Source organism: Microbacterium oleivorans (assembly GCF_023715745.1).
GTDB lineage: Bacteria > Actinomycetota > Actinomycetes > Actinomycetales > Microbacteriaceae > Microbacterium > Microbacterium oleivorans_D.
The window spans coordinates 112,234-329,982 of record NZ_JAMBOV010000004.1; the positions used below are offsets into that span (position 1 = coordinate 112,234).

At 68.8% G+C, this 217,749-nt stretch carries 197 protein-coding genes (1 of these 197 only partly in view); 125 read left to right on the top strand and 72 right to left on the bottom strand.

What is annotated here, in order from left to right:
* A protein-coding gene (locus M3190_RS11375; protein WP_251581617.1) for an NUDIX domain-containing protein crosses the window boundary here: on the top strand, positions 1-289 show its 3' portion. 188 nt of this gene lie to the left of the window's left edge; 289 of the gene's 477 nt are visible here — the last part of the coding sequence; its start codon lies beyond the left edge, outside the window; the stop codon is at positions 287-289.
* A 1-nt stretch (position 290) separates the two neighbouring features.
* Here the strand turns inward: M3190_RS11375 and M3190_RS11380 are convergent, their stop codons facing one another.
* The 3 genes from M3190_RS11380 to M3190_RS11390 all read right to left on the bottom strand — a co-directional run bounded on the left by M3190_RS11380 (position 291) and on the right by M3190_RS11390 (position 2,680).
* Positions 291-824: a ribonuclease H family protein gene (locus tag M3190_RS11380; RefSeq protein ID WP_251581619.1), complete on the bottom strand. Its 534-nt coding sequence runs from the start codon at positions 822-824 to the stop codon at positions 291-293.
* A gap of 9 nt (positions 825-833) precedes the next feature.
* The gene (locus tag M3190_RS11385) at positions 834-1,622 is read right to left on the bottom strand and encodes a hypothetical protein (RefSeq protein ID WP_251581621.1); all 789 of its coding nucleotides are present in this window, start codon (positions 1,620-1,622) and stop codon (positions 834-836) included.
* Positions 1,623-1,702: 80 nt separating this feature from the next.
* Positions 1,703-2,680: a zinc-binding dehydrogenase gene (locus tag M3190_RS11390; protein ID WP_251581623.1), complete on the bottom strand. Its 978-nt coding sequence runs from the start codon at positions 2,678-2,680 to the stop codon at positions 1,703-1,705.
* 66 nt (positions 2,681-2,746) lie between these two features.
* Between M3190_RS11390 and M3190_RS11395 the strand changes: the two genes are divergently transcribed.
* From M3190_RS11395 to M3190_RS11425, 7 genes are all read left to right on the top strand, one after another.
* Positions 2,747-3,334 carry a TetR/AcrR family transcriptional regulator gene (locus tag M3190_RS11395; RefSeq protein WP_251581625.1) on the top strand — a complete coding sequence of 196 codons (588 nt, stop codon included), beginning with the start codon at positions 2,747-2,749 and terminating at the stop codon, positions 3,332-3,334.
* A 97-nt stretch (positions 3,335-3,431) separates the two neighbouring features.
* The gene (locus M3190_RS11400) at positions 3,432-4,097 is read left to right on the top strand and encodes a GntR family transcriptional regulator (protein WP_251581627.1); all 666 of its coding nucleotides are present in this window, start codon (positions 3,432-3,434) and stop codon (positions 4,095-4,097) included.
* On the top strand, positions 4,094-5,620 hold the full coding sequence (locus tag M3190_RS11405; RefSeq protein ID WP_251581629.1) for an MmgE/PrpD family protein: 1,527 nt from the start codon (positions 4,094-4,096) through the stop codon (positions 5,618-5,620). Before M3190_RS11400 ends, M3190_RS11405 begins: the two co-directional genes overlap by 4 nt.
* A 160-nt stretch (positions 5,621-5,780) precedes the next feature.
* Complete coding sequence (gene prpB, locus M3190_RS11410; protein ID WP_251581631.1) at positions 5,781-6,680, top strand: methylisocitrate lyase; 900 nt, start codon at positions 5,781-5,783, stop codon at positions 6,678-6,680.
* A 22-nt stretch (positions 6,681-6,702) separates the two neighbouring features.
* The gene (locus M3190_RS11415) at positions 6,703-7,893 is read left to right on the top strand and encodes a bifunctional 2-methylcitrate synthase/citrate synthase (RefSeq protein WP_251581633.1); all 1,191 of its coding nucleotides are present in this window, start codon (positions 6,703-6,705) and stop codon (positions 7,891-7,893) included.
* Between the two features lie 97 nt (positions 7,894-7,990).
* Positions 7,991-9,841 carry a hypothetical protein gene (locus tag M3190_RS11420; protein ID WP_251581635.1) on the top strand — a complete coding sequence of 617 codons (1,851 nt, stop codon included), beginning with the start codon at positions 7,991-7,993 and terminating at the stop codon, positions 9,839-9,841.
* 57 nt (positions 9,842-9,898) lie between these two features.
* Positions 9,899-11,092, top strand: coding sequence for a thiolase family protein (locus M3190_RS11425; RefSeq protein ID WP_251581637.1), 1,194 nt, complete (start codon positions 9,899-9,901; stop codon positions 11,090-11,092).
* 23 nt (positions 11,093-11,115) lie between these two features.
* Here the strand turns inward: M3190_RS11425 and M3190_RS11430 are convergent, their stop codons facing one another.
* The gene (locus M3190_RS11430) at positions 11,116-14,814 is read right to left on the bottom strand and encodes a choice-of-anchor I family protein (RefSeq protein ID WP_251581639.1); all 3,699 of its coding nucleotides are present in this window, start codon (positions 14,812-14,814) and stop codon (positions 11,116-11,118) included.
* A gap of 142 nt (positions 14,815-14,956) precedes the next feature.
* Between M3190_RS11430 and M3190_RS11435 the strand changes: the two genes are divergently transcribed.
* The 6 genes from M3190_RS11435 (at position 14,957) to M3190_RS11460 (ending at position 20,299) form a co-directional block, all read left to right on the top strand.
* Positions 14,957-15,733, top strand: coding sequence for an enoyl-CoA hydratase-related protein (locus M3190_RS11435; protein WP_251581640.1), 777 nt, complete (start codon positions 14,957-14,959; stop codon positions 15,731-15,733).
* Complete coding sequence (locus M3190_RS11440) at positions 15,730-16,134, top strand: RidA family protein (protein ID WP_251581642.1); 405 nt, start codon at positions 15,730-15,732, stop codon at positions 16,132-16,134. Before M3190_RS11435 ends, M3190_RS11440 begins: the two co-directional genes overlap by 4 nt.
* A 199-nt stretch (positions 16,135-16,333) precedes the next feature.
* Positions 16,334-16,762, top strand: coding sequence for a hypothetical protein (locus M3190_RS11445; protein WP_251581644.1), 429 nt, complete (start codon positions 16,334-16,336; stop codon positions 16,760-16,762).
* A gap of 28 nt (positions 16,763-16,790) precedes the next feature.
* Positions 16,791-17,567, top strand: a complete 777-nt coding sequence (locus tag M3190_RS11450; RefSeq protein ID WP_251581646.1) for an electron transfer flavoprotein subunit beta/FixA family protein — start codon at positions 16,791-16,793, stop codon at positions 17,565-17,567.
* 17 nt (positions 17,568-17,584) lie between these two features.
* Positions 17,585-18,574, top strand: coding sequence for an electron transfer flavoprotein subunit alpha/FixB family protein (locus tag M3190_RS11455; RefSeq protein ID WP_251581647.1), 990 nt, complete (start codon positions 17,585-17,587; stop codon positions 18,572-18,574).
* A gap of 6 nt (positions 18,575-18,580) precedes the next feature.
* The gene (locus M3190_RS11460; RefSeq protein ID WP_251581649.1) at positions 18,581-20,299 is read left to right on the top strand and encodes a cytochrome b/b6 domain-containing protein; all 1,719 of its coding nucleotides are present in this window, start codon (positions 18,581-18,583) and stop codon (positions 20,297-20,299) included.
* Positions 20,300-20,362: 63 nt separating this feature from the next.
* On the opposite strand, the gene M3190_RS11465 is transcribed toward M3190_RS11460, so the two are convergent.
* Complete coding sequence (locus M3190_RS11465; protein ID WP_251581651.1) at positions 20,363-20,872, bottom strand: GNAT family N-acetyltransferase; 510 nt, start codon at positions 20,870-20,872, stop codon at positions 20,363-20,365.
* Positions 20,873-21,004: 132 nt separating this feature from the next.
* Here M3190_RS11465 and M3190_RS11470 point away from each other — a divergent pair, with 132 nt between their 5' ends.
* Entirely contained in the window at positions 21,005-21,565 is a 561-nt protein-coding gene (locus M3190_RS11470; protein WP_251581653.1) for an acyl-CoA thioesterase, read from the top strand.
* A gap of 44 nt (positions 21,566-21,609) precedes the next feature.
* Positions 21,610-25,326: a proline dehydrogenase family protein gene (locus M3190_RS11475; RefSeq protein WP_251581655.1), complete on the top strand. Its 3,717-nt coding sequence runs from the start codon at positions 21,610-21,612 to the stop codon at positions 25,324-25,326.
* Between the two features lie 204 nt (positions 25,327-25,530).
* Here the strand turns inward: M3190_RS11475 and M3190_RS11480 are convergent, their stop codons facing one another.
* Positions 25,531-26,280 (bottom strand): hypothetical protein, encoded by a 750-nt coding sequence (locus M3190_RS11480; protein ID WP_251581656.1) that lies wholly within the window; start codon positions 26,278-26,280, stop codon positions 25,531-25,533.
* Positions 26,281-26,445: 165 nt separating this feature from the next.
* Between M3190_RS11480 and ddaH the strand changes: the two genes are divergently transcribed.
* The 5 genes from ddaH to M3190_RS11505 are packed head-to-tail and all read left to right on the top strand — an operon-like array spanning position 26,446 to position 32,032.
* Positions 26,446-27,312 (top strand): dimethylargininase, encoded by an 867-nt coding sequence (ddaH, locus tag M3190_RS11485; protein WP_251581658.1) that lies wholly within the window; start codon positions 26,446-26,448, stop codon positions 27,310-27,312.
* Positions 27,309-28,529 carry an ornithine--oxo-acid transaminase gene (rocD, locus tag M3190_RS11490; protein WP_251581660.1) on the top strand — a complete coding sequence of 407 codons (1,221 nt, stop codon included), beginning with the start codon at positions 27,309-27,311 and terminating at the stop codon, positions 28,527-28,529. The genes ddaH and rocD overlap by 4 nt, the downstream gene beginning before the upstream one ends.
* Positions 28,530-28,578: 49 nt before the next feature.
* Positions 28,579-30,264, top strand: coding sequence for a circularly permuted type 2 ATP-grasp protein (locus M3190_RS11495; RefSeq protein WP_251581662.1), 1,686 nt, complete (start codon positions 28,579-28,581; stop codon positions 30,262-30,264).
* Complete coding sequence (locus M3190_RS11500) at positions 30,258-31,190, top strand: alpha-E domain-containing protein (protein ID WP_251581664.1); 933 nt, start codon at positions 30,258-30,260, stop codon at positions 31,188-31,190. The genes M3190_RS11495 and M3190_RS11500 overlap by 7 nt, the downstream gene beginning before the upstream one ends.
* Positions 31,187-32,032 (top strand): transglutaminase family protein, encoded by an 846-nt coding sequence (locus M3190_RS11505; RefSeq protein ID WP_251581666.1) that lies wholly within the window; start codon positions 31,187-31,189, stop codon positions 32,030-32,032. The genes M3190_RS11500 and M3190_RS11505 overlap by 4 nt, the downstream gene beginning before the upstream one ends.
* Before the next feature lie 15 nt (positions 32,033-32,047).
* Here M3190_RS11505 and M3190_RS11510 read toward each other — a convergent pair whose 3' ends face one another.
* On the bottom strand, positions 32,048-32,185 hold the full coding sequence (locus M3190_RS11510; RefSeq protein ID WP_251581668.1) for a hypothetical protein: 138 nt from the start codon (positions 32,183-32,185) through the stop codon (positions 32,048-32,050).
* A 397-nt stretch (positions 32,186-32,582) separates the two neighbouring features.
* On the opposite strand from M3190_RS11510, the gene M3190_RS11515 reads away from it, so the two are divergent.
* Positions 32,583-33,875, top strand: coding sequence for a sensor histidine kinase (locus M3190_RS11515; protein WP_251581670.1), 1,293 nt, complete (start codon positions 32,583-32,585; stop codon positions 33,873-33,875).
* Positions 33,872-34,561, top strand: coding sequence for a response regulator transcription factor (locus M3190_RS11520; RefSeq protein WP_251581672.1), 690 nt, complete (start codon positions 33,872-33,874; stop codon positions 34,559-34,561). The genes M3190_RS11515 and M3190_RS11520 overlap by 4 nt, the downstream gene beginning before the upstream one ends.
* A 13-nt stretch (positions 34,562-34,574) precedes the next feature.
* On the opposite strand, the gene M3190_RS11525 is transcribed toward M3190_RS11520, so the two are convergent.
* Genes M3190_RS11525 through M3190_RS11555 form a run of 7 tightly spaced genes read right to left on the bottom strand, consistent with a single transcriptional unit; the run spans position 34,575 to position 41,693 of the window.
* A complete protein-coding gene (locus M3190_RS11525; protein ID WP_251581674.1) occupies positions 34,575-36,278 on the bottom strand; it encodes a hypothetical protein in 1,704 nt (567 codons plus the stop codon).
* 13 nt (positions 36,279-36,291) lie between these two features.
* Positions 36,292-37,047 carry an SDR family NAD(P)-dependent oxidoreductase gene (locus M3190_RS11530; RefSeq protein WP_251581676.1) on the bottom strand — a complete coding sequence of 252 codons (756 nt, stop codon included), beginning with the start codon at positions 37,045-37,047 and terminating at the stop codon, positions 36,292-36,294.
* A gap of 16 nt (positions 37,048-37,063) precedes the next feature.
* Positions 37,064-37,912, bottom strand: coding sequence for a phosphogluconate dehydrogenase C-terminal domain-containing protein (locus M3190_RS11535; RefSeq protein ID WP_251581678.1), 849 nt, complete (start codon positions 37,910-37,912; stop codon positions 37,064-37,066).
* Positions 37,909-38,703 (bottom strand): sugar phosphate isomerase/epimerase family protein, encoded by a 795-nt coding sequence (locus M3190_RS11540; RefSeq protein WP_251581680.1) that lies wholly within the window; start codon positions 38,701-38,703, stop codon positions 37,909-37,911. Before M3190_RS11540 ends, M3190_RS11535 begins: the two co-directional genes overlap by 4 nt.
* Positions 38,700-39,464, bottom strand: a complete 765-nt coding sequence (locus M3190_RS11545; protein WP_251581682.1) for a triose-phosphate isomerase family protein — start codon at positions 39,462-39,464, stop codon at positions 38,700-38,702. The genes M3190_RS11540 and M3190_RS11545 overlap by 4 nt, the downstream gene beginning before the upstream one ends.
* On the bottom strand, positions 39,464-39,934 hold the full coding sequence (locus tag M3190_RS11550) for a ribose-5-phosphate isomerase (RefSeq protein WP_251581690.1): 471 nt from the start codon (positions 39,932-39,934) through the stop codon (positions 39,464-39,466). The genes M3190_RS11545 and M3190_RS11550 overlap by 1 nt, the downstream gene beginning before the upstream one ends.
* Before the next feature lies 1 nt (position 39,935).
* The gene (locus M3190_RS11555; RefSeq protein ID WP_251581692.1) at positions 39,936-41,693 is read right to left on the bottom strand and encodes a dihydroxyacetone kinase family protein; all 1,758 of its coding nucleotides are present in this window, start codon (positions 41,691-41,693) and stop codon (positions 39,936-39,938) included.
* 102 nt (positions 41,694-41,795) lie between these two features.
* Here M3190_RS11555 and M3190_RS11560 point away from each other — a divergent pair, with 102 nt between their 5' ends.
* The 3 genes from M3190_RS11560 to M3190_RS11570 all read left to right on the top strand — a co-directional run bounded on the left by M3190_RS11560 (position 41,796) and on the right by M3190_RS11570 (position 45,057).
* Positions 41,796-42,533, top strand: coding sequence for a FadR/GntR family transcriptional regulator (locus M3190_RS11560; protein WP_251581694.1), 738 nt, complete (start codon positions 41,796-41,798; stop codon positions 42,531-42,533).
* Between the two features lie 96 nt (positions 42,534-42,629).
* The gene (locus M3190_RS11565; protein ID WP_251581701.1) at positions 42,630-44,489 is read left to right on the top strand and encodes a glycoside hydrolase family 3 protein; all 1,860 of its coding nucleotides are present in this window, start codon (positions 42,630-42,632) and stop codon (positions 44,487-44,489) included.
* Positions 44,482-45,057 carry a TetR/AcrR family transcriptional regulator gene (locus tag M3190_RS11570; RefSeq protein ID WP_251581703.1) on the top strand — a complete coding sequence of 192 codons (576 nt, stop codon included), beginning with the start codon at positions 44,482-44,484 and terminating at the stop codon, positions 45,055-45,057. Before M3190_RS11565 ends, M3190_RS11570 begins: the two co-directional genes overlap by 8 nt.
* Before the next feature lie 89 nt (positions 45,058-45,146).
* Here M3190_RS11570 and M3190_RS11575 read toward each other — a convergent pair whose 3' ends face one another.
* From M3190_RS11575 to M3190_RS11610, 8 genes are all read right to left on the bottom strand, one after another.
* Positions 45,147-46,919 carry a DUF5605 domain-containing protein gene (locus tag M3190_RS11575; protein WP_251581704.1) on the bottom strand — a complete coding sequence of 591 codons (1,773 nt, stop codon included), beginning with the start codon at positions 46,917-46,919 and terminating at the stop codon, positions 45,147-45,149.
* Positions 46,920-46,936: 17 nt separating this feature from the next.
* The gene (locus tag M3190_RS11580; RefSeq protein WP_251581705.1) at positions 46,937-49,723 is read right to left on the bottom strand and encodes a family 78 glycoside hydrolase catalytic domain; all 2,787 of its coding nucleotides are present in this window, start codon (positions 49,721-49,723) and stop codon (positions 46,937-46,939) included.
* 16 nt (positions 49,724-49,739) lie between these two features.
* Positions 49,740-50,852, bottom strand: coding sequence for a serine hydrolase domain-containing protein (locus M3190_RS11585; RefSeq protein ID WP_251581706.1), 1,113 nt, complete (start codon positions 50,850-50,852; stop codon positions 49,740-49,742).
* Positions 50,849-53,275, bottom strand: coding sequence for a beta-glucosidase (locus tag M3190_RS11590; protein ID WP_251581707.1), 2,427 nt, complete (start codon positions 53,273-53,275; stop codon positions 50,849-50,851). The genes M3190_RS11585 and M3190_RS11590 overlap by 4 nt, the downstream gene beginning before the upstream one ends.
* 69 nt (positions 53,276-53,344) lie before the next feature.
* The gene (locus M3190_RS11595) at positions 53,345-54,202 is read right to left on the bottom strand and encodes an ATP-binding cassette domain-containing protein (RefSeq protein ID WP_251581708.1); all 858 of its coding nucleotides are present in this window, start codon (positions 54,200-54,202) and stop codon (positions 53,345-53,347) included.
* Positions 54,199-56,088, bottom strand: coding sequence for a dipeptide/oligopeptide/nickel ABC transporter permease/ATP-binding protein (locus M3190_RS11600; protein ID WP_251581709.1), 1,890 nt, complete (start codon positions 56,086-56,088; stop codon positions 54,199-54,201). Before M3190_RS11600 ends, M3190_RS11595 begins: the two co-directional genes overlap by 4 nt.
* Entirely contained in the window at positions 56,085-57,026 is a 942-nt protein-coding gene (locus M3190_RS11605) for an ABC transporter permease (RefSeq protein ID WP_251581710.1), read from the bottom strand. The genes M3190_RS11600 and M3190_RS11605 overlap by 4 nt, the downstream gene beginning before the upstream one ends.
* A gap of 61 nt (positions 57,027-57,087) precedes the next feature.
* Positions 57,088-58,620, bottom strand: a complete 1,533-nt coding sequence (locus M3190_RS11610; RefSeq protein WP_251581711.1) for an ABC transporter substrate-binding protein — start codon at positions 58,618-58,620, stop codon at positions 57,088-57,090.
* 184 nt (positions 58,621-58,804) lie between these two features.
* Here M3190_RS11610 and M3190_RS11615 point away from each other — a divergent pair, with 184 nt between their 5' ends.
* A complete protein-coding gene (locus M3190_RS11615; protein WP_251581712.1) occupies positions 58,805-59,476 on the top strand; it encodes a TetR/AcrR family transcriptional regulator in 672 nt (223 codons plus the stop codon).
* Positions 59,473-61,884, top strand: coding sequence for a glycoside hydrolase family 2 TIM barrel-domain containing protein (locus M3190_RS11620; protein ID WP_251581713.1), 2,412 nt, complete (start codon positions 59,473-59,475; stop codon positions 61,882-61,884). Before M3190_RS11615 ends, M3190_RS11620 begins: the two co-directional genes overlap by 4 nt.
* Before the next feature lie 87 nt (positions 61,885-61,971).
* Here M3190_RS11620 and M3190_RS11625 read toward each other — a convergent pair whose 3' ends face one another.
* Both M3190_RS11625 and M3190_RS11630 read right to left on the bottom strand, forming a co-directional pair.
* Positions 61,972-63,300, bottom strand: coding sequence for an MFS transporter (locus tag M3190_RS11625; RefSeq protein WP_251581714.1), 1,329 nt, complete (start codon positions 63,298-63,300; stop codon positions 61,972-61,974).
* Positions 63,301-63,308: 8 nt separating this feature from the next.
* Positions 63,309-63,755, bottom strand: coding sequence for a MarR family winged helix-turn-helix transcriptional regulator (locus tag M3190_RS11630; RefSeq protein ID WP_251581715.1), 447 nt, complete (start codon positions 63,753-63,755; stop codon positions 63,309-63,311).
* A 74-nt stretch (positions 63,756-63,829) separates the two neighbouring features.
* On the opposite strand from M3190_RS11630, the gene M3190_RS11635 reads away from it, so the two are divergent.
* From M3190_RS11635 to M3190_RS11645, 3 genes are read left to right on the top strand one after another with little or no spacing between them, the layout of a single operon-like run.
* Positions 63,830-64,732 carry an alpha/beta fold hydrolase gene (locus M3190_RS11635; RefSeq protein ID WP_251581717.1) on the top strand — a complete coding sequence of 301 codons (903 nt, stop codon included), beginning with the start codon at positions 63,830-63,832 and terminating at the stop codon, positions 64,730-64,732.
* Positions 64,733-64,736: 4 nt separating this feature from the next.
* Positions 64,737-65,786, top strand: coding sequence for a lipoate--protein ligase family protein (locus M3190_RS11640; protein ID WP_251581719.1), 1,050 nt, complete (start codon positions 64,737-64,739; stop codon positions 65,784-65,786).
* Entirely contained in the window at positions 65,783-66,730 is a 948-nt protein-coding gene (locus M3190_RS11645; protein WP_251581721.1) for a DNA-methyltransferase, read from the top strand. The genes M3190_RS11640 and M3190_RS11645 overlap by 4 nt, the downstream gene beginning before the upstream one ends.
* Positions 66,731-66,816: 86 nt before the next feature.
* Here the strand turns inward: M3190_RS11645 and M3190_RS11650 are convergent, their stop codons facing one another.
* The gene (locus tag M3190_RS11650) at positions 66,817-67,653 is read right to left on the bottom strand and encodes an alpha/beta fold hydrolase (RefSeq protein ID WP_251581723.1); all 837 of its coding nucleotides are present in this window, start codon (positions 67,651-67,653) and stop codon (positions 66,817-66,819) included.
* 130 nt (positions 67,654-67,783) lie between these two features.
* Here M3190_RS11650 and pxpA point away from each other — a divergent pair, with 130 nt between their 5' ends.
* From pxpA to M3190_RS11680, 6 genes are all read left to right on the top strand, one after another.
* Positions 67,784-68,539: a 5-oxoprolinase subunit PxpA gene (pxpA, locus tag M3190_RS11655; protein WP_251581725.1), complete on the top strand. Its 756-nt coding sequence runs from the start codon at positions 67,784-67,786 to the stop codon at positions 68,537-68,539.
* The gene (locus tag M3190_RS11660) at positions 68,533-70,071 is read left to right on the top strand and encodes a 5-oxoprolinase/urea amidolyase family protein (protein WP_251581727.1); all 1,539 of its coding nucleotides are present in this window, start codon (positions 68,533-68,535) and stop codon (positions 70,069-70,071) included. Before pxpA ends, M3190_RS11660 begins: the two co-directional genes overlap by 7 nt.
* Positions 70,072-70,098: 27 nt before the next feature.
* Positions 70,099-70,704, top strand: a complete 606-nt coding sequence (locus M3190_RS11665; RefSeq protein ID WP_251581729.1) for a hypothetical protein — start codon at positions 70,099-70,101, stop codon at positions 70,702-70,704.
* Positions 70,705-70,962: 258 nt separating this feature from the next.
* Positions 70,963-74,460, top strand: a complete 3,498-nt coding sequence (rpoB, locus tag M3190_RS11670) for a DNA-directed RNA polymerase subunit beta (RefSeq protein WP_251581738.1) — start codon at positions 70,963-70,965, stop codon at positions 74,458-74,460.
* 41 nt (positions 74,461-74,501) lie between these two features.
* Entirely contained in the window at positions 74,502-78,377 is a 3,876-nt protein-coding gene (gene rpoC, locus M3190_RS11675; RefSeq protein WP_251581746.1) for a DNA-directed RNA polymerase subunit beta', read from the top strand.
* A gap of 100 nt (positions 78,378-78,477) precedes the next feature.
* Complete coding sequence (locus M3190_RS11680) at positions 78,478-79,071, top strand: hypothetical protein (RefSeq protein WP_251581748.1); 594 nt, start codon at positions 78,478-78,480, stop codon at positions 79,069-79,071.
* Between the two features lie 4 nt (positions 79,072-79,075).
* Here the strand turns inward: M3190_RS11680 and M3190_RS11685 are convergent, their stop codons facing one another.
* Positions 79,076-79,684, bottom strand: coding sequence for a hypothetical protein (locus M3190_RS11685; RefSeq protein WP_251581750.1), 609 nt, complete (start codon positions 79,682-79,684; stop codon positions 79,076-79,078).
* A 129-nt stretch (positions 79,685-79,813) separates the two neighbouring features.
* Between M3190_RS11685 and M3190_RS11690 the strand changes: the two genes are divergently transcribed.
* From M3190_RS11690 to M3190_RS11740, 11 genes are all read left to right on the top strand, one after another.
* Entirely contained in the window at positions 79,814-80,908 is a 1,095-nt protein-coding gene (locus tag M3190_RS11690; protein ID WP_251581752.1) for an ECF transporter S component, read from the top strand.
* Positions 80,909-80,924: 16 nt separating this feature from the next.
* Positions 80,925-81,392, top strand: a complete 468-nt coding sequence (locus M3190_RS11695; RefSeq protein WP_251581754.1) for a hypothetical protein — start codon at positions 80,925-80,927, stop codon at positions 81,390-81,392.
* 63 nt (positions 81,393-81,455) lie between these two features.
* On the top strand, positions 81,456-82,115 hold the full coding sequence (locus M3190_RS11700) for a spermidine/putrescine ABC transporter substrate-binding protein (protein ID WP_251581756.1): 660 nt from the start codon (positions 81,456-81,458) through the stop codon (positions 82,113-82,115).
* A 52-nt stretch (positions 82,116-82,167) separates the two neighbouring features.
* Entirely contained in the window at positions 82,168-83,562 is a 1,395-nt protein-coding gene (locus tag M3190_RS11705; protein WP_251581758.1) for a DUF5684 domain-containing protein, read from the top strand.
* A gap of 305 nt (positions 83,563-83,867) precedes the next feature.
* Positions 83,868-84,236, top strand: coding sequence for a 30S ribosomal protein S12 (gene rpsL / locus M3190_RS11710; RefSeq protein ID WP_018171438.1), 369 nt, complete (start codon positions 83,868-83,870; stop codon positions 84,234-84,236).
* A gap of 5 nt (positions 84,237-84,241) precedes the next feature.
* Positions 84,242-84,712: a 30S ribosomal protein S7 gene (gene rpsG, locus M3190_RS11715; RefSeq protein ID WP_018187368.1), complete on the top strand. Its 471-nt coding sequence runs from the start codon at positions 84,242-84,244 to the stop codon at positions 84,710-84,712.
* 77 nt (positions 84,713-84,789) lie between these two features.
* Positions 84,790-86,904 (top strand): elongation factor G, encoded by a 2,115-nt coding sequence (gene fusA, locus M3190_RS11720; protein ID WP_308210394.1) that lies wholly within the window; start codon positions 84,790-84,792, stop codon positions 86,902-86,904.
* A 147-nt stretch (positions 86,905-87,051) separates the two neighbouring features.
* Positions 87,052-88,245 carry an elongation factor Tu gene (tuf, locus tag M3190_RS11725; RefSeq protein WP_251581760.1) on the top strand — a complete coding sequence of 398 codons (1,194 nt, stop codon included), beginning with the start codon at positions 87,052-87,054 and terminating at the stop codon, positions 88,243-88,245.
* Positions 88,246-88,381: 136 nt separating this feature from the next.
* Positions 88,382-88,597, top strand: a complete 216-nt coding sequence (locus M3190_RS11730; RefSeq protein ID WP_248170028.1) for an Rv0909 family putative TA system antitoxin — start codon at positions 88,382-88,384, stop codon at positions 88,595-88,597.
* Positions 88,598-88,721: 124 nt separating this feature from the next.
* Complete coding sequence (locus tag M3190_RS11735; protein ID WP_251581762.1) at positions 88,722-89,813, top strand: glycosyltransferase; 1,092 nt, start codon at positions 88,722-88,724, stop codon at positions 89,811-89,813.
* On the top strand, positions 89,810-90,778 hold the full coding sequence (locus M3190_RS11740) for a glycosyltransferase (protein ID WP_251581764.1): 969 nt from the start codon (positions 89,810-89,812) through the stop codon (positions 90,776-90,778). Before M3190_RS11735 ends, M3190_RS11740 begins: the two co-directional genes overlap by 4 nt.
* A 7-nt stretch (positions 90,779-90,785) precedes the next feature.
* On the opposite strand, the gene M3190_RS11745 is transcribed toward M3190_RS11740, so the two are convergent.
* The 7 genes from M3190_RS11745 to M3190_RS11775 form a co-directional block, all read right to left on the bottom strand.
* Complete coding sequence (locus M3190_RS11745; protein ID WP_251581766.1) at positions 90,786-91,856, bottom strand: glycosyltransferase; 1,071 nt, start codon at positions 91,854-91,856, stop codon at positions 90,786-90,788.
* A complete protein-coding gene (locus M3190_RS11750) occupies positions 91,853-92,947 on the bottom strand; it encodes a hypothetical protein (RefSeq protein WP_251581768.1) in 1,095 nt (364 codons plus the stop codon). Before M3190_RS11750 ends, M3190_RS11745 begins: the two co-directional genes overlap by 4 nt.
* An 18-nt stretch (positions 92,948-92,965) precedes the next feature.
* The gene (locus tag M3190_RS11755; RefSeq protein ID WP_251581770.1) at positions 92,966-94,606 is read right to left on the bottom strand and encodes an asparagine synthase-related protein; all 1,641 of its coding nucleotides are present in this window, start codon (positions 94,604-94,606) and stop codon (positions 92,966-92,968) included.
* Between the two features lie 58 nt (positions 94,607-94,664).
* Positions 94,665-97,244, bottom strand: coding sequence for a glycosyltransferase (locus M3190_RS11760; protein ID WP_251581772.1), 2,580 nt, complete (start codon positions 97,242-97,244; stop codon positions 94,665-94,667).
* A 46-nt stretch (positions 97,245-97,290) separates the two neighbouring features.
* Positions 97,291-98,244: a glycosyltransferase gene (locus M3190_RS11765; protein ID WP_251581774.1), complete on the bottom strand. Its 954-nt coding sequence runs from the start codon at positions 98,242-98,244 to the stop codon at positions 97,291-97,293.
* Complete coding sequence (locus tag M3190_RS11770; RefSeq protein ID WP_251581776.1) at positions 98,223-100,589, bottom strand: glycosyltransferase; 2,367 nt, start codon at positions 100,587-100,589, stop codon at positions 98,223-98,225. Before M3190_RS11770 ends, M3190_RS11765 begins: the two co-directional genes overlap by 22 nt.
* 126 nt (positions 100,590-100,715) lie before the next feature.
* Entirely contained in the window at positions 100,716-101,819 is a 1,104-nt protein-coding gene (locus M3190_RS11775) for a polysaccharide pyruvyl transferase family protein (protein WP_251581778.1), read from the bottom strand.
* A 141-nt stretch (positions 101,820-101,960) separates the two neighbouring features.
* On the opposite strand from M3190_RS11775, the gene M3190_RS11780 reads away from it, so the two are divergent.
* Positions 101,961-102,857: an ABC transporter permease gene (locus M3190_RS11780; protein WP_251581781.1), complete on the top strand. Its 897-nt coding sequence runs from the start codon at positions 101,961-101,963 to the stop codon at positions 102,855-102,857.
* Entirely contained in the window at positions 102,850-104,658 is a 1,809-nt protein-coding gene (locus M3190_RS11785; RefSeq protein WP_251581788.1) for an ATP-binding cassette domain-containing protein, read from the top strand. The genes M3190_RS11780 and M3190_RS11785 overlap by 8 nt, the downstream gene beginning before the upstream one ends.
* Positions 104,659-104,672: 14 nt before the next feature.
* Here the strand turns inward: M3190_RS11785 and M3190_RS11790 are convergent, their stop codons facing one another.
* The gene (locus M3190_RS11790; protein ID WP_251581790.1) at positions 104,673-107,009 is read right to left on the bottom strand and encodes a glycosyltransferase; all 2,337 of its coding nucleotides are present in this window, start codon (positions 107,007-107,009) and stop codon (positions 104,673-104,675) included.
* A gap of 100 nt (positions 107,010-107,109) precedes the next feature.
* Here M3190_RS11790 and M3190_RS11795 point away from each other — a divergent pair, with 100 nt between their 5' ends.
* The 33 genes from M3190_RS11795 (at position 107,110) to rplQ (ending at position 129,417) form a co-directional block, all read left to right on the top strand.
* Positions 107,110-109,224: a cellulase family glycosylhydrolase gene (locus M3190_RS11795; RefSeq protein WP_251581792.1), complete on the top strand. Its 2,115-nt coding sequence runs from the start codon at positions 107,110-107,112 to the stop codon at positions 109,222-109,224.
* 10 nt (positions 109,225-109,234) lie between these two features.
* The gene (locus M3190_RS11800; RefSeq protein ID WP_251581794.1) at positions 109,235-111,016 is read left to right on the top strand and encodes a DUF4012 domain-containing protein; all 1,782 of its coding nucleotides are present in this window, start codon (positions 109,235-109,237) and stop codon (positions 111,014-111,016) included.
* Between the two features lie 205 nt (positions 111,017-111,221).
* Complete coding sequence (locus tag M3190_RS11805; RefSeq protein WP_251581796.1) at positions 111,222-112,739, top strand: sugar transferase; 1,518 nt, start codon at positions 111,222-111,224, stop codon at positions 112,737-112,739.
* Between the two features lie 360 nt (positions 112,740-113,099).
* The gene (gene rpsJ, locus M3190_RS11810; protein ID WP_018171443.1) at positions 113,100-113,408 is read left to right on the top strand and encodes a 30S ribosomal protein S10; all 309 of its coding nucleotides are present in this window, start codon (positions 113,100-113,102) and stop codon (positions 113,406-113,408) included.
* Between the two features lie 11 nt (positions 113,409-113,419).
* Positions 113,420-114,079 carry a 50S ribosomal protein L3 gene (gene rplC, locus M3190_RS11815; RefSeq protein WP_248170017.1) on the top strand — a complete coding sequence of 220 codons (660 nt, stop codon included), beginning with the start codon at positions 113,420-113,422 and terminating at the stop codon, positions 114,077-114,079.
* 2 nt (positions 114,080-114,081) lie between these two features.
* Positions 114,082-114,744, top strand: a complete 663-nt coding sequence (gene rplD, locus M3190_RS11820) for a 50S ribosomal protein L4 (protein ID WP_251581798.1) — start codon at positions 114,082-114,084, stop codon at positions 114,742-114,744.
* Positions 114,741-115,040, top strand: coding sequence for a 50S ribosomal protein L23 (gene rplW / locus M3190_RS11825; RefSeq protein WP_251581800.1), 300 nt, complete (start codon positions 114,741-114,743; stop codon positions 115,038-115,040). The genes rplD and rplW overlap by 4 nt, the downstream gene beginning before the upstream one ends.
* A gap of 24 nt (positions 115,041-115,064) precedes the next feature.
* Positions 115,065-115,904 carry a 50S ribosomal protein L2 gene (gene rplB, locus M3190_RS11830; protein WP_251581802.1) on the top strand — a complete coding sequence of 280 codons (840 nt, stop codon included), beginning with the start codon at positions 115,065-115,067 and terminating at the stop codon, positions 115,902-115,904.
* A 12-nt stretch (positions 115,905-115,916) separates the two neighbouring features.
* Positions 115,917-116,198 carry a 30S ribosomal protein S19 gene (rpsS, locus tag M3190_RS11835; protein ID WP_018187348.1) on the top strand — a complete coding sequence of 94 codons (282 nt, stop codon included), beginning with the start codon at positions 115,917-115,919 and terminating at the stop codon, positions 116,196-116,198.
* Positions 116,199-116,238: 40 nt separating this feature from the next.
* The gene (gene rplV / locus M3190_RS11840; RefSeq protein WP_064003329.1) at positions 116,239-116,637 is read left to right on the top strand and encodes a 50S ribosomal protein L22; all 399 of its coding nucleotides are present in this window, start codon (positions 116,239-116,241) and stop codon (positions 116,635-116,637) included.
* Positions 116,637-117,392, top strand: a complete 756-nt coding sequence (gene rpsC, locus M3190_RS11845) for a 30S ribosomal protein S3 (protein WP_064003328.1) — start codon at positions 116,637-116,639, stop codon at positions 117,390-117,392. The genes rplV and rpsC overlap by 1 nt, the downstream gene beginning before the upstream one ends.
* On the top strand, positions 117,392-117,811 hold the full coding sequence (gene rplP / locus M3190_RS11850; protein ID WP_064003327.1) for a 50S ribosomal protein L16: 420 nt from the start codon (positions 117,392-117,394) through the stop codon (positions 117,809-117,811). Before rpsC ends, rplP begins: the two co-directional genes overlap by 1 nt.
* Positions 117,811-118,125 (top strand): 50S ribosomal protein L29, encoded by a 315-nt coding sequence (gene rpmC / locus M3190_RS11855; protein ID WP_018187344.1) that lies wholly within the window; start codon positions 117,811-117,813, stop codon positions 118,123-118,125. The genes rplP and rpmC overlap by 1 nt, the downstream gene beginning before the upstream one ends.
* On the top strand, positions 118,125-118,457 hold the full coding sequence (rpsQ, locus tag M3190_RS11860) for a 30S ribosomal protein S17 (RefSeq protein ID WP_251581804.1): 333 nt from the start codon (positions 118,125-118,127) through the stop codon (positions 118,455-118,457). Before rpmC ends, rpsQ begins: the two co-directional genes overlap by 1 nt.
* A 3-nt stretch (positions 118,458-118,460) precedes the next feature.
* Positions 118,461-118,829 carry a 50S ribosomal protein L14 gene (rplN, locus tag M3190_RS11865; protein WP_064003326.1) on the top strand — a complete coding sequence of 123 codons (369 nt, stop codon included), beginning with the start codon at positions 118,461-118,463 and terminating at the stop codon, positions 118,827-118,829.
* Between the two features lie 2 nt (positions 118,830-118,831).
* On the top strand, positions 118,832-119,191 hold the full coding sequence (gene rplX / locus M3190_RS11870) for a 50S ribosomal protein L24 (protein WP_064003325.1): 360 nt from the start codon (positions 118,832-118,834) through the stop codon (positions 119,189-119,191).
* A 2-nt stretch (positions 119,192-119,193) separates the two neighbouring features.
* Positions 119,194-119,784, top strand: coding sequence for a 50S ribosomal protein L5 (gene rplE, locus M3190_RS11875; RefSeq protein WP_251581806.1), 591 nt, complete (start codon positions 119,194-119,196; stop codon positions 119,782-119,784).
* A 134-nt stretch (positions 119,785-119,918) separates the two neighbouring features.
* Positions 119,919-120,317, top strand: a complete 399-nt coding sequence (rpsH, locus tag M3190_RS11880) for a 30S ribosomal protein S8 (protein ID WP_064003323.1) — start codon at positions 119,919-119,921, stop codon at positions 120,315-120,317.
* Between the two features lie 6 nt (positions 120,318-120,323).
* Positions 120,324-120,860: a 50S ribosomal protein L6 gene (gene rplF / locus M3190_RS11885; RefSeq protein ID WP_251581808.1), complete on the top strand. Its 537-nt coding sequence runs from the start codon at positions 120,324-120,326 to the stop codon at positions 120,858-120,860.
* Between the two features lie 2 nt (positions 120,861-120,862).
* Complete coding sequence (rplR, locus tag M3190_RS11890) at positions 120,863-121,222, top strand: 50S ribosomal protein L18 (protein WP_251581810.1); 360 nt, start codon at positions 120,863-120,865, stop codon at positions 121,220-121,222.
* Positions 121,219-121,899, top strand: coding sequence for a 30S ribosomal protein S5 (gene rpsE, locus M3190_RS11895; RefSeq protein ID WP_439958034.1), 681 nt, complete (start codon positions 121,219-121,221; stop codon positions 121,897-121,899). Before rplR ends, rpsE begins: the two co-directional genes overlap by 4 nt.
* Positions 121,899-122,084 (top strand): 50S ribosomal protein L30, encoded by a 186-nt coding sequence (rpmD, locus tag M3190_RS11900; RefSeq protein WP_020098644.1) that lies wholly within the window; start codon positions 121,899-121,901, stop codon positions 122,082-122,084. Before rpsE ends, rpmD begins: the two co-directional genes overlap by 1 nt.
* Positions 122,084-122,644 carry a 50S ribosomal protein L15 gene (rplO, locus tag M3190_RS11905; protein WP_251581812.1) on the top strand — a complete coding sequence of 187 codons (561 nt, stop codon included), beginning with the start codon at positions 122,084-122,086 and terminating at the stop codon, positions 122,642-122,644. Before rpmD ends, rplO begins: the two co-directional genes overlap by 1 nt.
* A 100-nt stretch (positions 122,645-122,744) precedes the next feature.
* Positions 122,745-124,070: a preprotein translocase subunit SecY gene (gene secY, locus M3190_RS11910; RefSeq protein WP_064003319.1), complete on the top strand. Its 1,326-nt coding sequence runs from the start codon at positions 122,745-122,747 to the stop codon at positions 124,068-124,070.
* Complete coding sequence (locus M3190_RS11915) at positions 124,067-124,660, top strand: adenylate kinase (protein WP_251581814.1); 594 nt, start codon at positions 124,067-124,069, stop codon at positions 124,658-124,660. The genes secY and M3190_RS11915 overlap by 4 nt, the downstream gene beginning before the upstream one ends.
* Complete coding sequence (gene map / locus M3190_RS11920; protein WP_251581816.1) at positions 124,660-125,493, top strand: type I methionyl aminopeptidase; 834 nt, start codon at positions 124,660-124,662, stop codon at positions 125,491-125,493. Before M3190_RS11915 ends, map begins: the two co-directional genes overlap by 1 nt.
* A gap of 13 nt (positions 125,494-125,506) precedes the next feature.
* Entirely contained in the window at positions 125,507-126,184 is a 678-nt protein-coding gene (locus M3190_RS11925; protein WP_251581825.1) for a DsbA family protein, read from the top strand.
* Between the two features lie 139 nt (positions 126,185-126,323).
* The gene (infA, locus tag M3190_RS11930) at positions 126,324-126,545 is read left to right on the top strand and encodes a translation initiation factor IF-1 (protein WP_017201569.1); all 222 of its coding nucleotides are present in this window, start codon (positions 126,324-126,326) and stop codon (positions 126,543-126,545) included.
* Positions 126,546-126,611: 66 nt separating this feature from the next.
* Entirely contained in the window at positions 126,612-126,728 is a 117-nt protein-coding gene (gene rpmJ / locus M3190_RS11935) for a 50S ribosomal protein L36 (RefSeq protein WP_005050492.1), read from the top strand.
* Positions 126,729-126,876: 148 nt separating this feature from the next.
* A complete protein-coding gene (gene rpsM, locus M3190_RS11940; RefSeq protein WP_251581832.1) occupies positions 126,877-127,251 on the top strand; it encodes a 30S ribosomal protein S13 in 375 nt (124 codons plus the stop codon).
* Positions 127,252-127,285: 34 nt separating this feature from the next.
* Complete coding sequence (rpsK, locus tag M3190_RS11945) at positions 127,286-127,684, top strand: 30S ribosomal protein S11 (RefSeq protein ID WP_018171470.1); 399 nt, start codon at positions 127,286-127,288, stop codon at positions 127,682-127,684.
* Positions 127,685-127,801: 117 nt separating this feature from the next.
* Positions 127,802-128,791 (top strand): DNA-directed RNA polymerase subunit alpha, encoded by a 990-nt coding sequence (locus M3190_RS11950; RefSeq protein ID WP_251581834.1) that lies wholly within the window; start codon positions 127,802-127,804, stop codon positions 128,789-128,791.
* A gap of 56 nt (positions 128,792-128,847) precedes the next feature.
* Positions 128,848-129,417, top strand: coding sequence for a 50S ribosomal protein L17 (rplQ, locus tag M3190_RS11955; protein WP_251581836.1), 570 nt, complete (start codon positions 128,848-128,850; stop codon positions 129,415-129,417).
* A gap of 238 nt (positions 129,418-129,655) precedes the next feature.
* Here rplQ and M3190_RS11960 read toward each other — a convergent pair whose 3' ends face one another.
* Positions 129,656-131,599, bottom strand: coding sequence for an acyltransferase family protein (locus tag M3190_RS11960; RefSeq protein ID WP_251581838.1), 1,944 nt, complete (start codon positions 131,597-131,599; stop codon positions 129,656-129,658).
* 190 nt (positions 131,600-131,789) lie between these two features.
* On the opposite strand from M3190_RS11960, the gene M3190_RS11965 reads away from it, so the two are divergent.
* From M3190_RS11965 to truA, 3 genes are read left to right on the top strand one after another with little or no spacing between them, the layout of a single operon-like run.
* Positions 131,790-132,632, top strand: a complete 843-nt coding sequence (locus M3190_RS11965) for a universal stress protein (RefSeq protein ID WP_251581840.1) — start codon at positions 131,790-131,792, stop codon at positions 132,630-132,632.
* A 42-nt stretch (positions 132,633-132,674) separates the two neighbouring features.
* On the top strand, positions 132,675-133,580 hold the full coding sequence (locus M3190_RS11970; RefSeq protein WP_251581842.1) for a PfkB family carbohydrate kinase: 906 nt from the start codon (positions 132,675-132,677) through the stop codon (positions 133,578-133,580).
* Positions 133,581-133,602: 22 nt separating this feature from the next.
* Positions 133,603-134,445, top strand: a complete 843-nt coding sequence (gene truA / locus M3190_RS11975) for a tRNA pseudouridine(38-40) synthase TruA (protein WP_251581849.1) — start codon at positions 133,603-133,605, stop codon at positions 134,443-134,445.
* 76 nt (positions 134,446-134,521) lie between these two features.
* On the opposite strand, the gene M3190_RS11980 is transcribed toward truA, so the two are convergent.
* The gene (locus M3190_RS11980) at positions 134,522-135,082 is read right to left on the bottom strand and encodes a hypothetical protein (protein WP_251581851.1); all 561 of its coding nucleotides are present in this window, start codon (positions 135,080-135,082) and stop codon (positions 134,522-134,524) included.
* A gap of 229 nt (positions 135,083-135,311) precedes the next feature.
* Here M3190_RS11980 and M3190_RS11985 point away from each other — a divergent pair, with 229 nt between their 5' ends.
* The 3 genes from M3190_RS11985 (at position 135,312) to M3190_RS11995 (ending at position 138,669) form a co-directional block, all read left to right on the top strand.
* Positions 135,312-135,929 (top strand): hypothetical protein, encoded by a 618-nt coding sequence (locus M3190_RS11985; protein ID WP_251581853.1) that lies wholly within the window; start codon positions 135,312-135,314, stop codon positions 135,927-135,929.
* 161 nt (positions 135,930-136,090) lie between these two features.
* Positions 136,091-136,927 (top strand): fructose 1,6-bisphosphatase, encoded by an 837-nt coding sequence (locus M3190_RS11990; RefSeq protein WP_251581855.1) that lies wholly within the window; start codon positions 136,091-136,093, stop codon positions 136,925-136,927.
* A 20-nt stretch (positions 136,928-136,947) separates the two neighbouring features.
* Entirely contained in the window at positions 136,948-138,669 is a 1,722-nt protein-coding gene (locus M3190_RS11995) for a glycosyltransferase family 2 protein (RefSeq protein ID WP_251581857.1), read from the top strand.
* 189 nt (positions 138,670-138,858) lie between these two features.
* On the opposite strand, the gene M3190_RS12000 is transcribed toward M3190_RS11995, so the two are convergent.
* Both M3190_RS12000 and M3190_RS12005 read right to left on the bottom strand, forming a co-directional pair.
* A complete protein-coding gene (locus tag M3190_RS12000) occupies positions 138,859-139,929 on the bottom strand; it encodes a response regulator (protein WP_251581859.1) in 1,071 nt (356 codons plus the stop codon).
* An 85-nt stretch (positions 139,930-140,014) separates the two neighbouring features.
* Positions 140,015-141,025 carry a glycoside hydrolase family 6 protein gene (locus M3190_RS12005; protein WP_251581861.1) on the bottom strand — a complete coding sequence of 337 codons (1,011 nt, stop codon included), beginning with the start codon at positions 141,023-141,025 and terminating at the stop codon, positions 140,015-140,017.
* A gap of 31 nt (positions 141,026-141,056) precedes the next feature.
* On the opposite strand from M3190_RS12005, the gene M3190_RS12010 reads away from it, so the two are divergent.
* Positions 141,057-141,752 carry an endonuclease/exonuclease/phosphatase family protein gene (locus M3190_RS12010; RefSeq protein WP_251581870.1) on the top strand — a complete coding sequence of 232 codons (696 nt, stop codon included), beginning with the start codon at positions 141,057-141,059 and terminating at the stop codon, positions 141,750-141,752.
* A gap of 1 nt (position 141,753) precedes the next feature.
* On the opposite strand, the gene M3190_RS12015 is transcribed toward M3190_RS12010, so the two are convergent.
* The 6 genes from M3190_RS12015 to M3190_RS15540 all read right to left on the bottom strand — a co-directional run bounded on the left by M3190_RS12015 (position 141,754) and on the right by M3190_RS15540 (position 150,283).
* Entirely contained in the window at positions 141,754-142,311 is a 558-nt protein-coding gene (locus tag M3190_RS12015) for a cell wall protein (RefSeq protein WP_251581872.1), read from the bottom strand.
* Between the two features lie 94 nt (positions 142,312-142,405).
* Entirely contained in the window at positions 142,406-144,205 is a 1,800-nt protein-coding gene (locus tag M3190_RS12020) for a DUF4012 domain-containing protein (RefSeq protein ID WP_251581880.1), read from the bottom strand.
* A 36-nt stretch (positions 144,206-144,241) separates the two neighbouring features.
* Entirely contained in the window at positions 144,242-145,372 is a 1,131-nt protein-coding gene (locus M3190_RS12025) for a hypothetical protein (protein ID WP_251581882.1), read from the bottom strand.
* A complete protein-coding gene (locus tag M3190_RS12030) occupies positions 145,369-147,006 on the bottom strand; it encodes an ATP-binding protein (RefSeq protein WP_251581891.1) in 1,638 nt (545 codons plus the stop codon). The genes M3190_RS12025 and M3190_RS12030 overlap by 4 nt, the downstream gene beginning before the upstream one ends.
* A gap of 45 nt (positions 147,007-147,051) precedes the next feature.
* Positions 147,052-148,566: a sugar transferase gene (locus tag M3190_RS12035; RefSeq protein WP_251581893.1), complete on the bottom strand. Its 1,515-nt coding sequence runs from the start codon at positions 148,564-148,566 to the stop codon at positions 147,052-147,054.
* 85 nt (positions 148,567-148,651) lie between these two features.
* Positions 148,652-150,283, bottom strand: a complete 1,632-nt coding sequence (locus M3190_RS15540) for a sensor histidine kinase (protein WP_251581902.1) — start codon at positions 150,281-150,283, stop codon at positions 148,652-148,654.
* Between the two features lie 109 nt (positions 150,284-150,392).
* On the opposite strand from M3190_RS15540, the gene M3190_RS12045 reads away from it, so the two are divergent.
* Positions 150,393-150,758: a response regulator transcription factor gene (locus M3190_RS12045; protein WP_251581904.1), complete on the top strand. Its 366-nt coding sequence runs from the start codon at positions 150,393-150,395 to the stop codon at positions 150,756-150,758.
* A gap of 9 nt (positions 150,759-150,767) precedes the next feature.
* Here M3190_RS12045 and M3190_RS12050 read toward each other — a convergent pair whose 3' ends face one another.
* From M3190_RS12050 to M3190_RS12060, 3 genes are read right to left on the bottom strand one after another with little or no spacing between them, the layout of a single operon-like run.
* On the bottom strand, positions 150,768-152,507 hold the full coding sequence (locus tag M3190_RS12050; protein WP_251581906.1) for a hypothetical protein: 1,740 nt from the start codon (positions 152,505-152,507) through the stop codon (positions 150,768-150,770).
* 19 nt (positions 152,508-152,526) lie between these two features.
* On the bottom strand, positions 152,527-153,402 hold the full coding sequence (locus M3190_RS12055) for a hypothetical protein (protein WP_251581908.1): 876 nt from the start codon (positions 153,400-153,402) through the stop codon (positions 152,527-152,529).
* A gap of 3 nt (positions 153,403-153,405) precedes the next feature.
* On the bottom strand, positions 153,406-154,920 hold the full coding sequence (locus tag M3190_RS12060; protein WP_251581916.1) for a polysaccharide biosynthesis tyrosine autokinase: 1,515 nt from the start codon (positions 154,918-154,920) through the stop codon (positions 153,406-153,408).
* 255 nt (positions 154,921-155,175) lie between these two features.
* Between M3190_RS12060 and M3190_RS12065 the strand changes: the two genes are divergently transcribed.
* The 5 genes from M3190_RS12065 (at position 155,176) to M3190_RS12085 (ending at position 160,319) form a co-directional block, all read left to right on the top strand.
* On the top strand, positions 155,176-156,285 hold the full coding sequence (locus M3190_RS12065; protein ID WP_251581918.1) for a glycosyltransferase: 1,110 nt from the start codon (positions 155,176-155,178) through the stop codon (positions 156,283-156,285).
* 212 nt (positions 156,286-156,497) lie between these two features.
* Positions 156,498-157,331: a glycosyltransferase family 4 protein gene (locus M3190_RS12070; protein WP_251581920.1), complete on the top strand. Its 834-nt coding sequence runs from the start codon at positions 156,498-156,500 to the stop codon at positions 157,329-157,331.
* Between the two features lie 513 nt (positions 157,332-157,844).
* Positions 157,845-158,030, top strand: a complete 186-nt coding sequence (locus tag M3190_RS15410) for a DapH/DapD/GlmU-related protein (RefSeq protein ID WP_308222256.1) — start codon at positions 157,845-157,847, stop codon at positions 158,028-158,030.
* A complete protein-coding gene (locus M3190_RS12080) occupies positions 158,027-159,049 on the top strand; it encodes a glycosyltransferase family 4 protein (protein WP_251581922.1) in 1,023 nt (340 codons plus the stop codon). Before M3190_RS15410 ends, M3190_RS12080 begins: the two co-directional genes overlap by 4 nt.
* Positions 159,042-160,319 (top strand): hypothetical protein, encoded by a 1,278-nt coding sequence (locus M3190_RS12085; RefSeq protein ID WP_251581923.1) that lies wholly within the window; start codon positions 159,042-159,044, stop codon positions 160,317-160,319. Before M3190_RS12080 ends, M3190_RS12085 begins: the two co-directional genes overlap by 8 nt.
* On the opposite strand, the gene M3190_RS12090 is transcribed toward M3190_RS12085, so the two are convergent.
* The 4 genes from M3190_RS12090 to M3190_RS12105 all read right to left on the bottom strand — a co-directional run bounded on the left by M3190_RS12090 (position 160,296) and on the right by M3190_RS12105 (position 164,502).
* Positions 160,296-161,726, bottom strand: a complete 1,431-nt coding sequence (locus tag M3190_RS12090; protein ID WP_251581925.1) for a lipopolysaccharide biosynthesis protein — start codon at positions 161,724-161,726, stop codon at positions 160,296-160,298. The genes M3190_RS12085 and M3190_RS12090 overlap by 24 nt on opposite strands.
* A gap of 79 nt (positions 161,727-161,805) precedes the next feature.
* Positions 161,806-162,651 carry a hypothetical protein gene (locus tag M3190_RS12095; protein ID WP_251581927.1) on the bottom strand — a complete coding sequence of 282 codons (846 nt, stop codon included), beginning with the start codon at positions 162,649-162,651 and terminating at the stop codon, positions 161,806-161,808.
* Positions 162,651-163,775 carry a polysaccharide pyruvyl transferase family protein gene (locus M3190_RS12100; protein WP_251581938.1) on the bottom strand — a complete coding sequence of 375 codons (1,125 nt, stop codon included), beginning with the start codon at positions 163,773-163,775 and terminating at the stop codon, positions 162,651-162,653. Before M3190_RS12100 ends, M3190_RS12095 begins: the two co-directional genes overlap by 1 nt.
* Positions 163,765-164,502 (bottom strand): polysaccharide pyruvyl transferase family protein, encoded by a 738-nt coding sequence (locus tag M3190_RS12105; RefSeq protein WP_251581940.1) that lies wholly within the window; start codon positions 164,500-164,502, stop codon positions 163,765-163,767. The genes M3190_RS12100 and M3190_RS12105 overlap by 11 nt, the downstream gene beginning before the upstream one ends.
* 295 nt (positions 164,503-164,797) lie before the next feature.
* On the opposite strand from M3190_RS12105, the gene M3190_RS12110 reads away from it, so the two are divergent.
* The 4 genes from M3190_RS12110 (at position 164,798) to glmM (ending at position 168,219) form a co-directional block, all read left to right on the top strand.
* A complete protein-coding gene (locus tag M3190_RS12110) occupies positions 164,798-165,733 on the top strand; it encodes a glycosyltransferase (protein WP_251581942.1) in 936 nt (311 codons plus the stop codon).
* Positions 165,734-165,906: 173 nt separating this feature from the next.
* On the top strand, positions 165,907-166,353 hold the full coding sequence (gene rplM / locus M3190_RS12115) for a 50S ribosomal protein L13 (RefSeq protein WP_064003290.1): 447 nt from the start codon (positions 165,907-165,909) through the stop codon (positions 166,351-166,353).
* Positions 166,354-166,382: 29 nt separating this feature from the next.
* Positions 166,383-166,868, top strand: coding sequence for a 30S ribosomal protein S9 (gene rpsI / locus M3190_RS12120; RefSeq protein ID WP_064003289.1), 486 nt, complete (start codon positions 166,383-166,385; stop codon positions 166,866-166,868).
* Between the two features lie 7 nt (positions 166,869-166,875).
* Positions 166,876-168,219: a phosphoglucosamine mutase gene (glmM, locus tag M3190_RS12125; RefSeq protein WP_251581950.1), complete on the top strand. Its 1,344-nt coding sequence runs from the start codon at positions 166,876-166,878 to the stop codon at positions 168,217-168,219.
* Between the two features lie 70 nt (positions 168,220-168,289).
* Here glmM and M3190_RS12130 read toward each other — a convergent pair whose 3' ends face one another.
* From M3190_RS12130 to M3190_RS12150, 5 genes are read right to left on the bottom strand one after another with little or no spacing between them, the layout of a single operon-like run.
* On the bottom strand, positions 168,290-169,885 hold the full coding sequence (locus tag M3190_RS12130; protein ID WP_251581952.1) for an ABC transporter substrate-binding protein: 1,596 nt from the start codon (positions 169,883-169,885) through the stop codon (positions 168,290-168,292).
* 44 nt (positions 169,886-169,929) lie between these two features.
* The gene (locus M3190_RS12135) at positions 169,930-170,685 is read right to left on the bottom strand and encodes an ABC transporter ATP-binding protein (RefSeq protein WP_251581954.1); all 756 of its coding nucleotides are present in this window, start codon (positions 170,683-170,685) and stop codon (positions 169,930-169,932) included.
* Positions 170,682-171,641: an ABC transporter ATP-binding protein gene (locus M3190_RS12140; RefSeq protein ID WP_251581956.1), complete on the bottom strand. Its 960-nt coding sequence runs from the start codon at positions 171,639-171,641 to the stop codon at positions 170,682-170,684. Before M3190_RS12140 ends, M3190_RS12135 begins: the two co-directional genes overlap by 4 nt.
* The gene (locus M3190_RS12145) at positions 171,638-172,531 is read right to left on the bottom strand and encodes an ABC transporter permease (RefSeq protein WP_251581958.1); all 894 of its coding nucleotides are present in this window, start codon (positions 172,529-172,531) and stop codon (positions 171,638-171,640) included. The genes M3190_RS12140 and M3190_RS12145 overlap by 4 nt, the downstream gene beginning before the upstream one ends.
* On the bottom strand, positions 172,528-173,490 hold the full coding sequence (locus M3190_RS12150; RefSeq protein ID WP_251581960.1) for an ABC transporter permease: 963 nt from the start codon (positions 173,488-173,490) through the stop codon (positions 172,528-172,530). Before M3190_RS12150 ends, M3190_RS12145 begins: the two co-directional genes overlap by 4 nt.
* A 161-nt stretch (positions 173,491-173,651) precedes the next feature.
* Between M3190_RS12150 and M3190_RS12155 the strand changes: the two genes are divergently transcribed.
* Positions 173,652-174,236 (top strand): PadR family transcriptional regulator, encoded by a 585-nt coding sequence (locus M3190_RS12155; RefSeq protein WP_251581962.1) that lies wholly within the window; start codon positions 173,652-173,654, stop codon positions 174,234-174,236.
* A 30-nt stretch (positions 174,237-174,266) separates the two neighbouring features.
* On the opposite strand, the gene M3190_RS12160 is transcribed toward M3190_RS12155, so the two are convergent.
* Positions 174,267-174,932 (bottom strand): cysteine hydrolase family protein, encoded by a 666-nt coding sequence (locus M3190_RS12160; RefSeq protein WP_251581964.1) that lies wholly within the window; start codon positions 174,930-174,932, stop codon positions 174,267-174,269.
* A gap of 90 nt (positions 174,933-175,022) precedes the next feature.
* On the opposite strand from M3190_RS12160, the gene M3190_RS12165 reads away from it, so the two are divergent.
* Together M3190_RS12165 and M3190_RS12170 are read left to right on the top strand one after the other, a co-directional pair.
* Complete coding sequence (locus M3190_RS12165; protein WP_251581966.1) at positions 175,023-176,522, top strand: MFS transporter; 1,500 nt, start codon at positions 175,023-175,025, stop codon at positions 176,520-176,522.
* Positions 176,523-176,645: 123 nt separating this feature from the next.
* Positions 176,646-177,677, top strand: coding sequence for an acyltransferase family protein (locus M3190_RS12170; protein ID WP_251581968.1), 1,032 nt, complete (start codon positions 176,646-176,648; stop codon positions 177,675-177,677).
* Between the two features lie 4 nt (positions 177,678-177,681).
* Here the strand turns inward: M3190_RS12170 and M3190_RS12175 are convergent, their stop codons facing one another.
* Positions 177,682-179,145, bottom strand: coding sequence for a glutamate--cysteine ligase (locus M3190_RS12175; RefSeq protein WP_251581970.1), 1,464 nt, complete (start codon positions 179,143-179,145; stop codon positions 177,682-177,684).
* A gap of 183 nt (positions 179,146-179,328) precedes the next feature.
* Here M3190_RS12175 and M3190_RS12180 point away from each other — a divergent pair, with 183 nt between their 5' ends.
* From M3190_RS12180 to M3190_RS12190, 3 genes are all read left to right on the top strand, one after another.
* Positions 179,329-179,499, top strand: coding sequence for a CsbD family protein (locus M3190_RS12180; protein WP_064003284.1), 171 nt, complete (start codon positions 179,329-179,331; stop codon positions 179,497-179,499).
* A gap of 192 nt (positions 179,500-179,691) precedes the next feature.
* Entirely contained in the window at positions 179,692-180,843 is a 1,152-nt protein-coding gene (locus M3190_RS12185; RefSeq protein WP_251581972.1) for an acyltransferase family protein, read from the top strand.
* Between the two features lie 54 nt (positions 180,844-180,897).
* A complete protein-coding gene (locus M3190_RS12190; protein WP_251581974.1) occupies positions 180,898-182,721 on the top strand; it encodes a hypothetical protein in 1,824 nt (607 codons plus the stop codon).
* Positions 182,722-182,724: 3 nt separating this feature from the next.
* Here the strand turns inward: M3190_RS12190 and M3190_RS12195 are convergent, their stop codons facing one another.
* The 3 genes from M3190_RS12195 to M3190_RS12205 form a co-directional block, all read right to left on the bottom strand.
* Positions 182,725-182,868 carry a hypothetical protein gene (locus tag M3190_RS12195; protein ID WP_251581976.1) on the bottom strand — a complete coding sequence of 48 codons (144 nt, stop codon included), beginning with the start codon at positions 182,866-182,868 and terminating at the stop codon, positions 182,725-182,727.
* 218 nt (positions 182,869-183,086) lie between these two features.
* Positions 183,087-184,658: a GMC family oxidoreductase gene (locus M3190_RS12200; RefSeq protein ID WP_251581978.1), complete on the bottom strand. Its 1,572-nt coding sequence runs from the start codon at positions 184,656-184,658 to the stop codon at positions 183,087-183,089.
* On the bottom strand, positions 184,655-186,016 hold the full coding sequence (locus M3190_RS12205) for an alpha/beta hydrolase (protein WP_251581980.1): 1,362 nt from the start codon (positions 186,014-186,016) through the stop codon (positions 184,655-184,657). The genes M3190_RS12200 and M3190_RS12205 overlap by 4 nt, the downstream gene beginning before the upstream one ends.
* A 157-nt stretch (positions 186,017-186,173) precedes the next feature.
* On the opposite strand from M3190_RS12205, the gene M3190_RS12210 reads away from it, so the two are divergent.
* The gene (locus M3190_RS12210) at positions 186,174-187,067 is read left to right on the top strand and encodes an SDR family oxidoreductase (protein WP_251581982.1); all 894 of its coding nucleotides are present in this window, start codon (positions 186,174-186,176) and stop codon (positions 187,065-187,067) included.
* Between the two features lie 3 nt (positions 187,068-187,070).
* On the opposite strand, the gene M3190_RS12215 is transcribed toward M3190_RS12210, so the two are convergent.
* Both M3190_RS12215 and M3190_RS12220 read right to left on the bottom strand, forming a co-directional pair.
* The gene (locus M3190_RS12215; protein WP_251581984.1) at positions 187,071-188,015 is read right to left on the bottom strand and encodes a Ppx/GppA phosphatase family protein; all 945 of its coding nucleotides are present in this window, start codon (positions 188,013-188,015) and stop codon (positions 187,071-187,073) included.
* Positions 188,016-188,024: 9 nt separating this feature from the next.
* Positions 188,025-189,611 carry a cellulase family glycosylhydrolase gene (locus M3190_RS12220; protein ID WP_251581985.1) on the bottom strand — a complete coding sequence of 529 codons (1,587 nt, stop codon included), beginning with the start codon at positions 189,609-189,611 and terminating at the stop codon, positions 188,025-188,027.
* Between the two features lie 121 nt (positions 189,612-189,732).
* On the opposite strand from M3190_RS12220, the gene coaA reads away from it, so the two are divergent.
* The gene (gene coaA / locus M3190_RS12225; RefSeq protein ID WP_251581987.1) at positions 189,733-190,680 is read left to right on the top strand and encodes a type I pantothenate kinase; all 948 of its coding nucleotides are present in this window, start codon (positions 189,733-189,735) and stop codon (positions 190,678-190,680) included.
* 1 nt (position 190,681) lies between these two features.
* Here coaA and M3190_RS12230 read toward each other — a convergent pair whose 3' ends face one another.
* Both M3190_RS12230 and M3190_RS12235 read right to left on the bottom strand, forming a co-directional pair.
* On the bottom strand, positions 190,682-191,149 hold the full coding sequence (locus tag M3190_RS12230) for a VanZ family protein (protein ID WP_251581989.1): 468 nt from the start codon (positions 191,147-191,149) through the stop codon (positions 190,682-190,684).
* A 77-nt stretch (positions 191,150-191,226) separates the two neighbouring features.
* A complete protein-coding gene (locus tag M3190_RS12235; protein WP_251581991.1) occupies positions 191,227-191,724 on the bottom strand; it encodes a CAP domain-containing protein in 498 nt (165 codons plus the stop codon).
* 162 nt (positions 191,725-191,886) lie between these two features.
* Here M3190_RS12235 and glmS point away from each other — a divergent pair, with 162 nt between their 5' ends.
* Positions 191,887-193,737: a glutamine--fructose-6-phosphate transaminase (isomerizing) gene (gene glmS / locus M3190_RS12240; RefSeq protein ID WP_251581993.1), complete on the top strand. Its 1,851-nt coding sequence runs from the start codon at positions 191,887-191,889 to the stop codon at positions 193,735-193,737.
* 1 nt (position 193,738) lies between these two features.
* Here glmS and M3190_RS12245 read toward each other — a convergent pair whose 3' ends face one another.
* Positions 193,739-194,431, bottom strand: a complete 693-nt coding sequence (locus tag M3190_RS12245; RefSeq protein WP_251581995.1) for a hypothetical protein — start codon at positions 194,429-194,431, stop codon at positions 193,739-193,741.
* Between the two features lie 148 nt (positions 194,432-194,579).
* On the opposite strand from M3190_RS12245, the gene M3190_RS12250 reads away from it, so the two are divergent.
* The 4 genes from M3190_RS12250 to M3190_RS12265 all read left to right on the top strand — a co-directional run bounded on the left by M3190_RS12250 (position 194,580) and on the right by M3190_RS12265 (position 200,622).
* Complete coding sequence (locus M3190_RS12250) at positions 194,580-195,572, top strand: right-handed parallel beta-helix repeat-containing protein (RefSeq protein ID WP_251581997.1); 993 nt, start codon at positions 194,580-194,582, stop codon at positions 195,570-195,572.
* Positions 195,573-195,693: 121 nt separating this feature from the next.
* Entirely contained in the window at positions 195,694-196,938 is a 1,245-nt protein-coding gene (locus M3190_RS12255; RefSeq protein WP_251582007.1) for a glycosyltransferase, read from the top strand.
* Complete coding sequence (locus M3190_RS15545; RefSeq protein ID WP_251582009.1) at positions 196,935-199,202, top strand: right-handed parallel beta-helix repeat-containing protein; 2,268 nt, start codon at positions 196,935-196,937, stop codon at positions 199,200-199,202. The genes M3190_RS12255 and M3190_RS15545 overlap by 4 nt, the downstream gene beginning before the upstream one ends.
* 109 nt (positions 199,203-199,311) lie before the next feature.
* Positions 199,312-200,622: a UDP-glucose dehydrogenase family protein gene (locus M3190_RS12265; RefSeq protein ID WP_251582011.1), complete on the top strand. Its 1,311-nt coding sequence runs from the start codon at positions 199,312-199,314 to the stop codon at positions 200,620-200,622.
* Between the two features lie 28 nt (positions 200,623-200,650).
* Here M3190_RS12265 and M3190_RS12270 read toward each other — a convergent pair whose 3' ends face one another.
* Positions 200,651-201,454, bottom strand: coding sequence for a CPBP family intramembrane glutamic endopeptidase (locus M3190_RS12270; RefSeq protein ID WP_251582013.1), 804 nt, complete (start codon positions 201,452-201,454; stop codon positions 200,651-200,653).
* 74 nt (positions 201,455-201,528) lie between these two features.
* Here M3190_RS12270 and M3190_RS12275 point away from each other — a divergent pair, with 74 nt between their 5' ends.
* From M3190_RS12275 to M3190_RS12310, 8 genes are all read left to right on the top strand, one after another.
* Positions 201,529-202,149, top strand: a complete 621-nt coding sequence (locus M3190_RS12275) for an arsenate reductase/protein-tyrosine-phosphatase family protein (RefSeq protein ID WP_251582015.1) — start codon at positions 201,529-201,531, stop codon at positions 202,147-202,149.
* A 104-nt stretch (positions 202,150-202,253) separates the two neighbouring features.
* On the top strand, positions 202,254-202,610 hold the full coding sequence (locus M3190_RS12280) for a holo-ACP synthase (RefSeq protein ID WP_251582017.1): 357 nt from the start codon (positions 202,254-202,256) through the stop codon (positions 202,608-202,610).
* Positions 202,607-203,731, top strand: coding sequence for an alanine racemase (alr, locus tag M3190_RS12285; RefSeq protein ID WP_251582019.1), 1,125 nt, complete (start codon positions 202,607-202,609; stop codon positions 203,729-203,731). Before M3190_RS12280 ends, alr begins: the two co-directional genes overlap by 4 nt.
* Positions 203,728-204,231: a tRNA (adenosine(37)-N6)-threonylcarbamoyltransferase complex ATPase subunit type 1 TsaE gene (gene tsaE / locus M3190_RS12290; protein WP_251582029.1), complete on the top strand. Its 504-nt coding sequence runs from the start codon at positions 203,728-203,730 to the stop codon at positions 204,229-204,231. The genes alr and tsaE overlap by 4 nt, the downstream gene beginning before the upstream one ends.
* A 48-nt stretch (positions 204,232-204,279) precedes the next feature.
* Positions 204,280-204,948 (top strand): tRNA (adenosine(37)-N6)-threonylcarbamoyltransferase complex dimerization subunit type 1 TsaB, encoded by a 669-nt coding sequence (tsaB, locus tag M3190_RS12295; RefSeq protein WP_251582037.1) that lies wholly within the window; start codon positions 204,280-204,282, stop codon positions 204,946-204,948.
* Complete coding sequence (gene rimI, locus M3190_RS12300; protein WP_251582039.1) at positions 204,945-205,442, top strand: ribosomal protein S18-alanine N-acetyltransferase; 498 nt, start codon at positions 204,945-204,947, stop codon at positions 205,440-205,442. The genes tsaB and rimI overlap by 4 nt, the downstream gene beginning before the upstream one ends.
* A gap of 1 nt (position 205,443) precedes the next feature.
* A complete protein-coding gene (gene tsaD / locus M3190_RS12305; RefSeq protein WP_251582041.1) occupies positions 205,444-206,502 on the top strand; it encodes a tRNA (adenosine(37)-N6)-threonylcarbamoyltransferase complex transferase subunit TsaD in 1,059 nt (352 codons plus the stop codon).
* Complete coding sequence (locus M3190_RS12310; RefSeq protein WP_251582043.1) at positions 206,499-206,978, top strand: hypothetical protein; 480 nt, start codon at positions 206,499-206,501, stop codon at positions 206,976-206,978. The genes tsaD and M3190_RS12310 overlap by 4 nt, the downstream gene beginning before the upstream one ends.
* 1 nt (position 206,979) lies before the next feature.
* Here the strand turns inward: M3190_RS12310 and M3190_RS12315 are convergent, their stop codons facing one another.
* Positions 206,980-208,179, bottom strand: a complete 1,200-nt coding sequence (locus M3190_RS12315; RefSeq protein WP_251582045.1) for a class I SAM-dependent methyltransferase — start codon at positions 208,177-208,179, stop codon at positions 206,980-206,982.
* A 152-nt stretch (positions 208,180-208,331) separates the two neighbouring features.
* Between M3190_RS12315 and groES the strand changes: the two genes are divergently transcribed.
* The 3 genes from groES to M3190_RS12330 all read left to right on the top strand — a co-directional run bounded on the left by groES (position 208,332) and on the right by M3190_RS12330 (position 211,226).
* On the top strand, positions 208,332-208,628 hold the full coding sequence (gene groES, locus M3190_RS12320) for a co-chaperone GroES (protein ID WP_017203655.1): 297 nt from the start codon (positions 208,332-208,334) through the stop codon (positions 208,626-208,628).
* A 141-nt stretch (positions 208,629-208,769) separates the two neighbouring features.
* The gene (rarD, locus tag M3190_RS12325; protein ID WP_251582054.1) at positions 208,770-209,708 is read left to right on the top strand and encodes an EamA family transporter RarD; all 939 of its coding nucleotides are present in this window, start codon (positions 208,770-208,772) and stop codon (positions 209,706-209,708) included.
* 156 nt (positions 209,709-209,864) lie between these two features.
* Positions 209,865-211,226, top strand: coding sequence for an ABC transporter substrate-binding protein (locus M3190_RS12330; protein ID WP_251582056.1), 1,362 nt, complete (start codon positions 209,865-209,867; stop codon positions 211,224-211,226).
* A 299-nt stretch (positions 211,227-211,525) separates the two neighbouring features.
* Here M3190_RS12330 and M3190_RS12335 read toward each other — a convergent pair whose 3' ends face one another.
* Genes M3190_RS12335 through M3190_RS12350 form a run of 4 tightly spaced genes read right to left on the bottom strand, consistent with a single transcriptional unit; the run spans position 211,526 to position 215,614 of the window.
* Entirely contained in the window at positions 211,526-212,293 is a 768-nt protein-coding gene (locus M3190_RS12335) for an ABC transporter ATP-binding protein (protein WP_251582058.1), read from the bottom strand.
* Positions 212,290-213,318: an ABC transporter ATP-binding protein gene (locus M3190_RS12340; protein ID WP_251582060.1), complete on the bottom strand. Its 1,029-nt coding sequence runs from the start codon at positions 213,316-213,318 to the stop codon at positions 212,290-212,292. The genes M3190_RS12335 and M3190_RS12340 overlap by 4 nt, the downstream gene beginning before the upstream one ends.
* On the bottom strand, positions 213,308-214,288 hold the full coding sequence (locus tag M3190_RS12345) for a branched-chain amino acid ABC transporter permease (RefSeq protein ID WP_251582062.1): 981 nt from the start codon (positions 214,286-214,288) through the stop codon (positions 213,308-213,310). The genes M3190_RS12340 and M3190_RS12345 overlap by 11 nt, the downstream gene beginning before the upstream one ends.
* Positions 214,289-214,294: 6 nt before the next feature.
* Positions 214,295-215,614: a branched-chain amino acid ABC transporter permease gene (locus M3190_RS12350; RefSeq protein WP_251582065.1), complete on the bottom strand. Its 1,320-nt coding sequence runs from the start codon at positions 215,612-215,614 to the stop codon at positions 214,295-214,297.
* 204 nt (positions 215,615-215,818) lie between these two features.
* Between M3190_RS12350 and guaB the strand changes: the two genes are divergently transcribed.
* Positions 215,819-217,321 (top strand): IMP dehydrogenase, encoded by a 1,503-nt coding sequence (gene guaB, locus M3190_RS12355; RefSeq protein ID WP_251582073.1) that lies wholly within the window; start codon positions 215,819-215,821, stop codon positions 217,319-217,321.
* Positions 217,322-217,749 lie beyond the last annotated feature (428 nt).

Here is a 217,749-nt window from a genome sequence, read left to right on the forward strand (position 1 = left end):
GCTCGGTGTCCCCGCGCCCGACGCCGATTACGCCGAACTCGGCACCTTCTCGTACTCATCGGGCAAGCGCGTGACGGTGTTCGTCGCGGACGGTGCCGGCTTCGACGCCGAAGAGTTCACCTTCGGCGAGTTCGAGATGGAGTGGCCGCCGCGCTCAGGCAAGAGCGACGCATTCCCCGAGGTCGACCGTGCCGAGTGGATGCCGCTGGCCCGGGCGCGCGAACGGGTCGTGAAGGGGCAGCAGCCGGCGTTCGACCGGTTGGCGGAACTGCTGTCTCAGGCTCGCTGAGTCAGCGCTTCTTCTTCGGCGCTTCGGACACGTCGAGCTTCTCGTGCAAGCCTCCGAGCGATGACCACGCCGATTCCTTGCCGGATGCCGCGTGTTCCGCCCCGCGCACGGCACGCTCGTCGGCCCACTCGTTGAGGACGTGACCGCGGTGCCCTCGGACGTGCTCGAGCACGACGTCGGGGAGTCCCGCCGCGCGTCGCGCGTCGCGCGCGGAGATGAGCTTCTCGAGGAGGTCGACGTTCTTGGTGGGCGCACCGGTCGAGGTCTTCCAGCCGCGACGGCGGTGGCCGTCCATCCATTTCTGGTAGGTGTCGATCGCGTACTTCGAGTCGGCCTGCACGACGAGGTCACGCACGTCGGTGTGGTCCTCGATCGCCTTCAGCAGTCCCATCAGCTCGCCCACGTTGTTCGTCCCCTGGATGATCGAGCCTGCGGCCCAGTGGCCGTCTTCACCGACCCACGCCCAGCCCGTCGGTCCGGGATTGCCCTTGCAGGCGCCGTCGGTGGCCACGACATAGCGGGAGGATTCGGTCACCCGACAACGCTACCCGCCCTCGCATCCGCGGCCCTCGCCGTAGCAGGGGACGTACGTCCATGACGGAGGCGGCTCCGGCGGTCGCGGGAAGTCGAAGCGGTCTCGGGGCACGGGCAGTGTGACGGCCACACCCAGGCCCAGGAGGAGGGTGATCGCCGCCGACCAGATCAGTGCGTGTCGGCGCGCGACCGCGGCGCAGGCGATCGCCGCAACGGCGGCCGACGCCCCCACCGCCACGGTGGCGACGTATCGGGAGCCCGCCTCGGGCCGGGGCTGCGGAGTTGTGCCACCGAGGGAGAAGTACACGGAGAAGAAGTGGAGCGGGAGGGCGAAGACGGCGATCATCGCGACCAGGAGCGCGACGATCGCGACGGTGCGGAACCAGACGCGGCGATTGACGCGGTGAGAGAAGCCCCGTGCAACGGCGATGCCCGCGAGGACGGAGCCCGCGAATCCGACCGTCCGGCCGAGGAGGAGGGCCGTCGCGACCGGGTCGTCGAGGAAGAGAACGCCCCCGTTCTCCCAGACGGCGGCCAGGATCGAGGCGACGGGAGCGAGCAGGAATGCGATGGCTGGAGCGAAGGCGGCCCGTGTCCGCGGGGCGGCCAGAACGACAACGATGATGAGTGCCGTCCAGATGGCGGGGGTGAGCAGTAGACCCCAGAGGATCGCAGCCTTCACGCCCGTGCCCAACAGTGTCAGGTACAGGAATGAGCCGACGATGAACGCGACGCTGCCGGCTGCAGCGGTCGTGAGCAGCAGGCGCCGCGATGACCACGACCCCTGCGAATCGTTCATGCCCACTTCGGCCCCCCGCCGTCGTCGCTTTCGGTGAGCCTAGGGGACGGGGCCCCGCGTCGGCGGGACCCCGTGTCGCGTCACGGACGCAGCAGAACCTTGCCGACGCGGCCGGCGGTCAGGCTCGCCCGGGCGGCGTCGCGCGCCTGCTCGAGGTGGAACGTGGCCGACACCGGGAGGGTGAGGACACCGGAGGAAAGGTGCTGAGCGAGCTCGCCGAAGAGTCGGCCTCGCTTGGCGGCATCCATCTCGGTGCTCACCTTGCTGCCCCAGAATCCCTTGATCGTGATGTGGCGGAAGATGACCGGGCCCGAGGCGAGCTGCATGACGGGGGCGTCCATCGCGCCGAAGACGACGAGCGTCGCGTTCTCTCCGAGGAGCGAGAGGACGTGGCCGCTCGACTCGCCGCCCACCGAGTCGACGCCGGCGATGATGGAGGCGCCACCGGTGATCTCGGCGACCTTGTCCTGCCAGTCGTCGGTGTCGACGGCGACGACGCGGTCGATGCCCTGCTCGGCGAGTTCGGTGACGGCGGCGCTCCGACGGACGAGGCCGACGACGTTGAGCCCGCGTGCGCGGCCGATCTGGGCGACCATGCGCCCGACGGCGCCGTTGGCGGCGTTCTGGACGAGCCAGTCACCGGGCTTCAGGTCAAGGAAGTCGATGAGGCTGATGGCGCTGAACGGCATGGACACGAGCTGGGCCGCCTGCTCGTCGGGGAGGTCCTCGGGAACCGGGATGAGGGTCGCGGCGCGGGCGATGAACTGCTCGGCCCACACGCCGAAAGTGCCGCCGGTGGCCACGCGCTGCCCGACCTGAAGATTCTCGACGCCCTCGCCGAGCTCTTCGACGACACCGACGGCCTCGGTGCCGGAGCGGGCAGGAAGCTCGGGCTTGTAGCCGTAGGTCCCGCGGACCGTCCACAGGTCGTGGTTGTGGATGGGTGAGGCGAGCAGTCGCACGCGAACCTCTCCCGAATCCGGCGTCGGGTCGGGGGTCTCGGTGATCTCGAGGACGTCGGCCGGTTCGCCGAAGACAGGGTGGGTGACTGCGCGCATGTTTCCTCCAGGCGTCATTTTGTAACGATCGGTCTAATATAGTACCGACGGCTGAGAGGAGCATCCATGGGGCGCACGGCGACATTCGATCGCGGGGACGTCGTCCGCGCCGCGCGCGACGTGTTCTGGTCGCGCGGCTACGCGGAGACGGGGATCGGCGAGCTCGAGGAGGCCACCGGGCTCAATCGCTCGAGCCTGTACCACGCGTTCGGCAGCAAGAAGGGTCTCTTCGAGGCGGTAGTCGCGGCCTACCTGGAGGAGGTCGTCCGTAGGCGCCTCGCACCGCTGCAGCGATCGGATGCCGCGGCCACGGCGCTCGCCGACTACGTCGCCGAGATGCGCGAGGCCATCGCCGGCGGATCACCGCGTGCCCGGTCGGGCTGTCTGCTGATCAACGCCGCCTGCGGCCCCCTCGTGGACGACGAGCCGGAGCTGCGAGCGATCGTCACTCGCTACGCGGACGAGCTCCGGGAGGGCGTCGCCCGCGGAGTGGCCGCGGCTCGGCCCGGCCTGTCCGAGGCAGCCCGGGCGCCGCTCGCCGAGGCCGTCGCGTCTCTCGTCATCGCCGCGTTGGCGATAGCCCGGACCGATCCGGACGCCGCGGTCCGCAGTCTCGATGCGGTCGCCCCGCTCGTCGCGGGCTGGCGAGCCTGAATCCGCCACTCGGCCGTACGCGAAGACAATGTGTACATTGATCGGTTGGTAGGAGGAAAGTAGTCCGAAGTTCTCAGGCGGTGCATACAATGGCGAAGTGAGCCACGGGAACCGCGCCAGCGACCGGGCCTACGCGACCCTCCTCGACGAGATCCAGTCGGGCGCACTCGCCCCGGGAACCGTCATCAGCGAGACGGAGCAGGCGGCCCGCCTCGGCGTCAGTCGCACACCACTGCGCGAGGCGCTCGCGCGACTTGCGGCGCACAGCCTCGTCACACAGGTCTCGCCGCGGGTCACCGTCGTCAGCGGCGTCGAGGCCGACGACATCCGCGCTCTCTTCGACGTGCGCCGCGCGCTCGAGGAGACGGCGGCGCGGCTCGCTGCCCGCACGCCCGACCGCTCGGCGTTCGCGGCCCTCGCCGCAGCCTTCGCCGACATCCAGGCGGCGGGCGGTCCCGCCGGGGACGCCGACGGGTACTACGCCCTCATCGCCCGCTTCGACGCCGAACTCGACGCCGCGGTCCGCAACGACTACCTCACGTCTGCGCTGCACACCGTCCGCACGCACCTCGTCCGGGTGCGCCGACTCGCGCGCGACAATCCGGAACGGCTCACCGCCTCGGTCGCCGAGCACCGCCTCATCGCGAGCGCGATCGTCGCCGGCGACGGCGACCTGGCGGCCCACGCCACGCACGTCCATCTGCACAACGCGCTCGCCTCGATCCTCGACTCCCTGTCCGCCATCCCGGAGGAAACGCCATGACCGTCACCCACCACGTCCGCGTGTACCGCAGCGACGAGCCGCTGCCCCGCGAGGAGCAGCTCGCCTACAAGATCGCGCAGGTCGCGGTCGACCCCGTGGCCGTCGAGGACGACGTCGTCGACATGATCGTGAACCGCATCATCGACAACGCGGCGGTGGCCGCCGCATCCCTCACCCGCCGCCCCGTCAGCTCCGCACGCACCCAGGCGCTCTCGCACCCCGTCTCGACCGGCGGGCACGGCGGCACGGTGTTCGGCGTCCCGAACGAGACCCGGACCAGCCCCGAGTGGGCGGCGTGGGCGAACGGCGTCGCCGTCCGCGAGCTCGATTACCACGACACGTTCCTGGCGGCGGAGTACTCCCACCCGGGCGACAACATCCCCGCGATCCTCGCCGTCGCCCAGCACGTCGGGGCAGACGGCGCCGCGCTCGTCCGAGGGCTCGCGACCGGCTACGAGGTCCAGGTCGACCTCGTCCGCGCCATCAGCCTGCACAAACACAAGATCGACCACGTCGCCCACCTCGGCCCGTCGGCCGCCGCGGGGATCGGAACGCTGCTGGCGCTCGACGTCGACACGATCTATCAGGCCGTCGGGCAGGCGCTCCACACCACGACCGCGACGCGTCAGTCGCGCAAGGGCGAGATCTCGACGTGGAAGGCGCACGCGCCGGCCTTCGCCGGGAAGATGGCCGTCGAGGCGGTCGACCGTGCGATGCGCGGCGAGACCTCGCCGTCCCCGATCTACGAGGGCGAGGACGGCGTCATCGCGTGGCTCCTCGACGGCAAGGACGCCGCGTACGAGGTTCCGCTCCCCGCTGCGGGGGAGCCGAAGCGGGGCATCCTCGACACGTACACCAAGGAGCACTCGGCCGAGTATCAGGCGCAGGCGTGGGTCGACCTCGCCCGCAAGCTCGGCACCCAGCGGCCCGAGCTGCGGGACCCGGCGAACGTCGCGCAGATCGTCCTGCACACGAGCCACCACACGCACTACGTGATCGGCTCGGGCGCCGGGGATCCGCAGAAGTACGACCCGACGGCATCCCGCGAGACCCTCGACCACTCGATCCCGTACATCTTCGCCGTCGCGTTGCAGGACGGCGGCTGGCACCACGTCGACTCGTACACGCCCGAGCGCGCCGGCCGCCCCGACACGGTGGCCCTGTGGCACAAGGTGACGACCGCCGAGGATGCCGAGTGGACGCGGCGCTATCACTCCGAGGATCCTGACGAGAAGGCGTTCGGCGGGCGTGTGGAGATCACGCTCACCGACGGGTCGACGGTCATCGACGAGATCGCCGTGGCCGACGCGCACCCGCTGGGGGCGAGACCGTTCGCGCGGGAGGACTACATCCGCAAATTCCGCCTCTTGGCCGAGCCGGTGCTCGAGGCCGCCGAGATCGAGCGGTTCCTCGCACTTGTGCAGCGCCTGCCCGAACTCACCGCGGACGAGGTCCGTCAGCTGGACTTCGTGGCCGCGCCCGGCGTTCTCGCGGCCGCCCCCGCCCCGAAGGGACTCTTCTGATGGAGAGCGTGGTCGGCCGCGCGTTCGGCATCCAGTCCCTGCTCTCGGGAGCCGATCGTCGTCCGGCTGCGGAAACCCGCGATTCCGGGACGCACGGTGAGATGCGGCATCGGTCGGGACTGAATTCGGAACGCGGTCGCATCGAGAGAGGGACCCGCTGATGCTGTACGCACAGACCCCGGCGCACGAGAAGCGCCGCCTGTTCCGCGAGCGGCTCGCCTCGGGGGAGCTGCTGCGATTCCCCGGAGCGTTCAACCCGCTGTCGGCCCGCCTCATCGAGCGGAAGGGGTTCGAGGGCGTCTACATCTCGGGCGCCGTCCTGTCCGCCGATCTCGGGCTCCCCGACATCGGGCTGACGACGCTGACCGAGGTCGCGGCGCGCGGTCAGCAGATCGCCCGCACGACCGAGCTGCCCGCGATCATCGACGCCGACACCGGCTTCGGCGAGCCGATGAACGTCGCCCGTACGATCCAGACGCTCGAGGACGCCGGCATCGCCGGGGCCCACATCGAGGATCAGGTGAACCCCAAGCGGTGCGGCCACCTCGACGGAAAGGCGGTCGTCGATGAGGACACAGCGCTCAAGCGGATCCGCGCCGCTGTCGACGCGCGTCGCGACCCGAACTTCCTCGTGATCGCGCGCACCGACATCCGTGCCGTCGAGGGATTGGATGCCGCGACCGACCGTGCCCGCAAGCTGGTGGACGCCGGCGCCGACGCGATCTTCCCCGAGGCGATGCGCACGCTCGAGGAGTTCGCGGCCGTGCGCGCCGCCGTCGACGTGCCGATCCTCGCCAACATGACCGAGTTCGGCAAGAGCGACCTGTTCACGGTGGACCAGCTGCGGGACGTCGGGGTGAACATCGTCATCTGGCCGGTGTCGCTGCTGCGGATGGCGATGGGCGCCGCCGAGCGTGCGCTCGATACGCTGATCGACGAAGGGCACCTCACGTCGCGTCTCGATGAGATGCAGCACCGCGCCGATCTGTACGACCTCATCGACTACGAGTCGTACAACCACTTCGACACGAACGTCTTCACCTTCCGGATCGACCGATGACGGTCGAGGAAAAGGAGCGAGCATGACCGACCCCGACATCAAGAAGGGTCTCGCGGGCGTCTACGCCGACACGACCTCGATCAGCAAGGTCAACCCCGAGACGAACTCGCTGCTCTATCGCGGGTACCCCGTCCAAGAACTCGCCGCGACGCAGTCCTTCGAGGCCGTCGCCTACCTGCTGTGGCACGGCGAACTTCCGACCGATGACCAGCTCGCCGAACTCCACGCGGTCGAGCGGGCGAACCGCGCACTCCCCGAGGACGTCCGGTCCTTCATCGACGCCATGCCCGTCTCGGCCCATCCGATGGACGAGGCCCGCACCGTCGTCAGCCTGCTCGGAGCATTCGAGACGGCCGGGATCGACAACGTGCTCGACGCCGCGGGGACACCGGCAGAGAATCTGGACCGCAGCATCCGTCTGTTCGCGATCCTTCCCGCTGTCGTCGCCTACGGGCAGCGTCGTCGTCGCGGTCAGGACCTCGTCGAACCGCGCGAAGAGCTCGGCTACGCCGCGAACTTCCTGTGGATGACCTTCGGCGAGGATCCGGACGAGGTCGTCGTCGACGCGTTCAACCGCTCGATGATCCTCTACGCGGAGCACTCGTTCAACGCCTCGACCTTCACGGCCCGCGTGATCGCCTCGACCCTCAGCGATCTGTACTCGTCGGTCGTCGGCGCGGTCGGCGCCCTCAAGGGACCGCTGCACGGCGGTGCGAACGAGGCCGTCATGCACATCTTCGACGAGATCGGCGCGGCCGACGCGGTCGTGCCGTGGCTCGACGAAGCGCTCGCCGCCAAGCGGAAGATCATGGGCTTCGGCCACCGCGTCTACAAGCGCGGCGACTCCCGCGTGCCCACGATGAAGGCCGCGCTCGACGCGCTCGTCGCCCACTACGACCGCCCGGATGTCGCCGAGCTGTACGAGACGCTGGAGTCCGAGTTCGTCTCACGCAAGGGCATCTACCCGAACCTCGACTACCCCTCCGGTCCCGCGTACAGCCTGATCGGCTTCGACACGCTCACCTTCACGCCGCTGTTCATCGCGGCGCGGATCACCGGGTGGACGGCGCACATCATGGAGCAGCAGGCATCCAACGCCCTCATCCGGCCCCTGTCCGCTTACGACGGTGCCGACGAGCGCCACGTCGACGGGTACGTTCCGGATGCCGCCGATGTCGAGGTGCTGGAGCGGCCGGAGGAAGCGGCGGGCTGATCGTCCCCACGGCGGACGCCCGGACGTGGTATCCAGGAGTCCTGTGTGACCGGGGTCGAGCCCATTTCTCCCCGGCGCGTGACCCTGGGGGGAATCCATGACCGTACGTCCTGGGCGGACGCGGGGGGCGGCGCGCATCGCGCTTGCCGCCGCCGTGACCGCCGTCCTCATCGGCTCGCTGACCGCGGCGCCGGCTAACGCCGTCTCCGAGGACCCGGGGCTGTTCTGCGATCTGCCCGGGCAGCGTCTCGCGATTTCGCCGATCAGCGGTTTGAAGGACGGCGAGAAGATCACCTGGCGCTCTACGACGAAGGGCACGACGCCCACGACCTTCACCGGTGAGTACGTCGGCAAGCTCGACAACGGGCTCGGAACGGACGCGAACGGCAAGCCCCGCGACCTGCTGCTCGTGAAGCTCGACGGTGACGTCGTCAACGGCACTGACGGATCGCTTGCCGCAGGAGTGTGGGCGGGCGCCTCTGGGTCACCGGTCTACGACGCGAACGGCGCCCTCATCGGTGCCGTCTCGTACGGGTTCAGCGCACTCCCCGACAATGTCGCCGGTGTGACGCCCGCAGCGTACATGAAGACGCTCGGCACCCTGCCGACGACGAAGAAGCTCAGCGCCTCCCAGACGCAGACGGTCGAGCGCCTCGCCGACGCGGCGCCGTCGGCGCGCCGCAGCGCCCCCGCCAGCAGCACCCTGAACCGGATCGAACCGGTCCGCGTGACGATCGGCGCCTCCGCCGCCCAGCTCGACGAGGAGACGGACGCGCTCGCCGATCGCGTGACGGGGTTCCGCGGGGTCACCGCGACCGGCCGCGCCGTCCCCGGCGGAGAGAGGCGGGCATCCGACTACTCGATCGTCGCGGGCGGCAACATCGCCGTCTCCTACGGGTACGGCGCGGTGACCGAGGCGAGTGTCGGCACGGTCACCGCCGTCTGCGGCAACGAGGTGTTCGCGTACGGCCACCCCAACATGGGCAACTCGAAGCTCGTCGCCAACATCCACGGGGCGTCCGCCGCGCGCATCGTGCCCGACCTGATGGGGTCGTACAAGCTGATCAGCGCCATCGGCAAGGTGAAGGGGAAGCTCGTCGACGACCGGCTCGCGGGAGTCCGCGGTGTGCTCGGTGCGGGTGCGACGACGATCCCGGTTCGGACGTCGAGCGCCGTCGGCGACATCCGCACCGCGGTGACCACCCAGGTCTCCGAGCCCGGTTTCATCGCCGCTGCCGCGTACGCGCAGCTCGCTGCGGAAGCCGTCCGCATGCTCGACAATGAGCAGGCCGGGTCTGCTCGCATCGAGTGGACCATCCAGTATCGACGGGCCGACGGCGCGACAGCGACCTTGAAGAACACCAACCGGTACGCCAGCCTGGCTGAACTGCCCTACCTGGTGGGCGATGATGTCGCCAACGACGTCGCTTCGCTTCAGGGGAATCCGTTCGAGGATGTCCGCATCCTGTCCGTCAACGTCCTGAGTCGATTCGAGGCTGACTATCGTGCCGCGTCCTTCAGTGGCGTGCAGATCCTCAGGAGCGGCAAGTGGGTGAACGTCGCTCCGACCGGTGTCGTCTCCAACGTCGAGCGCGGCAAGTCCTACTCATTCCGCGCGGTCCTCAAGCCCGCCCCCGGCGCGACGAGGGTGACCGAGTACGGCACCTTCACTGTCAGGGTGCCCAAGGATGTACGCACGGCCTACCAGTTCGAGCTGTTCGCTCCGGACCCGGACGACTACTTCGAGCGACCGCAGCCGCGGAGTTTCGCCCAGCTCCTGTCCCAGCTCGACGCGAATTACCGCTCTGACGTCATCACGCGGCAGACGGCTTACACCGCCATGTCGGGAAAGCGGAAGACGAGTCAATCGACGATCGTCACGCCCACCCTGCTCGTCGCTGACGAAGCCTCCGCCTTCGTCAGACTGGAAGTCTCCGCCAAGCGCTGACCAGTCAGACCGGTCGTCGCCCTGTCCGGGCGGCGGCCGGTCTGCGAGCATGAGGGGATGACGGATACCTCATCCGAGCGCATCGCCATCGTCGCCGGTGCTCGCACCCCCGTCGGACGTTTCGACGGTGCGTTCCGCGACACCCCCGCGCACGAACTCGGCGCGCAGGCGGTGACGGCGGCACTCGGCCGATCAGGCGTCGACCCGGCGCGTGTCGGCGAGGTCGTGGTCGGCACGATCGGCCAGGTGGCAGGCGATGCCTACATCGCGCGTCGCATCGCGCTGGCGGCAGGTCTCGCCGACGACACTCCGGCGTTCACGGTGAACCGGCTGTGCGGATCGGGCCTGCAGTCCATCTGGTCGGCGGCGCAGGAATTGCGCTGGGGTGGCATCGACGTCGCCGTGGCGGGTGGCGCCGAGAACATGACGCGGATGCCGTTCTACGACATGGACGCCCGGTCCGGGGCGACCCTCGGTCACCGCCGACTGCTCGACGGCACCCTCGCCATGCTCACCGACCCGTTCAGCGGGAAGCACATGGGGACGACGGCCGAGACGGTCGCGGAGCGATTCGGGGTCACCCGCGGGGAGCAGGATGCCTACGCCCTCGAATCGCAGCGACGTGCATCGACGGATGCCGCCCGCTCGGCGTTCGCGGAGGAGATCGCGCCGACGACGACCACGGGCCGTAAGCCGGTCGAGGTGACGGTCGACGAGCATCCCCGACCCGACACGACCCTCGAAGCGTTGGCCCGTCTGCGTCCCGCGTTCACTCCGGACGGGACCGTCACCGCCGGGAACGCCTCGGGCATCAACGACGGCGCCGCGGCGACCGTGCTGATGCGCGAGTCCGACGTCCGGGCAGAGGGCCTCACCGCCCTCGCGACGATCGAGGCCGTCACGACCGCTGCGCTCGACCCCGCGATCATGGGGTACGCCCCCACGCTCGCCCTCAAGAAGCTGTTCACGCAGACGGGGCTCACGCCCGCCGACGTCGCGACGGTCGAGCTCAACGAGGCGTTCGCGTCGCAGGTCATCGCCGTCATACGCGACACCGGGCTCGACCCGCAACGGACGAACCCGTACGGCGGCGCGATCGCACTGGGTCACCCCGTCGGAGCGACCGGGACGATCCTGACGGTTCGCGCCGCGTTGACCCTGCAGCGGACGGGTGCGGAGTACGCGATCGTCACGATGTGCATCGGCGGCGGCCAGGCGCTCGCCGCGCTGCTGCGTCGCTGGGACGGCTGAGCACGGCGAGCGCCTGACCGGGGTCAGGTCCGCTGGCGTCGCCGGCGTACGAGCACCGCGCCCAGCACGAGCAGGATGCCCGCGCCGCCGAGGAGCGTCACAAGCGGCCCGGCGTCCCCGCCCGTGCTTGCGAGGCTCCCGGCCAGGACGACCGTGATCGGAACGCGGATGTCATCCTCGCCATCGGTGCTCAACACGAGGGTGTGCGCGCCGGTCGCGAAGTCGCCCGGGATCGTGACCGTGAACGCGGTGAGGCCGTCGGCATCCGCGGCGGGAATACCGTCGATCACGAGCGGCCCGCTGGACAGCGTCGCGCTGACCTGCTGGCCCGGTGTGAGGCCCGACAGTTCCACGCGGAACGAGTCGCCCTGCTCGATGGTCGTCGCGCTCAGCGTGACGGTCGCCCAGGGGGCGGTATCCCCGGGCTCGGTCGGCTCACCGGGCTCGGTCGGCTCACCGGGCTCTGTCGGCTCACCGGGCTCGGTCGGCTCGGTGACCTCGACCGCGCGACCGAGCGGGGCCGGGTCGACGATGTCACGCGAGGCGAAGTAGTCGACCGTGGCGGCGAGGTCGATCTGACCCGTGTCGGTTCGCGTGGTGCCCTCGGCGAAGGCCGAGAAGCCGTCGCCACCAGCCGCGAGGAACGAGTTCGTCACGACCGTGAAGACGTCGTCCGGCTGGATCTCCTCGCCCCGGTATGTCATCGATGTGACCTCACCCGCGCGTCCGACGGTCTCCCCCGGCAGCGGCGCGACCTCGGTGTACTCGTACGAGAAGCCGTCCGAGACGCCGAGGTGCAGCTTCGGGCGCTCACCCTCCGCCTTCCACTGCTGCTCGAGGATGGCCTTCAGCTGCGCACCCGTCAGCGGCACCGTCACGAGCGTGTTCGCGAAGGGCTGCACGTCGGCGGCCTCGCGGTAGCTGACGACACCGTCCTCGCCGTACAGCAGGTCGGCACGCAGACCACCCGGGTTCATGAGGGCGATCTGCGCGGGCGCGCCGCTATAGTCGTCGTTCGACGTCGCCCACAGGTACACGTCGGCGACCCAGTTGCCGAGCGTCGACTCCACGCCGCGGTCGGAGCCTTCGGTACCCCCGCGCAGGATGTCGTCGCTGATGCGACCGACCTCCTTCGACCCCTCCTCGTCGGCGAATGCCGACGCGTCGGCGACGATCTCGGCGACCTCGGGATCGGCGGTGTAGCCGCCGTCGGCGAGGACCTCGGTCGCGCCGGTGATCGACAGGAGCTCCTTGCTCGACCGGTCGACCTGGAGAGCGAGGCGGCCCATCGCCGTGCCGTACTGCGCGGCCTGGATCACCGGTCGCGTCTCGCCCTCCGGTCCGGCGACCTCACACGCATAGGTCTGGTGCGTGTGGGCGGACACGATCGCGTCGATCTCGCCGGATGCGCCGCGGACCAGCTTGCCGAAGTCCGACGGGTCGGATGCCACGACGTCGCAGTCGTTCGACGTCGCCGTCCCCGAATGGGTCAGCAGCACCGTCACATCGGCGAGGTCCTCGTCGGCGATCCGGCCGGCGACGCGGTTCGCGGCCTCGAGCTGGTCGCCGAACTCGATGTCGGCGATGCCGTCGGGGCTGACCATCGTGGCGGTGTCCGTCGTGACCGTCCCGATGAAGGCCACGCGCACGCCGTCGACGGTCTTCACCGTGTACTCGCGGAGTGCCGGCGTCGTCGTCCCCGTCTCGTAGACGTTCGCTCCGAGGGCGAGCTCGTCGCTGCCGTACCGAGGGATGACGCGGCCGGTGAGGTCGGCGAAACCGCGGTCGAACTCGTGGTTGCCGACCGCAGAGACATCGAGTCCCGCCGCGACCAGAGCGTCGATCGTGGGCACGTCGTCCTGGATGAACGACGTGAATGTCGAGGCGCCGATGTTGTCGCCCGCGGAGACGAACAGCGTGTTCGGCCTCTCCGCCTCGGCGGCGTCGACCACGCCGGCGAGGACGGCGGCGCCGACCTCGCTGCCGTTCGCCTCGATGCGACCGTGGAAGTCGTTGATCGTGAGGATGTCGATGTCGATCGGGTCGAGAGCGTCCTCGATCGCGAACAGCGTCGTCGTGCCCGACACCTCGTTGCCGACGGCGAGCATCGGGATGCCGGTGGGCGAGGCATCGGCAGGGATGAACGCGATGCTCTCGGGTCCCAGATCGCCCGCGGTCGCGAGGTCCCCGCCGTCGTCGACCGACTGCGAGAAGTCGCGGTTGTTGATGTAGGTGACGAAGTGAGGGCTGGTCGGTTCGGTGATGTCGTAGGCGGCGATCCCGCCGACACGTTCGAAGCCGATGAACGCGTACATACGCCCGCTCAGCTCGCCGACGACGACGCTCTCGGGCTCGGGGCCCTTGTCGTCGCTGCGCCCTTCGAGGTTCGACTCGGAGTGGTTCGAGTTGAAGAACTCCGGCGCCGCGGCGGCAGTGATCTCCTCGAAGCCAGACCCAGAATCCCAGACGAGCTCGCCGTCCGTGGTCCAGATCGCGAACGATCGCCCGCCGAAGGAGTACAGCTCTTCGTAGCAGTCGCGTGCCTCGTTGAGGCCGTTCTCGATCGTGACGTTGAGACGGCCCAGGTCGGCGTCGCCGAGGAACGCGGCGGCCGGGCTGTCGTCGCAGACGGGGGACAGACCGTCGTCCCCGAGGTCCTTCACCCGGGCGGCTTCGACGTAGTCGCCCCATTCGCGGGCGTCGCCCTCGTTCGCCGTCACCAGGTACGTGGTGCCACTCGCGGTGTAGGAGTCGATCGCGTCGGGCTGATAGATGCCCTTGAGTCCTTCGTATGTGCGGAGCTCGATGGTGTCGTCGCGATCGCTCGGATCGAGTGCGTTCTCGGGGAGGCCGTGGTCCTTGAACCCGAGGGCGTGGATGTCGGTGACGGCCGCCGAGGCGAGGTCGACGACGGCGATCGCGTTCGCCTCCTGCAGGGTGACGTAGGCGGTGCCGCCGTCGACGGTGACGTACTCGGGTTCGAGATTGCGGCTGACAGGCAAGTCGGCCTCCGGGGTGGGGCCGAACACGCGGACGTCGGGGTCGAGGGCGCCCTCAGCCTCGAAGGCGTGGAAGTCCGCGATGCGGACGGCGCTCTGCGCGGGGGCGACCTTGCCGGCGGGAAGAGCAACGACGCCGACGGATCCCTCGGGGTCGCTGCTGAAGTCGTCGGCGGGTTCGCCCTCGTTGGCGACGACGGCGTAGGCGCCGTCGGTCGAGATGGTGACCATGTCGGGCAGGGAGCCGACCTGGACGGTGCCGAGTACGGCGGTGTCGGCGGTGTCGGCATCCGCATCGAAGAACACGAGGTGACCCGGCGCGGTCTTGTCGGTCGCCTCGATGGCGACGACCCCCAGCCCGTCCTCACGGATCGCGACGGAATTCGCCACGCCGTCGGAGGCGATCGAGAACAGCTTGGTGGGCGTGGCAGGGTCGGCGGCGTCGAGGACGTCGACAACACCCGCCTGCGCGTTCACGACGAACAACCGATCCCCGTGGGCCGCGACGATCTCGGCGGCGGAGGAGTCGAAGCTGCCGGTCTCGAAAGAGCCGACCGGGGTGAGGGTCAGGGCGGCGCCCTCGGCGGAGGTGGTGATGGGGTCGGGCACGACGGCGGCGGTCGCCGAGGTGGCGGCGGTGACGGCGATGGTGCAGGTGAGGGCGGTGATGGTGCCGAGCGCGAAGGCGCGTCGGGCGGTGCTGCGGAAGGCGTGCGAAGGCATCGGATTCCTCGGTGTCGGGGTGCTGGGCAAGGTGCGCCCCACCGTCTTATCGGCGGTGGGTGTCCGGGGCGTGTCGCCCGGTGGCCGGAGGGTGAACGGAGCGTGTCGGGCGGGGGAGGCATCCGTCTGCGAGCATGTCGGCATGACGGATTACGAAACCATCGTCACCGAGACGCGCGGGCGCGTCGGGTGGATCACGCTCAACCGGCCCGAGGCGCTGAACGCTCTGAATGCGCAGGTCATGCACGATGTGGTGGATGCCGCGGAGGCCTACGACGCGGATGCCGGGATCGGCGCCATCGTCGTGACCGGCAGTGAGCGGGCGTTCGCGGCGGGTGCGGACATCAAGGAGATGGAGGCCCTCACCGGGAGCGAGATGCTGCTCGCAAACCACTTCGGGAAGTGGTCGAGGTTCGCGGCGGTGCGGACGCCGACCATCGCCGCGGTGGCGGGTTATGCGCTCGGCGGAGGCTGCGAGTTGGCGATGATGTGCGACATCATCCTCGCGGCCGACTCCGCACGGTTCGGGCAGCCGGAGATCAACCTCGGTGTCATCCCGGGCCTCGGTGGCACGCAGCGTCTGGTGCGGGCGATCGGATCGTTCAAGGCGGCGGAGCTGGTGCTGACGGGTCGCCAGATCACGGCGGAGGAAGCCGACCGGGCGGGGCTCGTGTCTCGCGTGGTCGCCGCGGCTGACCTGCGCCAGGAGGCGCAGCGGATGGCGGAGACGATCGCGTCCAAGGCGCTGCCGGCGCTGTACGCGGCAACGGCGGCGCTGGATGTCGCCCTGGAGTCGACGCTCGCGGAGGGGTTGCGGTTCGAGCGGCAGGCGTTCGCGGGCCTGTTCGACACCGCCGACCAGAAGGAGGGCATGGCGGCCTTCCGGGAGAAGCGGGCGCCGGAGTTCGGGCACCGGTGAGCGCGGTGCGACTGGTGCGTTCGAACGGCCTCGCCCCGGCGCCCTACGCGTATGCGTCGCGAGTCGAATCGGGAACGGAGCTGATCTTCCTCGCGGGGGCGTGCCCGCTCGCGGATGACGGGTCGACGGTCGCCGTCGGTGATGTGGCGGGTCAAGCGCGACGGTGCGTCGCGAACATGCTCGTCGCGTTGGATGCCGCCGGTGCGGACCTGGAGGACGTCGCCTCGACGCGGATCCTTGTCGCTTCGTCGGAGCGCCGGGATCTCGTGGCGGCCTGGGACGTCGTGAGCACCGCGTCCGGAGAGCACGATGTGCCGAGCACGCTGATGGGCGTCACCGTCCTGGGCTATGAGGACCAGTTGGTGGAAGTCGAGGTCGTCGCGGCGGTGCGTCGTGGGTGATCGGCGGGTTCTGGTGGTCGATCACGAGCCGCCGAGCCGGCCGCCATTGCAGGTGGTCGTGGGCGAGCGGGTGCAGGACCGCAAGGGTCGCTAGATAGTCCTCCGCGACGTCCTCCCCGCGCGCCGGCGGACGCACGTCTGCCGCGTCGTTCTCCACAGCCCTCATCTGCTCGTTCCGGCGTCGGTACCGTCGTGCGGCATGACTCCGCTTCCTCTTCCGATCCGTCTCACCATCTTCGTGATCGTCGGCGGGGAGGCGGGCTTCATCGCTTCCCTTCAGGCCGCGAAGACCTGGCTGTCCGTCGGCTTCTCCTTCCAGGTGTTGATCATCGGCGGACCCATCGGCGTGCTGATGGGCGTCGGTCTCTCCGCGGCGATCTTCGTTGCCGTCCACGCCATCCTCGGAGGGCCACGTGCTCGGAGCCGCACCGCCGCAGCTGTCGCCATCCTGCTGGCGGTTCTGGTGTCCGCGGGGTCCTGGCGCGTCCCGCATGTCGACGAGTGGGATCTGCCGCTGCAGCTGTCCCTCGCGTTCCTCGGTCTCCTCGGTTCGTCCATCGAAGTCGCCTTCACCCGGGCGGAAAGCAGGCGTGCGGACGTGCGGCATCCGCCTCGGGGCCGACCGTAGACTCGAGAGCGATGCCGAGGAGGAGTCAATGAAGATCGTCGTCCTGCTGAAAGAAGTGCCGGACACCTGGGGTGATCGCACGCTCGACCTCGAGACCGGGCTCGCGGCGCGCGACGCCTCCGAGCGCGTCCTGGATGAGATCGGGGAGCGTGCCCTCGAGGCCGCTCTCACCTACTCCGAGGCCCACGAGGGCACCGAGGTCGTCGTCATGACGATGGCGTCCGATGCGGCTGCCGCCTCCCTCCGCAAGGGACTCGCGATGGGCGCCCACTCCGCGGTGCAGATCACCGACGACGCGCTGCGCGGCGCCGACCTCGGCGTCACGGCCCGTGTCCTCGCCGCGGCGCTGCGCCGCACGGGGTTCGACCTCGTGATCACCGGCAACCTCTCCACCGACGGTGCCGGCGGGGTCCTCCCCGCGATGATCGCCGAGCACCTCGGTGTCCCGCAGGCGACAGCGCTCTCAGCCGTCGAGATCGGCGCGGATGCCGTGAGCGGCACACGCGCCACCGACTTCGGCACCGCCTCGGTGACCGCACCGCTCCCGGCCGTCATCTCCATCACCGAAGCGCTCCCCGACGCCCGCTTCGCGAACTTCAAGGGGATCATGGCGGCGAAGAAGAAGCCCTTCGAGACGCTCTCGCTCGCCGATCTCGATGTCGACGTGGACCCGGCATCCGCGCCCCAGTCGATCATGACGGCGGTCACGCAGAAGCCGCCCCGCCAGGCGGGCACGAAGATCGTCGACGAGGGGGATGCCGGTGAGAAGCTCGCCGCGTTCCTCATCGAGAACCGGCTGGCATGAGGACCGAGGAGAACATCGTGACCGACTTCGCCCCCGACGCCATCCTCGTCTGGCTGGACGTGACCCCCGCCGGTGAGCTCGCGGCCTCGGCCGCCGGACTCCTCGGCGCCGCCGCATCGATCGGCACCCCCGTCGCCGTCATCGTCGCCGACGAATCCCGCCACGCCGACCTCGCAGCGGCGGCGGGTGCCCTCGGCGCGCCGACCGTCCTCACGGCGGGCCTGGGTGGTGCCGACACCGCGCTGACCGTGCCCGTCGTCGATGCGGTGGCTGCGGCATCCGCCCTCGTGCAGCCCGACGCCGTCCTCGTCTCGAACTCGATCGAAGGACGGGATGTCGCGGGTCGACTCGCGGCGCGCACCTCGGCAGCGCTCTGCGCCGACGTCGTCGGCGTCTCGCGCGACGACGAGGGTGTGCTCGCGCATCACTCCGTCTACGGAGGTGCCTACAACGTCACCGCTGCCGCGACCTACGGCCCGCTCGTCGTGACCGTGCGCCAGGGAGCGATCGACGCGCGCGCGATCGCCGTCGACGCCCCCGCCGTCGTACCCCTCGAGGTCACCGCGTCGGGTGCTCCCGCCGCCACCATCACCGCGTTCGATGAGGCGGTCGCGGCGTCGAGCCGACCGGAACTCCGCGGAGCGGCCAAGGTCGTCTCGGGCGGACGAGGCCTCGGCTCCGCTGACCAGTTCGCCCTCGTCGAGCAGCTCGCCGATGTGCTCGGCGCGGCCGTGGGAGCTTCGCGGGCCGCGGTCGACGCGGGCTACGTGCCCTACTCGTACCAGGTCGGACAGACCGGAGTCTCGGTGTCGCCGCAGCTGTATGTCGCTCTCGGCATCTCGGGAGCGATCCAGCACAAGGCGGGCATGCAGACGGCGAAGACGATCGTCGCGGTGAACAAAGATGGAGACGCACCGATCTTCGACATCGCCGACTTCGGTGTCGTCGGGGACCTGTTCACCGTCGTGCCGCAGCTGATCGCGGCGCTCGAGGCGGGAAAGAAGTAGGAGCGGATGGCGACATACGCGCGTTCCGTGCGTCGGGGACTCCCGCGCGCCTCCGGCGGCGACCCCTGGCCACCTGCGGGGTCGGCTCCGGTCGCCGACGCAGCCGCGGCTCCGGTCGCCGACGAGTCCGCGGAGACTCCGACCGCCGACGTGGTGACGCCGCGCACCGAGCCCGCCACGACACCGTCGGCCGAGTCCGCGACGCCCGCTCCCGCCTCGACGACGGCGGGGGATGCTGCAGCCTCGCACCCCGCCTCGACCCCCGCGAACGCGACACGACGCGGACTGCCGCGAAACCCCGGCGGCGAGCCCTGGCCCCCCGCATCCACCGGTCCGGCGCGGGCCGAGAGTGCGGCGTCGGCGGAGCATCGCCCGGACCCGGAGGTGGCGACCCCGGCGGCGGCATCAGCGCCCCAGTCCGCCGACCCGGGGGCGGCGACCCGCGTCAGCGCGCCCGTCGCCGCATCCATCCCCGCGACGGGCGCGGTCCGCCGAGGCCTTCCGCGCGCCGCCGGCGAAGACGCCTGGCCCCCCGCCGAGACCACGCCCGCCCCGCGTGCCACGCTCCCTCTTCGCGAGACTGCACGTGTCGGCCCAGACGACGATCTCGCGCCGCAGTCTCGGCGTGCGAATGCAGTCTCGGCGTCCTCGGAGCCCGAGCCCACGCCCGCGTCGGCGCCCGCCACCCCGGCCCCGGCGGCGACCGTCGCCACTCCGGAGGCCCCGCGGCCACCGCTGGCCGAGCGTCCGCTCGCTCACGCCGGTGTCGCTCGTCGCCCGGCGCCTCGCCCCGAGCCTGCACGCATCGGCCCGTTCACCAAGCTCCAATGGGCGGGTGTCGTGGTCCTGGGTGGCGGCGCCCTGCTCTACGCCGCCGCGATGGCGGTGCTCGCCGTGCGCTGGATCCTCAGTCTCGACCCGCTGCAGGACTTCCTCGCGACCTACCCCGGCGAGTACCACCTGCCCGAGGGGGCGCCCGTGGGCTTCCCCGCCTGGTTGAACTGGTCACACTTCCTCAACGCGTTCTTCATGGTGCTGATCATCCGGACCGGACTGCAGGTCCGGTCCGAGAAGCGCCCGGCCGCGATGTGGATCTCGAAGAAGGACCGCAAGCGCCGCATGAGCCTCACGCTCTGGCTGCACCAGGCCCTCGACATCCTGTGGCTCGCCAACGGCCTGATCTTCGTGGTCCTGCTCTTCGTGAGCGGACAGTGGATGCGGGTGATCCCGACCTCCTGGGAGGTGTTCCCGAACGCGCTGTCAGCCGCCCTGCAGTACGTGTCGCTGGACTGGCCGACCGAGAACGGCTGGGTGAACTACAACGCGCTTCAGCAGCTCGCCTACTTCACGACCATCTTCATCGCCGCTCCCGTCGCGGCGATCACCGGCTACCGGATGAGTGCGATGTGGCCGAAGCAGGCGGCGAGGCTCAACCAGCTGTACCCCGTCGAGTGGGCCCGCAAGCTGCACTTCCCGACGATGCTCTTCTTCGTGGCCTTCATCGTCGTCCACGTCGCCCTCGTGCTGTCGACCGGGGCGCTCCGCAACCTGAACCACATGTACGCGGCGCAGGGATCGACCGACCCCGACGCCTACGCCGACAACTGGACCGGGTTCTGGCTCTTCGCCCTGTCCACCGCGGTGATCGTCGCCGCGTACGTCGCGATGCGTCCTCTCGTCGTCGCTCCCATCGCCCGCCTGTTCGGCGAGGTCAAGAGCCGCTAGGAAAAGTCCGACGGCGCGGCATCCGAAACGGGATGCCGCGCCGTCGAGTCTCGCGCTCGTGCGTCAGCGCACGAAGCGGACTTCCGTCAGCGTTTCGCCGAGGAAGGGTTCGGTGTGGCTCGCCCCGTCGAGGGTGAACCCGTTGCGGGTGTAGAACCGGTGCGCGCGGGGGTTGTCCTCGGCGACCCACAGGTACAGCTCGGCCTCGTCCTCCGGGACGACCGCATCGAACAGGCGCTGGCCGATGCCGGTGCCGTGCCATGCGTCGAGCAGGTAGATGAAGTAGAGCTCCCGGGTGCGCGGAGCGTCGCGGTCACGCGCCGGACCGGACCCGGCGAAGCCCACGATCTCGCCGTTCACGAGAGCGGCGACCATGCGGAAGTCGGGCCCCTGCTGCGCCCAGTGGGTCCACAGCTCGGCGAGGCGGCGGGCGGACACCTTCTCGAGCGCGGCCTTGCTGATGAGGTGGTCGTAGGTCTCGTGCCAGCACGTCGCGTGCACGCGACCGAGCGCCTCGGCATCCACATCGCGAACGGGACGGACGACGGTGTCGGTCTGCAGTTCGGGGTCCATGGCGAGACTCTACGCACGGGCCGTCGGATCGTGAAATCGACAGGGGAGGGCCTGCTCCGGCCGCGCCGCGACTGTCGGAGTGCGACAATGGATGCCGCACTGTGCGCGTGACCATGACTAGGCTCGCCGCTCGTGAACGTATGGTGGCGGACCCTTCTGACTCTGATGCGCGCGCGGGTCCTGTACCGCCGCCGCGGCCCCCTCCCGCCCGACACCGTGGGCCGGATCCGACTGCGGGCCCTGCCGACCGACATCGATCTGCTCGGACACATGAACAACGGCCGATACGCCTCGCTGTTCGACCTCGGGCGCTTCGACCTCCTCACCCGGACCGGCATCTGGCAGACGATGAACGAGCGCGGCTGGTACGGCGTGGTCGCCAGTGAGACGGTGACGTTCCGGAAGTCCTTGCAGCTGTGGCAGCGGTTCACCGTCGAGACCCGCATCATCGGTCATGACGACAAGTCGGTCTTCCAGATGCACCGCGCGGTCGTGAAGGGCGAGGTCTACGCCGAGATGGTCCTGCGCGTCCGTTTCCTGCGCAAGACCGGCGGCATCGTGCCGCTCGAGGAGCTGTTCGACGCCCTTCACCGGCCCGACACCCTGCCCGAGATCCCGCAGTGGATCCACGACTGGGCTGCCGCATCCGCCCTCCCCTCGACCCGCGCCGAGGCACCCAGCATCTGGCCCTAGCGTGTCCCGCCCCGGCGGCCGGAGGCGCGCATAGGCTGAGCGTCATGTCGGACAGCTCTGTCGCGCCACAAGCGCCCTCCTCCGACCTCGCCGAGCGGGCCATCGCCCTCGCGGAGCGCTGGGTCGCCGAATCCGCCGAGGTCACCGTCGACCCGTCGGCCGAGCGTCTTGCGGGGGTGTTGAAAGACCCGAACGGCCTGCCGTTCACCCTCGGCTTCGTCGACGGCGTGATGCGGCCGGAATCGCTCACGGCCGCCGCCACCAACCTGCAGCGCGTCGCACCGCTCGCCCCGGCGTTCCTGCCGTGGTACTTGCGTGCCGCCGTCCGCACGGGCGGCGTCGTCGCCCCTGTGCTCCCGAGCCCGGTCGTCCCCATCGCGCGGCGCGTCCTGCGGGAGATGGTGGGCCATCTCATCGTCGACGCCCGACCCGACAAGCTCGGACCCGCGCTGCAGACACTCCGCGAATCGGGTGCCCGGCTCAACCTCAACCTGCTCGGCGAAGCGGTGCTCGGTGAGGCCGAAGCCCTCCGGCGGCTGGAGGGCATTCACGAACTCGTCCGTCGCGACGACGTCGATTACGTCTCGGTCAAGGTCTCCGCGATCGCGAGTCACCTCTCGATGTGGGCGTTCGACGAGATCGTCGACCGGGTCGTCGAACGACTGCGGCCGCTGTACCTGTCGGCGGCGGAGGACGGCACCTTCCTTAACCTCGACATGGAGGAGTACCGCGACCTCGACCTGACGATGGCCGTCTTCATGCGGGTTCTCGACGACCCGCGGCTCAAGAACCTCGAGGCCGGCATCGTCCTCCAGGCCTACCTGCCCGACGCGCTTCCGGCGCTGCAGACCCTGACCGCGTGGGCGCGCGACCGGGTGGCGGCCGGCGGTGCCCGCATCAAGATCCGTCTCGTCAAGGGCGCCAACCTCGCGATGGAGCACGTCGACGCGGTCATGCACGACTGGGCCGCCGCGCCGTACGACACCAAGCTCGACACCGACGCGAACTACGTGCGCTGTCTCGAGGAGGCACTGCGCCCCGAGAACACCGAGGCCGTGCGGATCGGAGTCGCCGGCCACAACCTCTTCCACATCGCCTACGCCTGGCTGCTGGCGGGCGAGCGGGGAGTGCAGCGCGACGTCGAAGTCGAGATGCTGCTCGGCATGGCGCAGGGACAGGTGCAGGCGGTCGCCCGCGAAGTGGGTCACGTCCTGCTCTACGTGCCCGTCGTCCGTCCCGACGAGTTCGACGTCGCCATCAGCTACCTCGTGCGCCGCCTCGAAGAGAACGCGTCGAGCGAGAATTTCCTCTCCGCCGCGTTCGATCTCGCGTACGACCGGGCCATGTTCGTGCGGGAACGCGACCGGTTCGCCGCTTCCGTCGCGCGCGCAGCGGATCGCTCCCTCCTGTCCGGGCCGCGTCGCCGCCAGGACAGGACGGCAGCCGAGGTCGAGGCGAGCGCGGTGACGACGGATGCCGCCTCGCTGCACACCGCGCAGCCCCCCGTCTCGGACGACACCGCCCTCACGCAGGTCGTCCTCGGGATCGCGGCGAAGGACGCGCGCCCGGACGAGACGCAACCGGCGGATCTGCCGCGGCGCTTCGGCGGTGACGCGTTCGTCGAGACCGCCGTGTTCTCGCCGCGCGAGAGCGTCGCTGCCACCGGCGCCCCCGGCTTCCACAACACCGCCGACACCGACCCCGCGCTGCCCGCGAACCGCGCGTGGGCCCGCGAGATCCTCGGCCGCGTCGCTTCGTCGACGGCGGGGGATGCCGCGATCGCGGCGGCCCGCATCAGCACCGAGCCCGAGCTCGACGCCGTGCTCGCCCGGGTCGGAGCCGCCGCCGATGCGTGGGGGTCGCTGCCCGCTGCCGACCGCGCCGACGTCCTTCTGCGGGCGGCGGGCGCGCTCGAGCGGCGCCGGGGCGAACTGATCGAGGTCGCGGCATCCGAGACGGGCAAGACGCTCGCGGAGGCGGACGTCGAGGTGAGCGAGGCGGTCGACTTCGCGCGCTACTACGCCGCGACCGCCCGCGAGCTCGACCGCGTGAGCGGTGCCGTCTTCGTGCCCGACCGCGTGACTGTCGTCACCCCGCCGTGGAACTTCCCGGTCGCGATCCCCGCCGGTGGAGCGCTCGCGGCCCTCGCCGCGGGGTCCGGGGTCGTCTTCAAGCCCGCACCGCAGGCGCGACGGTGCGCCGCGGTCGTCGCCGAGGCGATCTGGGACGGGCTCGACGGCGCAGGTGTCGACCGCGACATCCTCTCCCTCGTCGACCTCGACGAAGGCGGCCTCGGCAAGCAGCTCATCACGCACCCCGCCGTGGACCGTGTGGTCCTCACGGGGTCGTTCGAAACGGCAGCGCTGTTCCGTTCGTGGCGTCCGGACCTCGCGATGCAGGCCGAGACCAGCGGCAAGAACGCGATGATCGTCATGCCCTCGGCCGACCTCGACCTCGCGGCATCCGATCTCGTCCGTTCGGCGTTCGGCCACGCGGGGCAGAAGTGCTCCGCCGCATCCCTCGCCATCCTGGTCGGTCCCGTCGCCCGCTCGCAGCGGTTCTCACGGCAGTTGGTGGATGCTGCGACCTCGCTGCGCGTGGGAGCTCCCGAGGATCCGCTGACCGAGGTCGGCCCGCTCGTCGAGTCGCCGTCCGGCAAGCTCGCCTGGGCGCTGACGACCCTCGATGAGGACGAGCGATGGCTCGTCGAGCCCAGGGAGTTGCCGCACCAGCGCTACGGCGGCCGGCTGTGGACCCCCGGCATCCGCACCGGGGTGAAGCCCGGCTCGCGGATGCACCTCGAGGAATTCTTCGGTCCCGTCCTGGGGGTCATGCACGCGCGGTCGCTCGAGCATGCGATCGAGCTGCAGAACGCCGTGGACTACGGCCTCACCGCAGGGCTGTACACGCAGAACCCCGACGACCTCGCGCTGTGGCTCGACCGCGTCGAGGCGGGCAACCTCTACGTCAATCGCGGCACGACCGGGGCTATCGTGCAGCGGCAGCCGTTCGGCGGCTGGAAGCGGTCCTCCGTCGGTGGCGGGGCGAAGGCGGGCGGGCCGAACCACCTCATCGGGCTCGGATCCTGGCGGCCCACGTCGGGGGCAGCTGCATCGTCGACCCTCCACCTGAAGGGGCTCGACTCCGGGATCGCGGACGTCATCGAGGCGGCTCAGCCCGCGCTCGGATACGAGGCCTTCGAGTGGCTGCGCCGCGCCGCGCTGTCGGACGCCGTCGCGTGGGACCGCACGTTCGGCAGGGTCGTGGACGTCTCGCACCTGGGGGTCGAGCGGAACCTGTTCCGTTACCGTCCGGCGAGTGTTGAGATCCGATCGACGACGGATGCCGCGCCGCAGGCGGTCGTGCGGGCGATCATCGCCGCCGTCCGCGCTCGGTCGACGTTCACGGTGAGCACGCCGGCGGGCCTTCCCGCCTCGGTGCGGCAGGCGCTCGGCGCCCTCGAGGTGCCGGTGTTCGTCGAGTCGGACGAGGACTGGGTCGCGCGGATGTCGGCGCCGCGCACCGAGGACGTGCCGGCGCGTGCCGACCGCGTGCGGCTGGTCGGGCCCCCCTCGCGGGCACGCGAGGTGCGCACCGCGCTCACCGCGGCGATCTCGGGCGACCCTGACCTCGCCGTCTACGCCGACGAGGTGACACAGGCGGGTCGGATCGAGCTCCTGCCGTTCCTGCGCGAACAGTCCATCACCATCACGGCGCATCGCTTCGGCAACCCCGATCCGTGGAGCGAATCGATCATCTGACCGCGCAGTGCGACGGTCGATGCCGAGCGTATTTATCCATCCGGCGAAGAAAACAACTTATCTTTCTAGCGCGAAGGTGCCGGCGGTTGGTCTAATTGCTGAGCGTGCTTCTGGGGAGCGCGCAAGAGAACACTTCGGGGGGAGTGTCGCCCCGGATCGAGGACGTGCGTCCTCGGCCCGGGGCATCTCGCTGTCCGGGGCCGGTCAGGCGTACCGGGGCAGGCGGAGCGGGGCGTCCGGGTCGGCGTCGTCCCGGGGGATCATGAACGCGTTCACGAGTGCTCGCACCGTGAGACCGAGCAGCGTCCATTCGCCCTCGGGCGCGCCGTCCCGCCCCGACAACCGATAGGTCGGGTGCGGGATGCGCTCGAGTGAACGGATCGCGAAGCCCTCGGCCATCGCCGCCATCGCCTCGGCGAAGTCCTCGATCGTCAGTCCGTCGCGCACCCGCATGCCGTACGCGTCGATGACGTGCTGATACAGCTCCGTGAAGGCTTCGATGGACTCGCGGTGGCGGTCATGGCTGGCATCGGTCAGTTCGGGCCACGAATCGGCCGCCGTCCGGAGCGCGAGCGCCACCCGGAACGACTGGGCCTCGAGCAGGTCGGTCGGGTCTTCGGTGGACAGCTCGGCGGCTCGCATGTGCTGCAGGGCCGCCTGCCGGATGATCTCCTCGCCGGACGCCCCCTCGCCGATCAGCTCCTCGACCTGGGCCCGCATCGCGTCGGCGGGGCCGGCCACCCGCATCCGCATCATGGCGACGGCGAGCTCGCGGTGATAGTCGGCCTGGTCGCTCCAGAGTCGGTACGCCGCCCCGGTCGTGAGTCCCGCGCGACGGAGGACGTCCTGCAGTCGGATGTGCTGGACGCCTGCGCTGACCCCGCGCTCGAGGAGCATCTGCATGCCGGTGCGCAGCAGGAGGATCTTCGTCTGTTCACCCGTGCGTCTGGCCATGCTCTGCATCCTGTCATTCATCGGCATCGTCCTGCGGCGCCTGTCCACCGTCATCCAGAGGGATCGACCTGGCATGATGGATGCTGGCGTGCCCGATTCGTCGGCTTCTGCAAGCTCCGTCGGGCCTCTGGACAGCGTCCGCCGCCCCGGGGACGAGGAGCGAGAATGACGACGCAGAACGACACGGCGCCCACGCGGATCGCTCAGCGCCGCCGCTACCTGATGTGCCGACCGGACTACTTCACGGTGTCGTACAGCATCAATCCGTGGATGGAGCCGGCGAACCCCACCGACACGGCGAAGGCCGTGCGTCAGTGGCAGACGCTGTACGACGCGTACATCGCCCTCGGACACGAGGTGCAACTCATCGAGCCCGTGCCCGGGCTGCCCGACATGGTCTACACCGCGAACGGCGGATTCATCGTGGACGGGCGGGCGCTGGGCGTCCGCTTCCGTGTCGACGAGCGTCGCGGCGAGGAGCGGCCGTTCATGGACTGGTTCGCCGCTCACGGCTTCGAGGTCGTCGAGCCCGTCGAGGTGCAGGAGGGTGAGGGCGATTTCCTCCTGGTCGGCGACACGATCCTCGCGGGCACCGGATTCCGGTCGGTCGGGGACAGCCACCGCGAGCTCGGCGAGGTCTTCGGGCGCGAGGTGGTGTCCCTCCGCCTCGTCGATCCGCGGTTCTACCACCTGGACACGGCCATCACCGTCCTGGATCCGGTCGAAGGCCCCGCTGGGGTCGAGCGGGCGAACATCGCCTATCTGCCGTCCGCCTTCGACGAGGCGTCGCAGCGGGTGCTGGCCGAGCGCTACCCCGACGCCATCCACGTGTCGGATGCCGACGGTGCCGTGTTCGGGCTGAACGCGGCCAGCGACGGGCTCCATGTCTTCGTCTCGCCCCGGGCGACCGGCTTCGCCGCGCAGCTCGAGGAGCGCGGCTACGTCCCCGTGCCCATCGACCTGTCCGAGCTGCTGCTCGGCGGCGGTGGCATCAAGTGCTGCACGCTCGAACTGCGCGGAGGTGTGCGATGACCGATGTCCGTCCCCAGGCTCCGTCAGCGGATCTGATCGCCGCCGAAGAGGCGCACGTGGCGCACAACTATCACCCGCTTCCCGTCGTGGTCGCCGAGGGCGAGGGATCGTGGGTGACCGACGTCGAGGGGCGCCGCTACCTCGACCTGCTGTCGGCGTACTCGGCCCTGAACTTCGGGCACCGGCATCCGGCCCTCATCGCTGCGGCGACCGACCAGCTGGGGCGCCTGACCCTCACCAGCCGCGCGTTCCACAACGACCGGCTCGGAGCCTTCGCCGACGCGCTCGCCGCGTTGGCCGGCAAGGACATGGTCCTCCCGATGAACACGGGCGCGGAAGCGGTCGAGACGGGGATCAAGCTTGCGCGGGCGTGGGCGTACCGCGTGAAGGGGGTGCCCGAGGGTGCCGCGAAGATCGTCGTCGCGGCCGGCAACTTCCACGGCCGGACGACGACGATCGTCGGCTTCAGCGACGACCCGCAGGCCCGCGACGGGTTCGGCCCGTTCGCCCCCGGTTTCGAGATCGTGCCGTACGGGGATGCCGCGGCTTTGACTGCCGCGATCGACGAGAGCACCGCCGCGGTGCTGATCGAGCCCATCCAGGGCGAGGCAGGCGTCGTCATCCCGCCGGACGGCTACCTCCGTGCCGTCCGGGAGGCCTGCACGGCGGCGAACGTGCTGTTCATCGCGGACGAGATCCAGTCCGGCCTCGGGCGGGTCGGGACGACCTTCGCGTGCGAGCGAGAAGGGGTCGTGCCCGATCTGTACCTGCTCGGCAAGGCGCTCGGCGGCGGCATCCTGCCGGTGTCGGCCGTCGTCGGGGACCGTGAGGTGCTCGGCGTCATCCACCCGGGCGAGCACGGCTCGACCTTCGGCGGCAACCCGCTCGCGGCGGCCGTGGGACTCGCGGTCGTCGAGCTGCTCGAGTCCGGCGACCTGCAGCGGCGAGCGCTGTCGCTCGGCGACCACCTGCGCTCGCGGCTCGAACCCCTGATCGGGGTCGGAGTCACGGCGATCCGCGTGGCGGGCCTCTGGGCCGGCGTCGACATCGACCCGGCGGTCGGCACCGGGCGGGAGGTCGCTGAGCGCCTGCTCGCGCGGGGCGTCCTGGTCAAGGACACGCACGGCCAGACCATCCGGATGGCACCGCCCCTCGTCATCCGCGCCACCGAGATCGACTGGGCCGTCGAGCAGTTGCGCCTGGCACTGCGGGACTGACCCGCGGGGCGAAACACTCCGGCAACACCGCCCGGATTAGGCTCATCGCATGGGTGACCTGTTCGACGGATACGGCTCCACGCTGGCGCCGCGCAAGACGCCCTCCGGCGTCCCCGCGTTCGACGAGATGTTCGCGGAGGTGGCGCATCCGGGCGAGGCTGCGCAGTCCCGCGGGACGTACCGCGAGCTGTACCAGGCGCTCGCGCAGATGACGCAGGAGGAGCTGCGCGGACGCACCGAATCGCTGGCGAGCTCCTACCTCGCGCAGGGTGTCACATTTGACTTCGCGGGCGAGGAACGACCCTTCCCGCTCGACGCCGTCCCCCGCGTGATCGCCTACGACGAGTGGTCGCGCATCGAGAAGGGCGTCCAGCAGCGCGTCCGTGCGCTCGAGGCGTTCCTCGACGACGCGTACGGCCACCAGCACGTCGTCCGCGACGGGGTGCTGCCGGCCAAGCTGATTGCGTCGTCGCAGTACTTCTACCGGCAGGCCGCCGGCATCCGCTCGGCCAACGGCGTCCGCATCCAGGTGGCCGGCATCGACCTCATCCGCGACGAGCACGGCGAGATGCGCGTCCTCGAGGACAACGTCCGCGTGCCCTCGGGCGTGAGCTATGTGATCTCCAACCGGCGCGTGATGGCGCAGACCCTCCCGGAGCTCTTCGTCTCGATGCGGGTCCGGCCCGTCGGCGATTACCCGAACAAGCTGCTGCAGGCGCTGCGCAACTCCGCGCCTCCGGGGGTCGACGACCCGAACGTGGTCGTCCTCACCCCCGGCGTCTACAACTCCGCCTACTTCGAGCACACGCTGCTCGCGCGACTCATGGGTGTCGAGCTCGTCGAAGGTCGCGACCTCGTCTGTCAGGGCGGCAAGGTCTTCATGCGCACGACGCGCGGTCCCCGTCGGGTCGACGTCATCTACCGCCGCGTCGACGACGACTTCCTCGACCCGCTCCAGTTCCGTGCCGACTCGATGCTCGGCGCTCCCGGGCTCATGCTGGCCGCGCGCCTCGGCAACGTCACGATCGCCAACGCGGTCGGCAACGGGGTCGCCGACGACAAGCTGCTCTACACATACGTCCCCGACCTCATCCGGTACTACCTCGCCGAGGAGCCCATCCTCAAGAACGTCGACACGTGGCGGCTCGAGGACCCGGGGGCCCTCGAGGAGGTGCTCGACCGGCTCGACGAACTCGTCGTCAAGCCGGTCGACGGCTCGGGCGGTAAGGGCCTCGTCGTCGGTCCCGACGCGAGCCCCGCCGAGCTCGACGCACTGCGCACCAAGCTCCTCGCCGACCCGCGCGGCTGGATCGCGCAGCCCGTCGTGATGCTGTCGACCATCCCGACCCTGGTGGACGACGGGATGCGGCCGCGCCACGCAGACCTGCGTCCCTTCGCCGTCAACAACGGAGACGAGGTGTGGGTGCTGCCCGGCGGCCTCACGCGCGTCGCCCTTCCGGAGGGGCAGCTCGTCGTCAACTCCAGCCAGGGCGGCGGCTCGAAGGACACCTGGATCGTCGGCGGCGACGCGCCGAACCGCGGCGAGTACGGGCAGTCGACCTCGCTCGCCGGGCTCGTCGCCGAGCAGGCCACGGCGACCTCCGCCATCCCGATCATCTACGACGCACAGGACGAGCCGACCCACTCGCCGCAGGACCGGCCGCGCACCACGGCCGAGCAGCAGGAACAGCAGCAGCAGGGGCGCGACACGGCGGGAGGCGAGGACGCATGCTGAGCCGCATCGCCGAGAGTCTGTTCTGGATCGGACGCTACATCGAACGGTCGGACGGCACCGCCCGCATCCTCGACGTCCACCTGCAGCTCCTGCTCGAGGACCCCTGGATCGACGAGGACACCGCCTGCCGGTCGCTCATGGGCGTCATGGGCACCACGCCGCCCGCCGGCGCCGAGGTCGTCACCCGCGGCGACGTGCTCACGCACCTCGCCGTCGACCGCACCAACCCGTCCTCCATCGCCTACTCCCTCCAGGCGGCGCGCGAGAACGCCCGTCGCGCGCGCGAAATCGTCTCGACGGAGCTGTGGGAGACCCTCAACACCACGTACTCGCGCATGCCGCGCCGCCTCAACGACGAGAAGACGCACGAGTTCTTCCAGTGGGTCCGGGAGCGCGCCGCCCTCGCCGTCGGTGTGACGGACAACTCCACGAGCCACGACGAGTCCTGGCAGTTCTTCACCCTCGGGCGCGCGATCGAGCGGACCGACATGACGGCGCGGATGCTGGCGACGAGGTCCCTGACCGAGGCATCCGGTCCGTCCTGGACCACCATCCTGCGTTCGTGCGGCGCCTACGAGGCCTACCTGCGCACCTACCGGGGGATGCCGAGCTCTCAGAACGCGGCGGAGTTCCTCCTGCTCGACCGGCTGTTCCCTCGGTCGATCATCCACTCGATCCGCACCGCCGAGCAGTGCATGAGCGCGATCGACCCCGTCGCCGACCGGGTGGGGCACTCGAACTCCGTGCTGCGGGCACTCGGACGCATCCGCAACGAACTCGAGTACCGCCCCATCGAAGAGGTGCTCGCCGAGCTCCCCGCGCACATGCAGAGCGTGCAGTCGGTCACTCGCGAGGCGTCCGAGGCCATCCGGGCGCGCTTCTTCCCCACCCAGGCCGAACCCAGCTGGATCGGAGAGACCTCATGAAGCGGCTGCGCATCGAGCACACGACGGGCTTCGACTACCCGGGCGAGGTCGGAGCGTCGTACAACGAGGCACGGATGCTGCCGACGACCAGCGACAGCCAGTTCGTCCTGAGCTCGCAGCTCGACATCGACCCCTCGACGAACGTGAACTACTACGTCGACTACTTCGGCATTCGGGTCGCGGCCTTCGACGTGCTCGCGAAGCACTCCGCGCTGCACATCACCGCGCGCTCGCTCGTGGAGGTGCGGGCGCGGCCCTTGACCCACCCCGACGTGTCGTGGGAGGCGCTCTCGCGGGACGCGCAGCGGTCGATCGGCACGGTCGAGATGCTGTCGCAGACCCGGCGGACCGACCCTCATCCCGAGGTCGCCGCCCTCGCCTCGGGCATCGCCGCGCAGCACGACAATCCCTCGCTCGCCGCCCTCGCGATCGCGACGGCGGTCGGCGAGGCCGTCGAGTACGTGCCCGGGGCGACCGAGGTCCAGTCGACCGGCGCCGAGGCGTGGGTCGAGCGCAAGGGCGTCTGCCAGGACATGGCCCACATCGCCCTCGGTGCGCTGCGCTCGGTCGGCATCCCCGCCCGATACGTCTCGGGCTACCTGCACCCCAATCCCACCGCCGAGGTGGGTGTGCCGGTCGTGGGTGAATCGCACGCGTGGATCGAGTGGTACGCCGGGTCGTGGCACGGCTTCGACCCGACCAACGACGCCGAGATCGGCGACCGGCACGTGACGGTGGGGCGCGGCCGCGACTACAACGACGTTCCGCCGCTGCGGGGCGTCTACGCGGGCCCGTTCAAGAGCCGGCTCGAGGTCCAGGTCCTCATCACGCGCGAGGCCTGACGTCCGGAGCGCGGATCAGGCCGGGGAGTCGTCGGGGTCGAGCGTCTTGAGGGTGTCCTCTTCGACGGCGTTGTCGGCGTCGAGCTGCTGCTCTGTCGCCTCGTCGCCGCCGGTGGGGTCGTCCTGCTCGGGGGTGGAGGATGCATCGCTCATGGCCGCGACGGTACGCGCGGCGAGCGGCGGCATCCGACCCCTTGACATCACTGCGCACCGGGGTGGTGGGGGAGTCGGGGCCCGGACTTCCCCCGAAGCCACCGGGCCCCGAGCCGACGAGTCGAAGCCTGACCCGCCGGTTCCCCCGCACGCCAATCTATGGGGCCGCCGCCGGGTGCAACGGCGTGCCCCGGAGGTCGTCCGGGGCGTCCGTCCGGGGAAGTGCCTGGCTGCGCCGGGCCGAGAGGGGCGGGCGCCGCTGAGTGCACAGGTCGGATCGCCGCGCGGCTTTCATCCGAATGAGTGACTAATTGGCGGCCGCTGCACCGGTCGGCCACGCGCGGCGTCGATCCGTGACAGGCTCGATGGGCCTACGAACCCGGAAAGCAGCCCTCCGATGACCCTCTCGACGCGCCACGATCCGTCTGCGCCGGCCTCGGTGCGGGCGCCTCTCGTCCTGCTCGGGACAACGCGGGCATCGCTCGTGTTCGTCATCACCGTCTTCGTCGCGACGGTCATCCAGGTGCTCGCGACCCCCACCATCGCGCTGTGGGAAGCCCCCGACCTGGAATGGCCGCTGCCGACGTCCATACCGGTGACCTACGGCCTCCTGATCGCCGGGTGCGCTCTGCAGGCGGTATCGCTCACGATGTTCTCGCGCCGGCCGGGCACGACCGTCACGGTCGTCGTCGCCCTGCACCTCGCGCTCGCGGCGGGTCTCGGCGTGCCGACGTGGGTCGTGGGGATGCACATCGTCATCGCCGGTGCGCTCTTCCTCGTCGCCACCCGCGTCTCGACGGCACGCGTGGCCGCGTTGTGCTCAGCCGTCGTGGTCGTGGAGTCGGCGGTGCTGCTCTGGTTCGCGCTCGGCTCGGGCGAATCGGTCACGGTCGGGATCGGCTGGGTCGCCGCGCACGTCGTCTCCCTCGCCGCGCCTGCCGTCGCGGGCACGGCCCTGGGCGTCTGGTGGGCGACGAAGACCCGCCGGATGCAGCAGGCCCGCGAGGAGGCGGAGCTCGCGACCCAGGAGCACGCGGAGCGTGTGGCCGCGGCGCAGGAGCGGGAGCGGGCTCGCATCGCGCAGGAGCTGCACGACGTCGCCGGGCAGCACCTCGCCGGGCTCATCACCCTGACCGACGCCGCCCTGAGTGTCGCGCCGACCCATGCGGACGAGGCGCTCGCGCTGCTCCGGGACGTCCGCGACGAGGGCCGGTTCGCTGCCGCGGGTCTGGCCGGGGCGCTTGCCGACCTGCGTGCGGGCGGTGTGGCCCCGTCCGGCACGACGCGGGACGTGCGCAGACTCGCCGAGCTCGTCGAGTTCTGGCGCGAACGGGGTGCGAGCGTCGAGGCCACGATCCGCGGTGACGTCGACTCGCTGCCCGCCGTGGTCTCGACCACCGCTTTCCGGTGCGTGCAGGAGGCCCTGACGAACGCGGCCAAGCATGCTCCTCGGGCTCCCGTCCGCATCGAGATCATCCGCGACACGAGGCGCCTCAGCGGGACGGTCGCGAACGCGGCGCCGGATGCCCTCGAGCAGCGGCGTGCGGTCGGCCTGGGATGGGGTCTGAGCGGCATGCGCGAGCGCGTCGAGATCCTCGGCGGGACGTTCACGGCCGGAGCGGATGCCGGCGGTGGCTGGACGCTCGGATTCGAGATCCCCGTCGCCTCGACCGGGACGGAGCGACCGTGAGCGAGGTCAGGACTCCCATCCGAGTGCTCATCGCGGACGACAACCGCTCGGTCCGCAAGGGGCTGCGCCTCCAGTTGGAGGCGGCCGGCGGCATCCGTGTCGTCGGGGAGGTCGCGAACGGTGTGGATGCGGTGCGAGTGGCGCGCACAGAGGCGGTGGACGTCGTGCTGATGGACATGCAGATGCCGGGGCTGAACGGCGCGGATGCGACACGGGAGCTGCTGCAGGACGGCGGCCCTGCTCCGGCGGTGATCGTGATGACGAGCTTCGCCGTAGACGGGTACATCACCGACGCGATCGACGCCGGCGCCGTCGGGTACCTGTTGAAGAGCTACGACGCGGACCAGCTCGTCGGCGCCGTCTTCGCCGCCGCGCGCGGTGAGGCCGTCGTGTCCACTCGCGCGATCACCCCGGTGCTGCGCGAGTTCGTCCGCCGCCGCGGACCGAAGCCCGACCTCGACGTGCTCGGGTCCCTCAGCCCCGCGGAGCGGCGGGTCGTCGCGATGCTCGCGTCGGGGGTCACCGCGAACGAGGCGATCGCGGCCGCGCTGCACGTCTCGGTCCACACCGTCCGGACGCAGCTCCAGTCGGCGCTGCGCAAGACCGGCCTCGCGGACCGGACGCAGCTCGCGCTCTGGGGTGCCCGCCACCGCCTCGACGAGGAGGCGGCCCGCCCCGTCTCGTGACCGGTGGGCCGCCTCAGACGGCGCGGAACGACCCCGGGTCGAGGTGCACGCGGCGGGGCTGCCCGTCGGCGTCGATCGTGACGGATCGCGCACGGCGGTCGAGGTTCGCGGCGAGGATCGTGGTCTTCGACCCGCGCCGGCCGAGCGCCCACACGAGTCCATCCGGGCTCTCCCCCCACAGCAGCTCGCCGCCCGTCTCGGCGGCCAGCGCACGGACGGCCGCCGCGACCGGCAGGTCGCCGCCGTCGGACGAGCGGATGCCGCGAGGCCCCCACTCCTCGAAGTAGGCGAGCGATGCGACCCCGGGCACGGCGAGAGCCGCGGCGCTCGCGACGGTCCAGGCGGCGAGTTCGGGCGCGCTCTGCCGCTCGTCGGGGGCTCCGGTCAGGTGCGCTCCGTACCCCTCGGACAGGTCGGTCGCAGGCGAGGCCGGTGCGGGTCGCGTCGCGACGTTGTTGAACCGCGGCCGCAGCGATACCGGGCCGACGTGCACGGGCAGAGAACCCGCCGACGCGACGGTCTGCAACGCGATGAGCCGCTGCATCGCGACCGACTCGACGAGCTGGTCGGTGCCGGTCGCGTGGAACAGCGGGGTGACGGTCGTCGCCATGCCGTCGAGGTCGGTCGGCAGGCGGTGGCGCTCCCGATTCAGTTCGGTGAAGTGCGACCGAGAGCCGCCGATCACCGGCGCGGTCACACCGACACGGTCGAGGGCGGCGCGCAGCGCGGCGATGGTCGTGGCATCCGACACGTGGGCCGCGTCACCGGATGCGGCGAAGGCGCCCACCCGTCGAATGTCGAGCTCTCGCAGGGCGGCGGCTGCGGCATCACGTTCTGCGGTGTGCTCGATCCCGACGAACCGGACGTCCACGGGTGCGCCCGACGCCGCCGCGCGGGCGAGGGCAGCCCGCCAGGACGGTGCGCGCAGGTCGAGCTCGACGAGGACGCCGGCTGCGAGGGGCTCGATCACTGGGGCGGGATCGGGTGCCGTCGCCGCCCCGAGGACGATCTCGGGGAACGCACCCCCGGGTCGGAGGGTGATGGTGTCGGATGCCGGCGGTGCGGGCGCGAGCTCGCCGGCGACGGACACCGTGACGGACTGCCGCACCCGCTCGCCCCTGCTCATGCGGTACGGGAACGGCAGGTCGAGCGGACGGCTGTAGGTCTTGAACGAGGCGTCCGTCCAGTTGCGCTGGTCCTCCATCTCGAACACGTCGCCCTCGAAGGCGAGGTCGAGCGTCGCGCCGTCGATCGGCCAGGTCAGGCCCACGATGTCGCGCACCGGCTGGTGCGGACTGATCTTGCGAGGGAACGCACCTCGTGTGAGGGCGCCGTTCGGATGCCGCACCTCGACCGTCGTCCCGGCGAGGGCGGGCGGGTGCAGGACGACGAGACCGGTCCGGTTCGTCGCGAACTCCGCCGCCGATTCCAGGTCGAGCAGGACGCGCAGCTGCGACGGACGCGCCTCGACCCGCACGACGCCCGCGAACGCAGATCCGAGGCCGACCGAGCGCACGTGCAGCATCAGGGACTCGTCCCGCGCGTGCACCCGGTCCACGACGAGGTCCGCCGTCTCCCAGTCGGCATCGCGGACGACGGCGCGGATGCTGCGCAGCACCACCCGGCCGTCGACGGCGATGTCGGCGAACTCGTCCCCGCGCAGCTCGAGCGACCAGCGGCCGCTGCGCCACTGCATCCCCTCGGTCCACCAGGTCATGACGGGTCCCGCGTCAGAGCGAGGTCATTCCGCCGTCGACCTGGAAGGTCGCCCCGGTCGCGAACGAGCCGTCGTCGCTCGCGAGGTAGACCATGATCCCGGCGACGTCGTCCGGCGTCCCGGCGCGCCCGATCGGGATGCGGCCGACGATCGCGGCACGCGACGCGGGGTCCTCGCTGATCGCCGAGACGAGCGGCGTCTCGGTGTAGGCGGGCTGCACCGTGTTCACCCGAATGCCGCGGTCGGCGTAGGCGGCGGCGACGGTGCGCGACAGTCCGTGCACACCGGCCTTGGAGGCGCTGTAAGCGGTGAAGTCCTTGCCCTCGCCGTTGACGGCCGTCGGGCTGCCGGTCAGGATGATCGATCCGCCGCCGAGGGTGAGCATCGTGCGCACGGCGTACTTCACGGTGAGGAACGCTCCGGTCAGGTTGACGTCGATCGTGCGGCGCCAGACCTCGAGGTCGAGGTCGGCGGCGGGGGCGTCCTGTCCGAAGAGTTGGATGCCGGCGTTGGCCACCACCACGTTCGGTGCCCACCCGGCATCCGTCGCCGCGGCGAAGCCGGCTTGGACCGATCTCTCATCGGAGATGTCCATCGTCACCGCCATGGCGGCGTCGCCGATGCGGGCTGCGGCGGCCTGCGCGCCCTCGCCGTTGCGATCGGCGAGGATCACGCGGGCGCCTTCGCGGGCGAAGCGTTCGGCGACGGCCGCCCCGATGCCGAGCGCGGCTCCGGTGACGAGCGCGGTCTTGCCGGCGAGTCGTGTCATGTCGGTCATCTCCGGATCAGCGCTCGATGTGGTCGAGGTGCAGCATGCGCGCGAGGTTCTTGTCGAGCTCGTCGTCGCGGAAGATCTTCTTCCAGTCCTCCTTGATGATGCTCTCGCGACCGTAGTCCATCGCGATCAGGCACGCGTCGCTGAACGGGTTGTCGCCGCGCAGGCCGTTCGCGAGCGCCACCTGGGTGTGCCCGTAGAGGATGCTGCGGGCCGCCGCCTCGGGCACGCCCATCGTGTGGATCGCCTCGTGCAACGCCTCGTTGAGGAGCGACCCGATCATGCAGGCGACCGTCTCGACCAGGGTCGGCTCGAGCTGGGCGAGCTGCTTCACGGTGACGAAGTGGACGTCGATGACCGGGGCGTAGATCGCACGCACCGTCTCTTCGACGATGCGGGCGTGCTCCGGGTCCTCGGACTCGACGGCGGCGATCGCGTCCTGGGGCGCGGCGATGCCGCCGAAGGTGTCGGCCCACTCCTCCTTCGTCGTGCGCTCGAGGAACACCGACGGGTGGCACGGGTGCGCGACCGCCTGGACGACGTCCTCGCGGGTGGTCAGCAGCCCCGCGTAAGCCGCGGCAGGGTCGAGTGTGAGAACGATGGCGCCGGGCCTCAGCTGGGGGACCAGTTCGGCCGTCACCGCGCCGAGGGCAAGGTCCGGCACGGCGAGCACGACGATGTCGGCGTCCGCGACCGCGACGGCGGCATCGGTCAGCTCGCGTCCGGCGGCGATCGTCCGCTCCCGTCCGGCGGGCGAGTTCTCGACGTACCGGACGACGTGGTCGGTCTTCACGAGGTTGTCGGACACGCGCATGCCCATCTTCCCTCCGGCGCCGATGACGGCGATGGTGTGGCTCATTCGAAGCTCCTCAGGTGGCTCAGGGTGGCGCGGGTCCAGTCCCGCTCGGTGCGGACGGTGGTCTCGGGGTCGCCCTGCCAGGGCAGCCAGTGCTCGACGATCTCGTTGATCCCCCGCTCGCGAGGGCGGACGGCGTCGAGGAGATGGCGGTAGTCGTGAAGGCCTTCGCCCATCCGGGCGCCGGAGTAGCTGAAGCCGACCCACCCCGGCTGTCGTGCGAAGGCGAAGTCCTTCGCGTGCACGTTCACGACCACCTCGGCGGCCTCCTCGACGCAGTGGCGCGGCGGCTCCAGCCGGGCGACGACGTTGGCGGGGTCCAGGCAGATCCCGACGTTCGGGCTCTCCGCCTGGTGCACCAGTCGGACGAGGTCGGCCGTCGCGATCTGCTCGTACGTCTCGAGGGCGAGAGTCACGCCCGCCGCCTCGAAGGCGGGGAGGACGCCGCCCAGCAGCGCGCCCGCCTCGGCGAGCGACGGTCGGGAGTCGGGCGCGAACACCATGCTCCGCACCAGGCGGGCGCCGAAGATGTCGGCCAGCGAGAGGAACCGCTGCAGATGCGCGGTCTCGATGCCCTTCGTTCCGAGCTCGATCGTGAGGCCCAGCTCGCGGGCGGCGCGGGCGGCATCCGCGATCTCACGGTCGGTCATCTCGGTCAGCGGTGCATAGTCGCAGATCTGGAAGAGGCCGACCCCGAGCTCGCGCGTCGCCTCGAACGCGCCGATGAGGCTGAGCGGTTCGGGGACGCGATCGGAGTGCTGCCAGACGAAGGCGTAGGTGCCGAGCCCGATCACGGCGCGCTCCGGGCGAGGGCGTACGCCTCGTCGAGCACGTCGCCGAACGCCGCCGGGTCGTGGGCGAAACGACCGAGGAAGAGGCCGTCCACCGCACGGCCGAGCCCGGCCAGCAGGCCCGGTCCGGCCGAGCCGCCGTAGATGACGCGCGAGCCGGCCCGCTTCGGGTCCGCGGCGAGGACGTCGCGGAGGGCACCGGTGACGGCCGAGATGTGGTCGATCGGCGCAGGCGAGGGGGCGCCGATGGCCCAGACGGGTTCGTAGGCGACGACGACCGGACCCGCGGGAGCGCCCGCCAGGCTGCGTCCCAGCTGGGCGACGGTCGCCGAGGCGGCACCGTCGGCATCCGCTCGTTCGTCCTCGCCGAGGCAGAGCACGGGGGTCACCCCGTGCCGGAGCGCGGCGGCGGACTTGGCGGCGACGTCAGCATCGGACTCGCCGAAGAGCCGGCGGCGTTCGGCATGACCGATCTCGGCGTACGTCGCGCCGGACTCGGCGACCTCAGTCGCGGTCACCTCACCCGTGTACGCACCGGGCTCGAACGCCGAGACGTCCTGCACGCCGAGGCGCACGCGGGTGCCGGCGAAGGCGCCCGCGGCGTCCTCGAGCTGAAGGTATGTGGGGATGACGAACGCCTCGACGGCGCCGGAGCGCACGCCGTCGTGCGCGCGCAGCACTGCGGCCGCGCCCGCGAACCAGATGCGCGCCTGGCGGCGACCGAAGTACGCCTTCAGACTCACCCCCACCAGGACCGGCTGCATCAGCAGGATCCTGTGGTCTCGTACTCGTCGATGACGGCCACCTTCGATGCCGACGCCGACGACGGGTCGAAGCGGTAGGTCAGCCATTCGCGCACGAGACGGCGGGCGAGCTCGATGCCGACGACGCGCTGACCCATCGTCAGGACCTGGGCGTCGTTGGAGAGCACGCCGCGCTCGACGGAGAACGAGTCGTGCGCGGTCACGGCACGGATGCCGGCGACCTTGTTCGCGGCGATCGCGACGCCGAGGCCGGTGCCGCAGATCAGTAGGGCCCGGTCGGCCTCGCCGCGGGCGACGCGCTCGGCCGCTTCGATCGCGACCCTCGGGTACGCGGTGTGGCCGTCGGCATCCACTCCGACGTCGAGCACCGAGACCACGCCGTCGTTCTGCTCGAGGTCGCGCTTCAGGATCTCCTTGTAGTCGTAACCGGCGTCGTCGCTGCCGATGACGAGGCGCAGGGGTGCGGTCATGTCAGATCCTCTCGGGGGAGTCGGGCGTCGCCGTCCGGCTGATGACGGGGGCCGCGGCGAGGGTGTCGCCGACGGCGGTGACGATGAGGGCGAAGGAGTGCGCGCCGGCATCGACGGTGCCGACGGCGTGCTCACCGTGCGTGCGGGCGCGGCCCTTGCGGGGGAGCAGGTCCGCGGTTGCGGCCGCTGCGGTGGTCGCTGCGGCGGCAGCGGTGCGCCAGGCATCCGCCAGGCGGGCACCCGACGCCACCTCGCGCGTCAGTGTCTCGGTGAACGGGAGCAGTGCGTCGACCATGGTCTTGTCGCCGACCTCCGCTTTGCCGTGCGCGACGACGGCGCCGACCCCGGCGGCGACCCCGTCGGCGATGCGTGTCGCGTCGGGGCGCCCGGCATCGCCGAGGCGGTTCGCGAGCTCGGTGAGGAGGAGGCCCCAGAGCGCGCCCGAGGTGCCCCCCGCCCGGTCAGACCACGCGTCGGCCGCGCGGGTGAGCGTCGTCGCCGCGCCGGCGCCCGCCGCGGCGGCCTGTCGTGCGGCGCGGACGGCCGCGCGCGAGCCGCGCTGCATCCCGATCCCGTGGTCGCCGTCGCCCGCGACGGCGTCGATCCGGCCGAGGTCGTCGACGTTCTCGTCGATCGTCGTCGCGACGGTGTCCAGCGCGGCCACGACGGTAGAGGCGAGCAGGAGGGATGCCGCATCCCCGGCGACCTCATCGGCGGCGACGGACGCGTCGGCGTGCGCGGCATCCCGTCGTTCGGCCTTCGGGACGGCACCGCGACGGTACGCGGGGGTGTCCACCGGGGTCTCCCACAGCTCGGCGAGCTCGTCGTCGAGCCAGAACAGGGTCAGGGAGGTTCCCGCCATGTCGAAGCTGGTGCAGTACTCGCCCACGTGGGGGTCGACGATCTCGAGCCCGGCGCCTTCGAGGAGTGCGGCGACGCGGCGGTAGACGACGAAGAGCTCTTCGTACTTCAGCGAGCCGAGTCCGTTGAGCAGCGGCACGATCCGGCCGTCGGCACCGTCCGGCCGCTCATCCAGCAGTCGCTCGACGAGCATCTCGGCGAGGCCGTCGGCAGTGGGGATGTCGGTCTCGTCGATGCCGGGTTCGCCGTGGATGCCGAGACCGACCGCCATGCGCCCGTCGGGTACCGAGAAGAGCGGCGCCTGGGCTCCGGGCAGCGTGCACCCCGTGAAGGCGACGCCGAAGGAGCGGGTGCGCTCATTCGCGAGCCGGGCGACCCGGGCGACATCGGTGAGGGGGTACCCGGCAGCGGCCGCGGCGGCCGCCGTGCGGAAGACCGTCAGGTCGCCCGCGATCCCGCGCCGGCGCGCGCGCTCGCCGGGTCCGGCGCTGGCGATGTCGTCGGTCACGACGACGGTCTCGCAGCCGATGCCTTCTGCGCGCAGGCGTTCCTGCGCGGCGTCGAAGTTGAGCACGTCACCGGCGTAGTTGCCGTAGCTCAGCAGCACCCCGCCGCCGGTGTGGGCTGCGCGCGCGACAGCATGGACCTGTTGCGTCGACGGCGAGGCGAAGAGATTCCCCATCGCGGCTCCGTGGGCGAGGCCCGGTCCGACGAGTCCCCCGAAAGCGGGGTAATGCCCGGATCCGCCGCCGATCACCACGGCGACCTGACCCTCCGGCACGCGGGTGCTCCGGACGACGCCGCCGGTGACGCGCTCGACGTAGCGACCGTTAGCGGCGACGAAGCCATCGATCATCTCGTCGGCGAAATCGGCCGGGTCGTTCCACAGGCGCGTCATCGCGTGCTGCTCCTCGGGTCAGTGTGTCCTGCTCGACATTGTGCACAACCGGTTGACCAATTGCAAGCGCACTGGACTCGCCTCCTCCCGTATGTTGGGGCCGTGCCCGCTTACCCTTCCGACCGTTCCGCCGAGATAACAGCGGCCCTCGGCGCGCTCCCCTCGGGAACCCCTGTCTCGGAGGTCGCCCGCCGCCTGATGGACCTCTTCACGAGCGGCGAGATCGAGCCCGGGACGCGCCTGCCGCCCGAGCGGCAGCTCTCGCTCACCCTGGGTGTCGGCCGGTCCGCGGTGCGCGAAGCGCTCGCTGCGCTCGAGATCCTCGGGATCGTCGACGTGCGCCCCGGGTCGGGCACCTACCTGCGCGGAACGGCGAGCGACCTGCTGCCGCAGACACTGCGCTGGGGGCTGTTGATCGGACAGCGGAGCACCGACGACCTGCTCGACGTCCGCTCGGGCCTGGAGATCTACTGCGCCCGCCTCGCTGCCTCGCGCGCCGACGTCGGCGATATCGCCCGGCTGGCGGACTCCCTCACGCGCATGCGCTCGGCCGAGACCGACCTGACGGCTTTCGCCCGAGCGGATGCCGCGTTCCACGACGCGCTCGCCCGCGCAGCCGGCAATGACGCCCTCATCGACCTGCTGCATGTCGTGCGCTCGCTCCTCCAGGTCTATGCCGACCGCGCGGTGCACGACGCCGAGGCCGCGCGTCTCGCGATCGCCGAGCACGACGCCGTGTTCCGGGCGGTCGAAGCGAGGGACGAGGATGTCGCGGCATCCGCGATGGCCGTCCACATGACGACGGCGGCCGCACGCCTGGCCGGGGCATCGCGCGACTGAAGGTCACCGTTGCAAAACCACTGAACGTTATTTAGTCTTTCGACGTCGGGGCCGAACCGCGCCTCGCCCGCCACGACGACGTCGCAGGAGACCGCAGTGTCCGCATCCTTTTCCACCGCCCCCGACGGCACGCGCTACCGCGACCTGAACCGGAACGGCGTGATGGACCCCTACGAGGATCCGCGCCTCCCGATCGCGGAGCGTGTCGCCGACCTCGTGTCGCGGCTCTCGCTCGAGGAGAAGGCGGGGCTCATGATCCAGACGATCGTCCCGACGACGACCGACGGCGAGGTCGACGGGCCGTCGACGATGCCGGGACGGGCCTCGGCGCGCGAGTTCATCGAGGGAATGCACGTCACCCACCTCAACATCCATCAGATCCCGGATCCGCGGGCGATGGCCCGCTGGGTGAACGGGCTGCAGCACGTGGCCGCGGCGTCGGGCCACGGCATCCCGGTCACGATCTCGACCGACCCGCGTCACTCGTTCACCGAGAACGTCGGCGCCTCGTTCACGGCCGGGCACCTCTCGGCCTGGCCCGAGCCCCTCGGACTCGGTGCGCTCGCCGACCCGGGCTTCGTGCGGGAGTTCGCCGACATCGCACGGCGCGAGTACCTGGCCGTCGGCATCCGCTCGGCCCTGCACCCGATGCTCGACGTCGCCACCGAGCCGCGGTGGCCGCGTCAGTACGGCACGTTCGGACAGGACGCCGAGCTCGTCGGGCGCCTCGGGGTCGCCTACGTCGACGGCTTCGAGGGCGACCGGCTGACGGCGGCGAGCGTCGCGTGCATGGCCAAGCACTTCCCCGGCGGAGGCCCCGAGAAGGACGGCGAGGACCCGCACTTCCCGTACGGCACCGACCAGGTGTACCCCGGCGGCATGTTCGAGTACCACCTCGAGCCGTTCCGCCGCGTGATCGACCGCGGTGTCTCGGCGATCATGCCCTCCTACGGGATCCCGCGCGGTGTCGTGCTCGACGGCGAGCCGGTCGAGGAGGTCGCCTTCGGCTTCAACCACCAGATCATCACCGGGCTGCTGCGCGAGAAGCTGGGCTTCACCGGCGTCGTCTGCACCGACTGGGGACTCATCACCGAGTCGCGCCTCATGGGCAAGGTGCTGCCGCCGCGGTCGTGGGGTGTCGAGCACCTCAGCGAGATCGAGCGGGTGCGGAAGGCCCTCGACGCGGGTGTCGACCAGTTCGGCGGCGAGGACGACCCGGCGCTCGTGATCGAGCTCGTGCGCTCGGGAGCCGTCCCGGAGTCGCGTCTGGACGTCTCCGTCGCGCGGCTGCTGACCGTCAAGTTCGAGCTCGGCCTGTTCGACGACCCGTTCGTCGACGAGGATGCCGCGGGCGAGATCGTCGGCAGTGCTGAGTTTCGCGCGGCTGGGGACCGGGCCCAGTCCCGCTCGGCCGTGATCCTGCCCGGTGGGGCGGGGGACGCGGCATCCGTCCTGCCGCTGCGGCCCGGGACGGCGGTGTACGCGCCCGAGATCTCGGACGATGCGATCCGCTCAGCGGGGTTGGTGCCGGCGGCGGATGCCGAGGGTGCCGACGTGAGTGTCTTGCGGCTGCAGCCGCCCTTCGACCCGCGCGACGAGTACATGCTCGAGGCGCACTTCCACGCGGGGTCGCTCGCGTTCGACCAGAGCGTCGTCACACGCGTCGTGGACGTCGCCGAGACGGCCCCGACCGTCGTGGCGATCCACCTCGAGCGCCCCGCGCTGCTCGCCCCGGTGGCGGAGCACGCCCACGCCGTCGTCGCGACGTTCGGTGCGTCGGAAGAAGCCCTGCTCGACGTGCTCACCGGCCGGGTGCGCGCCGAGGGTCGGCTGCCGTTCGAGATCCCGCGCGACGAGGCAGCCGTCCTCGCCGGCCGGTCGGATGTCCCCGGCGGTACCGCCGACCCGGTGTACGAGGCGGGCACCCCTTCCCTCGTGGTGACAACGGATGCGTGAGCGGCGCAATTCGGCGCAGGGGCGCGAGAGCCGCGAGCTGATCCTGCAGACGGCGCTCGAGGTCATCGGGCGGCGTGGCTACGGTTCGACCTCGTTGCGCGACATCGCCGCCGAGGTCGGGATGACGCAGGCCGGCATGCTCCACCACTTCGGCACGAAGGAGAGCCTGCTCGTCGAGGTGCTCCGAGAACGCGACGCCGCGACGCGTGAAGCGCTCGCCGAGCAGGACGGCGACGAGCCGCCGTCGGTGCGCGTCGCGCGGCGCAACGCCGAGACCCCCGCGCTCGTTCACCTGTATGCGAGTCTGCAGGCGGCGGCATCCGCTCCGGACCATCCCGCGCATGCCTTCTTCGAGGAGCGTCAGCGGAGCGTGCACGCGGTCGTCGCGGCCGACATCCGGTCACGACAGGATGCCGGCGAGATGCCCCCCGGCATCGACGCCGACACGGCTGCGACGGTGCTCCTCGCCCTCTCGGACGGTCTGCAGCTGCAGCAGGGCGTCGATCCCTCGATCGACATCGCCGGTGTCCTCGCGTGGACGTGGGAACGGCTCGCCGGCGCGTACTGAGCCGAGCTGAGTCAGGCGGGCCGGGTACCGGGCGTCGGAGAACTCCCGTCGATATTGCGCGGGCCCGGCCGAAAGCTCGAGGGCCGTGTCTACTCCACCCGTGTCACCCGGATCGCCATGAACTGACGACCCGGCAGCTCGACGCGCACCTGACCGCGGTACGTCCCCGGCAGCTCGTCGATCGTGGTGTTCCAGGTGTCGATGACCTCGACGCGCCAGTCGCCCTCGTCGAGGATGACGTTGCGGAACCGCGGCCGGTTGAACCCGAAGTAGGCGACCTTGAGGCGTCCGGCGACGCCGCCCCAGGGAACATCCCAGTCGCTCGGCAGCGGATCCCACACCCCGTCCGGTGCCTGCGACTGCAGGTGCTCGAGGAAGCCGATCCGCGAGGGGGACGAGCCGTGGAGCGCGCCGCCCTTCGACCACCACAGCACCTCGTCGTCGTCGCCGACGGATGCCGCGCCCCCGAGGGCCGACGGGTAGTAGGTCTCGCCGTGGCCGACGTAGCCGCCGCGGACGGCGCCCTCCCAGAACCGGCGAACCATCTCCTCGCCAGTGATGTTGCCCCAGCCCTGGTCGATGTCGCCCTCGTAGGCGCACTCGTCGATGACGACGGGCTTTCCCCACTCCTCGCGCCACTGATCGGTGTTCTCCGCGGTGCGGTAGACGTCGACCCGCTGGATGCTGACGTGGGTGATCCACGGCTTCGCGTAGTCGTATACGGGTCGGCAGTTGTGGATCGAGTTGAGGTGACCGAAGGCATCCTCCTCGCCGACGATCGCCGCGAGACGCTCCCAGTCGTCGAGGTCCTTCGACCACAGCAGGTCGTACTCGTTCGCCATCGACCACCACACGTTCGCGAAGCCCGACATTCGCCGCACGACGTAGCGCACGTACCGCTCGTCGACGGCGGGGCCCAGGTCGGCGAATCCCCAGCGGTCGTAGGCGTGGAAGAGGATGAGGTCGGCCTGGATGCCGAGGGCCGCCAACTCGCCGATCCGCTGCTCCAGTCGCCGGAAGTGCGCCGGGTCGAACCGGGTGTGGTCGAAACCGTCGGCGAGGCTGCCGACGAAGGGGAAGTCGGCCGGCTCGTTCGCGTTGTAGAGGTACGACTTCGGGAAGACGCACATGCGGAGCTTCGCGAACGGAGCCTCGGCGAGCGTCTCGAGGGTCTTCTCCTGCAGTTCCTCCGGCTGGTGGGTCCAGGCGTATGCCGTCGTGCCGATCGGGCGGTGCCGCGTGCCGTCGGCATGCCGGAAGTGGAACCCGTCGACCCGCACGGGACCGTGCGAGCCGTCGCGTGCGCCGACGACCTCGACCGACCCGGTGATGCCATCGAGTGACCGCGCGGTGGACCGCGTCTCGAAGGTCCAGGTGCCGACGGTGTCGGCCAATGCGCGGACGACGTAGACGCCGTCGCCGTCGTAGAAGCCGCCGACCCGGATCTCGTCATCGCCGCGGCGGAAGAGCGCGTCGAGCTCGACGTCGACGAACGGGTTGCCGTGCGACGGCCCGGCCAAGCGCAGCTCGAGCGGATCCCACAGCGGTGTCGGCTCCGGAAGCGTCAGGGTCGCCGACGCCCGCGCGACGTCGTCGCCCTCGTACGCGGGGTCGGGGGCGATCGACGGCGCGTACGGCGGGCGCCCGGCGCCGGACCCCACGGCGGCGAGCGCGGCGAAGAACTGCTCGCGCACCTCGAGGTCCTCGAGGGCGGGGACGATGGCGACGAGCTGCCCGAGGCGGCCGCCGCGGAATTGCGTCGCCATGGGCGAGGCGGCCACCCCCGGCAGGTACCGCTCGAGGATCGCGCGGGCGTCGGGATCGTCGAGGGCCTCGCCGAAGGTGCTGGCGCGGTCGAACATGGTGTCTCCTCGGAGGGTCAGGCGGATGCCGTCGCCCGCCGGATCGCGTCGTCCACGGACGCGAGCAGGTCGGGCGGGGTGAACATGAGCGCGGTCGTGACGGGACGCCCCGCGCCCCAACGGGTCTCGGAGCGGATCGCCTGCGCGCGATCCGTATCGACTGCCGCGATCGTGTCGATGAGCGCGGCGTACGCGCGCGGGTCGTCGATGACGTCGGCGAGCGACGCGTGCAGGCCGTCGAGCGGTGGACGTGCCGGGGTCGCCGGTGCGGGGAAGCGCCACTCGTGGCTGCCCGAACCCACCTCGTCCGGGGCGCCGGGGATGACGACCTCGGCGCGCGTGTTGGCGGGCACGATCGCGCTCACGACGATCTCGTCACCGTCCCGGCGCCACGAGACCGCCGCCTCGCCGTACGGGGTGAGGTGGCGCGCAGAAGCGGACGACAGGCTGTCGAGCGGCTGCGGCGCGATCCGCAGCCGCCGGTATCCGGGCGCGGCGGGCGCGAGCCCGGCGACCGTCCGGTGCAGCCAGTCGGCGACGGCGCCGAGCGCATAGTGATTGAACGAGGTCATCTCGCCCGGGTTGACGCTGCCGTCCGGCAGCAGCGAATCCCACCGCTCCCAGACGGTCGTCGCCCCCTGGGTCACGGGGTACAGCCACGAGGGGCACTCGGTCTGCGTGAGCAGGCGTTCGGCCGCGTCGAGATGACCTCCGCGGGTGAGGGCGTCGGCGACGAGGGGCGTGCCGACGAAGCCGGTCCCGATCCGGTATCCGCCCTCGCGCACGAGGCTTGCGAGGCGGTCGGCGAGCGCCGCGCGCACGACGCCATCGGTCACGAGGTCGAACTCCAGCGCAAGCGCGTACGCGGTGGGAGCGTCGCTCATCATGCGCCCGGCGGGCGTGACGTACTCGTCGACGAACGCACGTCTGCTGCGCTCGGCGAGGGTGCCGTAGTGCGCGGCATCCGTCTCCAGTCCGAGCAGGTTCGCTGCGTCGGCGACCTGGCGCAGCGACCGCGCGTAGTACGCCGAGGCGACGATGTCGCTGTCGACCTTCGCCTGTCCCGGCTTGTCGGGCGGCGCCGACGGGTCGAGCCAGTCACCCAGCTGCATGCGGCCCGCCCAGAGCCCGCCTTCGCCGGCGTCGCGCCCCACGGCATCCACCCACGCGCGCATGCTCTCGTACTGTGCCGCGAGGACGTCGCGGTCGCCGAAGCGCTCGTGCAGCACCGTCGGCACGACGGTCGCCGCGTCTCCCCAGGCGGCCGGGGAAGCGCCGCCTCCGGTGAATCCGCCGAGGGCGGACGGCACGACCACGGGCACCGATCCGTCGTTCCGGGCCTGCTCGTGCGCGAGGTCGCGCAGCCAGGAGGTGAGGAAGCCGGCGCTGTCGTAGAGGAAGGATGCCGTCGGCGCGAACACCTGCAGGTCGCCCGTCCAGCCGAGGCGCTCATCCCGCTGGGGGCAGTCGGTCGGGATCGAGAGGAAGTTGCCGCGCATGCCCCACACGACGTTCTCGTGCAGCCGGTCGATGAGCGGATCGGATGCCGCGAACCACCCGGTCCGCGTCATGTCGGTGTGCAGGACGACGGCCTCGACGTCGGCCGGGTCGACCTCGGCGCCCGTGATCTGCGCGTACCGGAAGCCGTAGAAGCTGAAGCGCGACTCGAGCACGTCGTCACCCCCGGAGAGCTCGAAGGTGGCGGTCGCCGCGGCGTTGCGCAGAGGACGGAGCGCGAGCTCGCCGTCCTCGAGCACTTCGGCGTGACGGATCGTCACCGTCGCGCCGGCCTCGCCGCGCACCCGCACCCGCAGCCGTCCGACGAGATTCTGTCCGACGTCGAGGATCGTTGCCCCCGAGGGGGTTGCGATCGTGTCGACGATGGGGAGCGTCTCGATCCTCCGCACGGGCGGCGCGATGCGTCCCTCGGGAACGGGGACATCCTCGTAACCGGGCTTCGCAGCGGCGCCCACACGGACGGGGGAGAACCCCGCGACCTCGCGACCCAGGTCCTGGTGCTCGCCGGCGTAGATGCCGCTGTCGACGATCGGTCCGTCGGCGGCCGCCTCCCACCCCTCGCCGGTGGCCGCCACGGTCGTCGTCGTGCCGTCGTCGAACGTCACCCGAAGCTGTGCCAGGAACGAGGGCTGCGTTCCGTAGAGCCGGTCGGTGAAGGCGAAGAAGCCGTACTTCTCGGTGTACCAGGCGCCGGCCAGCGTCGCCGACAGGACGTTCTCGCCCTCGTGGAGCAGTGCCGTGACATCGACGGTCTCGTGCACGAGCCGGTCGCGATACGCCGTCCACCCCGGTGCGAGGACGTCGTCCGACACGGCGGCGCCGTTCACCTCGGGTTCCGCGACACCCAGCGCCGTCCAGAACAGCAGTGCGCGGGTCACCGGTCGTCCCAGCCGGAAGCGGGTGCGGACCACCGTCGGCTGGGCTTCGCGGAACGGATCGGCCAGCCCGACCGGCTGCGCCACCCATTCGCCGGGGTCGAGGAAGCCGGCGGCGATGGTGAGCGGCTCCGACCAGGTCGTCCACGTGCCGGATGCCGCCTGTGCGCGCACGCGCACGTCGCGCTGCTCGCCGGCGGCGAGAGGAGCGAACGGCCACGAGACCAGCGCACTGTCCTCACCCGCGAGCTCGATCGTGTCGGCGCCGTCATCGAGTTCGGCCACGACCTGTACCCAGTCGGGCTCGCCGGTGTCGACGGTCCAGCTCAGCCGAGGGGTGGGCGTCGCGACGAACGCGGTGTCGTCGCGTAATTCGGCGCGGAACGTGGCGATGCGGGATGCAGGGATCACAGGGTCTCCGGTCCGGTCAGGGGAGGATGCGGCCGAGGTCGGCTGCCAGGGCGACGGCACGCGGGTCGGCGCCACCCGGCCAGGGCCCGCGGGCGATGGTCCACGCGAAGGCGACGCCGGTGTCCGGGTCGACGCACGCAAGCGCTCCCGCCGCACCGTCGTGGCCGAACGAGCGCGGACCGCCGAAGGCGAGCTGCTGCGACGGCTTCTGGAAGACGATCGCATGGGCACGGTCGTGCTGGTGCAGCACCTCGTCGTAGCCGCGGATCTGCTGCTGCCCGATCTGCGACACGGTGCCGGCGCTCAGGAACGGCTCGGTTCCGTCGACGCCGGTGACCGCCGAGGCGAAGAGCCGGGCGAGGCCGCGTGCGCTGCCGGTGCCGCTGCCGCCCGGGTGACCGTAGCGCCAGCTCCGGGGCGAGTTGCCCAGGTCGACGTCACCGCTCAGGGAGCCGAACACGAGCGGGCCGAGCGCCGAGTACTCGCGGCTCAGGGTGTCCGACACCGGGCGGATCATCGGGAGGACGTCCGCGCGCCGGTCCTCCAGCTCCGCGGGCAGGCCGAGGTGGAAGTCGATGCCGTGCGGCGCGCGGATCTCCTGCTCGTAGAACTCGTGAAGGGTCCGGCCGGTGACGCGGTACACGAGTTCATCGCCGAGGTTGCCGATCGTGATGGCGTGATAACCGAAGGCGCTCCCCGGGTGCCAGAACGGCGTCGAGTCCGCCAGACGCGCCGCTGCCGCGTGATGGTCGAGCAGCTCGTCCCACGTGAGATTCGTGTCGGCCTGCGGCAGGCCGGCCTGGTGCGAGAGCAGTTGGCGGACGGTGACGCCGCCCTTGCCCTTCGCGGCGAACTCCGGCCAGTACGTCGACACGCGCTCGTCGAGGTCCAGCTCGCCACGCTCGACGAGCAGACCCACCGACAGCCCGATCGTGTTCTTCGTCACCGAGTACGGCACCATGACCGAGTCGCGCCCGAGGTGTGGGCCGCCCCACGCGTCGAGGACGAGGTCACCCCGGTGATACGCCGCGACCTGGAACGACAGGTCGGGGTCCGCCTGCAACCAGCCGTCGAGACGGTCGGCGACTCCCGCGAGCCGGTCGTCGACCGTGCCCTCGAGCAGGCTCAACGGCTCGCCTCCCACTCGAGCTCGAGCGGCAGGTCCACGACCGACGCTCCCGCACGCAGCGTGAACGCGCCGGGTTCGACGACCCAGCCGTCCGCCCAGTGCGCGAAGCGGCGTGATGGCAGCGAGACGGATGCTGTCGCGGTGGCCCCGGCATCCGCTCGGACGACGGCGTGACCGACGAGCCACCGCACCGGACGCTCGACGGACGAGTCGGCGCGCTCGGCGTAGACCTGCACGACCTGCTTGCCGGCGCGCGCGCCGGTGTTGCGGACGGTCACTTCGAGGGTGTCGCCCTGACGGGTGGCGGACTCCCAGTCCCAGGTCGTGTAGCCGAGGCCGTGTCCGAACGCGTACGCCGGCTCGGCGCCCGAGCGCAGCCAGGCGCGGTAGCCGATGTGGATGCCCTCGGTGTAGCGGAGAACGCCCTCGTCGGGCGTGACCTGCGTCACGGGGACGTCGGCGAGCGATGCGGGCCACGTGGTGGGGAGGCGGCCGCCGGGCTCGGCGGCGCCGGTGAGGATGTCGGCGACGGCGTGCCCGAACTCCTGACCGCCGAAGTAGCCCTGCAGGATCGCGGCGACGTCGTCCGCCCAGGGGAGGACGACGGGGGAGCCTGCGTTCACGACGACGACCACCGGGGTGCCGGTCGCGGCGACGGCCCGGACGAGGTCGTCCTGGCGTCCCGGCAGGTCGAGGTCGGTGCGGTCGTATCCCTCGGACTCGACCTTCGCGTTGGTGCCGACGACGACCACGGCGATGTCGGCGGCGGTCGCCGCCTCGACGGCGCGCGCGATGAGCTCGGCGGGGTCGGTGCGCTCGGGCGCGATCCCGACGGTGGCCGACATCGCGCCGGACAGCGCACCCATGTCGGCGCGGTCGAACTCGACCCGCACGTCGATCGGGGTCCCCTCCTGCACCGCGACAGTGGCGGTGACAGAGGGCGGGTTGAGGAAGGCGGCGCCGAGGTCCGTGCCCTCGATCACGGGGGAGTCGTCCAGCAGCAGGTCGCCGTTCACCAGCAGGCGACCGGGGTTCGCGCCGGCGAATCCGAGCTCGACGTCGCCGGTGGACTCCGGGGCGTACCGGGTCTCGAACACGACCGTGCGGCTCGCGGCGATCGGAGCGTCGCCGCCGAACCAGACGAGGGCGCTCGAGCGGCGGTCCTCGGTGAAGAGGACCTCGCCGTCCTCACCGAGGAAGGTGACTCGCAGCCCCGGTTCGCCCGTGGCCGGGTTCGTCATGCGCGCGAGGTCCAGCTCGGCGACGCCCTCCTGGACGACGGCGCCGATCTCGTAGGCGACCCCGGCCCCCGGAAGCGCTTCGCGGATGCCGTCGAGCGGCGATACGGTGCGCTCGGGAAGGACGGTGGCCGAGCCGCCGCCCTGCGTCCGCGCGTCACGCGCGTTCTGGCCGATCACCGCGACACGTCGGAGGGAGCCGGCATCCAGCGGCAGCACACCCTCGTTGCGCAGGAGGACGGATCCCTCGACGGCGGCCTCGCGGACGAAGGCGACACCGTCGACCGGCGCCGGCTCCACCGCGTCGTGGCCGGCGAGTGCGCCGACACGCTCGGCGAGCAGCAGCATCCGCAGCACCTTGCGATCGAGATCGGCCTCGTCGAGCCGGCCGTCGCGCACGGCGTCGGCGAGGTCCGCCCATGCCGGAGCGGGCCCCGGCATGGCGAGGTCCTGCGCGGCGGGGACGGCGTCGAGCGAGCGCACGGCTGTCCAGTCGCTGACGACGACGCCGTCGAAGCCCCATTCGCTGTTTAGTGGCGTCTCGAGGAGGTCGTTCTCGGTCATCGTGACGCCGTCGACGGAGTTGTAGGAGCTCATGATGCTCCACGTGCCCGCCGCGACGGTGCGCTCGAAGGGCGCCAGGTAGAGCTCGCGCAGCGTGCGCTCGTCGACCTGGACGTCCATGGTGAAGCGATCGGTCTCGGAGTCATTCGCGACGTAGTGCTTGGGGGTGGCGGCCACACCGTTGTCCTGCAGGCCGCGCACGTAGGCGGCGCCCAGGCCGGCGGACAGCTCGGGGTCCTCCGAGAAGCACTCGAAGTGGCGGCCGCCGAGGGGGGACCGGTGCAGATTGATGGTCGGGCCGAGGACGACGTCGACACCCTTGCGGCGGGCCTCCGCGGCGGCAGCGGCGCCGTACCGGTGCGCGAGGTCGACGTCCCAGGATGCCGCGAGTGCCGACCCCGAGGGCATGTTGAGCGACGGATCCCGCTCGTCCCAGCGGGGGCCGCGAACACCGGCGGGACCGTCCGAGAGGGTCATCGCGCGCAGGCCGATCTCGGGCAGCGGCACCGTCGTCCAGAAGTCCGCGCCCTGGACGAGGGCCGCCTTCTGCTCGAGCGTCAGCTTCTCGAGGAGGGGGCGGAGGTGGTCGGTGGACGCGGTCGACGTCGTCGTGTCAGTCACGGTGCTTCCTTGCAATCGAAGAGGAGGTGGGGGATGCCGGCGCGCGAGCGTCTGCGCGCCGGCATCCGATCAAGCGGCTCCGGCGACGGACGAGCCGGCTTCCGACGCGAGGAACGCCTTGCGTGCGGCGCGGCGCTCCTCCTGCTTGTCAGGGTCGGGCACGGGTGCTGCCATGAACAGCCGCTGCGTGTAGGGATGCTCCGGCTCGGAAGTCACCCGGTCCCCGTCGCCGTACTCGACGATCTCGCCGCGGTACATGACCGCGACGCGATGGCTCACGTGGCGGACGACGGCGAGGTCGTGGGTCACGAAGAGGTAGGCCACACCGGTGCGCTCCTGGATCTCGATGAAGAGGTCCAGCACCCTCGCCTGCGTCGACAGGTCGAGTGCCGAGACCGGCTCGTCGCACACGATGAGCCGCGGCTCCAGGGCGAGCGCCCGTGCGATGGCGACCCGCTGGCGCTGGCCGCCCGAGAACTCGCGGGGGAGCCGGCTCCGGGCATCCGTCGGCAGGCCCACCTGGTCGAGCAGGTCGCGCACCCGGGTGCGGGCGGTGGTCTTCGCCACCCCCGCCGCGGTCAGCGGCTCGGTCAGGATCTCCTCGATCGTCATCGACGGGTTGAGGGACGAGTACGGGTCCTGGAACACCACCTGGATCTCGGAGGTCAGCGACCGGCGCTGCCGCCGTGACAGGTGCGAGATGTCCCGCCCGGCGTACGTGATCGTCCCGCCGGTGACGGGCGCGAGCCCCAGGGCGGCGCGGCCGAGGGTCGTCTTGCCGGACCCGGACTCGCCGACGAGGCCGACGGTCTCGCCGGGCAGGATGTCGAGCGAGACCCCCTTCAGGGCGCGGAACGGTTCGGCGCGGAATCCCTTGCCGGGGTACTCGACGACGAGGTCCTTCACCTCGAGCAGCGGAGCGGTCATGCCCGTGCTCCCTTCGTGGCCAGCGGCGCACGGGCGGGACCCTCGTCGAGGATCGCGTCCAGGAGCGCCTGGGTGTACGGGTGGCGGGCGTGGTGGAAGATGCTGCGCACCGGACCCTGCTCGACGAACAGGCCGTTCTGCATGACCGTGACGCGGTCGCAGAGGTCGGCGACGACGCCGAAGTTGTGCGTCACGAGCAGCATGGCCATGTTGCGCTCGGCCTGCAGGTCGCGCAGCAGGTCGAGGACTTCGGCCTGCACGGTCACGTCGAGGGCGGTCGTCGGCTCGTCGGCGACGATCAGGTCGGGGTCGGTCGACACGGCGCCGGCGATCAGCACACGCTGCGCCATGCCGCCCGAGACCTCGAAGGGGTACGCGTCGAACGTGCGCTTGGGCTGCGGGATGCCGACCCGGGCGAGCAGGTCCAGCGAGCGCTCCGTGGCGTCCTTCTTGGAGAGTCCGAGATGCTTGCGCAGCGGTTCGACGAGCTGGCTGCCGATCGTGAACGACGGGTCGAGGTTGCTCATCGGCTCCTGCGGGATGTAGCCGATGCGCTTGCCGCGGATGCCCGCGTACGTGCGCTCGGACGCATCCGCCAGCTCGGTGCCTTCGTAGAGGATCGAGCCGCCCGTGACGTGCCCGCCGCGGGGGAGGAGGCCGAGGACTGCGAAGGCGGTCTGGGTCTTGCCCGAGCCGGACTCGCCGATGAGGCCGTGCACCTCGCCCTTGCGGATGTCGAGCGAGACACCGTGGACGACCTCGATGTGCGATCCGTCGGGCTGGTCGTAGCCGACCCGCAGATCGCGGACCTCGAGCACCTTCTCGGTGGCCTTGCTGCGGGCGTCCTCGGCGTGGCGGATGACGCCCTCGTTCTCGATGACGGGCAGTTCGTCGGGGTCCTCGATGGGCTCGCCGCCGCTGAGCGAGACGGACGTCGTGACCGCGGCGATCGAGCCGGTCGCTGTCGAGACGGCGCGGCGGCGCTTGCGGCGGACCGAGACGGTGCGCTCGAGTTCGTCACGCATGACATTGGCGAGCAGTGTGAGGGCGATGCAGGTGAGGGCGATCGCCAGTGAAGGCCAGATGAGCAGCAGCGGCGTCCGGGCGATGTTCTTGAAGCCGTCGTTGAGCATCGACCCCCAGGTGGGGACCTTGACGTCGCCGAGGCCCAGGAACTCGAGCCCGGACTGGATCGCGAGGGCGATGCCGGCGATGATCGCCGCCTGGATGATGATCGGTGCCCTCACGACCGAGAGGACGTGCCGTCCGATGATGCGGGTGTCGCTGAGTCCCGACACCCGCGCTGCATCGACGTACAGTTCGCCGCGCACCGCTGTCACGGCGGCGTAGACCAGTCGGAAGAAGGAAGGGGCGAGCAGGAGGCCGAAGATGAACATCGAGATCCAGACCGACGGGCCGAGGACGGCCCTCGCGGCGAGCAGGATCACGATGCCGGGAAGAGCCATGTTGAGCTCGGTGACCCACGTCGCGACGGCGTTGAACCACCCCTGGTAGTAGCCGGCGATGAGGCCGCTGATCACGCCGATGACGATGGCCACGACCACCGCGAGCAGGGCGGCGAGGACGCTCGTCTGTGTGGCGGCGAGCAGGCGCGACCACACGTCACGACCGCTGCTGTCGGTGCCGAGCAGGTTCTCGCCACCCGGGGCGGCGAGGACGTTCCGGATGTCGGCGTAGTTCGGGTCGAGCGGTGCGATCGCCGTGCCGATGACGGCGATGACGGCGATGAGCAGGAGGAAGAGGGCGGCACCGACCCCGACCGGGCGCTTGAGCAGGCGTCGCGCGAGATGCATGCGCACCGGCGCGGCGTTCGACGGGGCGAGGGGCAGGGCGGGGTTGGCGGGGGAGCCCATCGTGTCGGTCATGAGAGCCTCACCTTCGGGTTCAGAGCGGCCTGGGCGAGGTCGATCAGGAGATTGACGATGACGACGAGGATGGCGAACGCGATCACGAGTCCCATCACCACCGGGATGTCGCCCAGGACGGTCGAGCGGACGCTCAGCTGACCCATCCCGGGGATGGAGAAGATCTGCTCGACGACGACGGCGCCGCCGAGGAGACCGACGAACTGCAGGGCGAGGACGGCGAGCGCCGGCCCGCCCGCGTTTCGCAGCACGTGTTTGTAGATGACGGAACCCTCGCTGAGGCCCCGGGCGCGGAGGGTCCGGACGTAGTCGCGCGACGTCGCATCGATCACGGATCCGCGCACCTGCACGGCGACCGAGGCGATGGCGCCGATCGAGAGCGCGATGATCGGCAGCGTCACCGAGGCGAGCCACCCGCTGAAGGATGTCGCGATCGGGACGTATCCCGTCGCCTTGAACCAGTGGAGGTTCACGGCGAAGACGAGCACGAGGATCAGAGCGATGAGGAAGCCGGGCACGGCGAAGCCGATGAGCGAGAGGATCTGGACCGTCCCGTCGATGGCGCCGCCGCGTCGGGCGGCGAGGACGCCGAGGACGATGGCGATGACCGCTGAGATGAGCGTCGCGCCGATCACAAGAGAGAGCGTCACCGCGAGGCGGTTCGTGACGCTGACGCTGACCAGTTCGCCGGTGAACCAGCTGCGACCGAGATTCCCCGAGATCGCTGAGGTCAGCCAGTCGGTGTACTGGGTGAGCAGGGGCCGGTTGAGACCGAGCTCCTCGGTCTTCTTGGCGACCGTCTCGGCTGTCGCGTTCTCGCCGAGGATGCGACGGGCGATGTCGCCGCCGCCGGCGTAGAGGAGCAGGAACGCGACGGCGGAGATGACCGCGACGAGGACGACGCCGGACACGACGCGTCTGACGATGAATGACAGCATGATGACCTTCCCAGGGATGGTCGGCAGGTGGCGACGCGGACGCCGCCACCTGCCGGATCGATCAGTTCTTCGGCGAGAAGTCGAAGATCGACGGGTAGGCGTTGGTCGGCCAGAACTCGAGGTTCGTGTTCGCGTCCGTCGCGAACGTGCCCTGCACCCGGAAGAACGGGGCGAACCAGGCCTGGTCGACGATGTACTTGTTCAGATCCTTGACGGCGGCGGTCGCCTCGTCCTCGGTCCCGTTCTGGATCGTCGAGATGTAGCCGTCGACGGTGTCGTCCTGGTACTTGAACGGGTTGAACGTGGCGTTCGGCGCGATCATGAAGTTGATGAGCTGCCAGTCGGGGTTCTGCTCCAGCGCCATCCACGTCGCCGGGTACTTCGGCGCGAGCATGTCGGTGATGAAGTTGCCCGTTCCGGGGTCGGTGTAGTTCACCGTGATCCCGATGTCGGCGAGCTGCTGGGCGACGAGGTCGAACGTGGTCTGGAAGGCCGGCGTCGACATCATGTTCAGCGTGAACCCGTTCGGGTAGCCCGCCTCGGAGAGCAGCGCCTTGGCGGCATCCGGGTCGTACGGGTACGTGCTGTCGAGGGTCTCGTCGTAGGCCTCGCTCGTCGCCGGGAAGACCTGTTCGGTCACGGTGCCGTAGCCGCTCTGCAGCGACTGCAGCAGAGCTTCGCGGTCGAAGGCCATGTTGATCGCCTGGCGCACCTTGACGTCGGCGAGCTCGGGCGCCATCGTGCCGGCACGGTCGAGCAGGAGCAGACCCTGGAAGTCGAGCTCGTTCGACTCGATCGTCCAGCCGGCGCCCTCGACCTCGGCGATGGTGTTGTTGTCGGCGATCTTCGCGCCGTTCGCCTCGCCCGCCTTGATGGCGTTGAGGGTCGCGGTGACGTCCTCCATCACGTTGATGGTGAGGTTCTCGTACTTGACGGCGTCCTTGTTCCAGTAGTCGGGGTTCGCCGTGTAGTTGTACGTGGTGCCGGTGACGCTCGACGCGCTGTCGAGGATGTACGGGCCCGAGCCGACCGGAGTGGTCGCGGAGTTCTCGTCGTCGAAGCTCGAGGGAGCCTGGACGAGGCCGGGAGCGATCGAGAGGAGGTTCTCGAGCGACGGGTCGGGCGCGTCCTGAGTGATGGTGACGGTGGTCGCGTCGACGGCGGCGAACTCCTTGCCGGCGAGCGTGGCCGCCTGCGGCGAGGTGCCGTCGCGGAAGCGCTCGAGGCTGCCGACGACCGCCTCCGCGTCGACGGCGGTGCCGTCGGTGAATGTGGCGTCGTCGCGCAGCGTGAGGGTCAGGACGGTCTTGTCCTCGTTGTACTCCCACTCCGTGGCGAGGTTGGGCTGGATCTCGCCCGACGAGTCCTTGCGCAGCAGCGTGTCGAAGACCGCCTCGAAGAACTCGCTGCGGTTTCCCCACTCGGCGCCGGCGCCGATGTCGTAGCTCGTCGGAGCGGCGATGGAGATGAGGGTCAGGCGGTCAGCCTTCCCACCCTCCCCGCTGGAGTTCGTCGTCTCCCCGCCACCGGCGCATCCGGTCAGTGCGAGTGCTGCGACGACGGCGACGGCTGCTGTGGCCTTCCATCGGAACATCTTTGTCCTCATTTCGGGTGGCGATACCCCTGCGGATCGCTCTGCCGACGGACGCTAGCAGCAAATCCGAGTGAGGACTAGGTTTTCAAAACAAAAATCTAGTCATCGCTAGGTTTTCGTTATCGAACCGTGCAGACTGGGCCGCGACGGCCACCGATGGGGGCGGCCGGAGAGAATGACGGTGATGACGAACACGGACACCACGGCGACGGCACCGGGACGCCGTCGCGGCACCTACGCCAAGACCGAGGCGACACGTCAGGCGATCCTGGACGCGGCGCTCGAGGTGTTCTCGGGCTCCGGCTACCGGGCCGGGTCGCTGCGCGAGATCGCGCTGCGCGTGGGCATGAGCGAAGCGGGTCTGCTCCACCACTTCCGCAACAAGAGCGCGCTGCTCGAGGCGGTGCTGGAGGAGCGCGACGAACGCGCTCGGGCCGTCGTGCCCACGAACTCGGAGAATGGCGCCGCGGTGCTGCGCGGGCTCGTGGAGCTGGCTTCCATCAACACCTCGATCCCCGGCGTGGTGGAGCTGTTCGCCACGCTGTCCGCCGAGGCGACGGCGCCCGATCATCCGGCGCACGCGTACTTCGTCCGTCGCTACGACTTCACGCGATCGACGATCGAACGGGCACTCACCGGGCTCGAGGCGGAGGGCAGACTGCGTCACGGAATGACTCCCCACCGCGGTGCGGTGACCATCATCGCCCTCATGGACGGACTGCAGGTGCAGTGGTTGCTGGACCGGTCGGTCGTCGACATGGCCGAGGAGCTCCGCGCCCTTCTGAGGACCTTCGCCGACATCGACTGGGACGTCGACGTCCCAGCGGAGGTCGCCGTCGACGAGACCGCGTCGTGACCCGCACACTTCTCCACGACGGCTGGACCGCCGGTCCCAAACTCGGCCCGTTCGAGTCGCCCGCCGACGGTCGCGGACCCGTGCCGGTCGTCCTGCCGCATGACGCGCTGCGCGATCTGCCCCGCTCGGCCGACGAGGTGCAGGGCGTCCACTCCGGATACACCCCTGGTGGGGCGTTCGAGTACGCGCGCGAGCTGGAGGTTCCCGAGGCCTGGCGGGAGAAGACCGTCCGGCTCGAGTTCGAAGGCGTCTACCGCGACGCGGTCGTGTTTCTGAACGGCGAGGTGATCACCCACGAGGCGAAGGGCTACGCCGGATTCACCGCCGAGCTCGACCCGTACCTCCGCTTCGGCGAGACGAACCGGCTCACGGTCGAAGCCCGTGCGCACCGCGACAGTCGCTGGTACAGCGGCGCCGGGATCTACCGTCCCGTCCACCTCGTCGTCGCCGATCCGGTCCACATCCCGACCCACGGCGTGGTCGTCACGACGCCCGACGTCGACGACGAGCGTGCCGTCGTCGAGGTCGCGGTCACCGTCCGCAACGCTGCGCGGCACACGCGCGAGACGCGCGTGGACTGGACGATCACCGCTCACGACGGATCCACGGTCGCGACCGGGACCTCTCCTGCGACGGTGCTGGCGCAGACGGATGCCGTGGCCCGCGCGCGTCTGTTCGTGACCTCGCCGCAACGCTGGCACCCCGATCACCCCCATCTGTACACGGTGCGGACGACCGTGACGGATGCCGCCGGTGCGGTGCTCGATGAGGAGTCGACGACCTTCGGCATCCGGACCCTGCAGGTGGACCCGGCGCGCGGTCTGCGCATCAACGGGCAGCCGGTGAAGCTGCGCGGCGCGTGCGTGCATCACGACAACGGCGTGCTCGGTGCGGCGACCTCCGACGACGCCGAGGATCGACGGGTCCGCCTGCTGAGGGAGGCCGGGTTCAACGCGCTGCGCAGTGCGCACAACCCGATGAGCCGCGCGATGCTCGACGCGTGCGACCGGTACGGCGTGCTCGTCATGGACGAGCTGGCCGACGCGTGGACACGGGCGAAGGCGCCCTTCGACGCCACGATCACGTTCCCGGAGCGGTGGGAGCGCGACATCCGCTCGCTGGTCGAGAAGGACCGCAACCACCCGAGCGTGATCATGTACTCCATCGGGAATGAGATCCTCGAGCTCGGCACCCCGATCGGGTCGACGTGGAGTCGCCGGCTCGCCGAGGCCGTGCGCGCCGCGGATCCGACGCGGTTCGTCACGAACGGGATCAACGGGATCATCGCCAACCTGCCGCGCATGGCCGAGGCCCGAGAGCAGGTCGAGGACGCCAACACGATGATGGCGAACATGGGCGACCAGATGGGGCTCATGAACGCCTCGCCGCTCGTGAGCGCCTCCATCGAGGAGTCGGCCGCGGTGCTCGACGTCGTCGGGTTCAACTACGCCGACTCCCGGTACCGGCAGGATGCCGTCGACCACCCGAACCGCGTCATCGTCGGCTCCGAGACCTTCCCGGCGCGCATCGATGTGATGTGGGGGCTCGTCGAGGAGCTGCCGCATGTGATCGGTGACTTCACCTGGACGGGCTGGGACTACCTCGGCGAGGCCGGCATCGGCCGCGTCGACTACACCGACGAGCCCGGCTACGTCGACACCGGCACCGCCGGCCCCTATCCGTACCGGCTCGCCGAATCGGGCGACCTGGACATCACTGGGTACCGGCGGACGATCTCGTACTACCGCGAGATCGTGTTCGGACGGCGAACCGTCCCGTACATCGCCGTCCATCGCCCGCAGCACCATGGCCGGCCGACCGGGACGACGCCGTGGTCGTGGACCGACACCGTGTCCACATGGAGCTGGGATGCCGCACCCGGTGCGCCCGTGACCGTCGACGTCTACGCGGCTGCCGACGAGGTCGAACTGCTCCTCGACGGCGAGAGCCTCGGGACCGGGCCGGTGGGCGCCGAGAAGGCGTTCGTCGCGCGCTTCGAGACCGCGTTCCGCACCGGCGAGCTCGTCGCCGTCGCGCGGCGCGACGGCCACGAGACCGGTCGCCACGTCCTGCGCACGGCCGGCACCCCTCGCCTGCAGGCGCACGCCGAACGCGACGGGGTCGCGGTCGGCGGGCTCGCGTTCGTCGCGATCACCCTCGCGGACGACGACGGCATCGCCGTCGCCGACCGCGACGTGCGTGTCGAGGTCTCTGTCTCGGGTCCGGGGGCACTGGCTGGTCTGGGCTCGGGCCGCGCCCGCACGGAGGAGACTTTCGGCGACGACGCCTACACGACCTACGACGGCAGACTGCTCGCCGTCGTCCGTGTCGACGGTCCCGGCGAGATCGTCGTCACCGCGTCCGCGGCGGGGTACGCCGAGGCGAACGCGACCGTCGTCGGCGGCTGAGCCGGCCCCCGGCATCCCGGTCCCTCACGGGTCGCCACCTGTCGCTCGAGCGCGTGAGCCGCGGCACATCCCGTTCCCGGAGCCGCCTCAGCTGCGCCGCGTCTCGCCCTCGGGCAGCCGGATCGGCGTCGTCGCCGCGACCTCGTCGCTGAACTCCTCGGGCGCCACCACGCTGATCGGGCGGGTCTCGTCGATCGTCATCGCGAAGCGGCGCGTCTCGTGGCGGTGCAGGCGTCCCGAGAACAGCAGCCACCCGCCGCCGACGCAGAACGCGATGAGGGCCGCCGCGGCGCCGAGCAGGATCGCGGCGCGCGGACCGAACGCGTCGGCCACCCAGCCGACGATCGGCGCGCCGAAGGGCGTGCCGCCCATGAGGATCGCCATGTACAGCGCGAGCACGCGTCCCCGCAGGGCCGGCTCGGTCGTCGTCTGCACGTAGCCGTTTGCGGTCGTGAGGGTCGTGACGGTCGAGAAGCCGATGAGCATCAGGGTCGCGGCGTAGGCGATGTAGACCGGCATCGCGGCCGAGAGCACGGAGGCGATCGCGAACAGCCCTAGTCCGAGGATCACGAGCCGCAGCCGGGCGCGGTCGCGGCGGGCTGCGAGCAGGGCGCCCGCGAGCGACCCGATCGCGAGGATCGAGCTCAGCACACCGTAGCCGTCTGCGTTCTGGCCGAATTCGAGCGCCATGGTCGAGGCGAGGATGGGGAAGTTCATCCCGAACGCGCCGAGGAGGAACACCATGATGAAGGTGACGACGAGGTCGGGGCGGCTGCCCACGTAGCGCAGCCCGTCGGCCATCCGCGCGGCGCTGCGCAGCTTCGGCCGCGGCACCAGTTCGGCGGGCCGGATGAGGATGAGCGCGACCAGCATCGCCAGGAACGTCAGTGCGTTGACGAGGAACACCCATCCCGTCCCGACGGCGACGATCACGAGGCCGGCGACGGCGGGGCCGATCATGCGGGCCGTGTTGAAGGAAGCCGCGTTCAGTGCGACCGCGTTCGAGGCGTTCTCGCGCGCGACGAGGTCGGAGACGAACGCCTGCCGGGTCGGGTTGTCGAAGGCGGCGACGACACCGAGCGCGAACGCGAAGGCGTACATCGTCCACAGATCCATGGCGCCGAGCAGCAGCAGCACGCCGATCGTGAGCCCGAGGACCATGAGCGAGCCCTGGGTGAAGAAGAGCAGCTTGCGCCGGTCGAATCGGTCGGCCACGAGCCCGGTCACGCCGACGAGCAGCAGGGGAGGCGCGAACTGCAGCGCCATCGTCACGCCCATCGCGGTGGCGTCGTTGTCGGTCAGCTGTGTCAGGACGACCCAGCTGAGGGCGGTTGCCTGCATCCACGCGCCGACGTTCGAGACGAGTGCGCCGATGAACCACACGCGGTAGTTGAAGACGGAGAAGGAGCGGAACATCGCGGAACTCATCGCTCGGCCACCTCCTGCATGATCGCGGCGGCCTCGGCGAGGGTCGCGCGCTGGGTGGCGGTGAGAGCTTCGAAGGCGTGCTCGAGCCAGGAATCGCGTCGGCGGACCGTCTCCAGGACGACCTCGCGCCCGCTCTCGGTCAGGTCGATGACCACCTTGCGCCGATCGTTCTCGTCGGGGGTGCGGCTCAGGTAGCCGAGCTCTTCCAGGCAGTTGACCGTGCGGTTCATCGAGGGGGCGGAGACCCGCTCCCTCTCCGCGAGTTCGCCGAGCGTGTGCGGGCCGTGCACCTTCAGCGCCGCGAGCACCGCGAACTGGCCGTCGCTCATCGTGTCGACGGCCCGCTGCGACCGCAGGCGCCGCGCGAGCCGGAAGGTGACCATCCGGAAGTCGGATGCCGCGTGAGCGAGGTCCTGGGGCTGGTCACCGGTCGCGTCGCTCATGTTTCTTTAGCATAGCTCATTAGTCTGGCTAACGGCTCGGAGCGTTATGCCTGTGCGGCTCTAGGATTCGAGCCATGCCCGAGTTCATCGATGCACACGGCATCGCGATCGTCTACGACGTGCACACCGCCGAGGGGACCCCCCGCGGCGTCGTCCAGCTTCTCCATGGGGTCGGCGAGCACGCCGGACGCTACGGCGACCTCATCTCCGCTCTCACTGCCGACGGCTTCACGGTCTACGCCGACGACCACCGCGGACACGGCCGTACCGGCATGCGGCAGCACGGTGGCGACGCGACCCGCCTCGGCCGACTCGGCCCCGGCGGACTGCGCGCCGCGATCGCGGCCTGCCGGCAGTTCACCGAGCTGATCCGCGGGCGCCATCCCGATCTGCCGCTGGTCCTCCTCGGCCACTCCTGGGGGTCGTTCCTCGCGCAGAAGCTCGTGAACGCCGACCCGCGCGCCTACGACGCCGTGGTGCTCTCCGGGTCGTCGCTGCTCTGGCCGGGCGCCCTCAACGCCGCGCCGCTGAACAAGCGGTGGGCAGGGGCCGACGCGACGGGCGTCGAGTGGCTCTCGACGGATGCCGCGGTCGGCCGCGCCTTCCTCGACGACCCGCTGACGACCGTGACTCCGCTGCCTACGCTGTTCGGGCCTGCCGACACGGTGCGGCTGATCGGCAAGCCGAAGCGCGACCTCGGCGTGGACGTCCCCGTCCTCCTGATGGTCGGGCGGGACGATCCGGTCGGCGGCCCGCGCAGTGTCCACCGACTCGCCGACGCCTACCGCACCCGGTCGGGACTGACGGATGTGACGACCCTCGTCTACCCCGACGCGCGCCACGAGATCTTCAACGAGCACTGCGCAGCCGAGGTGCGCGCCGATCTGCTCGCGTGGCTCGATGCGCGCATCGCACGGCGCGACGCGGCATCCGTCCCCGGTGACGCGACCACGCCCGCTGCGGACACGGGAGAATAGGCGCATGCACGGCGAGTACAAGGTTCCTGGCGGCAAGCTGGTCGTGGTCGACCTCGAGGTGGCCGACGGCCGCATCGCGGACTTCCACCTGGCGGGTGATTTCTTCCTCGAGCCCGACGACGCCCTCGCCGACATCGACGCGGCCGTCACCGGGCTTCCGGCCGAGGCCGATGTCGCGACGATCGCCGCCGCGGTGCGCGGTGCGCTCCCCGAGGGCGCGCAGCTGCTCGGCTTCACCCCCGAGTCGGTCGCGACCGCCGTCCGCCGTGCGCTCATCGTGGCGCCGGGCTGGAACCAGTTCGAGTGGGAGATCGTCCACGAGAAGGCGGTGTCGCCGGCGATGAACCTCGCTCTCGACGAGGTGCTCACGACGCGGGTGGGCGACGGCCGCCGGACGCCGACCCTCCGCATCTGGGAGTGGGACGAGTCCGCCGTCGTCATCGGCTCGTTCCAGTCGCTGCGCAACGAGGTCGACCCTGAGGGGGCCGCGAAGCACGGCTTCCAGGTCGTCCGCCGCATCTCCGGCGGCGGCGCGATGCTCATGGCCGCCGGGTCGATCGTCACGTACTCGCTCTACGTCCCGGCATCCCTCGTCGCGGGTCTCACCTTCGCGGACTCCTACGCGTTCCTCGACGACTGGGTGCTGCACGCGCTGCGCTCCCTCGGGATCGACGCCACATACCAGCCGCTCAACGACATCGCGTCGTCGAAGGGCAAGATCGGCGGCGCCGCGCAGAAGCGCCTCGCCAACGGGGGAGTGCTCCACCACGCGACCCTCAGCTACGACATGGACGGCCAGGTGCTGACCGAGGTGCTGCGCATCGGGCGCGAGAAGCTCTCGGATAAGGGGACGGCGTCGGCGGCGAAGCGCGTCGACCCGCTCCGCAGCCAGACGGGTCTGCCGCGCGCCGAGATCATCGAGCGCTTCAAGGAGACCTTCACGTCGCTGTACGGCGCGAAGCCGGGCTCGATCTCCGAGGAGGAGTACGCCGAGGCCGAGGCGCTCGTCGAGTCGAAGTTCTCGACGGACGCCTGGCTGCGCCGCGTCCCGTGACCGTCGAGATCCACCTCGGCGACAATCTCGAGGTCGCCCGGCGCCTGCCGGACTCCTCGTTCACGCTCGTCTATCTCGACCCGCCGTTCAACACCGGCCGCACGCAGGAGCGTGCGATCGAGTCCGCGCTCCGCATTCAGTCCGCAGCGGAGGACCGCGCGCCTACATCCGCGGGTTCCCGGGAGACCGCAGCCGACGCATCCTCGGATGGGCTGAGGGCGGAACACCTCGTCCCCGACCCCGATGCCCCGCGGCCGCCGACGGGCCCGGTCAAGGGCGGCTTCCGGGGCACCTCCTACGCCCGCACGCGCGGCGCGCTGAAGCTCTACGACGACCGCTTCGACGACTACTGGGGCTTCCTCGAGCCGCGGCTGCGCGAGGCGTGGCGACTGCTCACGGACGACGGCACGCTCTACCTGCACCTCGACTACCGCGAGGCGCACTACGCGAAGGTCATGCTCGACGCCGTGTTCGGCCGCGACTGCTTCCTCAACGAACTCATCTGGGCGTACGACTACGGCGCGAAGTCCCGCAAGCGCTGGCCGAGCAAGCACGACACGATCCTCGTGTACGTGAAGGACCCGTCGGCCTACTTCTTCGACTCGGATGCCGTGGACCGGGAGCCCTACATGGCGCCGGGGCTCGTGACCCCCGAGAAGGCGGCGCGCGGCAAACTGCCGACGGATGTCTGGTGGCACACGATCGTCCCCACGTCCGGACGGGAGAAGACCGGCTACCCGACGCAGAAGCCCGAGGGCATCCTGCGACGTATCGTGCAGGCGTCCAGCCGTCCCGGCGACCGCGTCCTGGACCTCTTCGCCGGCTCCGGGACCACCGGCGCCGTGGCCGACGCGCTCGGGCGCGACGCGGTCCTCGTCGACCACAGTGCCGACGCGCTCGCGGTCATGCGGGCGCGCATGCCCGAGGCCGTCGTCGTCGGCTGACGTTCCGCATCCACCACCGGATCGAGAAACGGCGTCCGGATGACACGCGCGCGTGTCGGATCCGGACGCCGTCTCTCGAGGAGGGCTCAGCTGCGCAGGAAGTCCAGCAGTGCCTCGTTCACCTCAGCGCCGTGCGTCCAGAGGAGGCCGTGCGGCGCGCCGTCGATCTCGACGTAGGTCGCCTCGGGGAGGAGCTCACGGAACTTCCGCGCGGTGGCGTCGATCGGGAGGATGTTGTCCGCGGTGCCGTGAAGGATGAGCGCCGGCACGGTCACAGCCGGGATGTCGGCGCGGAAGTCCGTCGCCCAGGTCAGCGGCGCGGCGGCGATGGCGGCGTTGCCGGCCTGGTTGGCGACGGCGACCGACGCGTCGAGCGCCTCCTGCGAGACGCGGTTCCCGAGGTAGTCGTCGAGGTTGTAGAAGTCCTTGAAGAACCCGGTCAGGAACGCGTAGCGGTCCTCGGCGACAGCGGCCGCCGTGCCGTCGAAGAACGCCTGGTCGCCGGCGCCGTCGGGGTTCTCGTCGGTCTTGAGAAGCCAGGGCTCGAGCGAGCCGAGGAAAGCGACCTTCGCGATGCGGTCCGCGCCGTAGCGCGACAGGTACCGGGCGATCTCTCCCGTGCCCATCGAGAACCCGATGAGGACGGCATCGGTCAGTTCCAGCTCTTCGATGAGGGCGTGCAGGTCGGCGGCGAACGTGTCGTAGTCCGAACCCGACGCGGTCTTGGTCGACGCCCCGAATCCGCGCCGGTCGTACGCGATGACGCGGTAGCCGGCCTCGAGCAGCGCGGCCTGCTGCTTGGCCCATGACTCGCCGTTCAGAGGGAATCCGTGGATCAGCACGACGGGCTGGCCCGACCCCTGGTCCGTGTAGAAGATTTCGACGTCGACCGAGTTCTCGGTCCCTACGGTGATGTACGCCACGACGGCGCTCCTTCCCGCCGGAACGGTCGTCCGGCGACATCCCGACGCTATGTTTCCCCGTGCGGGCGCGACCAGCGCTTGACGGATCCTTCGCCGGCTGTTCATGGAACGACGCCGGTACCGTTGCCTCATGGCGGCGATCGACCTCAACGCGGACCTCGGTGAGACCGTCGACGGCGTCCCGACCGCCGACGACGAGGCGATGTTCGCCGTGGTCTCGAGTGCGTCCGTCGCGTGCGGCGGCCACGCCGGCGACATCCCGTCGATGACGGACGCCGTCCGCCGCGCGGCCGAGCAGGGTGTCGCGGTCGGGGCGCACCCCTCTTTCGTCGACCGTGCCGGGTTCGGGCGGGTGGCGCTCGCCGTCCCGCCGGCGATCCTCCGCACCCAGGTGCGGGACCAGATCGCCGCCCTGGCGGGGCTCGGTGCCGACCTGCGCTATGTCAAGCCACACGGGGCGCTCTACCACGCGGTCTCCGCCGAACCCGGGGCGGCGGGCGCCGTCGCCGCGGCCGTTGCGGACGTCGCCGCGGACCTCGGGCGCACGCTGCCGATGCTCGGGATGCCGGGGGCGATCACCGAGGCCGCCGGGAGCCGCGGCATCCCGTTCTTCGTCGAAGCCTTCCTCGACCGCGGCTACCTGGCCTCCGGCTCCCTCGTACCGCGCACCGAGCAGGGCGCGCTCCTGCACGACGCCGAGGTCGTCGCCGCCCGCGCCGTGACGCTCGCGACGGGCGGCGGTGTGGTCGCGATCGACGGCTCGAGCATTGCGGTCGACGCAGCATCCCTCTGCCTGCATGGGGACACCCCCGGTTCGGCCGCGATGGCGCGTGCCGTGCGGGCGGCGCTCGATGCGGCGGGGGTCGAGGTGCGCGCGCCGTGGTGATCCGCCCCTTCGGTGACAGCGCGCTGCTCGCCGAGGTCGACGCCCTCGCCGACGTGCTCGAGGTCCACGACGCCCTGATGCGCTCCCGACCCAGCGGCGTCCTGGATCTCGTCCCGGCCGCCCGCACGGTGCTGGTCCACCTCGACCCGGCCGTCCTCCCGCTCGCCGCCGCACGCGCGTGGATGGAAGGCGTGGATGCCGCGGGCCGCCCGGCGCGGGACACGGCGACCGACGAGGTCGAGATCCCCGTCGTCTACGACGGCCCGGACCTCGATGAGACGGCAGCCGCCCTCGGGGTGGCGCGCGAAGAGCTCATCGCCCGGCACCTCGCCGCGCGCTGGACCGTCGCCTTCACGGGCTTCGCTCCGGGATTCGGGTACCTCGTGAGCGAGGACTGGCGGTTCGACGTCCCCCGCCGGGCGACACCCCGCACGCGGGTGCCGCGGGGCGCCGTCGCGCTGGCGGGGGAGTTCGCCGGCGCCTACCCGCGCGAGACCCCGGGCGGCTGGCAACTCATCGGCACGACCGGCGCGCCGCTGTTCGACCCGCACGCCGAGCGACCCGCGCTGCTGCGCCCCGGGACCCGCGTGCGCTTCCGGCTCGTGGACGCCGTCCACCCCGGGGTCACCCCGCCCCGCGCCGCCCCGGTCGGCCGGCCGGCCGCGATGGTCCTGGATCCGGGTCCGCTCGCGACGGTGCAGGATGCCGGTCGTCCCGGCGCGCTCGCCGAGGGTGTGTCGCTCTCGGGCGCCGCCGACCGCCGGGCCCTGGCCGCGGCGAACCGGCTCGTCGGCAATGCGCCGGGCGCCGCCGCCGTCGAGGTCACCCTGGGCGGATTCCGCGCGACGGCCCTCCGCGACGTGTGGATCGCGGTCACCGGAGCGTGGGGGAGCGTCCACGTGGCGGGTCGCGAGGTCGACCCCTACCGGCCGGTGCTCTGGCCCGCCGGTGCAGAACTCGCGCTCGGCACGTTCCGCGCCGGCGTCCGCGCCGTGCTCGCCGTCCGCGGCGGACTCGCGGGCCGCGGGGTGCTCGGGTCGATCGCCGCCGACACCCTCTCCGGTCTCGGTCCCCGGCCGTTGCGCACGGGTGACGAGATCGCGACGGCGGATGCCGCGCGGCATCCGGTCCCACCCGTCGACCTGTGGCCGTGGACCCCGCCGCCCGACGTCCTGGACGTCCCCGTGGCCGCGGGTCCGCGTGCGGACTGGTTCCTGCCGGCGGCTCGACGTGCGTTCCTCGAGACGGGATGGGTCGTGGGAGCCCGCGCGGACCGCGTCGGCATCCGACTTGACGGACCCCCGCTCGAACGGACACGGGATGCCGCCGGCCGGGAGCTCCCGAGCGAGGGCATGCTGCCGGGCGCCGTCCAGGTGCCGCCCGACGGTCTGCCGGTGATCCTCGGACCCGACGGACCGGTGACGGGCGGGTACCCCGTGATCGGTGTCGTGACGGCGGCCGGGCGCGCGGCGCTGGCGCAGGCGCGCCCTGGATCGCATCTCCGACTGCGGAGCGCAAGCCCTCGGCTGTGATCGTCGCCGACGCGTAGGGTCGGCCCCATGTTCTTCCGCCGCGCCTCCGCCGCCCTCGCGCTCGTCGCCGCACTGAGCGGAGCGTCGATGCTGGGACTGAGCGGGTGCACGCCCGAGTCCGCACCGCCCGCCGAGTCGGAGTCGGTCGCGCCGCCGGAGACGGATGCCGTGGAATTCGCCCCCGCGACCGGGACCGAGGTCGCGACCGACGAGTACACCTTCCGTCTGCCCGAGGGGTGGGGATTCCCCGACGGCGCGCCGGACGGGTTCGATCCGACGACTTTCGCCGCCGACCTCACCGACGGGGACGACTACCCCGACAACGTCAACATCCTCGTCTCGCCCGGTGGCGAGGTGACCTCGGACCAGGTCGAGGAGAGCGGGATCGCCGAGCTCGAGGGCGCCGGAGCGACCGACGCGCGGGCGCTCGATCGGGTGACCGCCGCAGGGTCGGAGTCGGCGCACCTGACCGCGACCGTGTCGACGGGCGAGGTCCCCTACGTCATCGACCAGTACTACCTCGTCGATGCGGGGCAGACCTACATCGTCACGTTCTCGTCGAGTGTCGAGGTGTCGCAGGAGGACCGCGACGCGCTCGCGCTGTCGGTCCTCGTGACCTGGCAGTGGACGTGAGTGCTGCGGCGCAGGGAGCCTGACCGCCTGGGTTATACCGCAGCATCCGAAAGTCGTCAACGATCCGACTGGACACGGCGCGTCGTGCGTCCTATAGTGGGTAGTTGCGCTCCCCTCTACTTGCCCTCATATGGTGGTCGGCTTGTGCCTGCGCCCCCGACGGTCCCCGTCGGCGCGCGCCGCAGGTGTCGGATGCGGGAGTACTCCACCTGACGACAAGGAAAACCAGCCCTCCCCGGGCTCACGGAGGTAATTCCCTTGGCTGCTGCGCGCAACGCAACTTCCACCACCACCACCAAGAACGGCCGCGGGGCATCCCGCCTCTCGTTCGCCAAGATCTCCGACACGCTGACGGTCCCCGACCTTCTCGCGCTGCAGACCGAGTCGTTCGACTGGCTCGTCGGCAACGAGGCATGGAAGGCGCGTGTCGCCGAGGCGCAGGCCGCCGGCCGCACCGATGTGCCCGAGATCAGCGGCCTCGAGGAGATCTTCGAGGAGATCTCGCCGATCGAGGACCTGGGCGAGACGATGCAGCTCTCGTTCACGAACCCCTACCTCGAGCCCGAGAAGTACTCCATCGAGGAGTGCAAGGAGCGCGGCAAGACCTACGCCGCCCCGCTCTACGTCGAGGCCGAGTTCATGAACCACCTCACGGGTGAGATCAAGACGCAGACGGTCTTCATGGGCGACTTCCCGCTCCAGACCGCCAAGGGCACGTTCATCATCAACGGCACCGAGCGCGTCGTCGTCTCGCAGCTCGTGCGCTCGCCCGGTGTCTACTTCGACAAGACGCCCGACAAGACCTCCGACAAGGACATCGTCTCGGCGCGCGTCATCCCCAGCCGTGGTGCGTGGCTCGAGTTCGAGATCGACAAGCGCGACCAGGTGGGCGTGCGCATCGACCGCAAGCGCAAGCAGTCCGTCACCGTCTTCCTCAAGGCCCTCGGCCTGTCGAGCGAGGACATCATGCAGGAGTTCGCGGGCTTCAGCTCGATCGAGGAGACCCTCGAGAAGGACACGATCCTCACCAAGGAGGACGCGCTCCGCGACATCTACCGCAAGCTCCGTCCGGGCGAGCAGGTCGCCGCCGAGGCCGCCCGCGCGCTGCTGGACAACTTCTACTTCAACCCGAAGCGCTACGACCTGGCCAAGGTGGGTCGCTACAAGATCAACCAGAAGCTCGGCATCGACAAGCCGCTCAGCGACTCGGTCCTGACCGTCGAGGACATCGTCGCGACGATCAAGTACCTCGTCCGCCTGCACCGTGGCGACGTCAGCTACGACGGCGTCCGCAGCGGCAAGGCCGCCGAGATCCGCCTGGACGTCGATGACATCGACAACTTCGGCAACCGTCGCATCCGTGCCGTCGGCGAGCTCATCCAGAACCAGGTCCGCACCGGTCTGTCCCGCATGGAGCGCGTCGTCCGCGAGCGCATGACCACTCAGGACATCGAGGCGATCACGCCGCAGACCCTGATCAACGTCCGCCCCGTCGTGGCCGCGATCAAGGAGTTCTTCGGAACGTCGCAGCTGTCGCAGTTCATGGACCAGAACAACCCGCTCGCGGGTCTGACCCACAAGCGCCGCCTCTCGGCGCTCGGCCCCGGTGGTCTCTCGCGTGAGCGTGCCGGCGTCGAGGTCCGCGACGTCCACCCCTCGCACTACGGCCGCATGTGCCCGATCGAGACGCCGGAAGGCCCGAACATCGGTCTCATCGGTTCGCTCGCCTCGTTCGCGCGCATCAACGCGTTCGGCTTCATCGAGACGCCATACCGCCGCGTCGTGGGCAACAAGGTCACCGACCAGATCGACTACCTGACGGCCGCGGAAGAGGCCGACTACGTCGTCGCACAGGCCGGTGTCGAGCTCAACGCCGACGGCACCTTCGTCAACGACCGCATCCTCGCCCGCCGCGGTCAGGGTGGCGAGGTCGACCTGTTCCCGGTCGACGAGATCGGCTACATGGATGTCTCGCCGCGACAGATGGTGTCGGTCGCGACCTCGCTCATCCCCTTCCTCGAGCACGACGACGCGAACCGCGCCCTCATGGGTGCGAACATGCAGCGTCAGGCCGTCCCGCTGCTGCGCAGCGAGTCGCCGATCGTCGGCACCGGTATGGAGGGCTACGCCGCCATCGACGCGGGTGACGTCATCACCGCCGAGAAGGCCGGTGTCGTCTCCGAGGTCTCGGCCGACGTCGTCACCGTGCAGCTCGACGAGGGTGGCACGCAGGACTACTTCCTGCGCAAGTTCGACCGCTCCAACCAGGGCACCTCGTACAACCAGCGTGTCGTGGTCTCGGCCGGCGACCGCGTCGAGGTCGGCGAGGTCATCGCGGACGGCCCCGCCACCGAGGACGGCGAGCTCGCGCTCGGGAAGAACCTCCTCGTCGCGTTCATGACGTGGGAGGGTCACAACTTCGAGGACGCCATCATCCTCAGCCAGGAGCTCGTCAAGAACGACACCCTCTCCTCGATCCACATCGAGGAGTACGAGGTCGACGCGCGCGACACCAAGCTCGGCAAGGAGGAGATCACCCGTGACCTCCCCAACGTCAGCCCCGACCTGCTGAAGGACCTCGACGAGCGCGGCATCATCCGCATCGGTGCCGAGGTGCGCCCCGGCGACATCCTCGTCGGCAAGGTCACGCCCAAGGGTGAGACCGAGCTGTCGGCCGAGGAGCGACTGCTCCGCGCGATCTTCAACGAGAAGAGCCGCGAAGTCCGTGACACCTCGCTGAAGGTGCCCCACGGCGAGCAGGGCACGATCATCGCCGTCAAGGAGTTCAACGCCGAGGACGGCGACGACGAGCTCGGCTCGGGCGTCAACCGCCGTGTCGTGGTCTACATCGCCCAGAAGCGCAAGATCACCGCGGGCGACAAGCTCGCCGGCCGTCACGGCAACAAGGGTGTCATCGCGAAGATCCTGCCCGTCGAGGACATGCCCTTCCTCGCCGACGGCACCCCGGTCGACGTCGTGCTGAACCCGCTCGGCATCCCCGGTCGAATGAACTTCGGTCAGGTCCTCGAGACCCACCTCGGCTGGGTCGCGAAGCAGGGCTGGAAGGTCGAAGGGTCGCCGGAGTGGGCTGCGAAGCTCCCCGAGCAGGCTCGCGAGGCCGCTCCCGGCACGAAGGTCGCCACCCCGGTGTTCGACGGCGCGTTCGAGGAGGAGATCGCAGGTCTGCTCGACTCCACGAACCTGACCCGTGACGGAGAGCGTCTCATCGACAGCTCCGGCAAGGCGAAGCTGTTCGACGGCCGTTCCGGTGAGCCCTTCCCGGCTCCGATCTCGGTCGGCTACATGTACATCCTGAAGCTGCACCACCTTGTCGACGACAAGATCCACGCACGCTCGACGGGTCCCTACTCGATGATCACCCAGCAGCCGCTCGGCGGTAAGGCCCAGTTCGGTGGCCAGCGCTTCGGTGAGATGGAGGTCTGGGCGCTCGAGGCCTACGGCGCCGCCTACGCGCTGCAGGAGCTGCTGACGATCAAGTCCGACGACATCGTGGGCCGCGTCAAGGTCTACGAAGCCATCGTCAAGGGCGAGAACATCCAGGAGCCCGGCATCCCGGAGTCGTTCAAGGTCCTCATGAAGGAGATGCAGTCCCTCTGCCTGAACGTCGAGGTCCTCTCGGCCGACGGCACCGAGGTCAACCTGCGTGACAGTGACGACGAGGCCTTCCGCGCAGCGGAGGAGCTCGGCATCAACATCTCCACCCGGTTCGAGTCGACGTCGATCGACGAGATCTGACCCGCACCGGCAACGAACAGAATTCCGACACAGGAGAATCAGTGCTCGAGTCACACACCTTCGATCAGCTTCGTATCGGTCTCGCCACCGCCGACGACATCCGTCGTTGGTCCTTCGGCGAGGTCAAGAAGCCTGAGACCATCAACTACCGCACCCTGAAGCCCGAGAAGGACGGCCTCTTCGGAGAGCAGATCTTCGGACCGTCCCGCGACTGGGAGTGCGCTTGCGGCAAGTACAAGCGCGTCCGCTTCAAGGGCATCGTCTGCGAGCGCTGCGGCGTGGAGGTCACCAAGTCCTCCGTCCGCCGTGAGCGCATGGGCCACATCGAGCTCGCCGCCCCCGTCACCCACATCTGGTACTTCAAGGGCGTCCCCTCGCGCCTCGGCTACCTGCTGGACATGGCGCCGAAGGACCTGGAGAAGGTCATCTACTTCGCCGCCTACATGGTGATCTCGGTCGACGAGGACGCACGCCACCGCGACCTTCCGACCCACGAGGCGAACCTCCGTCTCGAGATCAAGAACATCGCCGACCGTCGTGACGCCCGCGTCGCCGACCGCCTGCAGAAGCTGGAAGACGAGCTCGCCGCCCTCGAGGCGGAGGGAGCCAAGGCCGACCAGAAGAAGAAGGCCAAGGACGCCGCCGAGAAGGAGATGGCCACCATCCGCAAGCGCGGCGACGAGCAGGTCGCCAAGCTCGAGCGGATGTGGGACGAGTTCCGCAACCTCGAGGTCGGTCAGCTCAAGCAGGAAGACGACATCTTCCAGGAGCTGCAGGACCGCTTCGGCCAGTACTTCGAGGCCTACATGGGCGCCGAGTCGATCAAGCGTCGTCTCGAGGCGTTCGACCTGGCCGCCGAGGCGGACTCGCTGCACCTGCAGATCTCCGAGGGCAAGGGCCAGCGCAAGATCCGTGCGATCAAGCGCCTCAAGGTCGTCAACTCGTTCCTGTCGACGGGCATGAGCCCGGCGTCGATGGTCCTGGACGTCGTCCCGGTCATCCCGCCGGAGCTGCGCCCGATGGTCCAGCTCGACGGTGGCCGTTTCGCCACCTCCGACCTGAACGACCTGTACCGTCGCGTGATCAACCGCAACAACCGTCTCCGTCGACTGATCGACCTCGGTGCCCCCGAGATCATCGTCAACAACGAGAAGCGGATGCTGCAGGAGGCCGTCGACGCCCTGTTCGACAACGGCCGCCGCGGTCGTCCCGTCACCGGTACCGGCAACCGCGCCCTGAAGTCCCTCAGCGACATGCTGAAGGGTAAGCAGGGTCGCTTCCGCCAGAACCTGCTCGGCAAGCGCGTCGACTACTCGGGCCGTTCGGTCATCATCGTCGGCCCGCAGCTGAAGCTGCACCAGTGCGGTCTGCCCAAGCAGATGGCCCTGGAGCTGTTCAAGCCGTTCGTGATCAAGCGCCTCATCGACCTCGGTCACTCGCAGAACATCAAGGCCGCCAAGCGCGCCGTCGAGCGCACCCGTCCCGAGGTCTGGGACGTGCTCGAGGAGATCATCCGCGAGCGCCCCGTGCTGCTGAACCGTGCGCCCACGCTGCACCGTCTCGGCATCCAGGCGTTCGAGCCGCAGCTCGTCGAGGGCAAGGCCATCCAGCTCCACCCGCTCGTCTGCGCCGCCTTCAACGCGGACTTCGACGGTGACCAGATGGCCGTGCACCTGCCGCTCTCGGTCGAGGCTCAGGCCGAGGCCCGCGTGCTGATGCTCGCCTCGAACAACATCCTCAAGCCGTCGGACGGCCGCCCGGTGACCCTGCCTTCGCAGGACATGATCATCGGTCTGCACCACCTGACGACGATCAAGGAGGGTGCTGCCGGTGAGGGTCGCGTGTTCGGCTCCGTCGGCGAGGCGATCCTGGCCAAGGACGAGGGCACCCTCGACCTGCAGGCCAAGGTCCGCATCCGCGTCCCCGGCCTGACGTTCCTCGAGGGCGAAGCCCCCGAGGGCTACGAGCGCCACGGCCTCGTGGACGCCTCGCTGGGTCAGGCGATCTTCAACGACACGCTCCCCAAGGGCTACCCGTTCGTCCGCGAGCAGGCCGACAAGGGCAAGCTGTCGCAGATCGTCAACAAGCTGGCCGAGGAGTACCCGAAGACCGAGGTCGCGGCATCCCTCGACCGGATCAAGGACGCCGGCTTCTACTGGGCCACCCGTTCGGGTGTGACCGTCGCCCTGAGCGACGTCCTCACGCCGCCGAACAAGAAGGAGATCGTCGCCGCCTACGAGAAGCAGGCCGCGAAGGTCCAGGGTCAGTTCGAGAAGGGTCTCACCACCGACGCCGAGCGTCGTCAGGAGCTCATCAAGATCTGGACCGAGGCGACCGACGAGGTCCAGAAGGCGATGCGGGACAACTTCCCGTCCGACAACACCATCAACCGCATGGTGAGCTCGGGTGCCCGTGGTAACTGGCTGCAGATCCGCAACATCGCGGGTATGCGAGGCCTGGTGAACAACCCCAAGGGTGAGATCATCCCCCGTCCGATCATCTCCTCGTACCGCGAGGGTCTGTCGGTGGCGGAGTACTTCATCGCGACGCACGGTGCCCGTAAGGGTCTGGCCGACACGGCCCTCCGTACGGCCGACTCGGGTTACCTCACGCGTCGTCTCGTGGACGTCTCGCAGGATGTCATCATCCGTGAAGAGGACTGCGGCACGACCAAGGGCCTCGAGTTCACGATCGCCGCTCCCGGCGCCGACGGCACGCTCGTGCGTGACGCCAACGTCGAGAACTCGGTGTTCGCCCGCACCCTCGCCGCCGACGTCGTCGACGCGCAGGGCACCGTCCTGGCCGAGGCCGGCGACGACGTGGGTGACGTCCTCATCGACAAGCTGGTCGCCGGTGGCATCGAGAGCATCAAGGTGCGCTCGGTCCTGACCTGTGACTCGGCCGTCGGTGTGTGCGCCAAGTGCTACGGCCGTTCGCTGGCCAGCGGCAAGCTCGTCGACATCGGTGAGGCCGTCGGCATCATCGCCGCCCAGTCGATCGGTGAGCCCGGTACCCAGCTGACGATGCGTACGTTCCACACCGGTGGTTCGGCATCGGCGGACGACATCACCCAGGGTCTGCCCCGTGTCCAGGAGCTGTTCGAGGCTCGTACCCCCAAGGGTGCGTCCCCGATCGCCGAGGCCGACGGTGTCATCAAGATCGATGAGACCGAGAAGGCCAAGAAGGTCATCCTGACCCCGGACAACGGCGACGAGCCGCACGTCTACCCGGTCCTCAAGCGCGCCACCCTCCTCGTCGAGGACGGCCAGCGTGTCGTGGTCGGTCAGCCGCTGCAGGTCGGAACGCTCGACCCCAAGGAGGTCATGCGCGTGCAGGGTGCCCGCGAGGTGCAGAAGTACCTCGTCGGCGGCGTGCAGGGCGTGTACCGCTCGCAGGGTGTGCCGATCCACGACAAGCACATCGAGGTCATCGTGCGCCAGATGCTGCGCAAGGTCACGGTCGTCGACCACGGCGAGACGGACCTGCTGCCCGGTGAGCTGGTGGACTTCAAGCGCTACCAGCAGATGAACCGCGAGGCCGTCGCGGCGGGCAAGCGTCCCGCCTCGGGTCGCCCCGAGCTGATGGGTATCACGAAGGCGTCGCTCGCGACGGAGTCGTGGCTGTCGGCCGCATCGTTCCAGGAGACCACCCGCGTCCTCACGCAGGCGGCCATGGAGGGCAAGAGCGACCCGCTCGTCGGCCTCAAGGAGAACGTCATCATCGGAAAGCTCATCCCCGCCGGCACCGGCCTTGCGAAGTACCGCAACGTCGTGGTCGAGGCGACGGAGGAGGCCAAGAGCGAGCGGTACCCCAACCGCATCTTCGCCTCGGACGGCGCGTACAGCGACGCCGACCTGAGCTACGTCGACTTCGACAGCTTCTCGACCGACGACTTCACCCCCGGCAGCTACAACTGATCGAGGTGTGATCGTCTGACCGAAGGCCCCCGGGATCTCCCGGGGGCCTTCGGCGTCGTCTCCGCGGGGCAGGGAGTCGGAGGCCGCTACCCTGGGACGCATGGCACGGGTGGGAGGGCGCAACGCCGGCTTCGCGTGGTTCGTCGGCGTGGTGAGCGCGGCGATCGTCGTGACGCTGCTGGTCCTCGCCGTGCCGATGTTCCCGGCTGCGTCGCGGTGGATCGCCGAGGCGGCCGGTGTGCCGCAACCCACGGCATCCGCTGCTCCGACTTCGGCACCTCTCGGCTGTCGCGACCTCTACAACGAGGCGGCGTGGGCGGGTCTGCGCTGGACGGAGGGCGCCGAGATGGTCGCCTCGACGGATGCGCCGGTGTCGACGGCCTCGGACCTCGTCGCCGCCCTCGAGCCGCAGGTGATCGTCACCTGCACCTGGACCTCTGGGCGAGGAGAGATCTCCACGACGGTCGCGACGGTGCCTCCGGATGCCGGGGCCATCGCGACGGCTGCGCTCCCGCCGCTCGGGTTCGAGTGCGGTCCCGAGGGTGACCGGGTCCGCTGCTCCCGCGCCGACGGCGACCTTCTCGAGACGATCGAGGCCGGCGGCGGCCGGTGGGTCTCGACGTCGCAGCAGGCGTGGCACCCGACCCGTTACGCGGACGGCGTCGCCTCCGCCGTCTGGTCCCGCGCAGGCTGAGAGCTCAGCCCCAGATCGACTGGACGATCGCCGCCGTGTAACCCTGGGGCGCGAGGTTCGAGTATTGCGTGTCGATGGCGACGCCGTCGCGCCAGTAGACGGTGCGTCCCACCGGGAGTCCCAATTCGTCCGTGCTGCTCTTCTCGCAGCGCAGCCCCTCGTCCGGCTCGTAGCAGGTGTAGCCGCTGTCGACCCCGAGCAGGTAGAGCGCGTCCCGTGCCTCGCGTTCGGGGGAGTAGCCCACCACGGTGACCAGGCTGGTCCGGCTCGAGCCGGGGTCGGCCCAGACGCACACGCGGCTGCTGTCGGGACGGATACCGCCGCCCATGCCCGCAGCGTTGAGCGGGATCCCCTGCAGGGTGTCGAGGATGTCAGGGGTCAGGATGCTGTCGCAGTCCTTCGGCAGCGGAGTGGTCGACCTCGACGGCCCGAACGGGAACTCCGCGATCGAGACCGGGGTGACGGTGGGGGTGGGTGTTCCGGATGCCGCGTCGGTCGGCGCGGGCGGGAGGGTGTCGGGCTCCGGTGCGCATGCAGCCATACCGCACGCGAGGGCGACCCCGGCGATTGCGCCCACGAGCGCGCGGCGGGTCCGGTGCCGTCGGCTCGTCATGCGTCCACGATACGTCGCGTGGCGCACGCGACGTCGAGACACGTCGGGGCGCCTCCCGGACACGCGTGGGCGCCGAGGATACGCTCGCTGGAGCGGTGGCGCACGCCCCGCGTGAGGAGTGACACCGCCATGAGCGACCCCCAGTTCGGCGAGCGGAACGAACAGACGCGCGAGCCTGCCTACGGTGAGCCTGTCGAGGAGCCCACGGCCGGCAGCGAGCCCCGTGACGTCGACCACGTGGTGGGCAGCGCCAACGACAGCCTCGCCGAGGCGGAGGCCGCCTCGCGCACCACCGACGACCGCCCGCGCGGCGACACCGACTTCACCGCGAGCGATCGCGGGTCGGATCTCTCGATCGACTACGGCAAGTACGGCGAGCCCGACGCGCCCGTCACGGCGTCCGCCGCGGACGGCGAGCCGCTGTATCGCCCGGCCGCGACGGAGTCCGCCCCCGAGTCCTCGGCCACAGCCGACACGGAGGTCGTCGACGCGCCCGCTCACCAGGATGAGACGCCGGAGCCCGCCGCGGCTCCCGCCGCCACGGCTGCAGCTCCCGCCGTTGCCACGGCCGCGTACACGCACACCGACCAGACCCCGACGACCGTCACCTCCAGTGAGCCCGCCGCGGCCGCCGCGCCGACCGCTGTCTACTCCCAGCAGCCGATCTTCGTGCAGGCTCCCGAAGCCCCGCGTCCGCGTGGCAACCGTGGAGCGGCCGGCGCCATCGGTCTCGTCGCCGCCGTCGTCTTCGCCGTCCTCTACCTGGCCGCGACGCTCGGACTGGCCGCCCTCAGCGAGCCGATCGCGGTGGCGGAGCTGGGGCAGCGGACCCTCGACATCCTCACCACGTGGGCCTTCTGGGTGCCGGTCGCCGTGTTCTTCCTCGGCTTCTGGATCCTCGGTGCCTTCATCAACCGCGGTCGCTGGGGTCTGTGGGTGGTCTTCGGACTCCTCGTCGGTGCCGCGGCATACGGTGGACACCTCCTCGGCCAGCTGTTCCAGGCCCCGTTCTGGTCGATCGCCCCCTCGCAGGCCGGGCAGATCGTGAGCGAGCAGCTTCTCGCCCCGCTCGCGGTCATCGCCTTCGTCCTGGGGCGCGAGATCACGGTGTGGTTCGGTGCCTGGGTGGCCCGCCGAGGCCGCCGTGTGACGGAGCTGAACGACGAGGCGCAGCGCGAGTACGAGCGGACCCTCGAGGCCGGCCCTCAGCTGCACCAGTACTAACGGTCCCGCGCGACCGATGTCGCCGTCCGAGGGCGTCGCCCCGCCGATTGCCGCGTTCTTCGCGACGATCGGCTTCTCGGCGCTCGCGATCTGCGGGTTCGGGTTCACGAGCCTGCTGACCGGCACCGACGTGCTGGCGGAGCCGGCACTGGGGCAGGGCGCCGGCATCGCGGCCATGCTGCTGTCCGCCGTCGTCTTCGCCGTGACGGTCTATGGTGCGATCCGCCGGGCGCGCTACCTCGGGGCCGTCTGGGTCATGGTCGCGACGGTCGCCGCCTACCTCCTGGGGGTCGTGCTGGGCGGCGTCCTCACCGGCGCCGACCCGGCGCTCGCGGTGGGATCGGCGGGCGATGTCGCGCTCTCTTGGTACGCGTTCGTGCTCGCGGTGACGGCCGCCGCGGCGGCGTGGGCGGGGATCGCGCTCGGTCGCACCCGCGCGAGCCGACCCGAGTGGCCGTGGGAGCGCGAGGACGAGGACGGCTGACGCGGCGGCATCCGGTACCTCCGAAATGCCCCGATCGGCCGGGATCTCCGCGACAATGGAGCCGTGGAGCGCTCGCTCGAGACGCAGGTGAGCCAGGCCGTCGACGCCTGGTTGCGGTGGCTGCCGCGCTGGGAGCCCGCGACGCACCGCGGACGGGTCGCCCCCTGCCGGCGCTGCCTCGGTTCGCCCGTGCTCTCCGCTGCCGGGCTCGGCTCCGACGTCCCGCACGGCGTGCAGCACGGCCTCTCGACACGGATCAAGACGATCGTCGACAATGCCGTCGCCCACTACACGGCGCGCAACCTCCCGATGCTGCAGACGGAGCTCGACCAGCAGGCCGATCGCAATCGCTCGCGGACCTATCGCCCCGCCGAGGGGCTCGAACCCGAGTTCGACGGGCTCCCTATGGACCCCGACCCGGTCCCGGGCGCCCCCTTCCTGTTCACGATCGCCGGGATGGCGGATGAAGCGGATGCCGAGGTGCCCGCTCTTCCGCCCCTCACCGAGGATGCGAAGGCGGCTCTCCGACAGGAGGTGCGTCTTGCGGACGAGTACGCGAGCATGGTCGGCCGCGAGGTGTGCACGATACTGCTGCGACACCGGCTGCGAATCCAGACCGCGGTCGCACAGTACGTGGAACCGCAGATCGCCGCGCTCCTCGACGAGTTGACCCGATCGCTCGACGCCCCCTTCGACCAGGGTGACGGGCTGCCCGGGGTGTGACGCGTCGTCATCCCACCGGGAGCCGCCGGGCGTGCTCGCTTAGGGTGGGGGGATGATCACGGGTGTCGACAGCGGCGCGGGTGTCGTCCTCGGACTCCTCGCCGTCATCCTCGGTGTCGCGGTCTACGTCTGGGTCGCGCTGGCGCTGTCCGCCGCGTTCCGGAAGATGGGCGAAGAGCCGTGGCGGGCGTGGGTCCCTTTCCTCAACATCGCCATCCTGCTCCGCTGGGGCGGCTTCTCGATGTGGCTCGTCCTCCTCGCGCTGATCCCGGGGCCGGGCACGGTCGCGGTGTGGGTGCTCCTCATCCTGACGGTGCACCGGATCAATCCGGGCTTCGGCTACGGCGCGGGGATGACGGTCGTGGGCGCCCTGCTCTTCCCGGTGTGGGCCACGATCGTCGGCTTCGGACCGGCGGACTGGCGCGGCGCTCGGCCCGCGCACCTGCGCATCGACCCGGCGGCGCGCCCCGCGTCGCCGCCGTACGCCCCGTTCGGGTCCCTCGCGCCGGACTTCGGGGCGCCGCTCCCGCCACCGCCCCTCCCGGGGGTGGAGCCGACGGCGACGGACGACTCCGCGTCCCGCATCGCGCCGGCACCGGCGGCGTCCGTCGCACCGCAGCCGTGGGCGCCGGAGCCCGCTGCGGCCGGGGCAACCGGGGAGCCGGCCGCCACCCCCGTGGCGTCGACGCGCGCCGAGGAGCAGCCCGATCCGACCGCGCCCACGCCGACGCTGCGCTCCACGTCGGGCTGGGACGCCCCGCGTGACGCAGCCGACCCCTCGTCGCAGGTGCCCTTCCCGCCCCACGCCGCGCCGTACGACGTCAGCCCGCCGATCGCCGCCGCGCCGGGCATCATCTCCTCCGTTCCGGGCCGGGAGGAGGCGCCCGTCACTCGACTGCGCCCACCCGCCGTCGGCGCCGAGCGCGACGAGAAGGACGTGTTCCCCGAGCTGACCGGCGAGGTGTCGGCGGTGCCCGGTTCGCCCGCGGCGGGCGCCCCCGTCTCCGCGACGTCGTCGGTCTCTGCGCAGGAAAGGGAGAACCGCGAGGCTGCGGCAGCGTCATGGGACGAGGATCTCGAGCGCACGGTCGTCGTGCGCCGCGGTCACGCCCGGTGGGAGCTCGTGCTCCCCGACGGCAGCAGCGCGTCGCTCTCGTCGGACGTCGTCATCCTGGGGCGGAACCCGGTCGCCGACCGAGCACGGCCGGGCGCCCAGCTGCTCGCCATCGCCGACCCGACCCGCACCGTGTCGAAGACGCACGCGCGACTCGAGCGGCGCGGCGAGACCTGGCGCATCACCGACCTGGGCTCGACCAACGGCATCCTGCTGCCGAACGCGCTCGGCGCGGACGTCGAGGTCGAGCAGGGGGGCGAGGCGGAGGTCGCCGAGCGATTCCTCCTCGGCGACGCGGCACTCCGATTGCAGCGGACGGAGGCCGGTTCCTGACCAGTCCGGTCCCGCACCTGAGCAGTCGCGGTGAAGTCCGCCCTCGTTTGACCCACCTTCGTCATCCCGCGTATTATTGATCGGGTGTGCGCACACGCGCGCCATGCGACGTGCCCCGGCACGGGACAGGCGAGGCGAGCGCACCAGGGACAGGGCCTGCGAACAGGCCACCCCCACGGCATATCCATCACTCCCGTTCGTCGCGGTCGCGGCGTGCCGATGGATCTGTGGTGAAACCACGAACGCTGTCACCGTGCAGCACCTGTGCGAGGCGAGAGCCGCGCGCAGATCGACAAGGAGAGAACGTGCCAACCATTCAGCAGTTGGTTCGCAAGGGTCGCTCGCCCAAGGTCTCGAAGACCAAGGCGCCCGCCCTGAAGGCGAACCCGCAGCAGGCGGGTGTCTGCACCCGCGTGTACACGACCACGCCCAAGAAGCCGAACTCGGCCATGCGCAAGGTCGCCCGTGTGAAGCTCCGCAACGGGACCGAGGTCACCGCCTACATCCCCGGTGAGGGCCACAACCTGCAGGAGCACTCGCTCGTGCTCGTCCGCGGCGGTCGTGTGAAGGACCTCCCCGGTGTGCGTTACAAGATCGTCCGTGGCGCCCTGGACACCCAGGCCGTCAAGAACCGTAAGCAGGCTCGCAGCCGCTACGGCGCGAAGAAGGGTTGAGTTAGATGCCTCGCAAGGGACCCGCACCCCGCCGCGTCGTCGTCAACGACCCGGTCTACGGTGCTCCGATCGTCACCCAGCTGGTGAACAAGATCCTCGTCGACGGCAAGAAGTCGATCGCCGAGGCCATCGTCTACAACGCCCTCAAGGGCGTCGAGGCCAAGAACGGCCAGGACGCCGTCGCGACACTCAAGAAGGCGCTCGACAACGTCCGCCCCACCCTCGAGGTCAAGAGCCGCCGCGTCGGTGGCTCGACCTACCAGGTTCCCGTCGAGGTCAAGCCGCACCGCGCGAACACGCTCGCGCTGCGCTGGCTCGTCTCGTACGCGAAGGGTCGCCGTGAGAAGACCATGACCGAGCGCCTCCAGAACGAGATCCTGGATGCCTCGAACGGCCTCGGTGCCGCGGTGAAGCGCCGCGAGGACACCCACAAGATGGCCGAGTCGAACCGCGCCTTCGCGCACTACCGCTGGTAATCAGCACCTCGGCGACCGGCCGGGTCACCCCCGGCCGGTCGCCCCGCGACATCCGTCACTACACGTAAGGACACCCCGTGGCACAAGAAGTGCTCACCGACCTCAACAAGGTCCGCAACATCGGCATCATGGCGCACATCGATGCCGGCAAGACGACGACGACCGAGCGCATCCTCTTCTACACGGGTGTCAACCACAAGCTGGGCGAAACCCACGACGGCGCCTCGACCACCGACTGGATGGAGCAGGAGAAGGAGCGCGGCATCACGATCACGTCCGCCGCCGTGACCTGCTTCTGGAACAAGAACCAGATCAACATCATCGACACCCCCGGGCACGTCGACTTCACGGTCGAGGTGGAGCGCTCGCTCCGCGTGCTCGACGGCGCGGTCGCCGTCTTCGACGGCAAGGAGGGCGTCGAGCCCCAGTCCGAGACCGTGTGGCGTCAGGCGGACAAGTACGACGTCCCCCGCATCTGCTTCGTCAACAAGATGGACAAGCTGGGCGCCGACTTCTACTTCACCGTCGACACCATCGTGAAGCGCCTGGGCGCGAAGCCGCTCGTGCTGCAGCTGCCCATCGGCGCCGAGAACGACTTCGTCGGCGTCATCGACCTCGTCGAGATGCGCGCACTGGTCTGGCCCGGCGACGCCAAGGGTGACGTGACCATGGGCGCCAAGTACGAGGTCCAGGAGATCCCCGCCGACCTCAAGGACCGCGCCGAGGAGTACCGTCAGCAGCTGCTGGAGACCGTCGCCGAGAGCGACGAGGAGCTTCTCGAGAAGTTCTTCGGCGGTGAGGAGCTCACGATCGCCGAGATCAAGGGCGCCATCCGCAAGATGACCGTCGCCGGCGAGCTCTACCCGGTGCTCTGCGGCTCCGCGTTCAAGAACCGCGGTGTCCAGCCCATGCTCGACGCGGTCGTCGACTACCTGCCGTCGCCCCTCGACGTGCCCGCCATCGAGGCGCACGACCCGAAGGACGAGGAGAAGGTCATCGAGCGTCACCCCGACGCCAACGACCCCTTCGCCGCGCTCGCGTTCAAGGTCGCGGTGCACCCGTTCTTCGGTCGCCTCACCTACATCCGCGTCTACTCGGGTCAGCTCGACTCGGGTGCGCAGGTCATCAACTCGACCAAGGGCAAGAAGGAGCGCATCGGGAAGATCTTCCAGATGCACGCCAACAAGGAGAACCCGGTCGACGCGGTCACCGCGGGCAACATCTACGCGGTCATCGGCCTCAAGGACACCACCACCGGTGACACCCTGGCCGACCCGAACGAGCCCGTCGTCCTCGAGTCGATGACCTTCCCCGAGCCCGTCATCGAGGTCGCCATCGAGCCGAAGACGAAGGCCGACCAGGAGAAGCTGGGTGTCGCCATCCAGAAGCTCGCCGAAGAGGACCCGACGTTCCGCACCGAGCTCAACCCCGAGACGGGTCAGACCGTCATCAAGGGCATGGGCGAGCTGCACCTCGACATCCTCGTCGACCGCATGAAGCGCGAGTTCCGCGTCGAGGCGAACGTCGGCAAGCCGCAGGTCGCGTACCGCGAGACGATCAAGAAGACCGTCGAGCGCTACGACTACACGCACAAGAAGCAGACCGGTGGTTCGGGTCAGTTCGCGAAGATCCAGTTCGCGCTCGAGCCCCTCGAGGTCACGGCCGACAAGACGTACGAGTTCGAGAACAAGGTCACCGGTGGCCGCATCCCGCGCGAGTACATCGAGCCGACCAACCAGGGCTTCCAGGACGCCATGCAGGTCGGTGTGCTCGCCGGCTTCCCCATGGTGGGCGTGAAGGCGATCCTCATGGACGGTGCCTCGCACGACGTCGACTCGTCCGAGATGGCGTTCAAGATCGCGGGCTCCATGGGCTTCAAGGAGGCTGTCCGCAAGGCCAGCCCCGTGCTGCTCGAGCCGCTGATGGCCGTCGAGGTCCGTACTCCTGAGGAGTACATGGGCGACGTCATCGGCGACCTGAACTCGCGTCGTGGCCAGATCCAGTCGATGGAGGACGGCGCGGGCATCAAGATCGTCCGCGCCCTCGTCCCCCTGTCGGAGATGTTCGGCTACATCGGTGACCTGCGCTCGAAGACCTCGGGCCGCGCGGTCTACGCGATGGAGTTCGACAGCTACTCCGAGGTCCCCCGCGCGGTGGCCGACGAGATCGTCCAGAAGACCAAGGGCGAGTAACACTCGTTCTTCGGATGCCGGGGGCCCGGCCCTCGGCATCCGCCCAAACTGAATATCGTCACGTCAACTACACTGACAACATCCCCGTAGAAACCCGGTCGCAATCCAGCGCCCGGATGACTACACGACAGTCCTGAGGAGGACCCAGTGGCCAAGGCCAAGTTCGAGCGGACCAAGCCGCACGTCAACATCGGAACGATCGGTCACGTCGACCACGGCAAGACCACGCTCACCGCTGCCATCTCGAAGGTGCTCGCCGACAAGTTCCCGTCGGCCACCAACGTGCAGCGTGACTTCGCGTCGATCGACTCGGCTCCCGAAGAGCGTCAGCGTGGTATCACGATCAACATCTCGCACGTCGAGTACGAGACCCCGAAGCGTCACTACGCACACGTCGACGCCCCGGGTCACGCTGACTACATCAAGAACATGATCACCGGTGCTGCCCAGATGGACGGCGCCATCCTCGTGGTCGCCGCCACCGACGGCCCGATGGCTCAGACGCGTGAGCACGTGCTGCTCGCCAAGCAGGTCGGCGTTCCGTACCTGATGGTCGCGCTGAACAAGTCCGACATGGTCGACGACGAGGAGATCCTGGAGCTCGTCGAGCTCGAGGTCCGCGAGCTGCTGTCGAGCCAGGGCTTCCCCGGCGACGACGCTCCGGTCGTCCGCGTCTCGGGCCTCAAGGCTCTCGAGGGCGACGAGCAGTGGGTCCAGTCGATCCTCGACCTGATGGACGCCGCTGACGAGTCGATCCCCGACCCGGTCCGCGACAAGGACAAGCCCTTCCTCATGCCGATCGAGGACGTCTTCACGATCACCGGTCGTGGCACGGTCGTCACCGGTCGCGCCGAGCGTGGCACCCTCGCCATCAACTCCGAGGTCGAGATCGTCGGCATCCGCCCGACGCAGAAGACCACGGTCACGGGTATCGAGATGTTCCACAAGCAGCTCGACGAGGCCTGGGCCGGCGAGAACTGTGGTCTGCTCCTCCGTGGTCTCAAGCGCGACGACGTCGAGCGTGGCCAGGTCGTCGTGAAGCCGGGTTCGGTTACGCCGCACACCAACTTCGAGGGCACTGCCTACATCCTCTCGAAGGAGGAGGGTGGCCGTCACAACCCCTTCTACACGAACTACCGCCCGCAGTTCTACTTCCGTACCACGGACGTCACCGGCGTCATCACGCTGCCCGAGGGCACCGAGATGGTCATGCCCGGTGACACCACGGACATGACGGTGGAGCTCATCCAGCCCATCGCCATGGAGGACGGCCTCGGCTTCGCGATCCGTGAGGGTGGCCGCACCGTCGGTGCCGGTACCGTCACCAAGATCCTCAAGTAAGTCCTTCGGACTCACCGACAGGGGTCGGGCCTTCGGGCCCGGCCCCTTCGTCGTTCCGCAAGGGGGTGCGGTCGGGGGAGGGCGGTCCTAAACTGACCGCGCCGCGGCCGCCGCGGTCCGAGACGGAAGGAATCCCATGGGAATCGACGACGTGGTCAACAAGGGCAAGCAGTTCCTCGAGCAGCACAAGGAGGAGATCGACCGCAACCTGAAGTCGGACAAGGCCGAGGACGTGAGTGACAAGGTCCTCGACGCCGCCGCCGAGTTCGTGAAGAAGGTCGCCCCGGACTCGGTCGACGCGAAGGTCGACGAGGTCCGCGACAACGTGGATCGGCGCATCGGGAACGAGTGACACCGGCGAGGGTCGGATGCAGGTCGCATCCGGCCCTCTGCTGTGCCCGGCCGGTGGTGGTGCGTCTGACAGAATGATCGTCGGACGGTGAGGATCGGATGACGCAGGTGAAGCGGGTCGCATCGTGAGCGGCATCCTCGTCCACGAGTGGCTCTCGCCCCGGGGTGGTTCCGAGAACGTCTTCGCCGTGCTGGGCGACGTGTTCTCCGACGCGGAGCGCTGGTGCTTGTGGAACGAGAGCGGGGGACGGTTCGACGGCGTCGAGGAGACCGTGCTCGCGCGCACCTCGCTCAAGGGTCGCAAGGCCGCTGCGCTTCCGCTCATGCCGTTCGCGTGGCGGATGCTGCCGGAGCGGGACGCGGACTGGGTCCTGTGCAGCAGCCACCTGTTCGCGCATCACGCGCGCTTCGGCGGGCCCGCGGGCGATGCGCCGAAGCTCGTGTACACGCACACCCCCGCACGGTACATCTGGGCGCCCGAGCTCGACGGACGGGGTCAGGGGGTCGCCGCTCGGGCGGCATCGGCGCTGCTGAAGCCGCTGGACCGCCGGCGGGCGGCCGAGCCCGTCGCCATCGCTGCGAACAGCGCCTTCATCGCGGAGCGCGTCGGGTGGGCATGGGACCGTGAATCCACGGTCATCCATCCGCCGATCGACGTGGCGCGCTTCGCCGAGGCGGTCGCGACGGACCAGACGCACGCGGTGATCACGACACTGCCGGACGACTTCCTGCTGGGCGTCTCGCGGTTCGTGCCCTACAAGCGGCTCGAGCTGGTGATCGATGCCGGCATCGCGTCGGGCCTGCCGGTGGTCCTCGCCGGCGGCGGGGCCGACGAGGTGAGGCTGCGCGCGTACGCGGATGACCGCGGCCACCCCGTCACCATCGTGCGCGATCCGTCGTCGACACTGCTCGCCGCGCTGTACCGTGCTGCCGTCGCGCTCGTGTTCCCCGCGGTCGAGGACTTCGGCATCATGCCCGTCGAGGCGATGGCGACGGGGACACCCGTCGTCGGAAACGCCGTCGGCGGAGTGGCCGAGAGCGTCGTCGACGGTGTGACCGGGGCGCTGGTGCGCGAGTGGACGGCGCCGGAGCTCGCGGCCGCCGTGGAGCGCGCTGCCGCCGCCGACCCTTCCGCGTGCGTGCGGCGCGCCTACGAATTCGACCGACCGGTCTTCGAGGGGGAGATCGCCGCGTGGGTCGCCCGGGAGACCCGATGAGCCGCCTGCTCGTCGATGACCGGTACCGCGGCGCGCACGGGATCGGGCGGTACGCCCGGGAGGTGCTCGGTCGCCTCGAGCTGCCGTGGCGGGGTCTGTCTCTCACCGGCACGCCCTACGCGCCCTTCGATGCGTTCCGAAGTCTGCCCGGGCTCGGCGAGGCCGACGTCGTCTATTCGCCCGGGTATGGCGCGCTGCTGCGCGCGCCACGGCAGGTGCTCACGGTGCACGACCTCATCCAGCTGCAGACGGACTGGCCGGGGCGGGCGAAGTTCCTCGCCTACTACAACGGGCCGGTGCGCCGCGTGGTGCGCCGGGCGGGGGTCGTCCTCACCGTGTCCGAGACGTCGGCCGAGGCGATCCGAGCCTGGCTGCGGGACGACACCGTGCGTGTCGTCAACGCGGGCAACGGCTGTTCGGCGGTGTTCACGCCCGAGGGGGCGAGCGAGGCGGCATCCGATCCCTATGTCCTCTTCGTCGGGAACACCCGGGCGCACAAGAACCTCGGTGTCGTGCTGCGCGGCGTCGCCGTGGCTCCGGGCGTGCGTCTGCGCACCGTCGTTCCCGAGGGCGAGGCGGACGAGGTGCGGGGTCTGGCCGCGGCGGCAGGGATCTCCTCGCGGGTCGACGTCCTCACGGGGGTGGACGACGAGCGCCTCGCCGAGCTGTACCGCGGTGCGGCGGCGACCGTGATGCCGTCGCTCCTGGAGGGGTTCGGCCTGCCCGCGCTCGAATCAGTGGCGAGCGGAACGCCCGTGATCCACTGGGGCGGATGCCGCGCCGTCGCCGAGATCGTGGCGGGGCGCGGCTGGTCCCTCGGGGATGCGCGCGACGCGCAGGAGTGGGCGGTTGCGATGGTCGAGGCGATCGAGTCGCCCCGGACGGTTTCCGCCCCCGCCGGTGTCTACGACTGGGACCGGACGGCGCGCATCGTGGGCGCGACGCTGCAGGAGGCGCTGGACTGACGTCCGCTCAGTCGGCGAGTCCGGCGAGGAAGGTCGCGAGCTCACCGGCTTTCGCCGCCCAGGTGTGGTTCTCGGCCGCGCGTCGACCAGCCAGGTTGGGGGAGGGACGCCGCAGCGCCGACGTCAACGCGGCATCAGCCGTCTCGGGCGAGTCGTAGGTGTGGATGCCGGCTTCCGTGTCGGCGCGGATGCCGGGGGTCGCCCGGGAGACGACGGCGAGGCCCGCCGCGAGGTACTCGTACAGCTTCATCGGACTGCGGCCCTCGTTGGAGGGATCGTCCGAGAGGGGGAGGAGGCCGACGCGGGCGCCGTGCAGGAGCCGGGGGAGGTCTGCGTACGGCACCGGCCCGATGAGTTCGACGTTGTCCGGCAGCGCGGTGTGCGGTGCGGCGTGTGGGCCGGCGACGGTGAAGCGGATGTCCGGGTGCGCGGTCGCCCACGTCCGCACCTGCTGCCAGTCGAAGCGGGCATCGAGGGCGCCGACGTACACGCACACGGTGGGGCGCGTCTCGGCATCCGTCGTCGCGTCCGTGAAGGCATCGAGGTCGACGCCGTTCTCGATGACGAGCGAGGGGAGGGTGAGGTGGCCGAGGTCGCGCAGGACGGCTCCGGAGGTCGCGACGACGGCATCCGCCGAGGCGAGGATGCGTTCCTGCAGTGCGCGTTTGAGGCCGTCCGGGTAGAGGTCGGTGGGTCGATAGACGAGCGTGTCGCTCAGGCCGCGGACGGTGTCGTCCCACAGCAGCGGCTGATCGATGAGGACCGCGTCGAATCGTGCCTCGATCCCGGCGCGGGTGAGTGCCCGCGCGACGCGGAAGGCCCCCCAGGGGCGGGGGAGGACCGTGCGGGGGACGATATGCGTGACCCCGTCGTCGTCGCGAAACGGATGCCGGGGGACGCTGTCGACGACCGTCTTCGGCACGCGCCCGGTGATCCGGTGCGCGACGGAGATCGGAGTGGACAGGTGCACGACCTCGGCGCCGAGGCGGGCGAGTTCGCGGGCGTAGTGGTGGCTGCCGACGCGGAAGGCGCCGAAGAGATGCGTGTGCGAGAGGAAGAGGACGCGTGCGCCGGTCACGCCCGCACCTTCCGGATCGCGGCGCGGATCTCGCCATCGATCGCCGCGAGTTCGGCGGCGGCGCCGGCGACCTTCTCGGTGACCTCGTCGGCGCGGTCGATCTGCCGCTGCATCCGTTCCTGCATGTCGGCCGCGGTCAGCATCGCCGCGTCGGCGGTGAGATCGGTGAGTCCGATGGTGGCGAAGGCCGCGGTGACCTTGTGGGTCGGGGCGGGGACGAGCTCGAGCGGAGCAGCCCCCGAAAGGGCGGCGAGGACCAGGACGTGCATGCGGTCGCTGATCACCAGGCGCGCGTCGTCGTAGCGCTCGCGCAGACGGGCTTCGTGGGTGACGGGGTCGGTGTCTCCCCATGGCTCGAACGTGCCGACGAGGGCGTCGGCGAGCTCGCGGGCGCGGGTCTCGTCCTCACGGACCTGTACGACGGTGCGGATGCGGAGCCCCTCGGATGCGGCGAACGCGCGCACGGCGCCGCACCAGTCCTCGTTCGGCATCGGCCGCGTCCCGCGCAGGCTGACGACGAGGTCGCGGCGATCCTCCCGGGGGGTACCGGGCCGGATGCCGGCGGCGAAACCGATGTCGGGCACGACACGGCTTCCGCCGGCGAGGGCCGCACTCGCGGCATCCCGCCACAGGGCGAACTGCGACAGTCGGGCTGCCAGCGAGTGGAGGGCCGTGGCGGGTTGGGTGGGCGCGCGGATGCCGCGCGGCGGCCGGACGACCACGCCGCCCTTCAGTCGCACCAGGACGGTCTCGGCGAGGAAGACGAGCTCGCGGAGCACGTTGCCGCGGTCCAGCGGGATCTCGCCTGATTCGAAGACGAGAACCGGATGCCGCGGCGCGGTCGCGATCAGCCAGAGCCACTTCGCGACGCTCCGCTTGGAGCGGAGCACGCGGGTTCCGGTGGGGAGTCCGAGCTGGCGGAGCCAGGTGTCGGGAGCTTCGCCGACGTAGACGACGAGCTCGTCGGAGGTTCCGGCCGCCCACCGGACAGCCTCGCGCCGGATGAGCGCATCGCCGATGTTGCCGGCGGGGCCGGTGGCGGAGATCAGGGTGCGCGTGGGGCGTTGAGCAGAGGGGAGCAGGGGCGTCACACTTTCTCTAGCTGGCCGTCAGACGGTGAAGTCGATCTGATCGAGGCGTGCGCGCCAGGTCTCGACCCAATCCGCCAGAGTCGCCGCTCGCCGGAGAGGCCAGGGAATCGTGCCGCGACCTTCGCGAGCCGCGAATTTGTCGAGGGCACCGGGTATGAACAGGGCGTCGACTTCGGGAACATCCCTGATGTCAGACACGAGGGATCGGGCGGAAGTGGCCGAACTGGCGCCACGTTCGACGATGTTGCCGTTCGACGTGTGCGTCTCATCCGCTGTCGACGGGATGGTCGCCAGCGTGCCGTCCAGATGGGCAAGGACATGCCGCCGCAGATCACGGTCGTCAGGGGGAAGCGGCGGGACGGCCAGGACGACTCTGACGACTTCGGGATCGATCAGGGGCGTGATCACACGCAGTTCTGGTCCGAACACGCGGAATGGGGCGGAGGCGATGCTTCTCCGAGTGCGTGTGAGGAGGCGCAAAGCGGTCTCGGCGAAGGGATGCTCCTGCCACGTCTGCATCTCTGCGCGCCAAGCGTGATGAGCTTGCCGTTCCCACTTCTGTGAAGCGTCGGCGACGAACAGCTCGCTTTTGCGGAAACCGAGGCCCCCCAGTGCGTTCCAGACCGAGCCCAGGACATCGCCTGCGTGATCGTCGGGGGGAGCGCCGTGGTACTTCATGAGGACGTCGCCGCCGAGGCCGTCGACCAGAGTGCTACCGGGGCTGTTGCTCCGAATCGCTGCGGCGAGGGGGGCGAACCAGTTGTGCATCGGCGTCGCATGCTCCAAGCGAGCCGCTGTGGTGCGACGCTCACGCACCCAGTCCTCGACACCGTAATCCACTTCGATCCGACGTATCCCCGCACGTTGCGCGACGGTGCGGCTGAGAACGAGGTCGTCCTCGAGTCCGGACTCGTGCGGCGTCGACCATGCGGTGGGCAGGGCAGTGCCCCTTCGCATGAGTGCCGCAACCAGCAACCTCGAATCCAGCCCACCGGAGAGCGTGAGATTGACGAGCTCTCGATCTGGATCCGGCATGGCCGCCTCCAGCGCGTCGGCCACATCCTCAGGACGCGCGTCATACGTTTGCGGATCGAGCCACCGCGGGGTGTGAGTACGCACGGTTGCTCCGTCGATCTCCCACACCAGCTGCTCTCCAGCCGAGAGCCGGGTGATCTCTCGGAAGGGGGTTCTCCCACCCCAGAAGCCGGAGACCACGAGAAACGCGCGCCACGCCTCGATATCCGGAGTGAGCGGGAGCCGACCCAAGCGGGCGAGAGGGCCGATCCGGTTCGCCCAGTAGGTCGTGTCGGCGATCCGCCGGAAGAAGATCTCCTGCGTACCCAACCAATCCGTGTGGACCACCGGGTAGGGCCGAGCGGGCCAAAAGCCCGCGAGACCGAGATCGAAAGAGGCGTGGGACGGATCGCTCGCCGTCGTTCGGCGAGCGACGTATCGACCCCAGGTCCACCCTGCGTCCGTTCGCTCAAGGCCCGCAGAGGTCGAAGCCGCGAACTTCGCTCGGTCATCGTCGTGCAGGACCGAGACAGGAGCCGGCGCGCCGGACACCAGGGACGCGAAGAGCTGATCGTGGTCTGGCCCGAACGCCCCGCACACAAAGGGTTGCGAGATGAACTCTTCGAACGGGGGCTCCAACGTCATCACATGTCCCCCGTTTCCGCCGGCAAAGCCGGAGGAGCGGCTGGTCCGCTCGAGGTGCTCATCGGGATCGCTTCCCCTCGTCGATCGAGGTCTGGAGCAGGGCCTGGATGGCGGCGAGCTGATCATTCAGCGTCGACTGGTTGCGCAGCAACTGATCATGTTGCTTGAGGCTGACATCGTAGTTGTGTCGAGCGAAGAAGCTCACCTGATGCGTCGATGCTGGCAGAAGCCGACCCAGGAAGCGCCTGAACCCAGTCCGCGCGACCGAGGGCGCGGCGGTCTTCAGTGGCTTAACTGAGACCTTGCGCGATGTGATCTGGGTCATTTGCTCGATCTGTGCCCGCAGCGCGATGTTCTCGTTCTTCGACTCCTCGAGAGCCTCGTTGGCGCGTGCCAGTCCGCGACGGGCGCGATTGTAATCCTCCCGCGCGCGAGCGATCGCGCGCCGCTCTCTGTTGATGAGGCGTTCGAGGAACAGTACGTTCTGGTGGAACAGCAGACGCGTCTCCGCTGCGCCCGGCGCATCGGACTCCTCGCTCCGCAGGCGCCCGCGAACCAGGTTGGCGTACAGCTCGTCATAGTCGTGAGACGTCGCGCGCATGGCGGCGATCGAGGACGCGGACGACCTCCGCCGATACTCCTCGGAGTTTCCGGCGAGTGCAGCGATCTCGACTGCCGCAGCTCTGCGGTCTCCCTGCGGCACTTGGATCATTCCTTCATTGCCGTCGGTCGTCGCGAGCCAGGGGAGCTCGTACATCACGATGGGCAGCCCCATCGCTTGTGCCTCGACAAGCGCGAGCGGGTAACCCTCGATGATGCTCGTGCTGACGAAGATGTGGGCGCTCGCCGTCGCTTCCAACAACTCACTCCCGCGCAGCGGGCCAACCAACTCCACGTGCTCGCTCAGGCCGCGGCTGCGCGCGAGGTCCGCCAGGTCGGTCTGCTTGAGGTCGGGCCCGTCGGGCCCGATGATCTTGATCCGACTCGCGACCCTCATCTCGTCGAGGACCGCCGCGATTTCGATGATCTCTCTCACCTGTTTGGTCGACTGCTGGAGGCGGCCCCACCAGATCAGCTCGACGACCTCGTCGGGAGCGGTGCGGGCTTCGGTGCGCGGCGCGAGGTCATCGAGGAGCGGCGATGGCGGATTCGGGAGGTACACGACGTTGGGGAAACCGCGGAGCTTCCAGTACGCCACGTCCGAGAGTGACAGCACGACAACGGTCGAGAGGATCTGCATGTGTCGATCGAGGAAAGACAGGCGAGTGGAGCCGTCGACGATCGGCCGCAGCGCAAAGTTGTGAAGCCACCCGATCGTCGGGATGTTGCGGTTCGCGGCGATCAGGGCGAAGAAGGGCCACCTCTCGTTGTAGAAGACGTAATGATCGACGACGACGTCGGCAGCGGTGTCTTCGCAGAAGACCGCGAAGGCGCGGAGGCGACTCGAGAAGGTGTCGCCCACCAGTCTGTGCACCTGCACGCCGGGGGGAAGGACGAAGTCCGACTCGATGGAGCTTTCGATCGCGATCGTGACCCTGAAGCCCGCCTGCGCGAGATGGCGTGCCTGCGCGACGACCACTCCCTGCGCACCACCGGTGCCGAGATTGGTCGCGCGGATGACGACGTGACGTGGAGACCGACCCTGCAGGTCCGGAACTCGGAAGAGTTCGGTGAGGATCGGGAGCGCTTGCTTGCAGTAGTCAGCCGCGGCCATCACCACATCGTCGGCGCCGGTTTTCGCGATGAGTGCCTCGATACTGGATTCCCGCAGTGTGCTGTCCGGGATCTGGTACGCGTAATCGAGGACGCGTCCGACGATGCTCAGGCGAGCCGATTCATACGTGTCCCTGAAGGACTGCGGATCATGGCGTCGCGAGGATTCGAGCTCGACGGCGCGACGGATCGCCTCGATGGAATCGATCGCGGAGCTCATGAACGCGAACTGTTCTTCGCTGGCGACGGTGTGCCCGCTTCCGCCTCGCTTGAAGAAGTACCTGTACAGCTTCGAGGGCGTTGACACCAGCTTCCGAGCTCTGGCCAGCGCGAGGAAGGCGAGGGGAAGGTCGTTCGCGCGCGGGAGCTGCAGATCCGGAGGGAGCGAGTCATAGGCGCCCGTGAGCAGCTGCCTGTCGAAGAGGTAGCGCCAGAGCTGACCCTGTGCCGTCGATCCTACGGGAAACAGATTCAGAACGATGTCGTCCCCCATCAGGACGTCATGCTGCGGTTGCATTGCTCGTTCGAAGCCGCCGCCGCTGGTCCCATCCGGCTTCACAACTGTGCAGCCGAAGGCCACGACATCGGCATCATTGGCATCGGCCTGAGCCAGGGACTCGGCTGCAGCCTCACGTTCGAGCTCATCGTCGCCATCGAGGAAGAGGACTCGTGGCGCGCGGGCCGCCAGCACTCCGACTCGTCTCGCCTGAAACGCTGTCTGGTTCTCCTCCTGCCGGATCAGTCGAACTCGTGCATCGCGCTTCTGGAGCTCCTCTACCAGCTGCGCCGTGCCGTCGGACGATGCGTCATCTACGGCGATCACCTCGATCTCGCGGACCGATTGTGCCAGGCAGCTCTCGATAGCGGCTTCGACGTGGTCAGCGTCGTTGAAGAGCGGGATGATTATGGAGACCCGAGGTTTCATCTGGTCGCTTTCGGATGTCGTGAGCGCTCGTCGCGCTCGTGTGGATTCATCGAGTTCGTCGGTCGGCTTCGTCGGCGAAAGGGACGCCGCGTTGGCGGAGGGTATCGATCACTCGTCTGCGATCGTCGGCTCCCAGTTTGGCGAGCTGTCTCTCAGCTCCCCGGAACGTGTGCGCGACGATGTCCGTCAGTGCGCGCCTATCCCGGCGTGAAACGGCAGAGCTCACAGCCTCTAGAGCTCCGAGCATGTGTGCGTGCGCGATCAAGTACCCCTCGACGGAGCGCGTCGTGTTGAGCGCGGTGATCGTCGATCCCGGTCTCAACCTACGCGCATAAACCTGGGTGCGAGTGTGAGCCACCCGCTCCGCGGAGAGCAGCAGATCGAAGGTGAAGGGGTTGTCCTGGTGGACGATGCCTGGAATGAACCGCGCCCCGGAATGCACGAGGTGAGCGCGGTTGGAGAGGTAGAGGCCGACATGGGGCTTGTAGTCGCCTCGCCGCCGCATCCGCGCAGCAACGCGCAAGCCGGGACGAACCCGCCGGTAGGAGGATGTGCGGTCGTAGTACGTCGAGTACCACGACCAGAGAGCGTCGTCGATGTCTCCGTCGCGGGTGGCCATGCCGTCGAACAGGAGGACATCGAGACTGCCGCTGTCCGCGCGCGCGACGAGTTCGCTAGCAACATCGGATACCCAGTAATCGTCACTGTCGACGAAAGCGATGTACCGGCCGCGCGACGCATCGAGGCCCCTGTTGCGAGCCACCGACTGTCCCGCGTTGGGCTGACGCAGGATTGTCACCCTCTCGTCGGTCTCCCGGATGCGCTCGACTATCGCGAGGCTGTCGTCTGTGGACCCGTCGTCGACGCAGACCACCTCGAGGCTGGTCGCGGTCTGGGTCAGCAGACTCTGCACGCATTGTCCGACCCACGGTGCCGCATTGTAGAGCGGGACGACGAATGAGATGTCGGGGTCCGCCGTCACCCTGACCGTCGCCTCCACGCGGCGATCCCGCTCCGCTTGATGAGCCTGCGGGCAGCCCGTGGGAGGAATGTGACGATCCTGCCGATCCGGAACGAGGCGCCCTTCTCGATCTGATCGAGCTTGCGCCGTACGCGTTCGCCCTCCCTGGATGCGTTGCGCGTGCGTCGCATGTATCGCGCATTTCGTTCCGAGAAGCGCACCATCCACGCGAGCAGCAGTTTCGCGTCGTCGACCGACGGCTCCGGAGAGAACTCGCGCCCCAACTGCTCCTCGATCAGGTCGACCACGAGGGCGCCGACATCGAGCGACGCCACCTTTTGTGCGAAGGAAACGCTCGATTCGGACAGGGCGGCGTAACCCCCCGGCGTGGCTGCGATCGTTGCGATCTCGGCTGCGATGCCGTCGCGGTCGTCCTGCGGGACGGTGAGGACCCCAGGGCTATCGCGAGTGTGCGAGATCCAAGGCAAGTCGTACATGACGACGGGCAACCCGAGAGCTTGCGCTTCCAACAAGGTCAGCGGCGAGCCTTCGATCGCACTCGTGAGGACCATGATGTGAGCGGACGAGAGAATGGTCGAGAGCTCAGTCGGCGTTTGATCGCCCAGCAGACGGATCCGGTCGCCGATGTTGCGCTTCTGCGCGTACTCCAGGACCGACCTGCTGGGCAAGGCAGCGGAGTCCGGTCCGATGAGCGTCAGGGTGAAATCGACTCCTCGCGCCGACAGCCGCTCGCCGACTTCGATGAGGTGCAGCACCTGTTTGGTCGTCGGATCGAATCTTCCCCACCACACCAGCTGAATCGGTCCCTCCGAATAGCTGCGGGATGGGGGTGCCTCCAAAGCTTCGCGAGCAAGGCGGGAGAGTGGATTCGGCAAGTACACGACATTCTCGAGTCCGCGCAGCTTCCAGAAAGCCACGTCCGTCGATGACAGGGTCACCACCTTCGCGAGGATCCCGAGATGCTGGGAAAGGAATTCGATGCGCGTCGTGCCATCGAAGACCGGGCGCAGAGCGAAGTTGTGCAGCCATCCATAGGTCGGTATGCCCAGGGACCGCGCCATGAGAACGAACCACGGCCAGTTCTCGTTGTAAAGGATGTGGTGATCCAGGATCGCGTCGACGTCGAGTTCCGTGCACATCTGTCGCCATTGGGCGACGCGGTCGGCGAGAAGTGTGCCGCCCACGACTACGCGGGAAACGCCCGGGGGGAGTTCCATCTCATTCTCGGCCTCGCGCATCAGCGCGATCGTGACCCGATAACCCGCCCGGGCGAGTGCGCCGGCATGCTCGATGAGCACCCCCTGCAGACCGCCCGTCCCGAGGTGCGCCGTGGTGAGGAGCACGTGGTCGATTTTCCGCCGGGGTGCGGGCGTCGAAGCCGCGCGAGTCGTAAGGAGAGCGAGTGTCTCGGGCGCGAACTCGAGTGCAGCTTCGATCATCGTCTGCTCGCCGGTCTGTTCGGCCAGTCGATCGACGCACGTGCGCCGGAGTTCGCGGTCGGTGATCGCGGCGCACGTCCGCAACAGACTGCCCATGAGGTAGCGGCGCGCCGAGCGGTAACTCTGCAGCAGGGTGTCGGGCTCCCCGTGCGTTGCCGCGACGCGAATGACCTCATCCTCAGCAGCCGTGATCGGACGCAAGCCGCTGGAGAGGAACTCGAAATGGCCTACATCCGCTATGGCGTGCCCGCTCGTCCCGCGCCGGAAATGGTAGAGGTAGAGAGGCTGCTTCACGGACGTGTAGGTCTGCGCGGCGGCGATGGCGAGGAAGGCGATCGGGAGGTCGTTCGCGCGGTAGAACTTGGCATCTTCGGGCATGCCGGCGTACGCCGATTCCAGGAGGTGTCGGCGGTAGAGGTATCGCCACAGGTGTCCATTCGCCGGCTTACCGGGAGGAAAGAGAGACGGGACGATCGCCGGCGCCCGGAGTTCGGCGAATTGCGGCTGAAGCGCCGCCTGGAAGCGCGCGGGGAAGTTCTGCGCGTCCGCGACGATCTGCACACCGATCCCGACAAGGTCGGCGCCCGTTCGTTCCGCCGTTGCGACGCTCGTCGCGACCGCCTCGCCGGCGAGTTCGTCGTCCCCGTCGAGGAAGAGTATGTATCGGCCCGTCGCTGCCTGGATACCGACCCGGCGGGCCTGGAATGCAGAAGCGTTCTCGGGCTGCTCGATGAGGCGGATGCGGGCGTCCCGATCGCGGTATTCCTTCACGATCACCGGCGTCGCATCGGTGGACGCGTCGTCGACGCAGATCACCTCGAAGTCTCCGGATGTCTGACGTAGACAGCTGTCCAATGCAGCTGCGACATGCTCTTCGTCGTTGAACAGCGGGACGATGATCGAGACCAGGGGGGCGGTTGACATGCGCGATATCTCCGGTTCGTCTGTCTCAAAACGGGGGCACTGCCGATGGTCGCCCCGGGCCGAGCCTAGTCTGTCGTCTCCTCGGCCCCGCCGGACGTGCCGCCCGCCCCGGTGAGCTCTCTCGGATCACGACAGATTGCTGATTCGCCACCCCACGACCTGCTTCTGAGCAACGTTTGCCGCGTCCTCGACCGCGATGCGCGATGCGCGATGCTGCTCGGGGACGCTGAAGTCGGTGTCGCCGTCAGGGATGAACGGAGATCCGAGCGCTACCAGCGAGCCGTGCTTCGTGTCGTAGTAGGAGGAACCTGACCAGAAGACGCCGGTCGCCCCGGCCCGCGCTGCCATCAGATGGGGGTGGAAGCGTTCCGTGATCATGACATCCCGCGCACCGAGGCGGGGGGTGTCGAGAAGCTGCCGGACTCCGGCTACTTCGAAGAACGGATATTTCTTCGCGAGCTTCGCGTATGCCACGGTGTCAGCCGGCTTGCACGCCCAGAAGATGTGACGATCGAACGCGCCCACGAATTCGGGCGACATCCGTTCGATCATTCCCTCTCCGGCCTTGTCGTCACGCAAGGACACGTGAAGGGTTCTGCGGTTCGATTCGTGGGGGGGAACGGGGTAGAGGAACGCGTCATCGAGTCCCTGGATGATCTTCTCGCGACGGGCTCCGGTGAGGTTGCGCTGAAGATACTCGTACGAGAACTCGTCTCTGACCTCGATCAGTTCGAAGGAGTCGACGACCTGGTCGAGCAGACGCCGCTGTTCTGCGTTCGGGTCGCTCAACGGACCCAGTCCTAGCCCCGTGGCGACCACATGAGTTCCCGAAGCCGTGTGGGCGGCGGCCGCGAGGCCGAGGACGAATGCGTGACTGGGCCACTTCTGGTTGATGTAACCGCCGCCGTGGATGTGCATGACCGCGGCGGACTTCGCCTGCTCGAATGCCGACTTCACGGAGCGCGTATCACTGCGGCCTGACGTCAGACCGCCGTCGAGGGCGCCCCAGAATCCTGCCTCCCGGAAGGCAAGGCGTGCGTTGCGCACGTTGTGCGACCATTTGGCGCGAGGGAAAGAGTCGCTGAACGTGCTCTGCAGCACTCGAGAGCGGTAGCCCTCGACGATGAGGTCATGGGTGGCGGCCGTGGAATGAGAACCGTGCCAGGTGAGCCAGTTACGAATGATGAGCTCATCCCCGTAATTCGGGATCCCACCTCCGCCGACGAGCAATAGCATGTGTCTCCTTCAGTGCAGCGCGCACGGACCGTGGGCGGGTTTCAGCATATCGATGTCGTTCGGGCGCCAAGAGTCGCAGCCGGGCGGCCCCGAAGCGCCGCGGTATGATCAGGGACGCGCGCGTTCATGGGAACTGTGGAACGCGCCATGTCCGGGCGTGGAAGAAGGAGAGGGTACGTGGTACGTGCGCTTTCCGATTTCGACGCTGACGGGCTGACCCTCGTCGGGCAGCGCCCGCCGTTCCTCGCCTATCTCAGGGAGGCGTGGCGCCGCAGGTCCTTCGCCTTCACCCTCGCGAGCCACCGTCTCGTAGGGAGCCTGCTTCCGAACCGTCTGGGCGTCCTGTGGATCGTCATCAAGCCGTTGGCGCTGGCCATCATCTACGGCACGATCTTCCACTTCGTCCTCTCGGGTGCGGCTCGGCCGGCGGATTTCGTTCCGTTCTTGATCGTCGGAGTCTTCATCTTCGAGTTCTTCACGGGCTCATTCGGAGCCGGGGCCAAATCGATCACTGGGAACGCGAAGCTCGTGCAGAGCATCGGCTTTCCCAGGATCCTGCTCCCGGTTGCTGTTGTCATTGAGCAGGCGCTGCGCATCATTCCGGTGATGGTGCTCCTCGGGATCCTCTTGATCGTGCTGGGGGTTCCACCCCGACCATCGTGGCTTCTCCTCGTTCCGATCATGTTCACGATGGGCATCTTCAACCTCGGAGTGGCGATGATCGTCGCGCGACTCTCCGTCCATGCGAGGGACGTCCAGCAGCTGATCCCCATCATCAATCGGGTGCTCTTCTACGTCAGTGGGATCTTCTTCGACGTGGATGGAGCACTGGCAGACGCGCCCGTTCTCCTCACCATTGCCCACCTGGTGCCCACATACGACTTCATCGCCATTGCGCGGGCGGTGCTCCTGGACTCGCACGATGCGCCGCTTCTCGCGTGGATCGCTGCTCCGGCCTGGGCGATCGTGACGTTGATCGTCGGGGCGGTGTACTTCTGGCAGGCGGAGGCTAGGTACGGGCTCAGTGAGTAGTTCCACAATGCCCGGCCACGTCGCTGCGGACGACCAGGGGCGCGAACCGCGACCGATGATGGTCGCGGACGATGCTCACGTCACGTATCGCGTTCACGCGTCGGGCAAGCGAGTCGGACCCAGGGAGAGCCTCCTCAGCCTCAGTGCAGCCCGCGGCGGCCGGGAGTTGAAGGCTGTGCACGCCCTGCGTGGAGTCACCTTCACAGCCCGCGAGGGCGAGACGATCGGTGTCATCGGGCACAACGGCTCGGGGAAGTCGACGCTCTTCAAGGCGATGAGCGGGCTTATTCCGACGTCCGAGGGTCGGATCTGGGCGAGAGACCGGCCGGTTCTCCTCGGCGTCAACGCTGCACTGGTCCCCGAGCTGTCAGGCGAGGACAACATCAAGCTCGGCCTTCTCGCGATGGGATTCAGCAAGGCCGAAGCCGCTGAACACGTCGATGAGATCGCGGACTTCGCGGAGCTGAACGAGTTCATCCACCACCCCATGCGCACGTATTCCTCCGGAATGGGCGCGCGGTTGCGCTTTGCCATCGCATCAGCGAAGACGCACTCCATCCTCCTCATCGATGAGGCCCTTGCTGTCGGTGACCGAAAGTTCCGCACGAAGAGCGAGCAGCGCATCCGGAACCTGCGGGACAGTGCCGGGCTCGTCATGATCGTGAGCCATTCCGTCAGCTCGCTCAGGGATTCCTGCGAACGCGTCCTCTGGATCCATAAGGGGGAGCTCCGCGCCGATGGCCCAGCAGGGCCGGTGATCCGGGACTACATCAAGTGGACGAAGGACCCACAGAGTTTCGCGGTGGGCGGCACACACATGGTGAAGCCGAACCCTCGCCCTTCGACTGAGCGCACACCCGGCCCCGCGGGGGCGGCTGCTGTGTCCGTTGACCCTTCGCGTCGAGGCGGCGGGTCGTCTTCCAGCGGCATCGAGGAGATCTTCGGAGGCCTCATCGAACCGGCCGGCGTCGTGTCTTCAGCGCCCGCCACGGAGAGCTCACGGACCATCGCGCGCCGAGAGCGCTACAGGCAGACGGTGCGTGCGCGTAAGCGCCGGGGCGTTGTCGCCGTCGTCGCGACCATCGCGACCCTGCTGGTGGCTGCCGCGGCGGGTGCGGCTATCGCGCTGCTCTCGAGCGCTCCTGAGCCGGCGAGCACGCCCGCGGCGTCCGTGGCGACGGACGACCCTACGATGACCGCGCCGACGATCGGCGTTTTCGCGGCTGCGGAGCCCACGACCACGTGCGACGGCGATGCGAGCGAATCCACCGTTGAGCTGTCCTGGACGGTGTCCGACGCCGTCGACATAGCCCTTGCATCCGCGACGGCGCGGGTCGACGCGTTGGAATCTCCCACGGTGAGAGATCTGCCGCTTCGGAGCGAGGCTCAGACGGTGGCGTACCCGTGCACACAGGCTTCGCGCACGTACACGCTCACCGCACAGGGCGCGGACGGTACTCGGGCGAGCGCCTCCGTGGTCGTCGAGCGGGTGTCCGGGGGGTCGGATGCGTCCGAGGACGTCGAGACCAACTCGCCTGACGCGCCCGTCAGCGGAACCGTGCCGCCGCAGTCGGACACGGTGCAAGATTCCGTGGATTCGTCCGATCCGCAACCCGCTCCCTCGGCCCAGCCGTCTTCCACCGCGCCGGCGCCGGACCCGCAGCCGACCGAGGTGCCTGCCCCGCAACCCACGGGCGAGCCGGCGCCTGAGCCGACCGTGGATCCGGAGCCCGTCGTGACGCCCGATCCTCTGCCCACGATCGACCTCCCACTGCCCGGCTCATCTGAGCCGACTGGCTGAGCTGGTCGTCGCCGTCAGCCGCTGATACCCAGTCCTTTCTTCAACCGGTGGGCGAGGGGGCGAAGTGCGGGGAACGTTTCCAGCGCGCGGCGTCCGAGCGGGGCGACTGCTCGCCACAGTCGCGCGCCGACCCAGGAGTCCTCAGCCGGACGCGAAACGCCCGCGGCAGCACCCGCCTCCGCGTAGAAGCGGAAGAGGCCGAGAAGCGTCTGCGCGTCGTCGATCGTCGGCTCCGGCGTGAAGTCCGGTGTCACGGTTCCGCTGATGACGTCCCGGGTGAGCTGCGCGACGTCGAAGGCACCGGCGCGCTGGGCCGCGGCCAGCGATCCCCGCGACAGCCTCTCGTATCGGTGGGGGTCGCTCGTGGCGCGCACGATGGCCGCGGCGAGGCCCGCGGCATCCGATTGTGCCGTCGCGATGATGCCTTCGTTGTCTTGCACGAGGGTGAGCCACGGGAGTTCGTACATGAATACAGGCAGGCCCCGGGACTGCGCTTCCGCAATGGTCAGCTGATACCCCTCGATGATGCTCGTCGACACGAACCCGTGGGCTCGATCGATCGCCGCGAGGAGTTCATGCCCCCGGCGGGGTCCCACGGCTTTCACCTGACGACCGAGCCCCCTTCGCCTCGCCGCCGCATTGAACTTCGCCGCCGTGAAGCCCTCCCAGTCCGGGCCGACCACCGTGAGGGTGAAGTCTTCGCGGTGACGTCGGATGTGGGCGGCCACCTCGATCAACTCGCTGATCCGCTTCGTGCCCTCGTCGAGCCGACCCCACCAGATCAGACGGAGCGGGCCATTGTCGAGGCGCTTCGCCGTGGGTCGGACGGGTTCTGACAGCATCGCGGAGGGGGGATTGGGCACGTACGACGCGTGCGAGACTCCACGCAACTTCAAGTAGGCGACATCCAATGGGGACAGTGTGACGACGTGAGCCAGGACGCCGGCGTTCTCCTCGATGATCCGCAGTCGGTCATCGCGATCCAACAGGGGTCTCGCGACAAAATTGTGCAGCCATCCGATGGTTGCGGCCCCGTGTGCCCGCGCCATCGCCGCGAACTCCGGCCAGTAACGCGTGTACAGCATCTGGTGATCGATCACGAGATCCACCGCGAAGCGGCGACACACCTCGGCCCACGCCTCGAGGCGTCGGGTGAGGTTCCCCTCTGCGAGTTCGACGAACTCGATCCCCGCTGGAACGAGGCTGAGGTCGCTGCCGCCGTTGCGGGCGACGATCACGACCCGGTAACCCGCGTCCAGCAGGTGCCGAGCCTGCGTCGCCAGCACCGCAGCAACTCCGCCGGTCCGCCAGCTCGACGTGGCGAGGAGGATACTGCTCGCGGGGCGCTGATCGAGCGGGACGGGTGACATGTGACGCGCGAGGGCGGAAAGGGATCGGGGCGAGAACGCCGCTGCCGCCGCGAGCAAGTCGTCGTCGGCCACCTTCGATCGCAGGTGGCTTATGGCCGCGTCGACGATGACGGGGTCCGCTCTTTCGATCAGTTGACGACAGACGAAGCCCGTCATCCAAAGTCGGGCAGCGGAGTAGGAGGTGAGTACCGCCTCGGCGTCGCTTGTGGTTACCGAGACTGAGTCCACGGCTTCGCGGATGCTGTCGATCGAGTCGATCGCCGTGGCGTAGAACCGGGCCCGCTCGATCGTGTCGACGTCGTGGCCGCTGCCTCCGCGTCCGAGGTGGTAGCGGTAGAGCTTCTCTTCAATCGACACAAAGCGTTCCGCCAGAGCGGCGACGAGGAACATCAGAGGCAGATCGTTCACTCGGATCAGGACGAGCTGATCGGAAATGTGAGCATAGGCACGTCGGAGCACGTCCGCTCCGAAGAGGTAACGCCAGAGCTGCCCTTGCGCCGGGGCGCCCGGTGGGAACAGTTCCCGCAGGATGTCGCCACCTGTCAGCCGCGCGTGTCGGGGCGCGAGCCGCTTCTCGTACGTACCGCCCGATCGGCCGTGTCGATCGATGACGCTGACGTCGAACTGCACCAGATCGGCATCCGTGGCTGTCATGGCGGCAAGGGAGGACTCCGCCGCGTGTGGAGCCAGCTCGTCGTCGCCGTCCAGGAACAACACGGCTTCTGCACGTGCCGCGAACACACCGCTGCGCCGCGCCTGCAGGGCCGACCGATTTTCCTCGTGACGGATGAGGCGGATGCGACCATCCTTCCGCCGCATCCGCTCGATGACGGCGACCGTGCCGTCGTCGGACGCGTCGTCGACGCAGACGACCTCGATCTCCCGGAGGGTCTGGGCCAGGCAGGATGCGAGGGCCGCCTCGATGGTGCCCTCGTCGTTGTGTACGGGGACGACGATGGAGACGAGAGGCGCAGGTGACATCGCACAGATCATACGGCCCGGCATCCGCGGTCGATTCTGCGCTCGCAGGCTGGTCTGTGATGATGGACGCTCACTTCCCACACCCTCGGAGGGCATCGCCATGCAGATACGCCGGCGAACCATCTACATCGGCGCGGCCATCGTTCTCGTCGGCGCGATCAGCGGGACAGCGGTCGCTCTGACGACCAGTGGGTCGTCGGTACCGCCCGCAGCGCGGCCCGCTCCGTCGGCGTCGACGCCGACGCCGACGCCCACCGTCTCGCCCGAACCGACTCCGGTCTCAGCGCCGCTCTCGGTTCCTGCCGTAGGTCAGCTGGCCTCGTGGAAGCAGGCGCCCAAGACGAAGGTCGCCCGTGTCATCCCCCAGGTGGGACAGGCTGCGGACGGATCGGTCGCCGCCTACATCGATGCCCCTGTCATCGACGGTGAGACCGCGGCACTCGCCGTCGACGCCGCAGTCGTCGCCGGCGCTTCCTACGAGTTCTCCGCGCAGGTGCGGTCGCTGTCGCCTCTCCCTGAGGCGGTGGAGGCCGCCCTCGATGTGGGCGGCCAGCGGATCTCGCTCCCGGATCTGAGCGCGGCATGGTCGACGGTGTCCGGCACGTTCGTCGCACCGAAGGACGCGAAGGTCGCTCAGATCCGCGTCATCCTTGATGGGCCGGTCGCGGGACTGGGCATCGACGACGTCTCCCTCATGGGCGCCGATGGCAAGAATGTGGTCCCCAACCCGTCTTTCGAGAAGGTCGAGGGCAAGGACACCATCGTCAACCGCTCCCTCATCCTGCCCGCCTCGAACCCGATGCTCGCGGTCCGCGCGCCAGCGGGGGACGTGTCGTGGACGGCAACGGATGCCGGTGGCAACGTCGCCGCGAAGGGCACGGTGAAGGCGTCGAACGCACTGGAGGCGGTCCCGCTGACGGGACTGGCGGAGGGTTATTACAGCGTCGCGCTCAAGACGGGCGCGGGGACCGTGAAGACGTTGCTCGGCGTCATCGACTACGAAGGCACGACTATCGCTGCGGACCCCCGTTTCGGAGTCGGGCTGCACGTCGAGAACAGCCTCTACGCCGATGCCGCCGACCTGACAGCCTCGCTGGGCCTCGGCTCGGCACGCAACGACGTGCTGTGGCGCTTCAACGAGACCACCAAGGGCTCATACGACTGGGCCGACCACTACGTGAACGGTTTCGATCGACTTCACGCCCACGGCGTCCACCTCCTCGGCATCGTCAACTACGGCAATGAGCTCTACGGCAACGGCAAAGTGCCCACGAGCAAGGCGGCGATCGCTGCCTACGGTGACTACGCCGCAGCGATCGCGGACCGATTCGATCTCGTGGGCCTGGAGGTCTTCAACGAGTTCAACCACACGCGATTCAACAAGACGGCCTGTGGAACGAAGCCGTCGTGCTACGTGCCGCTTCTCGAATCGGTCCACAGTGCCGTCGACGACGTCGATCCGGATCTCCCGATCATCGCCGGATCGACGGCGCGCTACGACGCCCCGTGGTTCGACGGACTATGGAGCGCCGGCGGTATGAAGTACGCAGACGCGATGAGCTTCCACCCTTACGAGGTCACGAGCGATCCTGAATCGCTCGCCGACGTCATCGCCGAGGCGAACCGCAGCATGAAGGAGAACGGTAAGACGACCCGGCCGGTCTGGATCACCGAGCTCGGCAGCTCCTCGAAGACCGGTGGACGGAGCGTCTCGGCTCAGGCCGATTACCTCGTCCGAACCTCCATCACGGCGCTCGCGAGTGGGGCGGAGAAGTTCTTCTGGTACGACCTGATCAACGATGACCCGGACCCGGCCAAGCACGAAGGCAATTTCGGCATGTACTACCAGAAGGCGTCCGGCGTGGCTGCCTTCCAGCCGAAGCCCGTCGGGTACGCGCAGGCTCTCGTGATCGCCCGCCTCGGTGGCCGGAGCCTCGCCTCCGACGAGACGGCGGAGGGTGTCCACTCCATTCGGTTCGGCGATGAGGAGGACGCCGTTCGTGTCGTCTGGGCGCCGAAGGGCGAGGCGGAGATGTCCGTCCGCAGCGACGTCGCTGTGACGGTGACGACGATGAACGGCGCCGCGAAGACCATCGAGCCCGTCGACGGCGTGGCGACGATTCCGGTGACCGTTCGTCCGCAGTTCGTCGAGAGTGCCGTAGGGGCCGCCACACCGAGTCCCACAACGACGGTCTCCCAGACACCCGCTGGTTAGGATGTGACCCATGCCTCCCGAGACCCGACGGGCCGCCCGTGAAGCGGCCGAGCGGGCCGCGACCGGACGTTCCGCCGCGCCCGACGACTCCGATGACGCGACCCCGAGGACCTCGCGAGGTCGCATCGTCGGACGCGTGATCCTGATCGTCGTCATCCTCCTCCTCGCTCTCGCAGTATGGCTGGTGATCAAGGTCGTGATCGCGAAGAACGGTCTCGAGTCGGCTCAGGCGGCCGTCAGCTCCATCCAGGACGGCGGCAGCGTCTCCGATGCGATCCCGGAGCTGTCCTCGGGGGCTGCGGATGCCGCTGGTGCTGCGGCTGACCCGGTGTGGCGCATGGCGGAGCTCATCCCGGGCGCGGGTGACAATCTTCGCGGCGTTCGCCTGGCGGCCGAGACCCTGGACGTGTTCGCGAACGACGTCGGCGGTCCGGTGTTCGAGATGCAGGAGGACGGCCAGGGCAAGATCCTCGCCCGCGCGCTGCCCCTGATCGAGGCCGCCGCCCCGGAGATCTCGAAGCTGAGCTCCGAGCTGAAGGATGTCGCGGCATCCGACGCCCTCATCGGTCCCGTCCGTTCGGGCGTCGATCAGGTCTCCGACGTCGCCGGAGCCGCAGGACCGATGTTCACGCTTCTGCCGAAGCTCCTCGGCGCGGACGAGAAGCAGAACTACCTCCTGGTCTTCCAGAACAACGCCGAGGCGCTGCCGCTCGGCGGCAGCTCTGCGTCGCAGACGCTCATTACGGCCGATAACGGCGACCTCGAGATCGCGGGGCAGGCCAGCAGCGCCTCATTCGTCGAGGGCGAGGCCCTCGATCTCGACATCTCGGAGTCTGCCAAGGCCCTCTACGGCAGCAGGTACGGCAGCTATATCAACCTGGCTCCGTCCCAGCCGGACTGGCCGGGAGTTGCCGAGATGGTGAAAGCCTTCTGGAACCGTGACATCGACGACACGCACATCGACGGCGTGATCTCGGTGGATCCGATCGCGCTTCAGCGCATCCTCCTCGCCACCGGCCCCATCGAGCTCGACGGGAAGACGCTCGACAACACGAACGCCGTCACGACGCTGCTCAGCGACGTCTACCGGTGGTGGGACCCCTACACCGACCCGGATCTGAAGTCGGACGCCTTCTTCGCCGGCGTCGCGAGTGCGGTCTTTGAGAAGATCGCCGGCGGCGACTTCAACATCAAGGACATGTTCTGGGCCATCGGCGAAAGCATCGACGCCGGCAGCATCCTGGCCTGGAGTGAGGACCCGGACACCCAGAAGATGATCTCGGCGTCGGGTCGACTGTCCGGCATCCTGCCCACCGACAATGCTGAGGAGACCGTGAACGGCGTGTTCTTCCGCAACGTGTCGGCGTCGAAGATCGACTACTACACGAAGACTGCAGTCGAATCCACGATGTCCTGCGCCGATGGCGTCACGACCCTGACCACGACCGCGACGGTCTCGCTCGACATCAGCCAGGCGGACGCCGAGGAGCTCCCGCGGTATGTCCAGAGCCGCAGCCAGCGCGCCGCGTACTTCGGGACCCAGGTCTACATGTACGCGCCGCCGGGAATGGAGCTCGCCTCCGCCGAGACCACCGGTGGTGCTTCCGCATTCCGCACGGGCAACGTGGACCTCGGACGCGTCGTCGAGCCCTTCCAGGCGCGGCTCCGCCCTGACGGCAGCTTCAGCGTCACCGCGACGTTCACCGGGACCGGGGAATTCGGTCCGCTGTCGCTGTGGACGACGCCCATGATCAATGAGACGAAGACGACCGTCACCGACACGTGCCATTGATCCAACGCCTGGCCGAATGTGCCCGGTTTGGTAGCATCCTGGGGGAATCTGCAGCACACGTCGTCGAAGGCGCGACTTCCCGCGCTGAGGGGCGCGACCTGGCTGCAACGTCGACAGGAAGGCTGACCTCCGTGATCCGATCCGCGCTGCGGCCGCTGTCGGCTCGGTCGACGGCAGCCTCCGCGGAGTCGGCTGAGGCGGGCGCGTGCTGAGGCGGACGGCTGCGACTCGGCCAGCACCGCGCGTCCGTCGCTCGGATCGACGGGTCAATCGCGCGCCCGTCGTCGTCCCGGCCCGTCGCTCCTCGCGGGACTGGCCGGCACGATTCGCCGGGCGCCTCGTCTACAGCGACATCCTCGTCGTCGCGGTCGTCCTCATCGGCTTCTTCACCCTGGTTCTGCCCGATGAGCGGCGCGACGTCACCTGGGACGGCGGGCCACGCATCCCCTATGTCGCGGCGCTGATCCTCCTCGGCCTCGTCTGGCTCATCGCGCTGGGTGTCTTCGAGACGCGCGATCGCAACATCGTCGGCGCGGGTGAGCAGGAGTACCGCCGGATCGTCAACGCGACGGTTGCCGTGTTCGCGCTGTTCGTCGCGGTCGCCTTCTTCCTGCGCATCGAGGTGTCGCGCAGCCTCTTCCTCGTCGCCATGCCGGTGGGTCTGGTCGCGCTGATCTTCAGCCGGTGGCTCTGGCGCCTGTGGCTTCGCGGCCAGCAGCGTCGCTCGAAGTACGTCTACCGTGCCCTCGTGCTGGGCGAGCCGGCGAAGGTCGGCTCCATCATCCGCGCCATCCGCCGAGCTGAGGCGTCCGGCTTCGACATCGTGGGTGTCGTGACAGACGTCCGTGGCCGTCAGGTCATCAGCGACGTCCCGGTCGTCGGCGGATTCGCCTACGCGGTCGAGGCGATGGACGCCACCGACGCCGACACCATCATCATCGCCGGCGCCGACGAGGTGCACCCCGAGATGATGCGTCAGCTCGGCTGGGACGTGGCGGACCGCAACGGCAACCTCGTCGTCGCACCCGCGCTGACCGACGTGGCGGGTCCCCGCATCCACTCCCGTCCCGCGGCGGGCCTGCCGCTCGTGCACGTCGAGTTCCCCCGGCTCGACGGCGTGCGCCGGTTCGTGAAGCGCACGTTCGATCTGTTCGGCTCCCTCGTGCTCATCGTGGTGTTCTCGCCGGTGATGCTGGCCACCGCGATCGCCATCCGCGTCGAGACGCCCGGCCGCGTGATCTACCGTCAGCCGCGGGTCGGGCTCGGCGGAGACGAGTTCGGCATGCTGAAGTTCCGCTCGATGGTGGCGGATGCCGACGACCAGCTCGCGAGCCTGCTCGATCTGCAGGGGACCAGCGACAGCCCGCTCTTCAAGGTGGCCGACGACCCGCGCATCACGAAGGTCGGGCGGGTCATCCGCAAGCACTCGATCGACGAGCTGCCGCAGCTGTTCAACGTCCTCGTGGGGACCATGAGCCTCGTCGGCCCGCGGCCCCAGCGCGCGGCGGAGGTGGCCCTCTACGACGACGCCGCCCACCGTCGGCTGCGTGTGAAGCCGGGGATGAGCGGGCTCTGGCAGGTGAGTGGGCGCTCCACATTGTCGTGGGAGGACGCCCTGCGCCTCGACCTCTACTACGTCGAGAACTGGTCGTTCATGCAGGACGTCCAGATCCTGTTCCGCACTCTGAGCGCCGTCGTGGCCCCCGGCCGCACAGCTCACTGAGGCCGACGGGGGAACGTACTCCCGGGCGCGACACGCCCGGGTTTGCGACACGCCCGAACGGCACGTAGACTGTACAGGTTCCACATTCCTGCGCTGTGCGCGGGATCACTGCCAGGGCAGTGCATAGGCCGAAAGCCTAGGCCGCGGGCAGCAGAACATCACATCCCCACACCCCGATCCGGAAACGGATCCGCACGCGTGCGTGCGAAGGGGAGCGGATGCCGCAGGTCTCCTGCGGACTGACATCAGAACAGCGGTGACGGATTCCTCGCCTTCGGGCGGGGAGAAGTGCCCGGCGCGCAAGCGCCCCGTGCGTCCAATGCCCCCGAGGTACGACGCGAGAAAGAGAGTGAGCAGACAATGGCGGGACAGAAGATCCGCATTCGCCTGAAGTCGTATGACCACGAGGTCATCGACTCGTCGGCACGCAAAATCGTCGACACCGTGACCCGTGCGGGCGCGACGGTCGTAGGCCCCGTGCCCCTTCCGACCGAGAAGAACGTGATCGCAGTCATCCGTTCGCCCCACAAGTACAAGGACAGCCGCGAGCACTTCGAGATGCGCACCCACAAGCGCCTCATCGACATCATCGACCCGACGCCCAAGGCCGTCGACTCGCTGATGCGTCTCGACCTCCCGGCCGACGTCAACATCGAGATCAAGCTCTGAGGTCGATCATCATGGCTGACATCAACTCCAAGGTTTCCAAGGGCCTGCTGGGCACCAAGCTCGGCATGACCCAGGTCTGGGACGAGAACGGCAAGGTCGTTCCCGTCACCGTCATCGAAGTCGCCCCCAACGTGGTGACCCAGGTGCGCACGCCCGAGCGCGACGGCTACAACGCCGTGCAGATCGCTTACGGCCAGATCGACCCCCGCAAGGTCAACAAGCCCCAGACGGCTCACTTCGAGGCCGCTGGTGTGACCCCGCGTCGCCACCTCACCGAGGTGCGTACGGCGGATGCCGCTGACTACTCACTCGGTCAGGAGCTCACCGTCGACGCGACCTTCGAGGCCGGCCAGCTGGTCGACGTCGTCGGCACCAGCAAGGGCAAGGGCACCGCGGGTGTCATGAAGCGCCACAACTTCAAGGGCGTCTCGGCTTCGCACGGTGCGCACCGCAACCACCGCAAGCCCGGTTCGATCGGCGCATCGTCGACCCCGAGCCGCGTCTTCAAGGGCATGCGCATGGCCGGCCGTATGGGTGGCGAGCGCGTGACCGTCCTCAACCTCACGGTGCACGCCGTCGACGCCGAGAAGGGTCTGCTGCTCGTCAAGGGCGCCGTCCCCGGTGCTCGTGGCCGCATCGTCTACGTCCGCAACGCAGTGAAGGGTGCCTGATCATGGCTGACTCGACTCTCGCGCTCGACGTCGTGAAGGCAGACGGCAAGAAGGCCGGCTCCGTGGAGCTGCCCGCCGCACTGTTCGACGTCAAGACGAACATCCCCCTCATCCACCAGGTCGTCGTCGCGCAGCTCGCGGCGGCTCGCCAGGGCACCCACTCGACCAAGCGTCGCGGTGAGGTCTCCGGTGCCGGCCGCAAGCCCTTCAAGCAGAAGGGCACGGGTAACGCCCGTCAGGGCTCGATCCGCGCGCCGCACATGACCGGTGGTGGCATCGTCCACGGACCGAAGCCGCGCAACTACTCGCAGCGCACCCCCAAGAAGATGGTCGCCGCCGCCCTGCTGGGCGCGCTCAGCGACCGGGCTCGCGGCGGGCGTCTGCACGTCATCGACTCGTTCGGCATCGAGGGCGCGCCGTCGACCAAGGCCGCTGCTGCGGTCCTGGGTCAGCTCGCCCCCACCAAGAACGTCATGGTCGTCATCACCCGTGATGACGAGCTGAGCATCAAGAGCGTCCGCAACCTCGCGTACGTCCACGTGCTCACGTTCGACCAGCTCAACGCCTACGACGTTCTCGTCTCCGACGACATCGTCTTCACCAAGGCGGCCTACGACGCGTTCGTCGCTGCGAAGGCCGGCGCCACCGAGGAGGTCTCGGCATGACCGCCATCAACAAGGACCCGCGCGACATCATCCTGAAGCCGGTCGTCTCCGAGAAGAGCTACGGGCTCATCGACGAGGGCAAGTACACGTTCCTCGTGGACCCGCGCGCCACCAAGACCGAGATCAAGCTCGCCATCGAGAAGATCTTCGGCGTCAAGGTCGCGTCGGTGAACACGCTCAACCGCCCGGGCAAGGCCCGCCGCACCCGCTTCGGCACCGGTAAGCGCAAGGACACCAAGCGCGCCATCGTGAGCCTGAAGTCGGGCACCATCGACATCTTCACGGCCGTCGGCTGACAGCTGGGATAGAGGACTAGAGACATGGCTATTCGCAAGTACAAGCCCACGACCCCGGGTCGTCGCGGTTCGTCGGTCGCCGACTTCGCTGAGATCACGCGGTCGACGCCCGAGAAGTCGCTCCTTCGCCCGCTGGCGAAGACCGGTGGTCGCAACAACCAGGGCCGCATCACGACCCGTCACATCGGTGGTGGCCACAAGCGCCAGTACCGCGTGATCGACTTCCGTCGCAACGACAAGGACGGGATCAACGCCAAGGTCGCTCACATCGAGTACGACCCCAACCGCACCGCGCGCATCGCGCTGCTGCACTACGTCGACGGCGAGAAGCGGTACATCCTCGCCCCGAACAAGCTGTCGCAGGGTGACATCGTCGAGTCGGGTGCCGGCGCCGACATCAAGCCCGGCAACAACCTGCCGCTGCGCAACATCCCGACCGGTACGGTCATCCACGCCATCGAGCTCCGTCCCGGTGGCGGCGCGAAGATGGCGCGCTCGGCCGGTGCGTCCGTCCGCCTCGTGGCGAAGGACGGCCCGTACGCGCAGCTGCGTCTGCCCTCGGGTGAGATCCGCAACGTCGACGCGCGCTGCCGCGCCACCATCGGCGAGGTCGGCAACGCCGAGCAGTCCAACATCAACTGGGGCAAGGCCGGCCGTAACCGCTGGAAGGGCATCCGCCCGACCGTCCGCGGTGTCGCCATGAACCCGGTCGACCACCCGCACGGTGGTGGTGAGGGTAAGACCTCCGGTGGACGTCACCCCGTCACTCCTTGGGGCCAGGCCGAGGGTCGTACCCGGCACCCCAACAAGGAAAGCGACAAGTTGATCGTTCGCCGTCGCAACGCCGGCAAGAAGCGGAAGTAGGAGTAGAGGAAGATGCCTCGCAGCCTTAAGAAGGGCCCCTTCGTCGACGAGCACCTGCTTCGCAAGGTCGTCTCGCAGAACGAAGCCGGTACCAAGAACGTCATCAAGACCTGGTCGCGTCGTTCGATGATCATCCCGGCGATGCTGGGTCACACGATCGCCGTGCACGACGGACGCAAGCACATCCCCGTGTTCGTGTCCGAGACCATGGTCGGTCACAAGCTGGGCGAGTTCGCGCCCACCCGCACCTTCCGCGGCCACGAGAAGGACGACAAGAAGGGCCGTCGCCGCTGACGCGGCGACGCTCTCAGAGAGAGGAAGAGGAGGAGTACAAATGGTGGAATCCATCGCACGCGTGAAGCACATCCGCGTGACCCCTCAGAAGGCTCGTCGTGTCGTCGCGCTCATCAAGGGCAAGCAGGCTCAGGAGGCACTCGCCATCCTGAAGTTCGCTCCCCAGGGTGCCAGCGAGCCCATCTACAAGCTCGTGGCCGCTGCGGTCGCGAACGCTCGTGTGAAGGCCGACAAGGACAACGAGTTCCTGGACGAGCAGGACCTGTACGTGAAGAACGCGTACGTGGACGAGGGCACGACGCTCAAGCGTTTCCAGCCCCGCGCCCAGGGTCGCGCGTTCCAGATCAAGAAGCGCACCAGCCACATCACGGTCGTGCTCTCGACCCCCGAGGTCGCCGAGTCCGCCCCGGCTGCCCAGACCAAGAAGGCGAGCAAGTAATGGGACAGAAGGTCAACCCGTACGGCTTCCGCCTCGGCATCACCACCGACCACGTGTCGCGTTGGTTCTCGGACTCCACCAAGCCCGGGCAGCGCTACGCCGACTATGTGGCGGAGGACGTCAAGATCCGTCGCCTCCTGACGACGTCGCTCGACCGTGCCGGCGTGAGCAACATCGAGATCGAGCGCACGCGTGACCGCGTTCGCGTCGACATCCACACCGCCCGTCCGGGCATCGTGATCGGCCGCCGCGGCGCCGAGGCCGAGCGCATCCGCGCCGACCTCGAGAAGCTCACCGGCAAGCAGATCCAGCTGAACATCCTCGAGGTCAAGAACCCCGAGGCCGACGCTCAGCTGGTCGCGCAGGGCATCGCCGAGCAGCTCTCCGCACGTGTGGCCTTCCGCCGCGCGATGCGCAAGGGCCTGCAGGGTGCGCAGCGCGCCGGTGCCAAGGGCGTCCGCATCCAGGTCTCCGGCCGCCTCGGCGGCGCCGAGATGAGCCGGTCGGAGTTCTACCGTGAAGGCCGTGTGCCCCTGCACACCCTCCGCGCGAACATCGACTACGGCTTCTACGAGGCGAAGACCACCTTCGGCCGCATCGGCGTGAAGGTCTGGATCTACAAGGGCGACCTCACCAACAAGGAGCTCGCTCGCGAGCAGGCCAACGCGCCGAAGTCACGCCGTGACGACCGCGGTGGCGACCGTCGCCGTGGCCCGCGCAGCGAGGCCCCCGTCGCAGAAGGAGCGTCTGCCTGATGCTTATTCCCCGCAAGGTCAAGTACCGCAAGCAGCACCACCCGAAGCGTGACGGCGCCGCCACCGGCGGCACCGCGGTCACGTTCGGTGAGTTCGGCATCCAGGCCCTCACGCCCGCCTACGTGACGAACCGTCAGATCGAGTCCGCTCGTATCGCCATGACGCGTCACATCAAGCGTGGTGGAAAGGTGTGGATCAACATCTACCCCGACCGTCCGCTCACCAAGAAGCCGGCCGAAACCCGCATGGGTTCCGGTAAGGGTTCGCCGGAGTGGTGGGTCGCCAACGTCAAGCCGGGTCGCGTCCTCTTCGAGGTCGCGGGCGTCAACGAGCAGCTCGCTCGCGAGGCCCTGACCCGTGCCATCCACAAGCTGCCGCTCAAGGCACGCATCATCAAGCGCGAGGAGGGCGACGCGTAATGGCCGTCGGCACCAAGACGCTCGCCCCGAGCGAGCTGGACACGTTCGAAGACCAGCGCCTCGTGGAGGAGCTGCGCAAGGCCAAGGAAGAGCTGTTCAACCTGCGCTTCCAGTCGGCCACCGGCCAGCTCGAGAGCCACGGCCGCATCCGTGCGGTCAAGCGCGACATCGCGCGGCTCTACACCGTCATCCGCGAGCGGGAGCTCGGCATCCGTGCCACCCCCGCCCCGGTCGAGACGGCCACCAAGGCGAAGAAGAGCAAGGCCAAGAAGGCGGACGAGTCCGCTGAGGCCGCGAAGGAAGAGGCCGAGTGATGGCTGAGAAGAAGGATGCCGCTGCGGCGCCCGTGGCCGCCGGTCACGAGTCCGCCGAGCACGACGTCCGCGACGTCAACGCCCGTGGGTACCGCAAGGCCCGCCGTGGCTACGTCGTCAGCGACAAGATGGACAAGACGATCGTCGTCGAGGTCGAGGACCGCGTGAAGCACCCCCTCTACGGCAAGGTCATCCGCCGCACGTCGAAGGTCAAGGCTCACGACGAGCAGAACACCGCCGGCATCGGCGACCTCGTCCTCATCAACGAGACCCGTCCGCTCAGCGCCACCAAGCGCTGGCGCCTGGTCGAGATTCTCGAGAAGGCGAAGTAAGCAATGATCCAGAACGAGTCTCGCCTCAAGGTCGCCGACAACACCGGCGCCAAGGAGCTCCTCACGATCCGTGTCCTCGGTGGTTCCAACCGCCGTTACGCGGGCGTCGGGGACGTCATCGTGGCGACCGTCAAGGACGCGATCCCGGGCGGCAACGTCAAGAAGGGCGATGTGGTCAAGGCCGTCATCGTCCGCACCGTCAAGTCGACCCGTCGTCCCGACGGTTCGTACATCAAGTTCGACGAGAACGCCGCCGTCATCCTGAAGAACGACGGGGAGCCCCGCGGCACCCGCATCTTCGGCCCGGTCGGCCGTGAGCTTCGCGACAAGAAGTTCATGAAGATCGTCTCGCTGGCACCGGAGGTCATCTGATCATGGCGCACATCAAGAAGGGTGACCTGGTTCAGGTCATCAGTGGCCGTAAGCAGGACAAGGGCGGCGACCGCGGCAAGCAGGGCAAGGTCCTCGAGGTCCTCGTCGAGCAGAACCGCGTCGTGGTGGAGGGCGTGAACTACGTCACCAAGCACACCCGCGTCGGCCAGTCGCAGCGCGGCACCAAGACGGGCGGCATCGAGACGATGGAAGCCCCGATCCACATCTCCAACGTGGCGCTGGTCGACCCGTCGACCAAGAAGCCGACCCGTGTCGGCCACCGCGTCGAGGAGCAGACGAAGGACGGCGTCAAGCGCACCGTCCGCGTCCGCTACGCCAAGAAGAGCGGCAAGGACCTCTGAACATGAGCAACGCAACTGCCGCGGAGGCTGGCAAGATCCAGCCCCGCCTGAAGCAGAAGTACCAGAGCGAGATCAAGAAGGCTCTGCAGGACGAGTTCGGCTACGCCAACGTCATGCAGATCCCCGGTCTCGTCAAGGTCGTCGTCAACACCGGTGTCGGTGAGGCTGCGCGCGACAGCAAGGTGATCGATGGTGCGGTCGACGACCTCACCAAGATCACCGGCCAGAAGCCGGTCGTCACCAAGGCCCGCAAGTCCATCGCGCAGTTCAAGCTGCGTGAGGGCCAGGCCATCGGCGCCCACGTCACCCTCCGCGGTGACCGCGCGTGGGAGTTCGTCGACCGCCTCGTCAACCTCGCCCTGCCCCGCATCCGCGACTTCCGCGGACTGTCGGCCACGCAGTTCGACGGCAACGGCAACTACACCTTCGGTCTCCAGGAGCAGTCCGTGTTCCACGAGATCAACCAGGACAAGATCGACCGCGTCCGCGGTTTCGACATCACCATCGTCACGACGGCGAAGACGGATGACGAGGGTCGGGCGCTCCTGAAGCACCTGGGCTTCCCGTTCAAGTCGGCTGACGCTCAGGCGTGATCCGATAAGATCGATCGTTCGGCCTCGGGGCGTGCTCCGGGGCCGAACGACTGCACAACTGAATATCGCTCATTCATAGAAGGTCGCCTGTCGTGTAACGGCAGTCGAAACCTCATGACTAAAGGACAACACCTATGACGATGACAGACCCGGTCGCAGACATGCTGACCCGTCTGCGCAACGCGAACTCCGCGCACCACGACACCGTCGCGCTGCCGAGCTCGAAGCTCAAGACGCACATCGCCGAGATCCTCCAGCAGGAGGGCTACATCTCCGGCTGGGAGGTCTCCGACGCGCGTGTCGGCCAGACCCTCACCCTGACCCTGAAGTACGGCCCGAACCGCGAGCGGTCGATCGCCGGCATCAAGCGCGTCTCGAAGCCCGGTCTCCGTGTGTACGCGAAGTCGAACGAGCTTCCCAAGGTCCTCGGTGGCCTCGGCGTCGCGATCCTGTCCACCTCCTCTGGCCTCCTCACGGACCGCCAGGCCGAGCAGAAGGGCGTCGGCGGGGAAGTCCTCGCCTACGTGTGGTGATCTGACATGTCGCGTATTGGACGTCTTCCCATCGACATCCCCGCCGGCGTGACCGTTTCGGTCAACGGCCAGGACGTCGCCGTCAAGGGCCCCAAGGGTGAGCTGAACCTCACCGTGGCGCAGCCCATCGAGGTCAAGGTCGAGGAGAACCAGGTTCTGGTCTCGCGCCCCGACGATGAGCGCGAGTCGCGTGCTCTCCACGGGCTCACCCGCACCCTCATCAACAACAACATCATCGGCGTGACCCAGGGCTACACCAAGGGCCTCGAGGTCGTCGGCACCGGTTACCGCGTCGCTCAGAAGGGCACGGCGGTCGAGTTCGCTCTCGGCTTCTCGCACCCCGTCCTGGTCGAGGCTCCGGAGGGCATCACGCTCACCGTCGAGGGCAACAACAAGCTCACCGTCGCCGGTATCTCGAAGCAGGCCGTCGGCGAGGCAGCCGCCAACATCCGCAAGATCCGCAAGCCCGAGCCCTACAAGGGCAAGGGTGTGCGGTACGCGGGCGAGGTCGTTCGCCGCAAGGCCGGAAAGAGTGGTAAGTAACCATGGCTCTGAAGTCGAAGTCCGACGCACGTTCGCGTCGTCACGCCCGTCTTCGCAAGAAGATCGTGGGCACCGAGGCGCGTCCGCGTCTCGTCGTGACCCGTTCCGCCCGCCACGTCTTCGTCCAGCTGGTCGACGACAGCAAGGGCTTCACCGTCGCATCGGCCTCCACCCTCGAGGTCGACCTGCGCACGTTCGAGGGTGACAAGACCGCCAAGGCCCGCAAGGTCGGCGAGCTCGTCGCTGAGCGTGCGAAGGCTGCCGGCATCGACACGGTCGTCTTCGACCGTGGCGGCAACCGCTACGCGGGCCGCGTCGCTGCGATCGCCGACGGCGCTCGCGAAGGAGGTCTGAACCTGTGACCGAGAACAAGGAGAACGAAGTGACCGCGACCGAGCAGCCCGCTGCGGCTGCGGCCGAGGCGCCCGCCGAGCGCGAGCGCGAGCCGCGTCGCGGTGGCCGCGAGCGCAGCCAGACCCGCGACCGCAACTCGCGCGACCGCGGCGACAACCAGTTCCTGGAGCGTGTCGTCACGATCAACCGCGTGTCCAAGGTCGTCAAGGGCGGTCGTCGCTTCAGCTTCACGGCGCTCGTCGTCGTGGGCGATGGCAACGGACTCGTCGGTGTCGGCTACGGCAAGGCGCGTGAGGTCCCCCTCGCCATCTCGAAGGGTGTCGAAGAGGCCAAGCGCAACTTCTTCCGCGTGCCGCGTGTCGGCTCCAGCATCCCGCACCCCGTCCAGGGTGAGGCTGCTGCCGGTGTTGTGCTGCTCCGTCCGGCTGCTGCCGGTACCGGTGTTATCGCGGGTGGCCCGGTCCGCGCCGTCCTCGAGTGCGCAGGCATCCACGATGTGCTGTCGAAGTCGCTGGGTTCGTCGAACACGATCAACATCGTGCACGCGACCGTCGCGGCGCTGAAGTCGCTCGAAGAGCCGCGCGCCGTCGCCGCTCGTCGTGGTCTCGACTTCGACCAGGTCGCGCCCGCGCGTCTGGTCCGTGCCGAGGCTGACGCTGCCAAGGCTGCAAAGGTGGGTGCATGATGGCTGCTCGTCTGAAGGTGACCCAGGTCAAGTCCAAGGTGAGCGAGAAGCAGAACCAGCGTGACACGCTGCGTTCGCTCGGTCTGAAGCGGATCAACGACTCGGTCGTTCGTCCGGATGACGCGCAGACGCGCGGCTACATCAAGACCGTCGCGCACCTCGTGAAGGTTGAGGAGATCGACTGATGGCTGAGAAGAAGGACGAGACGGTCGAGACCGTCGAGCCCAAGGCCAAGAAGCCGGCAACCCGGAAGGCTGCGGCCAAGCCCGCCGCCGACAAGGCTGCCCCGAAGAAGGATGCGGCGCGCCCCGGCGTGCTGAAGGTCCACCACCTGCGTCCGGTCCCCGGCGCCAACGTCGCGAAGACCCGTGTCGGTCGCGGTGAGGGCTCGAAGGGTAAGACGTCGGGCCGCGGTACCAAGGGTACGAAGGCTCGTTACCAGGTCAAGGTGGGCTTCGAGGGTGGGCAGATGCCCCTCCACATGCGTACGCCGAAGCTGCGCGGGTTCAAGAACCCGTTCCGCGTCGAGTACCAGGTGGTCAACCTCGACAAGCTCGCGGAGCTCTACCCCAACGGTGGCGACGTCACCGTGACCGACCTCGTCGCCAAGGGCGCCGTCCGCAAGAACGAGAAGGTCAAGGTGCTCGGCACCGGCGACATCTCGGTCGCGCTGACGGTCTCCGTCGACAAGGTCTCGGGTTCGGCCGAGCAGAAGATCGTTGCCGCCGGCGGCTCGATCAAGTAATCACGTGCCAGGGGCCGGAGGATAACCTCCGGCCCCTGTTGCCGTATGTTGGAATGCGGCGTGCCTCGGCGCGCCCGGCATCCCACTGGAGGAAATCCCTTTGTTCAGCGCCATCGCGCGGGTCTTCCGCACTCCGGATCTCCGTCGGAAGATCGGTTTCACGCTCGGCATCATCGCCATCTACCGATTCGGCGCGCACATCCCGGCTCCGTTCGTGGACTTCCCGAACGTGAAGACCTGTCTCGACCAGTCCGGGTCGACCGAGGGACTGCTCTCGCTGGTCAACCTGTTCTCTGGTGGCGCGCTGCTGCAGCTGTCGATCTTTGCGCTCGGCGTCATGCCCTACATCACCGGCACGATCATCGTGCAGCTCCTCCGCGTGGTGATCCCTCACTTCGAGACCCTGTACAAGGAGGGCCAAGCCGGCCAGGCCAAGCTCACCCAGTACACGCGCTATCTGACGATCGCCCTCGCTCTGCTGCAGTCGACGACCCTCGTCACGGTCGCCCGTTCCGGACAGCTCTTCGGCATCACCGGCGTCGCCGAGTGCCAGCAACTCCTCACCGACGAGGCGTGGTGGGCGCAGCTCCTCATGATCGTCACGCTGACCGCCGGCACCGGCCTCATCATGTGGATGGCGGAGCTCGTCACCGAGCGCGGCATCGGCAACGGCATGTCGCTCCTCATCTTCACCTCCATCGCGGCGACCTTCCCGTCGGCCCTGTGGAGCATCGCCGTCGCCCGCAGCTTCGAGATCTTCCTCCTCGTGCTCGCCGTCGGCATCGCCACCGTCGCCCTCGTCGTCTTCGTCGAGCAGTCGCAGCGCCGCATCCCGGTGCAGTACGCCAAGCGCATGGTCGGCCGCCGCACCCTCGGGGGCAGCAACACGTACATCCCGATCAAGGTGAACATGGCCGGCGTCGTGCCCGTCATCTTCGCCTCGTCGCTCCTCTACATCCCCGCGCTCATCGCGCAGTTCAACGCCAACCCGGCGGCGGACGGCAGCGTCCCCGGCTGGGTCTCGTGGATCCAGGCGAACTTCGTCAACGGCGACCACCCGCTCTACATGGCGGTCTACTTCCTGCTCATCATCGGGTTCACCTACTTCTACGTCGCGATCACGTTCAACCCGGTCGAGGTCGCCGACAACATGAAGAAGTACGGCGGGTTCATCCCCGGCATCCGCGCGGGTCGTCCCACCGCGGAGTACCTGGACTACGTCCTCACCCGCATCACCCTGCCGGGTTCCATCTACCTGGGCCTCATCGCCCTGCTCCCGCTCCTGGCTCTCGCGACGGTCGGTGCCAACCAGAACTTCCCGTTCGGTGGCGCGTCGATCCTCATCATCGTCGGTGTCGGTCTCGAGACCGTGAAGCAGATCGACGCCCAGCTTCAGCAGCGCCACTACGAAGGACTCCTCCGATGACGCAGACCCCCGCCCGCCTCCTGATCATCGGCCCGCAGGGCTCGGGCAAGGGGACGCAGGGGGCTCGGATCGCCGGCCTCCTTGGCATCCCGACCGTCTCCACCGGCGACGTCTTCCGCGCCAACGTGAAGGACGGCACCGACCTCGGTCTCAAGGTCAAGGCGATCATCGACGCCGGCGACCTCGTGCCCGACGAGCTGACGAGCGAGATCGTCCGCGACCGGCTGTCGCAGGAGGATGCCGCGCACGGTTTCCTGCTCGACGGATACCCGCGCAACCTCGCGCAGGTCGGTCACCTCGACGCGTTCCTCGACGGTCGAGGCGAGCCGCTGACCGCGGTCATCGAGCTGTCGGTCCCGCGGGACGAGTCGATCGCCCGCCTCTCGCGCCGCGCCGCCGAGCAGGGCCGCGCCGACGACAACGAGGAGTCGATCGCGAAGCGACTCTCGATCTACGAGTCCGAGACGGCGCCGATCCTCGACGTGTACCGCGAGCGTGGCATCGTCGACGAGATCGACGGCGTCGGATCGCTCGACGAGATCACGGCGCGCATCACCGCAGCGCTCACGGCGCGCGGCATCACGGCCTGATGGTCTTCCGCCGCTCCATCTACAAGACGCCCGCGCAGCTGCGCGCGATGGTCGAGCCGGGTCTCATCACCGCCGCGGCGCTGGATGCCGTGCGTCCCGCTGTCCGCGCCGGTGCGACCACCGCGGAGCTCGACGCGATCGCGGAGCGCACGATCCTCGCCCGCGGCGCCGAGTCGAACTTCCAGCTCGTCCGCGGGTACCACCACACGACGTGCATCTCGGTGAATCAGGAAGTCGTCCACGGCATCCCCGGCGACCGGGTCCTCGAGCCGGGTGACATCGTCTCCATCGACTGCGGCGCGCAGTTCGAAGGGTGGAACGGCGATTCGGCGATCACGATCGTCGTGCCCGATCCCGACCGCCCCGAGCTCGTCGAGCGTCGTCAGCGACTCTCCGACGTGACCGAGGGTTCGCTGTGGGCCGGTATCGCGGCGCTCGCATCCGCCTCGCGCGTCGGCGAGATCGGCGACGCGGTGCAGACCTATGTCGAGGCCTCGGGGGAGGGCTACGGTATCCTCCGCGACTACGTCGGTCACGGGATCGGCCGCAAGATGCACGAGGGCCCGACCGTGTTCAACTACCGTGTCGCGGACCTCGGGCCGGAGGTGCGCCCGGGGCTGTGCGTCGCGATCGAGCCCATGATCGTCGCCGGCGACGAGGCGACCCTGGTCGAGGACGACGACTGGACCGTCAGCACCGTCGACGGTCAGGACGGCTCCCATTGGGAACATAGCGTCGCGGTGCACGATGGAGGGATCTGGGTGCTGACCGCCCCCGACGGCGGCGCCGCGGGGCTCGCGGCATTCGGCGTCACCCCCACACCGATCTCCTGAGGAGGATACGCACATGGCGACGGCCACCGGCAAGACCAACTGGTTCGCGATCTGGGTCAGCGTCGCGGTGGTCGCGGTCCTCGCGGGTGTCGTGGCGGTGGTCGCGGTGTTGAACACCCAGGCGTCGGACCCGGGCCCCGTCCCGCAGGGCAGCGGCATCGATCGCGAGACGGGGGCGATCACCTTCGGCGACGGACCCGACACCGTCGCGACCTACGTGGACTTCATGTGCCCCTACTGCGGTCAGTTCGAGGAGACCGAGGGCAAGACCATCTCGGGTCTCGTGGATGACGGCAGCATCACGCTCGAGGTGCACCCCGTCACGATCCTCGACCGGCTCTCGCAGGGAACGGAGTACTCGAGCCGTGCGGCATCCGCCATGTACGCCGTCGCCGAGGCCGACCCGGACAACGCGTACGCCTTCTTCCGGGCACTGTGGGACAACCGGCCCCAGGAGCAGACACCGGGTCTGACCGACGATGAGCTCATCCAGATCGCGAAGGACGCGGGCGTCGACATGACGGCCAGCCTCGAGAAGTCGATCACAGACCACGAGTACATGAGCTTCGCCCAGTCGCAGGAGCTGCCCGAAGGCGCCACCGGAACGCCCACGCTCGTCGTCAACGATGAGCTCGTCCCCGTCACCTACGACCCGCAGGCCGACATCGTCTCGCGTCTGTCCGCACGCTGAGCTCCGAGGCGACACGCCGAGTGGCGGGTCCGTCCGATATCACGTACACTAAATCTTTGGTGCGTTGCGCCTGCTTCGGCGTGTCACCACAATCCCCACTCACCGCAGACCGACCGGTCTGCCAACTGTAAGCGAGCGTATGGCGAAGAAAGACGGTGTTATCGAGATCGAGGGCGTGATCTCCGAGGCTCTCCCGAACGCGATGTTCCGCGTCGAGCTGAGCAACGGTCACAAGGTCCTGGCCACGATCTCCGGAAAGATGCGGCAGAACTACATCCGCATCATCCCCGAAGACCGCGTCGTCGTGGAGCTCTCGCCTTACGACCTCACGCGCGGTCGCATCGTCTACCGCTACCGCTGAGACCGGTCGAGAAGTAACGCCTCGCACACCCGTGTGCGTCGGCGAAGACAGCGAATCAGGAAAATCATGAAGGTCAACCCCTCCGTCAAGCCCATCTGCGACCACTGCAAGGTCATCCGCCGCCACGGTCGCGTCATGGTCATCTGCAAGTCGAACCCGCGTCACAAGCAGCGCCAGGGCTGATGGGATGCCGCGTTCCGGCGCGGCCTCGCAGGCTCACAACTGAACACATCTCGGCAGGATCAGAACCCGCGCAGCGGGGGACACCTCGGGTCGGAGGCCCGGGCACCGATCCTGCTCCACACCTCCACTCACTCCTAGGAGACATCGCATGGCACGTCTTGCCGGCGTTGACATCCCGCGCGACAAGCGCGTGGTGATCGCCCTCACCTACATCTACGGCATCGGCCGTACCCGCTCCGTCGAGATCCTCAGCTCGACCGGCATCGACGAGTCGATCCGCGTCAAGGACCTCACCGACGAGCAGCTGGTCGCCCTCCGCGACCACATCGAAGGCACCTACAAGGTGGAGGGTGACCTGCGCCGCGAGGTCGCCGCAGACATCCGCCGCAAGGTCGAGATCGGCTCGTACGAGGGTATCCGCCACCGTCGCGGCCTGCCCGTGCGCGGCCAGCGCACGAAGACCAACGCGCGTACCCGCAAGGGTCCCAAGCGCACCGTCGCCGGCAAGAAGAAGGCGCGCTAAAGCGCCGCCGCCACAGGTTTAGGAGAACACTCACATGGCACAGGCCAAGTCCGCTGCGCGCAAGCCGCGCCGCAAGGAGAAGAAGAACATCGCGCTGGGCCAGGCCCACATCAAGTCGACGTTCAACAACACGATCGTCTCGATCACCGACCCCTCGGGTGCAGTCATCAGCTGGGCCTCCTCGGGTGGCGTCGGCTTCAAGGGCTCGCGCAAGTCGACCCCGTACGCCGCCGGCATGGCCGCCGAGTCCGCTGCGCGTCAGGCGCAGGAGCACGGCGTCAAGAAGGTCGACGTCTTCGTCAAGGGCCCCGGCTCGGGCCGCGAGACCGCGATCCGTTCGCTGACCGCTGCCGGCCTCGAGGTCGGTTCGATCCAGGACGTCACGCCCCAGGCACACAACGGCTGCCGCCCCCCGAAGCGCCGCCGCGTCTGATCCTCGACGGATGCCGGGAGTCGCGACGTGGGTCGCGCCCCGGCATCCCGGACACAACTCAACACTTCACCAACTGCACGTGTCATATAGCGGTCACGTGACTGAAAGGAACACATAGTGCTCATTGCACAGCGTCCCACTCTGACCGAGGAGAAGGTCGGCGACTTCCGCAGCCGATTCGTCATCGAGCCCCTCGAGCCGGGCTTCGGCTACACGATCGGCAACGCGCTGCGCCGCAGCCTGCTGTCGTCGATCCCGGGTGCCGCGGTCACCAGCATCCGCATCGACGGCGTGCTGCACGAGTTCAGCACCGTCCCGGGTGTCAAGGAGGATGTCACCGAGATCATCCTCAACATCAAGCAGCTGGTGGTCTCCAGCGAGCGCGACGAGCCCATCACCGCGTACCTGCGCAAGACGGGCGCCGGCGAGGTCACGGCCGCCGACATCTCCGCTCCGGCGGGTGTCGAGGTCCACAACCCCGAGCTGGTCATCGCGACGCTCAACGACTCGGCGAAGTTCGAGCTCGAGCTGACGATCGAGCGCGGCCGCGGCTACGTCTCGGCCACGCAGAACCGCAACGAGTACGCCGAGGCCGGTCAGATCCCGATCGACTCGATCTACTCGCCGGTCCTCAAGGTCAGCTACCGCGTCGACGCCACCCGTGCCGGTGAGCGCACCGACTTCGACAAGCTCGTCCTGGACGTCGAGACCAAGTCCTCGATCAGCCCCCGCGACGCCGTCGCGTCGGCCGGTCGCACGCTGGTCGAGCTGTTCGGTCTCGCCCGCGAGCTGAACGTCGAGGCCGAGGGCATCGAGATCGGTCCCGCACCGGTCGCCGAGGTCCTGACCAACGAGCTCTCGATGCCCATCGAGGACCTCGACCTGTCGGTCCGGTCGTACAACTGCCTCAAGCGCGAGGGCATCAACACGGTGTCCGAGCTCGTCGCCCTCTCGGAGACGCAGCTCATGAACATCCGCAACTTCGGTCAGAAGTCGGTCGACGAGGTCAAGGACAAGCTCGTCTCGCTCGGCCTGTCGCTGAAGGACTCGGTCCCCGGGTTCGACGGTGCGCACTTCTACGGCGGCTACGACGACGAGACCGTCTGAGCGGACTCCGGTTCGCCCCGGTCCACTGACTGAATTTCTTTCCAGGAGTAATTGACATGCCCAAGCCCACGAAGGGTGCCCGCCTCGGCGGCGGCCCCGCCCACGAGCGTCTTCTGCTTGCGAACCTCGCTGCCGCGCTGTTCACGCACAAGTCGATCACCACGACCGAGACCAAGGCCAAGCGCCTGCGTCCGTTCGCCGAGCGCCTGGTGACGTTCGCCAAGCGCGGCGACCTGCACGCCCGCCGCCGCGTCCTGTCGGTCATCGGCGACAAGTCCGTCGTGCACGAGCTCTTCGCCGAGATCGCGCCGCTGGTCGCCGAGCGTGAGGGTGGCTACACCCGCATCACCAAGGTCGGCAACCGCAAGGGTGACAACGCGCCCATGGCCGTGATCGAGCTCGTCCTCGAGCCCGTCACCCCCAAGGCGAAGTCGTCGAAGAAGGCTGCTCCGGCTGCCGCTGCGCCGGCCGCTGAGGAGCCCGCTGCCGAGGAGACCGAGGTCGAGACGCCCGCTGAGGACGCCGCCGACGCCGGCGCCGAGTCGCCCGAGGAGGGCGCCGCTGCCGAAGCCACCGCCGAGGACGCCGTCGCGTCCGAGGACGAGAAGGCCGACGAGGCCAAGTAAGGCTCCCTCTTCGGAGGGAATCCGAGGGCCCGCCCCCGTTTCGGGGCGGGCCCTTTCTCGTGCCCGCGCGACGCCCAGCGGGCTTCGCGTCTGGCGTCGACATCATGTGCTCAGAACGAGTGCACACGCTGCGTACCGGTCACGACATGTGTTCTCGTCGCGAGCACATGATGTGGACACCACAGCCTGGGGGCGGACGAGCCGGCGCCGGTGAACGCACCCGGCCTGCGGGCGGGCGTCAGCGCGGGGTGTCGAAGGCGTCGGCGACGGCCCACTGGGCCAGCTCGACGCGGTAGCGCAGCTGTGCGCGGCTGTTCTCGACGCCGTCGATCGCGTCGGTGACAGCCTCGGCGTAGCGTTCCCCGCCGCGGACGCCGGGATGGATGCCGTCGCCCGCCAGCAGGTCCTCGTGACCGGTGATGGCGCTCGACCAGTCCGCGATCGCGACGCCCGGAGTGCGCGCCGCGAACGCTTCGAGCTCGTCGTTCACGCCCGGGATCCAGTCGCGCGGAGCGTGAGCGGTCACGAGCACGAGCGTGCGGTCCGGGCCGACATCCTTCTTCAGGCGGGCCAGATCATGGGAGTCGACCGGTCCGTTCGTCCCGAGCCCGACGACGACGTAGTCGCGCAGCTGCCCGCCTGCGGCGAGACGGTCGACGATTGCGACACCCGCCGCCATCGACCGTGACACCTTCGCGTCGATCTCGGCCCCCGGCATCCGATCGAGCAGTCCTCCGGCGGACGCGAGCATCACCGAATCGCCCACGGCGGTGACACGGGCGCCGGCGACGCGGATCTCCGCCGGGGGAGCGGGGCGGCCGTCCGGCGGCGTGCAGAGGCCGTCGTCGTCGCTGAGGTGCGCCGACGGGCACTCGGGCCGCAGGACGGCGTCCTCGCTGCGGACGGCGGCGCCGGGCAACGTGGCGTGGTGCGAACGAGCGGATGCCGCGTTCAGAGCGGCGCGCCCGTCCCGGACAGCTGCTTCGCTCGAGGCCACCTGAGGCGCGTCCGCGACGGCGGCCGTCGTCCCCGCGACGACGAGGATGCCCGTGGCGACCGCAGTCGTCGCGGCGAGTCGGCGCACCGGACCGGCCCGGAACGCGCGCCCGACGGCGCGCAGCGACGCACGGAATCCGAGGCGGCGCACGGGCTGCTCGATGAAGCGGAACGACACCTCCGCGGCGAGGACCGTCAGCGCGAGCGTGAGCAGCGCGACCTCGAGCGGCACGGCGACATCGGGCGACGAGCGCGTCGTCGCCACCGTGAGGATGACGACGAGCGGCCAGTGCCAGAGGTAGATCCCGAAGGATCGCTCACCGACCCACCGCAGCGGCGCGACGTCGAGCAGGCGCCCGAGCGGCGAGCCCGGGCGCACCGCGCTCGCGATCGCGACGACGGTCAAAGCGGATGCCGCGACCAGAAGCCCCGGGAACGTCTCGACTCCGTCGCCGGGCGTCACGAGCGCGAGGGCGACGATCCCGACGAGGGCTGCGCCGCCGACGACGGGCGGCACCCCGCGCCGACGCTCGGACGGACGCAGGAACGCCAATGCGACGCCGAGCAGCAGCCCGAAGGCATGGGTGTCGGTGCCGTAGTACACCCGCGTCGCTCCGCCGCCGGAGAGCCAGACAGCCGCGAGGACGGATGCCGCGGCCAATCCCACCGCGACTGCCCCTCGCCCGCGGCGCAGCCGCAGGAGGAGGGGGAGCAGCAACGGCCAGAGCAGGTAGAACTGCTCCTCGACGGCCAGGGACCAGAGGTTCCGCAGCAGCTCGGGGGCGGAGGAGTCGAGACCGCCGCCGAAGTAGGAGGAGCCGTTCGCGACGGCGACCCAGTTGTAGGAGAAGGTCGCGGCGCCCAGCAGCTGCCCGCCGAGACCGACGAGGATGTCGCCGCCGACCATCCAGGCGAGGGACGCGGTCACGAGAACGACGACGCCGATGGCGGGCAGGAGGCGTCGGGCTCGACGCCGCCAGAAGTCCGCGAGCCCGATACGTCCGTTCGCCTCCCGTTCGCGCAGGAGGAGTGTCGTGATGAGGAAGCCGGAGATCACGAAGAAGACATCGACACCCAGGAACCCGGAGGGCAGAGCCGGGAACAGGTGGTAGACGACGACGAGCAGGACGGCGACGGCGCGGAGTCCGTCGAGCCCTGGCAGGCGCGCGAAAGGAGGTCGAGTCATGACGAAGCGGAGGGGATGTCGAAGGGCGAGTGGGCGATTCGCGGCATCCAGTCTAGGTCGGCATCCTGCATGGCCACCCCTTCCCGCCCCGGCCATGGCCGGATAGGTTGGCATCACCGAGACACGGACGAGCGCCCCAGACGTCACCGCGATCCGGCTGGCGCATCGTCCCCCAGAAGGGACGTGCAGCATGGCTGGGAAGATCATCGTCGGAGTGACGGGCGCACCCGTCTCGCGCCGCGCGGTCGACTGGGCGATCGATCGCGCCGCACGACGGCACCAGTCGGTCGAGCTCGTGTCGGTCGTCGGCGGCGCGGTGGGGGCGGTCGGCGAGGCTGAGGTCCTCGGTGCGGCCCAGACCGCGACCCAGCAGCTGCTCGATGGGGAAGCAGCCCGAGTGACGGCCGCCGGTGTCACGGTCTCGACGCGGGTGGAGTCCGGCAATCCCGTCACGAAGCTGATCGATGCCGCCGCGGGCGCGGCGCTGCTCGTCATCGGCAGCGACTACCGCGGGCCGGGCACGGGGCCGGCGCGCGGGGTCCACGGCATCCGGATCGCTGCGGGGGCGAAGTGTCCCGTCGTCGTCATCCCCGATCGGGACCTCGGCGAGGGGATGGGGGTCGTCGTCGGCATCGACGGCTCGGATGTGTCGGAGCACGCGATCGAGTTCGCCGCCGCGGAGGCCGATCGCCTCGGCGAGCCGCTCATCGCCGTCAACGTGTGGACGCCCGTGCACACGCCGCGCAACGCGATGGAGGTCTACCCCGACCTGTACCTCGCGAACATGCAGTCGACCGCCGAGGAGGTGCTGGCGCTCTCGGTCGCCGGTTTGTCGTCGCGCTACCCCGACCTGCGGATCGTCCGTCGTGTGGAGCGCGGCTATCCGTCTCAGGTGCTCGCGGGGATCGCGGCCGACGCGCGCATGGTCGTCGTCGGCACCCACGGCCGCGGAGCGATCGCGCGGTTCCTGCTCGGGTCGATCAGTCAGGAGCTCCTCTCACACCTGCCGACGGTCACCGCAATCGTCCGGTGACATCGACGTGCGCGCCCGAGGGCGACGTGCGAAAGTGAGGGCATGACCTCACGGCCTTCCGTCCTCGTCCTCGGCGAGGCGCTCATCGACATCGTGGAGCGCGAGGGCGGTGACGTCGAATTCGTCGGCGGCAGTCCCGCGAATGTCGCCGTCGGCATCGCACGGCAGGACATCGCCACGCACCTGCTGACGCGCCTCGGCCGCGACGACCGCGGCCGGCGCATCGCCGATCAGGTGACGGCGTCGGGTGCGCTGATCCACGACGCCTCGTGGACGGATGCCGCGACCTCGATCGCTCGTGCGCGGCTGCGTGCCGACGGCTCGGCGGCGTACGAATTCGACATCGTGTGGGCGCTCGACGCCGAGGCCGCGGCGGAGGCGGCGGAGGCGGCATCCGTCGTCCACTCCGGATCGATCGCGCTGTTCCTGCAGCCCGGGGGAGAGGTCGCGCTGTCGACCCTGGAACGCGCGAAACGGGCGGGCACGATCGTGACGGTCGACCCGAACGTGCGGCCGGCGCTCGTCGGCTCCGACCCGCGGCCGGTCGCCGAGCGTGCTTTCGCCGCCGCGACGCTGGTGAAGCTGAGCGACGAGGATGCCGAGGCGCTCTATCCCGGTGCGTCCGCTGCCCGTGTGCTCGAGACGATCGCGGCGCTCGGTCCGCGGGTCGTCGTGATGACGCGCGGCGGTGAGGGGGCCCTCGCTCTCGGTCCGTCGGGTGTCGTCGACGTCGCGCCTCTGGTCGTCGAGGTCGCCGACACGATCGGCGCGGGTGACGCCTTCATGGCGAGCCTGATCACGAGCGTCGTCGACGACGCCGACCTCCTCGGGGGTGACGTCGCCGCTCTGCAGCGAGCGCTTCGCCGCGCCGCGGTCACCGCGGGCATCACTGTGTCGCGGCCGGGCGCCAACCCGCCCACGCGCGCGGAGGTCGACGCGGCGGTCTGACCGCCGCGGATAGGCTGGCACCGTGCGCCTGCGGATCGATCTCGCCTACGACGGCACCGACTTCAAAGGCTGGGCGCGGCAGCCGGGCCTGCGGACCGTGCAGGGGACGCTCGAGGCGGCGATCGCCCGCATTCTCGGCGGAGACCCGCGGCTGGTGGTCGCCGGTCGAACGGATGCCGGGGTCCACGCATCGGCGCAGGTCGCGCACCTCGACCTCACCGACGGGCAGGAGCGTCGGCTGCTGTCGGGACGGAGGCCGGAGCCCGAGGCGCTCGCCGCGCGCATCAATGGAGTGCTCGGTCCGTACCCGGACGTCGCCGTCCACCGGGTGGGTGTCGCGCCTGAGGGTTTCGACGCGCGCTTCTCGGCCGTCTGGCGCCGGTACGCCTACCGCGTCGCGGACCGCGTCACCGGGTACGACCCGTTGGAGCGCGGCCGCACGACGTGGGTCGCGGCGGACCTCGACGTGGCGGCGATGGATGCCGCGGCCCGCAGCCTGCGCGGCCTGCATGACTTCGCCGCGTACTGCAAGCCGCGTGAGGAGGCGACGACGATCCGGACGCTGCTGGAGTACGGGTGGCAGCGGGAAGAGTCCGGTGCGCTGGTCGCCTCGGTCAAGGCGGATGCGTTCTGCCACAGCATGGTGCGGGCGCTCGTCGGCGCGTGCGTCGCGGTCGGGGAGGGGCGGATCGGGATCGATCGGGTCGCGGGGATCCGCGACGAGCTCGTCCGTACGAACGAGGTCAAGGTGCTGGCGGCGCGAGGGTTGACGCTCACCGAGGTGGGCTATCCCGCCGACGACCTGCTCGCGGCACGCGCCGAGCAGACGCGCGCGCGACGGGAACTGGGCGCCGCCGACGACTGAGCGGTACGCGGCACAAACGAAGAACCCCCGGACCGCGGCCCGGGGGTTCTTCGTTGTGCGATGGTTCGCGAGTGCCTTATGCCCGACGCGTGCGGCGGACCGAGGTCGCGACCGCGATGCTCGCACCGGCGAGGACGAGGACGCCGCCGCCGACCCAGAGGCCGAGGAGTGCGTCACCGTCGAAACCGGTCTCGCCGAGAACCGGACCACCGGCGCTGCCGCCGTCCGAGCCGCCGGCGGCCGCGGCGACCCCGAAGGTCGTCGACGCGGACGTGCCGCTCTCGAGACCCACCGCGGAGAGCGTGTACTCGCCCGAGGCGTTGGACGGGAGGGTGACCTCGACGGAAGCGTTTCCGTCTGCGTCCGCAGCCTTCGTGGTGGAGGTCGAGCTGACGGCGAAGGAAACGAACGCGAGCGTCGCCCCGGCGCCGTTCTCACCGGTGAGGGTGAACTGCACACCCTCATTCGGCTGGAAGTCAGCGAAGGTGAAGGTTCCGGTGCCACCGGGAGCGATCGTCCCAGGGGAGCTCTCGACCACGGGGGAGGGAGTGTAGGCGCTCGCGACGGCCGGTGCCGCGAAGACCGCCGCGATGGCGACGGCGAGAGCCGCCGCGGCCTTGCTGATCTTGTGCTTCATGGTGCTTCTTTCGGTCGTCGTGAGTTCGAGGCGCAGACGGCAAAAGAAGATCCAACCGACCGCCCCCCGTTGGTTGGACACTGCAAGTATTCAGGAATCGCTCAGGAACAGCAACTATGGCGGGTTTCCATCAGGTAAACACTGTCGCGCCTCGACACATCGGGCGCGCCCGGCGCCCGGCGTCCGCGCTTGTAGACTGACGGCACCGCAGGGAGGGGTCATGATGCGGATGAGAACCATGCGTCTGGCCGCTGCCGCAGCGGTCGTCGGAAGCGCCGTCGTGCTGTCGGGCTGCGGCCCGTCGCCCTGGGCGTTGCAGAGTCCGACGCCGTCTGCTCCGCCGGTCGTGTCGAGCCCCCCGGTCGTGGTTGCCCCGCCGGTGGAGAACGACCTCTCGAGCGGTTCGACCCAGCGGGACCTGAAGGCCGGCGCCGTGAGTGTGGCCGTCAACTACTGGTCCGACCTGCGGATGGATCGGTGGACGGCCAACGCCGTCAAACCCGTCAGTCTGTCGCTGGTGACGACCATCACGCCCAACGACGGACAGAAGGTGTACCTGCAGAAGGCCACCATGCTCGCCGTTCCGGCGAACGCCGAGGAGACCTTCCCCGCCCTGGACCCGCAGGTCGACGAGGCGAGCGTGAAGAACGGCTACCTGGTCCTGAAGCCGTACAGCTATTCGCAGACCTTCAACGTCGGTCAGGTCCCCGAGGGAGCGACCTACGTGACGCTGCAGTTCACGTACGACTTCCTCGTGCAGACCAAGCCCAAGGCCGACGAGTACGCGAAGCAGACTGCGACGGACACGGTGACCGTCGCCATCGCGCAGCAGGCGGCATCCGGCTGAACCTCAAGAACCTCAAGATCCGGTAAAGGCCAGCGCGAGGCTTCACGAAGTCGCCGGAGAGCGGGGGTTTCCGCCCCTACGGTGAAGACGTGGCACTGGCGGCGGCGACCCGAACCCCGCCGCCGGTGCCCTCCATCCTTCACACCGAACGAGGTTCGCGCATGTCCATCCGTCCCACCGCCCGTCGCCGGCTCGGCGTCGCCGCCCTGGCCGCCGCGGCTGCGCTGTCCCTCTCGGGGTGCGCCCAGGTCGTCGATGCCTTCAACTCGATCTCGGGGACGACCGAGAACGTGGCCGCCACCCCGGCTCCGAACGCGACGCCCGCAACCGGGACGACGGAGATGCCGTTCGACTCGCAGTTCACCTACGACGGCTCCGTGCAGATGACCTACGAGATCGCGGACGGGCTCGACATCATCCTCGACTTCTGGGCCGTCGACTCCAAGCGCACCCGCGAGTGGTACCCGGACAACGCGAAGACCTTCGGCTTCGCGGTCAACGTGAAGGACACCCGCGTCGACGAGAAGGCGGTGCTCAAGCAGAAGCGTCGCGTGTACCTCTCGAACGTGTCCATCTCGTCGCAGACGGCGCAGACGTCGAACCAGGTGAGCTCGCCGTTCCAGTTCAGCGCCGACCCGCGCACGCTCGTCCCGACCGACACCATCCGCTCCAGCAAGGGGCTGCTGATCAACAGCTACCAGGGCGGTCTGCTCGTCCCCGAGACGACCATCAATCAGCTGCCGCCGGACACGTACGGCATCACGCTGCAGTTCGCGCTCGACGTCTGGGTCGAGGGCACCGCCAACGACGACAAGTCGTTCGTCCAGCAGACGGTCTACCCCGTCATCCCGATTGCGATCTATCCTCGTGAGACAGAGACCGACGGGTCCACGGGGGGCGCGACTGACGGTACGTCGTCTGACGACGGCTCCCAGGGAACCACGGGCTCCGACGGGTGGACCACCACCCCCGGGTCCGGCGGTCCCACCACTCCGTGAATCCAGTTCGAGGAACCGACGTGACGAGTCCGTACATCCCCGGCCCGCAGGGCTGGCAGCCCGCGCAGCCCGCAGCGGGCGCGCAGCCGCCGGCCGGCGCGTGGCCGGGTCAGGAAGCGCAGTGGGGTCAGCAGCCCACGTGGCAGGCCGCGCAGTGGCAGCAGGCTTCGCAACCCGTGCAGCCGGTTCAGCAGCCTGTTCAGCCGCAGTGGCAGCAGCCCGCGCAGCAGTGGCAGGAGCCGCAGGCGCAGTGGCAGGATGTCGCGCCGCAGGGCTCCTGGCAGACGATGCCCGATCAGGCGGGGTACGCCGCAGCTCCCGGCGGTCCGGGCGAGATCGTGCCGGTCGACGAGTTCGCCGATGACTTCGCCTCGGTCCTCGAGAACCACTCGGTGCACCGCTCGACGATCGGGTGCGTCGTGCCGGCGTACAACGAGGCCGAGTCGATCGCCGACGTCATCCGCTCGCTTCTCGAGCAGAGCCGCGTGCCCGACGTCATCCACGTCGTCGTCAACAACACGTCGGATGACACGGTCAAGATCGCCTCCGAGTTCTCGGGGCCGCACGAGGTCGAGACCGAGCTCGGGCTGCAGTTCACCGAGGTCTTCGTCCACGACATCGGCAAGAACCCCGACAAGAAGGTCGGCGCGCTCAACTACGGCTACGCACTCGTCGAGGGGTACGACTACCTGCTCGGTGTCGACGGCGACACGACCGCCGACCGACGCGCGGTCGAGTACCTCGAGAACGAGGCTGTGTCGGATTCGCGTATCGGCGGCATCTCGGCGATCTACACGATCGACGATCGACCCATCAAGGGCTTCATCGCCAAGTGGCTGATTGCCGGCCAGCGCACGCAGTTCGCGGCCTTCAACATGCAGAACCTGCTGCGCGGCCGCAACATGGCCGTGCTCGGCGGACAGTTCTCGATCTTCTCGACGACCGCACTGCGCGATGTCATGAAGGAGAACCACCAGAACTCGCCGTGGGTCAAGGACTCCGAGGTCGAGGACTCGCTGCTCTCGCTCCAGATCAAGTCGGCCGGCTACCTCACCAAGATCAGCCCGTTCGCGCGAGCGGATGTCGGTGGCATGACCACGCTCAAGGGCTACGACGCCCAGCAGGTGAAGTGGACCTACGGCGCCATCGAGCTGATGTGGCCGGGTCAGCGCGGAGACACGAAGGGGCAGCCGTTCCACCCGAACCTGCGCCTGCGGTGGTTCGAGCAGTTCTCCATGCTGACGAACTTCTTCGTCCGCGTCGCGTTCCTGACGCTGCTCGTCGCATCGCTGTCGATCAACGCGTTCGTGTTCTCGCCGTGGTGGCTCATCCCGCCGCTCGTCGCCGCGGGGCTGAACCTGCGCATGGCGCGGGCGATGGAGAAGTCCAACTCGCGCGACATCGCGTTCGCCGTGCTGCTGTTCCCGGCCGAGATCTTCATGTGGATCCGCATCAGCCACTTCATCCGCTCGTGGACCCGCTTCCTCTCCAAGAAGAAGGTCGACAACTGGGCGCTGCAGGCGCGTGCCGAGAAGGGTGGCGTGAGCTTCGGCCACTGGACGCCGTTCATCATCCTGGCGATCGTCGCGATCGCGATCGCGGTCATCTGGAACCTGCTCGATCCGATCACCCAGTCCGCCATCCTGTGGGTCGGCTGGCCGATCGTCGGCGTCGTCACAGTGCTGCAGACCCTCACGATGGCCATCAAGCTGTTCCAGCGCCACCAGGGGTACAAGGTCTGACCCGCTCGACAGAAGCCCCCGGAGTTCGTCTCCGGGGGCTTCTGTTTTGTGCTCGCGGTGGTCGCGGATGCAATGGATCTGGGGCGACACGCCGGGTGGTCGCGCGTGGACGCGGGGTGTCGCGCGGCATCCATTGCATCCGTGCACAGGATCGGCGGATGCCGGTGTCGCGGGCCCCCGTGGGCGCGGTCAGGCGCCGGCGACGGTCTCGGAGGTGAGGCGGTAGCCGACGCCGCGGACGGTCTCGATGTACCGCGGGTTGTTCGGGTTGTCGCCGAGCTTGCGTCGCAGGTTGGTCATGTGCGCCTCGATCGCGCGCTTGTCCGCCTCGCCGACGAAGTAGCTCGTCACGTAGGACTCGCCGCGCAGCACGAGGGTGAGGTCGGCCTTGCTGCGCACACGGCGCTTGGACTCCATAAGGGTCGACAGCAGATCGAACTCGGTGCGGGTGAGGGTGAGCTCCCGCCCGGCGACGAGGACGACCCGGTGCTCGGCGTGCACGGCGAGGTCGCGGTGCACGGTCCACCCCGGTCCGCCCACGGGCGGGACAGCGGATGCCGGGGCCACCGCGTTGCCCGGATGTGCGACCGGCGGCTGCGCGCCGTACTGCGGCGCGACCTGGGGCGGCATCGACTGCTGCGGCGCACCCTGCTGCTGTCCACCTTGCTGTGGCGCACCCTGCTGCGGAGCGATCTGCGGCGGGAGCACCACGGCGTTGCCCTGCTGCGGCTGCTCGCTGTAGACCGGGGTCATGATGCGCTCGTCGAACACGGGGGAGGTGGGGACGGCGTCGTACTGCGGGGCGGCGGGCCGCGCGCCGGGGAAGGACGGTCCGGTCGCCTCCTGGCGGGGCGCCTGGGCGACGCTCGTGCCGGTGGCCCGCGGGCGGCGCAGCAGCGACTCGACGCGCGCGCGCAGCTCGCGCGGGCGGAACGGCTTCACGACGTACTCGTCGGCGCCCGCACCGAGGCCGAGGACGACGTCCGCCTCCTCCTCGAGCCCGGTGATCATGATGATGTAGGTGTCGCTCTGTGCCCGGATGCGGCGGGCCGCCTCGAACCCGTCGATACCGGGCATGTTCACGTCGAGGGTCGTGATCAGCGGCTGGTACGAGAGCACCGCGCGCACGCCGTCGATGCCGTTGCCGACGGAGACGGTTGAGAAGCCGGCGGCCTCGAGGACCTCGACGATGAGATGACGGATGTCGGGATCGTCCTCGACGATGACCGCCGTCTTATGCATCGACATCGAATCACTCATCGATGTAGCCCCCCGATTTGCGTGTGAAAGTCGGTCCTCATGCTACACAGAGGCGGGCGACCGCCTCGCGCACGACGACAGCGCCTCACCGGACGTCCTGGGTCAGTTCGACGCCCGCTTCGGGCCAGTAGACACCGGCTGCGGGGCCTCCGTTGCACTGACCGTCGCTCTCGCCGGGAGGCTTGATCCAGAGATTGGTGTCGACCACGGCGTCGTGGAATGAGCCGCCCGGATCGCCCACGAGCTGTCCCGAGGGGTTGCACCATTCGCCGCCGGAGGTCGCCGCGCCGCTGCGCGAGGTGTCGACGATGGCGTGCGCACCGCCGAGGAGCGCCGAGAGCGACGCCGCGTACGCGAACTCGTCGGCGGGTGCCTGGTAGTTCGAGACGTTGGTCGCGAACCCGCGGACGCGGTCGATGACACCCATCTGCGTGATGAGGTCAGCCATCTGGTCGGGCGGCAGCCAGTTGCTGTGTCCGCCGTCGATGTAGATCCAGGTGTTGGGGGTCGTGATCAGATCGACCGCGGTGCCCAGCTGCCGTGCACGGTCGGCGATGTTGCCGCACTCCTGCGACAGCGCGATGCTGTCGGGCTCGAGGGCGACGATCTTCTGCACATCGGGAGCGGTGTCGAGGGCGGCGCCGATCTCGCGCAGCCACACCGGGTAGTCCTCTTCGGAGAGGCCGCCGGAGGAGTGGTTGCCGCAGTCACGGCCCGGCAGCCCGTAGACGACGAGTGCGACCGACCGGCCCTGATCGCGTGCCTGCGAGATGAGGTCGAGCACGGTGCCGCCGGCCGTGCCGATCGGATCCTGCTCGGGGGTGAGCCAGTACGCGGTGGGCTGGGCGGCGAGGTACTCGGCGGCATCCTGCTGCTCACCGGAGAGCTCGCGTGCGGCGGCGGCGGCCTTCGCCTGCGTCGGCGCGATGACCGTCGTCCCCAACTCCGGAGCACGCGCCGTGAGCGCCTGGAATCCGCGCGTCACGGCGTTGCCGACGACGCCGATGAGCACGAGGACGACGACGAGTCCCAGCACGATGCCCACGGGGACGAGTACGCGGGCCGGGGGCATCCGCAGCTTCTTCCTGGGAGCCACTCTTGAACTCTAGTCATAGGCTGATACTCCGATGATCACTGTCGTCTCGTACAACCTGCGCAAGCACGCCGCAGCGGGAGAACTGACCGAATTGGTGAGCCGCTACGACGTCGACGTGCTGTGCCTGCAAGAGGTCGACACGACCGACATGCCCGAGCGTATCGGCGGTCTGGTGCTCGCCGACGCGACACGGTCGAATCGCCTGGGCCTGGCGATCTACTACCGCGAGAACGGGTTCCGCGCCGGCGCCAGCCGCACCTTCTCGCTGAAGAAGTCGCTGCACGACATCGTGCTCAAGCCCGCGGACGAGCGGATGCTGGGGCTCCACCTGCGTGATATCGACAACGGCACCGAGTTCATCGTCGCGTCGTTCCACGCTGCGCCCCTCACCGCGTTGAACTCGCTGCGCCGTCATCAGATCCGCGCGGCGCTCCGCGAATTGTCGACGCTGGGCAAGGGGGCACCGATCCTCATGGTCGGCGACTTCAACTACCCGGTCTTCAAGGAGAACCTCGGGCAGGTCATCCGCGAGAGCGGCTACGAGCTGAACCTCAGCGATGCGCGGACGTACACGCGGTACAAGTTCTTCAAGGGCTACTACGACTTCGCGACGTCGAGCGGGTTCGAGATCCAGCAGGTGCGCACCCTGCCCCAGGGAGCGAGCGATCATCTGCCGATCCTGGTGACCGCGAAGCCGATCGTCCGGTCGAAGCCGAACGTCGCCTGACTCAGTCGTCGATGCGGTCGCGGCGGCGGCGCAGACCGGTGGCGATGAGGATGACGGCGCCCGCGGCGACGAGCGCACCGGCGCCGATCCACAGCCCCATGAGCTGACTGCCGTCGAAGCCCGCGCGCACGAGCGGGTCGCTGCTGGTGCTCGTGTCGATCACCGCGCTCGCCGTGCCGCCGGCCGAGCTCGCCGAGACCGCCGCGATGTTGTAGACGCCGCGGGCGTCGGCAGGGAGGGTGATGCGGATGGTCGGGAGGGCACCGTCGGAGTCGGACTCGTAGACGGCGCTCGCCGTCGACACGGCCATGCGGACCTGGGCGAACGTCGCACCGGCGCCGTTCTCGCCCGTGACGGTGACGGTGACCGTCTCGTTCGCACCGAACGTCGTCGCGTCGCACGAAAAGCTGATCGTGTCACCCGGGCCGGCACCCGCGGCATCCGATTGGCAGGCGTCCACCGGCGGGTAGATCGTCGACGCGTGGGCAGCGGCGGGCGCCCCGGCGATCATCGTCGCGAGGAGGAGAGAAGTGAAGAGGGCGCGAGGGGAACGGCGCATGGGTGCTGCTTTCGGGGCCGGGAGCTCACCTGAGTGTAACCGAGGTGCCCCGACCTGGGGTTTCGGTCGGATGACGATCCGGTGGCGCGTTGCGTCAGCCGAGGCCGGCGACGGTGGCGTCGGGCTCGCACGAGGTGCGCACGATCGGCGTGAGACCGGCATCGGCGGTGGGGGTGACCCAGGCCTCGGCGTTCCGGATGTCGGTGTCGCCGATGACATCGATCGTCACCGTCTGAGTAGCGCCGGGCTCGAGGTCGATGGAATACGACAGCACCTGGCGATCACCGACCATGCCGCCACCGAAGCCGCGCCCTGTCGTGATTGCGGAGGAGGCGACCGCGAAACCCTCCGGCAGGTAGACCTCGCCGACGACCCGGGCGGTGCCGCCGGGGACACCGTAGAAGTCGTCAGCGACGACGTAGGCAGGAAGCGCGGTGGCCGCGTCGGCGGGCGCCGTGTTGGTCAGGGTCACGCTGAGTTGCAGGGTCCGCGCGCTGCGGCCGCTCGCGCAGCCGGCCCACGCCAGCTTGACGTCCGGCGTGACGTAGTAGTCCATCTTCGAACCGCCGCCGTCGTTGAAGTAGACGCCTACCCTGGCGGTGTCCACAGAGTTGCGAGGAGGAGCGCCCGCGAGCGTGGTCCCGGCGAGGATCTCCTGCTCATCAGCATCAGCGCTCCACAGAGAGAGGCGATGCTCGCTCCCTGCTCGGCCGAGTGCTGCAACCAACTTCGCCGGATCGACGTCGCCGGTCGTCAGCGCTTCGAAGACAGAACCTGCGGCGGCCGCGAAGAACGCGTCCTGCTCGCGGGGGTCGTCGTACTTCGCGTAGACGTCCGAGAGCAGCAGCTCGACCACGTTCTCACTGGTGAGCTCCTCGCCGGTGACGAGCATCACGGGGCCGGTGGCCTGGAGGATGTATGACAGGGCAACCGGATCGATGGCGATCACGCCAGAGACGTCCCGGCCCTCTCGTTTCGCGAACTCCTGAGCCAGGCGGGCGCTGAGAGAGAAATCCGGGACCTGCGTCACGTTCTGGAGAAAGCGCCCTGGCTTGGCCTGATAAATCGTGGCGTATTCGCCGAGGTCCAGCACCGGGTCGGAGTACCGGTCGACGTCAGTCGAGCTCAATTGTCCTGTGAGGGCCAGGCGGCCGTCTTCTGCCCGAAGGAACGTCGAGGCGCCGACGATTCCTCCGAGCGAGCGCCACTCGGCATTGTTCTGGACGAGCACCATGTGATCGCGAGGCTCGTCGGCGCCAAGCATCGACGGCAGCAGCTTGCTTGCGCGGGCGAGGGCGTCGGTGCCGGACGCGACCTCTCCCAGCACATCGCCGAGCTGATCGACGGCGCTCTGCACCGGGGTGACCAAGGGAGCGCGGTCGATGTCCGCAACGCTGTCGCGAGCGGATGCCGCGACAGCGGCCGCATCCGTGGCGGGCTGCGCGAGCGCTGCGAACACCGATGTGTCGATGCGCCCGTCGACGGGGACGAAGGCTTCGACACCGAAACCGTCCGCGACCGAGGCGATCGGACGGACGGTGCCCGTGACCACGTCGTCGACAGCAGCCGCCGCGTCGCCGAAGGCGGCGAGCTGCGGGCCCAACCAGGCGACGCTCTCGGCGCCCTGCCATATTGGGTCGGACGTCAGCTCCCTCGCCGTGGCAGTGTGTCGGGCGATCTCGTCGATCGCCTCACCCGCGGCGCTGAGGTCGCCGATGTCCGACGCGATCGCCGGCGCCTGCTTCTGGGCGCTCGCCAGGTGGTCGTACGCGAGGTACCCGCGCACCGCGATCCACCCGAAGGCAAAGAGCAGGAAGAGGAGTGCGAACCCGACCACCCACACGACGATGCGGCCCGCGGTGCGGGCGGCAGGGGGCAGGAACGTCTCGGGCATCGGCACGATCCTACGGTGACGAACGCGCAATCCTGATCAGGGAGCGAAGACTGCGCGCTCCCACCGGTCGCCGCCCGACACCTGGGCGTGGGCGGCGGCCTCTCCTGCAGCCGCGCGGAGGCGATCGAGGTCCCAGTCGGCCAGGGGAGCGGCCGCGACTCCGATGCTCGCCGAGAGCCGCACCGGGACCGCCTGCTGGTCCGTGAAGGTCCCGATGCGCTCCAGCAGCTGGGACATCAGTCCGCGCACGGCGGTGTCGGGACGCGGGATCAGGACGAGGACCTGTGTCCGTGACACGGCATGGAGGTCTGCTTCGGGAGGCATCACGTCGCGGATGTCGCTCGCGAACCGGGCCGTCACACGGTGGAAGGCGCGGCCGCTGGAGGCGTCGAGCAGCTCGCCCGGGTCGTCGAGACGGATGTCGAGAAGCGACCACCAGCGGTCGTCGGCGGCCTTCGCGCGGGCCAGGCGATCACGCGCGACCGCGGAGAAGTCCAGCGTCTGCTGGGGGTCCGTGCCCTGCGATCCGCGTCGCACCAGGTAGAGCAGGGTGACGAGCGCGCACACAAGGTAGAGCAGGGCGACGAGCTCGTTCAGGGAGTAGAGCCCGGACATGTCCGCCTCCGACTGCCCGCCCTGACCGTTCACCCACCGCACGACGCCGTCGATCCCCACGAGGAGCGCGAGCCCCACGAATCCGACCGATGCCACGAGAAGCGGGAGCGACATCTCCAGCTCTGGCTTGCGCAGACGAACGAGCTCCCACACGGTCAGTCCCGCGACGACGGCGCCCACGGCGAACGCGACGCGGAAGACCAGACCGTACACGTCCGTCTCAGCGGTGAGGCCCAGTGCCACGGTGAGCACGCTGAAGACCGCGATCGTGGGAATCAGCATGATCGGCTCGCGTCCCCGGCGCGCTCGCAGGCCCACCCAGATGAAGCCGGATGCGCAGAGGATCGGGCCGTGAGCGGCCGCTCGGACGAGACTCGAATCGACCTGGTCAGCGGCGACGAGCAGGTAGCAGCTCAGCATGGCGACGGCGAAGCCCGAGGACCAGATCGCGGCGGCTCGCCCGGGGAAGGACAGGAACCCGAGGCCGATCATCATGATCGTGCAGGCGGTGGCGAAGGCCACCAGCACGATCGTCACGTCGACGTGCGTCATCGCTCGCCCCCCTCCTCACGACCTGCGGCGGGGAGACGGACCGTGACGGTCGTCCCGCGTCCGAGAGCGCTCTCCACGGCGATGCTACCCCCGTGCGCCTCGACGATATCGCGCGTGATGCCCATGCCGAGGCCCGTGCCGGGGACGGAGCCCTCCTGCGCATTCTGGGCGCGGAAGTACGGGGTGAACACCCGCTCGACGTCTTCTGACGTCATGCCGATGCCCTCGTCGGCGATCGAGATCACGACCCATCCGTCGTCGTCGAGGCCCGCGACGACGCGGAGCGTGCCGCGGTCGCTGTACTTGATGGCGTTGCTCATGATGTTGTCGACGACCTGCCGCAGGCGGAACTCGTCGCCGTCGACGGGGAGGGGGCGGGCGACGATCGGGTCGATCGAGAGGGCAGACGCGGATGCCGCCGGCTCGAACGCTTCGATGGAGGCCTCGACCAGCTGGGCGGCGTCGAACTCCGCGTGCTGGTCGGCGGCATCCGTCGACTGCGCGAGCAGACCCTGGATCAGGGTGAGCATCCGCTCGCTCGCCGACTCGATGACATCGAGATGGTCGCGCTGGCCCGGGGTCAGATTCGACCCTTCGAGCAGCAGGTCTGCGTGGCCGAGGATCACCGTGAGCGGATTGCGCAGCTCGTGCGCCACCACGCGGGTGACGTGCGGCCGCTCGCGCTGGGCTTCGGCGACGGCGGTGAGATCCGCCAGCTCGATCACGGCCGTCGGCTGGCCGAGGGAGTTCGGCGCCGCGTCGCTGATGGACAGCCCGAGGGCGCGCCAGGTGCCGCTGCGGTCGAAGAGCCACAGACGTTCGTTCTCGACCACTTCGCCGCGGCTGGCCCGCGCGATGGCCGTCTCGGAGGGGCTGAGGGCGCGTCCTCGATAGTCGGAGTACTCGACGGCGCCGCCGAGCGGGAAACGGAGATCCTGCGTATCGAGGGAGTACAGCGCGCGGTAGGCGGCGTTGGCGGACACGATCTCGCCGCCGCGGGTCACCCGGGCGAGGGCGACGGAGATCGAGTCGAAGACCGCGTTGACACGCTGTTCGGCCGAGTGAACGCGGGAGACGGTCGCGGTCAGCCGCTGCGCCTGATTGCGGGCGAGGATGCGGAACGCCCGCGTGCGCCGCGCGCCGACGGCGATCGTGATGGCGAGGAACGTGAGGGCCAGCACCACGATGAGCAGCTCGACGATGACACCGGGCGAGAAACCCCAGCGGTCGGGATCGGCGAGGTTCATGACGGCGACGGCGCTGATGGCCAGCACGATCTCGGCCGTGCCGAAGTACGTCGCGATCCAGGCGATCGGGAAGAGCCAGAGGTAACCGAGGATCGGTTCGACGAGCGTGAGGAACCCGATCGCGACGATGTCGGCGAGAGGGAGCACGAACGCCGCGTGTCGAGGGACGCGCGCCCAGGGCGTGACGAGAGTCGCGATCGAAGAGATGATGATGACGAAGACGCCGATGAGGTAGCCGGGGCTCGCCATCAAGCCCACGTCGAGGATGCTGACGACGACCGTGATGGCGACGACGCTGAACGTGAAGATCAGCTGCCACTGCCAGACGGACCTCACACGGGTGCCGATGAGCTGACTGTCAGCCCAGCGGCTCTCGGTTGTCGGCATCAGGTGGCTCCGTCGCCAGTGTAGCCACGTGCGGACGGCGCAATGTCAGAAGGCGGTCTCACCGGGCGCGAGCGCAGCCTTGGCGGTCTTGAACAGGATGACGACGTCGCCCACCAGGGTCCAGTTCTCGACATACGAGAGGTCGAGTCGCACCGACTCCTCCCACGTCAGCGACGAGCGTCCGCTCACCTGCCAGAGCCCCGTGATGCCGGGCTTCACGAGGAACCGGCGGTGCACGTGGTCGGCGTAGAGCTCGACCTCGCGGGGGAGGGGCGGCCGGGGGCCGACGAGCGACATCGATCCGCCGATGACGTTGAACAGCTGGGGCAGCTCATCGAGGCTGAGGCGGCGCATGATGCGACCGATCGGCGTCACACGCGGATCGTTCTTCATCTTGAACAGGACGGTGTTGCCGGCATCCCGCTCCTGCTCGAGCAGGGCGGCGAGACGCTCCTCCGCGTCGATGACCATCGAGCGGAACTTCAGCATCGTGAACTCGCGACCGCCGTGACCGACGCGCGTCTGGCGGAACAGGATCGGGCCGGGGCTGGACAGCCGGATCGACATCGCGAGGAAGAGCAGGACGGGGCTGATCAGGGCGACGCCGAGCGACGCCGCGGCGACGTCGAGGATGCGCTTGGCGACGCGCTGCCCACCGCTGAAACGCGGGGTCTCCACGTGGAGCAGTGGCAGGCCGGCGACGGGGCGGCTGCTGATGCGCGGACCGGCGATGTCGGCGATCCCGGGGGCGATCACGAGGTGCTGCCGGCCAGCTTCGAGGCTCCACGAGATCTGCTTGACCTTGTCGGCGGGCAGCTCATCGGTGCTCGTCACGACGACCGTGTCGGCCTTCGTGACAGCCATCGCGCTGCTCAGTGCCGAGATCGACCCGATGATCGGGATGTCGGTGCCTTCGATGGTGTCGGCGACCGCGGCGCCGGGGACGCAGGCGCCGACGACGTGATATCCCGCGCTGGGCGTGCGGATGAGGTCGCCCGCGATGTCGACGACCGACTGGCGCGATCCGATCAGCAGCACTCGGGCCGAGAACCCGCCCGTCCGTCGCTGGGCGATGAGCCATTGGCGCCAGAGCCAGCGCTCGAAGAGGAGGACGAGGATGCCGAGGGGCAGGCTGAGAAGCAGGAAGCCGCGCGCGACCTCGATCTGAGTGAGGAAGGCGATGATGGCGATGACACCGAACAGGGTGACGCTCGACCGGGCGATCCGCGCATACTCGGCGGAGCCCGCACCGATCACGCGGTAGTCGCGGGTGTCGGCGAGGCTGAGGGTCAGCATCCAGACGAGGATGAGGCCGGTCGAGAAGCTCCAGTACGAGATCTCGCCGGCGACGCGGCCGGAGCTGATGGCGATCTCGGCGGCGCCGAGACCGAACCACGCGATCTGGGTGCCGTAGACGACCCACACGAGGACGAGGAGGTCGCTGATCCACAGGCGCCGGGCGTAGACGTGACGCCACGAGCCCCGCTGCGGCGTCGGCGTGGTCGCGGCCGGCGTCCGCTCGTCGTGGCCGTCGGCTGTGTCAGTCACCGTGCTCGCCATCTTCCCCCCAGGAGAGGGCTCCCCCGCCCCTCGCAGGCACCGTACCAGTGACCTGTAACACGCGTGTGTCCGAGACGTGATCGATCTACGCCGTCGTCGGCGCAGCCGGCAGGCGGAGGGTGGCGACGACACCCTGCCCGGGTGACGAGGTCAGGGTGATGTCGCCGCCGTTGCGGCGGGCGAGGTCGCGGGCGGTGGCGAGGCCGAGGCCGAGGCCGCTGGCCGTGCGCCCCTCCGCCTCGCGGCCGCGGAAGAAGCGTTCGAAGGCGTGGGCGAGCGTCTCGGGAGACATGCCGGGGCCGTCGTCGGCCACCACGATCGCGATGTCGTCGCCGATGCGGCTGGCGGACACTTCCACGGTTCCGGCTTCGGCGAACGTGACGGCGTTGGCGACCAGGCTCCACAGCGCGCGCCGGGCGTCGGCGTCGACGGCGATCACGTGCAGGCCGGTCTTCGTCGTGACGAGCTCCGTGCGCCGCGCGACTGCCTCGGCGTGGTGGGCCGCGCGCACGTCGCCGACGAGCTCGTCGACGGCGACGCGCACGCGCTCACCCGGCGAGGCCGCTTGCGTCAAGCCGTCGAGGAGGCCGGCGAGGCGGGCCGCGCCGCGTCGGGTGGCATCGACCCACGATCGCTGTTCCGTCGTGAGATCCGATTCGCTCAGCAGGTCGGCGTACCCGAGCACGTTGGTGACCGGCGTGCGCAGCTCGTGGCTGGCGGCGGTGACGAAGTCCTCGCGCTGGCGCTCGAGATCGAGTTGGGTAGCCATGGCGGACGCGCGCGCGCGTTCGGCGGCGGCGATCTCCTCTGCGGCCCGCACCGCCACCGCGGCGTTCGTGCGACCCTCGAACCGCGCGACCGAGACCAGGACGGTGAACAGCCCGATGGCGCTCATGAACACCACGAGAGTGACCGCGGCCTCGGCCGACTGGACGGTGCCCAGACCCGCGGTGCCCCCGGAGGTGAGTGTCAGCAGAAGAGCAGTGACGGAGGTGACGAGGGACGACCAGATCGCGACGCGGACCGGGAACCGAAGGCATCCGGCCGCCAGGACGGCGAAGGTCAGGAACGACAGCTCGGTGTAGCCGGGCGGGCCGAAGGCGAGGAGCACCGCGCCTCCGACGACCACCACATGGGCGATGAGTTCGACGGGGCGGACGCGTTTGCCCGTGTCCCGGGGCAGGATCGCGAGGCTCCCGATGAGCATCATCGCCGAACTGTGCGAGGCGAAGATCACGATGGACGTCGGGAGGAACGTGCCGCCGCTGACGACGACGTTCGCGGTGGTGATACCGGCGGCGGCGACCGCAGCGCCGAGGAGGACCGCCCCCACGAATCGCGCAGCGTCGGTCAGCGAGTCGAGTCGGAACCGGGCACCGCGTCGGCGAAGGAGGGCGACGACGAGCGCGATCTCGATCGCGTTGAAAAGCCCGTAGAGCAACCACAGCTGCCAGGGTCGCCCGCCGATCGCGTTGGCGAGAGCGGTGAGTCCGAAGATGAGGGCGATCGCCGTCCACCGGCGCTGGGGTGCGACACGCAGCGCGAACGCGACCGAGACGCCGGCTGCGGGCCACCAGATGGCGATCGGAAGCCCGTTCGCCTGGAGCCGGACGCCGATGAGCGCGAGGAACACGATGGCCAGCGAATTCAGCGTCCACAACGTGATCCGACGGCCCGATGGGACGGGGCCGAGCCGCTCACCCTCGATCCCGATCACGCGTACACCGTACAACCGGTTCGTCACAACGGGCGTTTCGCACGAACGGCGAAGTGTAATGTCAGCAGCATCGCCGACGTTCGGGTTCGGCAGGACACGAGGTGACCGCGTGGCGCACGTGCTGGTCGTGGAGGACGACGTCGATGTGGCGTCCTTGCTGCAGCAGGTGCTCGCGCGCGTCGGCCACGAGGTCGACGTCGCCCACGACGGCGGCGCGGGATTGGATGCCGCGCACGCCCGGCATCCGGATGTGGTCATCCTGGACTGGATGATGCCGATCAAGTCGGGCATCGAGGTGTGCTCGGAGCTGCGGTCGGACCCGGGTTTCGCCGACACGCGCATCATGATGCTGACGGCCCGCTCGTCGCCGCAGGACGTCTCGCGCGCGAAGGCGGCGGGAGTCGACGACTACGTCACGAAGCCGTTCACGCCGCGGCAGCTGCGCGAGCGGATCGAGACGCTCCTCGCCTGCTGAGCGACCGCGTCACTGCGGCGGGAGCTCGAACTCGCGCTCGAGCACGACTTGGTCTCCGACCTGACGCAGGGTCGTGCCGACAGCGCGTGTACCGAGCCCCCGTGGTGCGGGCGTCGCGGGCGCCCGTGGGGAGAGGATGCCGGGGCTCGAGATGCGCAGCCGCAGTCGGTCACCGGTGCGTTCCATCTCGACGGCGGCCTCGCGCGCGGCGGAGTGCTTCACCGCGTTGACGAGCGCCTCGTTGACCAGCCGGCTCGCCTCCTCTCCGATCGCGGGGTCGTCGAAGGCCGCTCGCGCGTCAGGCTCGGCGCCGACGCGCACGTCCATGACGACGGACCATGCCTCGACGAGGTCGTCGATCGTCTCCTCGACGACGAGGTTCGCACCGGTGCGGAGTTCGTCGAGTACCTCGTCGGTCTGCGTGCGGAAGGTGTCGATGGTCGCCGTGTCGGCGGAGGACTCGTCCACGTGCGCGGCGAGGATCACGCACCTGCTCTGCAGTCGGCCGTGCAAGAGGTCGCTCGCGCGGCGCAGCGGCGCGCGCGCCGACTCGACGGCGGACGCCAGGGTACGGGCCGAGACTCGCAGAACGGATGTGGCGCGCACCTCCTCGGCTCGTGCTCGGCGGTATGCGTCGACGGACATGCTGATGACTGAGGCCGTGAGCGGCAGCGCGAGCAGCGGCACCAGACCGAGAGCGCCGACGTTCGGGAGCAGGGCATAGGTGAGCGCCAACACTCCTGCCCCCGCGAGGGCCCAGGTCGCCAGGAACACGAGACCGCGCAGCCTCGCCCGCAGGCCTCGCGCACGGCGCGTGATGAGGGATGCGACGAGGTCGAGGGCCGCGCAGGCCGTCACCGCCGCCATGACGACCGACGGACCGCCGTGCGACAGCCCGAAGGGGAGTGTCGCCGCGACGTAGGTCAGCCCGACGCTGAGCGGTGGTGTGGTGCTGAGGCGTGCCAGGACCGGCACCCCTCGTGCATCGTCGAGATCGATGTCGACGGGGGCGTCGTCCGGCGGCCACTGCGTCAGCTCGTCGAGTCGGTGGCTCGCGGCGCGCACGCGGGCGGAGTAGTCGCGCACCGCGTCGTAGTCGACGGTGCCGTGGAGCAGCGAGTCGCGGTGCCGCCGCAGGTCATCGGAGATCTGCGCGAGCACGGTCGGCACGGTGCTCTGCAGGTGGGCGGCTTCGGCCGTGCTGACGCGCATGAGCGCGCTCGCCGAGCGCAGTCGGCGCGTGGTCGCCCGCAGGCGTCGGTGATACGTGACCGCGATCGCGCAGACGGTGAACAGGATGACCGACGTGACGATGTTCGTGGTGATGCGCGTCGTCCAGTTGCCACCGGTGGACAGCCCGAAGAGGGTCGCACTGACGGCGTCGTTGAGGAAGGGACGGACGGCTGAGAGGCCGACGATGGCCGCTGCGATCACGGCGACCCGTTCGCCCGGGCTCTTGGCGAGGCGCCTTTCGGCGTAAGCGGCGCACAGTCCGAGGGCGGCGAGCGGTATCCACCCGACGGCCGCGACCGCGACGCCCCGCAGGTACCCGTCGAACGAGGGGATGCCGACGCTCGGCACGCTCAGGAAGGTGCCGACGACGAACGACATGAGGAGCGACCATCGCGTGAAGTATTCGCCGCTGACGAAGGGGGCACCCAGCACGGCCAGAGAGGTGCGGATGCGGCGTTCCAGCGCGGCGCGACGGTCGTGACGCGTCACCGTTCCCCCTTCCTGCATGACGGCCATGGGAAGCGTAGCGCTCGGATCAGCGAGGCGTGGACGTCAGGGCGTTCCCGTTCCAGAGCCAGATCGCATCGTCGGTGAGAGTCAGGGCGGTCGGTGCGGCGACATCCGCGTCGACGCAGGCGATCTCCTGGCGGTCGCCCGACAGCGCGGTCAGCTGCAGGCCGACGCATTCCGGCGCCACCGAGGCGGCGACGATCTCGCCGTTGTGGATGTCGAGGGCGACCACGCCGTCACCGATCCGCGACGTCTGCCCGCCCGTCGTCTCGTACGCGGTTCCGTCGCAGAGGAAGGCGGCGGCGTCGCCGGAGGCGCGGAGTCCCCACGGCTCGGCGCAGGGGGCGGTGAGCGCGGTGCCGTCGATGAGGACGGTGCCGTCAGCGAGGTAGGTCGATCTCGCGAGGACCTTCTCGTACGGCGACCAGAAGGCGCCGTCGGTGAACGTCTGCAGCGCTTGGGTCTCGCAGCCGTCACCGACGTCGGCGATGGCGGTGGCCTGCGTGTCGGCGAGGAGGGTGAGCGCGCGGACCTGTGCGATGTCGCGGTACGTGGGCGTCACGTCGTCCCAGGTCGCCCCGTTGTCGTCGGAGCGCTCGACGACAGGGGCGGTGGTACCGCAGCTGCCGGCGGTCGCGCGCCAGATCACGTCGTCGCCCAGGACGAGGAAGCGCTCCGCAGTGCCGGGCGCAATGATCGCCGTCGGCGACGCGGAGGGCGACGGGGACGGTGACGGAGTCGTCGCCGGCACGGGATCGGCGGTCCGATCGGCGACGGGAGCGCCCTGCCCGCGCTGCAGTGCGAGCGCGACGAGGCCGCCGACCGCCACCGTCAGCGCGACGACGAGGACGGCGACGACGACGGAGGGCAGGCCTCGGCGGACCGGGGACCGGCGGGCCATGGGTCAGCGGACGGCGGTGTCGCCGGCGTCACGTGCTTCGCGTCGCGTGTCGAAGCCGATCTCGCCGATGGCGGGCGCGGTGTCGGGGACGACGGCGACGGGGGCCTTGCGCTTGCGTCCGCGGGCCGCCTTCGGCTGCTCCTGCGTGTAGCCGTAGCCGCCGTACCCGTAGCCATATCCGTAGCCGTACCCGTTGTAGTAAGAGTCCGGGCCACGGGTGGGGACCATCGACATGACGAACCCGGCGACCTTCGCACCCACCGTGTGGAGCGCCTCGACGGCGCCTTCGAGCTGGTGGCGAGTCACCTTGCCGGCCGAGGCGACGAGGATCGCGCCGCTCGTGCTGCGGGCGAGGATGGCGGCATCCGTCACGGGCAGGAGCGGGGGAGCGTCGCACAGGACGACGTCGAAGTCGCGCTCAAGGACGTCGAGCAGCGTGCCCATCTGCTTCGAGCCGAGCAGTTCGCTCGGGTTCGGCGGGATCTTGCCGGCGGGGAGGACGAACAAGCTGCGGCCGCCCCAGGGGAGCATGACGTCGCCGACCCGGGCCCGGCCGATGAGCACATCGGTGAGGCCGACACCGCCCTCGATGCCGAGGTACTCGGCGACCTTGGGCTTGCGCAGGTCGGTGTCAAGGAGTGCGACCTTCTTGCCGGCATCCGCCAGCGCGATGGCGAGGTTGATCGTCGTGGTCGACTTGCCTTCGCTGGGGACCGAGCTCGTGATGACGAAGCTCGAGCGGCCGCCCATGTCGAGGAACTGCAGGTTGGTGCGGAGCGCGCGGAACGACTCGGCGCGGGGGCTGAGCGGGTCGGCGTGCACGATGAGCGGGCGTTCCTTGGCCTTCGTGTCGTACGCGATCGCGCCGAGCGAGGGGGACGAGGTGATCTGCTCCGCCTCGCGCGGCGTGCGGACCTTGTTGTCGAGGACAGTGCGCAGAGCCGCGAAACCTATCCCTATGGCGAGCCCGAGAAGTGATCCGAGCGCGAGGTTAAACGGCACATTCGGGCTTGAGGGTGCGAGCGCTGGTTGAGCGTCACTGACCCGTGTCAAGCGTATCGGGCTCCCGCCTTCGTCGATCTGAGGCTCGATCTCGGGCACTACGTCAGAAAGGCTCGCCGCGATAGCATTCGCGAGATCAGCAGCAACGATCGGGTCCCCGTCGGCCACAGTTATGGTGATCAATGTTGTGTTGAGCGCCGCGGAGGCCGACACCTTCGAGGCGAGACTCTCCGCTGTCGTACCGAGGTTCAGGTCCGCGATCACCGGGTTGAGAACGATGGGTTTGTTGACAAGGCCGACGTAGGTGTTGATACGTGTCTGCGCGAAGTTTGACCCCTGCTGGACGTCAGTCACTGAGCCGCCAACCTGGGTGGAGACAGCGATGCTGCTCGTCGATTCATACGTCGGTGTCCTGGTCAGAGAGAAGGCTGCAGCTGCGCCGACCCCGATGAGGATGAGGACTACCACCACGATCCAGTTCTTGCGCAGGACGCGGATGTAGTCGCTCAGCTCCATATGCGTGCCCCTGATCCTCTTGCTCGAGATGCCTCTCGAAATTCGCGAACAGTCTGCCACAACCTTGTAACCGGCATGTGACAGTGAGGCACTCGCGGCGCGCGCCCCTTGCGGGGCGAAACGTACCCCCGCCGCGACACATTCACGTCACAAACTGCTGCTAGCGTTCGGCGGGCAGTCGGGTCGTGGTCACCTCCTTGCCCCGGAGGGTGACCCTCGCCGATTCTTTGGTGTCCGCCAGAATGAAGAGGTCAGATGCAGAAGCTGTCAGTTTCCATCATCGGCACTCGGGGATACCCCAGCTATTACGGCGGTTTTGAGACGGCGGTGAGGCACCTCGCGCCGTTCCTGTGCGATGCAGGGTGGGACGTCACCGTGTACGGCAGAGCAGGCGCCAACTCTCCTGATGATCCCGATCGCGACCCGCGCGTGGGCTCGCGACTGACACGCGGGGTCGAATCGCGCTCGATGAGTACTTTGACATTCGGCCTCACGGCATCGATCGACGCCGCATTTCGACGGCGGCCGTCCGTCGCGCTCGTGATGAACGTGGCGAACGGGTTCTATCTCCCGATGCTCCGAGCGAGTCGTATCCCAACCTTGGTTAATGTCGACGGAATCGAGTGGGACCGCGAGAAGTGGGGACAAGCAGCGAAACGCATGTTTAGGGCTGGCGCGAGGCTCACGGCTCAGCACGCTACAGAGCTCGTCTTCGATGCTCGGGCGATCCGCGATCGGTGGGAGCGCGACTTTGGCCGAAGCGGGACGTTCATCCCGTACGGCGGGACCGCGCCGGGCGAGTTGTCCCCCCCGATGGGACTGACTTCTGGAGAGTACGTTCTGGTCGTAGCGAGATTTGTGCCCGAGAACACGGTTCCTGAATTTCTGCGGGCCGTAGAGTCCATTGCCCGCGACAGTCCAGTCGTGATCGTGGGGTCGACGGGATACGGTGGTGAACTGGACGAGTATGCGCAGAGGTTGGATGCAGAGCACTCGAATGTGCACTGGCTGGGACACGTCCGAGACGATGGCCTTCTCTTTGCCCTGCTTCAGCATGCGGGAGTCTACTTCCATGGGCACAGCGTAGGCGGGACAAATCCCGCCCTCGTCCAAGCCATGGCTTGTGGTGCGCCGGTCGTTGCGCGGGACACTGTCTACAACCGGGAAGTCCTGGAACAAAACGCTCTGTTTGTGAAGCCGGATCCAGAGTCCATCGCGAGTGGCATCACGGAACTGATGCGTGACCCTGTTCGTCGTGAGGCTTTCCGAGAGGGAGTTCGACGCAGAAGTCAGCGGGAGTACACATGGGACTTGGTTTGCGAACGGTATGAGGCAACCTTGCGGCGACTCGCGGCGGGATCCTGATGAGAAGAGTTCTGTTCGACGGCTACTGGCTGGTTGACGGTCCTCCGTCGGGCCGCAATGTCATTAGCGGACTGATCGAGGGCTGGAGATCGGCTTTTCCGGACGATGTGATCGATGTGGCTGTCCCTCGTGCCCCAAAGGGAGTTTCCGTGCCGCCCGGAGTGCGCCTGCTTACAGTGGCACCCAGAGTCTCAAATCACGGTCTATGGGTCATGCTCCAGATCGGCTTAACGGCCCGTCGCTACGATGCGGTTGTCTCTCAAAACTTCACGCCCCTGACGGGGCGAGGTCAATTCATCCGCGCTACCTTCCTTCATGACGCGCTGTTTAGGGACAGGCCCCAATGGTTCACGCTGAGCGAGCGGCTTTACTTGGGGGTGGCGAGCCTTACTCTGCCTCGAGCGCGCCGAGTACTTACCTCGTCAAAAGCGGAGGCGGATCGGATCCGAAGGGTGTTCCCGCGCGTGCGAGCACGGGTGGCTGCCGTGGGGCTCTCGGTGCCGTTGGACTTGGATCAGCCAGGGGGCGTGCCATCGCTAGTGGCGATCGAGCGCCCCTTCATCTTGGCGGTCGGTCGCCTGAATGTGAGAAAAAATATCCAGCGTTTGATCCGTGTGTTTAGTCGTGGTGGCCTCGCGGAGCGTTTTGACCTGATCATCGTGGGTGCACCGGACGGGAAATCCGAAGCGGTGACCGATGTCGCAGGGGTGCATTTCACCGGACACGTGACAGATTCAGAACTCATCTCCCTCTACTCGCAGTGCGAGTTTTTCGTTTTCCCGTCCCTCGGAGAGGGATTCGGTCTGCCGCTGCTGGAAGCTGCAAGATTCGGCGCGCCGAGCGCGGCGAGTGATATTCCTCCATTCAGGGAGATCAACACAGCTGCCGTGTACTTCGATCCGCACGATGACAAATCTATGGCCGAAGGTCTCGCCGAAATGGCTTCTCAGCATCGCCGTTCGGCGAACGGCTCCAAGGGTGTGCCCGCGGTAGCGCTCAGTTGGGCAGACGTCGCAGTAGCTGCCCGCTCCGCCATGTTCGATTGAGAGGGGCAAAACTTGATCCGGAAGCTTGTCGATCGCGCGTACCGTCGCTCCAGAAAACTTGATAGCGGGTTCGACCCCGACGTGGCGGTAACTGACTTAATCGGCCTCATCGTGGAGAAGGGCGTGCAGAGGTTTCGGGGTGTCGCGCGTGGCCTCCCCGGAGTCTATTTGGGGCGTTCGGTCCGCATTCGCGGGCGGCGCCGCCTATCTGTGGGAACGGGGGTCTCGTTGGGTAAGGGGGTAGTCCTTGAAGCTCGCTCGAGAAGCGGGATTTCACTTGGCGACTCGGTGACAGTCGACGAGAACGCGCTCCTTCGCGCGTCGGGTGTTCTGCGCAATCTCGGCGAGGGAATCGTCGTCGGGGATAGGACTGCCATTGGTTGGAACAATTTCATCCATGGCGGGGGCGGGGTGCTCATTGGCCAAGATTGCTTGCTGGGGCCATCGGTCAGCATCTTCTCTGAGAATCACCGAGTCGACGACGTGAGCACACCTATTCGCAACCAAGGCGAGGTGCGGTCTCAAGTCATCCTGGGAGACGACGTCTGGGTGGGTTCGGGTGCGACGATACTTTCGGGTGTCACCATCGGAAGTGGTGCGGTCGTGGCTGCCGGTTCGGTTGTCACCAAGGACGTGCTGCCTCGGAGCATTGTCGCGGGGGTTCCTGCGAAACAAATCGGATCACGGGGACACTCATGAACAAATCCGTCGCGTTCTTCACCGGCAGTTCGGTGATCTGGGGAGCAGAACTGAGTCTTCTCACGATAGCGACGCGAGCTGCGGGCGGTTCCCGTCTCATCGCATCGAACAACGAACTCGTCGAAATTTGGCGATCGCAGATAGGGCCTGCTAAGCAGGTTACGCTCAGGCATGGCCGACTTCGAAGGCTGCTCAGTTTCCTCCCAAATGCGATTCATTCCGTCTGGAGAGGTGAAAATATCGTAGTCTTCGATTTCTACCTCATGCCGTTGTTCGCCATTTTGCGTCCCCTAGCAATTCTCCGGGGTGCTCGGATCGTAATTGATGTACACGACGCACTCATCGGTCACCCGAAGCGTAAGCCCTACTTCTGGCTGATGCGATTTGCTCACCGTGCGATATGTATCAGCAAGTACATTGCGAGCCAGGTGCCCACTTCGGACAAGGTTGTTGTGTACCGGCCCGTGGAGCCAGCATCGTCCGGCAACGATGGTTCGGCGGGCGTGGTGGGGATAATAGGGCAGATCTCCCCACGAAAGGGAACAGCGTTTGCGGTCGAGGCTGCGGCTGCAGTGGATGAGGTCGCTGCAGTAACTGTTCGCGGCGCAGCAGTCGACTCTGATCTCGATTACCTCGAATCTGTATTGCGGACGGGCGAGGAGCTGTTGGACGAGCGCTTCCGATTCGAGGGGAGAGTTCCTCGAGACCGAGTGATGGAAGATATCGACATACTTGTCGTCACCAACGCCGGGGAGCCATTCGGGCGTGTCGTGGCCGAGGCGCAGTTGAGTGGGGTCGTGGTAGTCGGGCCTGCCGCTGGCGGGACCCTCGAGCTGGTAGAACACGGAGTTACCGGGTTGCTATACACGCCGGGGGACGTCGACGAGTTGAGCGACCTGATCCGACTGGCCATAAGGGACGCGAACATCTTGAGAGCAAAAGCCCGGGAGTTCGCATCCTCAGCCTTTGACCCAAGGACTCGCGCAGAGGAATACATGGATAATGTTGCCGGTGCCTGAATCGCTGGCGCCATCGCGATCACAGGTGGCACTCTTCTCGCTCGCGGTCACTCTTGTCGCATTCCCGAATGTGCGATTTGGTGGGGGAGGAGTTGTCATCCTGCCGGAGCACATCGCCATCCCCATCTTCCTGTTACTCCTACTTGCGCGCAGGACGGTGGCTCCTCCGGCGCGATCGCGCTTGGCGATCGCCGGCGTTATCTTTGTGATTTTCTGGTCTCTCTTTACCCTTGCCTCAAGCGTTCTCGTAGCTCTTGATCCACCCCAAAGCCTGCGAATAATGGCTTGGATCGCATCGAACATTCTCTCAAGCATTCTCGTCTATTCCCTCAGAACGCTTATCCCTTATAGCCTCAATGTGATCACCAGTCTGCTGATGTTGGTCATTCTCGTCACGCTCATCGGGTGGGCAGTCGCCCAGAGCACGCGACAGATCAATGACTTTGTAGAGGCTGATTATGCGAGCCTCGTGTTTCGACTTCAAGGATTCTTCGTCGAACCCAACTTGTACGCGGCATTCCTAACCCTCGTTGCAGCCATGCTCTATGCCTGGAACAAGGTCGTCCGACCGCGCCTCTACTGGACTTTCATGGGCATGGGAGGCTTTTCTATTTACCTCACCTTTACCCGCGTGGCGTGGGTCGCATTCGCAGTGGTCCTAACGGCGAGTCTCCTTCGAACGTTACGAAGGCGTCCCCTTCTCTTGTCGGTTGCCGTTGTCGGGCTCGTCTTCGTCTTCGTGTTTGCGACCATGGGCAACCAGCAGGGGCAAGACTCACGCTCAGGCGACCCGCTCTTCGATGCGACGGTGGGTCGCATCACTGGGCTGTTCAACACAGCGCAGGGGACGGGGTACACCCGCGTGCTGACGATCGAAAGCGCTCTGTCGGACCTCACAACGACGGGTGCTTGGTGGACTGGATTTGGGCTCAACGGGTACAGCCAAGTACACGACACCGGTGTCACGTCGTGGGCTGCGCCCTACTTGCCGACTCTGTGGATCGCCATCTTCTATGACGGCGGAATCGTGGCCGGAGTGAGCTTCGTGATCGCCGTCACCCTGTTCTGGCTAGCTTCGCGACGCTCTCGCGGCACGATCTTCTTCGCCTCATTCGTCCTCCTGGCGGGGGCCACCAACAATGTGTGGTTCGCGTTTCCTTGGGTGCTCGGCGCGATCGTGGTAGGAGCGGCTTCCTATGTGACGGCGACCGAACCCCCCGGCCAAAAGCGCGCTGCCCACTCGCGATCATTTGCGCTTACGACGCCGTAGCTGGGCGTTGAGATCGCCGAGCATTCTCCGGACGACGGTCAGATTCTCGGTGCCGGCGAAAAGCCACAATAGAATCAGGTACACAATCAGCGCCAGGACGCATACCGGTAGCGCAAATGTCCATATTCCAGGCTTGGATCCGGCCCAAGGGGTCATCTGCAATGCAAAGACTCCTGCCAAAACCGGAATCATCGCCGCGAGTCCTCGGATGAGTTGGAGCGCGTAACGCCACACATCGATCCGCGCTCGCGTCCGCAGAACCCACAATCTGATCGGCCACACCACGAAACGCGCGAGTCGAGAGAAGGCGATCCCCGCCACCCCGAACGGAATGAATGCGAACACGAGTATCGTGCTGACCAGATTTTGGAGGAGCGCTAGCCAAAGGGCGGACCCAGCGTTCCCAGTCGCGATCAGAGCGTTCCTGTCGAAGTACATGATGGCTCCGAGGGCCCAACCGCCCGCGAGAATCCAAACGGTCTCGACGGATGGTAGCCATCGATCACCGAAGACCCCCCCAACGATTTGTGGGGCGAGGCCCGCTACGATACCGAAAACGAAAATGCTCAGAGATGCCGCCGCGAACGTCATCTGTCTGAAGATCCGGTCGAGGCGCTGTCGATCATCTTGAACACGGGAAAAGGTGGAAAGTGACACGCGAGCCATGACTGATGTCACCAGTTCGATTAGGATCGTTCCGAGCCGTTGCGCAAGAAAGTAATACCCGAGATCTGATGCCGAAAAGAACGCGCCGATCACGAGCTTGTCGACATTCGCCTGGACCGCATCGAGCAAATCAATCGCGAGAATCGCCGTTCCAGTTGACCACATGGAGCGCAACGCATGCCAGGAAAACTCAGGGCTAGGGCGCCACGAAGACGCCGCCCATAAAGCAACTACCGCGACAGCGGAAGTAACCAGTGTCTGAACGACGAGGGCCCAAATTCCGCCTCCGAGGAGCGCGATCGGAACCGCGAAGATCGCCCCGCCCAACGCGCCCACGAGTTGTCGTATGGAGAGTGGCTTGAAATCCAGCTCTCGCTCGAGAAGGGCGGCCGGCACTTGCGAAAGTGCGGCTAGAGGCAGCGCAGCAGATAGCACTTGAAGAATGATCGTCAGTTCCGGCTCGTCGAATACCGAGGCAATCGCAGGGGCAAGCAGGATGAGCGATCCTGCAAGTAGGACTGATAACCCGAGTGATGTCCAGAAGACAGTGGAAGCATCTTGCGGACCTAGATCTTTCCGCTGGACCAGTGTGCGGCTGAAGCCGGAGTCGACGACCACCTGCAAGATTGCGACGATCGACGTCGCAATCGCGACAAGTCCAAACTGTGATGGATCGAGTAGGCGAGTGAGAATCGCCAGCACACCGAGGGAAAGTAATCTTGAGCCCCAACGTTCGGCCACGACCCATCCGATCGAGCCGATGGCACGCCTTCGGAGACCGTCGTCAGTCAAAGCGGCCCCTTCCTCGCGTTCTCGAGTCTCATCCGCGGAACAGGCGTAGTCGAGAACGGAAGGTCTCGACGGCTGCGCGCGGGCCGATCGCCTCCCACAGGCGGTTCGCTCGGGAGCGGCGCACGGGCAACCCGAACTGCCTGATCAGAGGGGAGGACACTGGTCGTGCGAGCCCTCGGAATGACTTTCCCGAGTGGTTCTCGCCTGTATCGACGTTGTACACCGCGCCGCGGAAGGGAAGCGGTAGAACCTCAAGACCGTGACTGGTAAACCATTCTTCCGCATCCCTGTGCGCCCCAAGGACGTTTGGGAGGGTGTCCCCGAACCCATCGGCGATCGCGGTTTGGCTGCTCTGCGGGGAAAGTGAGGCCGGCACTGCATACGCTTCGAACGGGACTATGAAGGAGGTCCCGCACGTTTTGTTGAAGCGGTCAATCGGTTTGATCACTTCCCGTGTGTGGGAATACATCCAGCCGCTCCGCAGAACCCAGGCCGCATTTCCGTCGCGGCTGGACACGAAGTCAGCGAGCTGATTACTGACATAGTCGTCGGCGTCGAAGATCATTACATGCGTTGGGGCATACTCTCGCGCTGCGAGAAGCCCCGCACCGATTTTTGTGCCCTTATCCCACACGAACGAGGTGCGGTCGGTCCTCGGCCCGTTCGGCGGCGCCGGCGCCTCGAACGCGACGGGGACGAAGACCGTTTTCGGGGGTAGACGGAACGACGGTTCTCGGTTTCCGACCACGATGACCACAAAATCGGATCGCGTCTGGCCAGTGATCGAGTCCAACGTCTCGCGAAGGAGGCTCTCGACCCGCCTGTAGTCAGACGAATTCTGAGGGTGTCGCAGAGAAGTCACGAATGCCAGCATCAGCGCCCCAGCAATCGAAGGATCTCAGCCCGGGCGGCGGGGAGGTCGGCCGCGTAGTGTGCAGTCGAGAAAGCACCGCTGTACTCGTCGTAGATCGCACTGACCTTCCGGTAGTTGTTGTCCATGACAACGTGCGGCACGCTGAGGAGCGCGGCTAGCACGTGAGCGTGAAGGCGGTCGACGACGACTACGCGCGCGGTTCCGTAGAGGTCAGTTGCACAGGCGACGTTGACGGCATTGATCTTCTTAATGAAGCGCGCCCCGAGGCGATCGACCCATCCAGCGGGGAGCCACTGCAATCGCTTGCGTGCTTTTACGTAGTAGCGATAGACCAAAGTTGCCAGGCGTGCCGTACGCCACGGAAGCGAGAATTTGCCTGACGGCCACCAGTCGGTCTTCATAAACGAGGCACCGTTCAGCCACGTAGAGTCCACCTCTGCGAGATTGGATGAGGCTTCCATATCGGCCCGCGCGATCGCGAGAACGTCGACGCGCGGAGTCCTGGGCAGAGGTCTCGATGATTTCCAGCCCAGCGCCATGTCGGGACAGTAGGAGATTCGTACATTTGGGAGCTGATCTGTGGCACGACTCATCGAAATTTCATCTCGGATGAGGGCCACAAAGTCGGGATGCGCCGACAGGACTCGGTCAGCCTGACGCGCTCTGGTTGCATCGCCGAAGAAGATCGACTGAGGCAGTTGGATGATCGGGTAGTCGGGCAGCGCCTGGACCACGATCTCGCGATGGATTTGATGACCCAGCCAGAGGTCGCCAAAATTGCCACCACCGTGCAGGAGTACTGCGCCGCTTGGCATGTTCTTACGGAGCGCGCGTGGATCAAAAGTCCACATGTCAGACACATAGTGGAGTGTCAACCCGAGTTCGCGAACGTACTCAAGCTCGCCAGCCCAGATAAGCGAATCCCCGACGTTACGTTGATTAGGGGCATCAACGATCGCAACGCTTGTGTGGCCCTTTAGCGCTTCGCGAAGGGTTTTCAGCGTCCGCTTGCGTATCGAAGCGAGATGAGCGAGGTCAGATTCGATCAAAGCAATCTCTTTCTCGGAGGCAGCAGGCGATGTGGCGGCGGCGGTGACCCGGGCTCGGCCGATGCTACGTGCCACTCGGCAGTGATCCTTCGACCCAAAGATCGTGCGGGAATGCGTCGATAAGGGAAGTTGGTGACCATCTCAAGAGATCAGCTGGCTGGTCGAGGGTTTCAGCGATGGTCGCGCAGACTTTGGGCATCCTGCGGCCCGTCCCCTCGTAGTAGTCCTGGTACTTGAACAGGTCCTCCTTAGATGGCTGCAGCATTGAGGCTGGGACCCCAAGAGCATCAGCGATGACCAAACCATGCAGGGAGGACGCCGCGACGAACTCGGATTGAGCGATGGTGGCGACCACCTCACGAATCGGTAGACGCGGGCTGAGTGCTTCCGCGCGATGGCGCCAGGTCTCCTCGTCGTGAAGGTTGGGCACAATCGTCAACGGCCGCGTCGGGGTCGCCCTCTTGATGTCGTTTAGTGCAGGGTATAAGAGGGCCGGATCGCCAAAGACATCGGGGACGGCGACCCCTCTTTTGCGGAGAACATCTGCTGTCAGCGGGCCTCTCACGGCTCGCACGTCCAGTCGTATCGCTCTAATCTGCGAGAGTGGGATCTTGCCGTTGATGCCGCTGCCCCAGACGACGTCGTCGTCCTCGGCGAAGTGAAGGATCGACCCCACCGCGAGGAGGCGTCTGTCTCCAGGGCGCGAACGAGTCGCGTTTCCGACCAGCGTGCGCACTACCTCCGGTCCGATCAGGTCCCCGAAGTTGTTCGTGAGCCGACCCTTTGGGAGGATCGCGCCCATGCGTCCGCGTACCAATGGTCGCCGCGGATTCCAATGAAAGACGTCGACGTTCCCGATCTGAAGCACGAATCGATCTCCCGTTGAACAGCGGCCGGGGTGACCGCGGCGATGAGTCTAGCTGTGCTCGGTTACCTCCTCGTTTCGGGCTGACTCATGTTCGTCATCGGGCTGAGATAGCGTTCGCGTCATGACAGGAGGACCTTTATTCGTGCGTAGATCCGCGAGGTCATCAGTTCAGGTTCTTCATAGTGTGAAGCCGCCAAACGAGCGGACGAACCCGTTTGTCGAATTGCATGTGACGAACCTGCCCAGCACCATCGAATCCCGTTGGTTTTCATGGAGGCTTGCACTTTTCGGCGCTTACGATGTTTTGCACTTCCAGTGGCCTGAGAACCTTCTGCGGGCATCGGGAAGCTTCAAGCGCCTCGCAAAGCGTGCGGCGTTCGCCATGCTCCTGATTCGCTTGCGGCTAGGCCGGCGCCCGATCGTCGTGACGATCCATAACCTTGCTCCGCACGAAACCCAGTCGCGCATCGAAGAGTTTCTATTGAAGCGAATCCATTCGGCCGCGGCGGCCTTCGTGGCTTTGAATGACACCGAGGACCTATCGCGGTGGGGGCAAACGCGTGTTGTCACGATTCCGCATGGTGATTATCGACAGAAGGTATCGAGACGGTCGCCGGAGTCAGCCGTGGAGAGGCGAGTGCTCTTCTTCGGTTCAATACGCAGTTACAAGAACGTGCCGTCCCTCATCCACGCAGCGGCGGGTGTGGATGGAGTGGAAGTGATTGTCGCCGGAAAGCCGTGGAACTCCCAGATAGGTGCCGATATCAAACGGGCCGCACATCAGTACGGGAACGTCGTGCTCCGATTGGACGAGCTCCCCGAATCCGAGCTGTTCCCGCTCATTGCCACGGCAGAGACCGTTGCGGTCCCATACACGTCGCTGTACAACTCCGGAGTGATTTTCCTCGCGCTCACCATCGGGGTTCCGGTCCTTGCGCCGTCCACCGCATCGACGCGCCGCCTCAGAGATGAGGTTGGTCCACAATGGTTGAGTCTGTACGACGGCGACCTCACATCGGCGGACGTCGCGCGCGCTCTCGACGTAGCTCGAAGTCTGCGCACTCAACGCGAAAATCCAGGTCCTCGACTGAACGAGAGAGATTGGCGGAGGATTGGGCAGGCGTACGAGCAACTCTATTGGAGCGTGGTTTCCGACCAACCATGATGGTGACGTCATGGCAGCGGTCGTGTACCCTTGACATTTGGTGCCTGCGCCCTGCTGGCCTCGCACCGCGAACGTGAGCCCTCCACTGGCGTGTTCGACCGGCATCCCGAGCGAACCACCCCGGAGTGGGATTCACGAACCTCTCCGTTCGAATCTATGAAAGCAGCACTACTGTGACGCGCACGTACACCCCCAAGGCCGGTGAGATCACCCGTGAGTGGGTGGTCATCGACGCATCCGATGTCGTCCTCGGCCGCCTCGCCTCGCACGCTGCCACGCTGCTGCGCGGCAAGCACAAGCCCACCTTCGCGAACCACGTCGACACCGGCGACTTCGTGATCATCATCAACGCCGACAAGGTGGCCCTCACCGGCCAGAAGCTCGAGCAGAAGAAGGCCTACCGCCACTCGGGTTACCCGGGCGGCCTCAAGTCGGTCACCTACTCCGAGCTCCTCGAGAAGAACCCGGTGCGGGCCGTCGAGAAGGCCGTCCGCGGCATGCTCCCCAAGAACAGCCTGGGTCGCCAGCAGCTGTCCAAGCTGAAGGTCTACGCCGGTGCCGAGCACCCGCACGCGGCCCAGCAGCCCACCACGTACACCTTCGACCAGGTCGCCCAGTAAGCGCCGCAGAGAAGAACAAGGATTATCTGATGGCGAAGATCGCTGACTCCCTCGACCAGACCCCCGAGAACTACTCGACCGAGACCCCGGCCGCCGCTGAGGCCGCCCCGGCTCGCCCCGTCCTCTCCGTCCCCGGCGCAGCCGTGGGTCGCCGCAAGCAGGCCATCGCCCGCGTGCGCCTGGTTCCCGGCTCGGGCACCATCACGGTGAACGGCCGCACCATCGAGGACTACTTCCCCAACAAGCTGCACCAGCAGCTCATCAACGACCCGTTCACGGTCCTCGGCCTCGCCGGAGGCTACGACGTGATCGCCCGCATTTCGGGTGGTGGCCCCTCGGGCCAGGCCGGCGCCCTGCGCCTCGGCATCGCGCGTGCCCTCAACGAGATCGACGCCGAGAACAACCGCCCGACCCTCAAGAAGGCCGGCTTCCTCTCGCGTGACGCTCGCGTCAAGGAGCGCAAGAAGGCTGGTCTCAAGAAGGCGCGCAAGGCTCCCCAGTACTCGAAGCGTTAATCCTTCGATGGCACTGTTCGGGACGGACGGTGTGCGGGGCCTCGCAAACGGCCCCCTCACCGCCGATCTCGCGCTCACCCTGGCCCAGGCGACCGCGGTCGTCCTGGGCCAGGGTCGTATCGCCGAAGCCCGTCGCCGCAGCGGACGCCGCCTCACCGCGGTCGTCGCACGCGACCCGCGGGTCTCGGGTCACTTCCTCAGCGCAGCCGTCGCCGCGGGACTGGCCTCGTCGGGCGTGGACGTGCTCGATGCCGGCGTGCTGCCGACCCCGGCCGCCGCGTTCCTCGTCGGTGACATCGACGCGGACTTTGGCGTCATGATCTCGGCCTCGCACAACCCGGCTCCCGACAACGGCATCAAGATCTTCGCTCGTGGCGGCGTCAAGCTGCCCGACGTAGTCGAGCAGCGCATCGAAGAAGCCATGAGCGGCCCGAAGCTCGCACCAACCGGGGGAGCGGTCGGCCGCATCCGCCGCTTCGCTGATGCCGAGGACCGCTACGTCGTGCACCTGCTCGCGTCACTCCGCACCAGCCTGCGCGGCCTGCACGTCGTGCTCGACTGCGCCAACGGTGCGGCGTCCGGCGTCTCGCCCGAGACGTTCCGGGATGCCGGGGCCAAGGTCACCGTCATCGGTGCCGACCCCGACGGCATGAACATCAACGACGGTGTCGGTTCCACCCATCTCGACGTGCTCGTCGCCGAAGTGCTGCGAACCGGTGCCGACCTCGGCATCGCCCACGACGGTGACGCCGACCGCTGCCTCGCCGTCGACGCCGACGGCCGCACCATCGACGGCGACCAGATCATGGCGATCCTCGCTGTGTCGATGAAGGAGCGCGGGCTGCTGAAGGACGACACGCTCGTCGCGACCGTGATGAGCAATCTCGGTCTGCATCGCGCGATGGCGGCCCACGGCATCCACCTCGAAACGACCGCCGTCGGCGACCGCTATGTGCTCGAGCGCATGAACGAGGGCGGCTTCTCGCTCGGCGGTGAGCAGAGCGGCCACGTCATCATGAGCGACTACGCCACCACGGGTGACGGCCTGCTCACTGGCCTGCACCTCGCGGCGGAAGTGACTCGTCAGCGGAAGCCGCTGTCGGAGCTCGCCGAGGTCATGACGGTGTTCCCGCAGGTGCTCATCAACGTGAAGGGTGTCGAGCGGTCGCGCGCGACGGATGTCGATGTGCTGTCGGCCGTTGCTGAGGCGGAAGCCGAGCTCGGTGATTCGGGGCGGGTGCTTCTGCGCCCGTCGGGGACCGAACCGCTCGTGCGTGTGATGGTCGAGGCGGCGTCCGAGGCGGACGCGAAGCGGGTCGCGGAGCGTCTCGCAGAGGTCGTGCGCGGCTGATCAGAGCCGACACGGCGAAGGGCGGAGGGTCCAGCATGACGCCGGAACCCCCCGCCCTTCGCTCGTGGGGTCAGTCAGCCATCGAGATGCCGGTGAAGTCGATCCACCAGCTCTTCGGCTGCTCGAAGCCCTGCACCGCGGAGGACATTGCACGAGGTGCGGTGTCGTTGACCACGAACATCCATGCGGCATCCTCCGTCACGAGGTGCCCCACCTCGGTCAAGAGGGCGGCTCGCTCGTCGTCGTCCACCGTCACCAGCGCCTGGTCGTACAGCGCCTGTGCCTCTTCGTTGCAGTACCCGAAGAAGTTGCCGTCGCACCCGAACCAGAACCCGTTCCAGCTCGACGGCTGCTCGAGGCTGAACGCCTGATTCGCGGCCTGCCATCCGGTGTTCCCCTCACCGAGCTTCGCGTACATGCCCGAGAAGTCCACCGGCTCCAGAGACACGTCGATGCCGACTTCCGCGAGCTGCGCCTGGAGGGCCTCATTCATGGCGCGTGCCTGCATTGCGCCCGATCCTGCGGTGATGTAGCCGACAGTCACGTCCAGGCCGTCCGGGTACCCCGCCTCGGTCAGGAGCTCGCGCGCCCGGTCGGGGTCGTAGGAGTAGATGTTGTCCTCCTCGGTGTAATAGAGGCTCGCTTCGGCGAACATCTGATACGCCGGCGCGGCGGTTCCGTGCAGGAGGTCATCCGCGATCGCCTCCCGATCGATGGCGTAGTTCATGGCCTGACGCACGCGGATGTCGTCGAACGGTTCCTCGCCGGTCATGAGCTGCCACGACCACTCCCAGTCGAAAGCGTTGCCCGTCGCCACGAACCCTGCGGACTCGAGGCTCTCGAGGTCGTCAGGAAGCGCGGCCTCGATCCAATCGACCCGTCCCGACCGGAGCGCGGCGGTCCGTGCGGAGGGATCCGGGATCAGTTCGACGGTCAGCCGGTCCAGCTTGGGCACATCGCCCCAGTAGTCGTCGTTCCGGACGAAGGAGATCGATTGATTCTGCTCGAGCGAATCGAAGACGAACGGGCCCGTCCCGACCGGGTTGGTGGCTTGCCCCGCGGCGCCTGCCTCCTCGAGCGAATCCGGGCTGGCGAAGTACACGTTGTACAGGTCGGCCAAGAAGAACGCGAACGGCTCCTTCAGCGTGAAGGTCACTGTCATGTCATCGACCTTCTCGACGTTGTCGACGAACGTCAGGACCGTGTAGTACGTGATGAGCACGGGATCGTAGTTCGGGTCGTTCTCATCCATGTAGCGCGTGATGTTGTAGATCAACGCGTCGGCATTCCATTCAGCGCCGTCGTGGAACGTCACCCCCTCCTGAAGGGCGAAGGTGTAGGAAAGGCCGTCGTCCGAAACCTCCCACGACGACGCCAGCGCGGGCGCGACTCCGGCCGGCGCATTCGGGTCGGACACGTCGCGCTTGGTCAGCCCCTCGTAGACCAGGTTTCCGATGAGGCGCTGGCCTTCGTATCCAGCAGTCGTGATCGCGCCCGTGTCCAGGCTCGGGAACGACGCCATCTGCGAGGCGATGACGAGCTCCTGCTCGCCCCCCGAGTCACCCGTCGAGGATGAACCGGCGCAGGCTGCGAGGGCTAGTCCGCCCGCCACCAGGATGGCTGTGGCGGCCACCGCGCGGCGAGATCGTGCAATGAAGTGGTGCATGTGACTCCTCAGGTGACTCTGTCGGGTGCGGGATGGAGCATTCTTCAGGCGTGCATCACGGAACGAGCTGCCAGAAGTTCTTGGGTATAGGGATCGGCGGGCGCCGCCAGGACTGAATGCGTCTCGCCGCTTTCGACGACCCGGCCACGGTTCAGCACGAGGAGGTCATCGGCGATGTGCTCGACCACGGCGAGATCGTGTGTGATGAAGAACATCGCCACGCCGAGCTGCTTCTGCAGATCGGCGAACGTGTTCAGCACCTGCGCCTGAACGGACTTGTCGAGCGCCGAGACGGCCTCATCGCACACGAGCAATCGGGGGCGACTGGCGATCGCCCGGCCGATGGCGACGCGCTGCGCCTGTCCGCCCGAGAGTTCGTGCGGGTAGGCGTGGGTGTAGTCCGCCGTCAACGAGACCATCTCGAGCAGGTCCGCAGATCGCGCTCGCCATTCGTTGCGAGGCACGCCCTGTGCTCGCAATTGGAACGCCAGATTCTCCCCGACCGTCATCGCCGGGTTGAGGGCGTTTCGCGGATCTTGCGGTACGAGCTGGAACATGCGACGCGCGCGCCGAAGGGTCGAACGACTCATCGAGAAGAGATCGTGGCCATCGAGTGTGACGCTGCCCGCATCCGGAGTGAGGAGGCGCATCACGATGCGACCCAGCGTGGATTTCCCACTCCCCGACTCGCCGACGACGCCGAGAGTGCGTCCCGGCTCGATCGCGAAGTCGACGTCATCGACGGCGGTGAAGCCCCCGAATCTCTTGGTCACTCCGACACCGCGCAGTACCGCTGTCATGCTGCCTCCTCCTCGCCCGCGGCCACGGCGTGGCCAGGCGCGACCTCGCGCAACGGACCCCAATCACGGCGGGTGCGGACGTCTTCGGGAACCACTGCCAGCGACCCTCGCGCCACTGCGGCGGACGGCTCGGCTGCCATCAGCGCCTGCGTGTAGGGATGCTGCGGATTGCGGAGCACCTCGGGCGCGTAACCCAACTCGACGATCCGACCCCCGAGCATCACGGCGACCCGATCGTGAGCCTGAGAGGCGATCAGCCCGGCGATGCCGATGTCATGGGTGATGAACAAGATGGCGGTGTGGAGGCGTTCACGCAGATCGTCGAGCAGCCCGACGACATGCCGGCCGACCGACGCGTCCAACGCGCTCGACGGCTCATCGGCGACGATTAGCTCGGGTCCGCAGCTGATGGCGATGGCGATGGCGATACGCTGCCGCATCCCACCCGACACCTCGTGCGGGTAGCACCGAAGCACGCGCCGAGGCTCGCGGATCTGCACTCGCTCGAGCAGTTCCTCGGCACGGAGCATGGCATCGCGTCGCGACGTCACCTGCCGGTGCTGCAGCAGTGTCTCGGCGATCTGGCCCCCGATCCGGCGCATCGGGTCGAGCGACGAGTTCGGATCCTGCGGCACCATGCCGATGCGCTCGCCGTGCAGTCGACGAAGCTCGCGGGCTGACGCCTGGACGAGGTCGACGCCGTCGAAGACGGCGGAACCCGTCACACGGGCGGTCTTCGCCGAGAGCCCGGTGATCGCCCGCGCGAAGACCGACTTCCCGCTGCCGGATTCGCCCAGGAGGACCGTGACCTGTCGACGCTCCAAGCCGAGACCGAGATCCTCGATCACCGTGCGATGCGAGCGCCCAGCCTGCGGGAATCGCACGGTGATGCGGGAGGCGTCCAAGACGAGGGGAACGGCGGGATCCAGCCCCCCGGCGGGTGTGACGTCGGTCATGACTCGCGTCCCTTTCCAGAGATGGCATCCCGTACGCCGTCGCCGACGAGAGGGAAGAGCATGGAGAGCAGCAGGATCATGACCACGGGAGCGAGCGCCAAGCTGGGATCGCTGTACACGGCCGCCTGCATCTCGTAGAGGATCGACCCGAGCTCCGGTTGAGGTGACGGCACGCCCAGTCCGATGAACCCGAGGCCTCCCGAGATGGCGACGTTGGCACCCACCAGCGATGTCGAGTAGGCCAGCACGGCCGGCAGGGACACCGGAACGATCTGGCGCACCAGGATGGAGGCTGCGGTCGCGCCGCTCGATCGGGCTGCAGTCACGAAGTCCAGCTCACGGATTCGTGAGACCTCGGTCTCGGCGATCCGTGAGACCGGTGCGATCCAGACGAGAGTCAGCGCGAGGAGGAGCGTTCCGAGGCCGACCCCCATCGAGATCGCCAGGAGGAGTGCCAGCAGAACGCCGGGGAAGGCGAAGAGCAGATCCACGCCACGCATCAGCACCGTGTTCACGAATCTGCCGGACAGGCCGGCGACCGTGCCGATCGCGAGCCCGATGACGGTCGCGATGACGATGGGGACCACCCCGACGATCAGTGACGTGCGCGTTCCGTACACGAGCCGACTGAGCATGTCCCGGCCCTGCGTGTCGGTCCCGAGCACGTGCCCCTGGCTGAAGAAGGGGAGGAGTCGCTCCGACAGGCTGCCGGTGAGGGGGTCGGCCAACGGGAGCAGCGGCGCGGCGAGAACTGCGGCCGCCAAGCACATGATGATGACCAGTGCGACTTTGGAGCGGAGCGGCATCCGACTCAGCAGAGACCGACGGTGGAAACGGGGTGCCGTCGCCGTTGCGGCCGGCGACAGGCGGGCCCCTGACAGGAGGGTCATGCGCGTCCCTTTCGGATGCGGGGATCGAGGAGGGCGTTGACGACGTCCGCGAGCAGCAGCACGACGACGAACACCATGGCGATCAGCAGAGCGACAGCCTGAACGAGCGTGTAATCGCGAAGGCTGACCGACTGCACGATGAGAGCACCCAGCCCGGGGATGCTGAAGATCTGCTCGACGAACAGAGCGCCTCCGAGCATCGTCCCGACTTGGATCCCCAGGACGGTGATCATCGGGGGGAGCGCGTTGTGGTGCGCGTGGATCGCGAGGCGCCACGGCGCGAGCCCACGGGCTTGCAAGGTGGGCAGGAGATCGGTGGCCTGCAACGTCGCGATGGACGTCTTCAGCGACCGCGCCATCTGAGCCCCGGGTGCCAGCGCCAGTGCCAGGGCGGGAAGGAAGAGGTGCGACAGGATGTCGCCGGCGCTCCCGTCGCCGCGAGTCGCGACCCCGCCCGCGGGGAACGCGGGGAGGAGGACGGCGAAGACGATGAGAAGGACGAGCGCGATCGTGTACTGAGGCGCCGAGAGGAAGAACGACTCAGCCCCGTCGATGGTCCGCCGCACGGCTCGCCACCTTGTCGTGGCGAGGTTCCCCATGATGAGAGCCAGTGCGATGGCCATGACGCTGGCCAGGCCCCCCAGCATCATCGTGTTGACGAGGGCGGGGCCGATGATGTCGGTGACGGGTCGGCCTTGACTGTACGAGTAGCCGAGGTCGCCGCCGATGAGCTGTCCGAGCCAGAGGGAGAGCTGCGTGACGATCGGCTGATCCAGCCCCATCACCGCTCGCAGCTGCTCGCGTTCCTCGGGGCTGCTCTCAGTGCCGAGTATCGTCAGGGCAGGATCGCCGGGGATGGCACGGATGGCGAAGAAGACGACGATCGCGATGAACAGCGCGGTGATGACCGTCATGACGGCGCGACCGGCAACCAGCCGGAGGAACCGGTTCTGTGTCATGGCTTTGTAGTCCATAATTGGAATTATGCACTGAGGTACTGTTTCGGTACTGTTTCCAGACGGTGACGCTTCTCGCAGCGGCCGCCGATCCCCTCGCGGGAGCCGATCTGTCGTTAGCATGAGCGCGACTTTCGACACTGTTCGTCGGAGAAAGGACACGTATGGCACTGCGCCACGCGATACTCGCCGCATTGTCGAGGGGTAAGCCGCGCACCGGCTACGACCTCAACGCGAGCTTCAACGACGTCAATGACCGCGCCTGGCACGCCAGTCCGTCGCAGGTCTACTCCGAGCTCACGAAGATGGAATCCCGCGGGCTGATCGAGATCAGCGAGCGCAACGAGCGGGGCCGCACGAGCTACGTCATCAGCGACGCCGGCTACGACGAGCTGCGTCGGTGGCTCCTGCATGATCAACCGGACCACGGCGTCCGGGACGATGCGGCGCTGCGTCTGCTGAACCTCTGGGTGCTGCAGAGGGATGAGGCGGAGTATCTGCTCGACGCCGAGGTCGCATTCCAGCGGCAGCGCCACTTCAGCCTCTCCCACCTGCTCGACAACTGGGAGGACGAGCGCGAGGACCACGACAGTCCGGTCTGGCGCAATCGACGAGCGCTCTACACGCTCTGGCTGCGGCAGACGTCGTTGACTCTGGACTGGCTCGAGCAGCTTCGAGAGGTGCTCACGGACCCGGATGCCTCGGTGGCGGCGGTCATGCCGCACGCCGAGCACGCGACCCGGCGCTGACGAGATCGCCGGGTCGCGGTCGGCTCTCGGTCACGCCGGGATGGTGCTCAGATCTTCGGCCGTCCGCCCGTAGCCCGGAGTCGTGAAGCGGCGATCCCACGCGGCTGAATCCGCAATGAGCTCACGCCAGGGAGCGACCTCGACGTACAGAACGCGAAGCGAGTCGAGTCCGTTGATGTGGAGTGCCTTGCCGTCGGTCGACACCGCGTCCTCGGGGACGGCCACATCGAAGTTCTTCATCATCGCGGTCCTCGACGTCGTCTCGATGCAGACGTTGGTCTGCAGCCCCGCGACGATCAAGCGGGTCACGTCGAGGTTTCGCAAGATGGGGTCGAGATCCGTGTTGAAGAAGGCATCCCACCGGTGCTTCTCGATGACGATGTCGCCATCGGCGGGCGCAACGGCATCGAGGATCTGGGACGCCCACTCCCGGTCGTCTCCGATCGGTGACTCGTCGGGAGCGTCGGCCAGGAGCCGCCGCATGCTGGGCGTCATGTCCGCGCCATCTGCGCGGGATGTCTGCCGCGTATAGATCACGGGCATGCCCACGCGCCGCGCCTCAGCCAGCAGTGCCGCGCACTCCGCGACCACGGCGTCGAAGTTGTAGATGGGAGGCCAACCGAGCGCACTGCGGCGCTCTTGCTCCAGGTACATGTTCTGCATGTCGATCATGATCAGCGCCGTGCGACCGCTCATTTCAAACCCAATCTCGTAGTGTGTTCCGGTACTCCAATACTGTTATATGGTTTCAGACGTTACGACGGTATTTCCGTGGAGAGGATCCGGATGACTCGGCGCAGGAAGATTGCGGGACCGTTCCTCGACGCCGGATCCCCGCGCAGCAGAAGACTCGTCTTCGTCGTACTCGTCGGGGCCGCCGCGCTCACCATCCTCGACGTGTCCAAGCTGGGCATCGCCCTTCCGGTCATCCAAGAGGACATGGGCGGCGACCCCATCACCATCCAATTGATGCTCGTCGGCTACACGCTCGCGTACGCCGCCACATTGCTCCCGGCGGGCCGGATCGGAGACGTGCTCTCCCGTAAGGGGGTGTTCCTCACCGGGCTCGCGATCTTCACGGCGTCGAGCGTCGTCTGCGCCGTCGCGCCGACGGTCGAGGTTCTGGTACTCGCTCGGGTCGTGGAGGGGGTCGGTGCAGGCCTCCTGATGCCGCAGGTTCTGGGTCTCATCCAACGCATCTATCCCGCCGCGGAGCGTGCCAAACCGCTGGCGGCGCTCGCAGCTGTGACCTCGCTCACGTCCCTCCTCGCACCGGTCCTCGCGGGGGTCATCATGGACAATTTCGCCCCGGAGATCGGCTGGCGAGTGCTCTTCCTGGTGACCGTGGCCGTAGGTGTCGTCCTCATTCCGGCGACGATCGTCGTCGTCCGGGAGCCTCCGACCGAACGTCGGCGTGGGTTCGACGGAGTCGGTGCGGGACTGCTCGCGGCCGGTGTCATCCTCACGATCGCGCCTTTCAGTGCCGTCTCGCAGTCGCTCCCTTTCGCCCCCTGGATGCTGATCGTCACCGTTGTCGGGTGCGTCCTTCTGGGTGTGTTCGTCGTTCATGAACGACGGACGGTCCGCCGCTCGCGTGAGCCGCTCGTCGACCCGACCCTCTTCCGGCTTCCGCATCTCAGCAGCGGGGTTCTCATCTCGGGCTTCATGCACGCGGCGGGCACCGCCGGAACGCTCATCGTCACGATCGCTCTGCAGCAGATCGGCTTGCTCACGCCGCTGGAGACCGCTCTGTGGATGCTGCCGGCAGCCGCCGCGAGCATCGCCGGCTCATGGCTCGCGAGTCGCGTCTCGCCGACGAACGGGGTCGTCGTAGCCATGGGCACCGGAGTCGGTGCCGTCGCTGTCGCCGCGAGTGGGCTCGCATTCGCCGTCTCTCCGCGGGACGCCCTGCCGGCGCTCGTCGCCGGCCTGCTCTGCGTGAGCTCATTCGGTGCCGGGCTGGCGGCGCCGGCCAATCAGGCGCGCACCCTGCTGCACGCGCCGGGGCATCGATCCAGCGTCGCCGGGTCATTGATCCAGTGCGCACAGCGCGTCGGGTCGGCTGTCGGTATGGCACTCGCGTTGATCGTCTACTACGCGCACCTCACCGACCTCACATTCGCCGGACAGCCCTCGAGCGGTCCGGCGTTGGCTCTCTGGATCGTGAGCATCTTCCTCGTCGCTGCGGCGGTCGTCGCGATGGTGGATCGCGTGCGGCGCCCATCGAGGGCGCCCGGTACCGACTTTTCGCGCGAGGAGCCGGTCGTCACGTCGGCGGTGATGTGAGACGGGCTTGGGGACCCATTACTCGCGCAGCACATCTATGTGAGACGCGGCATCCCCTGTAACCTCCGGAGGGTGAGGGGACCACACCGTTTTCGCACGCTTGGGGGCGTGTACGACCCGCGGATGAACGCGCTCAATTTCATCCGCCTGATGCTCGCCGTGTCGGTGATCGTCTGGCATTCGTTTCCGCTGACCGGGAATCCGGTCGAGTGGCCGGCGCTCCGGCAGGCGCTCGGGGAGCTCGGCGTCGACGGCTTCTTCGCCATCAGCGGGTTCCTCATCTACGGCAGCTGGAAGCGCAATCCGAACTGGTGGCGCTACCTCGCCGCCCGGGCCCTCCGCATCTTCCCGGCCTTCTGGGTGTGCCTCATCGTCACGGCGTTCCTCATCGCGCCGATCACCACCGCGCTGGTCACCGGTCGCAGCTACATCGACGTCATCTCCGTCGAGAACGTGAAGTACGTGGTGCAGAACGCTGCGCTGCGCATCTTCGACCACAGCATCGCCGGCACACCGCTCAACGTCCCCTACCCGGGGTACTGGAACGGATCGCTCTGGACCCTCTTCTGGGAGTTCCTCTGCTACCTCGGCGTCCTCACCCTCGGATTGCTCGCCCTCTACCGGTTCCGCGCCACGGTCCCGCTCATCTTCGGCCTGACCTTCCTCGGCCTGCTCGCCACCGCCTACGGTCCTGTCGAGAACTACTGGGCTGTGCACGGATCGCGCTTCGGTATCATGTTCGCGGCCGGCATGCTGATCGAGCAGTACGCCCGCCGCATCCCGGTCAGCTGGCCGCTTCTCGGAGCCGCAGCCGTCGTCACGGCCGCGAGCATGCTCCTCCCGGACTACCGGGTCGTCGGCGCGCTGCCGTGGGCCTACCTGATGCTCGGGCTCGGCGCGATGCTCAAGCACCCGCGCCTCAAGCTTGAGAACGACATCTCCTACGGCGTCTACATCTACGGGATGCCGGTGCAACAGGTGCTCGCCAGCTTCGGCCTCGCCGCGCTCGGCGTGCCGCTCTTCGGCATCCTGTCGATCCTGCTCACCCTGCCGCTCGCTGCGGCGAGCTGGTTCCTGCTCGAGCGTCACGCGATGAAGCTGCGCCCGGGGCGGCGGGTGCAGCGGAACGTGCAGACCGAGGCGGTCGCCGGCTGACGCCTCAGCTCCAGGTGTGCACCGGCTCGTTCGTGTGCATCGCCTCGCGATACTCGAGCAGCGTTGCGCGCAGGGCGTCGAAACGCTCCATGCCCTCGCGCGCCCGCATCCGCTTCGCGAACCACTCCGCCCCGTTCGTCTTCGCGACGCACCGGCCCTCGATGATCCCGAGGTAACGGTCGCGCTCAGCGGGGGAGACGCCCCATGCGTCCAGGCCGTCCGCCGCGAGCGGCAGCAGCGTCTCGAGGATCAGCTCCGTCGCCGGCACCTGACCGACGCCCGGCCACGACAGGCGCGCCTCGATGCCGTCGCGCGCCGCCGACAGGAAGCTCTCGCGTGCCGTCGCGAACGGCATGCGCGACCACACGGGGCGCTCATCCTCCGCCAGCGAACGCACGAGGCCGAAGTAGAACGCGGCGTTCGCAACCGTGTCGACCACCGTCGGCCCGGCGGCGAGGATCCGGTTCTCCACCCGCAGGTGCGGCATGCCGTCGGCGACGTCGTACACCGGGCGGTTCCACCGGTAGACCGTGCCGTTGTGCAGCTTCAGCTCGGCCAGCGACGGCACGCCGCCCGACTCGAGCACCTCGAGCGGGTCCTCGTCGTCGATGATCGGCAGCAGCGCCGGGAAGTAGCGCACGTTCTCCTCGAACAGGTCGAACACCGACGTGATCCAGCGCTCGCCGAACCACACCCGCGGACGCACGCCCTGCGCCTTCAGCTCCTCGCTGCGGGTGTCGGTCGCCTGCTCGAACAGCGGGATGCGCGACTCGCGCCACAGCTCCTTGCCCAGCAGGAACGGCGAGTTCGCCGCCGCCGCGAGCTGCGCACCGGCGATCGCCTGCGACGCGTTCCAGTACGACGCGAACTCCGCCGGTGAGGTCTGCACGTGGAACTGCGTGCTCGTGCACGCCGCCTCGGGCACGATCGAGTCCGTCGTCGTCTCCAGCCGCTCGCGACCGGCGATCGAGATCGCGATGTCCTCGCCGCGCGCATCGAGCACCTGCTCGTTCAGCAGGTCGTACCGCGAGTCCGCGCTCAGCGTGCTGCGGCCCAGATGCCGCTCCGCCAGCGTGGGCAGGATGCCGATCATCACCAGATACGCGCCGAGATCCTCGCTCCGCACCTCGGCGTCGTTCAGCCGCTGCCGCATGCCCTCCTCGAACGTGGTCAGACCGCCGTCGCGGAGCTTCGCCGGCGGCACGTTGATCTCGACGTTGAACCGCCCCAGCTCCGTCACGAACGCCGGGTCCGCGATCGCCCGCAGCACCTGCTCGTTCCGCATCGCGGGGTCACCCACGGAGTCCACGAGATTCAGTTCGAGTTCGAGCCCCGTCATCGGGTCATCGGTGTCGAAGCGGGCTTCGCGCAGCATCCGCTCGAAGACGTCGAGATTGCGACGGATCTTCTCCCGGTGAAGGGTGCGGTCGGCTCCGGTGATCTCTTGCTTCTCGACTTCTTCTCCCACCCCGCCACGATAGGTCGGGCGGAGGGAGGGGGCGGGGCGGTTGACAAGGCCACCGCCGTCGACCATGACGCGCTAACTCATCCCGGTCCGAATTGCCAGGGGTTGGCTCGTTCCCTGCCGCTGCCTAGCGTGGTCAGTCCCGGAACGCTCCGCTTCCGGGTGGATCGACGGAAGGACCAGATCATGGGACTCGACGACAAGATCAAGAACGCCGCTCAGGACCTCACGGGTAAGGGCAAGGAAGCTGCCGGCAAGGCGAGCGACAACGAGCGACTCGAAGCCGAAGGCCACCAGGACCAGACCGAGGCCAACCTCAAGAAGGCCGGCGAGAACGTGAAGGACGCGTTCAAGTAAGCCTCTCCACCGAACGCCCGGGCCCGCCACGGACCCGGGCGTTCGTCGTTCCCTGCCGCCTCGATCCGATGACTCACAGACGGATGCCGGGGCCCGCGACACCCGTTCACGTACACTTCACTCGACGTTTTCCCCCGACGTGACGCGTGATCCCCCCTCTCCACGGCCGTCGGCGGACGCTTCGGGAGATCCATGAAACGGCTGACATCGCTCGACGGTCTGCGCGGTCTCGCCGCGCTCATCGTCCTGGTGCACCACATCATGCTGACGTTCCCGCTGTTCGCGGAGCCCTATCTCGAGGGCCGCGCCGAGAACGGTCTTCCCGAGCTGCTCGCCTACACGCCTCTGCACATCTTCTGGGACGGCGCGGGCGCCGTCTTCATCTTCTTCGTCCTGAGCGGTGTCGTTCTCACGCTGCCCGTCCTGAAACAGGGCCGCGACTTCTCCTGGGTCGGCTACTACCCGCAGCGACTGCTGCGCCTCTACCTTCCGGTGTGGGCGGCGATCATCGTCTACCTCGGATGGGTGCTGATCATCCCGCGCGACCGCGGCATGGAGAGCGCCTGGCTCGACATCACGAGCAAGCCCGTGAGCCCCGAGGCGATCTGGGGCGATGCGACCCTCCTCTTCGGCACCGGGGACCTCGTCAGCCCGCTGTGGTCGCTCCAGTGGGAGATCGCGTTCTCGTTCCTGCTGCCGGTCTTCGTGTTCCTCGGCGTCCGGTTCGCCCGCTACAACTGGATCCTCGCGATCGCCGCGATCGTGGGCATCGGCGTCTCGGCATCCCTCGGCAACCGGGCCCTCGTCTACCTGCCGATGTTCCTCATCGGCGTCGTCATCGCCACCTGGCTGCCGACCATCCGGGAGTGGAGGCCGAGCCGGGGCACGCAGGCGCTCCTCCTGCTCGTCGCACCGATCCTGCTCGTCTCCCCGTGGCTCATCCGGCCGTTCGAGTCCCTCCGGTTCCTCGTCAAGCCGTTCGACGCGGTCACCACGATCGGCGCCGTGGTCGCCGTGATCGCCGCCATCGTCGTGCCGATCTTCCGGCGCTTCCTCGAGAGCCGCGTCATGCAGTGGTTCGGGCTCATCTCATTCAGCCTGTACCTCGTCCACGAGCCGGTCGTCATCTCCATGGCGCACCTGTTCGGCGACCAGAACCTCCGCATCGCCGCGCTCGTGAGCATCGTGCTGTCGATCCCGCTGTCGTGGGTGTTCTTCAAGATCGTCGAGATCCCCAGCCACAAGCTGTCGCGCCGCGTCGGCGACGCCGTCCGCGCACGGACGAAGAAGCGGCCGCAGCCGCACGCGCCGATCGCCCCCGACGTGCACGCACATCGCGCCTGACCCCTCGCTAGACTGGCGCCGGGCCAGCCCGGGCCCACCGGGGAAAGACGAAACATGGCCGGGGGAGATCCCGCACCCGCCGCCGTTCGGCGACGCATCGGTCTCGGCGCTCACGTGTGGTGGGATGCCGTGACCAGTGGTGCCTTCTTCTCGCCCGCTGCGCTGTGGATCAGCATCCTGATCTCGGTCACCGTCATGGCCCCGTTCCAACACGTCGGCGACGTCGTCGGATTCGCCCACGTGATGTTCGTCGGCTTCCTCGGGTGGGCAGCGCTCGCGCTGCTTCTCGTTCCTGTCGCGCTCGCCGAGCGACGTCTGCGTCGCCCGTCGCACCGCGGCATCCTCGTCCTCGCGGCGGTCGCCCTCGCCGCCGGCATCCGCCCGTTCGTCAACGAGGCCATCTACGTCGGGCTCTACGACGTCGCCCCCGACTTCGAGGCACTGGCGGCGCGCGTCGTGTCGAACATGTTCGTATGGCTCGCGGGCCTCTCGATCATCGCGATGACCGTGCGCTCCATCGAGCTGACCCGAGGTTCGCGCAGGCGGCTCACCGACGCGATCGCGGCACTGACCACCGGGCAACGCCGGCTCGCACGGTTCGAGTCCGAGAACCGGGCCGAGCTGGCGCCGCTCATCTCACGACTGCGCCGCCGGCGCGACGAGATGCTCAGCGGGACGATCGACTTCACCGCTGTCCGGGACTACGCCGACGAGGTGCGCACCGCCAGCCACCGCCTCGAGGAACGCGCCGGACTCGACCTGCGCGCCGTCGAGGGTGACACGGGCGAGCACAGGATAGACACCACGTCGCGCTCGCCACTGACGATGCTCCGCCCGGCGCCGTATCTGCTCACCGGGTTCGTCTTCCTCGTCGGCGCCGTGCCCTACGCCTTCCAGTCGAACGGACCGTGGGCGGCGGTCGCCGCGATACTCGCCGGCGCGCCGGTGACGCTGGCTGCCGACACGATCATCCGCTGGCTGTCGCGCAGGAAGGCGCCGGCGCGTCGCGGACGGATCCTCGTCGCCGTGTGGCTCGCCGCCGGGGTCGGGATGACCGTCGTGGCCTGGGTCATCCTCGGACCGGACGATCCCACCCGGTTCGTGCCGCTCATCTCGTTGCCGCTCGTCGCGATCGCGTTGGCCGCGTGCGCCGACGCCATCGCCCGCGCAGCCGACACCGCCCACCGTCTCGAAGCAGTGCTGAGCCTCGTGGCGCGGACGCTGACCGCGAAGACCGCGTCGGCACGCCGCCCGCTGCGGAATGCGGCGCACGTGCTCCACGGGCGCGTGCAGGGCAGATGCGTCCTGCTCGCGGCGGCGGCCGACGAATGGGAATTGACCCCGGAGGACATCGAGGCCTTCCGGCGAGAGACCGATGCCGCCTTCGACTCGATCCTCGCGTTCATCGCCGAAGCCGACTCGGTCGCGCTCGAGGGAACGCTGCAGAGCGCCCACGAGGACCTCTTCGAGCTCCTCGCCACCTGGCGCACGGTGCTCGGGGTGTCGAGCGAGATCTCGGCGGAGGCGACCGACGCGCTGCAGGAGCCCGCGTTGTCACGCCGGGTGGCGACCGTCGTCAACGAGGGGTTCGTCAACGCGATCAAGCACTCCGAGGCGAAGGACGTGTGGCTCTCGATCGACGTCGTCGACGGCGCGCTCCTCGTCCGCACGTGGTCGCGCGGAGTGCTCGACCGCGTACCTGCCGTGGGACCCGAGCTGCGCGGGATCGACGTGCTGGGGGCCGGGTCGAGGATCTATCAGCGCGACGACACCGTCGTGCTCGAGGTGCCGGTGCCGCTCAGCCACGAAGCCGCGATCGCGGCGGCCCCTGCGACGCGACGGCACTGGTGGGCGCCGCGAACGTCGAGTGTCGGCTGAGGGTCAGTACTCCATGAGCGCCGCGACGACCAGTGCGATGGCGCCGAGTGCGACCACGACCAGCGCGACGTAGGCCCACCACGGCAGTCCCGGCGGCTTCGGCGCGGAACGCTTGCGACGGCGACGGGTCGACGAGCGAGCAGACATGAGTTCCTCCCCCAGGACGGTGTTTCGTCGCCGTTGACGAGGATCTGCGGTCAGGCTAGCGCAGCCGTGTGTCGGGGTCGTTGCGTGCGGCGGAGGCGTCGGGTCGCTGCTCGCGGATGCAACGGATGCCGGGCGACACCCGGCATCCGTGGGTCGGACAGCGGCGTGTCGCATCGGATCCATTGCATCCGCGAACGCGGCGGTGACGGAGGAGCGCCTCAGCGCCCCGCGAGCATGAGGTCGGCAGTGCGCAGCGACAGGGCCATCTGCGTGAGGGCCGGATTCGCGGTCAGAGCGCTCGGGAAGGTCGAGTTGTCGCAGATCCAGAGGTTCTCCACCTCGTGGGACCGACCGGATGCGTCGACGACGCCGTCCTCGGGATCGTCGCTCATGCGCGCGGTCCCGAGAGTGTGGCACGAGCGCTGCGTGACCCGCGTGCTGCGTGCGCCCGCGGCGCGCAGGATGCGCTCCATGACGGCCACACCGTGCCGGTCGATGGCCCGCTCGTTGTCACCCTGCGAGAACGTGATCTCGGCCCTCGGCATCCCGTCCTCGGCGAGTTCGTCGCTGAGCGTCAGGGCGTTGCGGTCGTCGGGCAGGCACTCGCCGTTCATGCCGACGCCCGCGCTGAACGGGTACTCGTCGATCGCCGACATCAGGTCCTCGCCCCACAGACCGGCACCGCGCACGAGCTGCGTGCCGAAGTTCAGCGGCATCACGCCGAGACTCTGCAGGAGGTAACCGCCGATGAAGTCCGCGTCCTCGGGGCGCACGAAGTCCTCGCTGATGATGGACGACGGGTAGCCGCGATACCCGCGGATCGGTTCGTCGAACCGGCCCCACACCTGCACGCCGCCGTGTGCCATGAACCCCCGGCCCACCACACCGTTCGCGTTCGCGACATCCGTGTGCAGCAGAAGCCGCGGCGTCTCGACGCCACCCGCGGCGAGCACCAGCGCCGCGCATCGCTGGCGCACGTCGACCCCGCCCGAGCGGTACACCACGGCGGTCACCCGTCCGGCGGCATCCCGTTCGATCCCGTGCACGAACGAGTCCGGGCGCACCTCGGCGCCGGCCGCCACGGCGGCGGGCAGGTAGGTGTTCGCGGTCGTCGCCTTCGCGCCGAACCGGTCGCCCTGGTGGATGTCGCCGTTGTCGAGCGTCGCGGGCCGCAGGCCGTAGTGCGGCTGGTCGCGGTCGTGGGTGAGGATCGCGGCGGGGCCGTCGGTCGCGGTGATGCCGAGCGCCTCGCAGCCGCGGATCATCACGTCCGATGAGCCGTTCCGACGGACCGGCGGGTATGCGTAGCGGCGCGACGGGTCCCAGGGATAGTGCGCGGGACCGCTCACGCCGATGTCGGACTCGACGCGCTCGATGTAGCGGATCAGCTCGGCGTGGTCGATCGGCCAGTCACGGCCCTCGCCCGTGTCGCTGCGCAGCCGCAGGTCGCGGGCATCCGGACGCGGCGTGAACGCGCCCCAGTGCAGGGTGCTGCCGCCGACGCCGTACCCGCTGTTGTTCGGCCCGAACGCGGTCGGATCCGCACCGCCGCTGAGGCGCTCGGACATCCAGTTGATCTTCGTGGACTCGAGCTCGTCGGGCGTGAACTCGCTCGGCGCGAAGTCCGGGCCCGCTTCGAGCGCCACGACGCGCAGCCCTGCCGCGGCCAGACGTGCGAGCAGGGGAGCGCCGCCCGCCCCCGTACCGACCACGACGACGTCGACGACCTCGTCCAGGTCGAAGCGCCGCATCCCGGGGGCATCCGTCACCCGTCGACCGTCGCCGCTCATGCTGCACCCTCCCCGAGCTCGGCCGGCTCCCACGACTCGCGTGCACCGCCGGAGATCACCGTCCACCCCACGGGGCGCTCGCCCGTCCCCCCGACCGCGAAGCCGTCGAACCCGATCCGTGCCAGCGACGCCGGGTGCGACAGCCACATGCGCAGCAGGTCGTTGCGTGCGTCCTCGAACCAGGAGCGGATGCCGTCGGCCGACAGACCGGCAGCGGGCATCCCGTCGGTGATGAGACGCGTGATCAGCGCGCGCTGCTCCGCGGCATCCTCCGGCCAGACCTGGGCTATCGCGTCCAGCCCGCGCGCGTAGGCGATCGTGTCATCGGGGGAGCCCGCGGGCCGCCAGCCGTCCCCGCCGCCGTCGGCGAGCATGTCGTCGATGCGCGCGGCGAGGTCGATCGCAGCCCCGTGCTGCGGCACGATCCGCGCGGCCAGCTGCCGCAGGGTCGCCACCTGCGCGTCGGTGAGCGCGCGCGGCACGCGACGCGGGTCGTCCGCGATCGCGCGGTGCGCGAGAGTGCGCCGCACCGCGACGTCCACGCGGGTCGACCCGAGCACACGTCCCCACTCCGCGGGGATCGTCGGGGCTGAGGTGCCAATCGCGTCCCACAGCTCGGCCAGCGCCGCCGCGACCCGCTCGGGAGCCTCGTACGGCAACAGGTGACCGACACCCGGCATCCGCTCGACACGGGCGCGGGGGTAGACGTCGGCGACCAGTGCAGGCTGCGCGTCCGCGCCGAGCGCGTCGTCGTCCTCACCGGCGAGGACGACGACGGGCAGGTCGAGCACTCCGACCAGGCCGGTGGCGTCCTCCAGGCTGCCCGAGGTGAGCCACTCCCGCCACGCGGATGCCGGCTGTCGCACGACCGCGTCGACCGCGGACTCGTGCAGCTCACCGGGAAGCGGGGCGGCGACGTTCGCGGCGATGAAGGCGGCGGCATCCTCCCGTGACAGGTGCTCGCCCTGCGCGGTCGCGAGCATCTCGCCGCGCTTGTCGTCGGCCATCGGCTCGGGCGTCGGGGGAGAGGGAGCGAGCAGCACCGCGCCCACGAGACCGAACAGCGGCTCAGTGCCCGAGAGCACCCGCGCCATGACGCGCGCCGCGACCTTGCCGCCGAGGCTGTGTCCGCAGACGAGGAAAGGCCCGCCGTCGGCTTCGGCGACGATCCGCTCGAGCGCGGTGTCGGCGAGGTCATCGACGGATGCCGCCCGGCCGCGGTCCAGAAGGTCGATGCCCACGATGCGCAGCCGCGGGTGGGCGGCGGCGACGATCGGGTCGGCAGCGGCGGCATCCAATCCCAATCCGGGCAGGAAGAAGATGGTGCACTCGTGGGTGGGGGACGGGTCGCTCGGCACGCGCTCACTCTAGAAACGCGCCGGATCTCGACAGAACACTTGCGCCCCGGGCATGCACCTGCGATCATCTCGGCGCGCGTCACGCAGCCCACTGCCACTGCGAGCCGCCGCTGGCAAGGGGGCGAGCGGATGCCGCATCCCGGCCTACGGTGGCGCGATGACCGATCAGTACACGTTCGACAATCCCGTCACCCGGTACGCCCGCGTCGAGCCGCCCCTGCAGCACCAGCCCGAGCCGGGCGTGCAGGCGCGCATGACGCCCGTGCCCGACCTCGGAGAGTCGACGTACCGCGGGTCTGAGCGTCTGCGGGGGCGCAAGGCGCTCGTCACGGGCGGGGACTCCGGCATCGGCGCCGCTGCGGCGATCGCGTTCGCGCGGGAGGGCGCCGACGTCGTCATCGTGCATCTGCCCGACGAGCAGGAGGACGCCGACCACGTGCTGCAGGTCATCGCCGACGCCGGCGTGCGGGGCCACGCCATCGTCGCGGACATCAGCGACCGTCAGCAGTGCCGTGAGCTCGTCGCGGAGGCGGCGGAGTTCCTGGGTGGCATCGACATCCTGGTGAGCAACGCGGGCAAGCAGGTCGCGGTCGAGCGTGTCGAAGACCTCTCCGACGAGCAGTTCAGCGCGACGTTCGAGACCAACGTCTTCGCCTTCTTCTGGATCGTGAAGGCCGCTCTCGTCCACATGCCTCCCGGGGCATCCATCATCAGCACGGCGTCGCTCGAGGCCTACAAGCCCGCTCCCGACCGCCTGGACTACGCGGCGACCAAGGCGGCGATCAACAACCTCTCGAAGGGTCTTGCGCAGCAGCTGGCGCCTCGCGGCATCCGGGTCAACGTCGTCGCGCCCGGTCCCGTGTGGTCCGCTCTGCAGGTCAGCGACGGGGTCTCGGGCGAGCAGATGCAGGCCTTCGACGAGGAGAACGAGTACAAGCGCGCCGGGCAGCCCGCCGAGATCGCGCCGGCATTCGTGTTCCTCGCCTCGGCGGAGTCGAGCTACGTCTCGGGCGAGACCCTCAACGTCAACGGCGGCATGGTCACGCCCTGACGGTCAGACCGTCGGAGCGTTCCAGCTGAGCGACTCGATGTAGCGCAGCAGCACGCCCTCGCGCAGTGCCCACGGCGACACCTCGAGCTCGTCCACCTGCAGCGCCGTCATCGCGGTGTGCAGCACGACCGCGCCCGCGACGATCTGGAAGGTGCGGTCCGCGGTGATCCCCGGCAGCTCCTGCCGAGCGGATGCCGGAATCCGCGCCAGCCGCGGGATCCACGACCCGAGCGCCCCGCGCGGCAGCACCATGCGCTCGGTGCCCGCCCAGCCCGGCGCGGGGTAGCCGACGAGCTTGGCGAGCGAGCGGATCGCCTTCGACGAGCCGACGACGTGCTCCGGAGCGGGCTGCGACGACATGAGCGCGACGACCGGCTTCAGCGTGGCGTTCGCATGCTCGCGCAGTCGCTCGACGGCATCCTCTCCGGGCGGGTCGTCGTGCAGATACTCGACCGTCATCCGGCCGGCTCCGAGGGGGACGGATGCCGCGACCTCGGGCAGTTCGTCGCGCCCCGCCGCGAGCTCCAGCGAGCCGCCGCCGATGTCGAAGAGGAGGATCTGCCCGGCCGACCAGCCGAACCAGCGGCGGACCGCGAGGAAGGTGAAGCGTGCCTCGGCCTCGCCGCCGAGTACCTGCAGGTCCTGTCCCAGCGCGGCCTCGATGCGGGCGATGACCTCGGCGCCGTTGGCCGCCTCGCGCACGGCGCTCGTGGCCGTCGCGAGGAGCTCGACGACGTTCTCGCGCTCAGCGACCGCACGCGCCTCGACGACCGCCGCGACGAGGGCGTCGACCCCCGCCGCGCTGATCGACCCGTCCGGCTCGAGGTACCGCATCAGCCGCAGGGCGGTGCGGTTGCTGGTCGCTGCCAGCGGGCGACCGCCGGGGTGCACATCGGCGACCAGCAGGTGGACGGTGTTCGAGCCGATGTCGAGGACTCCGAGGCGCACGATGTGACGCTAGCGGCTGGCGGAGAGCGACAGCTTCGGCTTCGCGGGCGGCTGCGGCGCGCTCAGGATGACGCCGACGTCGACGCGCGCCCCGTTGGTGAGGTTGGTGACGCCCCACTCGGTACCGCGACACGTGACGCGAGCTGACGACGAGCCTGCTCCCGCGACGGAGCACGACATGCCCCACGCGTTGTCGATCGCGCTCGCTCCCGGAGATGTCCAGGACGCGGTCCACGACCGCACCTTGCCGGTGGACGGCGCGGTCAGCGAGAGGCCGACCTGGTACTTGCCCTGCCACGCACTCGTCACGGTGAGCGTGGCCGACACCCCGTTCGACGAGGCGCTCGATGTTCCACCGACCGCGGGGGGCTGTGACGGCTGAGGCTGCGAAGGCTGCGGTTGTGGCTGCGACGGCTGCGGCTGCGGCTGGGGCGCCGGCGTGGGTGCCGCCGGGTACGGCACGTTCTTCGGCGTGAGGATCGGCTTCAGTGCGGCGAGCTTCGCCTTGTCGCGCGTGTACCAGTCATCCTTCAGCAGGCCGCCGGTGTCGCCGCTGTTCGGGTTGAACGACCAATAGGCCCAGCTGAGCCCCTTGCCCTTCATGTAGGCCGTCAGCTTCGCGAGCCACTGCTTGTCGGAGGTCGTCTGGAGTTTCGTGCCGAACTCCCCGACGAACACGGGAGCGATCTTCTTCGTCGCGATGTAGCCCCAGTTCCGCTCCCACACGCTGGGGAGATTCGCGGGGTAGTTGGACGTGTGGAACCACGGCTGATCCGAGATCGACGACGGGTATTCGTGCGGCGAGTAGACGACGCGGTTCTTGACCTTCAGCGTGACCGGCTTCTTCGCGACGCCGCGGAGGTTGCCGCCCCACCAGGTGGCGCTCCCGTCGGGCGCGAACTGCACGCCCTCGACGATGATGAGCAGCTTCGGGTTGACGTCCAAGACCGCGTTACCGGCGCGCACGGCGGCCGCCTGCCAGTCACGCGCGCGCACACCGCACCCCCAGCACGCGTTGCCGCGGGGCTCGTTGTGGAGGTCGACGCCTATCACGGTCGGGTCGGACTTGTAGCGGGCGGCGAGCATCCGCCAGTCCGAGATCCACCGCTTCTCGGAGTACTTGTCGGTGTACCACAGCTCGGACTGCGCGTCCGTGCCCGGCCGGTGTCGATCGAGGATCACGCGCAGACCGTACGAGCGAGCCGTGGCGATGACGGCATCCATGATCTTCAGGGGTGTTTTGTTGGCGAGCGTCGGGTTCATCGCCGTGTTGACCGAGGTCGCGGTCTTGCGGCTGAGGCACTCGTTCGCGAACGGGAGCCGGATCGTGTTGAAACCCATCCCGGCGATCTGCGCCATGCCCTGCTTCAGCGAGATGGACCACAGGCCGTGCGGAGCGCACGTCTCTGTCTCCATCCCGAACCACGACGTCGCCTTGAGCGTGACGGTCTTCCCTGTCGACGCGTTCACGATGCGCGAGCCCGAGGTCTTGTACCAGCCGGGTCCGGCGGCATCCGCCGACGTCGGTGTTCCGGCGATGCCGAGAGATGCGGCGAGCACCAGCGCGGTCGCGACCGCCAGCACGCGTCGGAACATGACAAAACCCCCGTCGAGAGCGGCAGAATCGCCGCGATGGAACACCGGATCTCAGGGTACGGCACGCGGACGCGCACGCGCGCGCGTAAAGGCCTGCGGCGGCACGGCTAGAGTTGCGGCAATGTCCCCCGACGAGACGCCGACGACGAACGATTCGTTGTACCGCGAGATCCCCCGTGCCGAGTGGGCGCGGATGGCTGCCGGCATGGAGCAGCCCCTCACCGAGACCGAGGTCGTGCAGCTGCGCGGCATCGGGGACCGTCTCGACATCACCGAAGTGCGCGAGGTCTACCTCCCCCTCAGCCGGCTGCTCTCGCTGTACGCCTCGGCGACCAAGCGTCTCGGCGCCGACACCGCCGATTTCGTCGGTGAGACGGATGCCACGACGCCGTTCATCGTCGCGGTGGCAGGATCCGTGGCCGTCGGCAAGTCGACGGTGGCCCGACTGCTGCGCGAACTGATGAGCCGGTGGCCCGGAACCCCGCGCGTCGAACTCGTCACGACCGACGGATTCCTCTACCCGAACGCCGAACTCGAGCGCCGCGGGATCATGGATCGCAAGGGCTTCCCCGAGTCGTACGACCGTCGGGCGCTGGTCGAGTTCCTCCTCGCGGTGAAGTCCGGCGAGGCCGAGGTCAAAGCGCCGTACTACTCGCACATGCGATACGACATCATCCCCGACGCCCAGGTCACGGTGCGGCGCCCCGACGTCATCATCGTCGAAGGGCTCAACGTCCTCGCCCCGGCGCCGAATCCTCACGACATCGCCGTCAGCGAGCTGTTCGACTTCTCGGTCTACGTCGACGCCGACCACGACCACATCGCCCAGTGGTACGTGAACCGGTTCCTCGCCCTCCGCGAGGCGGCCTTCTCCAACCCGAACTCGTTCTTCAAGGTCTTCGCCGACATCTCCGACGACGAGGCTGTGACGCGCGCGCTCGGGTACTGGAACGAGATCAACCTCCCCAACCTGGTCGAGAACGTCGAGCCCACCCGTCACCGTGCGAAGCTCGTCCTCCGCAAGGCCGCGGACCACACCGTCGAGACGGTCCGCCTCCGGAAACTCTGACTCAGCGGCTCTGGAAAAGTCGCCAGACGGCGAGTCCCAGCATCCCGACGCACGCTCCCGTCACGTTGGCGACGATGTCCAGGACACTCGGCACGCGCTGCGCGAGCACCAGCGCCTGCATGCACTCGATCGCCACCGTCGCGACGATCGCGATCGGCAGCACGAGCTCGAGCGAGCGACGCAGGAGGAGCGGCAGGAGCACGCCGAACGGCACGAACAGCGCGACGTTGGCGACGAACTCGACCCGGGGCCGGGTGATGGCGGGCAGCCGCCGCGAGAGCGCGTCGAGGAGCGGCGCGACACCGGCGTCGACCGGCGTCGGCCAGAACGCGATGAGCGCCAGCACCGCCACATACCCCGTGAGGACGAGGGCCGGGACGGATGCCGGTGGGCGCAGGCGGCGCCGGGGGAGCGGCGGCCGCGGCGGGACGCGGGGCGGCAACGGCGGCCGGGGCGGGGTCTCGGGCATCGGTCCTCCTCGGGGGTGACGCGACGCTGCGATGTGTGCGCGAGTCTACGACCTCGCCCGATCCCGCCCCGCCGGCCTCAGCGAGCCGGGTAGTACCCGAAGACCTGCGTGTAGAAGGGAAGCCCCTTCGACGAGCAGGCGACGCCGATCCCGATGCGGTTGTACGACCCGAGGATGTTCGCCCGGTGGCCCGTCGAAGCCATCCACGCCGCGGTCACCTTCTGCGGGGTGTATCCGAAGGCGACGTTCTCGCCCGCCCGGGTCCACCCCTTCGGGATCTGCGACGAGTAGTACGGGTTGTGACTCATCCGGTTGGCGGCGGCCTGCTTGCCCGACCAGTTCACCGCGACGGTCGACATCGCCGAGTTCAGCGTCAGGGCGGCCTTGCCCTTCGCTTTCCGGGCGGCGTTGACATCGGCGAGGATCCGCTTCTGCACGGCGGACTGGGTGGTACCGGTGCATGAGGTCGACACGGCTGCGGACGCCGTGCCGGCGGGCAGAACCGAGAGGGCGAGCGCGAGGGCGGCGGTGATGGCGAGCGCCGACCGTCGGCGGGCGCGGAGGGATGTGGACATGGGGGACTCCATCGTGTGGGGGCACGGCCGCGCTGGGGACGCGGAGATTCATAGGTACCAAACGCATGTTTCCGGCACCACCCCTAGGCGATTGTCGGCGGCGACGCGCCCGGCGCTCGGGGCGGGGCGGAGTCCCAGCCGCCCGCACCTAGCATGGAGCGCATGTGTGGAATCGTCGGATACGTGGGGCCTCGTGACAGCCAGGCCATCCTCCTCTCGGGTCTCGCCCGTCTCGAGTACCGCGGCTACGACTCCGCCGGTATCGCCGTCATCGACCGGGACGGCGACCTCGACATGCGCAAGCGCGCCGGCAAGCTGCAGGTGCTGCGCGACGACCTCTCCGCCCACCCCATGGGCGACGGGACGACCGGCATCGGTCACACCCGCTGGGCCACGCACGGCGGCCCGACCGACGCGAACGCGCACCCGCACCTCGCCGACGACGACAAGCTCGCCGTCATCCACAACGGCATCATCGAGAACTTCGCCGAGCTGAAGGCCGAGCTGCTCGCCGAGGGGTACACGTTCCGCAGCGAGACCGACACCGAGGTCGCCGCCGTCCTGCTCGGGCGCGAGTTCTCGGCATCCCGTGATCTCGTCGCCGCCTTCCGGGGCGTCGTCGCCCGACTCGAGGGAGCGTTCACGCTGCTTGCGATGCACCGGGACGAGCCCGGCCTCGTCGTGGGTGCGCGTCGCAACTCGCCGCTCGTCATCGGGCTCGGCGACGGGGAGAACTTCCTCGGCTCCGACGTCGCCGCATTCGTCGAGCACACCCGCAACGCCCTCGCCATCGGGCAGGACCAGATCGTCGCCATCACGCCCCAGGGCGTCGAGGTCACCGACTTCGCCGGCGGCACCGTCGAGGTCGAGCCCTTCGAGGTCGTCTGGGACGCCTCCGCGGCCGAGAAGGGCGGCTGGTCCTCGTTCATGGCGAAGGAGGTCTCGGAGGAGCCCGAGGCGGTCGCCAACACGCTCCGCGGCCGGCTGCACGACGGGTCCGTCGTCATCCCCGAGCTCGACGGTCTGGATGACCTGTTCGCGGGAGTCAGCCGCGTCATCGTCATCGCCTGCGGCACCGCCGCCTACGCCGGCATGGTCGGCAAGTACGCGCTCGAGCAGTGGACCCGCGTGCCCGTCGACGTCGAGCTCGCCCACGAGTTCCGCTACCGCGACCCCGTCATCGGTCCCGACACCCTCGTCGTCTCGATCTCCCAGTCCGGCGAGACCATGGACACCCTGATGGCCGTGAAGTACGCGCGTGAGCAGGGCGCGAAGACGCTGTCGATCTGCAACACGCAGGGTGCGACGATCCCGCGCGAGTCCGACGCGATCGTCTACACGCACGCCGGACCCGAGGTGGCCGTCGCCTCGACCAAGGCGTTCGTGGCACAGATCACCGCGCTGTACCTGCTCGCCCTCCACATCGGACGGGTGCGCGGCTCGCTGTCACCCGAGGTCTCGCGCGACGCGGTCACGCAGCTCGAGGCCATCCCGGCCGGCATCGCCCGTGTCCTCGAGACCGAGCAGGAGCACATCGAACAATTCGCCCGGTGGATGGGCGACACCCAGTCCGTGCTCTTCCTCGGCCGTCACGTCGGCTATCCGATCGCCCTCGAAGGCGCCCTCAAGCTCAAGGAGCTCGCCTACATCCACGCGGAGGGATTCGCCGCCGGCGAGCTCAAGCACGGCCCCATCGCGCTCATCGAGCCCGGTCAGGCTGTCTTCGTCATCGTGCCGTCGCCGCGAGCCTCGCGCGAGCTGCACAAGAAGGTCGTCTCGAACATCCAGGAGATCCGTGCGCGTGGCGCTCGCGTGATCGCCGTCGCCGAGGAAGGGGATGCCGCCGTCCTCCCGTTCGCCGACGAGGTGCTTCGCATCCCGCTCGCCGGTCCCCTCTTCGAGCCGCTGCTCGCGGTCGTGCCGCTGCACATCTTCGCGATGGGTCTGGCCACCGCGAAGGGTCTCGACGTCGATCAGCCGCGCAATCTCGCGAAGTCCGTCACGGTCGAGTGAGTCAGCCCGGGCCGCCGCCCGGCCCGAAGGAGCTGCTGCGCGCCTCGTCGACCCAGGCGCGCAGCTGCCACGGTGCGAACCGGAACAGCCGGGCGACGTCCTCCTCGGCGTAACCCGCTTCCAGGACGGCCGCGACCGCGAACTCCTGCATCGAGCCGAAATCCCTTCCCGCGAGCGGACCGTAGCGCAGGTCGCGGAAGCTCCGCGGCGTCGCTGGTCGCCCCGGGGCGGCGGGGGGCGCGGGTGCACTCGGGGCTGCTGACCCCTCGTAGGGCGCCGAGATGACATACCCCGGGACCGGACCTGCCGGTGGCAGTGGCTCGGGCTCGGGCTCCGGCGCAGGTGGTTGCTGCCGCGAGGGTGCGTAGGGTGCGTACGGCCACGGCTGCGCCGCGGGCGGTGCCGGCGTCGCGCCTGACGGAGGAGCGACGGGCTGCCGCGGGGACGCCGTCTGCGGTGGCCCGGCGTGCGGTGGGTTGTCGAGCGCGGGTGCGGGCGGCGCCTCAGGCTCCCACGCCGCGGGCATCTCGAGCGGCTGATAGCCCGGCGGCGGCGCGGCCAGCAGGTGCGCGTCCGGCCAGAGGAGGGAATGATCCTCTGGCGCGACGCGGTCGTCGGGCGTGTACTCGGGTTGGGCTCCGGGTCGGGTCTCGGGTGATCCGGCCTGGTGGGCGCCTTCTGCGGAGGTGCTCATCGTGACGTCCTCTTCGGGTGAGGTGATGTCAGAACTCGGAATGATGGTGCGGCTGTGCGCCCACGATAGCGATCCCGATGCGTCGCGTCACCCCTTTACACTTGCCGGGAGGGGCGCCGGTCGCGCGTCTCCGCGACGGGATGAGGCAGTGCGAGCACGACACCTCCTTCCCACCGTCGCCGCGGCGCTGCTCGTGCTGATCGGCGCCGCCGGGTGCTCAGCGTCGGCTCCGACAGCGTCGGCGCCGGCGTGCCCGACGGCCGTGCGTGTCGTGGGCCCGTCGATGGAGGACCTCCAACGAGCCGTCGACGCGGCCGCGCCGGGCGACGCGCTGCGCCTGGCGGACACCACCTACTCGGGCCGGCTCGTGATCAGCGCCTCGGGATCGGTGGCGGCGCCCATCGTCCTCTGCGGATCGCCGCAGGCGCGCATCGACGGAGGGGACTCGACGACGGGATACGCCCTGCACGTCGACAGCGCGTCCCACTGGCGCATCTCGGGTTTCGCGGTCACGGGCGCGTCGAAGGGGATCGTGGCCGACGCGGCATCCGACATCGTCTTCGACCGTCTCGTCGTCGAGGACATCGGTGAAGAGGGAATACACCTGCGAGCCGGCACAACCGACAGCACCGTCTCGAACTCGACCGTGCGTCGCACCGGGACGGTCACCCCCGAGTACGGCGAGGGTCTCTATGTCGGGTCGGCGGAGTCCAACTGGTGCCGGTACACGGCGTGCGAACCCGATCGCAGCGACCGCAACCGGCTGATCGGCAACACCGTCTCGGACACGACGGCGGAGGCGATCGACATCAAGGAGGGCAGCTCGGACGGCGTCGTCGACGCGAACACCCTGACCCTGTCAGCGACAGCCGTAGTCGACTCGGCGGTGGACGTGAAGGGCAACGACTGGCGGGTCGTGGACAACCGGGTGACCTCGACGGGCATCGGCATCCAGGTGCAGCAGGTGTCCGACGGGTGGGGACAGCGCGCCCTGATCGAGGGCAACACCATCGACGCGGCCGCCGACGCCTACGCGATCGACGTCGTCGGCGCGGCCCGCACTCAGGGCGCCGTCATCCGCTGCGACAACCGCACGGCGGGCGGCGCCGCCGTCCGCGCCAGCCTCGCCTGCACTCCCTGATCGCGTCGTCTGTCGCGCGCAGGAGCGCCGAACCGCTACGCTGTGCCCCAACCGACCGCCGACCCGAAAGGCGGTCGAGGCTCGCCGACCCCGAGCGGTGGAGCCGTACTGGGGGACGGTCATGCCTGCCGAGTGGGTGTCATACGTCTGGTGGGTGCTGCCCTTCGGCATCTTCGGCGTGGTGTCGTGGGGCTACTGGGCGATCCGCAAGGTCCTGTCGGCGACCGCCCGGCCGGTCGTCAACGACTTCCGGACGACGACCACCGTCGTGGTGCCGTCGTTCCGCGAGGACCCGGACGTCCTGGTGCGGTGTCTCGGTACCTGGGTCGCGCAAAGACCGACGCGCATCATCATCGTCCTCGACACCGAGGACACGGAGGCCCAGGGGCGCATCGAGGCCCTGAAGTATCCGACCGTCGAGGTCGTCATGTTCGAGCATCACGGCAAGCGGTCCGCGCTCGGGCACGGAATGCGGATGGTCGACACGGAGCTCGTCATCTTCGCCGACTCCGACACGTCGTGGGAGGAGGGACTGCACGACGCCGTGCAGATGCCGTTCATCGACCCGTCGGTCGGCGCCGTCTCCACCCGTCAGAACGTGTACCGCCCGCGCAGCAGTGTGTGGCGTCGGGTCGCCGACTGGATCATCGACCTCCGCTACACCGACTACGCACCCGCGATGGGACGTTTCGGTGGTGTCATCTGCGCCTCGGGACGCACCGCCGCCTACCGGACGAGCGTCATCGTGCCGCAGGTCGAGAAGCTCGAGCGCGAGATGTTCTTCGGGCGTCAGTGCATCGCCGGTGACGACGGGCGGATGACGTGGCTCGTCCTCTCCCAGGGGTTCCGTGTGACGCATCAGGACAGCGCCCGTGCGCTCTCGATGTTCCCCGGCACCTTCCGCGCCTTCGTCAAGCAGCGCGTGCGGTGGAGCCGCAACTCGTACCGCTGCTATCTGACCGCGATCGGCAGGGGGTGGGTGTTCAAGGTCCCGCTGATCTCGCAGATCGCGATGATGCAGATCCTCTTCACGCCGGTCACGATGTTCACCGCGCTCGCCTACGTCGTCCTGGCCGTGCGCTCCGAGCATCCGATCCCGGCCCTGCTCGTCGCCGTCATCTGGACGGTTGTCGGTCGCGGCATCCGCGGCTTCTCCCACCTATGGCGCCGGCCGGAGGACATCGTCATCCTGCCCCTCGTGACGGCGATGATCATCCTCGTCGCGCTTCCCATCAAGACGTTCGCGCTGTTCACGATGAACAAGCAGGGATGGTTGACCCGCTCGGCCACCACGCGCGGCGGCGAAGGTCAGACGGAGGCGAGCCTCTCCGGAGCGCCCGAGGCCGAGAGGGCGGCGGCCTCGTGACAGTCCCCGAGCAGCCACCCGTCATCTCGGCCGAGGAACGCGGCGAGACCTCCGTGCACCGAACGGTCGTGACCCGCACCGTCATGGTGCTGCTGACCGTCGCGCTCGCCGTCGGGATCGTGGTCGCGTCGAACCTCGTCGGAAGGGTCCCGCTGCCCTGGTCCGACCCGGGAGCGGACGCCGGTGCCCCGACCCCCCGCGCGTCGGCGTCGCCCGCGCCGAGCCCACAAGCATCCGATGCGGCCGAGTCGGAATCCCTCCTGCTCGACGTGCTCAAGGGCACCGGCGTGATGCCGACAGCCACCCCGACTCCGACGTCGGCTGCGGGAGGCGAGACCTGGCAGGAGGACGGTGCGGAGCGCATCCGTGCGTCCGAGGAGGAGATGATCGCGAAGCTCACGGACGCGGCCATCGGCGACATGATCCGCGCCGGGTGGGACAACCCCCTCCTGAAGAAGATGGGCATCGTCGTGCTCGATCCCCGTGCCGAGCCTTATGGACTCACCGACCTCGTCGCACTGCGAGCGCTGCGAGCCATGGGGGACGACACATACGATCTCGCGCAGTCGGTGGTGGTGCGGGCGGGCGCCACGTTGAAGGTCGACGCCCCCGGCCGCACCATCAGGATCCTCAGCACGAAGACGGGCTTCAGTCAGATCATCGGGTGGGGCGGCAACATCGTCTTGAACGGCTCAGAGAAGAAGCCGCTCCGCGTCACGTCGTGGGACACCGCCACGGACGCGCCGGACGCGGACCTCAGCGACGGGCGCGGCTACGTCCTGGCTCGGAACGGAACGCTCAGCGCCGCGTACACCCAGTTCTCGGATCTCGGCTTCTGGAGCGGCCGGACCGGAGGGGTCGCCGTCGTGGCCACCGAGCCGGGCCTGGCGAGGGCGACCTTCGTCGACACGACGCACACCCGCCTCGCATTCGGCGTCTACCTGTCGGGGGTGCTCGGCGCGACGATCGACGGCATGACCGTCGACGCCCCGCTCATGTCGGGGATCACCGTGACCGGAGGATCAGCGGTCGTCCGCATCGCGGACGCTGTGGTCGGCGACGCCGGCGGGGACGGCATCGTCGTCAACCGCGAGACCTCCAGTGTGGCGATCGTCGACACCACCGTCAGTCATGCCGACGGCGTGGGTGTCCGGATCGCAGGCGCGCCGCGCGCCACGGGGCCCAACGCCGGGGGAGCGAGCACCTACGTCATGGCCGACTTCCTCCTCGAAGGGGTGACCGCCCTCGACAACCGCACGGGAGGGGTCCTCATCGACGGCGGCAACGGCGTCACCGTGAAGGACCTGACCACCAACGGCGTGGCCGGCGGACTGCGGATCGTCGGCCCCGCCCATACGGTCGAGGTCACCGACTCGACGCTGGTGTCGACCGGCGGCATCCCGCTGCGCCTTGAAGGGGACGTCGGCGACGCGACGGTGACGACCTCGCGGATGAAGGGGCCGGTCACCGGCGTCGAGCTCCGCGGCGTGCGTGTCGAGCTGCGCGGCAACACCATCACCGTCGGCGAGGGGCAGGGGGTGTCGGTGAGCGACGACGCACACCTCGTCCTCTCCGCCAACCGGATCCGCGGACTCGGTGAGACGCCGGTGCGCGCCGAGGACGGCGCGAGCGTCACGCAGCGTTTCGTCGATACGTCGGCGTGGAGCTATCGCCCGGCCCTGCTGCTGTGGCTGAACCACCACCCGATGGGGTGGCTCTGGCTGCTCGTGCTCCTCATCCCGGCCGTCGGTCTCCCCTTCGCGATCGTCCGTCGACGTCGCCGCGCCGAACTGCGCGGTCTGCTCGAGGACGCGATCGTCCAGTACGGCCGCCGGCAGATCGAGCTCTACGGGCCGGATGCCAGCGCCTCTGTCGTCGAGGAAGACCGTGAACCCGTCCTCGTCGCGGCGGCTCCGCAGGCCCACCCGCACCCGACGACCGCCCAGCCGGTCGTCGCACGTGCGCCCGTCCCCGAGATCGGCGCGCCGATCACGATCAACGGCGTCCCGGTCTCCGAATGGCCCGAGACGCCGCACCGCGGACATCGGCCCGTGACCCCGAGGTCGCTGCGCGATCTGCGCGAGGTGCTACCGGCGCAGGCTTTCACCTCGCCCCAGCAGTTCGCCGTCGCCGCCGTCCTCGAAGCGGGATATCCGGTCTTCGATGTCGCGCGGCTCTTCCGCGTCCCCGCCTGGCGCCTCGAGAGCTGGGTCGAGGAGACGCTGGCCGCCCCACCCGCGCGCGCGGCGGTCCGCCGGCGATGACGCAGCCACGACACCTCAGGACCGACCCGCGAAAAATGACCGTCATCGGAATCTGGTAGACACGACCGGGGCGCTGACGACACGGCGCCGTTGTGGAGGGACTCTTTCAATGCGACTTTCTGTCATCGGATGCGGCTACCTGGGGGCCGTGCACGCCGCCGCAATGGCCTCCATCGGCCACGAGGTGGTCGGTATAGACGTCGACGAGCGCAAGATCGCCTCGCTCGCCGCCGGCGAGGCCCCGTTCTTCGAGCCCGGCCTGTCCGAGATCCTCGCCGAAGGCATCGCCTCGGGTCGCCTGTCATTCTCGACCGACTTCGCCGCTGCGGCCGGTGCCAAGGTCCACTTCGTCGGTGTCGGGACACCGCAGGTCAAGGGCGGCTACGCCGCCGACCTCACCTACGTCAATGCGGCCGTCGACGCGCTGCTGCCGCACCTGTCCGAGGGTGACATCGTCGCGGGCAAGTCGACCGTGCCCGTCGGCACCGCCGCATCCCTCGCCCCCCGCGTGAGCGCGACCGGCGCCACCCTCGTGTGGAACCCCGAATTCCTCCGCGAGGGCTTCGCCGTTCAGGACACCGTCGACCCCGACCGTCTCGTCGCCGGCGTTCCCGCCGGTGACGAAGGCGAGCGTGCCACACAGGTGCTGCGCGAGGTGTACCACCCGTCGATCGCGAAGGGCACACCCTTCATCGTCACCGACTACGCCACCGCCGAGCTCGTCAAGGTGTCGGCCAACGCGTTCCTCGCGACGAAGATCAGCTTCATCAACGCCATGGCCGAGATCGCCGAGGTCGCCGGTGCCGACGTCACGATGCTCGCCGACGCGATCGGTCACGACGCCCGCATCGGCCGCCGCTTCCTCGGTGCCGGCATCGGCTTCGGCGGCGGCTGCCTGCCGAAGGACATCCGAGCCTTCTCCGCGCGCGCCGAGGAGCTCGGGCGCGGCGAATCGGTCGCGTTCCTCCGCGAAGTGGACGAGATCAACATGCGTCGTCGCGAGCGCGCCGTGCAGCTGGTGCAGGAGGGCCTCGGCGGCGAGCTCTACGGCAAGAAGGTCACCGTGCTCGGTGCCGCCTTCAAGCCGCACTCCGACGACATCCGCGACTCGCCCGGCCTCGATGTCGCCGTCCGCCTGCACGGCCTCGGCGCCAGCGTCACCCTGACCGACCCCGAAGCGATCGAGAACGCCCGCCGTCAGCACCCGCAGCTCACCTACGTCGCCGACCGCGACGAGGCGCTGACCGGCGCCGACGCCGTCATCCTCGTCACCGAGTGGGACGAGTACCGTCGCGAGCTCGCCCCCGGGCACGCGGCATCCCTCGCCGCAGGTCGTGTCGTCGTCGACGGCCGCAACGCGCTCGACCCCGCCGCGTGGCGCGCCGCGGGCTGGACGTACTACGGGATGGGTCGCCCCTGACCCACGCGGATCGCTCCGGCGGGTGGAGTCACTGCCCGCCGGAGATCGCCGCGCCCGCCGCCATGAGCAGCAGCATCGTCGTGTTGTAGACGATGTGCGCGAGCACGGCGCCCCAGACCCGACCGGTCAGGATGACGAGGGTCGCGCAGACGAGCCCGACGGCGCCGACCGAGAGGGACTCGCCGAGAGGCAGTGAGCCGTCCACGACGTGGATGAGGATGAACGTCGCCGTCGAGACGAGCACCGCGGCGACAGCGGCGGCCATGCGGCCTGCGCTGCGCCGCAGCAGTCCGTACATCGCCACGAGGACGACGGTGCGGAAGAAGAACTCCTCGATCACGGGTCCGATGAGCCCCGCGGGGAGGGCCTCGGTCCACAGCCACGACGAGGTGACGTTCGCCGTCGGGAAGGGGCGGGATGCCGCATCCGTGACCCATCCCTCGAACACCCGCAGCCCGAGACCGAGCGCGAGACCCCAGATGAGGTCGGTGCTCCGGAAGCGGAGCAACCCGGCCGGGCGGCCGCGGCGGAACGCGACCACCACCGGGACGATCATCCCGACCCACAGGATCGCCGTCGACACGAGCGGCGCCGAGGGCGACCTCCAGAGCAGCTGGACCAGCGATCCCGCGAAGATCGCGGCGCCGAGGCTGATCAGCGCGATGACGAGCAGACTGCCGTTCCACGGCCGCACGCCCGTCCCGCCCAGACGCCAGTCTGTGCGCTTCCGGCGGCGCCCGCGACGACGGGGCTTCGCGCCTTCGGGCTCGGCGAGCGGGGTCTCCGCATCGACCGCGGGGGACGAGGGGCCGTCGCTAAGCTGATCCTGCACGGGCCTACCGTATCGGGTGCCCGTCCGCGTCCCGCCCGTCCCGCCGAGCCCCGAGGCGGTGACATCTGCGCGGGGTGAGTCGCGGCATCCGTCTCGAAGGGCTCCTCGTGATCCACATCCTCACCGTCTGCACGGGCAACATCTGCCGCTCGCCGTTGGCCGCCCTGGTCCTCGAGCAGCGGCTCGCCGACCTCGGTGTCGTCGCGACGAGCGCGGGCATCCGGGCGCGTGAAGGGGTCCGGATGCCGGTGGAAGCCGCCGAGCTCGCCACCGCGCGCGGGGTGCCCGCCGACCGGATCGCCGCACACGGCTCGCGCTACCTCACCGAGACGATCCTGCGGGGTCCCGACCTCGTGCTCGCGATGGACCGCGATCACCGGCGCGCGGTGGTGGAGCTCGCGCCCGGTCAGCTGCGGACGACGTTCACGATGCGCGAGTTCGAGCGCCTCGCCGCGGCGACCCCGGATGAGGCGCTGCGGGCCGGTGCGGTCGGGGACGAGCCGCGGGACCGGCTCCGCGGTGCGCTCGCTGTCCTCGCCGGGCAGCGGGGGCTCGTGCTGCCGCCGGCCGACCCCGCCGACGACGACGTCGTCGACCCCTACGGCCGTTCGCGCGAGACCTACGCACGCTCCGACGCGCAGCTCGCGCCCGGTCTCGACGCCGTCGAGCGCGTCATCCGCCTCGCCGTCGGCTGAGACCCGTCGACGGCGACGACTTCGGAGGCCGCGCCGCGCGACCGTCCGGCCGTGCACCCCGGATATCCTGATCTGATGCCGCAGACGCGGCCAGGGGAGGGGTCATGATCATCGGCATCGGGGTCGACCTCGTCGACATCCCGCGCTTCGAGCGGTCGATCGCCCGCACCCCGAAGCTCATGGAGCGTCTGTTCACGGCATCCGAGCAGACCCTCAAGCCGCACTCGCTCGCCGCCCGGTACGCGGCGAAGGAGGCGCTCATCAAGGCGCTCGGCGGGTCGGACGGCGTGCACTGGACTGACATCGAGGTGGCGTCCGAACCGTCGGGGCGTCCCGTCTTCGCGCTGGCTGGCGAGACCGCCGCGACCGTCGCCGGCCGCGGAATCACCGCCGTGCACCTGTCGCTCTCGCACGACGCGGGACTCGCGACCGCCTACGTCGTCGCAGAGGCCGCAGCATGACCCGGATGCCGGAGGGCGTCGCGCGTGAAGCGGTCATCGACGTCGGCGCGATCGAGCACAACGTGCGGCACCTGGCGCGGGCGACGGAATCCGAGGTCATCGCCGTCGTGAAGGCCGACGGATACGGCCACGGCGCCGTCCGATCCGGCCGTGCCGCACTCGCCGGGGGCGCGGCCCGCCTCGCCGTGGCCGACGTGGGTGAGGCGCTCCAGCTCCGGGCCGCGGGGATCGACGCGCCGGTACTCGCCTGGTTGCACGCGCCGGGCGCGGACTTCGGCCAGGCCGCCGCCGCCCGCATCGAGCTGGGGGTGTCGAGTCTCGATCAGCTGCGCGCGGCCGCCGCGGCCGGGTCGCCGGAGCGTCCGGTCACCGTGCAGCTCAAGGTCGAGACGGGTCTGGCGCGCAACGGCATCGCCCCGGCGGACTACGGCGCCGTCTTCGCCGAAGCGGCCGCGTACGAGCGGGAGGGCGTCCTCCGCGTCATCGGGATCTTCAGTCACCTGTCGAACACGTCGGCGGACGACGACCGCACGGCGCTGTCCCGCTTCACCGTCGCCCAGGCCGCAGCAGAGGCCGCGGGGCTGCGCCCGCCGCTGCGGCACATCGCCGCATCCCACGCGGCACTGTCACTGCCCGAGGCGCGGCTCGGCTGCGTCCGGCTCGGGGTCGCGATCTACGGTCTCTCACCGTTCGACGACAGGTCCTCGGCCGATCTCGGCCTGCGCCCCGCGATGACCCTCCGCGCCGCCGTCGCCGCGGTCCGTCGTGTGCCCGCAGGGCAGGGCGTCTCGTACGGCTACCTGCACCGCACGACGAGCGAGTCGACGCTCGCGCTGATCTCGATGGGATACGCCGACGGCGTTCCCCGCGCCGCCTCCGGTGCCGGACCCGTCTCGATCGGGGGACGCACCTTCCCCGTCGCCGGCCGCATCGCGATGGACCAGTTCGTCGTCGACGTCGGTGACGCCGAGGTCGCGGTGGGCGACGAGGCGGTGCTTTTCGGCGACCCGTCGACGGGTGTGCCCGCCGCGACCGACTGGGCCGAGGCCGCCGGCACCATCAACTACGAGATCGTCACGCGCATCGGCCCGCGCGTACCGCGACGGGAGGTGCGGTCATGACCGGGATGGCGCAGTTCGAGGGACGCCGCGAGGTCGCCTCGCCCGAAGAGATGGAGCAGCTCGGGCGTGAGCTCGGCGGCGTCCTCGGTGCCGGCGACCTGCTCGTCCTCACCGGTCCCCTCGGCGCCGGGAAGACGACCCTGACCCGCGGCATCGGCGCAGGTCTCGGGGTCCGCGGCCCCATCCAGAGCCCCACCTTCGTGATCGCGCGCACCCACCCGTCCGAGGTCGACGGTCCGCCGCTCGTCCACGTCGACGCCTACCGACTCGGTTCCCCGGCCGAGCTCGACGATCTGGGCCTCGACCCCGACCGCTCCGTCACGATCGTCGAGTGGGGTCGCGGCATGGTCGACGGGCTCGTCGACTCGTGGTGGGAGCTCGAGATCGAGCGCGGCTGGAGCGGCACGGGTGTCGACAACGCCTGCGGCACGACCGGTCCGTACGCGGCCGAGCTCGAGGACGCCGCGCCGCGCATCGTCACCGTCACGCGCCACCCCTGAGCCGGCGGCCGCGTCGCGGCATCCGTCTGCGCGGATACCCTTGATGCTGTGATCCTCGGCATCGACACGTCCCTCGGCACGGCCGTCGCCGTGACCGATGTCGACGGTGCGGTGCGCGCCGAGGTCGCGAGCGCGGATCCCCTGGGCCACGCCGAGATCATCGGCTCCCTCCTGCAGCAGGTGATGACGGATGCCGCGCACGGCCCGATCGGCGCGACCGGCGTCCCCGAGACCGTCACCCTGACCCACGTCGCCGCGGGCATGGGACCCGGCCCGTTCACGGGACTCCGCGTCGGCATCGCGGCGGCGCGGGCGTTCGCCCTGGGCCGTGGCATCCCGGTCGTCCCGGTGCGCAGCCACGACGCTGCGGCCCTGGCGATCCTGCTCGCCGACCCGTTCGTGGACGTTCCCCGGTTCGCGGTCGTCACCGACGCGCGCCGGCGCGAGTTCGCCTACACCGTCTACGACGGCATCGACGACGACGGACTCCCGCGACGGGTGACCGAGGCGACCCTCGTGCCTCGCGACGGCATCGACGACGCGCTCGCCGGGCACGATGCCGACCGCCGCGACGTGACGGCGATCCCCGGGGCGATGGTGGCGCTCGCCGCTGCCCGCGCCGTCGCCGCGGACCGGGTCGAGTCGCTCGGCGAGCCGCTCTACCTGCGGGCACCCGACGTGACGCTGCCCGGTGCCCGGAAGAAGGTCGGCTCGTGAGCCTCCGCACCGCGACCGCCGCGGACCTCGACGACATCATGCGTCTCGAGCGGGCCTCGTTCCCGACCGACGCCTGGAGCGAGGCGCTCATGGCGGGGGAGCTCGCCTCCCCGCACGGCCAGTACGTCGTGGACGTCGAGGGCGGGCGCCTGATCGGGTACGGCGGCGTCCGGGCTGTGCAGGGCGCGGCGGATGCCGACATCCAGACCATCGCGATCGCCGCCGACGCGCGGGGCCGCGGTCGGGGACGCGCGCTGCTGCGCGCACTGCTCACCACCGCTCGCACCCGCGGCGCTCGCGAGATGTTCCTCGAGGTCCGAGCCGACAACCCGGCCGCCTCCGCGCTGTATGCGTCCGAGGGCTTCGTCGAGGTCGGCCGCCGCCCGCGGTACTACCAGCCCGACGACGTGGATGCGATCGTCATGCAGCTCGATCTCGTCGCCTGGGACGCGCGCAACACCGCCGCTCCGACCGCCGCGGAAGGATGGTGCTGACGTGACGCGCGAACCCCTCGTCCTCGGCATCGAGACGAGCTGCGACGAGACCGGCATCGGCATCGTCCGCGGCCGCACGCTGCTGTCGAACACGATCGCGAGCTCGATGGACGAGCACGCCCGCTACGGCGGTGTCGTTCCCGAGGTCGCCGCCCGCGCCCACCTCGAGGCCCTCCAGCCGGCCATCGAGGCGGCGCTCGCCGAAGCCGGGGTCGACCTCGACGACCTCGACGCCGTGGCCGTCACGAGCGGCCCGGGGCTGGCCGGGGCTCTCATGGTCGGCGTCGGCGCGGCGAAGGCCCTGGCGGTCAGCCTGGGCAAGCCGCTCTACGCCGTCAATCACCTCGTCGGGCACATCGCAGCCGACATCCTGACCGGCGACGAGGTCGAGTACCCGACCGTCGCGCTCCTCGTGAGCGGCGGGCACACCTCGCTGCTCCTCGTGCGCGACCTCGTCTCGGACGTCGAGCTGCTCGGCGAGACGATGGACGACGCCGCCGGCGAGGCCTTCGACAAGATCGCCCGGATCCTCGGCCTGCCCTACCCGGGCGGTCCCGAGATCGACAGGGCGGCCGCATCCGGCGACCCGCAGGCGATCCGGTTCCCGCGCGGCATGTCGCGTGCGTCCGACATGGCGGAGCATCGCTACGACTTCTCCTTCTCCGGCCTCAAGACCGCCGTCGCCCGCTGGGTGGAGCAGCGCGAGGCGGCCGGGGAGCCCGTGTCGGTGCCCGACGTCGCGGCATCCTTCCGTGAAGCGGTCGTCGACGTCCTCGTGACGAAGGCCCTCGACGCGTGCGCGCGTCACGACGTGCCCCGGCTGCTCCTGGGCGGAGGCGTGATCGCCAACAAGCGGCTGCGGGACGTCGCACTCGAGCGTGCACAGGCCGCCGGGGTGAGCGTCCGCATCCCGCCGCTGTCGCTGTGCACCGACAACGGGGCGATGATCGCCGCTCTCGCGTCCGAGCTCATCATGAGCGGACGCCCCGCCTCGACGCTCGCCTTCGGAGCGGACTCGACTCTCCCCGTCACGACGATCCAGGTGGAGCCGTCGTCATGAGCGACGAGCGGATGCCGCCGCCCGCCGCACCCGCTGTCGGCGGGACTCCCGTCGTCGAGCCCGCGTCGCCGGACGTCGCGCCGGCTCCGACGGACACCGCCCTCCCGGGAGCGCACCGGGGCGGGTTCCGTCGGGAGCTGACGCAGCCGCTCCCCGTCGCTCCGCCGCTGACCGTGCATCCCGATCCTGACGAGAAGTTCGCGCCGGATGTCCGATGGATCCCGCCGGCGCCCGTGCTCCCGCGCAGTGCGGGCTGGTCTCTGCTGTTCGGGACGCTGGCGCTCGTCCTCGCCTGCTTCGTCGGCTGGGGTTTCCCGATCGGCATCATCGGGGTCGTCCTCGCGGTCCTCGCGCTCCGTCGCCCGTGGGAGAAGCGCGAGACGGCGCTCTGGGGCCTCGGACTCAGCGTCGGGTCGCTCGTGTACAGCGCGGGGTGGCTGTGGTGGGCGGCCGCGCAGGGCGGCCTGACAGGCTGACTCAGACCCGGTCGGCGAGGACCGCGACCCGTTTCGCGCCACGGCCATCGCCGACACGCGTGAGGATCAGGGTGGCCGAGGTGTCGCCGCGCAGCGCGAGCTTGCGCCGGAACTGCGCCGGGTCTACGTCGACCCCGCGCTTCTTGATCTCGACGGTGCCGACGCCCCGAGCCTGCAGGGCGGTGTTGATCGCGGGGACCTTCAGCGGCAGGACCTCCCGTACGCGGAACGACTGCACGAAGGGGTTCGTCAAGGCGGCGTCCGAGGTCAGGTACGCGATCCCGTCGGCGACCATCCCCGCCTGCAGCGCGCGCGCGACCTCGCCGATCAAGCGCGCGCGAATGACCGCGCCCTCGGGTTCGTGCACGAACGCGCCGAGCTCGCGGACCGGTTCATCGGGCGCATCCGCCGCGGCGGTGAGCTCCGCCGCGGCGCCACCCCGCAGCACCAGCGCGGAGCGCGCGACGCCTGCGCGCCGCAGCGCACCCGACCACAGCACGAGCTCGACCGTCGATCCGTCGACGCTGATCCACTGCGCCTCGACGTCGTCGGGGAGGAGTCCGCGGTCGAGTCCCGGTCCGAGCTTGTTGCCCACCGGCATCCGCTCCGCGAGGGCGAACGCCCAATCGAGCGAGGGCGACCAGTCCTCCGGCCGGGTGCGACTCGTCTCGCTGTGCCCCGCGGTCCGGCGGGCGGGGTCCAGCCACACCGCGTCGCAGCCGGTCAGGTCCGTCTCCTCGGCGCGGCCGTGCTGCACGGTGACGGCCTCACCGAAGGGTGCGAGGTTGTACGCCGCGAGAGCGGCGGTCGTCTCGTCCGCGTCGACGGCGAGGACGTCGAGCCCGATGCCGGCGAACCCCAGCGCGTCACCGCCGATGCCGCATCCGAGGTCCGCGACGCGGGTGATTCCGGCGTCTCGGAATCGCGCGGCGTGGCGGGCGGCGACCTCGAGACGTGTCGCCTGTTCGAGACCTGCGCGGGTGAACAGCATCCGGTCGGCGAAGGGACCGAACTTGGCCTGCGCCCGCACGCGCAGGTGGGCCTGTCCGACGACGGCGGACACCAGGTCGGGGGAGTGGCCGGCCGCACGCAGTCGGGAGACGGCGGTGGCGACCTCGGCAGTGGATGCCAGGGGTCCGACCTCATCGATCAGCCGCAGTCCCTGGGGCGTCAGGAGAGCGGTGAGTTCGGCCTGTTCCATCCGGCCAGCCTAGGCCGACGCGGCATCCGTCATCGTGTTGGCACTCGCGTTGCGTGAGTGCCAACCGGCCTCTAGACTTTCGTTAGCACTCTCGGTAAGCGAGTGCTGATGAGTCTTGAAGCAGGACCCCACCAGCAAGAAAGAGGTAGACCGTGTCGGTTTCCATCAAGCCGCTCGAAGACCGCATCGTCATCAAGCAGGTCGAGGCCGAGCAGACCACCGCGAGTGGCCTGGTCATCCCTGACACCGCCAAGGAGAAGCCCCAGGAGGGCGAGGTCGTGGCCGTGGGCCCCGGCCGCATCGACGACAACGGCAACCGCGTTCCGCTCGACGTCGCCGTCGGCGACCGCGTCCTGTACAGCAAGTACGGCGGCACCGAGGTCAAGTTCGGCGCCGACGAGTTCCTCGTCCTGTCGGCTCGCGACGTCCTGGCGGTCGTCGTCCGCTGACACGCAGCGATCAGCAGAGGGCTCGGATGCTTCGGCATCCGGGCCCTCTCTCGTTCCTGTCCGCGGTGTTGGCAGGATCCGCACGACCGGCGGCAGTCCGCGGGATGTGCTCGCTGTCATGACCGTCGTAGGCTTGTGCTCATGACACCCGAGCAGGCCGCGCGCGAGAAGTCCCTGGGCGCGATCTTCGTCTTCTCGGCCTATGTCCTGTGGGGCTTCCTGCCCCTGTACTTCGTCAGCCTCGCACCGACCACCCCCTGGGAGGTCGTCGGCTGGCGCATCCTGCTGAGCCTCGTCTTCTGTCTCGCGCTGCTCGCGATCACGCGCGGCTGGGGGCGAATGCGCGTGATCCTGCGCGATCGCCGGCTGATGCTCTGGACCCTCCTCGCGGGACTGCTCATCTACGTCAACTGGCAGGTCTTCCTGATCGGCACCCTCACGGGCCACGTCGTCGAGACGAGCCTGGGCTACTTCATCAACCCGATCGCGACCGTGCTCCTCGGCGTCATCGTCCTGAAGGAGCGCCTGCGGACCGTCCAGTGGGTCGCCGTGGGCATCGCCGGCGCGGCCGTCGTCGTGATCATCGTCGCGGTCGGTCGGGTGCCGTGGATCGCCCTCGCGCTCGCAGCGAGCTTCGCGACGTACGGTCTCGTCAAGAAGAAGATCGGACCGTCGGTGGATGCCGTGAGCGGCCTCACCCTCGAGTCCTTCTGGCTCGTGCCGATCGCTGTCCTGCAGCTCGTCCTGGTCGGCGTCACCTCCGGCCTGACGATGGGCACTCAGGGCGCCGCACACACGACGCTGCTCCTGCTCGCCGGTGCGGTGACCGCGATCCCGCTCCTCTTCTTCTCCGCCGGGGCCCGTCGCACGTCGCTCACCGTGATCGGCATCCTGCAGTTCGTCGCCCCGATCATGCAGTTCCTCACGGGAGTCCTCATCCTGGGGGAGCCGATGCCGTTCGAGCGATGGATCGGGTTCGCCCTGGTCTGGGTCGCCGTGGCGGTGTTCACCGTCGACTCGATCGTGGCCTCCCGGCGCAGCCGGACCCGCGCCGAGGCGGTCGTCCCAGACCCCGTCTGAAGACGACGGATACCGCATCCCGGCACCGTTATGGGAGCGTGCCCACCTCGTTACACATCGTTAACGAACGGCAACATTGGGGAGACGAGCGCGCCGCTAGGTTGAACACACCGGGCTGGTCCCGAACTGACCCGTGTCACCACAGCAAGGAGCACAATGAGCGTTCTCACCCGTTCGCGTTCCGCAAAGGTCATGGGCGCCATCGCCCTGATCGGCGCGAGCGCAATGGTCCTGGCCGGCTGCGCCGGTTCCTCGACCCCCACTGCATCCGGCGGCGCCTCCGAGGAGCCCGCCGGTTTCGACTTCCCGGTCAACTGCGACGAGGCACAGCCCGCGTCGTACACCCCGGAGTACACCTCCACGTCGGAGGGTCCTGCCACCGACCTCGAGTACACGATCGGCACGGCCCTGCCCGTGACCGGCAACCTCGCCTTCCTCGGCCCGCCCGAGATCGCGGGCACCGAGTACGCCGCATCCGAGGTGAACGCCGCTGACAAGGGCGTGACCATCAACCTCGTCCAGGGCGACTCGGGCGACACCGACAACAAGGCCTACGAGACCGAGATCCCGCGTCTGCTGAACGCCGGTGCCACGGCCATCATCGGTGCCGCGTCGTCGGGTACCTCGCTGCAGTTCATCGACCAGGTCATCGCTGCCGACGCGATCCAGTTCTCGCCGGCGAACACCTCCGCTGCCTTCACGGGCTACGAGGACAACGGTCTGTACTGGCGAACGGCTCCCTCCGACGTGCTCCAGGGCCAGGTGCTCGGAAACCTCATCGCAGGCGACGGCGCTGAGACCCTCGGCATGATCATCCTCAACGACTCCTACGGAACCGGTCTCGCGTGCTTCGCGAAGGCTGCCTTCGAGGAGGCGGGCGGGTCCGTCGTGTCGGCCGCGCTGTACAACACCGGCGACACCAACTTCTCCTCGCAGGTCGAGACGGTGCTGGCGGCGGACCCCGACGCGATCGCCCTCATCACCTTCGAAGAGGTCAAGACGATCATCCCCGAGCTCGTCGCGGCGGAGTTCCCGAAGGACAAGATGTACTTCGTGGACGGCAACCTGGCGAACTTCGGCGAGGAGTTCGACGCGGGCACCCTGACGGGCGCCAAGGGCACGTACCCGGCTGTGGACCCCGCGTCGATCGCGGAGTTCCGTGACGGTCTGAACGAGTTCTGGACCGGCGAGGGCAACGCCGAGCTGGCGGACTTCACCTACGGACCGGAGTCCTACGACGCGGTGATCCTCCTCGCCCTGGCCGCCCTCGAGGCGGGCTCTTCGGAAGGCCCCGACGTCGCAGCGCACCTCCAGCAGGTGTCGGGCGGCACCGGTGAGGGCACGAAGTGCACCACGTATGCCGAGTGCGCCGACATCATCATCGCCGGTGACGTCGCGGACTACGACGGCGTTTCCGGCCCGATCACCTTCAACGAGGTGGGCGACCCGCAGGATGCCTCCATCGGCATCTTCGAGTACGGCGAGGACAACAACTACTCGTTCCTCAACGTCGGCTGATCGACGATCCCAGAACGGCCCCGGTCTTCGGACCGGGGCCGTTCTCTTTGCCTGGCCGGCCATCCCGGGGGCACCGGCGGATGCCGCCGCCCCCGGGTCCCTCGTCGCAACAGGCGGTGGCGTGAGGCATGTCGTGGCGTGAGGCATGTCGTGGCGGGGAAGCGGGCGGCGAGGCGTGGTCCCCTCACTCGGCGCATCCGACCCATGCGACGTCGCCCCCACCACGCAGCGACGCGTGCGACCGGTACGACGATGCCCCCGGCCGAGTGGCCGGGGGCATCGTCAGGTACGGCGGGGCGTCAGGTGCCCAGTGTGCCGAGGTAGAGACCGATCACCTTGGGGTCGTTGAGGAGCTCACGGCCGGTACCGGTGTAGGCGTCACGGCCCTGGTCGAGGACGTAGCCACGGTCGCAGATCTGCAGGCAGCGACGCGCGTTCTGCTCGACCATGATCGTGGTGACACCGGCCTTGTTGATCTCCGAGACGCGCAGGAACGCCTCGTCCTGCCGCGACGGCGACAGACCGGCCGACGGCTCGTCGAGCAGGAGGACGTACGGGTCCATCATGAGCGCGCGTCCCATGGCGACCATCTGTCGTTCACCGCCCGAGAGCGAGCCCGCCCGCTGCTGCAGACGCTTGCTGAGGTCGGGGAAGATCGAGGTCACGAAGTCGATGCGCTCCGAGACGACCTTCGGCCTCTGATAGGCCCCCATCTGCAGATTCTCCGCGATCGACAGACTCGGGAACACATTGTTCGTCTGCGGCACGAAGCCGACGCCCTTGGCGACGAGCTTGTTGGCCCGAAGACCGGTGATCTCCTCACCGTTGAGCACGACCTGGCCCGAGCGGATCTTGACCTGCCCGAAGATCGCCTTCAGCATCGTGGACTTGCCGGCGCCGTTGGGGCCGATGATTCCGATGAGCTCACCTTTGGCGGCGAAGAGATTCGCACCGTTGAGGATGTTGACGCCGGGCAGGTAGCCGGCGTGCACATCGCGCAGTTCCACGACGTTCTGTGCGGGTGCGGTTGTCGTCGAACCCGCGGGGGATGCGGCTGTGTCGCTCACTTCGTGTCCTCCGTTCCGGGCGTGGAGCCCGGGGTGCCGGGTGCCGTGGAATCCTCCGCGGCGTGCGTCGTGGCATCCGCCTCGACGGCGTCCTGCAGCTTGTGCTGCTCCTCGATCAGTTCCTGAGCCTCGGCGGTCAGCTCGCCCTCGTAACGGCCGGTGACGACGCCGAGGTCGACGTCCTGATGGGCTCCGAGGTAGGCGTCGATGACGGCCTGCTCCTTCATGACGGTGTCCGGCGGTCCCTCGGCGACGACCTTGCCCTCGGCCATGACGACGACCCAGTCGGCGATGTGGCGGACCATGTGCATGTCGTGCTCGACGAACAGCACCGTCATACCGAGGTCCTTGAGGTCGAGGATGTGGTCGAGCAGCGACTGCGTCAGTGCCGGGTTCACGCCGGCCATCGGCTCGTCGAGCATGACGAGGGTCGGGTCGCTCATGAGGGCGCGTGCCATCTCCAGGAGCTTGCGCTGGCCGCCCGACAGCGAGGCCGCGAAGTCCTTCTCCTTCGCGTCGAGCTTGAACCGCTCCAGAAGGCCGCGCGCCTTCTCCTCGATCTCGGCCTCCTGCTTGCGCCAGAGGAAGGGGAGGATGCCGCGCCAGATGCTCTCGCCGCCCTGACCGGGCGCACCGAGCTTCATGTTCTCGAGCACGGTGAGCAGGCCCAGGGACTTCGTCAGCTGGAAGGTGCGCACCTGTCCCATCCGAGCCGCCTTGAAGGCCGGGATGCCGGCGAGGTTCCGGCCGTCGAACGACCAGACCCCCTCGTTCGGCTTGTCGAATCCGGTCAGGAGGTTGAACAGCGTGGTCTTGCCGGCACCGTTGGGACCGATCAGCGCCGTGATGGCGTTGCGCGGGATCTCGAGGTGGTCGACATCGACGGCGGTGAGGCCACCGAAGACGCGCTTCACGCCGTCGGCGACGATGATCGGGTCGACCTTCTCGACACCGGGGCGGATCTCGCCCTTGTGCAGACCGGTGGCTTTGGGTCGGGGGGCGGGGGGCGCGACGTCAGCGGACAAAGGTCAGCTCCTTCTTGCTACCGAGGATGCCCTGCGGTCGGAAGATGACCAGCAGCATGAGGGCGACACCCACCAGGACGAACACGAGCATCTGGCTCTGCTCCGCTGTGAGGAACGGCAGCCAGCCGATGTTCACGAGCGCCGGCAGGAGGTTGGAGAGGAACGCGCGCACGACCCAGAACAGCACGGCGCCAAGTACCGGTCCGAAGATCGTCGCGGCCCCGCCGAGCAGAAGCGCCGTCCACACGTAGAACGTCTGGGAGGTGACGTAGACGTTGGGATTCACGTTCGTTCCGAGGGCCGTGACGATCCCGCCGGCGGCGATGATCACGCCACCCACGATGAGCGCCTGCATCTTGAAGGCGAAGACGTTCTTGCCCAGGGACCGCACGGCGTCCTCGTCTTCACGGATGCCCCGGATGACGCGGCCCCAGGGGCTCCGCATGAGCAACCAGACGAAGGTGACGACGATCGCGATCGTGATGATCCCGACGATGATCACCCACCACTGGTCGGACTGGTACGTCCACGGGCCGAATCCGAAACGTCCCGCCGGGAGAGGGTTCGTGGACCGGAAGCTCGCCTGGAAGCCGACGAGGCCGTCGGCGGAGCCGGTGGTCTCGCGGAAGCTGGAGGTCAGGAACAACAGGCGCACGACCTCGGCGGCCGCGATCGTGACGATGGCGAGGTAATCGCCGCGCAACCGAAGCGTCGGGATGCCCATGACGATCGAGAACAGCACCGCGCCGACGAGGCCGACGAGGGCGGCGACCGGCCAGGGGAGCCCGAACGTCAGCGTCGAGATCGCGAAACCGTAGGCGCCGATGGCCATGAAGCCGGCGACGCCCATGTTGAGCAGGCCCGCGAAGCCGAAGTGGACCGAGAGACCGATGGCCGCCAGCACGAAGCCCAGCGTGACCGGCGACAGGATCTGAGCCGCCGTGTTGTTGAGGATTTGCAGGAAGTCCATGAGCCGTTATCCGATTCGCTCTCGGCGTCCGAGGAGACCCTGCGGACGGAACAGGAGGATGACGATCAGCACGACGAGCGCGCCGACGTACTTCAGGTCGGAGGGGATCCAGAGCGTCGACACCTCGACGAGCAGGCCCACGATGATCGAGCCGAGGAGGGCGCCGAACGCCGTTCCCAGACCGCCGAGCGTGATCGCGGCGAAGACGAGGAGCAGGATGCTGGTGCCCATGTCCCACTTGATGCCCGGCCGGAAGTAGGCCCAGAGCACGCCCGAGAGCCCGGCGAGGGCGGCGGCCATGACCCACACGATCCGGACGACGGCGTCGACATCGATCCCGCTCGCCGCGGCCAGCGACGGGTTGTCGGACACCGCTCGCGTGGCGCGCCCGATCCGGGTCCGCATGAGCCAGAACGCGAAGGCGACGATGACCACGATCGACACCCCCATGCTGATGACGTCGGTGAGCGACAGGCTGATGGGGCCGAGGCCCGGGATGTTGGCGGTCGCTCGCCCGGGCAGGTTCACGGTGCCGCCGCCGACGAACATCTGGAAGACGTATCGGAGGGCGAGCGAGAGGCCGATGGAGACGATCATGAGCTGCACGGTGCCGATGCCCTTGCGGCGGAGGGGTCTCCAGAGTCCGGCATCCATCCCGTATCCGAAGAACGCGGAGACGATGACCGCCAACGGGATCGCGATCCAGATCGGCACGTTCACGGCCACGGAGAAGAAGAGGGCTGCGAGAGCGCCGAAGGTGACCATCTCGCCGTGCGCGAAGTTCGACAGTCCGGTCGTGCCGAACACGAGCGACGCTCCGATCGCGGCCAGTGCGAGCATCAGACCGAAGTTCAGGCCGTTCACCGCTCGGGACAGGAACTGGTCGAAGAACGAGGTCGTCGTCCGCTCCGCGGCCCCGAGGGTGAAGTTTCGGGTGATCGTGCTGGTCGGCCCGAATTCCACTTCCTGTGTGAAGTTGAACCCCTCGGGCGCGGTGACACCCTCGGGAAGCGAATCCTCGACGAGCTCGACGGTGTAGGGGACGTCCTTGGTGGGAACCGGAACGCGCCACGAGCCGTTGGCGGCGGTTTCCGTCTCGCCGCTGTACTCACCGCCGGAGACGACCACTGTGGCGCCTTCCACGGGTTCACCGGCGACGCGCACGTTGCCCTGGACGGCGAACGGGAAGTCCTCGGGGTTCTGAGTGTCGGCTGCCGCGGGGTTCGCGAGGCCGAACAGCAGAGCGCCGGAGAAGACTCCGGCGATAAGGGCTACGAGTGCGCGTCGCCATCGATTGCGGGCGCGCACAGAGCGGGTGGTCGTCACCGACACCTCCTGGTTGAAGCATGGTCAGCGCGCAGAGGTACGGGTGCCCCCGGCGCCACACGACCGTATCCAGCGATTGTTGCCGCTGTGTTTCCCTGCCGCAACCATCGACACTCCGCCTTCTGGCCGGATCTCGCCCCCCGGGAATGAATGGAGCGTCGCGCGCCTTAGAATTCAGACAAGCCGTTCGACGCAGGAGAGCACATGGAGCACAACGACCCGTTCGGATTCGTGGGACTGACGTACGACGACGTCCTGCTGCTGCCCGGTCACACGGACGTCATCCCGTCCGAGGCCGACACCTCCTCCCGGGTCACGCGTCGCATCACCGTCGCGACTCCTCTTCTCTCCGCCGCGATGGACACCGTCACCGAGTCGCGTCTCGCCATCGCCATCGCGCGCGAGGGGGGAATCGGCATCATCCACCGGAACCTGTCGATCGCCGATCAGGCCGCCATGGTCGACCGCGTGAAGCGCAGCGAGTCGGGCATGATCACCGACCCGATCACGACGACACCCGACGCGACCATCGAAGAGGTGGACGCACTCTGCGGCCAGTACCGCATCTCGGGTCTCCCCGTCGTGGACGACGAAGGGCACCTGGTCGGCATCGTCACCAATCGCGACATGCGGTTCGTCTCCGGCTTCGAGCGTCAGACCACGAAGGTCCGCGACGTCATGACGAGCGAGAACCTCGTGACCGGCAAGGTCGGCATCGGGGCGAACGAGGTCATCGCGCTGTTCGCCCACCACCGCGTCGAGAAGCTGCCCCTCATCGATGAGGACGGCAAGCTCGCGGGCCTCATCACCATCAAGGACTTCGACAAGAGCGAGAAGTACCCCCTCGCGACGAAGGACGATCAGGGTCGACTCCGTGTCGGCGCCGCGATCGGCTTCTTCGGCGATGCGTGGGAGCGCGCAGAGGCGCTGCGGGATGCCGGGGTCGACGTCATCGTGGTCGACACGGCGAACGGACAGTCCGCGGGTGTCATCGACATGGTCAAGCGGATCAAGGCCGACGCCTCGTTCGCGCACATCGATGTGATCGGCGGGAACGTCGCGACCCGTGAGGGCGCGCAGGCCCTCATCGACGCAGGAGTGGATGCCGTCAAGGTCGGCGTCGGTCCGGGGTCGATCTGCACGACGCGGGTGGTGGCCGGTGTGGGGGTCCCGCAGGTGACCGCCATCTACGAGGCGTCGCTCGCGGCCCGGGAGGCCGGCGTCCCGATCATCGCCGACGGCGGTCTGCAGTACTCGGGCGACATCGCGAAGGCGCTGGTCGCCGGCGCTGACACCGTCATGCTCGGTTCCCTCCTGGCCGGCACCGATGAGTCGCCCGGAGAGGTCGTCTTCCAGGGGGGCAAGCAGTTCAAGCTCTACCGGGGGATGGGTTCTCTCGGAGCCCTGCAGACCCGCGGCAAGAAGACCTCGTACTCGAAGGATCGCTACTTCCAGGCGGACGTGCCGAGCGACGACAAGCTGATCCCCGAGGGCATCGAAGGCCAGGTCGCCTACCGCGGTCCGGTGTCGGCCGTCGCCTATCAGCTGGTCGGAGGACTCCGGCAGTCGTTGTTCTACGTCGGCGCCCGCACGATCGACGAGCTGAAGGCGCGAGGCAAGTTCGTCCGCATCACCTCGGCGGGGCTCAAGGAGTCGCACCCGCACGACGTGCAGATCGTCGTCGAAGCGCCGAACTACAAGCGCTGAGAGGGTATGCGGCCTCGACACGCCCGGGATGCGGGGCTGATTTGCCGAGTCTCCGAACGCCGCGTAACTTATTACTTGTTCGCCCCACAGGGAAGAGCGAGAGGCTGAGAAGCCCGCCGCCCCCTCAAGCTGGCGAACCACCCCCTCCAAGAAGAAACAGTCGCTCTGCGGTTGGGTCTGACCCCTGGTCTAGGACGGGACATCGGGACGCACCCACGGTCGTCACTCGCAGCCATGATCTTCCGAGATCATCGGCGTGTCGGGTTTGACGGTTTCGCGGGTGTCATCCTAAGCTAGAGAAGTTGCCTCACTACGAAGCCCTTGCGGGGGTGGTGTGGGAGCATCCGATCCTTGAGAACTCAACAGCGTGCACTTGTCAAATGCCAAATAACCTCGATCTCGGCTTCGGCTGAGGTGAGATTCCTTTG

Bases quoted from the DNA above. Each gene is read 5' to 3' on its own strand.
- M3190_RS11385 (WP_251581621.1), bottom strand. From the start codon at position 1,622: ATGAACGATTCGCAGGGGTCGTGGTCATCGCGGCGCCTGCTGCTCACG.
- M3190_RS11390 (WP_251581623.1), bottom strand. From the start codon at position 2,680: ATGCGCGCAGTCACCCACCCTGTCTTCGGCGAACCGGCCGACGTCCTC.
- M3190_RS11395 (WP_251581625.1), top strand. From the start codon at position 2,747: ATGGGGCGCACGGCGACATTCGATCGCGGGGACGTCGTCCGCGCCGCG.
- M3190_RS11405 (WP_251581629.1), top strand. From the start codon at position 4,094: ATGACCGTCACCCACCACGTCCGCGTGTACCGCAGCGACGAGCCGCTG.
- prpB (WP_251581631.1), top strand. From the start codon at position 5,781: ATGCTGTACGCACAGACCCCGGCGCACGAGAAGCGCCGCCTGTTCCGC.
- M3190_RS11415 (WP_251581633.1), top strand. From the start codon at position 6,703: ATGACCGACCCCGACATCAAGAAGGGTCTCGCGGGCGTCTACGCCGAC.
- M3190_RS11420 (WP_251581635.1), top strand. From the start codon at position 7,991: ATGACCGTACGTCCTGGGCGGACGCGGGGGGCGGCGCGCATCGCGCTT.
- M3190_RS11425 (WP_251581637.1), top strand. From the start codon at position 9,899: ATGACGGATACCTCATCCGAGCGCATCGCCATCGTCGCCGGTGCTCGC.
- M3190_RS11430 (WP_251581639.1), bottom strand. From the start codon at position 14,814: ATGCCTTCGCACGCCTTCCGCAGCACCGCCCGACGCGCCTTCGCGCTC.
- M3190_RS11435 (WP_251581640.1), top strand. From the start codon at position 14,957: ATGACGGATTACGAAACCATCGTCACCGAGACGCGCGGGCGCGTCGGG.
- M3190_RS11445 (WP_251581644.1), top strand. From the start codon at position 16,334: ATGACTCCGCTTCCTCTTCCGATCCGTCTCACCATCTTCGTGATCGTC.
- M3190_RS11450 (WP_251581646.1), top strand. From the start codon at position 16,791: ATGAAGATCGTCGTCCTGCTGAAAGAAGTGCCGGACACCTGGGGTGAT.
- M3190_RS11460 (WP_251581649.1), top strand. From the start codon at position 18,581: ATGGCGACATACGCGCGTTCCGTGCGTCGGGGACTCCCGCGCGCCTCC.
- M3190_RS11465 (WP_251581651.1), bottom strand. From the start codon at position 20,872: ATGGACCCCGAACTGCAGACCGACACCGTCGTCCGTCCCGTTCGCGAT.
- M3190_RS11475 (WP_251581655.1), top strand. From the start codon at position 21,610: ATGTCGGACAGCTCTGTCGCGCCACAAGCGCCCTCCTCCGACCTCGCC.
- M3190_RS11480 (WP_251581656.1), bottom strand. From the start codon at position 26,280: ATGGCCAGACGCACGGGTGAACAGACGAAGATCCTCCTGCTGCGCACC.
- ddaH (WP_251581658.1), top strand. From the start codon at position 26,446: ATGACGACGCAGAACGACACGGCGCCCACGCGGATCGCTCAGCGCCGC.
- rocD (WP_251581660.1), top strand. From the start codon at position 27,309: ATGACCGATGTCCGTCCCCAGGCTCCGTCAGCGGATCTGATCGCCGCC.
- M3190_RS11495 (WP_251581662.1), top strand. From the start codon at position 28,579: ATGGGTGACCTGTTCGACGGATACGGCTCCACGCTGGCGCCGCGCAAG.
- M3190_RS11500 (WP_251581664.1), top strand. From the start codon at position 30,258: ATGCTGAGCCGCATCGCCGAGAGTCTGTTCTGGATCGGACGCTACATC.
- M3190_RS11505 (WP_251581666.1), top strand. From the start codon at position 31,187: ATGAAGCGGCTGCGCATCGAGCACACGACGGGCTTCGACTACCCGGGC.
- M3190_RS11510 (WP_251581668.1), bottom strand. From the start codon at position 32,185: ATGAGCGATGCATCCTCCACCCCCGAGCAGGACGACCCCACCGGCGGC.
- M3190_RS11515 (WP_251581670.1), top strand. From the start codon at position 32,583: ATGACCCTCTCGACGCGCCACGATCCGTCTGCGCCGGCCTCGGTGCGG.
- M3190_RS11525 (WP_251581674.1), bottom strand. From the start codon at position 36,278: ATGACCTGGTGGACCGAGGGGATGCAGTGGCGCAGCGGCCGCTGGTCG.
- M3190_RS11530 (WP_251581676.1), bottom strand. From the start codon at position 37,047: ATGACACGACTCGCCGGCAAGACCGCGCTCGTCACCGGAGCCGCGCTC.
- M3190_RS11535 (WP_251581678.1), bottom strand. From the start codon at position 37,912: ATGAGCCACACCATCGCCGTCATCGGCGCCGGAGGGAAGATGGGCATG.
- M3190_RS11545 (WP_251581682.1), bottom strand. From the start codon at position 39,464: ATGCAGCCGGTCCTGGTGGGGGTGAGTCTGAAGGCGTACTTCGGTCGC.
- M3190_RS11550 (WP_251581690.1), bottom strand. From the start codon at position 39,934: ATGACCGCACCCCTGCGCCTCGTCATCGGCAGCGACGACGCCGGTTAC.
- M3190_RS11555 (WP_251581692.1), bottom strand. From the start codon at position 41,693: ATGACGCGCCTGTGGAACGACCCGGCCGATTTCGCCGACGAGATGATC.
- M3190_RS11570 (WP_251581703.1), top strand. From the start codon at position 44,482: ATGCGTGAGCGGCGCAATTCGGCGCAGGGGCGCGAGAGCCGCGAGCTG.
- M3190_RS11575 (WP_251581704.1), bottom strand. From the start codon at position 46,919: ATGTTCGACCGCGCCAGCACCTTCGGCGAGGCCCTCGACGATCCCGAC.
- M3190_RS11595 (WP_251581708.1), bottom strand. From the start codon at position 54,202: ATGACCGCTCCGCTGCTCGAGGTGAAGGACCTCGTCGTCGAGTACCCC.
- M3190_RS11600 (WP_251581709.1), bottom strand. From the start codon at position 56,088: ATGACCGACACGATGGGCTCCCCCGCCAACCCCGCCCTGCCCCTCGCC.
- M3190_RS11605 (WP_251581710.1), bottom strand. From the start codon at position 57,026: ATGCTGTCATTCATCGTCAGACGCGTCGTGTCCGGCGTCGTCCTCGTC.
- M3190_RS11610 (WP_251581711.1), bottom strand. From the start codon at position 58,620: ATGTTCCGATGGAAGGCCACAGCAGCCGTCGCCGTCGTCGCAGCACTC.
- M3190_RS11615 (WP_251581712.1), top strand. From the start codon at position 58,805: ATGACGAACACGGACACCACGGCGACGGCACCGGGACGCCGTCGCGGC.
- M3190_RS11625 (WP_251581714.1), bottom strand. From the start codon at position 63,300: ATGTTCCGCTCCTTCTCCGTCTTCAACTACCGCGTGTGGTTCATCGGC.
- M3190_RS11630 (WP_251581715.1), bottom strand. From the start codon at position 63,755: ATGAGCGACGCGACCGGTGACCAGCCCCAGGACCTCGCTCACGCGGCA.
- M3190_RS11635 (WP_251581717.1), top strand. From the start codon at position 63,830: ATGCCCGAGTTCATCGATGCACACGGCATCGCGATCGTCTACGACGTG.
- M3190_RS11640 (WP_251581719.1), top strand. From the start codon at position 64,737: ATGCACGGCGAGTACAAGGTTCCTGGCGGCAAGCTGGTCGTGGTCGAC.
- pxpA (WP_251581725.1), top strand. From the start codon at position 67,784: ATGGCGGCGATCGACCTCAACGCGGACCTCGGTGAGACCGTCGACGGC.
- M3190_RS11665 (WP_251581729.1), top strand. From the start codon at position 70,099: ATGTTCTTCCGCCGCGCCTCCGCCGCCCTCGCGCTCGTCGCCGCACTG.
- M3190_RS11680 (WP_251581748.1), top strand. From the start codon at position 78,478: ATGGCACGGGTGGGAGGGCGCAACGCCGGCTTCGCGTGGTTCGTCGGC.
- M3190_RS11685 (WP_251581750.1), bottom strand. From the start codon at position 79,684: ATGACGAGCCGACGGCACCGGACCCGCCGCGCGCTCGTGGGCGCAATC.
- M3190_RS11690 (WP_251581752.1), top strand. From the start codon at position 79,814: ATGAGCGACCCCCAGTTCGGCGAGCGGAACGAACAGACGCGCGAGCCT.
- M3190_RS11695 (WP_251581754.1), top strand. From the start codon at position 80,925: ATGTCGCCGTCCGAGGGCGTCGCCCCGCCGATTGCCGCGTTCTTCGCG.
- M3190_RS11705 (WP_251581758.1), top strand. From the start codon at position 82,168: ATGATCACGGGTGTCGACAGCGGCGCGGGTGTCGTCCTCGGACTCCTC.
- rpsG (WP_018187368.1), top strand. From the start codon at position 84,242: ATGCCTCGCAAGGGACCCGCACCCCGCCGCGTCGTCGTCAACGACCCG.
- M3190_RS11730 (WP_248170028.1), top strand. From the start codon at position 88,382: ATGGGAATCGACGACGTGGTCAACAAGGGCAAGCAGTTCCTCGAGCAG.
- M3190_RS11740 (WP_251581764.1), top strand. From the start codon at position 89,810: ATGAGCCGCCTGCTCGTCGATGACCGGTACCGCGGCGCGCACGGGATC.
- M3190_RS11755 (WP_251581770.1), bottom strand. From the start codon at position 94,606: ATGACGTTGGAGCCCCCGTTCGAAGAGTTCATCTCGCAACCCTTTGTG.
- M3190_RS11760 (WP_251581772.1), bottom strand. From the start codon at position 97,244: ATGAAACCTCGGGTCTCCATAATCATCCCGCTCTTCAACGACGCTGAC.
- M3190_RS11770 (WP_251581776.1), bottom strand. From the start codon at position 100,589: ATGTCAACCGCCCCCCTGGTCTCGATCATCGTCCCGCTGTTCAACGAC.
- M3190_RS11790 (WP_251581790.1), bottom strand. From the start codon at position 107,009: ATGTCACCTGCGCCTCTCGTCTCCATCGTCGTCCCCGTACACAACGAC.
- M3190_RS11795 (WP_251581792.1), top strand. From the start codon at position 107,110: ATGCAGATACGCCGGCGAACCATCTACATCGGCGCGGCCATCGTTCTC.
- M3190_RS11800 (WP_251581794.1), top strand. From the start codon at position 109,235: ATGCCTCCCGAGACCCGACGGGCCGCCCGTGAAGCGGCCGAGCGGGCC.
- rpsJ (WP_018171443.1), top strand. From the start codon at position 113,100: ATGGCGGGACAGAAGATCCGCATTCGCCTGAAGTCGTATGACCACGAG.
- rplC (WP_248170017.1), top strand. From the start codon at position 113,420: ATGGCTGACATCAACTCCAAGGTTTCCAAGGGCCTGCTGGGCACCAAG.
- rplD (WP_251581798.1), top strand. From the start codon at position 114,082: ATGGCTGACTCGACTCTCGCGCTCGACGTCGTGAAGGCAGACGGCAAG.
- rplW (WP_251581800.1), top strand. From the start codon at position 114,741: ATGACCGCCATCAACAAGGACCCGCGCGACATCATCCTGAAGCCGGTC.
- rplB (WP_251581802.1), top strand. From the start codon at position 115,065: ATGGCTATTCGCAAGTACAAGCCCACGACCCCGGGTCGTCGCGGTTCG.
- rpsS (WP_018187348.1), top strand. From the start codon at position 115,917: ATGCCTCGCAGCCTTAAGAAGGGCCCCTTCGTCGACGAGCACCTGCTT.
- rplV (WP_064003329.1), top strand. From the start codon at position 116,239: ATGGTGGAATCCATCGCACGCGTGAAGCACATCCGCGTGACCCCTCAG.
- rpsC (WP_064003328.1), top strand. From the start codon at position 116,637: ATGGGACAGAAGGTCAACCCGTACGGCTTCCGCCTCGGCATCACCACC.
- rplP (WP_064003327.1), top strand. From the start codon at position 117,392: ATGCTTATTCCCCGCAAGGTCAAGTACCGCAAGCAGCACCACCCGAAG.
- rpmC (WP_018187344.1), top strand. From the start codon at position 117,811: ATGGCCGTCGGCACCAAGACGCTCGCCCCGAGCGAGCTGGACACGTTC.
- rpsQ (WP_251581804.1), top strand. From the start codon at position 118,125: ATGGCTGAGAAGAAGGATGCCGCTGCGGCGCCCGTGGCCGCCGGTCAC.
- rplN (WP_064003326.1), top strand. From the start codon at position 118,461: ATGATCCAGAACGAGTCTCGCCTCAAGGTCGCCGACAACACCGGCGCC.
- rplX (WP_064003325.1), top strand. From the start codon at position 118,832: ATGGCGCACATCAAGAAGGGTGACCTGGTTCAGGTCATCAGTGGCCGT.
- rplE (WP_251581806.1), top strand. From the start codon at position 119,194: ATGAGCAACGCAACTGCCGCGGAGGCTGGCAAGATCCAGCCCCGCCTG.
- rpsH (WP_064003323.1), top strand. From the start codon at position 119,919: ATGACGATGACAGACCCGGTCGCAGACATGCTGACCCGTCTGCGCAAC.
- rplF (WP_251581808.1), top strand. From the start codon at position 120,324: ATGTCGCGTATTGGACGTCTTCCCATCGACATCCCCGCCGGCGTGACC.
- rplR (WP_251581810.1), top strand. From the start codon at position 120,863: ATGGCTCTGAAGTCGAAGTCCGACGCACGTTCGCGTCGTCACGCCCGT.
- rpmD (WP_020098644.1), top strand. From the start codon at position 121,899: ATGGCTGCTCGTCTGAAGGTGACCCAGGTCAAGTCCAAGGTGAGCGAG.
- rplO (WP_251581812.1), top strand. From the start codon at position 122,084: ATGGCTGAGAAGAAGGACGAGACGGTCGAGACCGTCGAGCCCAAGGCC.
- M3190_RS11915 (WP_251581814.1), top strand. From the start codon at position 124,067: ATGACGCAGACCCCCGCCCGCCTCCTGATCATCGGCCCGCAGGGCTCG.
- map (WP_251581816.1), top strand. From the start codon at position 124,660: ATGGTCTTCCGCCGCTCCATCTACAAGACGCCCGCGCAGCTGCGCGCG.
- M3190_RS11925 (WP_251581825.1), top strand. From the start codon at position 125,507: ATGGCGACGGCCACCGGCAAGACCAACTGGTTCGCGATCTGGGTCAGC.
- infA (WP_017201569.1), top strand. From the start codon at position 126,324: ATGGCGAAGAAAGACGGTGTTATCGAGATCGAGGGCGTGATCTCCGAG.
- rpmJ (WP_005050492.1), top strand. From the start codon at position 126,612: ATGAAGGTCAACCCCTCCGTCAAGCCCATCTGCGACCACTGCAAGGTC.
- rpsM (WP_251581832.1), top strand. From the start codon at position 126,877: ATGGCACGTCTTGCCGGCGTTGACATCCCGCGCGACAAGCGCGTGGTG.
- rpsK (WP_018171470.1), top strand. From the start codon at position 127,286: ATGGCACAGGCCAAGTCCGCTGCGCGCAAGCCGCGCCGCAAGGAGAAG.
- rplQ (WP_251581836.1), top strand. From the start codon at position 128,848: ATGCCCAAGCCCACGAAGGGTGCCCGCCTCGGCGGCGGCCCCGCCCAC.
- M3190_RS11960 (WP_251581838.1), bottom strand. From the start codon at position 131,599: ATGACTCGACCTCCTTTCGCGCGCCTGCCAGGGCTCGACGGACTCCGC.
- M3190_RS11965 (WP_251581840.1), top strand. From the start codon at position 131,790: ATGGCTGGGAAGATCATCGTCGGAGTGACGGGCGCACCCGTCTCGCGC.
- M3190_RS11970 (WP_251581842.1), top strand. From the start codon at position 132,675: ATGACCTCACGGCCTTCCGTCCTCGTCCTCGGCGAGGCGCTCATCGAC.
- M3190_RS11980 (WP_251581851.1), bottom strand. From the start codon at position 135,082: ATGAAGCACAAGATCAGCAAGGCCGCGGCGGCTCTCGCCGTCGCCATC.
- M3190_RS11985 (WP_251581853.1), top strand. From the start codon at position 135,312: ATGAGAACCATGCGTCTGGCCGCTGCCGCAGCGGTCGTCGGAAGCGCC.
- M3190_RS11990 (WP_251581855.1), top strand. From the start codon at position 136,091: ATGTCCATCCGTCCCACCGCCCGTCGCCGGCTCGGCGTCGCCGCCCTG.
- M3190_RS12000 (WP_251581859.1), bottom strand. From the start codon at position 139,929: ATGAGTGATTCGATGTCGATGCATAAGACGGCGGTCATCGTCGAGGAC.
- M3190_RS12010 (WP_251581870.1), top strand. From the start codon at position 141,057: ATGATCACTGTCGTCTCGTACAACCTGCGCAAGCACGCCGCAGCGGGA.
- M3190_RS12015 (WP_251581872.1), bottom strand. From the start codon at position 142,311: ATGCGCCGTTCCCCTCGCGCCCTCTTCACTTCTCTCCTCCTCGCGACG.
- M3190_RS12020 (WP_251581880.1), bottom strand. From the start codon at position 144,205: ATGCCCGAGACGTTCCTGCCCCCTGCCGCCCGCACCGCGGGCCGCATC.
- M3190_RS12025 (WP_251581882.1), bottom strand. From the start codon at position 145,372: ATGACGCACGTCGACGTGACGATCGTGCTGGTGGCCTTCGCCACCGCC.
- M3190_RS12030 (WP_251581891.1), bottom strand. From the start codon at position 147,006: ATGCCGACAACCGAGAGCCGCTGGGCTGACAGTCAGCTCATCGGCACC.
- M3190_RS12035 (WP_251581893.1), bottom strand. From the start codon at position 148,566: ATGGCGAGCACGGTGACTGACACAGCCGACGGCCACGACGAGCGGACG.
- M3190_RS12050 (WP_251581906.1), bottom strand. From the start codon at position 152,507: ATGGCCGTCATGCAGGAAGGGGGAACGGTGACGCGTCACGACCGTCGC.
- M3190_RS12055 (WP_251581908.1), bottom strand. From the start codon at position 153,402: ATGGCCCGCCGGTCCCCGGTCCGCCGAGGCCTGCCCTCCGTCGTCGTC.
- M3190_RS12060 (WP_251581916.1), bottom strand. From the start codon at position 154,920: ATGGAGCTGAGCGACTACATCCGCGTCCTGCGCAAGAACTGGATCGTG.
- M3190_RS12065 (WP_251581918.1), top strand. From the start codon at position 155,176: ATGCAGAAGCTGTCAGTTTCCATCATCGGCACTCGGGGATACCCCAGC.
- M3190_RS12070 (WP_251581920.1), top strand. From the start codon at position 156,498: ATGCTCCAGATCGGCTTAACGGCCCGTCGCTACGATGCGGTTGTCTCT.
- M3190_RS12080 (WP_251581922.1), top strand. From the start codon at position 158,027: ATGAACAAATCCGTCGCGTTCTTCACCGGCAGTTCGGTGATCTGGGGA.
- M3190_RS12095 (WP_251581927.1), bottom strand. From the start codon at position 162,651: ATGCTGGCATTCGTGACTTCTCTGCGACACCCTCAGAATTCGTCTGAC.
- M3190_RS12105 (WP_251581940.1), bottom strand. From the start codon at position 164,502: ATGGGCGCGATCCTCCCAAAGGGTCGGCTCACGAACAACTTCGGGGAC.
- rpsI (WP_064003289.1), top strand. From the start codon at position 166,383: ATGGCGAAGATCGCTGACTCCCTCGACCAGACCCCCGAGAACTACTCG.
- glmM (WP_251581950.1), top strand. From the start codon at position 166,876: ATGGCACTGTTCGGGACGGACGGTGTGCGGGGCCTCGCAAACGGCCCC.
- M3190_RS12130 (WP_251581952.1), bottom strand. From the start codon at position 169,885: ATGCACCACTTCATTGCACGATCTCGCCGCGCGGTGGCCGCCACAGCC.
- M3190_RS12135 (WP_251581954.1), bottom strand. From the start codon at position 170,685: ATGACAGCGGTACTGCGCGGTGTCGGAGTGACCAAGAGATTCGGGGGC.
- M3190_RS12140 (WP_251581956.1), bottom strand. From the start codon at position 171,641: ATGACCGACGTCACACCCGCCGGGGGGCTGGATCCCGCCGTTCCCCTC.
- M3190_RS12145 (WP_251581958.1), bottom strand. From the start codon at position 172,531: ATGACCCTCCTGTCAGGGGCCCGCCTGTCGCCGGCCGCAACGGCGACG.
- M3190_RS12150 (WP_251581960.1), bottom strand. From the start codon at position 173,490: ATGACACAGAACCGGTTCCTCCGGCTGGTTGCCGGTCGCGCCGTCATG.
- M3190_RS12155 (WP_251581962.1), top strand. From the start codon at position 173,652: ATGGCACTGCGCCACGCGATACTCGCCGCATTGTCGAGGGGTAAGCCG.
- M3190_RS12160 (WP_251581964.1), bottom strand. From the start codon at position 174,932: ATGAGCGGTCGCACGGCGCTGATCATGATCGACATGCAGAACATGTAC.
- M3190_RS12165 (WP_251581966.1), top strand. From the start codon at position 175,023: ATGACTCGGCGCAGGAAGATTGCGGGACCGTTCCTCGACGCCGGATCC.
- M3190_RS12170 (WP_251581968.1), top strand. From the start codon at position 176,646: ATGAACGCGCTCAATTTCATCCGCCTGATGCTCGCCGTGTCGGTGATC.
- M3190_RS12180 (WP_064003284.1), top strand. From the start codon at position 179,329: ATGGGACTCGACGACAAGATCAAGAACGCCGCTCAGGACCTCACGGGT.
- M3190_RS12185 (WP_251581972.1), top strand. From the start codon at position 179,692: ATGAAACGGCTGACATCGCTCGACGGTCTGCGCGGTCTCGCCGCGCTC.
- M3190_RS12190 (WP_251581974.1), top strand. From the start codon at position 180,898: ATGGCCGGGGGAGATCCCGCACCCGCCGCCGTTCGGCGACGCATCGGT.
- M3190_RS12195 (WP_251581976.1), bottom strand. From the start codon at position 182,868: ATGTCTGCTCGCTCGTCGACCCGTCGCCGTCGCAAGCGTTCCGCGCCG.
- M3190_RS12200 (WP_251581978.1), bottom strand. From the start codon at position 184,658: ATGAGCGGCGACGGTCGACGGGTGACGGATGCCCCCGGGATGCGGCGC.
- M3190_RS12210 (WP_251581982.1), top strand. From the start codon at position 186,174: ATGACCGATCAGTACACGTTCGACAATCCCGTCACCCGGTACGCCCGC.
- M3190_RS12220 (WP_251581985.1), bottom strand. From the start codon at position 189,611: ATGTTCCGACGCGTGCTGGCGGTCGCGACCGCGCTGGTGCTCGCCGCA.
- coaA (WP_251581987.1), top strand. From the start codon at position 189,733: ATGTCCCCCGACGAGACGCCGACGACGAACGATTCGTTGTACCGCGAG.
- M3190_RS12230 (WP_251581989.1), bottom strand. From the start codon at position 191,149: ATGCCCGAGACCCCGCCCCGGCCGCCGTTGCCGCCCCGCGTCCCGCCG.
- M3190_RS12235 (WP_251581991.1), bottom strand. From the start codon at position 191,724: ATGTCCACATCCCTCCGCGCCCGCCGACGGTCGGCGCTCGCCATCACC.
- glmS (WP_251581993.1), top strand. From the start codon at position 191,887: ATGTGTGGAATCGTCGGATACGTGGGGCCTCGTGACAGCCAGGCCATC.
- M3190_RS12245 (WP_251581995.1), bottom strand. From the start codon at position 194,431: ATGAGCACCTCCGCAGAAGGCGCCCACCAGGCCGGATCACCCGAGACC.
- M3190_RS12255 (WP_251582007.1), top strand. From the start codon at position 195,694: ATGCCTGCCGAGTGGGTGTCATACGTCTGGTGGGTGCTGCCCTTCGGC.
- M3190_RS12265 (WP_251582011.1), top strand. From the start codon at position 199,312: ATGCGACTTTCTGTCATCGGATGCGGCTACCTGGGGGCCGTGCACGCC.
- M3190_RS12280 (WP_251582017.1), top strand. From the start codon at position 202,254: ATGATCATCGGCATCGGGGTCGACCTCGTCGACATCCCGCGCTTCGAG.
- alr (WP_251582019.1), top strand. From the start codon at position 202,607: ATGACCCGGATGCCGGAGGGCGTCGCGCGTGAAGCGGTCATCGACGTC.
- tsaE (WP_251582029.1), top strand. From the start codon at position 203,728: ATGACCGGGATGGCGCAGTTCGAGGGACGCCGCGAGGTCGCCTCGCCC.
- M3190_RS12310 (WP_251582043.1), top strand. From the start codon at position 206,499: ATGAGCGACGAGCGGATGCCGCCGCCCGCCGCACCCGCTGTCGGCGGG.
- M3190_RS12315 (WP_251582045.1), bottom strand. From the start codon at position 208,179: ATGGAACAGGCCGAACTCACCGCTCTCCTGACGCCCCAGGGACTGCGG.
- rarD (WP_251582054.1), top strand. From the start codon at position 208,770: ATGACACCCGAGCAGGCCGCGCGCGAGAAGTCCCTGGGCGCGATCTTC.
- M3190_RS12330 (WP_251582056.1), top strand. From the start codon at position 209,865: ATGAGCGTTCTCACCCGTTCGCGTTCCGCAAAGGTCATGGGCGCCATC.
- M3190_RS12345 (WP_251582062.1), bottom strand. From the start codon at position 214,288: ATGGACTTCCTGCAAATCCTCAACAACACGGCGGCTCAGATCCTGTCG.
- guaB (WP_251582073.1), top strand. From the start codon at position 215,819: ATGGAGCACAACGACCCGTTCGGATTCGTGGGACTGACGTACGACGAC.